The organism is Pseudomonas sp. Marseille-QA0892 (assembly GCF_054950135.1).
Genome location: NZ_CM143104.1, coordinates 3532548 through 3762516 on the forward strand (window position 1 = coordinate 3532548; position 229969 = coordinate 3762516).

Below are 229969 nucleotides of genomic sequence, written 5' to 3' on the forward strand. Positions count from 1 at the left end.
TTCTCGATCAGTACCGAAAGATGCAGCTCACCACGGCCGGAGACCTTGAACTTCTCGGGCGAGTCGCCCTGCTCGACACGCAGCGCCACGTTGTGCAGCAGCTCCTTGTCCAGGCGGTCCTTGATGTTGCGGCTGGTGACGAACTTACCTTCCTTGCCTGCGAACGGCGAATCGTTGACCTGGAAGGTCATCGAAACGGTCGGCTGGTCTACGGTGAGCGGCGGCAGCGCTTCGACGGCCTGTGGGTCGCACAGGGTATCGGAGATGAACAGCTCGTCCATGCCGCTCACGCAGACGATATCGCCTGCCTGGGCTTCCTGGACTTCAACACGCTGCAAGCCGGAGTGGCCCATGATCTTCAGGATACGGCCGTTACGCTTGTTGCCTTCGTCGTCGATCGCAGTGACCGGGCTGTTTGCCTTGATCTTGCCGCGCGCGATACGGCCGATGCCGATGACGCCCAAGAAGCTGTTGTAGTCCAGCTGGGAGATCTGCATCTGGAACGGGCCGTCGAGGTCAACGGTCGGGGCCGGTACATGGTCGACGATGGCCTGGAACAGCGGATCCATGTTGTCGGCCATGTTCGCAGGATCATCGCCGGCAATGCCGTTCAGGGCGCTGGCATAGACGATCGGGAAGTCGAGCTGCTCATCGGTAGCGCCTAGGTTGTCGAACAGATCGAAGATCTGGTCCACGACCCAGTCAGGACGCGCGCCCGGACGGTCGACCTTGTTCACGACAACGATCGGACGCAGGCCGGCTTTGAACGCCTTCTGGGTCACGAAACGTGTTTGCGGCATGGGGCCGTCTTGTGCATCGACCAGCAGCAGTACGGAATCGACCATCGACATGACGCGCTCGACTTCGCCACCGAAGTCAGCGTGCCCGGGGGTGTCGACGATGTTGATGTCGTAGCCGTTCCACTTCAGGGCGGTGTTCTTCGCCAGAATGGTAATGCCGCGCTCTTTTTCCTGGTCGTTGGAGTCCATGACGCGCTCGTTTTCGAGCTCTTTACGATCCAGGGTGCCAGACAGCTTCAGCAGCTTGTCTACGAGCGTGGTCTTGCCATGGTCGACGTGCGCGATGATGGCGATATTGCGTAGTTTTTCGATCACAGTGTGTTCTCTTGGAGCGGCCAGCGATTGGAGTGCCGACCAGATTCGAAACGGGGCGCGAGCCGTACTCGGCACCCATACATGCCTATTCGTCGCACCGGGCAGCGCGACTGCAATCAAAGAGCCGGACGGTCGGGAGGGCGGTGGCGGATACTGCCGCCCAGCAGGCCGGCCTGCCTAGGCCGGGCGATACACACGCACATTCGCATGCCCCTCGTTGAGCAAGTGATGAGCATGCAGGCGGCTCATGACACCTTTATCGCAATACAGCAGGTACTGGCGATTTTCATCCAGCTCCTTGAAGCGGCTGTTGATCGCATAGAACGGCATCGGCTGGACTTCGACACCAGCCAGTTCGAGCGGCTCGTCCTCGCTGCTGTCGGGGTGACGGATATCCAGCACGATCTGGCCCGGCAGCGCCTCGCGCACTTCCTCGACCTGCAGGTCCTGCCCAAGCTCGTCGATAACGCGGTCCACCGTGACACGACGGGCACGCTCGAGCGCGCGATCCAGAATCGCCATGTCGAAATGGGATTCCTCATGCTCGATCCGGCCGCGCTTGGCGCGCGTGGTCGGGTTGACTGAAATGACGCCGCAGTACTCGGGCATGTGCTTGGCGTACTCGGCAGTGCCGATGGCGTACGCCGTGTCGATGATGTCCTGCTTGTGCGCAGCGATCAGTGGGCGCAGCACCAGCATGTCGGTCGCGGAATCGATAACGGACAGGTTCGGCAGCGTCTGGCTGGAGACCTGTGAGATAGCCTCACCGGTAACCAACGCGTCGATGTGCAGGTCCTCGGCGATCCGTGTCGCCGCACGCAGCATCATGCGCTTGAGGACGACACCCATCTGGCTGTTGTCCACCTTGTCGAGGATCTCGGCGACGACTTCTTCGAACGGCACGCTGATGAACAGCACGCGGTGCGAACTGCCGTATTTCTCCCAAAGATGGTGCGCCACTTCCATGACGCCCAGTTCATGGGCGCGGCCACCCAGATTGAAGAAGCAATAGTGGCTCAGCAGGCCGCGGCGCATCATCTCGAACGCAGCGACCGTGGAGTCGAAGCCGCCGGACATGAGCACAAGCGTCTGTTCGAGCGAGCCCAGCGGATAGCCACCGATGCCGTTGTGTTGGCGATGGATGATGAACAGCCGGTCGTGGCGAATTTCCAGGCGCACTTCCACTTCCGGCTGCTTCAAGGAGATACCGGCCGCGTCGAACTCACGGCGCAGATGGCTGCCGACGTAGCGCTCGATGTCCATGGAGGTGAACGAATGCTTGCCGGCGCGCTTGCATTTCACAGCGAAGACCTTGCCGCGCAACTGCTCGCCAAAGTGTGCACGGCACTTGTCGAGGACATCATCGAAGTCGCCCAGCGGGTATTCGTGCACTTCGAGGAAATGGGCGATACCAGGCATGCACTTGAGACGTTCGATGATCGCCTGCAATGCCTTGGGCTCGCTGACGCCCGTCTGGATCTCAAGATTGTCCCACTCGCCCTGCACGTCGAGCACAGGGTCCAGACCCTTGAGCACGGTGCGCACGTTCTTTGCCAGCTGTCGGATGAACTGCTTGCGCACCGGCCGGCTCTTGATCGTGATTTCAGGAAAGACTTTGACGACGAGTTTCATGACAAAAGCGGGGCAGCCTGGGCGCCAGAAAAAGAAGGGCGCGAATTATAGCGGAATTGTTCAAGCTTTAACCAAAAAGAATGTACCGGCGGTCCAGCGCACCAAAAGTGCCCACTCGCTCAATCCATTGCACCAAAAACAGGCGCACCTGGTCCGATGTAGTGCCGCTGAACGTGCCACAACCGGGACGCTGCGGGGTCGCAGCCCATTCCGGGGCACTGGCATACATATTGCTCCCTTGTGAGGCAGCTCGTTCTGGCGGAGTATCCCGCCCGGCTTCAGGGCATTTCCGAGGCGTTCTCGTGCCAGCTGGCACCGCGTCGAGGTGGTGTTCGCAAGGCACTTATTGGGGGCCCCAACGACCGGCTCCCGTCCAACTGGAGGACAACATGTCTAAGGCTGTTCAACTGATCAAAGACCATGACGTGAAGTGGGTTGACCTGCGCTTCACCGATACCAAGGGCAAGCAGCAGCACGTCACCATGCCAGCCCGCGACGCCCTGGACGAAGACTTCTTCGAACATGGCAAGATGTTCGACGGCTCCTCCATTGCCGGTTGGAAGGGCATTGAAGCCTCCGACATGATCCTCATGCCGGACGACAGCACCGCCGTACTGGATCCGTTCACCGAAGAGCCGACGCTGATCCTGGTTTGCGACATCATCGAGCCGTCCACGATGCAGGCCTATGAGCGCGATCCCCGCGGTATCGCCAAAGCCGCCGAGGAATACCTGAAGTCCACTGGTATCGGTGACACCGTATTCGTTGGTCCAGAGCCCGAGTTCTTCATCTTCGACGAAGTGAAGTTCAAGTCCGACATCTCCGGCTCGATGTTCAAGATCTTCTCCGAGCAGGCTTCCTGGAACACCGACGCTGACTTCGAGACGGGCAACAAGGGCCACCGTCCAGGCGTCAAGGGTGGTTACTTCCCGGTTCCGCCGGTCGACCACGACCACGAAATCCGCACCGCCATGTGCAACGCCCTGGAAGAGATGGGCCTCGTCGTCGAAGTCCACCACCACGAAGTGGCGACTGCCGGCCAGAACGAGATCGGTGTGAAGTTCAACACGCTCGTTGCCAAGGCTGACGAAACCCAGACCCTGAAGTACTGCGTACACAACGTTGCTGACGCATACGGCAAGACCGCTACCTTCATGCCGAAGCCGCTGTACGGTGACAACGGCTCGGGCATGCACGTCCACATGTCCATCTCGAAGGACGGCAAGAACACCTTCGCAGGCGACGGCTACGCTGGCCTGTCCGAAACCGCCCTGTACTTCATCGGCGGCATCATCAAGCACGGCAAGGCGCTGAACGGCTTCACCAACCCGTCGACCAACTCCTACAAGCGTCTGGTCCCAGGTTTCGAAGCACCGGTCATGCTGGCGTACTCGGCCCGTAACCGTTCGGCCTCGATCCGTATTCCGTATGTTTCCAGCCCGAAAGGCCGTCGTATCGAAGCGCGTTTCCCGGACCCGGCTGCCAACCCCTACCTGTGCTTCGCTGCACTGCTGATGGCCGGTCTGGACGGCATCCAGAACAAGATCCACCCTGGCGATGCAGCCGACAAGAACCTGTACGACCTGCCGCCGGAAGAAGGCAAGAAGATCCCGCAGGTTTGCGGCAGCCTGAAGGAAGCCCTGGAAGAGCTGGACAAGGGCCGTGCGTTCCTCACCAAGGGCGGCGTCTTCACCGACGAGTTCATCGATGCCTACATCGAGTTGAAGTCCGAGGAAGAGATCAAGGTCCGCACCTTCGTGCACCCGCTGGAATACGACCTGTACTACAGCGTCTGATCCGGAGTTGAACGAAAACGCCCCGACATGTCGGGGCGTTTTTGTTTGTGTAGAAAACCACGCACAGGCTACACGGCGCCTGGCACGGCGCAGCCCCATTACGCTAAGCGCGGGTTATGCCCATGGCCTTCGGTGGGCTGAAGCCCACCCTACTCGACGGTCCGCAAGGTCGAAACGGCGGCGGCTGCTACAAGCGCGCCTGGACCGAGCCGTCAGATGCCTTCGTCGCCCTGGTATTCCTCTGTAGCCCGCGCGACCATCTCGCGCCAGTTCTTGCGTTCGTCCATGAGCATGGACAGCGCCTCGTGCGCAGCGAGAAATGCATCGCGGTAATCGCGCTCCACGCCATCTACCGCGTCACCTGCGTGCTGATGGACCTTGTCCAGAAGCGATTCCAGCTTCGAATTGTCGAGCGCCATGTCTGTTCTCTCCGGCTTACGTTACGTTCTATAGCAGACAGGCCCAAGGGAACACGGTTCAGGCAGGTGATCGGCTCACGCCAGGACGGGCCTCATAAAACTGCGCTCATAATGCAGGATGCATCGGGTCTGTTCGGCGTAGCGAAATGCGGCCTGGCAGGCCTCATCCTCCATCGAGGCCGCACGATAGCGTTCGTATTCCGCCAGAGACGGAAATGAGAACAGCGCCAGCGCGATGTTGTTGGCGCCCTCGGATGGTAGGAAATACCCGTGATGCGTGCCGCCGAACGCGCTTACGAGCGGTATCCACAGCTTCGCGTAGTGTTCGAACTCTTCGATCTTGTAGGGATCGAGGGTATAGCGCAGGTAGCAGGTGATCATGGATGGGTTTCCGTGAAAACAAGGCGATTGCCGAACGGATCGATAATGCTCATTTCGCGTGAGCCCCATGGCTTCTCTTCGATAGCGGGGCGCGCGTTTCCGTAGTGGCGCGCATTGAGGCGGTCGCAGAACCCCGCAAGGTCCACACACTCGATCCGCAGCGCCGCGCCCGGGCATGCATCGCCGTGGTGCTCGCTCAAATGCAGCACGCAGTTGCCGAGCGCCACCTCCATATAGAGCGGCAATGACGGCTCGTACCGGTGGGTCCAGCGCACCTCGAAGCCCAGAAAGTCGCAATAGAACGCACGGGCCTTGGCTTCATCGAAGCTGCGAAGCACAGGCACGACCGCGCCCACCATTACCTGCTCCGGCGTGGCGTGGCCGGGCGAAGGTGTCATGCTGCGATGGATTGCATGACAAGACGAATGTCCGCTGCGAGCGCTTCGACCCGCTCCATGTCCGTATCCCAGGAGCACATGAACCGCGCACCGCCTCCAATGAACGTGTAGAAACGCCAGCCCCGTGCACTCAGTGCCTCGAGCGCGGCATCCGGCATCTGCAGGAACACGCCATTGGCCTCTACGGGCGACATGAGATGGATGCCAGGGATATCGGCAATACGCGCCGCTAGCGCCTGCGCGCAGCCATTGGCATGACGGGCATGACGCAACCAGGCCTCATTTTCCAGCAGCCCTACCCAGGGCGCGGAGAGAAAGCGCATCTTGGATGCCAGTTGGCCTGCCTGCTTGCACCGGTAATCGAAGTCTTCGGCCAGCGCCTTGTCGAAGAACACGATGGCCTCGCCCACCGCCATGCCGTTCTTCGTCCCGCCGAAGCAGAGCACATTGACGCCGGCCTTCCAGGTCAATTCGGCAGGGGTACAACCGAGGAAGGCACAGGCATTGGAAAAGCGCGCACCATCCATGTGCACGTGCAGGCCGAGGTCGCTACACACGTCAGCGATCGCACGTACCTCGTCCGGCCGATAGACCGTCCCCACCTCAGTCGCCTGGGTGAGCGTAACCACCCTTGGCTTGGGGTAGTGGATGTCCTGCCGCTTGGTCGCGATCAGGCGAACGGCATCCGGCGTGAGCTTGCCGTCAGGGCTTGGCGCCACCAGCAACTTGGAACCGTTGGAGAAGAACTCCGGAGCGCCGCATTCGTCCGTCTCGACGTGGGCCGACTCGGAGCAGATCACGCTGTGATAGCTCTGGCAAAGGGCGGCCAGCGCCAGCGAGTTGGCCGCCGTACCGTTGAACGCGAAGAACACTTCACAGTCGGTTTCGAACAGTTGGCGAAAGCGATCCGCCGCGCGCGCCGTCCAGTCATCGTCGCCGTAGGCCCGCGCATGTCCCTGGTTTGCCTCCGCCATCGCCGCCCAGGCTTCCGGGCAGATTCCCGAATAGTTGTCGCTGGCGAATTGTTGGGACGCATCAGGCATGGCTTGTTCCTTTGAAATAAAAAGCAGTAAAGCCGTTACTTTAGCGCGTCCAGCCGCCCTCGGCTCGGGGAGTTTGGCGGGGCAGCCGCTCGATGGGGCGTCAACGGCACCCCTTGCGAAACCTCCTCCGACAAAGAGCGTTGTCATACCCTTCCCATCCCGATGATGCAGCGTGCAGCTTCAACCAAGCCCCGACGTGTGGCCATTGAGGCATACTGCCCGCCCCGCCGTTCGCCAACCCGCAAGCGAGGCGGTTTTGCCCTCAAGCGGAACTCAGGCGCCTGACGGGCCTCACACAAAACACACCGACGCCGATCGGTTCATTCAACGGAACAGGAAGATTTCATGCGCTACCTCAAGTTGATTACTGCCAGTGCTGCGCTCGCCTTTGCATTGCCTGCCGCCGCGGACTGGACGCCCCAGGCGCGCTCCGCGTTCGTTCAGCAGTGCGTATCGGGTGCGCAGGGCAGCCATGGCTCGGATCAATTGCAGGCCTACTGTGAGTGCGCCGCCGACCGCGTGAGCTCCGAGTTCAGCGAGAAAGAAGTCCAGGAAATGGGCAGCCAGGGTGCATCCAACCCGGAAGTGCGCCAGCGTCTGATGAACGCCTCGGCAAGCTGCAATTCGCACCTCAAGCGCTGATGCGCGCCGGACGGGCTGCCTGGGCCGACCCGGGCACCCGGCCCTCCCTTCGCGTACGCCGCTCATGAGTCAGCCCTCCCTGGCGTCGTTACGCCGACCTCTACCCCATGCTCCGGCCCATACACGTGACGCGGCCCTCGACCTGATCAAGTGGCTCGCAATCATCACGATGCTCATCGATCACCTGCGCTATGCCGCGCCGGGCTTCGACTGGACCTACATACCGGGCCGACTGTCCTTCCCGCTGTTCTGCGTCGCGATCGCAGCCAACATCGCTCGCACCCGCAACGAATCCATCGTCCTGCCGTGGCGTTACCTGGGCTGGATGCTGGTGTTTTCCGTGGTGTCTGAATGGCCCTACCGCTTGCTGGTGCCTTTCGCACAGACCATCAACATCATGCCCACCCTCGCCCTGGGCCTGCTGGTGACTCACACCATTGCGCATCCCAAGGGCTGGGCCGTTCCCGTCGGCACCGCCGCGCTTGCCACCGGGCTCTATTTTGGTGAGTACCTTCAATACGGCGCACCAGGCATGCTGCTCATTCCGGCGTGCTATTACGCGCTGTTACGCCCCAGACAGTGCTGGGTGTTGCCCATCGTGCCGTGCCTGGCCGCCAACTACTGGCCGGACATCTACGAAGCGGCCGGCCGGGGCGACCTGTCAGCCTGGGTCGTGATCGCACTGTGTGGCCTGCCGCCAGTGCTGGGTATCTGGCTGCTGCGCTGTCGAATCCCCTTCAAGGTCCCGCCAGTAGGCCGCTGGGCCTACCTCTTCTACCCGGCCCACCTGTTCGTCCTGGCCGGTATCGCAAGCCTTTTCCTGCCGGTCGTCTAGACCGCCTCCCTGATGAGCGGGTTTGCCGAGAGCGACATTCCATGTCGCAAACGAATGCGCTCGTGGCGTCCATAGGCATCTCGCTGCATAGGCGCAGACATACCATCGCCGCACATGGACCAATAACGCTGCAGCCCCCAAGGGAGGCAGCGTCCGGCGCACCGCGCTCACTGCCGCGAGGAGACTTTCGATGTTCAGCAAGCATGACCAGATTCAGGGCTATGACGACGCATTGTTCCAGGCGATGAGCGAGGAATCTCGCCGCCAGGAAGATCACATCGAACTGATCGCCTCGGAGAACTACACGAGCCGTCGGGTGATGGAAGCGCAAGGCAGCGACCTGACAAACAAGTACGCCGAAGGCTATCCAGGCAAGCGCTACTATGGCGGCTGTGAGTACGTGGACAAGGTCGAGGCCATCGCCATCGAGCGCGCCAAGACGCTCTTCGGCGCCGACTATGCCAACGTCCAGCCGCACTCGGGTTCGTCCGCCAACTCGGCGGTCTACCTTGCGTTGCTCCAGCCCGGCGACACGCTCCTCGGCATGAGCCTCGCGCACGGCGGCCACCTGACTCACGGCGCCAAGGTCAGCAGCTCGGGCAAGCTCTATAACGCCGTGCAATATGGACTGAATCCCGAGACCGGCCTGCTCGACTACGACGAGATTGAACGCCTCGCACTCGAGCACAAGCCGAAAATGGTCGTCGCAGGCTTCTCTGCCTACTCCAAGACGCTCGACTTCGCACGCTTCCGTGAAATTGCGGACAAGGTTGGCGCTTACCTCTTCGTGGACATGGCGCACGTAGCCGGTCTGGTCGCTGCCGGCCTGTACCCGAACCCGATCCCGTTCGCCGACGTGGTCACGACCACGACCCACAAGACCCTGCGTGGTCCGCGTGGCGGCCTGATCCTGGCCCGCAGCAACGAAGAGATCGAGAAGAAGCTCAATTCGGCCGTGTTCCCCGGTGCGCAAGGCGGCCCTCTGATGCATGTGATCGCCGGGAAGGCCGTGTGCTTCAAGGAAGCCATGGAACCGGGCTTCAAGGACTACCAGGCGCAGGTCATCAAGAATGCCCAGGCGATGGCGGGCGTGTTCGTCTCCCGCGGTTATGACGTGGTCTCCGGTGGTACCGACAACCACCTCTTCCTGCTGTCGCTGATAAAGCAAGGCCTGACAGGCAAGGACGCAGATGCCGCGTTGGGCCGCGCCGGGATCACCGTCAACAAGAACGCGGTGCCGAACGACCCACAATCACCGTTCGTGACATCCGGCATACGCATCGGCACGCCGGCAATCACGACGCGTGGCCTCAAGGAAACACAAAGCGAGGCACTGGCCGGCTGGATCTGCGATGTGCTGGACCACCTGGGCGATGCCGACGTGGAAGCGCAGATCGCTCGTCAGGTCTCGGGCCTCTGCGCGGACTATCCGGTGTATCGCTGATACCCCTGTTGCCGCAACCGTAATACCGGCGGGCCAAGCCTTCGGCCGACCCGCCCTACAAGAACACTACACCTCGTCTCAGTCATCCTTGCGGAGCGGGCGACGCGTTTCAGGAGCCACGACATGCAGCGCTATTCCGGCTTTGGCCTGTTCAAGCACTCCTTCAGCCACCACGAGAACTGGCAGCGCATGTGGCGCAATCCCACGCCCAAGCCGGTTTATGACGTGGTCATCATTGGCGGCGGCGGCCACGGTCTCGCCACGGCCTACTATCTGGCCAAGGTTCACGGCATCACCAACGTGGCCGTCATCGAGAAAGGTTGGCTGGGCGGCGGTAACACCGCGCGCAACACCACCATCGTCCGCTCGAACTACCTGCTGGACGATTCCTCCGCGCTGTACGAACACGCCCTGAAGCTGTGGGAAGGTCTGTCCCAGGACCTGAACTACAACGTCATGTTTTCCCAGCGCGGCTGCTACCACCTCTGCCATACGCTGCAGGACCTGCGCGACGCCGAGCGGCTGGTCAGCGCGAATATTCTCAACGGCATCCCCAACGAGGTGCTCGACACCCGCCAGGTTGCCGAGGAGATTCCGTATCTGGATTGCAGCAAGAACACACGCTATCCCATCCTTGGCGCCTCCGTACAACGCCGCGCGGGCAACGCGCGTCACGATGCCGTCGCGTGGGGCTATGCCCGGGCGGCCGATGCCCTCGGTGTCGACCTGATCCAGCAGACCGAGGTCACCGGTTTTCGCAAGCAGGATGGCGCGGTCATTGGCGTTGAGACCAACAAGGGGTTCATTGGCGCCAAGCGCGTCGGCATGGTTGTGGCGGGCAACACCGGTCCGCTGGCCAAGCTCGCCGGCTTCCGCCTGCCGGTCGAGGCGCACCCGCTCCAGGCGCTGGTGTCCGAGCCGATCAAACCCATCATCGACTGCGTGATCATGTCGAACGCCGTGCATGGCTACATCAGCCAGTCCGACAAGGGTGACCTGGTCATCGGCGCCGGTATCGACGGCTGGGTCGGCTATGGGCAGCGCGGTTCGTACCCCGTCATCGAGCACACGGTCGAGGCGATCGTCGAGATGTTCCCGGTTCTATCCCGGGTACGGATGAACCGTCAGTGGGGCGGTATCGTCGACACCTCGCCCGACGCGTGCCCGATCATTGGCACCACGCCCGTCAAGAATCTCTTCATCAACTGCGGCTGGGGCACCGGCGGATTCAAGGCCACGCCCGGTTCGGGCCACGTCTTTGCCGCCACCCTGGCCAAGGGCGAACCGCATCCGCTGGCCAAACCGTTCTCCATCGAGCGCTTCCATACCGGCGCGCTGGTGGACGAGCACGGCGCAGCCGCCGTAGCGCATTGATTCGACGTATGAACCGTACGGTGGGTTAGCCAACAGCATCCCCCACCGAGGCCAACCGACAGATACAAAAACACTGCCTGGACCATCGCTTGGTGGGTTAAGCCGCTACAGGGCTAACCCACCCTACAGGAGCCAGGCCGCTGTAGGAGACCGCCATGCTGTACATCTTCTGTCCCCATTGCGGGGAATCACGCTCCGAGGAAGAGTTCGCACCCGCGGGCGAAGCGCATATCGCGCGCCCGCTCGATCCGTCCGCCTGCAGCGATGCCGAGTGGGGCGACTACATGTGGTTTCGCGACAACCCGCGAGGCCTGCGCCACGAGCTGTGGCTGCATGCCGCCGGTTGCCGCAAATACTTCAACGCCACTCGCCACACGGTGAGCTACGAGATCCTCGAGACGTACAAGATCGGTGAGAAGCCGACGTTCGCCGAGTCCGTTGACGAGCCCAAGCCCCAAGCGCAAGGAGCCACGATATGAGCCAGATCCGTCGTCTCGGTCAGGGTGGCCGTATCGATCGCAGCAAGCCGCTCGCCTTCACCTTCAACGGCCAGCGTTACCAGGGTTATGCCGGCGATTCCCTCGCCTCGGCCCTGCTCGCCAATGGCGTGGACATCATCGGCCGCAGCTTCAAGTACTCGCGCCCACGCGGCATTGTTGCGGCGGGTGCCGAGGAGCCGAACGCCGTGCTGCAGATCGGCGCGAGCGAAGCCACTCAGATCCCCAACGTACGTGCGACCCAGCAGGCGCTTTACGCCAACCTCGTTGCCAGCAGCACCAACGGCTGGCCGAGCGTGAACAACGACCTCATGGGCATCCTGGGCAAGGTCGGCGGCAAGATGATGCCGCCCGGCTTCTACTACAAGACGTTCATGTATCCGCAGAACATGTGGCTGACGTACGAGAAGTACATCCGGAAGGCTGCCGGCCTCGGTCGCGCCCCGACGGAGAACGATCCGGACATCTACGACCACATGAACCGTCACTGTGACGTGCTCGTGATCGGTGCCGGCCCGGCTGGCCTGAGCGCGGCACTCGCCGCCGCTCGCAGTGGTGCCCGCGTGATTCTCGCGGACGAGGGCGAAGAGTTTGGCGGCAGCCTGCTCGATACCCGCGAGAAACTCGACGGCATGCCGGCGATGGACTGGGTCGCCAAGGTCGTAGACGAGCTCAAGACCCTCCCTGAGGTCCTGTTGTTGCCCCGCTCCACCGTGAACGGCTATCACGACCACAACTTCCTGACCATCCACGAGCGCTGCACCGACCACATCGGCGACTCCGCACCGCGTGGCCCCTTTGCGCGCCAGGCGCGTCAGCGCCTGCATCGCGTCCGTGCCAAGCAGGTCGTATTGGCCGTCGGCGCACACGAACGGCCGCTGGTTTATGGCAATAACGACGTACCGGGCAACATGCTCGCCGGGGCTGTCTCGACCTATGTTCGGCGCTATGGCGTCGCACCCGGTAGCAAGCTGGTACTGGCAACGAACAACGACTATGCCTACAAGACCGTGCTCGACTGGCTCGACGCTGGGCTGCAGGTCGTGGCCGTGGCCGACGCGCGCCCCAACCCGCGCGGAACCTGGGTCGAAGAAGCACGCTCGCGTGGCGTCCGCGTCCTGACCGGTAGCTCGGTCATCGACGTCAAGGGCAGCCGCCATGTGGAAGCCGCCCGTATCGCAGCGGTCGATCCGGTCGCTTTCAAGGTCCGCAGCCCGGGCGAATGGCTCGACTGCGACCTCATCGCAAGTTCCGGCGGTTACAGCCCTGTGGTCCACCTCGCGTCTCACCTGGGCGGGCGTCCCACCTGGCAGGAAGACATCCTTGCGTTCGTACCAGGCAACAGCCTGGGCGTTCAGGCGCGGGTTTGCGCGGGCGCCGTGAATGGCGTCTTCAGCCTGGGCGATGTGCTGGCAGACGGTTTCGAGGCCGGCGCCAAGGCAGCCGCGGATACAGGTTTCTCAGCCGTCTCAGGCGAACTGCCGCGGGCCGAGAAGCGCATCGAAGAGCCAACGCTTGCGCTGTTCCAGGTGCCTCACGAAAAACCCACGGCACGCGCACCCAAGCAATTCGTCGATCTGCAAAATGACGTCACGGCGGCTGGCATCGAGCTGGCCGTACGGGAAGGCTTCGAGTCGGTCGAACACGTCAAGCGCTACACGGCGCTGGGCTTCGGCACGGATCAGGGCAAACTCGGCAACATCAATGGCCTTGCCATTGCGGCGCGTTGCCTGGGTGTCAGCATCCCGCAAATGGGCACCACCATGTTCCGGCCGAACTATACGCCGGTCAGTTTCGGCGCGATTGCAGGCCGCAATGCGGGCACCCTGTTCGAGCCCAAGCGCTACACCGCCCTTCAAGCCTGGCACGATCGCCAGGGCGCGATGTTCGAGGACGTCGGGCAGTGGAAGCGGCCCTGGTATTTCCCCAAGGCGGGCGAGGATCTTCACGCTGCCGTCGCACGTGAATGCAAGGCAGTTCGCGAAAGCGTCGGCCTGCTCGATGCGTCCACCCTCGGCAAGATCGACATCCAGGGTCCGGATGCCCGCGAGTTCCTCAACCGCGTCTACACCAACGCGTGGACCAAACTGGACGTGGGCAAGGCTCGCTACGGCCTGATGTGCAAGGAAGACGGCATGGTCTTCGACGACGGTGTCACCGCCTGCCTTGCCGACAACCACTTCCTCATGACGACCACGACCGGCGGCGCGGCTCGCGTGCTGCAGTGGCTGGAGCTGTATCACCAGACCGAGTGGCCGGAGCTGAAGGTCTACTTCACCTCGGTGACCGACCACTGGGCAACGCTGACCCTCTCCGGTCCCAACAGCCGCAAACTGCTGAGTCAGGTAACCGACATCGACCTGTCGCCGGATGGTTTCCCGTTCATGACCTGGCAGGAAGGCAAAGTGGCAGGTGTCCCGGCACGTGTCTTCCGTATCTCCTTCACCGGCGAGCTTTCCTACGAGGTGAACATCCAGGCGGACTACGCCATGGGTGTACTCGAAGCGATCGCCGAGGCGGGCAAGGCCTACAACCTGACGCCTTACGGCACGGAGACGATGCACGTCCTGCGTGCGGAAAAAGGATTCATCATCGTCGGCCAGGATACGGATTCGACCGTGACCCCGTTCGATCTGGGCATGGGCTGGGCAGTCGGCAAGACCAAGCCCTTCTCGTTCATTGGCTGGCGCGGGATGAACCGCGAGGACACGCTGAAGGACGAGCGCAAGCAGTTGGTGGGCCTCAAGCCGGTGAATCCGCGCGATGTGCTGCCGGAAGGTACGCAGGTGGTCTTCGACCCAAACCATCCCAAGCCGATGCCGATGGCCGGCCACGTCACCTCCAGCTACATGAGCGCCACGCTCGGCCACGGCATTGCGCTGGCACTGGTCAAGGGTGGCCTCAACAAGATGGGGCAGAAGGTCTACGCACCGACCCGAGATGGCAGGTTGATCGAGGCGGAGATCGTAAGCTCGGTGTTCTACGATCCCAAGGGTGAACGGCAGAACGTGGTTTGAAGCGATGCGGAGGGCGGGCACGGCCTGCCCTCCGTTCAGATGGGATACCCCTGAGCAACGGAACTCTCCGGACTCACGGCACGAATGAACGGCCCATTGGGCTCCGATACAGATCGCAAGCGTAGGCCTCCTCGGCGCGAACGCTTCACTTGATTAGGACAGACGACATGACAGCCGCAAACGTCTACCTGCAACGCCCCGACGAGACCGTCAAGGCCGAGTCCCCCCTGCACCATGCCGGCTTTCCAGAGCTTGTCGGCAAGGGTCCGGCGGGCGCCGGTGTCACCCTCCGCGAAAAGGCACTGCTGGGCCACCTGACCCTTCGTGGCGACAGCCGCGATACCGGCTTTGCCGAAGGTGTGCACCGCGCGCTGGGTCTGGAACTGCCCGCTGCGCTGTGCGTCGTGAGCCAGGGCGACCGATCGATTCAATGGATGTCCCCAGATGAATTCCTGATCATCGTGCCGCGCGGCGAAGAGTTTCGTGTGGAGCAGGACCTGCGGGCAGCGCTCGATGGGCAGCACATTCAGGTCGTCAATGTCAGCGGCGGCCAGACCATCCTCGAGCTCAGCGGGCCGAAGGCGCGGGATGTCCTGATGAAGTCAACCAGCTACGACGTCCACCCCAACACGTTCCCCGTTGGCAAGGCTGTCGGCAGCATTTTTGCCAAATCGTCGCTTTATATCCGCCATATTGGCCAGGACACCTATGAGTTGCTCGTCCGCCGAAGCTTCGCCGATTACACCTGGGCGTGGCTGCAGGATGCGAGCGGCGAATATGGCCTGGCGATCACGGCGTAACCGCGCCGTGGAGGGTCGCAGGGTGAGCACGGCACACCGATTTCCGAAGCCGTCTGCGACCGCCACACACTCAAATCGGTCGATCAGGAAGCCCCTATGAGCCGCACCCCCGATACCTGGATTCTCACCGCGCAGTGCCCCAGCCTTCTGGGAACGGTCGATGTGGTCACGCGGTTTCTGTTCGAACAGGGCTGCTATGTCACCGAGCACCATAGCTTCGATGATCGCCTTGCCAGCCGCTTTTTCATCCGTGTGGAATTCAAAGCGCCCGATGGCTTCGACGAAACCGCGTTCCGGAGCGGGCTGGCCGACTGCGTGGCGCCGTTCCAGATGCATACCGAACTCATCCCGCCGGGTTATCGCGCCAAGGTGGTGATCATGGTCTCCAAGGCCGACCACTGCCTTAACGACCTCCTCTACCGCCAGCGCATCGGCCAGCTGCCCATGGAGATCACCGCCGTGATCTCCAATCACCCGGACCTGGCCCACCTGGCCGAGTGGCACGGCATCCCCTACTACCACTTTCCGCTCGATCCGAACGACAAGCCGGCACAGGAGCGCAAGGTGCTGGGCGTGGTCCAGGAGACGGGTGCCGAGCTGGTCATTCTCGCGCGCTACATGCAGGTGCTCTCGGCTGATATGTGCAACCGGCTCGATGGTCGGGCCATCAACATCCACCACTCCCTGCTGCCCGGCTTCAAGGGCGCCAAACCGTATCACCAGGCCTATCAGAAGGGCGTGAAGCTGGTCGGTGCGACGGCGCACTTCATCAACAACGATCTCGACGAAGGCCCGATCATTGCGCAGGGCGTCGAGAGCGTGGACCACGCTCACTATCCAGAGGATCTCGTTGCGAAGGGCCGCGATATCGAATGCCTGACCCTCGCGCGCGCCGTGGGCTACTTTCTCGAAAGACGCGTCTTCCTTAATGCCAATCGGACGGTAGTGCTCTGAATCCACGGTGGCTCGATTGGCATGCGCCGAATTGAGCCACGACAAACCCGCCACCAGCCTGCAGTCGGTGGTGCAACAGACGAAACGCAACTCCGAATACATCCGCTGCGCGACACCGTCACGCAGATGTATCTACAACAACAAAGGAGATTCCCATGTCTGACAATCGCGGCGTCGTCTACCTCGGTACCGGCAAGGTCGAGGTCCAGAAGATTGACTATCCGAAGATGCAGGACCCACGCGGCAACAAGATCGAACACGGCGTCATCCTTAAGGTGGTCTCCACCAACATCTGCGGCTCCGACCAACACATGGTGCGCGGCCGCACGACCGCGCAGGTCGGGCTGGTGCTTGGCCATGAAATCACGGGCGAGGTGATCGAGAAGGGGCGTGACGTCGAGCGCCTGCAGATCGGCGACCTGGTGTCGGTGCCTTTCAACGTTGCGTGTGGACGCTGCCGCTCCTGCAAGGAACAGCACACCGGCGTCTGCCTCACCGTGAACCCGGCCCGCGCCGGCGGTGCGTATGGCTACGTGGACATGGGCGACTGGACCGGCGGCCAGGCCGAGTACGTACTGGTGCCGTACGCCGACTTCAACCTGCTCAAGCTGCCTGATCGCGACAAGGCGATGGAGAAGATCCGCGACCTGACCTGCCTATCGGACATCCTTCCAACCGGTTACCACGGCGCCGTAACGGCGGGTGTCGGGCCGGGCAGCACCGTCTACGTTGCCGGCGCAGGTCCAGTTGGGCTCGCAGCAGCAGCCTCTGCCCGTCTGCTTGGCGCGGCGGTCGTGATCGTGGGCGACCTTAACCCGGCGCGACTTCAGCACGCCAAGTCGCAGGGCTTTGAGGTGGTTGACCTCTCGCAGGACACGCCGCTGCACGAACAGATCGCGAACCTTCTGGGTGAGCCCGAAGTGGATTGCGCTGTCGATGCAGTCGGTTTCGAAGCGCGCGGGCACGGCCACTCAGGTTCACAAAGCGAGGCACCGGCTACCGTTCTGAATTCGCTCATGCAGATCACCCGTGTCGCTGGCAAGATCGGCATCCCAGGGCTGTACGTGACCGAGGACCCAGGCGCCGTGGATGCCGCAGCCAAGCAGGGCAGTCTGTCCGTGCGGTTCGGCCTGGGCTGGGCCAAGTCCCACACCCTGCACACCGGCCAAACGCCGGTCATGAAGTACAACCGCCAGCTGATGCAGGCCATCATGTGGGATCGCATCAACATCGCCGACATCGTTGGGGTCCAAGTGATCAGCCTGGATGAGGCGCCACGGGGCTACAGCGAATTCGATGCGGGCGTACCGAAGAAATTCGTCATCGACCCGCACCGGCAATTCAGCGCAGCCTGACGCCTCATCGAACACTGGCGGTGCATTGCCGCCAGTGTTCGATACCTTCACGGCACCTTCCGCTACCGGGCAAAGTCGCTATGCTGTGATTCTTCACCCACTGGCGACGGAGCCTATATGCCCTACTACATCGAAACCTTCGACAAGCCCGACAGCGCCCAACTGCGCGCCGACAACCGTCCCGACCACCTCGAGTTCCTCCGTCAGAACGCAAGCAAGCTGCTGGCCTGCGGCGCCAAACTCAATGCCGAGGGCGCGGCGACTGGCAGCACTTACATTCTGGATGTCGAAACCGAACAGGAAGCCAAGGCGTTCCTGGATCAGGACCCGTTCACGCAGGTCGGCCTGCCGGGCGACGTTCGCATGACCTATTGGCGCAAGGCCGTGCTGGACGGCAAGGCCTTCGTCTGACGTGTCCGACGCGCCCGGCGGTGCCTCGCCGGGCCAGCGTCTTCAGCCGTATCCGTGATTCATACGACGATTGACCTTAACAACACGCCCCAATGGCGCGAGCATGGCAAACCCCTCACCGGAGCCAGCCCCATGAGCGAATCCCGCCCGCCTCTGCCGCCCTTCGATGCCACGACCGCCGCCGAGAAAGTTCGCGCTGCCGAAGACGGCTGGAATGGCCGCGATCCCCAAAAAGTCTCGCTTGCGTACAGCGAAGACAGCCGCTGGCGTAACCGCAGTGCTTTCTTCAATGGTCGAGACGCCATCGTCGCCTTTCTCACCGAGAAGTGGCAGCGCGAGCGGGAGTACCGGCTGATCAAGGAGCTTTGGGCATTCACGGACAATCGCATCGCGGTTCGATTCGCCTATGAGTGGCACGATGCTCAAGGCCAGTGGTTTCGCTCCTATGGAAACGAGAACTGGGCGTTCGATGCCCAAGGTCTCATGACCGAACGCCACGCCAGTATCAATGACCTGCCCATCCGCGAAGACGAACGCCTGTTCCGCTGGGTCCAGGGCCGCCGGCCGGATGACCATCCGTCATTGAGTGAATTGGGGCTGTAGCGCCCAGGAACGCGACGTATTCGATGCATCCTGATGCAGGTGGAAAAATCGTGCAGGTTTCGGCTTTGCACGCGTGGAAAAGGCTTCGCCGTTTTCCACTCTACGGGGATCGCCGTCTTAGCCGTAGGGTGGGTTAGCAACGCGTAACCCACCGAAACCGTCAGCATCGCAACGCGTAACCGCACCCGCAAACAGTGCCCTCGGGAGCGCGGCCTCCCGGCATCGGGCCGCCGCCTCGCGGGCGCGTCGTTCGCGGTAAACGGTGGAAGCCCTTCGGCATTCCACCCTACGGCTATACGCCAGAGCCGTAGGGTGGATACCCGAAGCCATCCACGTAGAACGCGGTGCTCGACCAGGCAGACTGGCGCGATCAGCTTTCCGCGATTAGCCAGTCCAGTTGCCAACCGCCCTGGGTTTGCGCCAGTTCACTGGCAAGCCAGGCCAGCAAACGCCGCAGTTCGTCCTCCAGACCGTAAGGAGGGTTGCTGATCACGAGGCCCGAGCCATTGAGGCCGTCATTGCTCTCGGGAGAGTGAACCATCAACTCGGCGCGTAGCAGCTTCGGTGCGCGGCTGTGCTTGAGATTCTGATAGAAGCGCTTCAACTGGCGCGGCTGCTTGATGGGGTACCAGATGGCGACCACCGCCTGACGCATTCGGCCGATCGCATCATCGAGTGCGGTAACGCAACGCTCCATTTCATCCACCGCTTCAAAGGGTGGATCGATGAGCATCAGCAGGCGCTTTTCGCGAGTCGGCAGCAGCGCACGCGGCACTTGCCAGCCTTCTCCAAGATGCACCGCCACACGGTCATCATCGGCCATGTTGGCCTTGAGCGCCGGACCGTCTGCCGGGTGTTTCTCGTTAAGGTGCAGGCGATCCTGCTCGCGGCTCAGGCGGCGGGCGATCTCGGGTGAGCCCGGGTAGTAGCGCAGGGCACCATCGGCGTTGAGCGAGCGCACCAGCGCGAGATAGTCCGCCACTTCGGCCGGAACATTCTCGATCGACCACAGCCGTCCCACCCCTTCGCGCCACTCGTCGGTGCGGCTCGCTTCGCTGCCCAGCAGGTCATACAGGCCAACGCCGGCATGGCTGTCGACATAAGCGAACGGCGTCTCCTTGCGCGACATCAAATGGATCAGTCGGCACAGAACGAGGTGTTTGAGCACATCGGCGTGGTTGCCGGCGTGGAAGGCGTGGCGGTAATTCATGGCAAGCTCCTGACGATCGCGCAGTTTAACCCGTCGACAAGGCGCATTGGGCTACCGAATGTTGCCGTGCTTGCACCGCGCATCATCTGCGGCAATTATCGAAGCCTGGCGCACCTGCGCTTCAAACGCCTACTCTGACCCACGCCCTGCGCGCCCATGCGCGGCGCTACGCTGTTCGTTTCATTGCGGAGCTGTTTCATTTGGATGCCCACACAATCAACACCCTCTTCCTGATTGGCGCCGCCCTCGTCGGCCTCAGCATCCTGGCCAGTGCCTTCGGGTCGCGGTTCGGCATTCCCATTCTGGTGGTGTTCCTTGGCGTCGGCATGGTGGCCGGCCAGGATGGTCCCGGTGGGATCGTCTTCGATAATTACCCGGTTGCTTATCTGGTCGGCAACCTGGCGCTGGCGATCATCCTGCTGGACGGCGGCATGCGAACGCGAGCAGCGACCTTCAAGGTCGCGCTGTGGCCGTCGCTGGCGCTCTCGACGGTAGGGGTACTCATCACCGCGGGGCTGACGGGTGTCGCCGCGGCTTGGCTGTTCGATCTGACGTGGATGCAAGGGCTTCTGATCGGCGCCATCGTTGGCTCAACGGATGCCGCTGCGGTATTCAGCCTGCTGGGTGGGCGGGGCCTTAACCAGCGGGTGAGCGCCACGCTCGAGATCGAGTCGGGCACCAACGACCCGATGGCCGTCTTCCTTACCGTGACGCTCATCGAGATGATCGGCAGCAACACTACAGGCTCGCCAATCGACTTCCTCCTGCACCTCATCAAGCAATTCGGCATCGGAATACTCATGGGTTTCATCGGCGGCTGGCTGCTGCTGCGCCTGCTGAACCGACTGGTTCTGGCAAGCGGTCTGTACCCGTTGCTGGTCGTCAGCGGCGGCCTGATCATCTTCGCCGTCACCAACGCCGCCAGCGGTAGCGGCATCCTGGCCGTCTACCTCTTTGGTCTGTACCTGGGCAACCAGCCTATTCGCTCCCGGTCGGGCATCCTTCATATGCTCGACGGCCTGACCTGGCTCGCGCAGATCGGCATGTTCCTGGTGCTTGGGTTGCTCGTCACGCCGCACGAGTTGCTACCTATCGCGATACCGGCTCTGGCGCTGGCGCTCTGGATGATTCTGTTCGCGCGGCCACTGTCGATCATCATCAGCCTCTTGCCCTTCAAGGCTTACCACGACCGTGAGAAAGCCTTTATCGCCTGGGTCGGTCTGCGCGGCGCGGTGCCCATCATCCTGGCGGTCTTCCCGCTCATGGCGGGCCTGCCCGATGCGCAGCTGTTCTTCAATGTGGCCTTCTTCATCGTGATGGTCTCGCTGCTCCTTCAGGGCACCACGTTGCCTTTGGCTGCCCGTAAGCTGAAGGTCACGGTACCAGCGGATCCCGCCCCCTTCTCCAGGACGGGGCTTGAAGTGCATCCGACCAGCGAGTGGGAGCTGTTTGTCTACCGCCTGGGGGCCGAGAAGTGGTGCATTGGCGCCCCGCTAAGGGATCTGAAGATGCCCAAAGGCACCCGCATCGCGGCGCTATTCCGGGGCCGCGAGCTGCTTCACCCGTCCGGCAGTACCCGGCTGGCGGCGGGCGACATCCTTTGCGTGGTAGGCCACGAGAAGAACCTGCCGGCGCTGGGCAAGCTCTTCAGCCAGGCGCCGGAACGCGGCCAGGATCTTCGCTTCTTTGGTGACTTCGTTCTGGAATCAGATGCGGAACTGAGTGCGATCGCGGCACTCTATGGGCTCACGCTGGAGGATGCGGACGGAGCGCAGCAGCTCGGTCCGTTCATCCAGCACAAGATTGGTGGCCAGCCTATCGTGGGTGACCAGGTCGAATGGAACGGTTTGACCTGGACCGTCGCCCAGATGGAGGCCAACGAGATTCGCAAGATCGGTGTGAAATTCCCCGACGGCCAGAAGCCACTCGGGTTTTTCTGAGCCCGCCCCGCACATCGTCGGCATCGGTCGACGGTGCGCGGGTGCCTGTCGTCACTCTTTAATTCGGCATTTTCCCATGCGCTTTCTGCACGCTCTGACCCTGACCCTATTCCTCGGGTTGATCCCGGGTATTTCGCCCTGGGCCGCCGACGCGCCCACGCCAGAAAAAATCCAGGCCAACCTGGACTCGCTGGCCGATCGCAAGCTGCCGGAAACCGAACAGGCGACAGTGAGGCAGACGCTCGAAAACAGCCTGGCGCTGCTCAAGACCCAACAGCAAAGCCGAGAGGCCCTGGAAGCGCTCAGACAGCAACTCGCCGACGCACCGAAGCTGATCGAGCAGGCCCAGCGCGACCTGAAGCAGCTCAAGGAAACGCCGCCCACCGATATTCAGCAGCGCTACGCGAACGCCCCGATACCAGAGCTGGAAAAACAGCTGTCGGAGCGCAATGGCCAGCTCAATGAATGGCAGCGGGCGCTGAGCGACGCCAATAGCCTGATCACGACATCGCAAACCCGCCCCGAGCGGGCACAGGCCGAGATCGGAGCCAACCAGACACGCGCCCAGCAGATCAATCAGCAGCTGAAGAGCGGCAAGGAAGGCGCGGCGAAGTCGCTGAACCAGGACCAGATCGACCAGCTGAACATCGAGCTGGCCACGCTCGATATCCAGAATCAGTTGCGCCGTGCCCAGCTCGCTGGCAACAGCGTGCTCCAGGACCTCGGCAACGCACAGCGAGAAGTGCTGACCGAGCGTATCGCTCGGCAGGAAAAGGAAGTACTGGACCTGCAGTCGTTGATCAATGCGCGGCGCCGGGCACTTTCGGCGGAGACCTTCGCCGAGTTGTCCAAGGAGGCGGATAACGGCATCAGTGATGGGCTGCTCGCCAGCCAGCGAGACGCCAACCTGCGCTTCTCCGATTACCTGCTGCGGGCGACCGACCGCCTCAACGAAGTGACCCAGGACAACCTGCAGACACAGCAGCGCCTGGACAGCCTGAATCAGGTCAACCAGGCACTGGAAGAGCAAATCTCAGTCCTGCGCGGCAGCTTGCTATTGGCGCGCGTGCTCTATCAGCAGCAGCAGGCCTTGCCGACGGTCAAGCTCGATCACAACCTGGCCGAGCAGATCGCGGATATTCGGCTGTACCAGTTCGAGCTCAATCAGGAGCGCGACCAGATCGCCGACCCATCCGCATTCGTCGAAAAGCTTATCGCCGACAGCAACGACCCACAGGCGGTCGAACTGCGTGGGCAGTTGCTGGATCTGGTCCGGCAGCGGGCTGACCTGCTTGACCGCCTGAGCCGCGAGCTAAGCGCATTGCTCAGCGAATCCATTACCCTGCAGCTGAACCAGACGCAGCTTTCCAATACGGTCACCCAGCTCAACGCGACGCTCGAAGAGCAGATGTTCTGGATTCCGAGCAATTCGCCGATGGATGCAAGCTGGTTCCGCACCATGCCGACACGGCTGTGGCAGCAGATCACGACGCTGCCCTGGCTTGGAACAGTCCATGATTTGGGTGTTGGACTGACCCAACACCCACTCGTTTTCCTTCCGCTGCTCCTGGTCATCGGGCTGCTGACCTGGCGCCGCAAGGCGATTGCCGAGCGTCTGACCGTTACCCACAAGGACATCGGCAACGTCAAACGCGACAGCCAGCTGCACACCCCCAAGGCGCTGCTGTTCAACATCATGCTGGCGCTGCCGGTCGCGCTGGGTCTGGGTTTGTGCGGCTATGCGCTGTTGCTGGACGCGCGCGGCCAGAACGCGACGGTCGGCACGGCGTTGATCCAGATGGCGAAAGCCTGGCTGATATTCTATGCGGCGTATCGCATCCTCAAGCCCCAAGGCGTCGCCGAACTGCATTTCCGCTGGAATCCCGCGCAGGTGGCCTTCCTTCACAATGGGATACGCCGGCTCGGCCTGGTCGTGATGGCGCTGGTCGCCGTGGTCATTCTTGCTGAACAGCAGCCTGTGCTGCTCGCGGACGACGTACTGGGAATTCTGGTCGTCATCGCCTGCTACGGAATGATGACCTGGCTGCTCGTCAAATTGCTGCTGCGCGGTCCTGCCAGCGAAAACGCCCCGCCCTTCAGGCTGATGCTCGGGCTGATCTTCAGCATGCTTCCCCTGGCCATGATCATGGCGGTCGGCTTCGGCTATTACTACACCGCTCTCAAGCTCACAGACCGCCTCATTGGTACGCTGTACATCTTCATGCTCTGGACGGTCATTGAAGCCGCCGCCGTGCGTGGCCTCTCTGTCGCCGCGCGTCGGCTGGCCTACAAGCGTGCGCTGGCGCGGCGGGAAGCGCAGCTCAAGGAAGGCGTGGACAATCCGGAAGTTGTCGTCGAAGAGCCGGTCCTGGACATGGAGCAGATCAACCAGCAGTCGCTGCGTATCCTGCGCCTGGTCCTGTTCTGCCTGTTCCTGTTCGGGCTCTACTGGGTATGGGCGGACCTGATCGGGGTCTTCACCTACCTCGACAACATCACGCTCTACCAGTACACGAGCGGCACGGGCACGGCGGCGGTCCAGGTGCCGATCACCCTGCTCAACGTTATCGGCGCGCTGATCCTGCTAGGGGTTACCGTAATGCTGGCCGGCAACCTACCTGGTCTGCTGCAAGTGCTGGTCCTGTCGAAACTCAAGCTCGCCCAGGGCAGCGCTTATGCGATGACCACACTGTTGTCGTACGCGATCATGGGGCTGGGTCTGGTGTCGACGCTGTCCACGCTCGGCGTGAGCTGGGACAAGCTGCAGTGGCTGGTTGCTGCCCTGTCCGTGGGACTGGGTTTCGGCCTTCAGGAAATCTTCGCCAACTTCATTTCCGGCCTGATCATCCTGTTCGAGCGCCCGGTGCGTATCGGCGACCTCGTCACCATTGGCAACCTCACTGGGACGGTAAGCAAGATCCGTATCCGCGCAACGACGATTACCGATGCCGACAACAAGGAAATCATCGTTCCGAACAAGACCTTCATCACCAGCCAACTGATCAACTGGACGCTCACCGACACCATGACCCGTGTCGTCATCAAGGTCGGCGTGGCGTACGGTACGGACCTGGACAAGGTGCACGATCTGCTGCTCAAGGGCGCACGGGAGAATCCGCGGGTCCTCAAGGACCCGGAGCCCGGTGTGTTCTTCCTGCTGTTCAACGAAAGCACCCTCGACCACGAGCTGCGCGTCTACGTCCGCGAACTCGGCGACCGGATGGCCGTGGCTGACGAGATCGGGCGCTGGATCACCCGGGAATTCCCGAAGGAAGGTATCGAGATTGCCTTCCGGCAGGTGGACGTATTCATCAAGAACTACAAGGGCGACGAGCGTCAAATAGAGAGTAAGGTCGTGCAAGGCGCCGCGGGGGCCGCTGCGATCCAGAACAACCCACCACCGCCGCCTACGACGTGATGCCCGGCCTCGTCGGGCGCCATTGGAGATGCTTTTGAAAACGCTCGACGATCTGGTTTTCGACAACCGCTTCGCCCGCCTTGGCGATACGTTTTCCACGCACGTATTGCCCGACCCGCTTCAGGCGCCACGCCTGGTTGTGGCAAGCCCTGCCGCCATGGCGCTGCTTGACCTGCCGCCGAGCGAGGCCGAGCGTACCGAGTTCGCGGAGCTTTTTGCCGGCCACACCCTATGGAGCGAGGCCGATCCTCGTGCGATGGTCTATTCGGGGCATCAATTCGGCGGCTACAACCCCCGGCTTGGGGACGGACGAGGGCTGCTGCTCGGCGAGGTCATCAACGAGCGCGGCGAATATTGGGACCTGCACCTCAAGGGCGCCGGGCAGACGCCCTACTCGCGCATGGGCGATGGCCGCGCCGTGCTGCGAAGCTCCATCCGGGAATTCCTGGCAAGCGAACATCTGGCCGCGTTGGGTATTCCGTCCTCCCGTGCGCTGTGCGTGACAGGCTCGGATACGCCCGTCTACCGCGAGACGCGAGAAACCGGCGCGATGCTGCTACGCCTGGCCCCCAGCCACGTACGCTTCGGCCACTTCGAGTATTTCTACTACACGCGCCAGCACGACGCCCTCAAGACACTCGTGGATCATGTAATCGAATCGCACTTCCCGGCAGCGCTCGAGCAACCCAAGCCTGTCGTGGCCTTCTTCCGGGATGTGCTGGAACGGACAGCCGAGATGATTGCCTACTGGCAGGCTTATGGCTTCTGCCACGGGGTGATGAACACAGACAACATGTCCATCCTCGGCATCACCTTCGATTTCGGGCCGTATGCCTTCCTCGATGATTTCGATGCCAATCACATCTGCAACCATTCGGACGACACGGGCCGCTACAGCTACAGCAATCAGGTGCCCATCGCACACTGGAACCTTGCGGCGCTGGGCCAGGCGTTGACGCCGCTGGCTGAAGTCGACGACCTGAAAGCCACGCTGGATCTCTTCCTTCCGTTATACCAAGCCCATTACCTGGCGCTGATGCGGCACCGGCTTGGCTGGCAGAGCGACCGCGAGGACGATGCGGAGCTCGTCCAGCGCCTGCTGCAACTGATGCAAGGCAGTGCGATCGACTACACCGGGTTCTTCCGCCGACTGGGCGAGTCATCGGCGCAGGACGCCATGCGTGCCCTGCGCAACGACTTCGTTGATCTCAAGGGCTTCGACAGCTGGGCAGAGCAATACGAGAGGCGTAGCCCGGAAGAGCCGGAGGAGGCGCGCCGCGAGCGCCTGCATGCAGTGAACCCCAAATACATCCTGCGTAATTATCTGGCTCAGGAAGCTATCGAAGCCGCGCAGAACGGTGACTACCAACCCGTTCGTACCCTGCACGGCGTACTCTCGCGCCCCTTCGATGACCAGCCCGGGCGAGATCGCTATGCCCAGCGGCCACCTGACTGGGGTAAGCATCTGGAGATCAGCTGTTCTTCCTGATACGTGAAGCGGCCCTATTGGCCGTTCAGCTGCCAGTGGTAGATCTGGACGTGCGGGCCGCTTTCGAGGCGCACGTCCGCGCTGTGCCGGAGCCGCACCAATAACTTCTTGGCAGCTGCCGCGCTGCCGGTAAGCGCCTGCAGCGCCTCGGCCAATGCCGGGCCGTCCATCTGGCCAGCCTGACGTAGCAGGTCCTGTGCCGCCTCCCAGCACGGGTCTTGAGCTGTCGGCACGGGCGCGGAGCGTTGCGTTGCAGGCTGCTCGGAACGTGTTGAAGGTGAACCGGCCAAAGCGCCAATCCTCGACAGCTCGTGATCGTCCAGCTCGATGGTAAGGTCGACCGGCCATTGTCCGATCGTGCCGCGTATCTTCATGGTCCACTCCTGCTGTCATGCAGTGGGGAATCGTCCCATGAAGCGGTCAAACACGCCATGATCGGTAGCAGGCCGCGCAAAGTTGTTATAACGTTACGACCCTCATGAGCTCACTCAGGATGATTTCGCCATGCCCCGTCTGCGTTTCGCTATCCCATTCGCCCTTCTCTCGCTGCCCCTCGTCGTTGGCCAGGCCATGGCACACGAAGGCCACGATCATGATCACGCCGAGCATGGCAGCCTGGGGGCACACGTGCACGGCGTTGCCTCGCTGAACGTGGCGATTGAGGGAGAGGCCTTGGAGATTGCACTGGATAGCCCGGCGATGAATCTGGTCGGTTTTGAACATGCCGCCGCCAGCGCCGAAGACAAGGCCAAGGTCCAGAAAGCCCGCGAGCAACTGAAGCAAGGCAGCGCCCTGTTCGGCCTGCCGGCCGAAGCCAAATGCGAGATGAACGATGTCCGTATGGAAAGTGCCCTCTTTGAAGAGGGCGAAGGGCATGCGCACGGCGAACGCAAGCATGGTGATGGGCACGCCCACGGCGATGCCGAAAAGCATGCGGACCACGATCATGACCATGACCATGACCATGACCATGACCATGACCATGACCATGACCACAGCGACATCGACGCAGAGTACAGCTTCACGTGCACCAACGTGGGCGCCGTGACGGGTGTCGACCTGACCGGCTTCTTCAAGCAGTTCCCCGCCACCGAGAAGGTCAACGTCCAAGCCATTGGTTCGAACGGGCAGAAGGGCGAAACCTTGACGGCCGCACAGCCACGCCTCACCTTCTGAACACATGACTACACCCTTGATCGAACTGACCGAGCTGGGCTTTGCCTGGCCCGGCCAGCCTGAATTACTTGATATCCCACACTTCACCCTGAGCGCCGGCGAAAGCCTGTTCCTGAAAGGTCCAAGCGGCAGCGGCAAGACGACGCTGCTGGGTCTGCTGGGGGGCGTACAAACCGTCAAGCGCGGGCAGGTCCGCCTGCTCGGTAACGACCTCGCCGCACTGTCATCCAGTGAGCGCGACCGATTCCGTGTCGACCACACCGGCTACATCTTCCAGCAGTTCAACCTTCTCCCCTTTCTTACGGTGGGTGAGAACGTGGCGCTGCCATGCCGGTTTTCTCAGGTCCGCGCAGGGCGAGCCGAAGCGCGTCACGGCAGCCTGCCAGGGGCCATAAGGCATTTGCTGGAACAGCTGGGTCTCGGCGCCGACCTGCTCGATCGTCGCGCCGATACGCTTTCCATCGGCCAGCAGCAGCGCGTGGCCGCTGCGCGGGCACTGATAGGCAGCCCTGAACTGGTCATCGCCGATGAGCCCACCTCGGCGCTCGATGCCGACGCGCGCGAAGGGTTTCTAAAGCTGCTGTTCGCCGAATGCCGCGCCTCCGAGGCAGGCCTGCTGTTCGTAAGCCATGACCAGAGCCTCGCACCGCTCTTCGATCGGGACGTTTCCCTGTCGGAGCTGAACCGTGCAGCCCGGCCGCAGGAGGTCTGACGATGTATCTGTTGCGCCTGGCCCTGGCCAGCCTTTCCAACCGACGCTTCACGGCGCTGCTGACGGTCTTCGCGATTGCCGTATCCGTATGCCTCCTGCTGGCCGTGGAGCGCGTGCGAACCGAAACGCGCACGAGTTTCGCCAGCACCATCAGCGGCACCGATCTGATCGTAGGCGCCCGCTCCGGCTCGGTGAACCTGTTGCTGTATTCCGTCTTCCGGATTGGCAACGCCACCAACAACATTCGCTGGGAAAGTTTCGAGACGCTGACGAACCATCCTCAGGTCGACTGGGCCATCCCGCTGTCGCTGGGTGATTCACACCGCGGTTACCGCGTACTCGGGACCAACGGAGAGTACTTCAAGCACTACCACTACGGCCGCAATCAACCGCTGCGCCTGACCGAAGGCAAGTGGTTCGACGACCTCTACGACGTCGTGCTGGGTGCCGAGGTCGCGAAGGCGCTCGGTTACCGGCTTGGCGACGAGATCGTCCTGGCGCACGGTGTCTCGACCGTCAGCCTGCAAATGCATGACGACAAACCGTTCGTGGTGTCCGGCATCCTCGAGCGCACCGGGACACCCGTCGACCGCACGCTTCACATCTCGTTGGAAGGGATGGAAGCCCTGCACGTCGACTGGAAGAACGGCGCACCTGCACGCGGGAATGCGCGGGTCTCGGCAAACGATGCGCGCGAAATGGACCTTCAGCCCAAAGCCATCACAGCTACGCTGCTTGGCCTCAAGAGCAAGATTGCAACCTTTGCGCTGCAGCGCCAGATCAACGACTACCGCGGCGAGCCCCTCATGGCCGTGCTTCCGGGAGTGGCACTACAAGAGCTGTGGAGCCTGATGGGCACGGCTGAACAGGCGCTGCTTATCGTTTCAATGTTTGTCGTACTGGTCGGGCTGATCGGCATGCTTACGGCCATTCTGGCGAGTCTTAACGAACGGCGCCGCGAGATGGCAATTCTTCGCTCCGTCGGTGCACGGCCACGCCATATCGCAGGCTTGCTGATCCTCGAGGCCTTTGCGCTGGCGGTGGCAGGGCTCGTGTTGGGCGTGGCGCTTCTGTACCTGGGCATCGCTGTGTCCAGCGGTTACGTCCGCGCCAACTACGGGCTCGATCTGCCGATGGTCTTGCCAACAGCGCACGAATGGGGTCTGCTTGGCGGCATTCTCGGTGCCGCGATTGTGATGGGGGCCGTGCCGGCGTGGCGCGCCTACCGTCAATCGCTCACCGATGGCCTTTCCGTTCGTTTGTGAGATTGCCCATGCTGCGTACCTCCCTTCTCGCCTGCCTTGTGCTTGCCAGCAGCCTGGCGTGGGGGGCAGTACGCGAGCTGTCCTGGGAAGAATTGATTCCACCGGGCGCGGCGCCCGCGCCCGAACCCATTCCATTGCACGACCTCTCACAAGGGCTATCCGAAAGCGGCCCCGCGGCCATGCAGGCCGAGCCTGACGCCCCGGTCAATGAGCAGCTGAATGGCCAGGAGATCAAGCTGCCTGGCTATATCGTGCCGCTGGAAATCAGCGATGAAGGGTACGTCACCGACTTCTTGCTGGTGCCGTATTACGGGGCCTGCATTCACGTGCCACCCCCGCCGTCCAACCAGATCGTCCATGTGACATCTCCAAAAGGTGTGCGACTGGACGAGCTCTACCAGCCCTTCTGGATCGAAGGCCCATTGGACGTTCAGCAGAGCGCCAGCGAACTCGCCACCGCGGGTTATCGCATGGCTGCGCAGCAGATCTATCCCTACGAATAGACGCCCGGCTCGCCTCCCTTATTGATTGATGGCTTCATTGAGCCAGGTCAAAACACGCATTGCTTAGCTCCCTAACATGGACGGCAGCCAACGTTCATTTGTATGGAGCATGTCATGCGCAAGTCAGTGCTTACCCTTTCCGCCCTCGCTCTGGCCATTGCCTCACCGCTTGCCAGCGCACACCAGGCTGGTGACATCCTGTTGCGCGCGGGTGCCATTACGGTCGATCCGCACGAGAGCAGCAGCGATATCTGGGTGGGCGCCCTCGACACCAAGGTACCCGGCACCAAGGCCACGCTGAATAGTGACACGCAGCTGGGCCTGAACTTCGCCTACATGGTGACGGACCACGTCGGGGTTGAGCTGTTGGCAGCAACGCCGTTCCAGCATGACGTCGGTGTATCGGGCATGCCCGGTGCGTTCTCGGGCCTCAATGGCAAGCTCGGCACACTCAAGCATTTGCCGCCAACCCTGAGCGTCGTCTACTACCCGCTTGAAAGCCGCTCGGCCTTCCAGCCGTATGTGGGCGCGGGTATCAACTACACCTGGTTCTTCGATACGAGCCTGAGCAGCGGTGCCGAACAAAAAGGCTTCAGCGGGTTGGACATGAAGGATTCGTGGGGCTGGGCCGCGCAGCTAGGCGTCGACTACATGCTGACCGATCGCGTGATGCTCAACGCGCAAGTGCGCTACATCGACATCGAGACCACGGGCACGACCAACTATGGCGGCCAGAAGGTGAAGGTCGACGTGGATGTCGATCCGTTCGTGTATATGGTCGGCCTGGGCTACAAGTTCTGATCGCAACGCTGCCCGATCGACGTACATGAAAAGGCCCGGTATCGACCGGGCCTTTCTCGTTTCTACTGGCCCAGCAAGCGCGCCAACCCATCCTTTAGTGAAGTCGGCTCTCCTAACGCGTAGCTTGCCAGCAGGCGACTGTTATTGGCGCGGGAATGACGTATATCACCCGCCCGGGCATCCGCATGCGTCACCGGCGGCAGGCCGCCGACCAGCCCACCGATCTCGGCCAGCAATTGGTTGAGGCTGGTCGCGCGGTTCAGGCCCACATTGATTGCACCCGCATGAGATTGAGGCGCTTCCAGTGCCTGTACGAGCAATTTGGCAAGATCGCCCACATAGATGAAATCACGTGTCTGCTCTCCATCGCCAAACAGCGTGATGGCCTGCCCGGTGCGTGCCCGCGTGGTGAAAATGCTGATCACGCCGGAGTAAGGCGAGGATGGGTCCTGCCGCGGACCGAATACGTTGAAAAACCGGAAGATAGCCGGCTCAAGACCATGCTGGTGCCGATAAAAGTCGAGGTACTGCTCGCTGGCGAGCTTATCGACTGCGTACGGTGTCATCGGGGATTTGGGTGTGTCTTCGGCGATGGGCTCACCTTCGCCATTCGGCCCATACACGGCTGCGCTGGACGCGAACAGTACGCGCTTCACGCCTGATGTCCGCATGGCTTCGCAGACATTGAGCGTCGCAATGAAATTGCTGCGGTGGGTACTGACCGGATCGTCAACAGACGCCTGAACCGATGCTACCGCTGCCAAATGCGCAACGGCGCTGCATCCAGCCACACTGCGCTGTACCAGAGCAGCGTCAGCGACATCGCCCTCGACCAGCTCGAGGCGGTCGCTCGGCGCGGGCAGGTTCGCCCACTTGCCCGTCGATAGATCGTCCAGGACCCGCACACGGTGGCCGCGACCCAGCAGGGCGTCGACCAGATGCGAGCCGATGAAGCCTGCACCGCCGGTAACCAGAATTGGGGCGTCGCCGTTCATGATGATTCCTTAGAACTGTCTGTAGTAGCGGTCCAGCAAGGCCGGCAAGCCTGCGCGCCAGGCACGTGGTTTAACGCCAAAGGTATGGAGGATCTTCTTGCAGGCCAGAACGCCGTTTTGCGGCTCGAAGCGAGCGTCCGGCGTTGCACCATGGGGCTGCGGCGCAAGCTCGCAGACCGCGAGCTCCCGCCGTGTACGCGCTTCCGCCAGCACAGCCTGCCCCAGCGCCAGAGGTGTTGTCGCCTCATGGCCGCCATAGTGGTATGCGCCCCACAGGGGCGCTGCGCAGTCGAGCTGCTTCAAGACGGCCAGCAGTACCCTGGCGGCGTCATCGATCGGGGTTGGACTACCACGGCGATCATCGGCGAGGAAAAGCTCCTGCTGATGTTCAGCGAGCTTCAGAAAGCGATCCATGACGCCCTCGAGGCTGTCATCGAGCAACCAGCCGAAGCGTAACAGGACATGGCGAGGGCAAATCTCTCGTACGCTTTGCTCCATGCGCCACAATGCCTGACCGCGAATTTCCAACGGATTGGGATCATCCGTCTCGCCATAAGCCATGGTTCGGGCGCCATCGAAGATGCGATAGCTCGACGGCTGCACAAGAACCATGTCGTGGTGCTGGCAGAGTTCGGCAAGGCGTTCGACGGCACGCTCTTGCGGAGCAAGCATGGTTTGCTCGACATGCGCGGCCTGGAACCAGTCGAAGTAATAGGCAAGGTTGATGACGACGTCCGGGCGCGTATCGTCCAGCAGCTGCGTGAGGGCGGCGGCGTCCCAACCCGCCTCAGGCGGACGCGGTGCCAGGAAGCTGATGTCCTCCTCAGCGCCCTGGCGAATCAGAGCCTGGCCAAGAGCACTCCCCCCGCCCAGCAATAACAGGCGCATACGCATCGAATGATTGATCCCCTAATCGGTAAGTCGGTCCCTGCAGATGCAGGACCGAACAGCTAGCCGCGTATTCTGCGGGTTTTGCATTAGGACGTCACGCAAGCCCGGGAATCACAATTCTGGTCGGAGCCATATGCCCCGGATGATCGCTAAAGAGGCAACGAACCGCTCTAAGACGGGTGTCCAAAGGCCACTATACCGATCATCTGAAATACAGGACCACTTTGCGGTTTATCGCAACAAAACCTGTCAGCAGGCTGAACCACTTGGTGCTTTTCGACTCCAGAGCAGGACCCCGACGAGAGGGCCGGAACTTTCGCCTTTCTCGCCGTTGGCCGCTTCGCTGTCCCGGGTGATTGGCATGCAGTTTTTTGCCACTCAAGACACGTCTGCCGTTGAACACCGGAGTGACTGATACGACTTCCGCCGCTGGTATCAGCGGCCACGTTGCATAACAAATAAGGGCTCAAGGAATGGGCCAGCCGATTAGCGTGAAACGTCGAAACCTACAGTCTAGGAAGCCATACCAAATGCCCGATTTCCTGAAAGCTGACCCTCATGTCGTGCCTCGCATCATCGCCGACATGGAGCGACAGGGATACGCTGTCATTGAGGGATTTCTGTCCGACGAACAACTGGAAACCGCTCGCAACCACGTCAAGTTCGAGGTCGAGCGCCACGACCACGAATACTTCGCCATGCAGGGCATCGATGCCGTCAAAGGCAGCATCTTCGAGAACATCAGCGTGTCGCCATCAGTGACGAATCTGTTCCGCCAGATCTACGAGGCTGGCCTGGGTGAGCCACCGCGTTCGCCTGATATCTTCCCGGCCCTACGATGCTTGCAGGGCAGGACCGGCAAACGGGAGTCGTACTACTTTCATTACGACGCGGCGGCTCTTACCGCACTTATCCCATTGGTCATTCCGACCGAGGGGCGCTATTGCGGCGACTTCATCTGCTTCCCAAACCTGCGCCCGATTCGCAAGAACCTGTACTTCAACGTACTGGAGAAAGCGTTCATGCAGAACACCCTGACCCAGAAGCTCGTCACGTTTGCCGTCAAGCGGGGCTGGCTGAAGCCGACGACCATCAAGATCAAGCCTGGCAATGCCTACTTCTTCTGGGGCTACCGCACGTTGCACGCCAATGAACCATGCGATCCCAAGGTGCTGCGTTCGACCGTCCTGTTCCACTATGGCGAGCCGCACAGCCGTGACAACCTGGTATCGCGTATCTTCCTGGGTTGGAATTTCAAGCGCGCCCGCGCTATCAATGAACGCACCATGCGCAAGGAGCCTTCACAGGGTTAAGCCTTGCGCACACCGAAACGCCGCATTTGCGGCGTTTTTTTATTTCCCCGTGACGTCTCGATTACAAACCGTACAATCGTGCCGCTCCCCGCCCGCGACCCTCACCTGCCCTAATGGAGTCGGCCATGACCGAGGTCTCTCAGGACGCGATCTATCGCAAGATCACCTTGCGGCTCATCCCCTTTCTTTGCTTCTGCTACCTCGCAGCCTACCTTGACCGGATCAACGTGGGTTTTGCGAAGCTGCAGATGCTGGAGCAGTTGCATTTCAGCGAAGCCGCCTACGGGCTCGGCGCAGGCCTGTTCTTCGTGGGCTATATCCTGTTCGAGGTGCCCAGCAACCTGGTCCTACAGCGCGTGGGCGCCCGCCTGTGGATCGCCAGGATCATGGTCACATGGGGTCTCCTTTCCGGCGCGACCATGCTCGTTACCGAGCCTTGGCACTTCTATCTCTTGCGCTTTCTGCTCGGCGCAGCCGAAGCCGGCTTCCTCCCAGGCGTGCTCTTTTACCTGACGTACTGGTTTCCGTCCTACCGACGTGGCCGCATCATCGCGCTGTTCATGACGGGCCTTCCGCTGTCCAGCCTGATCGGTGGGCCGCTCTCGGGCTGGATCATGCGTACGTTCGACATGTCTGCCGGGCTCCATGGATGGCAATGGCTGTTTTTGCTGGAAGCCATCCCCACCGTCGTGCTGGGTATCGCCTGCCTGTTCTGTCTGCCAAACCGCCCTGCCGATGCCCGTTGGCTCAGCGCCGACGAGCGCCGTGTACTCGAGGAGAGACTGCGCGCCGACGAGGCGGAAAACCCCAGCCGCAACGTGTCGTTCCGCCAGGGCTTCTTCAACCTCAAGGTCTGGATGCTGGGCGGTATCGATTTCGCCATTTTGCTCAGCGCCTACGCGATCGGCTTCTGGCTACCGACCTTCCTACGCAACGCAGGTGTCGTCGACACCTTCGAGATTGGATTACTGACGGCCATCCCGAGCCTCGCCGCACTCGTCAGCATGCTGCTGCTGGGCGCCAGTTCGGACCGTTTCAGGGAACGTCGTTGGCACATCATCGTCCCCTTCCTGATCGGCGCCGCTGCGATGTTCGCGAGCACCTTCTTCAGCCACAGCCCAACCGGGACGGTCGTCTTCTTCTCGATTGCCTTTGCTGCCGTCATCGGCGCGGTGCCGGTGTTCTTCAGCCTGCCGGCTACGTTCCTCAAGGGGACAGCCGCCGCCACCGGGTTCGCCCTCGCGTGTTCGCTCGCCAATATCGCGGGCCTGGTGGGCAACTCGCTCATGGGGCTGGTGATGGAGCTCTTTCAGAGCGCGCAGATCGCCCTGTGGATATTCGCCGCGTGCCTCCTGCTGGGCGCCGCGCTCGTGATCGCGCTACCCGCCCGGGTCGTCAATCGCTGACCCAGAACGAGAAAACCCTGCCTTGGGGGCAGGGTTTTCAGATCTTTGCTACGTGCTACAGGCGTCGATCAGAACGGAATGTCGTCGTCGAAGCTATCGTAGTCCGGCGCGGGTTGCTGAGCAGGCTGCTGTTGCGGACGCTGCTGTTGCTCTTGGCGAGGTGCGGCCTGCTGGGGGCGCTGCTGACGCGGGGCACTGTTGCTGTAGCTGCTGTCGCCGCCTTCATTATTGTTGCGGCCGCCCAGCAGCTGCATGGTGCCCTGCATGTCAACAATGATCTCGGTGGTGTAGCGCTTGACGCCGTCCTTCTCCCACTCGCGAGTCTGCAGCTTGCCTTCGATGTAAACCTGGGAGCCCTTGCGCAGGTACTCACCAGCAATCTCGGCAACCTTGCCGAACAGTGCGACGCGGTGCCATTCGGTCTTCTCGACGCGCTGACCGGTCTGCTTGTCGGTCCACTGCTCGCTGGTCGCCAGGCTCAGGTTGGTAACCGCATTACCGCTGGGCAGGTAACGGGTTTCAGGGTCCTGTCCGCAGGTCCCGACCAGAATGACTTTGTTAACCCCACGGGCCATGACGTTCTCCTAATCTGTTCTTTCAGCACGCCGCCTGGATAAGACGCTCCAGCGACGCGCGGTCCAGTTGTTTGGTATCCATCTTCACATAGAGGGCAGCCTCTTCGGCCACCACGACGGCATCCGCCACTCCGGGCTCTGCCTTCAGCCGTTCAGCCAATCCGCTCACGGCAAGCGCCGCCGCAGAAAGCGGGACGCGCAGGCTGGTTACGTATGGAGGTTCGCGCATAGTAACAGCAAAGCCGAGCCATAGAAGAGCGAGCGCCGCACATCCGAGGTAAACCCCCGACAGACCGCCATGCTGGTACAGCCAGCCACCCATTACGCCACCCAGCGCGGATCCCAGGAACTGGCTTGTCGAGTACACCCCCATTGCGGTCCCCTTGCCGCCAGCGGGCGCGACCTTGCTGACCAGTGACGGCAACGAAGCCTCCAGCAGGTTGAACGCCGTGAAGAACAGCAGAACGCCAATCACGATCGCGCGCAGGCTATCGGCGAACAGCCAGAAGTAAAGTTCGCAGAGCATCAACAGGGCAATTGCCCCCACCAGCACATGCTTCATCCGCCGCTTCTTCTCGCCATAGATGATGAACGGCACCATGGCAAAGAAGCTGATGAACAACGCGCTCAGGTACACCCACCAATGCTGCTCCTTGGGCAAGTGGCCGCGCTCGACGAGCGCCAGCGGCACCGCGATGAAACTGGCCATCAGGATCGCATGCAGCGCGAAGATGCCGACGTCCAGACGAATCAATTCACGGTGGCGAAGCGTTCGGCCCAGCGCCTGCCTGGCGACGCCCGACTCACGATGCTGGAGCATCCGATCCGGACGCGGCACCACGAACAGGACGACGAACAGGCCGACCAACGCCATGGCGCCCGTGCTCCAGAACAGCCCTGAAAGCCCAAACGCTCCCGTCAGCAACGGGCCCGCGACCATCGCAATGGCGAAGGACAGGCCGATACTCATGCCAATCAGTGCCATGGCCTTGGTGCGGTGTTGCTCTCGCGTCAGATCGGAGAGCAACGCCATGACGGCGGCGGATATCGCGCCAGCGCCTTGCAGGACGCGGCCGGCGATCACCCCCCAGATGCTGTCGGCGTAGGCCGCAAGGACACTGCCTAGCGCAAATACGATCAAGCCGACGACGATGACCGGCAGCCGGCCGATCCGGTCAGAGACGATCCCCAACGGAATTTGCAGGAAGGCTTGAGTTAAACCATAGGCCCCGATGGCCAGTCCTATGAGAGCAGGCGTTGCGTCGGCCAGGTCCATGCCGTAGGTCGACAGGACCGGCAAGACCATGAACATGCCCAGCATGCGAAAGGCAAAAACCAGGGCAAGCCCGCCGGCAGCGCGGGTTTCACGGGCGTCCATGCGCTCACCGTGTGGGTCGTGCATCAATTACCTCTAAATACGGATGCCGCGGAATGCGGCGCGATTCTATCAGTACGGGTGGCATGTGTTGGTGTTTGATCACAGCCTTGATCGGGGTGCGATTGTCGCAGCCCTTACCCACTCCGCCTCGTGTGGACGTTCGTCCACGCGCACATTCCTGTTGCCCCCTACAAAGAGCGCGTGCGCGGTTTGGACCGTACGTCGCCATTGCCTTGGAATCGAGCGAGGCGCCCCCATATCCCTGGGAGTCGTCGCGCCCTACGCGGCTCGGGCTTCGACCTCATCCAACACGCCGCACGCCCGTATTGCAGCTTGCGCTCCGCGCCAGGCTTTCACGCGCTTCGCGCCCCTGCTCAACCCTGATCACACGCAATCCCCGTCAACCACGGCGGAATACCGCGCGTCTTTGCCGCTCGCTTTCGAGCCACCTTATACTCGCGGGTTTCCTGCCCGCCACACGAGGCCGTTTTGGACAAGATCCTGATCCGTGGGGCACGCACCCACAACCTGAAGAACGTCGACCTGACCCTGCCCCGTGACAAGCTGATCGTCATCACCGGCCTGTCGGGATCGGGCAAGTCTTCCCTCGCCTTCGATACCCTGTATGCCGAAGGCCAGCGCCGCTATGTGGAATCGCTCTCGGCGTACGCCCGCCAGTTCCTGTCGATGATGGAAAAGCCCGACGTCGACACCATCGAGGGCCTCTCCCCGGCGATCTCGATCGAGCAAAAGTCGACGTCGCACAACCCGCGTTCCACCGTCGGCACCATCACGGAAATCTACGACTATCTGCGCCTGCTGTATGCGCGGGTCGGCACACCACGCTGCCCGGATCACGACATCCCGCTCGAGGCACAGACCGTCAGCCAAATGGTCGATCAGGTCCTGGCAATGCCAGAAAGCAGCCGTCTTATGCTGCTGGCGCCGATCGTGCGCGAGCGCAAGGGCGAGCACCTGTCCGTGTTCGAAGAGATGCGCGCCCAAGGCTTCGTTCGCGCCCGCGTGAACGGCAAGCTATATGAGTTGGACGAGCTGCCAAAGCTCGACAAGCAGAAGAAGCACTCCATCGACGTCGTCGTGGATCGCTTCAAGGTACGCGCCGACCTGCAGCAGCGCCTGGCGGAATCGTTCGAGACGGCACTGGGCCTGGCCGACGGAATCGCCCTGGTCGTCTCGATGGACGATGAGAGCGCCGAGGAAACGATTTTCTCCGCACGCTTCGCCTGCCCTGTCTGCGGGCATTCGATCAGTGAACTCGAGCCGAAGCTGTTCTCGTTCAACAACCCCGCCGGCGCCTGCCCGACCTGCGACGGCCTGGGTGTGAAGCAGTTCTTCGACGCCCGCCGCGTCGTGAACGGCGAGCTGACCCTTGCCGAAGGGGCCATTCGCGGCTGGGATCGCCGCAACGTCTATTACTTCCAGATGCTGGGCTCCCTGGCGGCGCATTACGGCTTCAGCCTGGAAGTACCGTTCAACGCGCTGTCAGCCGAGCACCAGAAAGTCGTGCTCATGGGGTCGGGGCGGGAGAATGTGGATTTTCGCTACCTCAACGACCGTGGCGACATCGTCAAACGCGCTCACCCATTCGAGGGCATCATTCCGAATCTGGAGCGTCGCTACCGTGAGACCGAATCCCAGAGCGTTCGCGAGGATCTGGCAAAGCTGCTCAGCACGCAGCCATGCCCGGATTGCCGCGGCACTCGGCTGCGTCGCGAAGCACGCCACGTATGGGTAGGTGAAAAGACCCTGCCCGCCGTCACATCGATGCCGGTGGGCGACGCGTCGGGCTATTTCTCGGGGCTGACACTGACCGGGCGCCGTGGCGAGATCGCCGCGAAGATCCTGAAAGAAATCCAGGAACGCCTGCAGTTCCTCGTCAATGTCGGTCTCGATTACCTGACACTCGACCGCAGTGCCGACACCCTGTCAGGCGGCGAGGCCCAGCGGATCCGTCTGGCCAGCCAGATCGGTGCCGGGCTCGTCGGCGTCATGTACATCCTCGACGAACCGAGCATTGGCCTGCACCAGCGCGACAACGAGCGACTGCTCGGCACGCTCACCCACTTGCGCGACTTGGGCAACACGGTGATCGTCGTCGAGCACGACGAGGATGCGATTCGTCTGGCGGACTATGTGGTGGACATCGGACCTGGCGCCGGTGTGCACGGCGGGAGCGTGGTCGCGGAAGGTACACCGGACGAAGTGATGCAGCACCCTGCGTCGCTGACCGGTAAATACCTCTCTGGCCGTGAAAAGATCCGCTACCCGGCCCAGCGCACGCCGCGAGACAAGAAGCGTCTGCTCAAGCTCAAGGGTGCGCGTGGCAACAACCTGCGCAAGGTGGACCTGGAAATCCCGGTGGGCCTGCTGACCTGCATCACCGGTGTCTCGGGCTCGGGCAAGTCGACGCTGATCAACAACACCCTCTTCCCGATCACGGCGACGGCGCTGAATGGCGCGACGACACTGGAAGTCGCGCCGCATGACAGCTTCGACGGCTTGCAGCACCTGGACAAGGTCGTCGACATCGACCAGAGCCCGATCGGCAGAACGCCCCGCTCGAACCCGGCGACCTACACTGGCCTGTTCACCCCTATCCGCGAGCTATTCGCGGGTGTGCCGGAAGCGCGTTCCCGCGGCTACGGCCCGGGCCGCTTCTCGTTCAACGTGAAAGGCGGTCGCTGCGAGGCCTGCCAGGGCGATGGCGTGATCAAGGTCGAGATGCACTTCCTCCCAGACATCTACGTGCCGTGCGATGTCTGCAAGGGCAAGCGCTATAACCGCGAAACCCTTGAAGTGAAGTACAAGGGCAAGAGCATCACGGAAGTGCTCGACATGACCATCGAAGAAGCGCGCGAGTTCTTCGACGCGGTACCGGCACTTGCCCGCAAGCTGCAGACGCTCATGGACGTTGGGCTCTCGTACATCAAGCTGGGCCAGAGTGCGACCACGCTCTCCGGCGGCGAAGCGCAACGCGTGAAGTTGTCCCGCGAGCTGTCCAAGCGCGACACCGGCAAGACGCTCTACATCCTCGACGAGCCAACGACGGGTCTGCACTTCGCGGACATTCAGCAGTTACTCGACGTGCTGCACCGCCTGCGCGATCACGGCAATACGGTGGTGGTCATCGAGCACAACCTCGACGTCATCAAGACCGCCGACTGGATCGTCGACCTCGGTCCGGAGGGCGGCTCGAAGGGTGGCCAGATCATCGCTTCTGGTACACCCGAGGAGATCTCCGGGGTGAAAGAGTCCCATACGGGCCACTTCCTGCGACCCCTGCTTGAGCGCGACCGCGCGTGATGCAAACCAAGCCCCGCTCATGCGGGGCTTTTTTATCGTGCCATGGCGTTAAATTAACGAACGAACCGGCTAGCTGACCTCGAAACGAAGCTGCAGGTGGCGTTTGATAACTTTCCGACGAACGTAACTGCCCGCTTTTACACAGAAAACTGCGCGCCTCGCCAGGTCCGCCAGGCGGCGCTCAGGCGTTGCAATCCGCGGGATACAGCGCAGCGGCGGTCGCCTCCAAACGGGCACGAACGGTCTAATTCGGCGCCTGGCTTGCCGTGTGACCCGTCGATTGGATGTCAAATTGAAGGGAACGACAGGGAACTCTTAGGACACGAACCTCATGACCGTGATGTGCCTGGAGTATTTTCAATGTCTGTCCGAGTTTCGCGAAGAAGCTTCTTAAAATTAAGCGCGACCGGCGTAGCGACATCCAGCATGGCCATGCTGGGCTTCGCCCCCGAACCCGCGCTGGCGTCGATTCGCCACTTCAAACTTACCGCTGCCACTGTGACCCGCAACACCTGTACGTACTGTTCCGTAGGCTGCGGCATGCTGCTCTATACGCGCGGCGACGGAAGCATCAACACAGTGGGCGAGATTTACCACGTTGAAGGTGATCCGGATCACCCGGTCAGCCGCGGCTCGCTATGCCCGCGTGGCGCAGGCGTGCTCGACTTCATCAAGAGCGAATCGCGCCTCTCCCACCCCGAGGTGCGCGAACCCGGCACCAACGAGTGGAAGCGCATCAGCTGGAACGAGGCGCTCGATCGCATCGCCCGGCACATGAAAGATGACCGCGACAAGAATTTCGTAACGCGCGACCAACATGGGCATGTGGTGAACCACTGGACAACGACCGGGTTCTTGGCCGCGTCGGCAACGTCCAACGAGACGGCTTACTTGACTCAGCGCGTTGTGCGCAGTCTCGGCATGGTGGCAATCGACAACCAGGCACGCGTTTGACACGGACCGACGGTGGCAGGTCTTGCCCCAACATACGGTCGCGGTGCGATGACGAATTCCTGGACGGACATCCGTAACGCCAACCTGATTCTCTCAATGGGAGGAAACTCCGCTGAAGCACATCCTGTGGGATTCCGCTGGGTCGTGGAAGCGAAGGAAAAGAACAACGCCAAGCTGATCTCGATCGACCCCCGGTACACGCGCACGGGCGCAGTGGCGGACTACCGCGCCACCATCCGTACGGGTACCGACATTGCCTTCATGGGCGGACTGATCAACTACCTGTTGACCACCGACCAGATCAATCACGAATACGTGAAGGCGTACACTGACGTTGCGATCATCGTGAAGGAAGACTACGGCTTCCACGACGGGCTGTTCTCCGGCTACAAGCAGGACGACGTGCGCCACTATGAAAAGTCGAGCTGGAGCTACGAGTTCGGCGAAGACGGCATGGTGAAGGAAGACCCGACGCTCCAGCATCCACGCTGCGTGTACCAGCTGATGCGCCAGCATTACAGCCGCTACACCATCGACATGGTCGAGCGTATCTGCGGGATCACCAAGGATCAGCTCGAACACATCTGGGGCTTGATCGCCGAGACTGCCGCAGACAACAAGACCATGACGATCCTGTACGCACTGGGCTGGACACAGCATTCGGTGGGCGCGCAGATGATCCGCTCCGGGGCCATGGTCCAGATGCTCCTTGGCAACATCGGCCAGTTGGGCGGGGGCGTGAACGCTCTGCGCGGGCACTCCAACATCCAGGGGCTTACCGACCTCGGACTGCTCTCCAACCAGCTGCCTGGCTACATCCGACTCCCCTCGCACGAGGAGCAGGATTTCGACGGCTATATCGAGCGCCGTGCCAAGCAACCGCTGCGCCCCGGGCAGGTTTCGTACTGGAAGTACTTCAAGCGCTTCCATGTCAGCCTCATGAAGTCCTGGTTCGGCGATGCGGCGACAGCAGAAAACGATTGGTGCTACGACTGGCTACCCAAACTGACGGAACCGCTTTACGACGTACTCCACACCATCGAGCGCATGCATAACGGTGAGATCACCGGCTACATGTGCCAGGGCTTCAATTTCCTGGCGTCCTTCCCGAACAAGACCAAGAGTCTGGAAGCGATGTCGAAGCTCAAGTACCTGGTGGTGATGGACCCGCTGGACATCGAGACGACGGAGTTCTGGAAGAACCACGGTGAGCTGAACGACGTCGACCCCTCGCAGATACAGACTGAGGTGTTCCGCCTACCGACGACGTGCTTTGCCGAAGAAAACGGCACGATTGTAAACAGCTGTCGCTGGTTGCAATGGCACTGGCGTGCAGCGCCGCCGCCCGGCGAGGCGCGTCCAGACGTCGCCATCATGGCCGGCATATTCCATCGGCTACAGCAGATGTATCGCGATGAAGGCGGCGCTTTCCCCGACCCGATCCTCAACCTCACGTGGCCCTACCCCAATCCGGAAGAGCCGAACCCCGAGGACATCGCTCAGGAGTACAACGGACGTGCACTGGCTGACCTGCCAGGGCCGAACGGGACAATCTCCCACAAGAAGGGCGACCTCCTCGACGACTTCGGCTTCCTCGCGGATGACGGCAGCACGGCATGCGGATGCTGGATCTATTCCGGCGCCTGGACACGTGCCGGCAACAATATGGACCGGCGCGACAACGCCGACCCGTACAACGTCGGCGTCACGCTCGGCTGGGCATGGTCCTGGCCGCTCAACCGGCGGATTCTCTACAACCGTGCCAGCGCCCGGCCAGACGGTACTTCGTGGGCGCCCGAGAAGCGGCTCATCTGGTGGAACGGTGAACGTTGGGCAGGCCCAGACGTACCAGACTTTCCCTGGACGTCACCACCCGAGGCCAACGCCGGTCCGTTCATCCTCAATCAGGAGGGTATTGGGCATTTCTTCGCCGGCAGCATGATGGCCGAGGGTCCATTCCCCGAGCACTACGAGCCCTTCGAGTCGCCGCTGGATCGCAACCCGCTGCATCCGAACAATCCGGCTGCGAAAAACAATCCGGCCGCGCGAGTGTTCGAGAAGGACCGAGCGCAGTTCGGGACGCGTCACGAGTTTCCCTATGCCGCGACAACTTACCGGCTGACCGAACATTTCCACTTCTGGACGACGCACTCGCTCCTCAATGCGATTGCGCAGCCGGAGAAGTTCGTGGAAATCGGTGAAGATCTGGCAGAGGAGCTCGGCATCAAGGGCGGCGACGTGGTGAAAGTCACCTCCAAGCGTGGCTATATCAAGGCCAAGGCCGTGGTGACCAAGCGCATCCACAAGCTGCAAATCGATGGGCAGACGGTGCACCAGGTCGGTATTCCGATTCACTGGGGCTTCAAGGGGGTCGCACGCAAGGGGTTCCTGACCAACTCGCTGACGCCCGTCGTGGGCGATGCCAATACGCAGACACCAGAGTTCAAGTCGTTCCTGGTGAACGTCGAGAAGGCATGAGGAGACCGGAATCATGAGAGGCGATCAAATCAACCTTCAGAACATCGTGCGGCGTTCGGCCACGACCGAAGCGTCGCCGCACGAGCGCGACGGTGGCGTGGCGCAGGTGGCCAAGCTCATCGACATCAGTCGCTGTATTGGCTGTAAGGCATGCCAGGTGGCCTGCTCTGAGTGGAACGACCTGCGCGACGAGGTCGGCACCTGCGAAGGCAGCTACAACAACCCGGCGGATCTGAGCCCGAACACGTTCCAGCTCATGCGTTTTGATGAGTACGTGAACGAGCAAGGCACGCTGGAATGGCTGATCCGCAAGGATAACTGCATGCATTGTGCCGAGCCGGGCTGCCTCATCGCCTGCCCGGCACCAGGCGCAATTGTGCAGTACGCCAACGGCATCGTGGACTTCAACTCCGAGCACTGCATCGGCTGCGGTTACTGCGTTGCCGGCTGCCCCTTCAACATCCCGCGTATCTCCAAGAAGGATCAGAAAGCGTACAAGTGCACGTTATGCTCGGACCGGGTGTACCACGGCTTGGAGCCGGCGTGTGTGAAGTCGTGCCCCACGGGCGCCATCATGTTCGGCACCAAGGAGGACATGACCGAACACGCGCACATGCGCGTCGGCCAGCTCAACGATCGCGGTTACGCGAACGCTGGGCTGTACGATCCGGAAGGCGTAGGCGGTACGCATGTGATGTACGTGCTGCAGCACGCCGACAAGCCTGAGATCTATAGCAACCTGCCGAAGGATCCCCGCATCAGCCCCATGGTGGGTATGTGGAAAGGCATCACCAAGCCATTGATGTCGATGATGCTGGGCCTGACCGCGCTGGCCGGGTTCGCGCACTACATCACCAAGGGGCCCAAGGAAGAGCCTGAGGACACACCAGACGAGGAAATCCGCGAGGAAGCGCGTGAGGAGGATCGCAAATGACGCCGTCGAGTAACGAAAAGGGCATCCTGCGTTACAGCACGTTCAGTCGCCTGAACCACTGGATCATTGCGATCACCTTCGTGTGCCTAACGCTGAGCGGACTGGCGTTCTTCCATCCGTTCTTCTTCGATCTGACCGCGCTGTTCGGCGGTCCGACAATGGCGCGGATTCTCCATCCGTTCATTGGTGTCGTGATGTCGGTGTTCTTCTTCATCATGGCTGTGCGCTTCTTCAAGGTGAACTTGTTCAAGCGCCACGACATCGAGTGGGTCAAGCACCTGGGTGATGTACTGAGCAACCGCGATGAACTCGCACCGCCAATTGGTGCGAACAATCCCGGGCAGAAACTGGTGTATTGGCTGATGGTGCTGAGTGTGCCGGTTTTGCTTATCTCCGGCTTTTTCATTTGGCGCCCCTACTTCGCCGACATCCTGCCGCGCGAGTGGCTGCGCTTCTCTGTCCTGGTCCATGCGTACGTTGGGTTCTTGGCGATCGTCACCCTGATCATCCACGTCTATTCGGCGATCTGGGTAAAGGGGTCGTTCCGTGCGATGACACAGGGCCGTGTGAGCCGTGCCTGGGCCAAGCATCACCATCGGCTGTGGTATGACGAAATTGTCGAGCAGGAGCGCAGGGAGAAAAGCCGACCGGATGGCAGTCCTACGGCTGCGATGAATGATCATCACCAGCCGTCGAAGGGAACGCCATGAGTCACGAATACGGAAGCTCACCCACGGGGATCATGGATCCCCATCCGGTCGTATTGCCTGGAAAGGACGTTTTTTCGTTCCGTGCAAGGCGCTTGAAGGCGTTGTCGGACAAAGGCGGCGAGATGGCCGAGTACCTCGGCTTCATGGCAAGGCTGGTACAGGCGCAAGACATCGTACTGACGGAGCACACCGCCGCTTGGGTGCCTGGGCCCGAAGCATTTTCCCTCGCCCTCGAGCATGGAATGCCACCGTTGGGCGTTGATGCCTTGCGGCGAGACGTGGACTGGCCTTCGGAGCTTTCCGCTCTGCTCGACATCCTCGAGCCTCGCCTGGCCGAGCAACAGCGGCCCCGTGTCGCCATCCTGCGCAACGCAACCCGGGAAAAGCTCGATGCGCTCGCCGAACAGATCCTGAATGGGGAATCGGGCTCGGCCGAGGATCGCGCAGCGATGCCTTTCGTTTCCGCTGCCCTTCAGATTGCCTGGGTACGTATGGCGTATGTCCTGCCCAAACCTCCGGGGCGGCCAGCAAAGGATTCGCGTGCGTTGTGCCCGTGCTGCGGCTCAGCGCCTGCCGTGAGCTACATCCATGTGGACAAGGAACGAAGCGGCGTCCGGTATCTGCATTGTGGGCTTTGCTCGACTGAATGGTACCTGGAACGGTCACGCTGCAGCGTTTGCGACGGCAGTGGTCATATTCGGTACCTCAGTCTTGAAGATGAAGGTGGCAAGCAAGCGGGTCCGGTCAGTGCGGAAGTATGCGGCGACTGCAACAGCTACCTTAAGATCGTTACGCGCGAATTTCATCTGTCAGCCGAACCACTGGCTGATGATCTTGGCAGCTTGCCGTTGGACTTCGCGCTAGCCGAAGCGGGCGAGTTCGATCGGAGCGGTTTCAACCCGTTGCTGATCGTCGGCGAATAGTCATGGCGTGGATGAGCCCTTGAAACGACGAAGCCCCGCAAATGCGGGGCTTCGTCGTACTACACGATGACTTACTTCAGATCGAAGCGGTCCAGGTTCATCACCTTCGTCCAGGCAGCGATGAAGTCTTGAAGGAACTTCGCTTCTGCGCCCTCACCTGCATAGACTTCCGCGAGCGCCCGGAGGATGGAGTTCGAACCGAACACCAGATCGACCCGAGTGGCCGTCCACTTCAACTCACCGGTCTTGCGATCGCGTCCTTCGAACAGCTCGCGGTCATCCGAAACGGCCTTCCACGCCGTATCCATGTCCAGCAGATTTGCAAAATAATCATTGGTCAACATGCCTGGGCGCTTGGTGAACACCCCGTGCTGGGCGCCGCCGAAATTGATGTTGATCGCACGCAATCCGCCAATGAGCACAGTGAGCTCAGGCGCCGTGAGCGTCAGCAACTGCGCCTTATCGATCAGCAACGCTTCTGCTGGCACGCTGTAACAGTTCTTAAGGAAGTTGCGGAAACCATCCGCAACCGGCTCCAGCACAGCAAAGGATTCCACATCTGTCTGGTCCTGGGATGCATCCATACGACCGGCGGCAAATGGAACTTCAACCGCATGGCCGGCTGCCTTCGCGGCCTGCTCTATACCGGCCGATCCAGCTAGCACGATAAGGTCAGCCAGCGAAACCTGCTTACCGCCAGCGTTCGCGCTATTAAACTCAGTCTGGACCGCTTCCAGTGCGCGGAGCACCTTGGCCAGCTGCTCAGGCTGGTTCGCAACCCAGTCCTTCTGAGGCGCAAGGCGAATGCGTGCCCCGTTGGCGCCACCTCGCATGTCAGAACCACGGAAAGTAGATGCCGATGCCCAGGCGGTACCCACGAGTTCGGAAACCGAGAGCCCGGATGCGAGCACCTTGGCCTTGAGCGCCGCGATGTCATCCGCCTCGACCACCGGATGGTTGAGCACAGGGATAGGGTCTTGCCAGATCAACTCTTCAGCTGGGACATCACTGCCGAGGTAACGGGCGCGCGGCCCCATATCGCGGTGTGTCAACTTGAACCAGGCACGTGCAAAAGCGTCAGCGAAGGCGTCCGGGTTCTCGAGGAAGTGCCGAGAAATTTTTTCGTAAGCAGGATCCACACGCAGCGAGAGATCAGTTGTCAGCATCGTTGGGCGGTGCGATTTCGACGCGTCGTGCGCATCAGGAATGACGTTCCCAGCGTCCTTCGCGACCCACTGATGCGCGCCGGCCGGACTCTTCGTTAACTCCCATTCATACTTGAAAAGGTTCTCGAAGAAGTAGTGGCTCCATTCCGCGGGCGTCTGCGTCCAGGTTACTTCAAGGCCGCTGGTGATCGTGTCGCCACCCTTGCCGCTACCGAACGAGTTCGCCCAACCCAGGCCCTGGTTTTCCAGATCACTCGCCTCTGGGTCCGCACCGACGTGTTCTGCAGCACCTGCACCGTGCGTTTTACCAAAGGTATGGCCACCCGCGATCAGCGCAACGGTTTCCTCGTCATTCATTGCCATACGTGCAAACGTTTCGCGAATGTCATGAGCAGCCGCGACCGGGTCAGGATTGCCTTCAGGGCCTTCAGGATTCACGTAGATAAGACCCATCTGGACCGCCGCGAGCGGGTTCTCGAGGTTACGACCCTGGCTGTCCGTCCTGTCCTGTTCGTGGCCATGCTGAGACGCATCGGCGGTCACAGCGCCACGGTCACCCGGCGTTTTACCGTAACGTTCATCGCCGCCGAGCCAGGTTTTCTCGACGCCCCAGTAGACGTCCTGATCCGGCTCCCACGTGTCGGCACGACCGCCAGCAAAACCGAAGGTCTTGAAGCCCATCGATTCAAGGGCGACATTACCGGTAAGAATTAGGAGGTCGGCCCAAGAGATACTCTGACCGTACTTTTTCTTGATCGGCCAAAGCAGACGGCGGGCTTTATCGAGGCTGACGTTGTCCGGCCAGCTGTTCAGCGGGGCGAACCGCTGCTGCCCGCGGCCCGCGCCCCCGCGACCGTCACCGGTACGATATGTCCCTGCGCTGTGCCAGGCCATACGGACAAAAAGAGGCCCGTAATGCCCGAAGTCGGCCGGCCACCACTCTTGGGAGTCAGTCATCAGAGCGCGAAGATCGCGCTTGACTGCCTCTAGGTCGAGCTCGCTGAACGCTTTGCTGTAATCAAAACCTTCACCAAGCGGATTACTCTTGGACGAGTGCTGATTCAGCAGATCCACCCGAAGCTGGTTGGGCCACCAATCACGGTTGGTTGTACCGGAACCCGCGGTGTGCGTCACCGAAGCTGAACCCTCAGCTTTCTTGATATGGCCTGAAAACGGGCATTTGCCTTCCGTACTGTCGCTCATGGCTTTTCCTCATTCAATGTGGACTGCTGACCCGTCTGGGCCAACCATGAGCAGAAGTTTAAAAGCGGAGCGGCCGCTAGATACAATTTATTAGGCGAACATACCTAATAGATTTTCACTTTTACTGCAGACATAAAAAAAGCCGAGCAAAAGCCCGGCTTTTTCTTGAAGCGCTTTACTCGGCGGTTTCAACCTGCCCGGAAACCGGACGGTCAACCAGCTCGACAAAAGCCATCGGTGCGTTGTCACCCGCGCGGAACCCGCACTTCAGGATGCGAAGGTATCCGCCCTGACGGTTGGCATAACGCTTGCCGAGGTCGTTGAAGAGCTTACCCACAGCCGCTTTGGAGCGAGTGCGGTCAAACGCCAGGCGGCGGTTTGCAACGCTGTCTTCCTTGGCCAGGGTAATCAGCGGCTCAGCAACGCGGCGTAGTTCCTTGGCTTTCGGCAGAGTAGTTTTGATCAGCTCATGCTCGAACAGCGACACTGCCATGTTCTGGAACATGGCCTTGCGGTGAGCGCTGGTGCGGCTGAGGTGACGGCCACTTTTACGATGACGCATGGTTCAATTCCTTACCAAACTTTCTCGTTCGGTGATGATGACGATCAGGCCGTGGCCTTATCGTCTTTCTTCAGACTTGCCGGAGGCCAGTTGTCGAGGCGCATACCCAGCGACAGACCGCGCGAGGCCAGAACGTCCTTGATCTCGGTCAGGGACTTCTTGCCCAGGTTCGGCGTTTTCAACAGCTCTACTTCAGTGCGCTGGATCAGGTCACCGATGTAGTAAATGTTTTCTGCCTTAAGGCAGTTGGCCGAACGGACGGTCAGCTCGAGGTCATCGACTGGACGAAGCAGGATCGGATCGATCTCGTCTTCCTGCTCGATAACCACTGGCTCGCTGTCACCCTTGAGGTCCACGAAAGCAGCCAACTGCTGTTGCAGAATGGTTGCGGCGCGGCGAATAGCCTCTTCAGGATCGAGCGTGCCGTTGGTCTCGAGGTCGAGAACCAGCTTGTCCAGGTTGGTGCGCTGCTCTACACGAGCGTTTTCAACAACGTAGGCTACGCGGCGTACGGGGCTGAAGGATGCGTCCAATTGCAGACGGCCAATGCTACGGCTTTCGTCTTCGTCGTTCTGGCGAGCATCAGCAGGCTCGTAACCACGTCCACGGGCAACGGTGAGCTTCATGCTCAGCGAGCCATTATCGGACAGGTTTGCGATGACGTGATCGCCGTTGACGATCTCGACATCGTGATCCAGCTGAATGTCTGCAGCGGTGACAGGACCTGGACCTTTTTTGTTCAGCGTCAGAGTCACTTCGTCACGGCCGTGAAGCTTGACCGCCAGACCTTTCATGTTGAGCAGGATTTCAATAACGTCTTCCTGCACACCTTCGATCGCGCTGTACTCGTGGAGCACACCATCGATCTCGACCTCGACCACAGCGCAGCCAGGCATTGAGGACAACAGGATGCGGCGCAGCGCGTTGCCCAGGGTATGGCCGAAGCCACGCTCGAGCGGCTCGAGCGTGATCTTGGCGCGGGTTTGACTGACCGCTTGCACATCGATGTGGCGAGGGGTCAGGAACTCATTTACCGAACTCTGCATGGATTGCACCTATTTCTAGCCCTTACTTGGAGTAGAGCTCGACAATCAGGTTTTCGTTGATGTCGGCAGAAAGATCGCTACGTGCCGGCACGCTTTTGAAAACACCGGACTTCTTCTCAGCGTCTACATCAACCCACTCTACGCGGCCACGCTGTGCGCACAGATCGAGCGCCGAGGCGATGCGAAGCTGGTTCTTCGACTTCTCACGGACGGCCACAACGTCACCTGGCTGAACCTGGTACGAAGGAACGTTCACGGTCTTGCCGTTGACGCTGATGGTCTTGTGGGACACGAGCTGACGGGACTCTGCGCGGGTAGCGCCAAAGCCCATACGATAGACGACGTTATCCAGACGCGACTCGAGCAGTTGCAGCAGGTTCTCGCCGGTAGCACCCTTACGACGGGCTGCTTCCTTGTAGTAACCGCTGAACTGGCGCTCAAGCACACCGTAGATACGGCGGACTTTCTGCTTCTCACGCAGCTGGGTGCCGTAATCAGACAGACGGCCACGGCGAGCGCCGTGCTGGCCTGGAGCCTGTTCGATGTTGCACTTGGATTCGAGCGCGCGCGCACCACTCTTCAGGAAGAGGTCGGTACCTTCACGACGGGACAGTTTGCACTTGGGACCAATGTAACGAGCCATTTCTCACTGTCTCCTATTACACGCGACGCTTCTTCGGCGGACGGCACCCGTTATGCGGGATAGGCGTCACGTCGGTGATGCTGGCAATCTTGTAGCCGCAGGCGTTAAGAGCACGCACAGCGGATTCGCGACCCGGGCCTGGGCCTTTGACGTTCACGTCAAGGTTTTTCAGACCGTATTCCAGAGCGGCCTGACCGGCACGTTCAGCAGCAATCTGAGCTGCGAACGGCGTGCTCTTACGGGAACCGCGGAAACCGGAACCACCGGAAGTGGCCCAGGACAACGCATTGCCCTGACGGTCCGTGATGGTCACGATAGTGTTGTTGAAAGACGCATGGATATGGGCGATCCCATCAACCACTGTCTTTTTGACTTTCTTACGAGGACGAGCTGCTGGCTTAGCCATGACTTAATTCCTGTCGATTCGCGGACGCAATTACTTGCGGATCGGCTTACGCGGGCCCTTACGGGTACGCGCGTTGGTCTTGGTACGCTGGCCATGAACAGGCAAGCCACGACGATGGCGAAGACCGCGATAGCAGCCCAGGTCCATCAAACGCTTGATGTTCATGTTGATTTCACGACGCAGATCACCTTCGGTGGTCAGCTTCGCGACTTCGCCACGCAGTTGCTCGATCTGCTCGTCAGAGAGATCCTTGATTTTCGCAGCCGGGTTTACGCCGGTAGCGGCGCAGATGCTCTGCGCAGTGGTGCGACCAACACCATAGATGTAGGTCAGCGAGATAACAGTGTGCTTGTTATCCGGAATGTTTACGCCTGCAATACGGGCCATTCAGTGAAACTCCAAGTGACAGCTACCCACGCCCCGGAAGCCAAGAAAAGGGCGCGAGATTCTAGCGCTGTAATAAAAGACAATCAACCCGGCAGCGCACTAGCTGCCGGGCTCACAACGCGTGACTCACACTCAGCCTTGGCGCTGCTTGTGACGCGGCTCCGCGCTGCAGATCACTCGTACGACGCCGTCGCGACGGATGATCTTGCAGTTACGGCACAGCTTCTTAACCGATGCACGAACTTTCATCACCAACTCCTCGAACCTTACGGGAGATCAGCGGAGCATGCCGCTGCCGTAACCCTTCAGGTTTGCCTTCTTCATCAGGGAATCGTACTGATGCGATACCAGGTGGGATTGCACTTGCGACATGAAGTCCATAACCACCACGACTACGATCAACAGCGACGTCCCGCCAAGATAGAACGGCACGTTGGCCGCAACCACCAGAAACTGGGGAAGCAAGCAAACTGCCGCCATGTACAGAGCACCGAACATGGTCAAGCGGGTCAGGACGCCATCGATATAGCGCGCCGACTGCTCGCCGGGACGGATACCCGGAATGAACGCACCGGATTTCTTCAGGTTTTCCGCTACATCCTTCGGGTTGAACATCAACGCGGTGTAGAAGAAACAGAAGAAGATGATCCCAGCGCTGAACAACAGGATGTTCAATGGCTGCCCAGGAGCGATCGCCTGCGATACATCCTGCAGCCAGCCCATGCTCTCGGACTGACCAAACCACTGCCCCAAAGAAGCAGGGAACAACAGGATGCTGCTAGCGAAAATAGCCGGAATCACACCCGCCATATTCACCTTGAGCGGCAAATGGCTGGTCTGCGCCGCGAACACCTTACGCCCTTGTTGACGCTTCGCGTAATGAACCGCGATACGTCGCTGACCGCGCTCGATAAACACCACGAACGCGATGATCGCCACCGCCAACAGGCCGATGACGATCAGAGCAAAGATGTTGATGTCGCCTTGGCGGGCCGACTCGAACGACTGCCCGATCGCAGCAGGCAAGCCTGCGACGATACCGGCGAAGATGAGCATGGAAATACCATTGCCTACACCCCGCTCGGTGATCTGCTCGCCAAGCCACATCATGAACATCGCGCCCGAGACAAACGTTGTCACCGCCACAAAGTAGAAGCCGAAATCGGAGGCAAACGCGACGCCTTGACTGGCCAAGCCTACGGACATGCCGATCGCTTGAACAAACGCCAGAACCAGCGTCAGGTATCGCGTGTACTGGCTTATCTTCCGACGGCCAGCTTCGCCTTCCTTCTTCAATTGCTCCAACTGCGGGCTGACCGCCGTCATGAGCTGCATGATGATCGACGCCGAGATATACGGCATGATCCCAAGCGCAAAGATGCTCATCCGCTCCAGTGCACCACCGGAGAACATGTTGAACAGGCTAAGGATGGTCCCCTCATTCTGCCGGAACAGTTCAGCGAGACGATCGGGGTTTATGCCCGGAACAGGGATGTGCGCACCAATTCGGTAGACGATGATCGCCAGGAACAGGAAGCGCAAACGAGCCCAAAGTTCGGACAAGCCGCCGCCGCTCAACGCGGAGAGAGCACCTTGTTTAGCCATTTATTCCTCGAACTTGCCGCCAGCGGTTTCGATGGCTGCACGCGCACCCTTGGTGGCAGCGATGCCTTTCAGGGTGACCGCGCGGGTGACGTCGCCCGACAGCACGACTTTCACGCGCTGTACGTTGCGACCAATGACGTTCGCGTCCTTGAGAGACTGGACCGTCACGACATCACCTTCAACCTTGGCCAGTTCGGAAGTACGAACTTCAGCTCGGTCGAGCGCCTTGAGCGAAACGAAGCCGAATTTTGGCAGACGGCGATGCAAAGGCTGCTGACCACCCTCGAAACCGGGAGCGACCTTACCACCGGAACGAGAAGTCAGACCCTTGTGACCACGGCCGCCGGTTTTGCCGAGACCGCTACCGATACCACGACCGGGACGCAGCTTCTCGCGGCGGGCACCAGGCGCGGAACGCAGATCGTTCAGTTGCATGGATTAACCCTCCACACGCAGCAGATAGTAAGCCTTGTTAATCATGCCGCGATTCTCAGGAGTGTCCTGAACTTCAACGGTGTGATTGATGCGACGCAGGCCGAGGCCCTTGACGCAGGCTTTATGGTTGGCCAGACGGCCGTTCACGCTCTTGATCAGCGTGACTTTGACGGTGTTAGCCATGATCAGAGAATCTCCTCGACACTCTTGCCACGCTTGGCCGCAACGGAGTCAGGGGACTGCATGTTCTTCAGACCCTTGAACGTTGCGTAAACCACGTTGACCGGGTTGGTCGAACCGTAGCACTTAGCCAGAACGTTCTGCACACCGGCAACTTCCAGAACGGCACGCATTGCGCCGCCAGCGATGATACCAGTACCTTCCGATGCTGGCTGCATGTAGACCTTGGAAGCGCCATGTGCAGACTTCACAGGGTACTGCAGAGTGGTACCGTTCAGATCGACCTGGATCATGTTGCGGCGTGCCGCTTCCATCGCCTTCTGGATCGCAGCAGGAACTTCGCGAGACTTGCCGCGACCAAAACCCACACGACCTTTGCCGTCGCCGACCACAGTCAGTGCGGTGAAGGTAAAGATGCGACCACCTTTGACGGTCTTGGCTACACGATTAACCTGTACCAGCTTCTCGATGTAACCTTCGTCGCGCTTCTGCTCGTTGTTTGCCATAACTTAGAACTCCAGCCCGCCTTCACGAGCAGCGTCGGCCAGTGCCTTAACACGACCGTGGTACTTGAAGCCGGAACGATCGAACGCCACCTGAGTGACCCCAGCGGCCTTCGCGCGCTCAGCCACCAGCAGGCCGACTTTCTTGGCCGCCTCGACGTTTCCGGAGGCGCCTTCGCGCAGCTCCTTGTCCAAAGTCGAGGCGCTGGCCAGGACCTTGCCGCCGTCGGCCGAGATGACCTGGGCGTAGATGTGCTGGGAAGAGCGGTACACGCAGAGGCGTACAGTTTCCAGCTCGCGCATCTTCAGACGTGCTTTGCGAGCACGACGCAGACGAGTTTCTTTCTTTGCGCTCATTTGCTATGCCCTACTTCTTCTTAGCTTCTTTACGACGGACGACTTCGTCGGAATAGCGGACACCTTTGCCTTTATAAGGCTCAGGGCGACGGAAGTCGCGGATTTCCGCTGCGACCTGACCGACCAGCTGCTTGTCGATACCCTTGATCAGGATGTCGGTCTGGCTGGGGGTTTCCGCGGTCACGCCTTGCGGCAGTTCGTAGTCCACCGGATGGGAGAAGCCGAGTGCGAGAGAAAGGACCTGGCCTTTGGCCTGAGCCTTGTAACCAACGCCAACCAGCTGAAGCTTGCGCTCGAAGCCTTGGCTGACGCCGATTACCATGTTGTTTACCAACGCGCGAGTCGTGCCGGCCATGGCCTTGTTCTGCTGGTCACCATTACGTGCAGCGAAGCGAAGCTCGCCGCTTTCCTGGGTGACTTCAACCGAAGGATGAACACGGAGATCAAGCGACCCCTTCGCACCCTTGACGGACAGCTGCTGGCCAGCAAGATTTACTTCTACGCCTGATGGCAACTTGACGGGGTTATTAGCTACGCGAGACATGGCTATCCCCCCTTAGAACACGGTGCAAAGCACTTCGCCACCCACGCCAGCGGCGCGTGCAGCGCGATCAGTCATCACACCTTTGTTGGTGGAGACGATCGAAACACCGAGACCGCCGCGCACTTTAGGCAGCTGATCGACGGACTTGTACTGGCGCAGACCTGGACGACTGCTGCGCTTGAGCTCCTCGATGACCGGACGGCCTTCGAAGTACTTGAGCTCGATGGAAAGCTGCGGCTTGGCGTCGCTGCTAACCTGGTATCCCGAGATGTAACCTTCGCTCTTCAGAACGTCGGCTACTGCCACCTTCAGCTTGGAAGACGGCATGCTAACCACGGTCTTCTCAGCCATCTGGGCATTACGGATACGAGTTAGCATGTCCGCTAACGGGTCCTGCATACTCATGGGCTTGATGCTCCTAACTACAAAAAGAAAGGCCTTTCGGCCTCGTTTTCCGAGCCGCCACAAACATGCAGGCTCAGAAGAGCCGGTCATTCTAGTGACGACCCATAAATGAATCAAGCCCCACGAGGGGGCTTGATTGTTACACCGACGAACTGCTTGCCGTTACCAGCTGGCTTTCACCAGACCGGGAACGTCGCCGCGCATGGCGGCTTGGCGCAGCATGTTACGCGCCAGACCGAACTTACGGTAAACACCGTGAGGACGGCCGGTCAGGCGGCAACGGTTACGCAGGCGTGCAGCGCTCGCATCGCGAGGCTGTTTCTGCAGTGCCACCTGAGCGTCCCAACGTGCTTCCGCACTGGTTTCGGGGCTGGCGATGATTGCTTTCAGCTCGGCACGCTTTTTAGCGTACTTAGCTACCGTACGCTGACGCTTCAGCTCACGGTTCTTCATGCTCTGCTTGGCCATGTCCTACTCCAATCAGTTGCGGAACGGGAAGTTGAACGCACGCAGGAGCGCACGGCCTTCGTCGTCGGAACGCGCAGTGGTGGTCAGAGTGATATCCAGGCCACGGAGTGCGTCGATTTTGTCGTAATCGATTTCCGGGAAGATGATCTGCTCTTTGACACCCATGCTGTAGTTACCGCGGCCGTCAAACGACTTGGCGTTCAGACCACGGAAGTCACGAACGCGCGGCAGCGAGATCGACAGCAGGCGATCCAGGAATTCGTACATGCGGTCACGGCGCAGGGTTACCTTAACGCCGATAGGCCAGCCTTCACGAATTTTGAAACCTGCGATCGACTTGCGAGCGTAGGTAACAATGGGCTTCTGGCCGGTGATCTTCTCGAGATCGGCAACAGCGCTTTCGATGACTTTCTTGTCACCAACAGCTTCGCCCAGACCCATATTCAGGGTGATTTTGGTAACGCGCGGAACTTCCATCACGTTCGCAAGCTTCAACTCTTCTTTCAGCTTGGGCGCGATTTCCTTCCGGTAAATCTCTTTTAGTCGTGCCATGGTCATTTACCTAGCGATGCTCAAGCATCGACCGCTTTTTGGGTCGACTTGAAGACACGAATTTTCTTGCCATCTTCAACCTTGAAGCCGACGCGATCAGCTTTGCTGGTCTCGGCGTTGAAAATAGCCACGTTAGAGACGTGCAGCGGCGCCTCTTTCTCGACGATACCGCCCTGGATACCGGCCATAGGATTGGGCTTGGTATGGCGCTTGACCAGGTTGACCCCGCCAACGATCAGACGATCGTCAGCGAGAACCTTCAGCACCTTGCCACGCTTGCCCTTGTCTTTGCCGGCGATGACGATGATCTCGTCGTCACGACGAATCTTTTGCATAGCGGCTTCTCCTTACAGCACTTCAGGTGCGAGCGACACGATCTTCATGAACTTCTCGGAACGAAGCTCACGTGTCACTGGCCCGAAGATACGGGTACCGATGGGCTCCTGCTTGTTGTTCAGCAGGACGGCAGCGTTACCGTCGAAACGGATGATCGAACCATCCGGGCGACGTACGCCGTGACGGGTACGGACCACGACAGCAGTCATGACCTGGCCCTTCTTCACTTTGCCGCGAGGAATTGCTTCCTTAACGGTTACCTTGATGATGTCACCGATACCGGCATAGCGACGATGCGAACCACCAAGGACTTTGATGCACATAACGCGACGAGCACCGCTGTTGTCAGCGACGTCGAGCATGGATTGAGTCTGAATCATATCTTTCTCCGACCCTTAGTCCTTAGACTTCCACGGCACGTTCGACGACTTCTACCAGTGCCCAGGTCTTGGTTTTGGCCAGCGGACGGGTCTCACGAATCGTGACCTTGTCGCCGATCTTGCACTGGTTGGTTTCGTCGTGAGCATGCAGCTTGGTCGAACGCTTCACGTATTTGCCATAGATCGGGTGCTTGACGCGACGCTCGATCAGTACGGTGATGGTCTTGTCCATCTTGTCGCTGACGACGCGGCCGGTCAGCGTACGGACGGTTTTCTGGGCTTCAGCCATGATCACTTACCTGCTTGCTGGTTGAGCACAGTTTTCACGCGAGCGATGTCACGCTTCACTTGCGAGAGCAGGTGAGACTGCCCCAACTGGCCAGTTGCTTTCTGCATACGCAGATTGAACTGGTCGCGCAGCAGGCCAAGCAATTGCTCGTTCAGCTGCTCGACGGACTTTTCACGAAGTTCTTTCGCTTTCATCACATCACCGTCCGCTTAACAAAGGAGGTGGCAAGCGGCAGCTTCGCGGCTGCCAAGGCGAACGCCTCGCGCGCCAGCTCTTCGGATACACCCTCGATCTCGTAGAGAACCTTGCCCGGCTGGATCTGGGCTACCCAGTACTCGACGCTACCCTTACCTTTACCCATCCGGACTTCCAGAGGCTTTTTGGTGACAGGCTTATCGGGGAAAACACGGATCCAGATCTTACCGCCACGCTTTACGTGACGGGTCAGCGCACGACGCGCCGCTTCGATCTGACGCGCAGTCAAACGACCGCGACTGGTCGACTTCAGCGCGAACTCACCGAAGCTAACCTTGCTACCGCGCTGAGCCAGACCACGGTTGTGGCCGGTCATCTGCTTGCGGAATTTTGTACGCTTTGGTTGCAACATTTGGCGTACCCCTTATTTAGCAGCTTTTTTACGAGGCGCTGGCGCTTGCGGCTTGAGCTCTTCCTGGCGGCCACCAATGACCTCACCCTTGAAGATCCAAACCTTGACGCCGATCACACCGTACGTGGTGTGCGCTTCGTAGGTGGCGTAATCGATATCGGCACGCAGGGTGTGCAGCGGCACACGACCTTCCCGATACCACTCGGTACGCGCGATTTCCGCACCACCAAGACGACCGCTCACCTGGATCTTGATGCCCTTGGCACCAATACGCATGGCGTTCTGCACGGCGCGCTTCATTGCGCGACGGAACATCACACGACGCTCCAGCTGCTGGGCTACGCTCTGAGCGACCAACATCGCATCGAGCTCCGGCTTGCGGATCTCTTCGATATTGATGTGCACAGGCACACCCATTTTCTTGGTCAGGTCCTGACGCAGCTTCTCAACATCCTCACCCTTCTTGCCGATCACGATGCCGGGACGAGCGGTGTGGATAGTGATGCGTGCGGTTTGAGCCGGACGATGGATATCGATACGGCTTACGGACGCGCTTTTTAGTTTGTCTTGGAGGTACTCACGAACCTGCAGGTCGGCAAGCAGATAATCAGCGTAGTTGCGCTTGTCTGCGTACCAGACGGAGGTGTGCTCCTTGACGATTCCCAGGCGAATGCCAACGGGATGTACTTTCTGACCCATCTGAGACTCCGTTACTTGTCCGCAACCTTGACAGTGATATGGCAAGACCGCTTGACGATGCGATCAGCGCGGCCTTTGGCACGCGGCATGATGCGCTTCAGCGAACGCCCTTCGTTGACGAAAACGGTGGAGACCTTCAGGTCATCCACGTCTGCGCCTTCGTTGTGCTCAGCGTTGGCCACGGCCGACTCCAGCACTTTTTTCATGATCTCGGCGGCCTTCTTACTGCTGAAGGCCAGGAGGTTGAGCGCTTCGCCCACCTTCTTCCCGCGGATCTGGTCGGCGACCAAGCGGGCTTTCTGGGCGGAGATTCGAGCGCCCGACAGCTTAGCGGCTACTTCCATCGTTCCTTACCCCTTAGCGCTTGGCTTTCTTGTCAGCCGCATGCCCGCGATAAGTACGGGTAGCAGCGAACTCGCCGAGTTTGTGGCCGACCATATCCTCGTTGATAAGAACAGGGACGTGCTGGCGACCGTTGTGCACAGCAATGGTCAGACCGACCATTTGCGGCAGGATCATCGAACGGCGCGACCAGGTTTTCACCGGCTTGCGCTCGTTCTTTTCTACCGCGACCTCGACCTTCTTCAACAGGTGAAGATCGATAAAAGGACCTTTTTTCAGCGAACGTGGCACAGTCGTATCCTCGATTGATTACTTGCCGCGGCGGACGATCATCTTGTCGGTACGCTTGTTGGAGCGTGTCTTCAGACCCTTGGTCTTCACACCCCATGGCGATACCGGATGACGACCACCCGAGGTACGACCTTCACCACCACCGTGCGGGTGATCGACCGGGTTCATGGCAACACCACGAACTGTCGGACGAACGCCGCGCCAGCGCGTTGCACCAGCCTTACCCAGCGAGCGCAGGCTGTGCTCGCCATTCGACACTTCACCCAGAGTCGCACGGCACTCGGACAATACCTTGCGCATCTCGCCGGAGCGCAGACGCAGGGTAACGTAAGCACCTTCACGAGCCACCAGCTGAGCCGAAGCGCCAGCCGAACGCGCCATCTGAGCACCCTTACCAGGCTTGAGCTCGATCGCGTGAACGGTGCTACCGACCGGCACGTTACGAAGCGGCAGCGTGTTGCCGGCCTTGATAGGTGCGCCAGCGCCAGAAACCAGCTGGTCACCTGACGTCACGCCCTTCGGCGCGATGATGTAGCGGCGCTCACCATCCGCATACCGGAGCAGCGCGATGTGCGCAGTACGGTTCGGATCGTATTCGATACGCTCGACCACAGCCGGGATGCCGTCCTTGTTGCGACGGAAGTCGACAAGACGGTAATGCTGCTTGTGGCCACCACCGATGTGGCGGGTAGTGATGCGGCCGTTGTTGTTACGACCACCGGACTTGGACTTCTTCTCGACCAGCGGTGCATAAGGAGCGCCTTTGTGCAGCTCCGAATTCACCACCTTGACCACGAAACGGCGGCCAGCAGAAGTCGGTTTGCATTTAACGATTGCCATGATGCTCCCCTTTACTCTGCGCTGTTAGCGAAATCGAGATCTTGGCCCGGCTGAAGTGCGATGTACGCCTTCTTCCAGTCGTTGCGCTTACCCAGACCACGGGCAGTGCGCTTGGTCTTGCCTTGAACGTTCAGCGTGGTGACCTTGGCCACTTTCACTTCGAACAGGGCTTCAACGGCCTTTTTGATTTCCAGCTTGGTTGCATCAGTGGCAACCTTGAAAACGAACTGCTTCTTGCTGTCCGCCAACATCGTGGCTTTCTCGGAGATATGCGGACCAAGCAGCACTTTAAATACGCGTTCCTGGTTCATCCCAGCAGCTCCTCGAACTTCTTCACGGCGGACACGGTGACGAGCACCTTGTCGTAGGCGATCAGGCTGACAGGATCCGAGCCCTGCACGTCACGCACATCCACATGCGGGAGGTTGCGAGCGGCCAGGTACAGATTCTGATCAACAGCATCGGAAACGATCAGCACGTCGTTCAGGCCCAGACCTTCGAGCTTGCCAACGAGTGCTTTGGTCTTCGGCGCATCGACAGCGAAGTCAGGCACCACAACCAGGCGCTCTTGACGAACCAGCTCAGCCAAAATCGAACGCATGGCAGCGCGGTACATCTTCTTGTTGAGCTTCTGGGAGTGATCCTGAGGCTTGGCGGCAAACGTCGTACCACCGGAGCGCCAGATAGGGCTGCGGATAGTACCTGCGCGAGCGCGACCAGTACCCTTCTGACGCCAAGGCTTCTTGCCGCCACCGGATACTTCGGAACGAGTCTTCTGAGCGCGAGTACCCTGACGACCGCCAGCCATGTAGGCGACGACAGCCTGGTGCACAAGCGTCTCGTTGAACTCACCACCAAACGTGTGCTCGGAAACCTCGATGGCCTGAGCGCCATTTACATTCAATTGCATCTCAGCCTCTCCTTAACCGCGAGCCTTGACGGCTGGGCGCACAACGACGTCCGAACCGGTAGCACCAGGAACGGCGCCCTTGATCAGCAGGAGGTTGCGCTCAGCATCAACACGAACGATCTCCAGCGACTGGACCGTCACGCGCTCAGCACCCAAATGTCCGGACATTTTCTTGCCCTTGAAGACACGACCAGGAGTCTGGCACTGGCCGATGGAGCCCGGCGCACGGTGAGAAACGGAGTTACCGTGAGTGTTGTCCTGACCACGGAAGTTCCAGCGCTTGATGGTACCGGCATAGCCTTTACCCTTCGACTGGCCAGTAACATCTACCAACTGACCATTCTGGAACAGCTCCACGCTGAGCTGATCACCCGCCTTGTACTCGCCTTCTTCAAGACGAAACTCGACCACTGAGCGACCCGCAGCAACACTGGCTTTGGAGAAGTGACCTGCTTGCGCCTTGGTCACACGAGAAGCACGACGCTCGCCGACGGTCACCTGGACCGCACGATAGCCATCGCTTTCTTCGCTTTTGAATTGGGTGACACGGTTCGGCTCGATCTCAATGACCGTAACCGGAACGGATACACCTTCTTCGGTGAAAACGCGGGTCATGCCGCATTTACGACCGACTACACCAATCGTCATGTTAAAAACCTCATGAGTGTACGGGGCTTTCACCCGCTATGGCCGCCCATTTCAGAGCGTTACACGACCAAAACCTCGCGGTTTTAGCCGAGGCTGATCTGCACTTCCACGCCAGCCGCAAGATCAAGCTTCATCAGCGCATCGACGGTCTTATCTGTCGGCTGAACAATGTCCAGCACACGCTTATGGGTGCGGATTTCGTACTGGTCGCGCGCGTCTTTATTGACGTGCGGGGAAACCAGAACGGTATACCGCTCTTTACGGGTTGGCAGAGGAATCGGACCACGCACCTGAGCACCAGTACGTTTCGCGGTTTCCACGATTTCCTGGGTTGATTGATCTATCAGGCGATGGTCAAAAGCCTTCAACCGAATACGGATTTGTTGGTTTTGCATTTTGACCTCAGACTCGAAGTTACCATCCTCGCAAGACGGAATACGCCTGCGAAAAGGAGGCGCAATTGTACGGATGCGCCCCTACCATGTCAAACACCCATTGAAAACAAAAAAGGGCCCCCGAAGGAGCCCTTTTCATAAGATCAACGATTATTCGAAGATCTTGGCAACCACGCCGGCGCCGACGGTACGCCCGCCTTCGCGAATCGCGAAGCGCAGACCTTCTTCCATCGCGATCGGAGCGATCAGGGTAACAACCATCTTGATGTTGTCGCCCGGCATAACCATCTCAACGCCTTCCGGCAGTTCGCAGTTACCAGTTACGTCCGTGGTACGGAAGTAGAACTGAGGACGGTAGCCCTTGAAGAAAGGCGTGTGACGACCACCTTCTTCCTTGGACAGAACGTACACTTCGCACTCGAACTTGGTGTGCGGCTTGATGGTGCCTGGCTTGGCCAGAACCTGGCCACGCTCGACGTCATCACGCTTGGTACCACGCAGCAGCGCGCCGATGTTCTCACCCGCACGACCTTCGTCGAGCAGCTTACGGAACATTTCAACGCCGGTGCAGGTAGTCTTGGTGGTGGCCTTGATGCCGACGATTTCAATTTCTTCGCCGACCTTCACAATGCCACGCTCAACACGACCGGTCACAACGGTACCGCGACCCGAGATCGAGAACACGTCTTCGATCGGCATCAGGAACGGCTGGTCGATAGCACGAACAGGCTCAGGAATGTAGGAATCCAGAGTCTCTACCAGCTTACGAACAGCGCTAACGCCGATTTCGTTGTCGTCCTTGCCTTCCAACGCCATCAGTGCAGAACCGATAACGATAGGAGTGTCGTCGCCTGGGAACTCATAAGTGTTCAGCAGATCACGCACTTCCATCTCGACCAGCTCGAGCAGCTCGGCGTCGTCAACCATGTCGGCCTTGTTCAGGAACACGACGATGTAAGGAACACCAACCTGACGGGACAGCAGGATGTGCTCGCGAGTCTGAGGCATGGGGCCGTCAGCAGCCGAGCAAACCAGAATCGCGCCGTCCATCTGAGCAGCACCGGTGATCATGTTCTTCACATAGTCAGCGTGACCAGGGCAGTCAACGTGAGCGTAGTGACGAACAGCCGAGTCGTACTCAACGTGCGAGGTGTTGATGGTGATACCACGAGCCTTTTCTTCAGGCGCGTTGTCGATCTGCGAGAAATCACGCGCAGAACCACCCCAGGTCTCCGCACAAACCTTGGTCAGAGCCGCGGTCAGCGTGGTTTTGCCGTGGTCAACGTGACCAATGGTGCCTACGTTGACGTGCGGTTTGTTACGTTCGAATTTTTCCTTAGCCACGAGATAACCTCTCAGAAAAAGGGCTGATTAACCTTGTTTTTTGGTGATGGCTTCGACGATGTTCGACGGCGCATCAGCATACTTGGCGAATTCCATCGAATAGCTGGCACGACCCTGAGACATGGAGCGAACGTCTGTAGCGTAGCCAAACATCTCACCCAGCGGAACTTCGGCACGGATAATCTTACCCGAGACCGAATCTTCCATACCCTGGATCAGACCACGACGGCGGTTCAGGTCGCCCATCACATCGCCCATGTAGTCTTCCGGCGTAACAACTTCGACCTTCATGATCGGCTCAAGCAGGACAGCACCGCCCTTGCTCGACAGTTGCTTGGTCGCCATGGACGCGGCAATTTTGAACGCCATTTCGTTGGAGTCGACGTCGTGATAGGAACCGTCAAATACGGTAGCCTTCAGGCCAAGCAGCGGATAACCGGCGATAACACCGTTCTTCATCTGCTCTTCGATGCCCTTCTGGATAGCTGGGATGTATTCCTTAGGAACCACACCACCCACCACCTCATTCTGGAACACCAGGCCTTCCTGACCTTCGTCAGCCGGTTCGAAGCGAATCCAGCAATGGCCAAACTGACCACGACCGCCAGACTGACGCACGAACTTGCCTTCGATCTCGCACTTGTTACGGATCGTTTCACGATACGCAACCTGAGGCTTGCCGATGTTGGCTTCGACGCCAAACTCACGCTTCATACGGTCGACGATGATGTCGAGATGCAGCTCGCCCATACCACCAATGATGGTCTGGCCAGACTCTTCATCTGTACGAACACGGAACGATGGGTCCTCCTGGGCCAGCTTGCCCAGTGCAACGCCCATCTTTTCCTGGTCCGCCTTCGTCTTTGGCTCAACAGCAACGTGAATTACAGGCTCCGGGAAGTCCATGCGCTCAAGGATGATGGGCTTGTCGGCCGAGCACAGGGTATCCCCAGTGGTCACATCCTTCATGCCAATCAATGCTGCGATGTCGCCAGCGCGCACTTCCTTGATTTCTTCACGAGTATTCGCGTGCATCTGAACCATACGGCCCACACGCTCTTTCTTGCTCTTGACCGAGTTGATGATGGAGTCACCAGAGCTCAGAACGCCGGAATAAACCCGAGCGAACGTCAGCGTACCTACGAAGGGGTCCGTTGCAATCTTGAACGCGAGCGCGGAGAACGGCTCGTTATCGTCTGCGTGGCGCTCGTCTTCAATCGTTTCATCGTTCGGGTTGACGCCCTTGATGGCTGCAACTTCGTCCGGAGCCGGCAGGAATTCGATGACCGCGTCGAGAACCAGGGGAACACCCTTGTTCTTGAACGACGAACCGCAGACAGCCGGAACAATCTCGGAAGCCAGCGTACGGATACGCAGACCAGCCTTGATATCGTCGATCGAGAGCTCACCCTCTTCGAGATACTTGTTCATCAGCTCTTCGTTGGCTTCGGCCGCTGCCTCTACCATGTTCGAACGGTACTCTTCCGCTTGAGCCTGAAGCTCTGCAGGAATTTCCTCTTCACGATACGTCAGACCATTATCTTCTTCGTTCCAGAAGATGGCCTTCATCTTGAGAAGGTCGATCTGGCCCTGGAAGTTATCCTCAGCACCGATCGCTAGCTGGATCGGTACCGGAGTATGACCCAGACGCTTTTTGATCTGCTCGACAACGCGAAGGAAGTTGGCACCGGCACGGTCCATCTTGTTCACGTATACGATACGTGGCACGCCGTACTTGTTAGCTTGACGCCATACGGTCTCGGACTGAGGCTCAACGCCCGACGTCCCGCAGAAAACGACGACTGCGCCATCGAGCACGCGGAGCGAACGCTCTACCTCGATGGTGAAGTCAACGTGACCGGGCGTATCGATGATGTTGACGCGATACTTGTCGTACTGCTTGGTAGAACCCTGCCAGAAAGCAGTGGTAGCAGCCGAGGTAATGGTAATCCCGCGCTCCTGCTCCTGAACCATCCAGTCCATGGTTGCAGCACCGTCGTGAACCTCACCCATCTTGTGGTTCACACCGGTGTAGAACAGGATCCGCTCCGTGGTCGTAGTTTTGCCCGCATCTACGTGCGCACAAATCCCGATGTTACGGTAGCGGTTAATCGGTGTAGTACGAGCCATAAAGCCCTCGCAAATTTAGAGACGCAGAATTTAGAACCGGTAATGCGAGAAGGCCTTGTTGGCCTCTGCCATACGGTGCACGTCTTCACGCTTCTTCACCGCAGCGCCTTTGCCATCGAAGGCATCGAGCAATTCACCAGCCAGGCGGAGCGCCATGGATTTCTCGCCACGCTTGCGCGCAGCATCCACCAGCCAACGCATAGCCAGCGCATTACGACGGGAAGGACGAACTTCGACCGGCACCTGGTACGTAGCACCGCCGACACGACGGGACTTTACTTCGACCAGCGGAGCGATGGCGTCGAGAGCTTTCTCGAAGATTTCCAGGGGATCGTTGTTCTTGCGCGCTTTGACAGTATCCAACGCACCGTAAACGATACGCTCGGCTACGGCCTTCTTGCCGCTTTCCATCACGTGGTTCATGAACTTCGCAAGGATCAGACTTCCGTACTTCGGATCGTCAAGGATCTCGCGTTTGGCTGCTACACGACGTCTTGGCATTGATAAGCCCTCAAACGGTCTTCAGGTTAGCTCGGGATGAACAGTACTGCTGCACCCGACCTTACTCTTATCGACTCAGTGAAATAATTACTTCGGACGCTTCGCGCCGTACTTGGAACGACCCTGCTTACGATCCTTAACACCGGTGGTATCAAGGGAACCGCGGACAGTGTGGTAACGAACACCCGGAAGGTCCTTTACACGGCCGCCGCGAATGAGCACAACACTGTGCTCCTGCAGGTTGTGACCTTCACCGCCAATGTACGAGGTAACCTCGAAACCGTTGGTCAGGCGAACACGGCACACTTTACGCAGTGCAGAGTTTGGTTTTTTCGGAGTGGTGGTATACACGCGAGTGCATACGCCACGACGCTGGGGGCAGTTCTGCAGCGCAGGTACGTCGGACTTCTCGACGATACGCTTGCGCGGCTGACGCACCAGCTGGTTAATAGTTGCCATCTACTAGCTCCACTGTTGTCTTTCGACGCTTTTCTTACAAGGAAAACAAATCGGCAGAGCACGGCCCTGCCAATTTTGGGTGCATGAGTCTAAAGAGACTACCAAGCTCCGTCAAGCGAACGCCCAGGCGATGCAGCCCGGGCGACACTTTTAGTTACCGCTTGAGTTAAGCGCTTCAGTCAGTGCTGCTTCCACTTCACTTGCACTGACACGGGCCGGCTTGCCGGTGTCGCGCTGACGCTTGCGCTCACTGTGGTACGCAAGACCCGTACCCGCAGGGATCAGGCGGCCTACAACGACGTTCTCCTTCAGACCGCGCAGATAATCACGCTTGCCGGTCACAGCAGCTTCGGTCAGGACACGCGTTGTCTCCTGGAACGAAGCAGCCGAAATGAAGGACTCGGTCGACAGCGAAGCCTTGGTGATACCCAGCAGCACACGATCGAATTTCGCGATGAAGCGATCATCCGCCACCATACGCTCGTTTTCTTCGAGCACCTGCGTGAGCTCGACCTGGTCACCTTTAATGAACGAGGAATCGCCCGACTCGGTAACTTCGACTTTACGCAGCATCTGGCGAAGAATCGTTTCGATGTGCTTGTCGTTGATCTTTACACCCTGCAGGCGATAAACATCCTGAATCTCATTGACGATGTATTTCGCCAGTGCGCTTACGCCCAGAAGGCGCAGGATGTCGTGCGGGTTACTCGGGCCGTCGGAAATGACTTCTCCCTTGTTTACCTGCTCGCCCTCGAACACGTTCAGGTGACGCCACTTCGGAATCAGCTCCTCGTAAGGATCGCTTCCATCGGTTGGCGTAATGACCAGACGACGCTTGCCTTTGGTCTCCTTGCCGAAGCTGATCGTACCGCTGATTTCCGCCAGGATGGACGGCTCTTTCGGACGGCGCGCTTCGAACAGGTCAGCAACGCGTGGCAGACCACCGGTGATGTCACGGGTCTTCGAAGTTTCCTGCGGGATACGAGCGATAACATCACCCACCCCCACCTCGGCACCGTCGGCAACACCGACCAGGGCGTTTGCAGGCAGGAAGTACTGTGCGGGGACATCCGTACCCGGCAGCAGCAATTCCTTGCCACTCGCATCGACCATCTTGACCGCAGGACGGATGTCCTTGCCAGCCGCAGGGCGATCCTTGGCATCCATCACTTCGATGTTGGTCAGACCGGTCAGCTCATCAGTCTGGCGCTTGATCGTGATGTTCTCCTCCATACCGACGAAGTTCACGATACCTTTCATCTCGACCACGATTGGGTGAGTGTGCGGATCCCACTTGGCGACGATCGCGCCGGCATCCACCTTGTCACCTTCCTTGATAGAGATAACCGCACCGTACGGCAGCTTGTAGCGCTCACGCTCGCGGCCAAACTCGTCCGCAACAGCCAGCTCACCCGAACGCGACACAGCCACCAGAGCGCCGTCTGCACGCTCGACGTGCTTCAGGTTATGTAGACGGATGATACCGCCATTCTTCACCTGAACGCTGTCGGCCGCCGAGGTCCGGCTCGCCGCACCACCAATGTGGAACGTACGCATGGTCAGCTGAGTACCTGGCTCACCGATCGACTGCGCAGCGATAACGCCCACAGCCTCACCGATGTTGACCTGGTGGCCTCGAGCCAGATCCCGTCCGTAGCACTTCGCACAAATCCCGTAGCGTGTCTCGCACGCGATCGGAGAGCGAACGACCACTTCGTCGATACTGTTACGCTCGATGAACTCTACCCACTGCTCGTCAACCAGCGTTCCCGCAGGCACCGCGACCTCGTCAGTACCCGGCTTGAAGACATCACGTGCGATGACTCGGCCCAAAACGCGCTCGCCAAGAGGCTCGACGACGTCACCGCCTTCGATGTGCGGCGTCATGACCAGACCTTCCTCGGTACCGCAGTCGGTCTCGGTCACCACCAGATCCTGGGCAACGTCGACGAGACGACGAGTCAGGTAACCGGAGTTGGCCGTCTTCAGAGCGGTATCCGCCAGACCCTTACGGGCACCGTGAGTGGAAATAAAGTACTGAAGTACGTTCAGGCCTTCACGGAAGTTTGCGGTAATCGGCGTTTCGATAATGGAGCCGTCCGGCTTGGCCATCAGACCACGCATACCGGCAAGCTGACGAATCTGGGCTGCGGAACCCCGCGCCCCCGAGTCCGCCATCATGTACATGGAGTTGAAAGACTCCTGCTCGACTTCGTTGCCTTCACGGTCGATGACCTTCTCTTTCGAGAGGTTGGCCATCATCGCCTTGGAAACTTCATCGTTTGCCTTCGACCAAAGGTCGATAACCTTGTTGTACTTCTCGCCCTGCGTTACCAGGCCCGAGGCATACTGGCTCTCGATCTCTTTCACTTCGTCGGTTGCGGCACCGATGATGCGTGCCTTCTCATCCGGGATGACGAAGTCATTCACACCGATCGAAACACCCGAGATCGTCGAATAGGCGAAACCGGTGTACATCAGCTGGTCTGCGAAGATGACGGTATCCTTCAAACCAACCACCCGGTAGCACTGGTTGATCAGCTTGGAGATCGCCTTCTTCTTCATTGGCTGGTTGACCACGTCGAAAGACAGGCCTGCCGGAACCACCTGGAACAACAACGCACGGCCAACAGTGGTGTCGACGATACGCGTGTTCTTTTCAACCGTGCCATCGCGATGGTTGATTGTTTCGTTGATACGCACTTTTACACGTGCATGCAGCGAAGCTTCGCCAGCGCGGAACACGCGGTCGACTTCCTGCAGATCCGCGAATACGCGCCCTTCACCCTTCACATTAATGGCTTCACGGGTCATGTAGTACAGACCCAGGACCACGTCCTGCGACGGAACGATGATCGGATCGCCGTTTGCAGGCGAAAGGATATTGTTCGTCGACATCATCAGCGCACGCGCTTCCAGCTGGGCTTCCAGCGTCAGCGGAACGTGAACAGCCATCTGATCGCCGTCGAAGTCGGCGTTATAAGCCGCACATACCAGCGGGTGAAGCTGGATAGCCTTACCTTCGATCAGAACTGGCTCGAATGCCTGGATGCCGAGGCGGTGAAGCGTCGGGGCACGGTTCAGCAGGACCGGGTGTTCGCGAATGACCTCTGCGAGCACGTCCCACACTTCCGGAAGCTCACGCTCGACCATCTTCTTCGCAGCCTTGATCGTCGTGGCCATGCCACGCGCTTCCAGCTTACCGAAGATGAACGGCTTGAACAGTTCGAGTGCCATCTTCTTTGGCAGACCGCACTGATGCAGACGCAGCGTCGGGCCTACGGTGATCACCGAACGACCGGAATAGTCGACGCGCTTACCCAGCAGGTTCTGACGGAAGCGGCCCTGCTTGCCCTTAATCATGTCGGCCAGGGACTTCAGCGGGCGCTTGTTGGAACCGGTGATCGCACGACCCCGACGACCGTTGTCGAGCAGCGCATCAACGGCTTCCTGCAGCATGCGCTTTTCGTTGCGCACGATGATGTCCGGCGCGGCCAGATCGAGCAGGCGCTTCAGACGGTTATTCCGGTTGATGACGCGACGATACAGATCGTTCAGATCCGACGTGGCGAAGCGGCCACCATCGAGCGGCACCAGCGGACGCAGATCTGGCGGCAGCACAGGCAGAACGGTCAGCACCATCCACTCAGGCAGGTTGCCCGACCCGTGGAATGCTTCCATCAGCTTCAGACGCTTGGACAGCTTCTTGATCTTGGTCTCGGAGTTCGTCTGCGGAATTTCTTCACGCAGGCGGTTGATCTCGTGCTCAAGGTCGATCTGGTTCAGCAGCTCACGTACGGCTTCGGCGCCCATGCGCGCGTCGAAGTCATCCCCGAACTCTTCGAGCGCTTCGAAGTACTGCTCATCGTTGAGCAGCTGACCCTTTTCGAGCGTCGTCATGCCCGGATCGATAACGACGTAGCTTTCGAAATACAGCACGCGCTCAATGTCACGCAGGGTCATGTCAAGCAGCAGACCGATACGGGACGGAAGCGACTTCAGGAACCAGATGTGTGCAACCGGGGACGCCAGCTCAATGTGACCCATGCGCTCACGGCGCACCTTGGCGAGCGCGACTTCAACGCCGCACTTCTCGCAGATGACGCCACGGTGTTTCAGGCGCTTGTACTTGCCGCACAGGCACTCGTAGTCCTTTACCGGGCCAAAGATCTTGGCGCAGAAAAGGCCGTCGCGCTCTGGCTTGAACGTACGGTAGTTGATGGTCTCTGGCTTTTTAACTTCGCCAAAGGACCAGGAACGGATCATCTCGGGCGAGGCCAGACCAATACGGATGGCATCGAACTCTTCGATTTGACCCTGGTTTTTCAACAGATTCAGCAAGTCTTTCAAGGCCTTTCCTCCTCACGGACCCGCTACGACAGGCCTTGACCAGTCGTAGCGTATAGGGCGTCGCGTGTTATTCGGTTTCCAGTTCGATATCGATGCCGAGCGAGCGGATTTCCTTAATCAGCACGTTGAAGGACTCGGGCATGCCAGCCTCCATGCGGTGATCGCCGTCCACGATGTTCTTGTACATCTTGGTACGTCCGTTCACGTCGTCCGACTTGACGGTCAACATTTCCTGCAGGGTGTAGGCGGCACCGTACGCTTCCAGCGCCCAGACCTCCATCTCCCCGAAACGCTGGCCGCCGAACTGCGCCTTACCACCCAGCGGCTGCTGGGTAACAAGACTATAGGAACCGGTAGAACGCGCGTGCATCTTGTCGTCCACCAGGTGGTTCAGTTTCAGCATGTACATGTAACCGACCGTGGTCGGGCGCTCGAACTGATTGCCAGTACGGCCATCGAACAGACGCATTTGGCCGCTTTCAGGCAGGTCAGCCAGCTTCAGCATCGCCTTGATCTCGGCTTCCTTGGCACCGTCGAACACCGGCGTGGCCATAGGAACACCACCGCGCAGGTTGTTCGCCAGATCCAGAACTTCCTGATCGTTTAGTGACTCGATATTTTCCTGGCGACCACCGATCTCGTTGTAGATCTCGGTCAGGAAGCCGCGTAGTTCAGCCATCTTGCGCTGCTCTTCGAGCATGCGATTGATCTTTTCGCCCAAACCTTTCGCAGCGAGACCCAAGTGGCTCTCGAGGATCTGACCGACGTTCATACGCGACGGTACGCCCAGCGGGTTCAGGACGATATCGACTGGCGTACCGTTGGCATCGTGAGGCATGTCTTCGACCGGCATGATTACCGAGACAACACCCTTGTTACCGTGACGGCCGGCCATCTTGTCGCCAGGCTGGATACGACGCTTGATCGCAAGATACACCTTGACGATTTTCAGGACGCCGGGTGCGAGGTCATCACCCTGCTGAAGCTTACGCTTCTTGTCTTCGAATTTGTCGTCCAGCAGCTGACGGCGGTCGGAAATGTAGGCCTGCGCCTTTTCCAACTGCTCATTCAGGTTGTCGTCAGCCATACGCAGCTTGAACCACTGGCCACGCTCGAGACCGTCAAGGTACTCGTGGGTGATCTCTGTACCCTTCTTGACGCCAGCACCGCCTTCGGCGACCGCTCCGACGAGCGCAGAACGCAGACGCTCGAATGTCGCACCCTCGACGATACGGAACTCCTCGTTGAGGTCCTTCCGAATCTCGTCGAGCTGCATCTTTTCGATAGCCAGCGCGCGAGAGTCACGCTCAACACCGTCACGCGTGAAGACCTGTACGTCGATGACCGTGCCTTTGGTACCGGTAGGTACGCGCAGCGAGGTGTCCTTAACATCAGACGCTTTCTCACCGAAGATGGCGCGTAGCAGTTTCTCTTCTGGTGTCAGCTGGGTTTCGCCTTTAGGCGTAACCTTACCTACCAGAATATCCCCTGCTTGAACTTCAGCGCCTACATAGACGATACCGGCCTCGTCGAGCTTGTTGAGTGCAGCTTCACCTACGTTCGGAATATCGGAGCTGATCTCTTCTGGCCCGAGCTTGGTGTCACGCGCCACACAGGTCAGTTCCTGGATGTGGATGGTCGTGAAACGATCTTCCTGAACCACGCGCTCCGACAGACAGATGGAGTCTTCGAAGTTGAAGCCGTTCCACGGCATGAACGCAACGCGCATGTTTTGACCGAGTGCGAGTTCGCCCATATCGGTTGACGGGCCGTCCGCCATGATATCGCCACGCGCGACCACGTCACCCTTGCGAACCAGCGGACGCTGGTTGATGCAGGTGTTCTGGTTCGAGCGGGTGTACTTGGTCAGATTGTAGATGTCGACACCGGCCTCGCCTGTCTCAACTTCATCATCACTGACACGGACCACAATGCGGCTGGCATCAACGGTGTCAATGACCCCACCACGGCGTGCAACGACGCAAACGCCCGAGTCACGGGCAACGTTGCGCTCCATACCAGTACCAACCAGTGGCTTGTCAGCACGCAGTGTCGGCACGGCCTGACGCTGCATGTTGGAGCCCATGAGGGCGCGGTTAGCGTCGTCATGCTCGAGGAATGGAATAAGCGACGCGGCGACCGACACGACCTGGCGAGGCGAGACGTCCATGAGCGTAACGTCTTCCGGTGCCTTGACGGTGAACTCGTTCAGGTAACGTACGGCGACCAACTCGTCAACGAGCTTGCGGCCTTCGAGTTTGGCGCTTGCCTGAGCAATCACGTGGTCTGCTTCTTCAATAGCGGAAAGGAACACGATCTCGTCGGTAACTTCGCCTTCCTTCACGACACGATACGGGCTTTCCAGGAAGCCGTACTGATTAGTGCGCGCGTATGCGGCCAGCGAGTTGATCAGACCAATGTTCGGACCTTCCGGGGTCTCAATCGGGCACACACGCCCATAGTGAGTCGGGTGCACGTCGCGCACCTCGAAGCCTGCACGCTCACGCGTCAGACCACCTGGGCCAAGCGCGGAGACACGGCGCTTGTGAGTGATCTCGGAAAGCGGGTTGTTCTGGTCCATGAACTGGGACAGCTGGCTGGAACCGAAGAATTCCTTGATCGCCGCCGCAACGGGCTTTGCATTGATCAGGTCTTGCGGCATCAGGCCCTCGCTCTCAGCCATGGAGAGACGCTCCTTGACCGCACGCTCTACCCGGACAAGACCTACGCGGAACTGGTTCTCGGCCATCTCGCCAACACAACGCACACGACGGTTACCGAGGTGGTCGATATCGTCGACTACGCCCTTGCCGTTACGGATGTCGACCAGTGTCTTGAGCACTGCGACGATATCTTCCTTGCTCAGTACGCCCGGCCCTTCGATCTCGGTGCGACCGATACGACGGTTGAACTTCATCCGGCCGACAGCAGACAGATCGTAACGCTCGGCGCTGAAGAACAAGTTGTTGAACAACGTCTCGGCAGCTTCCTTGGTTGGCGGCTCGCCGGGACGCATCATGCGATAGATCTCGACTAGTGCCTCGAGCTGATTGCCCGTGTTGTCGATCTTCAGCGTATCGGAAATGAACGGACCACAATCGATGTCGTTCGTGTACAGCGTCTCAATGCGGACAACCTGAGCTTTTGCCACTTTGACGAGTAGATCGGTGGTCAGCTCGGTGTTGCACTCGGCAATGATCTCACCAGTCGCAGGGTGGACAATCGCCTTAGCGGTTGTGCGCCCCAGAACGTAGTCGAGTGGCACTTCCAACTCGGTAAGGCCAGCCTTGTCGATCTGGTTGATATGGCGGGCGGTAATACGACGGCCCTGCTCGACGATGACCTTGCCTGTCTCGTCTTTGATATCGAATGCAGCGATCTCACCGCGCAGGCGCTGCGCGACGAGTTCCAGGCTCAGCGATTCGCCGCGAACGTGGAAGACATTCGTGTCGTAGAAAGCGTCGAGTATCTCTTCGGTGCTATAGCCGAGCGCGCGCAGAAGAACCGAGGCCGGCAGTTTACGGCGACGGTCGATACGCACAAAGACAGCATCCTTCGGATCGAACTCGAAATCGAGCCACGAGCCGCGGTATGGAATGATGCGTGCGGAATAGAGAAGCTTCCCGGAGCTGTGTGTCTTGCCGCGGTCGTGATCGAAGAACACACCTGGCGAACGGTGCAGCTGAGAAACGATAACGCGCTCGGTACCATTGATGATGAAGGTACCGTTCTCGGTCATCAGGGGGATCTCCCCCATGTAGACTTCCTGCTCTTTGATGTCCTTGATTGCCTTGTTCGACGATTCTTTGTCGAAAATAATCAAGCGCACCTTTACCCGCAGCGGAACTGCGTACGTCACGCCACGGAGTACGCACTCCTTAACGTCAAACGCGGGCTCGCCCAGGCGATAACCGACGTATTCCAGAGCAGCATTTCCGGAATAACTGATGATCGGGAAGACGGATTTGAACGCCGCATGCAGGCCAATATCGCGGAACTGCTCTTTGCTCACTCCCTGCTGCAGAAATTCGCGGTACGAATCCAGCTGGATGGCCAGGAGATAAGGCACATCCATCACGTGCGGCAACTTGCTAAAGTCCTTGCGGATACGTTTTTTCTCAGTGTATGAGTAAGCCATCAGCGTTCCCCAGCTTGGTCACCTGCTTGTTTGGCCATTCCGGAAGGCATGGCCAGAAATCGTGCAAATCCTAGCGATTTGCGCCGCCCCTCGCGGGCGGGTCGTCATGGAATGCGTCGATCGTTGGATCTGTCCATAACGGAAAAAGGCCGGTGGCAAAAGCCACCAGCCATCAGCCTGGCGCGTAACGCGTGGGCTGCTTACGCAATGTCGGAGCTTACTTGAGCTCGACCTTCGCGCCTGCTTCTTCCAGGGCTTTCTTGGCCGCTTCGGCTTCTTCCTTGGAAGCGCCTTCCTTAACGGTGCCAGGAGCGCCGTCAACGACAGCCTTCGCTTCTTTCAGGCCCAGGCCAGTCAGTTCGCGAACGACCTTGATCACGTTTACTTTCTTGTCGCCAGCTTCAGTCAGAACGATGGTGAATTCTGTCTGCTCTTCAACTACAGCGGCAGCAGCGGCAGGGCCGGCAGCAACGGCAGCGGCGGCAGTAACACCGAACTTCTCTTCCATCGCCTTGATCAGTTCAACGATCTGCATGACGGACATTTCGGATACGGCGTTGATGATGTCTTCGTTGGTCAGAGCCATGACTCTAATTCCTGTATGTATTTTGACGGCCTATTGCCATCTGAATTGAACGATGAACGACGCTTTGCGAGCTTAAGCCGCAGTCGCTTCTTTCTGATCGCGAATGGCCGCCAGAGTACGAGCCAGCTTGCTGGTAGCGCCTTGGATAACGCTCATCAGCTGTGCAACGGCTTCGTCATAGGTCGGCAGGGTAGCCAGAACGTCGATCTGGTTGGCTGCGAGAAACTGCCCTTCAAAAGCGGCGGCCTTGATCTCGAACTTGTCCTGACCCTTCGAGAACTCTTTGAAAATACGGGCGGCAGCGCCCGGATGTTCGTTGGAGAACGCGATAAGGGTCGGCCCCTTGAAGACGTCGTTGAGCACTTCGAAGGAAGTACCTTCGAGCGCCCGACGTGCCAGGGTGTTACGCACGACTTTCACGTACACACCTGCTTCACGAGCTTCTTTACGGAGTCCGGTCATGGCGCCAACTGTCACGCCACGGGCATCAGCCACGACAGCGGAAAGGGCGGTTTTGGCAGCCTCGTTGACTTCAGCGACGATGGCCTTCTTGTCTTCGAGTTTAATTGCCACGGGTTTACTCCTGGATGTTACCGGTACGCTCGGCAAATCGAGCGGCGTTTTGGTGTCTGATTCGGTACGAATCGGGAGCACCATCTGCGTAGGCCCATGCACATGTGTGCAGGATTTAAAGCAATCGCCACCTACGGTCTTGGATAGCCCCCGCCAGGCAGGGACCCCAATAAGAAAGCTCACCCACATGTGGTGAGCCTGAAAACACTTAGGCTTCGAGGGACGCCTGATCGATCTGCAGGCCCGGGCCCATAGTCGAGCTAAGGGTCACGCGCTTAACGTAAACACCTTTCGATGTGGACGGCTTCAGACGCTTCAGGTCAGTCAGCAACGCTTCAACGTTCTGCTTGAGCTTCGTGGCTTCAAAATCGACCTTACCAACCGAGGCATGAATGATACCGTTCTTGTCGGTACGGAAACGCACCTGACCAGCCTTGGCATTCTTGACGGCAGTTGCGACGTCCGGTGTAACCGTACCGACCTTCGGGTTCGGCATCAGACCGCGCGGACCTAGAATCTGGCCAAGCTGACCCACGACACGCATCGCGTCTGGCGATGCGATCACTACGTCATAGCTCAGATCACCGCCCTTCATCTCAGCCGCCAAATCGTCCATGCCGACGCGGTCAGCGCCAGCTGCCAGTGCAGCCTCAGCGGCCGGGCCCTGGGTGAAAACAGCCACACGTACGTCTTTGCCAGTGCCGTTAGGCAGAACGGTTGCACCACGAACAACCTGGTCGGACTTACGCGGATCGACGCCCAGATTGATGGAGATATCGATCGACTCTTTGAACTTGATCGTAGACAGCTCGGCCAAAAGCTTCGCTGCGTCTTCGAAGTTGTACTGCTTGCCCGCTTCAACCTTCTCAGCAATCGCCTTCTGGCGCTTGGTTAGCTTGGCCATTACACGCCCTCCACGTTCAGACCCATGCTGCGAGCAGAGCCCGCAATTGTACGCACCGCGGCATCAAGATCCGCGGCAGTGAGATCGGCCTGCTTGGCCTTCGCGATCTCTTCAAGCTGCGCACGGTTCACCGTACCGACCTTCTGCGAGTTCGGGCGCGAAGAGCCGCTAGAGATACCGGCAGCCTTCTTCAGAAGAACGGAAGCCGGTGTGCTCTTGGTCTCGAACGTAAAGCTACGATCACTGTAAACAGTGATGATCACGGGAGTTGGCAGACCTGGCTCCATACCTTGAGTACGGGCGTTAAATGCCTTGCAGAACTCCATGATGTTCACACCGTGCTGACCCAGTGCTGGGCCGACCGGCGGCGAAGGATTGGCTTGAGCAGCCTTGACCTGCAGCTTGATATAAGCCTGAATTTTCTTGGCCATTTCAAAACTCCATTAGGGTTAGACGCCTTTCGGCTCCCCTGTGATTTACATTTACCCCACTGACGACAAAGCCCCGCAACCTGAGGCTGCGGGGCGCGGGGACGCGTATCAGACTTTCTCTACTTGGCTGAACTCGAGTTCGACCGGAGTGGAGCGCCCGAAGATGAGAACCGCCACTTGAATGCGACTTTTCTCGTAGTTCACCTCTTCCACTACGCCATTGAAATCAGCGAAGGGACCATCAACGACACGAACCGTTTCACCAGGTTCAAAAAGCGTTTTCGGCTTAGGCTTGTCACCACTATCGGCAACGCGACGAAGAATCGCTTCTGCCTCTTTGTCGGTGATTGGCGCGGGCTTATCAGCAGTACCACCAATGAAGCCCATAACGCGAGGAGTGTCTTTTACAAGGTGCCAAGCACCTTCCGTCATATCCATCTGAACAAGGACATAACCGGGAAAGAATTTGCGCTCGCTTTTGCGCTTCTGACCATTCCGCATCTCGACCACTTCTTCAGTGGGAACGAGAATCTCGCCGAACTCTTCTTCCATTCCGGCAAGCTTGACGCGCTCGATAAGCGAGCGCATGACATGCTTTTCGTATCCCGAATAAGCATGCACAACGTACCAACGCTTAGCCACGGGCGTACCTTAACCAACAATCATGGAAATAAGCCAACCGAGCAGGGAGTCAAGCCCCCAAAGCAGCAGCGCCATCACAAGCACTACAACAACTACGATTAGCGTGGTCTGGGAAGTCTCTTGCCGCGTCGGCCATACAACCTTGCGAATCTCTGCCCGGGCCTCCTTGACGAGAGCGGCGAATAGCCGACCCTTGGATGTCTGCAACGCCACTGCGGCAGCCGCACCACCCAACACCAGGACACCCAACACGCGATACAGAATTGGCTCGGCGGAGAAATACTGGTTACCTACAACGGCAACCACGACCAAAGCAACCACAACCAGCCACTTAAAGACATCGAGACTAGAGTCTTTGGCTTCAGCCTTGGCGTTCATCTGCAAAGATCCTGTGAAATAAATGCCAGACTCTCAAACACTGGAATCTGGCAGGCCAGGAGGGAATCGAACCCCCAACCTGCGGTTTTGGAGACCGCCGCTCTGCCAATTGAGCTACTGGCCTAGAACAAAACCAGGCCGGCCATTATGCCGGCCTGGACACCCAAGATCAACGATTATTCGAAGATCTTGGCAACCACGCCGGCGCCGACGGTACGGCCGCCTTCGCGAATCGCGAAGCGCAGACCTTCTTCCATCGCGATCGGAGCGATCAGGGTAACAACCATCTTGATGTTGTCGCCCGGCATAACCATCTCGACGCCTTCCGGCAGTTCGCAGTTACCAGTCACGTCCGTGGTACGGAAGTAGAACTGAGGACGGTAGCCCTTGAAGAAAGGCGTGTGACGACCACCTTCTTCCTTGGACAGAACGTACACTTCGCACTCGAACTTGGTGTGCGGCTTGATGGTGCCTGGCTTGGCCAGAACCTGGCCACGCTCGACGTCATCACGCTTGGTACCACGCAGCAGTGCGCCAATGTTCTCGCCCGCACGACCTTCGTCGAGCAGCTTACGGAACATTTCAACGCCAGTGCAGGTAGTCTTGGTAGTGGCCTTGATGCCGACGATTTCAATTTCTTCGCCGACCTTGACAATGCCACGCTCAACACGACCGGTTACAACGGTACCGCGGCCCGAGATCGAGAACACGTCTTCAATCGGCATCAGGAACGGCTGGTCGATAGCGCGAACAGGCTCAGGAATGTAGGAATCCAGAGTCTCTACGAGCTTACGAACAGCGCTAACGCCGATTTCGTTGTCGTCCTTGCCTTCCAGCGCCATCAGTGCAGAACCGATAACGATAGGAGTGTCGTCGCCTGGGAACTCATAAGTGTTCAGCAGATCACGCACTTCCATTTCGACCAGCTCGAGCAGCTCGGCGTCGTCTACCATGTCGGCCTTGTTCAGGAACACGACGATGTAAGGAACACCAACCTGACGGGACAGCAGGATGTGCTCGCGAGTCTGAGGCATGGGGCCGTCAGCAGCCGAGCAAACCAGGATCGCGCCGTCCATCTGAGCAGCACCGGTGATCATGTTCTTCACATAGTCAGCGTGACCGGGACAGTCAACGTGAGCGTAGTGACGAACAGCCGAGTCGTACTCAACGTGCGAGGTGTTGATGGTGATACCGCGAGCCTTTTCTTCAGGCGCGTTGTCGATCTGCGAGAAATCACGCGCAGAACCACCCCAGGTCTCCGCACAAACCTTGGTCAGAGCCGCGGTCAGCGTGGTTTTGCCGTGGTCAACGTGACCAATGGTGCCTACGTTGACGTGCGGTTTGTTACGTTCGAATTTCTCTTTGGCCATCTTCTTCGGCTCCCATCAACACACTGAACGAGTCCGCCACCATTAAAACAAAGGCAGATATTTTCATATCTGCCTTGCCGGATAGTGGAGCTCATGAGCGGATTTGAACCGCTGACCTCACCCTTACCAAGGGTGTGCTCTACCAACTGAGCTACATGAGCCAAACTTCTTGCCAGAACAACATCAAAGCTGGAGCGGGTAGCGGGAATCGAACCCGCATCATCAGCTTGGAAGGCTGAGGTTCTACCACTGAACTATACCCGCGGAGCCCGGTAGCTCTCGCTAAAAACTGGTGGAGGGGGAAGGATTCGAACCTTCGAAGTCTATGACGTCAGATTTACAGTCTGATCCCTTTGGCCGCTCGGGAACCCCTCCAAAAGGAGGCGGCATTCTCATGGTATGCCACCCTTCTGTCAAGCTTTTTTCAGTAAAAACCTGAACTTAGCTATTACGACAGTGCTTTCAACATCAAAGCCTAATACTCATCAGCTGAAAGCGGGCGCCATTCTAATCGAAGGAATTATGGGTTGCAATGCTTTCGCAACCTTCCAAGCGATGTTGCAATCCAGGAAAAATTGCGCTGAGCTGCTGAATGACTTCGGGCCCGATCAGCCGACGCTCTTCCGGAAGAACCTTCACCCAGTACGCGTTACGTGTTCTAGGCAATTCTCGCAACGCAGGCTCGTAGCCCGCTTGTCTTACTTTCTGCATCGCAATCTCTGCGGCCTGGCGACGGGCGAACATGCCGAGCGATATGCCGTTTGCGAGGTCGCCTTCCGCAATCAGATAGCTCTCGAGTTGACGTGCCTGGAGCTCTCTAAGCTGGCGCACAGATGCTTCCCTGGAGGCCAGTGGTGCGAGATAAACCCAATAGTCTGTGTCGGACGCAACCGACTCCTCCAGAATTTCACCTGACACGCCCAGACTGAGTACGCGCTGCTGTAGTTGCCCCACCAATTCCCGGCGAGCGTTTCCACCTATGAATAAGCACACATCCTGACCTTTAGCCGGCATTGGTCCTACAACCGGAGCAAGTGAAGCATTGCTTTCGCTCAACAGCTGAATATTTTGCTTTAAGGCCCGCGCCAGCACCGGCGACTCGGCCTGCTTTGGCAGCGCAGTGACGCTCTGCAGGTGCCAGACGTAATAGAACAGGTTGAGGACGACGAGCAACATGAATGTCCAGCGCATCAGTGCTCCTCATATGCGGGGCAGGCTATCGCCAGCCCTTGGAAAACCAGATCGGGAACAATATGAGCGCCTACCACGGCCTCGCTGGCTACAAGCGCATCGCCTCCGGTGAGATACACGTCATGGTTGGTTCCTATGTATTCGGCAGCGAGAGCAACTTGCGTTGCGACGAAACTGCGCATCATCAGCACACAGCCACGCTCGACCGCTTCAACGGTATTTCGTCCCGGCTCGAGGAGTGTTACGGCTTGGGCGGCGGAGTGCTGGTCGTAACGGATGCGCCGCGTATGGATCTGCAGCTGGCTTCGCATAAGCGGAATACCCGGACAGATATACCCGCCCAGATGCCGCCCTTCGCTGGTGACAACATCGCAGGTCACCGCCGTACCCAGGTCAAATACAACGCACGCCTTACCAGATAGATGGTAAGCAGCGACCAGCGCGAGCCACCGGTCCATGCCAAGACGAGAAAACTCGTCGTAACCATTAACCACGCCACCAAGAGTCTCAGACGGCGCCGCTATACTAACTCCGACGTTGAAATTCTCCTTGATGGCCTCAGCGAGGCCCAACGTTTCGGCCTCGCTACGAACGCTGACAAAGCGACAAAACGATAATTTGAGGGCATCGATTCGATCGAGCTCCTGAAGCAGATCTTCAGGTTGCGCAACGGTACCGCCTCCCATGCTCGCATTTGAGCGCGGGCATAGCACCCGCCATTTGATGAAGCTGTTGCCGCAATCCATCTCAAGGATCATGTCATGAGCCTCAAACTCAACTCCCCACCGCTAAAGGCACGCTCAACCCCATCCACCTCGATCAGCAGCGCACCTCGCTCATCAACTCTGCGGGCAACTCCATTTTGGATATGGGCGCCCGATATCAGAGAAACCGGCTGGTCGCGCCACGCGTGTAGCACTTCCCATCGGCTTTTAAGCGCGCCACTGAAACCTTGCTCATAGTGCTCAGCTAAGCAGGCGCCCAACGTGTCCGTGAGCTTCATCGCAATAGCCGTACGATCCCAAAGGCGGCCAGCTTGAAGGCGAAGAGAGGTCCAAGGCTGATCTACGGCTTCCGTAGCTTGCATGTTGACGTTCACGCCGACGCCAATTATGGCTGTGCATACATCCATTGGGTCGCCATGAAGCTCAATGAGTACCCCGGCCACTTTCCGGCCAGCAAGCAACACATCGTTCGGCCACTTCAGCCCAATATCAGTTACACCGATGGAGATCAGGGTCTCTGCGACCGCAACGCCGACGGTGAGGCTCAAACCATCCAAGCGAGAGCTTCCCCCTGTCAACTCAGCGGCCAGACTATAGTAGATGTTTTCACCGAACGGGCTGACCCACGCCCGCCCCCTCCTACCCCGACCGCTAAATTGCTGCTCGGCCACCAAGGCGAAAGGGGGCTTTGCGCCTTGGTTGAGACGCCGCAAAACTTCTGCATTTGTTGAATCTATGGAGTCAATCGTATCAAGAGGCCATGCGGTCTGGGTGGCGGTCAACCGAGCTTGGTCCAGAAGACATATGGGCTGCGACAATTTATATCCTTTACCTGGCACTGCCAGGATATCAAGCCCATGCTGATCCTTCACATGCTGGAGCCTTTTCCAAATACCGGCACGCGTAAGCGCAAGCCTTCTGCCAAGCTCATTACCGGAGTGGAACTTGCCATCGCTTAGTAGCGCTATGAGCTCATACATAGTTTTATCAGCACAATTATGAGCGCGGCATCATATCGGTGGGGCTCTACATTGCAAAGCAAGTGGCCAAGCGTAGCTCGATGTGACTGGCTGCACCCTTCGCTAACGTTTAGTCGCAGATCCCATTCCAGTTGCGGAAAGCAGCCCATTGCTGGATCCAGTTCCGGCGTTGCGGCCTAGTCAACAAAGCCAAACGCTTGAAACGAAATGGCGATAGCGCCGAAGCGGACGCGAGCAGTCTGGACACTGTCGCATTGTGATCGTAAGACACGGTATGCCTTTAGGCCCAAAATAGACGCAGCGGCTCATGAGCCAAATACAGAGCCGAGGAGCCGGGATCGGAGTTTCATTCCCAGCAGTGCCGTAGGCAACGGAGCACAGAATAAGCGCCTTCAAGCGATTGCCTGATCGAAAACATGCCCGCCAAACCCTAATGCCATGGAGCATAGTAAAGAAGCACGTCAACCTGGCCGGATCTAAGAGCTGGCTGGGAAAACCATCAGCGCACCGAAACGGTCAGCCTTTGGCCGTACTGCCTAAGGCTCAGGCTCAGGCTCAGGCTCAGGCTCAGGCTCAGGCTTAAGCTTAAGCTTAAGCTCAAGCTCAAGCTCAAGCTCAAGCTCAAGAATAGTGCTACAGCGTTAATTTCCCGCAAATTCGTAGCGATGAGCGGGGACGCAGTCGCCGGCTTGGCGTTGTCCCCCTATCTCAAACCGGAACGGTATTGTCTCGAACACAGATGTCCTGCCACGAATAGCAGTGTCCAGCTGGCTGGTACGGCACGTTAGCATCGACGCAGACCGGGATAGTTATGCGAAGCGTTTTGTTCGGGTGCTTTCCCGCGGACTATACCGCCGCCCCCTGCGGCACACATCAGCCAGGCATAAGGCAAGGCCTGGGCTGTTATAGAAGGCGGAATACAAGGACAAGCCCCTGCGCGCTTGTTGGGCTAATGAGCTCAACGCGCAGCCGCTAATAGCGCCCATTCTCGCCGCGTTGCTTGGACGTTCCGCTACGCCCCTGGCGCTCCGGGCTTTTTCGCGGCGCAAAGAAGAAACCCCAGCCTCTTTCGAAGCTGGGGTTTCGTATAGGAGCTTGACGATGACCTACTCTCACATGGGGAGACCCCACACTACCATCGGCGATGCATCGTTTCACTACTGAGTTCGGGATGGGATCAGGTGGTTCCAACGCTCTATGATCGTCAAGCAATTTGGTTGGGGAGTCGATATTGAGTCGCTTCCCCGAATTGGGTATGTGATGGATCGGTATACGAGTTCGCAAGCTTTCGGCTTGGTCGGCTTCGACCGCTCGCACCCATCTGCAAGGCAGATTGTTTGGGTGTTATATGGTCAAGCCTCACGGGCAATTAGTACTGGTTAGCTCAACGCCTCACAACGCTTACACACCCAGCCTATCAACGTCGTAGTCTTCGACGGCCCTTTAGGGGATTCAAGATCCCAGTGAGATCTCATCTTGAGGCGAGTTTCCCGCTTAGATGCTTTCAGCGGTTATCTCTTCCGAACATAGCTACCCGGCAATGCCACTGGCGTGACAACCGGAACACCAGAGGTTCGTCCACTCCGGTCCTCTCGTACTAGGAGCAGCCCCTCTCAAATCTCAAACGTCCACGGCAGATAGGGACCGAACTGTCTCACGACGTTCTAAACCCAGCTCGCGTACCACTTTAAATGGCGAACAGCCATACCCTTGGGACCGGCTTCAGCCCCAGGATGTGATGAGCCGACATCGAGGTGCCAAACACCGCCGTCGATATGAACTCTTGGGCGGTATCAGCCTGTTATCCCCGGAGTACCTTTTATCCGTTGAGCGATGGCCCTTCCATACAGAACCACCGGATCACTAAGACCTACTTTCGTACCTGCTCGACGTGTCTGTCTCGCAGTCAAGCGCGCTTTTGCCTTTATACTCTGCGACCGATTTCCGACCGGTCTGAGCGCACCTTCGTACTCCTCCGTTACTCTTTAGGAGGAGACCGCCCCAGTCAAACTGCCCACCATACACTGTCCTCGATCCGGATAACGGACCAGAGTTAGAACCTCAAGCATGCCAGGGTGGTATTTCAAGGATGGCTCCACGCAAACTGGCGTTCACGCTTCAAAGCCTCCCACCTATCCTACACAAGCAGGCTCAAAGTCCAGTGCAAAGCTACAGTAAAGGTTCACGGGGTCTTTCCGTCTAGCCGCGGATACACTGCATCTTCACAGCGATTTCAATTTCACTGAGTCTCGGGTGGAGACAGCGCCGCCATCGTTACGCCATTCGTGCAGGTCGGAACTTACCCGACAAGGAATTTCGCTACCTTAGGACCGTTATAGTTACGGCCGCCGTTTACCGGGGCTTCGATCAAGAGCTTCGCTTGCGCTAACCCCATCAATTAACCTTCCGGCACCGGGCAGGCGTCACACCCTATACGTCCACTTTCGTGTTTGCAGAGTGCTGTGTTTTTAATAAACAGTCGCAGCGGCCTGGTATCTTCGACCGGCATGAGCTTACGGGGTAAACCCTTCACCCTCACCGGCGCACCTTCTCCCGAAGTTACGGTGCCATTTTGCCTAGTTCCTTCACCCGAGTTCTCTCAAGCGCCTTGGTATTCTCTACCCGACCACCTGTGTCGGTTTGGGGTACGGTTCCTGATTACCTGAAGCTTAGAGGCTTTTCCTGGAAGCATGGCATCAACCACTTCTCCTTCTAAAGAAGGATCGTCATCAGTTCTCGGCCTTAACCACCCGGATTTACCTAAGTGATCAGCCTACAACCTTAAACTTGGACAACCAACGCCAAGCTGGCCTAGCCTTCTCCGTCCCCCCATCGCAGTAACCAGAAGTACGGGAATATTAACCCGTTTCCCATCGACTACGCTCTTCAGCCTCGCCTTAGGGACCGACTCACCCTGCGTCGATTAACGTTGCGCAGGAACCCTTGGTCTTTCGGCGTGGGTGTTTTTCACACCCATTGTCGTTACTCATGTCAGCATTCGCACTTCTGATACCTCCAGCAAGCTTCTCAACTCACCTTCACAGGCTTACAGAACGCTCCTCTACCGCGTCATCAAAGATGACACCCGTAGCTTCGGTGCCTGGTTTGAGCCCCGTTACATCTTCCGCGCAGGCCGACTCGACTAGTGAGCTATTACGCTTTCTTTAAAGGGTGGCTGCTTCTAAGCCAACCTCCTAGCTGTCTGAGCCTTCCCACATCGTTTCCCACTTAACCAGGACTTTGGGACCTTAGCTGACGGTCTGGGTTGTTTCCCTTTTCACGACGGACGTTAGCACCCGCCGTGTGTCTCCCATGCTCGGCACTTCTGGGTATTCGGAGTTTGCATCGGTTTGGTAAGTCGGGATGACCCCCTAGCCGAAACAGTGCTCTACCCCCCAGAGTGATACATGAGGCGCTACCTAAATAGCTTTCGAGGAGAACCAGCTATCTCCGAGCTTGATTAGCCTTTCACTCCGATCCACAGGTCATCCGCTAACTTTTCAACGGTAGTCGGTTCGGTCCTCCAGTCAGTGTTACCTAACCTTCAACCTGCCCATGGATAGATCGCCCGGTTTCGGGTCTATACCCAGCGACTAAACGCCCTATTAAGACTCGCTTTCGCTACGCCTCCCCTATTCGGTTAAGCTCGCCACTGAATATAAGTCGCTGACCCATTATACAAAAGGTACGCAGTCACCTAACAAAGTAGGCTCCCACTGCTTGTACGCATACGGTTTCAGGTTCTATTTCACTCCCCTCTCCGGGGTTCTTTTCGCCTTTCCCTCACGGTACTGGTTCACTATCGGTCAGTCAGGAGTATTTAGCCTTGGAGGATGGTCCCCCCATATTCAGACAAGGTTTCACGTGCCCCGTCCTACTCGTTTTCACTTCAAGGATCCTTTCGTCTACAGGGCTATCACCCACTATGGCCGCACTTTCCAGAGCGTTCGACTAAAATCCAAGAAGCTTAAGGGCTGGTCCCCGTTCGCTCGCCACTACTAAGGGAATCTCGGTTGATTTCTTTTCCTCAGGGTACTTAGATGTTTCAGTTCCCCTGGTTCGCCTCTTGCACCTATGTATTCAGTACAAGATACTCAGCTTATGCTAAGTGGGTTCCCCCATTCAGAGATCTCCGGGTCACAGGTCATTTGCCACCTCACCGAAGCTTATCGCAGGCTATCACGTCTTTCATCGCCTCTGACTGCCAAGGCATCCACCGTATGCGCTTCTTCACTTGACCATATAACCCCAAGCAATCTGGTCATATGTCTCGAACGTGAAGACGACATTCGCCGAAAACTTGCGCTTGAACTCGCAAATTTTACCTTGACTCGAATAATCACCAGTGAAAGAGATTATTCGGTCTACTTCTATCACATACCCAAATTTTTAAAGAACGGTTCTGGCGCAAAGTCCAGAACTCAACATCCCACCAAAGCGGATGCTCAGTTCTGAGCTTTTCAAGCGATTCGAGTAATGGTGGAGCCAAGGAGGATCGAACTCCTGACCTCCTGCGTGCAAAGCAGGCGCTCTCCCAGCTGAGCTATGGCCCCAATGGTTCGACCGGCCTAGCCCCTCGACAATTGGTGGGTCTGGGCAGATTCGAACTGCCGACCTCACCCTTATCAGGGGTGCGCTCTAACCAACTGAGCTACAGACCCAATCTGTCTCACTCTCGGGTCTAAAACCCAATCGCTTTCGCAAGTGAATCAAGCAATTCGTGTGGGAGCTTATGAAGAAGCTGATGTCTTCGATTAAGGAGGTGATCCAGCCGCAGGTTCCCCTACGGCTACCTTGTTACGACTTCACCCCAGTCATGAATCACTCCGTGGTAACCGTCCCCCCGAAGGTTAGACTAGCTACTTCTGGAGCAACCCACTCCCATGGTGTGACGGGCGGTGTGTACAAGGCCCGGGAACGTATTCACCGTGACATTCTGATTCACGATTACTAGCGATTCCGACTTCACGCAGTCGAGTTGCAGACTGCGATCCGGACTACGATCGGTTTTATGGGATTAGCTCCACCTCGCGGCTTGGCAACCCTTTGTACCGACCATTGTAGCACGTGTGTAGCCCTGGCCGTAAGGGCCATGATGACTTGACGTCATCCCCACCTTCCTCCGGTTTGTCACCGGCAGTCTCCTTAGAGTGCCCACCCGAGGTGCTGGTAACTAAGGACAAGGGTTGCGCTCGTTACGGGACTTAACCCAACATCTCACGACACGAGCTGACGACAGCCATGCAGCACCTGTGTCTGAGTTCCCGAAGGCACCAATCCATCTCTGGAAAGTTCTCAGCATGTCAAGGCCAGGTAAGGTTCTTCGCGTTGCTTCGAATTAAACCACATGCTCCACCGCTTGTGCGGGCCCCCGTCAATTCATTTGAGTTTTAACCTTGCGGCCGTACTCCCCAGGCGGTCAACTTAATGCGTTAGCTGCGCCACTAAAATCTCAAGGATTCCAACGGCTAGTTGACATCGTTTACGGCGTGGACTACCAGGGTATCTAATCCTGTTTGCTCCCCACGCTTTCGCACCTCAGTGTCAGTATCAGTCCAGGTGGTCGCCTTCGCCACTGGTGTTCCTTCCTATATCTACGCATTTCACCGCTACACAGGAAATTCCACCACCCTCTACTGTACTCTAGTCAGGCAGTTTTGGATGCAGTTCCCAGGTTGAGCCCAGGGCTTTCACATTCAACTTACCAAACCACCTACGCGCGCTTTACGCCCAGTAATTCCGATTAACGCTTGCACCCTCTGTATTACCGCGGCTGCTGGCACAGAGTTAGCCGGTGCTTATTCTGTTGGTAACGTCAAAACTCACAGGTATTAACCGTAAGCCCTTCCTCCCAACTTAAAGTGCTTTACAATCCGAAGACCTTCTTCACACACGCGGCATGGCTGGATCAGGGTTTCCCCCATTGTCCAATATTCCCCACTGCTGCCTCCCGTAGGAGTCTGGACCGTGTCTCAGTTCCAGTGTGACTGATCATCCTCTCAGACCAGTTACGGATCGTCGCCTTGGTGAGCCTTTACCCCACCAACTAGCTAATCCGACCTAGGCTCATCTGTTAGCGTGAGGTCCGAAGATCCCCCACTTTCTCCCGTAGGACGTATGCGGTATTAGCTCGAGTTTCCCCGAGTTATCCCCCACTAACAGGCAGATTCCTAGGCATTACTCACCCGTCCGCCGCTCGCCGGCGTCCCGAAGGACCCGCTGCCGCTCGACTTGCATGTGTTAGGCCTGCCGCCAGCGTTCAATCTGAGCCATGATCAAACTCTTCAGTTCAAATCAATCCGGGTTTTGAGAAAACCCTAAACTTGGCTCAGCAATCGCAAATAAACTCTCGAATTCACGAGTGTTACTTGTGTTGCTGATAATCAGTCGACTATCAGTCTTACATCACAAGCACCCACACGAATTGCTTGATTCCGTTGTTAAAGAGCGTTTCGAACCAGTCTTTCGTCTCGTTCGAGGCCGCGCATTCTACAGCAGCCTTTCAATCTGTCAAGCTTTTGTTTTTCGAAATCTCTTTCTACTCAACCGCTTGCCGCTTTCGATTCAATCTGTCTCGTCAGCGGGAGGCGAATCTTACAGCATCCTGAAACGCTGTCAACCCCTCTTTCAACCGCTTTCGATCATCTCGACCGAAGCCACCAACAAGACCCTAACCACTGCCTTGTCAGCCCGGCGCATTCTACTCGAATCCGCCGCCAGCGCAACCTTTAATTTCGCCTAACTCTTTGATTCTCAAGGAGTTTCAGCTTCGGTCTGCGCCGGAAGTGGTGCGCATTATAGACACCCAGAACGAGGCGTCAACACTTAATTTGAAGTTTCTTTAGCAAGGCTCACCCGAGCGAAGCTTTTCTTACCGGCTTGGCAAACATGGGCCGCACCAAGCCTGAATATAAAGGAACGATTGACCACTTCGCCGTCCACTCGCACGCTGCCCCCTGCCAGTAAATCGCGCGCCGCGGCAGCGTTCTTCACCAGGCCCGCCTTATTAAGTAGCGCAGCGATCGGCATATCGGCTTCGCTTGCGATGGTAATTTCCGGAAGATCCTCAGGAAGCTCGCCGTCCTTCATTCTGTTTCCGGCCGAGCGATGCGCGTTAGCTGCCGCCTCTTCCCCATGGAACCGCGCGATGAGCTCCTGCGCGAGCTGGATCTTAATATCCCTTGGGTTTGCTCCGGCATCGACGTCCTTCCGAAGCTGTTCGATTTCTTCCATGGGCCGGAAGCTGAGCAGCTCGAAGTACCGCCAGATAAGCGAGTCAGGCATCGAAAGCAGCTTCGAATACATGATCCCAGGTGCCTCTTGGATGCCTATATAGTTGCCTAACGACTTGGACATCTTCTTAACGCCGTCCAGCCCTTCAAGCAGAGGCATGGTCACAATGCACTGAGATGCTTGACCATAAGCCCGCTGTAGCTCCCGCCCCATGAGCAGGTTGAACTTCTGGTCGGTCCCCCCAAGCTCGACATCAGCTTTCAGCGCCACAGAGTCGTAGCCTTGCATCAACGGATAGAGGAACTCATGAATCGCGATCGGCTGATTAGTGCTGTAGCGCTTCTGGAAATCATCCCGCTCCAACATTCGTGCAACGGTATAGCTTGAGGAAAGCCGAACAAAATCGGCAGGAGACAGCGCGTTGATCCAACTGGAGTTGAACACAACCTCGGTCTTCTCAGGATCAAGAATCTTGAAAACCTGGGACTTGTACGTCTCAGCGTTCGCCAAGACCTGTTCTCGGGTAAGCGGCGGTCGGGTCGCGCTCTTGCCACTCGGGTCTCCGATCATTCCAGTGAAGTCACCGATCAGAAAAAGAACGTTATGACCGAGGTCCTGAAATTGCCGCAGCTTATTGATGAGTACGGTATGCCCGAGATGCAAGTCCGGCGCGGTCGGGTCGAACCCCGCCTTAACTCGAAGCGGCTGCCCTTTTTGGAGCTTTTCGATCAGCTCGGACTCCACCAGGACTTCATCTGCGCCGCGCTTGATTAGGGCTAGCTGCTCTTCAACGGATTTCATGACCACGACCCACGGATAACAAGGTAAGTCGGCAACCTTACAAGATCACAAAACATTTAAAAACAGACCGAAACACACCACCCATCACAGAGCGGACCGCTAGCCTTGCCTGGCCTCTTTTTTGATTATATTTTAGGCAGTTATTTAGTAAGCAAATAGCCTGCACAGCCAATGACTCGATCCGGAAACAAGGTACCCCTCTACCCGAAGAGCCACCTGCTGGCAGCTAGCGGCGTCGCAGCGCTGCTAAGCTTGGCCCTCCTCGTGTTCCCTTCCAGGGAGGTCGAGGCCAAAAAGACTCACTTCAGTCTTGATATGGACAGCAGCACCGAGCGAGCGATCCGTGTGCCCGAGACGCTGCAAGGTGACAACGCAAGCCTTGAAATGCAGGCTCCGCCTCCCTTCACCCAATTGCCGAACGCTTCGGACGAAAATGCCCTCGCCGCTCAAAAAGCTGGCGATGCTCAACCCGACAGTGAGATTGCAGCTGCTGTGGAGGTAGCTGAGCCCGCCGACCCGTTGAGCCACTCCGTTACGGTAGCCAACGGCGACACACTTTCTACCGTCTTCGCAAAGGTCGGCCTTAGCGGCCAAGACGTACACAACGTTCTCGGTAGCAGCAAGGAAGCCAAACAACTCAGCCGCCTCAACATCGGCCAGGTGCTTGACTTCACCATGACCGCCGAGGGGCAGCTCGATTCGCTGACAACCAAGATTTCCGCTCTAGAAACGCTCACGCTCACCCAGCGCGACGGGCGCTACACACTTGCAAAAGAGAAGGCCAAGCCGGTTCTCCGTGAGCGCTATGCCCGGGGCACCATTGACAGCTCCTTGTTCCTTGCTGCTAGCCGTGCCGGGCTACCACAATCGATGACGTTCGACCTCGCGAACATTTTTGGCTACGACATCGATTTCGCGATGGACCTCCGCAAAGGAGACGAATTCGAAGTTATCTATGAAGACAAGCACGTCGACGGTAAAAAAGTAGGCAACGGCAATATCCTGGCCGCGCGGTTCGTGAACCGGGGCAAGACATACACAGCCGTTCGCTACGTCGACAAGCAGGGGAGCGCCAGCTACTACACCGCGTCCGGCGACAGCATGCGGAAGGCCTTTATCCGGACCCCAGTCGAGTTTGCACGTATCAGCTCGCGGTTTTCCAGCGGCCGGATGCATCCGGTGCTGCATAAAATGCGGGCGCATAAAGGCGTCGACTATGCCGCCCCTCGCGGCACCCCTATCAAAGCAACGGGCGATGGCAAGGTCATTCTGGCCGGAGTCAAAGGCGGTTATGGCAATACGATCATCGTTCAGCACGGCAATCGATATCGCACGCTGTATGCCCACATGCAAGGTTTCGCCAAAGGCATGAAGTCTGGTGCCACCGTTAAGCAGGGCCAGGTGATCGGCTACATCGGTGCAACAGGCCTAGCCACCGGCCCGCACTTGCACTACGAGTTTCATGTGAATGGCGTTCACGTGGATCCCCTGGGTGAAAAGCTGCCGATGGCCGATCCGATTGCCGGCAACGAGAAGCAACGGTTCATGCAGCGTGCCCAACCGCTAATGGCGCGAATGGATCAGGAGCGCGATACCACATTGGCCATGAACACCAAATCCGATCCCGACTCATGACTTATCACATTGGGCTGATGTCCGGGACTAGCCTCGATGGCCTGGACATCGCCCTGATTGACCTTGAGGGCAGCCACGTCAAGCTGCTCGCTACCCAGTACACAACAATGCCAGAACCACTAAAGCGGGACTTGCTCGCTTTGTGCGCGCCTGGCTCAAATGAAATCGCCCGAACCGCGATCGCCGAGAATCAATGGGCGATGCTCGCAGCGTCTGCCGTGAATCAGTTGCTCAGTGATAATGACCTATCGAGCGACGAAATATGCGCGATAGGTAGCCATGGCCAGACCATCCGTCACGAGCCAAGCCGCGGCTTTACCGTCCAGATTGGAAATCCGGCACTGATTGCCGAGCTGACCGGCATCACAGTTGTAAGTGACTTCCGGCGCCGCGATGTCGCGGCTGGAGGCGAAGGCGCGCCACTCGTGCCTGCATTCCATCAGGCCATTTTCGGCCGGGCAGATCGGCACCGGGCAGTACTGAACATCGGCGGGTTCAGCAATGTGAGTCTGCTTGGAGAGTCGGTGCTTGGATTCGATTGCGGCCCCGGCAATGCCTTGATGGATGGTTGGATCCACCGCCACAGGGGCGATCCTTATGACCAGAATGGTGAGTGGGCCGCAAGTGGCCAAGCCGTCCAGTCTCTGCTAACCAGACTGCTGGCGGAACCGTTCTTTGCCAAGCGCGGCCCTAAGAGTACGGGCCGCGAGCTTTTCAACCTGCCGTGGTTAGACGTGCACCTTCAAGAACTGCCGGACCTTGCACCTGAAGACGTGCAGGCGACGCTACTGGAGCTAACGGCGCGCTGCATTGCTGCGTCGATAACGGCAGTCGACAGACCGATCGATGACGTTCTGGTATGTGGAGGTGGTGCGCACAATGTCCAATTGATGCGCCGGCTGGCCCAGCTGATGCCAGAAGCAATTGTTTCAACGACGGACAACGAGGGAGTACCCAGCGACTGGGTTGAAGCGATGGCATTCGCCTGGTTAGCTCACCGCTGCCTTGAGAGGCAGCCTGGCAACGAACCCCGCGTAACTGGTGCGAAGGGCCTTAGAGTGCTGGGAGCGATTTACCCAGCCTGACCCTTCGCGCCATTCCAGGTCACTAGATGGAAAACGACTGGCCGCAACCGCAGGTAGTGCTAGCGTTAGGGTTCTTGATCACAAAACGGGAACCTTCCAGGCCTTCCTGATAGTCCACCTCCGCGCCAGCGAGGTATTGGAAGCTCATGGGATCGACGACAAGGCTGACCCCATCGCGTTCGACGATCGTGTCGTCTTCCGCCATTTCCTCGTCGAAAGTGAAACCATACTGGAAACCAGAGCACCCGCCGCCAGTGACGAATACTCTAAGCTTGAGTCGAGGGTTACCCTCTTCATCGACCAGGGTTTTCACTTTGCTCGCCGCGCTTACGGTGAACTGCAGCGGGGTAGGAGTAAAGGTTTCGATGGACATGGATGCTCTCCCGGCGGCAGCCGATAAAATGTTTCACTGCGGATATTATCCGCTTGTCCTAGCAAACTGGTCAACTATTGACCAGTGGCGGCATGTCAGCGATCGCTCGACTTAACCGCCGAGTCGACTGTGAACACTGTAAGCTGCGCATACCGAGTCTCTTGCACGCAATACGGAGTCCGCATGAATAACCGACGCCACTATTCTTCCGCTGATCAGCTGCTACTACAGGTGGATGCCGCGCTTCGCACACTTCTGCCGTTCAACGGCCATGCACAGCGCGTATCGCCGGCAAAGCTCAAGGAGGACACACCGCTGGAAGGCAAGCAGGCCCGGCACGTCGCCGGACTCATGCGCATCAATCACACCGGAGAAGTCTGCGCGCAGGCCTTGTACCAAGGTCAAGCGTTGACCGCCAAATTGCCGAAGGTGCGCGAGGCGATGGAGCACGCTGCTGAGGAGGAGATTGACCACCTGGCTTGGTGTGAACAGCGGATCCGCGAACTGGGAAGCCATCCAAGCGTCCTGAACCCCGCGTTCTATGGGCTTTCATTCGGCCTGGGCGCAGTAGCTGGACTTATCAGCGATAAGGTGAGCTTGGGCTTTGTGGCTGCAACGGAAGATCAGGTGGTCAAGCATCTGGACGAGCACCTTCAGCAGCTTCCGCCGGAAGATGCCAAGAGCCGGGCGATCCTGGAGCAGATGCGAAGGGATGAGGCCGAACACTCAAGCAACGCGTTGCGGGCAGGCGGCTATGCCTTCCCACGGCCTGTGAAACTTGCCATGACGGTACTTTCGAAAGTCATGACAAAAACCACGTATCGTATCTAAAGCGTCACAATCTGCCGGGCAGCGGAAGGCACTGTCCGGCAGACGTTAAACCGTTCAGATCGGCGTTAGACAGCGGCGGCTGCACGGCCGATGGGATCCTATTAGCCCAGTTCAACAATTTCGTAGTCGTGACTAATCTCAACGCCAGCACGGCCTAGCATGATCGACGCTGAGCAATATTTCTCAGCTGACAGCTCGATAGCGCGCTTCACCTGAGCGTCCTTCATTCCTCGCCCCTTGACCACGAAATGAAGATGGATTTTGGTGAAGACCTTGGGCTCATCGGATGCGCGCTCGGCATCCAAAAACACTTCGCAACTCTCTACCGGCTGCCGTGCCTTCTTCAGGATGCTCACTACATCGAAGTTGCTGCACCCTCCCAAACCGATTAACACCATCTCCATCGGCCGGATACCAAGGTTGCGTCCGCCGTTTTCAGGAGGGCCGTCCATTACTACCGCGTGACCGCTTCCAGACTCACCAAGGAAAAGGGCCTCGCCCGCCCATTGGATGCGCGCTTTCATTACCGCTCTCCTGTCGAAATTGGCGTAGCCTAGCATAGCGTCGTCGAACGACGCCCCGGATCTAAGTTCCTATGCCTGCCCATCTGCGCGCCCATAATGCCAACGGCGGCAAACGTCATGCGCTGCAGACCTTAAGACTGCTAATCAGGTCCGCATATTTTTTGGCACACTCGTTGCAAATCCAAGCGGCGCAACCATATGTCGAACTGTCAACTTGAAGGAATCAAGCATGGAAGCTGTAAAACTGCCGCAAAAAAACAAGATCCTCGATAAGCTGCTCGCGCATTGCCACCGCCGTCGCTATACGGCTAAAAGCACGATCATCTACGCAGGCGATCGCTGCGAAACGCTGTTTTTTATTATCAAAGGTTCGGTGACCATCCTTATCGAGGATGATGATGGTCGTGAAATGATCATCGGCTACCTCAACGCCGGCGACTTCTTTGGCGAAATGGGGCTGTTCGATCTCGAAGGACGCGAGCACGAACGCAGCGCTTGGGTTCGCGCGAAGGTGGAATGCGAAGTCGCAGAAATCAGCTATGCGAAGTTTCGTGAACTTGCGCAGAACGATCAGGACATCCTATTCACGCTGGGCAGCCAGATGGCCGAACGGCTGCGCCGCACTACCCGCAAGGTAGGCGATCTCGCATTCCTCGATGTGACCGGTCGCGTCGCGCGTACCCTGCTCGACCTTTGCAAGCAGCCTGATGCGATGACACATCCTGACGGTATGCAGATCAAAGTCACGCGCCAGGAAATTGGCCGAATTGTTGGCTGCTCCCGTGAGATGGTCGGCCGTGTATTGAAGAGCCTCGAAGAACAAGGGCTGGTACACGTCAAAGGCAAGACCATGGTAGTTTTTGGCACCCGGTGACGCAAAACGACAAAAAGGGCCGTGCCTCGAAAGACGCACGGCCCTTTTCGTTTTGGAAAACTCAGTCAGGGGAAAAAGAGGCGGCGCAGCTCGGTTCCCGGTTCGGGCGCACGCATGAACGCCTCTCCAACGAGGAAGCTATGAACGCCTCGTGACTGCATTAGCTCTACTGCTTGACGATCCAGAATACCGCTCTCGGTAACCACAAGGCGATCAGAAGGAATACGCTCGAGCAAATCGAGTGTCGTGTTCAAACTAACGTCAAACGTATGCAGGTTACGGTTATTTATACCTACCAGCGGCGTATCTAACGTCTGCAACGCGCGGTCGAGCTCCAGGCCATCATGCACCTCAACGAGCACATCGAGCCCTACATCCTTTGCTGTTGCCGCCAACTCGCTCATCAGGCCGTCTTCAAGCGCTGACACAATCAACAGAATGCAGTCCGCGCCAATGGCCCGCGCCTCAACCACTTGATAGGGGTCAATCATGAAATCCTTGCGAATGACCGGCAGGGTACATGCGGCGCGCGCAGTACGCAGATAGTCATCAGCACCCTGGAAAAAATCGACGTCGGTGAGCACCGACAGGCAGGCAGCCCCACCCGCCTCATAGCTCTTTGCGATTTCGGCAGGGTCGAATTGCTGACGCAGCACGCCCTTGCTGGGGGAGGCCTTTTTTACCTCTGCGATAACAGCGGGCTGCTTTTGGCCGGCGCACGACATCAACGCACCGGCGAACCCTCGAACAGGCGCCGCATGGCGTGCAAGCACCTCCTGTTCCGATAAGCTGATGCGCGACTTGCAGGCAGCGACTTCCTCGGCCTTGCGAGTCAGTATCTTCTCGAGAACAGTGGGGATGCTCATGCTTCATTCTCCAAACGGCAAACGGCGGTGAAAGCCACCAACTCTTGAAGCTTCTCCCAGGCCAACCCGGTATGCAGCGCGTCGTGCGCCAAGTGCATGCCATCTGCAAGACTGCTTGCCAAATCGGATGCGTACAGCGCAGCACCGGCATTGAGGACGATCATCTCCGCCGCCTTCTGTCCGTTATCGGTCTTTCGGCGGCCGAGCGCATCGCGGATGAGCTCCAGCGAGCCTTCCGCGTTCTCCACTGTTAGCCCTATGAGACTTTGGCTCTTGATACCGAAGTCTTCCGGCTGGATGCGGTACTCGCTAACCTGACCATCCTTCAATTCAGCCACATGGGTTGGCGCAGCAAGGCTGATCTCGTCCAGCCCATCCTGCGCGTGGACAACCAAAACGTGCGTGCTACCCAAACGGGCGAGCACCTCAGCCATCGGCCGGCAGAGCGCCTGGCTGAACACACCGATAACCTGGTGCTTCACGCCTGCCGGATTGGTCATCGGGCCGAGCATATTGAAAACAGTCCGCAAGCCCAGCTCGCGGCGCGGTCCGATTGCATGCTTCATTGCGCCGTGGTGTGCAGGTGCGAACATGAAACCGACGCCAACGCTCTCCACACAGCGCCCGACCTGATCCGGAGTTAGATTGAGGTAAATGCCGGCCGACTCCAGCAAGTCGGCACTTCCACTTTTCCCGGACACGGCGCGGTTACCGTGTTTGGCGACTTTTCCCCCAGCGGCCGCGACGACAAAAGCCGCAGCGGTAGAGACATTGAAGATGTTCATCCCATCTCCACCCGTGCCACATGTATCCACAAGGCGCTCGGCCGGGATCCTTACCGGGGCCGCAAGCTCGCGCATGACCTCTGCGGCGCCTACGATCTCGTCGATCGTTTCGCTCTTCATGCGCATGCCCATGAGAAACGCGCCAATCTGGGCGTCCGTGCACTGCCCGGTCATGATCTCACGCATGACATCCTTCATCTCGTTCGTGGAAAGATCGAGCTGACCCACGACACGATTGAGCGCTTCCTTGATATTCATCGGCGGCCTCCCTGCTGCTTCAGGAAATTGGCGAAGAGCTCATGCCCTTGCTCGGTCAGGATGGATTCGGGGTGGAATTGGACCCCCTCAACGTTGAACGTCTTGTGGCGCAGTCCCATGATCTCGTCCACCGAACCATCATCAAGCGCGGTCCAGGCAGTGACCTCGAGGCAGTCGGGGAGCGTGTCGCGTTTTACGACCAGCGAGTGATAACGCGTAACGGTCAGCGGCTTGTTGAGCCCGGCAAATACGCCACCATCTTCGTGTAGGACGGGACTTGTCTTGCCATGCATCACCTGCCGGGCCCGAACCACATCACCCCCAAACGCCTGGCCAATGCTTTGATGGCCCAGGCATACGCCGAGAACGGGCAGTTTACCCGCGAAATGGCGAATAACCTCAAGTGAGACACCGGCTTCGTTTGGCGTGCATGGCCCAGGGGATACCACGATACGCTCCGGCGCCAGCGCCTCGATCTCGGCAACGCTCAGCTCGTCGTTGCGAATGACCTTTACCTGGGCGCCCAGCTCACCGAAGTACTGCACCACGTTGTAGGTAAAGGAGTCATAGTTATCAATCATCAACAGCATGGTGGAACCCTCAGACGTCTTGACGGGTGGACTGCTCAGCCAGCGCGACCGCACGGAACATTGCGCGGCGCTTGTTGAGGGTTTCTTCCCATTCGAGTGCAGGTACCGAATCAGCGACGATGCCGCCTCCGGCCTGCACGTGCAGCTCCCCGTTCTTGATAACGGCCGTACGAATCGCGATAGCGGTATCCATGTTGCCGTTCCAGCCCAGATAGCCAACGGCGCCGCCGTAAATTCCGCGTTTAACCGGTTCCAGCTCGTCGATGATTTCCATCGCCCGGATCTTAGGCGCACCGGAGAGCGTGCCTGCCGGCAAGATCGCGCGTAGCGCATCCATTGCCGTCATGGTCGAGTCGAGCTGACCTGTCACGTTCGAGACGATGTGCATCACGTTCGAATAGCGCTCAATGACCATCTTCTCGGTCAATCGGACCGACCCTACCTCTGATACCCGGCCGACATCGTTACGCCCCAGGTCGATAAGCATCAGATGCTCGGCGATTTCCTTGGCGTCGGACAACAGATCCTGCTCGAGCGCAAGGTCCGCCTCCTCCGTTGCACCACGCGGACGGGTGCCTGCGATCGGCCGGACAGTGACTAGCCCGTCTTCCACGCGGACCAGCACTTCGGGCGAACTGCCCACCACATGGAAGTCGCCGAAGTTGAAAAAGTACATGTAGGGCGTTGGATTGAAGCAGCGAAGCGCACGATACAGGTCGATCGGCGCCGCCTTGAAGTCGATGGTCATGCGCTGCGAAGGCACGACCTGCATGCAATCACCGGCGAGGATATACGCCTTTATACGATCGACGGCAGCCTCGTAGTCCTCACGGGTAAAACTGGAGCGAAAGGATGGCTCGGCGGCCTGCCCTATCGATGAGAAATCCAGCCCAAGCCGGGGTGTGATGGGCTGGCGGATACGTTGGCGCAGTGCTGCCAGCCGCCGCTGTCCATTTTCGAACGCCCCCGACTCCCGAGGATCGACAAGTACGATGCAATGCAGCTTGCCCGCCAGGTTATCAAAGACCACCACCTCGTCAGACACCATCAGCAGGATATCGGGCGTACCGAGCGGATCCGGGTTTGGGCAACGCGCCAGACGCTCTTCCACATAGCGCACGCAGTCGTAGCCAAAGTAGCCCACCAGCCCACCGTCGAACTTTGGCAGGTTCGGCACGATCGGTACGCGATAGCGCGCTTTGAACGTCTCGACGAATGACAGGGGATGCTCGACCTCGGCGGTCTCGATCTCTCGATCGTTCTCGCTAACGCTGACGCGATGGTCGTGAACGCGTAATACGGTCCGGCAAGGAAGACCGATGATGGAGTACCGGCCCCACTTCTCACCGCCCTGAACAGACTCGAGCAGGTACGAATACGGCGCGTCAGCCAGTTTCAGATACAGCGACAGGGGGGTGTCGAAGTCAGCCAACGTTTCGAACGCCAGCGGAATACGGTTGTAGCCTTCATTGGCCAACCGCAGAAATTCATCGCGAGTCATGTGAAGCCTCGTGGTCCGAGCCGGGTGGCTCTGGGATTGGAATCGGTGTGCAAACGCGCCGGCGAGCCGGCCAGAGAATGTCAGGCGCGCCAGCGCCAACGGGCCAGAGCCTTGATGACTTTCATCCAGAGTTTGCAGACGACTACCACGGGGCACTCTCGTCAGGCGGGAAAATATTGCCGCCACACTAGCGCAGGCGGCAAAGCGAATCAACCGGGAAGCAGTCCCCGCATATCGTCCAGCACCAGGTCAGGCTGTTCGTCTTCGATGGCATGGCCATGGTTGTACCCGTATGTCATGCCAACACAGCAGACGCCTGCTGCGCGGGCGGCCTGGATGTCATTACGTGAATCGCCAATGAACAGCGATTCGCTGGGCGTAACGCCCGCCTGGGTCATGACATGAAGGAGTGGCGTGGGGTCCGGCTTCTTCTGGGGCAGCGTGTCGCCGCCGACCAGCCAGTCGAAATAGCTCAGCAGGCCTTTGTCTTCCAACAAGGGCGCAACAAACTGCTCTGGCTTATTGGTCACGACCGCCAGCTTGACGCCTTGGCGCTTCAGCCAGTCAAGCGTCGGCACCACACCCACGTAGACCGTGGTGAGCTCATGATTTTCGGCATAGGCCCGCATGAAAAGCGCGAGCGCTTCTTCAGCCGTCGCATCGTCTACCGCGGAGTAGTCGAGCTGCCCCGCCAAGGCGCGCCGTATTAGAACGGGCGCGCCGTTACCCACCCAATCGCGCACTTGGGCGACGCCCGCAGGCGGCCGGCCGAGCAGCATGAGGGTAGAGTCCACCGCCGCGGCCAGGTCTGGCACGGAATCGAGAAGCGTGCCGTCTAGATCGAACATCACCAGCCTTGGCAGCCGTTCGGGAAACAGCTGTCGCAGACCGTTCTGGCCGACGCCGCTCACGCACGCACCTCGGCAAGCTCGGCACGCATTGCGTCGATCACGGCCTTATAGTCTGGCTGGCTGTATATCGCCGAGCCGGCAACGAAGGTGTCCGCACCGGCTTGGGCGATTTCCCGAATATTCTTCACGTTCACCCCACCGTCGATTTCGAGGCGAATGTCTCGACCACTCGCGTCGATGAGCGCCCTTGCTTCGCGGAGCTTGTCCAGCGTGCCGGGGATGAATTTCTGACCGCCAAAACCTGGGTTAACGCTCATCAACAGGACCATGTCGACCTTGTCCATGACGTACTTGAGGACGTCAAGAGAGGTGGCAGGATTGAAGACCAGGCCGGCCTTGGCGCCACCATCGCGAATCAACTGGAGCGAACGATCGATATGTTCGGACGCTTCCGGATGGAAGGTGATGTAACTCGCACCCGCCTCGAGGAAGTCGCCGATGATGCGATCCACCGGTTTCACCATGAGGTGGACGTCGATGGGGGCCGTAATGCCGTACTTGCGCAGCGCCGAGCAGACCATGGGGCCAATGGTGAGGTTTGGCACGTAGTGGTTGTCCATGACGTCGAAATGGACAACATCCGCCCCTGCGGCAAGAACTGCATCAACTTCCTCGCCCAGGCGAGCGAAATCGGCGGAAAGAATCGAAGGGGCGATGGCGAAGGGCTGCATGAGAAACCTGCTGAGGCGTTCACGGAAAAGGCGCGCATTGTAACCGCTCACCCTTCTGCAGGGCACGGCAGGTATTACAAACGGCAATCCGGGGCTAGACGCCGACATTCAGCGGAGATAGGCGCCGCGTGCTCGAAGCGGCGCCCATAACACTCCCCTCAACCGGCTACTCGTTGACCGAGCTCGCTTGGGTAGGCGTGGGCGCCGCCGCCTTAGCCGCCGTCATGTCAGGATCCTCTGGCGTGTCGAGATCCTTGGTGAACGTCCGATCGTTTTCGCCCCGGAAGAAGGAGGCGCCATAGATCAGAATGCACAAGCCCACGCCAATCGCGAACGCCCAGCCGGCACCCTTGATGGCGAGCACCGCTCCGATGATCCCCGCAATGCCCAGATCACGCTGGCTACGCGCTTCCAGGATACCCAAACGCACGCTTACATAGCCTTGGATCAGCAGTGTGAGCGCCAGGGCAACACCCAAAATGGGCTGCAACAGCGTTACGACCGGCAAAAGCAGCAATCCGGTGTTGGTCCCCCAGCGGAACGAGCCTACGCCACCGTAAATGGACTTCATCGCCTGAGGGCCGCCTTTGAATCGCTCCGTGATGACGACCTGCATCGCCGACCACTGCGGTCCGCACATGGCAACATCGGGGCCGATGATGCTCATGATCGAGTTCCGGCCACCAAAGATCAGGTGGGACCGGTTTGGATTGAAGTCCACTTTCTCATCCCGGCGAAGATCGTCGGCCTCACGCAGGATCGCCTTGGCGCCAAGCACATCGCCGAACACCACCAGGTACGCGGCGAGCACCGTTGGAATGGCCGTAACGAACATCATCAGCGGTGGCATGCCTAGCCCAAAGACGGTGTATTCGTTCCAGAGCGTCACGAAGTCGGGCTTGCTAAAGCCCCACTCGATCTTCGGCCAAGGCGCCTCGCCGAATATCGGGGCAACGAACACGGCCAGCAGAATGATCGGAAATATTCCGAGCTTGGCGAAGTTGCGCCACAGCGCGCTGCGCTTCTTAAGTTGCTGGAAGTGGATGGAGAAGATCAGATAGAACGCGATGCCGATGGCAATGGAAATAGTCCAGGGAAACGCGTCGAACCGGCCGCCTTCCTTGAAGACCGTCACCACGGCTGCCAGGCCTGCGCCCATGATGATCCCGGCCTTGAGTGCCGAGGGCACCATCGACACTACCCTACTCGCCATGCCTGTCATGCCCAGCCCTATAGAAAAGACGCCGAGCATCAGCTGGAACGCAATCAGCGCATGGACGCGCTCAGGCCCCTCCGGGAATTGGCTGCAATAGGCCATGAGCAAGGGAATGGCTGGCGTAATCCAACCCGGGACCACCGGATCACCCAGCAAATGGTGCGCAAGGTACAGCAACCCGTTCAGCATCACGACGGCGAGGGCGACCTCGAACGGCATGCCTAGAAACTCGGTCATGAGCGGAATGGCCGCAAGGTCCACCGCACACATGAGCAAGCCCTGCATATAGTCGGACATTTCGAAGCGGTAGTGAATGAAAGGCAGCCGGACTTTGAATGGGCCGAGCGGAATGTAGGGGGTTTCCGGGCCGTAAGCGTCGGGACGGGACATAGGGTTACCTGTTTTGTTCTTGGTATTGGAATAGGTATGAGCGGGGCGGCGTCGCCCCGCATCGGGCGCGATCAATAGGCTGCGCGGTAGATCTTTTCGATATCATCGGCGCTCAGGCGGCGCGGATTATTACGCATCAGCCTGTCAATCTTGCTCGCCTCCAGCGCCATTTCAGGAATGGCGTTTTCCGGGACACCGAAGTGACTGATGCCACGCGGGATATCGACGCTCGCGCACAACGCTGCCATGGCATGCACGGCGCGATCGGCCGCGTCGCGCGCGGACAGCCCTTCGACACGCTCGCCAAGCGCCTGGGCGATGTCCCGGAAGCGCTCCGCGCAGGCCAGCTTGTTCCAATCCATCACGTAAGGCAGCAGCAGTGCGTTGCTGACGCCGTGAGCAATGTTGAAACGTCCGCCCAGCGGATACGCCAAGGCATGGACCGCACCGACGCCGGCGTTGCCGAAGGCCATCCCGGCCATCAGACTGGCAGTGGCCATGTCTTCACGTGCTTTCAGGTCATCAGGGTTCGCGTAAGCCTTCGGGAGGGCCGACGCGATCATACGGATCGCGCCAATTGCCAGCGCATCCGTGATAGGCGATGCATTTACCGAAAGGTAGGACTCAACCGCATGAACCAGCGCATCCACACCACTCGCCGCAGTGACGCCTCGCGGGCAAGTGAGCGTCATGCCAGGGCTCACGAGCGCCACGTCCGGCAGCAGGTAGTCGCTGACGATGCCCTTCTTCAACTGCGCCTGTTTGTCCGAAAGGATGGCCACGTTGGTCACCTCCGACCCCGTGCCCGCCGTGGTGGGAATCGCGATCAGCGGCGGACCCTTGCGTCTTACGAGATCCACACCGAACAAGGCTTCCAGCGGCCCGTCATGGCCGGCGAATGCCGCCACGCTCTTGGCGATATCGATTGCGCTGCCGCCCCCTACCCCGATCAGGCCATCGTGCCCTCCCTCGCTGTACGCGGACATGCACTGTTCGACGATGGCGATTTCCGGCTCGGGCTTTACGTCATCGAAGACGCCGTAGGCTCGGCCTGCCAGCTTGTCCAGCACGAGCTGCACAGTACCAGACTTCATCAGAACGGCATCGGTGACAATCAGTGGATTCGAAACATCCAGACGGGACAGTTCGGCATCAAGCTGCTCCACGGCATCTCGGCCTGTGATCAGCTTGTTGGCGATCTTGAAGGAAGCAATGCTCATCGGGCACACCCTTGTTCGTTGTTATGGCTTTTGAGTCACAAAGCCAAAGGCGTGCCATGCGACTCAAAGGCCCGGAACGAGGGCATCACAGCGAAAACTGTAACGCGGAAGCGTAGAGGCAGCGATTAGAAATCCAATCGCTATTCGCAGGTCCGATCGCAAAACTAATCGCTGCGCTCCCAGCGCTTCATCTTCTGCACCACGGTCGCCTGACTGACACCGAGGGCTTTGGCCGCACCGCGGGTAGTCCCGTACTTCTGCAGTGCGCGGCGGATTGCGCCACGCTCTGCCAACTCCACGACACGCCGCAAGGGAAGCCCTGCATCCGGGCTGGAATCAGGCTCGGCTGCGCGGTACTCGGCAGGCAGGTCCAAGGACCGAATGCGCTCGCCTTCGCAAGTTACAACCAGACGCTCGACCAGGTTGATGAGCTCTCGGATATTACCCGGCCAGCGATACTCCATGAGCCAGTCCATGGCCTCCAGATCCCACTCAAGCTGCTGGCCGTGAATGCGGTTGAAGTGGTCCAGGTAGTGGCGCAACAGGGGCGCGATCTCGTCGCGTCGTTCGCGCAGGGGCATCAATTGCAAGGGCACAACGTTCAACCGGTAAAACAGGTCGGCGCGGAACGCGCCCTCTTCCACCATCTGTCTTAAGTTTCGGTGCGTCGCGGTGACAATGCGTACATCGACTTCGCGTAGCTCCAACCCGCCCACCGGAATGAAGCGGCTTTCTTCGACCACTTTCAGCAGCTTGACCTGCAGGCTCAACGGCAAGTCACCGATCTCATCGAGAAACACCGTGCCGCGATTGGCAAGCTCCAGCAGCCCTCGCTTACCCTTGGCCGACGCGCCGGTGAAAGCGCCAGGCGCATAACCAAAAAGCTCGGCTTCGATAAGGTGTTCGGGCATAGCACCGCAGTTCAATGCCAGAAACGGCTCATTGGCTCGCTCGCTGGCATTATGAATGAAACGTGCAAGGAGGGTCTTGCCCACCCCTGTCTCGCCTTGGATCAGTACTTTCACGTCGCGCGCGGCGACCCGGCGGGCCAGGGCATAAAGCGCTGGATCTCCGAGCACGGAAGGCGACTGAAGCAACTCGTCTTGCTGTCCGGCATGCAACTTCGCGGTGCTGTTACGTAGCTGCTTGAGTTGCTGGAGCTCGTCGCGCTCGTGCTTCATGCGCAACAGCTCAGTCATATCTCGGACGACACTGACCACATACCGGATCGAGCGCCCCTCGCCGAAGATCGGCGAAGCGCTGACGAGCAGGCGCTTGCCATTACCGAGCCGTTGCATAACCGAAAATGGAACACGGTCGTCCAACACGCGAAGCGAAGCGGAGCGGGAAATGATGCCCTCACGCACCAGATCGACCATTCGGCGGCCGACCAGTGCTTGAGCTTTCAGCCCGGTCAAGCGCTCGTAGGCGCAATTGACCTTGAGGGTCACGCCCTCGCCGTCCGTGACATAGATGCCGTCATGGAGCGCGTCGAGCAGCTCCACAAGGCTGGGATCGTTGAGGTTCATTAACCGAGCACTAACGGGAAAATTTGCAGTGTACGCCTCGCAACAATGGCCATGCTGCTTGACCGCTTTGCTTGGCGGAACTTTCACCCGTAAGACTCGAGTACCGTTTTTGCAGCATAGGAGCGCCGACATACTCGCCGTCAACGCGTGAAGATCCTACGCTATGGAGCGCAAAGGAGGTCCCATGTCCGCATCGTCACGTCTGCTGCCCGTTCTTGTATTCATTGCTTCGCCGGCGTTTGCGCAAGCAGAGCCGCCTGCTGAGCCTGCCGAGCCAGCGCCTGCCGCCCCCGCCCAAACCAAGGTCTCCGAGCGCAGCGAACAGGAAGCCGCCGCGCTGATCCAGCGTCTTCCCGCCGAACAGCAGCGGACGCTGAAAGCTGATGACAGCGAGTTCCTGGCCTTGTGGCTGCCCGCGAATCGCGCCACGGCGCAGGGGACCGTCATCCTTGTCCCGGGCAACAACGAGACCGCCGACTGGCCGAAAGTTGTCGGGCCGCTACGCCGTACACTTCCAGAAAGTGGGTGGAACACGTTGAGCCTGACGTTGCCCGACCCTTTGGATCCGTTGACCGGCTACACCATTGGGACGGGACCGCGCGCTTCGACCACCCCACCCTCGGCGGACACGTCCCCTGAGACGAGCCCGGCCAGCGACGCGCCTGCCGAGCCGAGCGATAGTAATGTTGGCGATGCCGCACCGGCGGACGACCCAGAGCCTGACGTTGAGGCTGAGCCCGAGGCCAGCAAGATCGATCCCGAAACGCGCCGGAAGGCGCATGCGGATAGGGTATTCGCACGAATCCAGGCGGCCATTGATAGCGTGTCCGAGCAACAGCCGCCGTACGTCGTACTGGTAGGAAACGGCACAGGCGCGTATTGGTCAGCACGCTTCGCCAATGAACAGCAACCGGCCTCGCTCACCCATGTCGTGATGGTCAATGGCACGGATCCAGCCGGGTATCCACCTGCCCTCACCAACCTTGCCGCGACACTGAAGGCTGGCGTGGCGGACGTCGTCACGGGTACATCCGAAAACGAGCGGAAGGTCGCACAGGCGCGGCTGCAAGCGAGCAAACGTGAATCCCATCCGAACTATCACCAGATACGCCTTGGCGGCCTATCGGCTGACCGCGAGGTCGCCCAGGACCAACTGGTACGCCGGATACGGGGATGGCTCGATCGGCACTAGCGCGTACCAATCATCAAGCGCCCCTTGCCCCACTTCATTGCTCTGAGACTGGGAGCATCGATTCGTGAGGACGAGTAATCAGCGGAACCCGCGAACCTGACGAATCAGCTGGTAGGCCTGCTGCAGCGACCGCGTTTTATCCGTTGCCTCACGCAACCGCTCGGCGCTGGCGCCCTGGCCTGCCAGCTTGTCGGGATGGTGCGCACTCAGCGCCCGGCGGTAGGCTTTTTTTACCGCGTCTGCGGGGGTTTCCCGCGTAACGCCCAATAGCCGCATAGCCTCGGCGTAGCGAGCCTGCTCACCCATGGCGGGTGCCTTGGGCGTCGCCGTGCGAAAGGGGTCCAGTCGCAGCACGTTCTCTGCGGGCACCCCAAGCCATTTACCCCAAAGCACGATGAGCTCTCGGGTTGCCGTTGTGGCGCGTCCGTCAGCATTCGCCATCCGCCAACACGCGGACAGCATCTGCGTCACGTACTCCGGGCTCTCCCGAAGACGCTTGAGGGGCGCATGCAGCTTGATGTCTTCGCGCTTGCCTTGGCTGAAGGCGTCGATCGCCTTGCGCTGTCCCGCCGCATCGAGGCCGAGGCGTGACATCTCGGCACGCGCCTGACGGATATGCGCGTCGCGCACGACGCCGTCGCGCTTCGCTATGCGGCCAAGCATGATGAATAAGGTTTCGTTCCGGTCGACGGGCCGTGTTATGCGATTACGCAGATCGCGCCACGACGCCAGCTTCAGCCGACGGTCCAGCACCTGTCCCAGCAAGGCGCCGAGCAATGCACCTGGGATGCTGGCTGTTGCGAAGCCAATCCCCACGCCGGCAACCGTGCCGAGCCAGATCATGACGACCTGCCCGCCAACCGTTGCTCAACCTCAGCCAGCCGCTCGTGCGTACCGACATCAATCCAATCGCCTCGATAATGTTCGCCACCCAGGCGTCCGATGGCCTGCGCCTGCCGCAGAAGCGGAGCAAGCTTGAACGCGCCAGCGCCGCAACCCTCGAACAGGTTCGGATGGAGAATCGAGATACCGCTGAAGGTCAGCTTTTCACCGCTGTCGGCGATACGCCCACCCTGCAAGCCAAAATCGCCTGTGGGGTGGTGGGGCGGGTTGTCGACCAGAACGAGATGCGCAAGGTCGTCGCCCAGTTCACCCAGCCGCGCGAAGTCATAGTCGGTCCAGATGTCACCGTTCACTACAAGGAATGGCGTATCACCCAACAGCGATAAGGCTCGGTGAATGCCTCCGCCCGTTTCCAGCGGCTCGCCTTCGGGGGAATACTGAATGCGAACGCCGTATCGGTCTCCGCTTCCCAGGTAATCTTCGATCTGCGCGCCCAGCCAGGCATGATTGACCACCAGTTCGGTAAAGCCAGCCCGGGCCAGGGCTTCGACATGGTAGTCAATGAGCGGCTTGCCACCTGCTTTGACGAGTGGCTTGGGCGTATGCAGGGTGGTCGGGCGCATGCGTTCACCTTTCCCAGCCGCAAGGATCATTGCCTTCATGACGTAGCGCCTCCTGCGGGCGGCAACCCGGCAAGCAGCGAACGTAGATCAGCCAGTTCGGGCCGTCGAGCCAAGACAGCGTCTATATAGCCGAAGAAACGTGGCACATCCGCGACATACCGCGGCTTGCCGTCACGATGCCAGATGCGCGCGAAGATGCCGATCACCTTCAGGTGCCGTTGGACGCCCATCAGATCACTGGCGCGGTGAAACGCTTCGAAGCTCTCGTGGACCGGAATGCCAGCGGCACGCGCACGCTCCCAGTACAGCTGAAGCCAAGCCGTGATCTTCTCGTCTGGCCAACTGAGAAACGCGTCCTTGAACAGGCAGGTGATGTCATAGGTGACAGGGCCATTCACGGCATCTTGGAAGTCCAGGATGCCCGGATTAGGCGATGACACCATCAGGTTGCGTGGCATGTAGTCACGATGGACGAACACACGCGGCTGTTCCAGCGCGCTTTGCACAAGCACATCGCAGGTCTGCTCCCAATACCGCTGCTGCGTGCTATCGAGCTCTACGCTGACGTGTCGACCCAGATACCACTCTGGAAACAGCTGCAGCTCCCGGCGCAGTAGCGCGTCGTCATAGGCAGGCAGTGTCGAGACATCCGCTCGGGCCTGGATAGCCAGCAGCGCATCGATGGCTCGATCGAATAGCGCATCCGCGTTGGTTTCGTCCATCACATCCAGGAATGTCTGACTCCCCAGGTCGCTCAGCAGCAAAAATCCCTGTTTGAGGTCAGCCGCGTGAATCAGCGGTACATTCACACCCGTTTCGGCAAGGAGGCCAGCAATACGGACGAAAGGTTCGCAATTTTCCTGGGGCGGCGGCGCATCCATCGCAATTAGGGTGCGCCCGCCCGCGACCCAACGAAAATATCGACGAAAGCTTGCGTCACTGCTGGCCGGAACCAATGTCGATTCGGGAACCGGGCCCCATCCTTCGCGCGCGGAAAGTGCCGGCAACTCGCGGTCTAGCCAGTCTTGAAGCTGCTGCAAACGTACATCCTGAGTCATGGCCTTCGAGTCTCCCGAGCAGGCGCTAGCTGTTAAGCGGGTCATGCTTTATTATCCAGCATCTTTTTCAGCCCATCGAGAGGCATGCGGCCTCCTGCTCAGGCCGATGGCGCCAGGAAGCTCCGGACTTACAAGATGGCATCGAAACTCCCCGCGTTCCGTACCAAGTTCCCTCTCCTGTTCACTGGTGGCCTGCTCCTGTTGCAGCCCGTCAGCAGCATCAGCGCTGCCGAGCAGTTCAATTGCCAACCTGGGCCGACAGGGGCCTGGGCATGTAGCCCGAAGGCCGCACCGGCCGTGCAGCCACCGCGACCGCAGCATAGCGAGAGCGCTGTCAGCGCCGCGACGCCCGAGGAGCTGCAGACCGGCGATCGTACGACATCGCGGCGAGCGGCCCGGCCGAGCGAAGACTTCAGCCGCCTGGACTGGGTGCCGCGTGATCAGCTGACACCTGCGCAGCTTGCAGAGGCCGGCCCGTATTGCGCCGGTGCGTACATTGAGCCAACGCGTCCCGGCATGAATGACAACACGCCGATGAGTCAGGCGCCGACCTATCTATCGGCCAAGGCGTCGCGCTATCAGCAGGAAGAGCAGATCGCCACGCTCGCGGGCGATGTGGTCATGCGTCAGTCGAGCCTGCAGGTCGAGGCCGACGAGGCCAACCTCCACCAGTTGGATAACCGCGGAGAGCTTCAGGGCAACGTCAAGCTTCGCGACAAGGGCTTCCTGGTGCTGGGCGACCGCGCTCAGATCAAGCTCGACAGCGGTGAAGCGGAAGTCGACAACGCCGAATACGTGATGCATGACGCGCACGCACGCGGCAGCGCCAGCTACGCCAAGCGTGAGGTAACGTCCATCGTACGGTTGAAGGACGGCACCTATACGCGCTGCGAACCGGGCGACAACGCCTGGCAGCTCAAGGGCAACAACGTAACGCTCAACCCGGCCACGGGTTTTGGTACGGCCACGAACGTTACCTTGCGCGTCAAGAACGTCCCGATTTTCTATACGCCGTACATCTACTTCCCGATCGACGACCGCCGCCAGTCAGGCTTTCTGCCGCCGAGCTTTAGCACGGCGAGCAAGACGGGCTTCTCGATCGTTACGCCTTACTACATCAACCTTGCGCCGAACTACGACGCCACCATTTACCCGCGGTATATGGCCAAGCGCGGCCTACTCATGGAAGGTGAATTCCGCTACCTGACGCGCAACAGCGAGGGGCAGGTAGGTGGCGCGTTCCTGCGCGACAAAGATGACGACCGCAAGCTCCAGTCAGACTATCGCGACGATCGCTGGATGGTGAACGTTCAGAATCGGACTGGATTTGACTCGCGCCTCATGGCAGAAGTCGATTACACCGACGTCAGCGATCCTTACTATTTCCAAGACCTGACTAGTCAGATGGATATCGACGGCCAACGCCGCGAGTTTCTTAATCAGCGCGGAACGTTAACCTATCGCGGTGACAGCTATACCGCTCGGTTCAACGCGCATGCCTACGAACGCGCTACCGTCGTAAACATCACGCCTTACGATCGGCTCCCGCAAATTACCCTTGACGGCCAGTTGCCGTTCGAGCCGGGCGGATTGAATTTCGCCTACAGCACCGAAGCTGTCCGCTTCGAACGCAGCCTGCGCAACGGAAACTTCATTAATGAGGACGGCATACCAGAGCAATGGTATGACGATCGACTGCAGGGCCTTGCGAGAGCTGAAGGCGACCGACTCCATGTGGAGCCCTCTGTTAGCTTGCCGCTCGACTGGACTTGGGGCTACGTCAAACCTACCGCCAAGTACCTCCAGACCAATTACGATTTGGATCTGGATTCCGCCGGTCGCAGCACGCTGGCTGAAACAGGTGAGACCTATAACAGCAGTGTTAGTCGAGGCGTAGGGCTGTTCAGCCTGGACTCCGGGCTTTACTTTGATCGACAAACATCCCTATTCGGCACACAAGCGCGCCAGACGCTCGAACCGCGCCTGTTTTATCTCCACGTGCCGAACAAGGACCAGAGCGACATCCCTGTCTTTGACACGAGCGAGTACACCTTTAGCTACGCGTCTTTGTTCCGGGAAAACCGTTTCACAGGGCGTGATCGTATCGGCGACGCCAATCAGGTTTCGCTCGGCGTGACCAGCCGCTGGATCGAGGATAATGGCTTCGAGCGTCAGCGCCTGAGCGTTGGTCAGGCCTACTACTTCCGTGACCGCGAAGTGCAAATGCCGTTGATCAACTATCGCGAGCGGCAGGACGCCACCTCCAGCGTATCGCCTTACGCGCTTGAGTACATGTACCGCTTCAACCGCGACTGGCGCCTGAACGCAGATTACAACTGGGATCCGGACAGCCACGAAACTCGCTCCGGCAGCCTGATGTTCCATTATCAACCAGAGAGCGATCCCCGGAAGATCGTGAATGTGGGTTATCGCTACCGTAACGACACCATGCGATTCGACCAGGCCACAGGTCGCTGGACCTACGGCAGCGACTACGGCACGGCTGGAACGCCGGAATACATCAAGGATTACTACAAGATCCAGCAGCATGACCTTTCCGTCATCTGGCCGATCGTCCCGCAATGGAGCGTCGTCGCTCGCTGGCAGTTCGACTATAACCGCAGCCGCACGCTGGAAGCCTTCGGTGGCTTCGAGTACGACAGCTGCTGCTGGAAGCTGCGCCTGATCAACCGTTATTGGGTCGACTACGACGAGACGAGCCTCAATCCGAGCCGAAACGAAGACCCGGATCGGGGAATTTTCCTTCAAATCGTCCTCAAAGGCTTGGGCGGCATCTTCGGCAACAAGACCGAAGGCTTCCTCGACCAAGGCATTCAAGGTTTCAGAGAACGTGAAGATCAAGCTATGTGATTTCCTCCGGCCGGCATTGCTCAGCGCAATGCTGGTCGGCAGCACCCTGGCGCATGCCCAGGTGCAGCCGCTCGACCGAGTCGTCGCCATCGTCGACAACGATGTCGTCATGCAAAGCCAGCTCGACCAACGTGTGCGAGAGGTGCAGCAGACCATCGCACGCCGCGAAGGCGGTGCGCCTGACCCTGCAGCGCTTCGCGGCCAGGTGCTGGACCGGCTTATCGTCGAAAACATCCAGCTCCAATTGGGTGCCCGCGCCGGTATTCGCATTTCCGATGACGAGCTGAACCAGGCAATGGAGACCATTGCCCAGCGCAACAACATGACACTGGACCAGTTCCGCGGCGCTGTAGCACGTGACGGTTTGTCGTACGAGCAGGCACGCGAGCAGGTACGTCGCGAGATGATCATCAGCCGGGTGCGCCAGCGTCAGGTAGGTGAGCGCATTCAGGTCAGCGACCAGGAGCTTCAAAACTTCATGGCGTCGGATCTCGGTCGCATGCACCTGTCCGATGACTTCCGCCTGGCCAATATCCTGATTCCTGTGCCGGACGGCGCTTCGACCGCCAATATTCAGGACGCCGAAGCGCGCGCCCAGCAGGTTTACCGCCAGCTGCAGCAGGGTGCTGACTTTGGCCAACTCGCCATCGCCAATTCCGCTGGCGAGAACGCCTTCGATGGCGGCGAGATCGGCTGGCGCAAAGCCGCCCAGCTGCCTGCCCCGTTCGACAACATGGTTGGCAGCATGTCCGTTGGCGATGTCACTCAACCCGTGCGCACGCCCGGCGGCTTCATCATGCTGAAGGTTCTGGAAAAGCGCGGCGCAGGCAACCAGGTCCGTGACGAAGTTCACGTCCGCCACATCCTCATCAAGCCAAGTGAAATCCGCAGCGAGCAGGAAACGCAAAAGCTGATCGAGCGTCTCTACCAGCGGATCCAGAACGGTGAAGACTTCGCGACGCTCGCCAAGAGCTTCTCTGAAGATCCGGGCTCGGCACTGAACGGTGGCGACCTGAACTGGGTTGATCCAAGCAACCTCGTACCGGAATTCCGGCAGGTAATGGAGCAAGCGCCTCAAGGCCAGCTCTCGCGCCCTTTCCAGACGCAGTTTGGCTGGCACATCCTCGAGGTGCTGGGCCGCCGCGCCACGGACGCCAGTGATGATGCGCGCCGTCAGCAGGCGCTTACGCTCCTGCGCAACCGCAAGTACGACGAAGAGCTGCAGAACTGGCTAGGCCGCATCCGGGACGAGGCCTACGTAGAAATCAAGAAGTGATCCCGTTCGCGATCACCGCTGGCGAACCGGCAGGCATTGGTCCCGACCTCTGCCTGCTGGTCGCACAAAAGGCGCACCCCGCGCCACTCGTGGTCATTGCCAGCCAGGCATTGCTCGCTCAGCGGGCTCAACAACTGGGCCTGCCTGTCTCGCTGAAAACCGTCACACAATCATCGCTCCCGCCCGCACCTGCCGGGCCCGGCGAGTTGTACGTGCTCGATGTTCCGCTGACAGCGGAGGTAACCTCCGGGCAGCTCGATGCGCGCAATGCCCATTACGTGCTCGACACGTTGACGATCGCGATTCAAGGGTGTGTAGTCGGGCAGTTCGCAGGCATCATTACCGCCCCTGTCCACAAAGGCATCATCAACGATGCTGGCATTCCCTTCTCGGGGCATACCGAATTCCTGCAGGCGCAGACCGCATCCGAGCAAGTGGTCATGATGCTGGCCACGCGCGGCCTGCGAGTGGCCCTTGCTACCACTCATCTGCCGCTAAGCGCCGTACCTGCTGCTATAACCCCGCGCCTGCTTACCTCGGTCGTGAGAATTCTCGATCACGACCTGCGCACCAAGTTTGGAATACAGGACCCGCGGATTCTCGTGTGCGGACTGAACCCCCACGCTGGCGAAGGCGGCCACCTCGGGCGAGAGGAAATCGACGTCATCGAGCCTACCCTTGCCCAGCTTCGTACAGAGGGTATGAACCTGGTGGGTCCATTGCCTGCCGATACGCTATTCACGCCCAAGCACCTCGATCGTTGTGATGCCGTGCTGGCCATGTATCACGATCAGGGCCTACCCGTTCTCAAATACAAAGGCTTCGGGGCAGCGGTAAACGTCACCCTCGGCTTACCGATCGTGCGTACATCCGTTGACCACGGCACGGCACTAGACCTCACAGGCACGGGCAACATCGACACCGGCAGCCTGGAAGTCGCTCTTGAGACTGCCTTTGAGATGACGGGCACCCCCCGCTGAACCAACACTATCGTGTCGCCTTCGGTTACGCCGCGATGCGAAGGCACGCCTTGGTCATCTGTTAAACTTCCCACCTTTCGCCTTCGCGCCCGTTCGCCTGGAAATACCATGTCCGAGTTTCAACCTCATCGCGCCCGTAAACGCTTCGGCCAGAACTTCCTGCACGATGCCGGCGTCATTCATCGCATCCTCCGCGCCATTCACCCCCGCGCGGGCGAGCGGCTCGTGGAGATCGGGCCTGGGCAAGGCGCAATCACCGAAGGCCTGGTAGGCAGCGGTGCTGAGCTCGATGTAATCGAACTCGACCTAGACCTTATCCCGCTGCTCAAGCTTCGCTTCGGGCTTGAACCCAACTTCCGCCTGCACCAGGGCGATGCGATGAAGTTTGACTTCGCCAGCCTCGATAGCGGGCCGCACGAGCTTCGCGTCGTCGGCAACCTGCCGTACAACATTTCGACCCCTTTGATCTTCCACCTGCTGGAGCAGGCGCATCTGATCAAGGACATGCACTTCATGCTCCAGAAGGAAGTGGTGGAGCGCATGGCGGCGGTGCCGGGTGGCGGCGACTGGGGCCGATTGTCGATTATGGTTCAGTACCATTGTCGGGTGGAGCATCTGTTCCACGTTGGTCCAGGCGCGTTCAACCCGCCACCAAAGGTCGACTCGGCCATCGTCCGTCTTGTCCCTTACGAAACACCGCCGCATCCTGCCAAGGACCCGGCGTTGCTGGAGCGCGTGGTGCGAGAGGCGTTCAACCAACGCCGCAAGACGCTGCGCAACACGCTTAAGTCCGTGTTGACCGGCGACGAAATCGAAGCGGCCGGCGTGGACGGGAGCTTGCGACCCGAACAGCTCGACCTCGCCGCCTTCGTGCGCCTGGCCGATCAACTCGCGCTCAAGACTGTCGATATTTCTTGAGTCACCGATATCCCAGAACGAGCCTTGCCCATGCATGATCCGCGTAACCAGATCGACGTCAGCGTCGTCAGCCGCTTCCTGCCGGAACAGTCCGAGCCCGATCAGGACCGGTTCGCCTTCGTCTACACGGTGACCATCCAGAACAATGGCGAACAGGCTGCACAACTGCTCGCGCGCCACTGGCTCATCACGGACGGCGATGGCAAGGTTCAAGAGGTACGCGGGCCGGGCGTCATTGGCCAGCAGCCGCTCATCGAGCCGGGCCAGAGCCATGTCTATAGCAGCGGCACCGTGATCGCGACGCGGGTCGGTAGCATGCAGGGCAGCTACCAGATGGTTGCCCAGAATGGCCAACGCTTCGAAGCGTCCATTGCGCCTTTCCGGTTGGCGGTTCCCGGAGCCCTGCACTGATGGCGGTATATGCTGTCGGGGATTTGCACGGCTGCCTCGACCCGCTCAAACGCCTGCTCGATGACGTTCGTTTCGATCAGGCCAACGATCGCCTCTGGCTTGTGGGCGATCTGGTCAACCGCGGGCCGCAGTCGCTAGAAACGCTTCGTTATCTCTACGGCATCCGCGACTCGCTCGACATCGTGCTTGGCAATCATGACCTGCATCTGCTCGCTGTCTTCCATCGAGTCGACAGGCTCAAGAAGAACGACACGCTCAAGGGCATTCTGGGCGCCGACGACGGCCCTGAGCTGATGCGTTGGCTACGGATGCAGCCATTGATGCGTTATGACGCGCAGCGTCGTATCGCGCTCGTCCATGCAGGCATTCATCCGCAATGGAATGTCGAGAAGGCACTCAAGCGAGCTGCTGAAGTCGAGGCCGTGCTGAAAGATGACGAGCGTGTTGCCGACTTCCTTGATGGCATGTACGGCAACGAGCCCGCGCGCTGGAATGGAAACCTTACCGGTATCGATCGCCTGCGGGTGATCACCAACTGTTTCACCCGTATGCGCTTCTGCACGGCGGATGGCAAACTGGAGTTCAAGGCCAAGGAAGGACTCGACAGCGCGCCTGAAGGCTTCGCACCGTGGTTCTCATTCCCTCGTCAGTCCGCAGGTACACGTATCATCTTCGGCCACTGGGCGGCGCTCGAGGGCCGCTGCGACGCACCTGGCATTGAGGCGCTGGATACAGGCTGTGTCTGGGGAGGCCAAATGACGCTTCTGAATGTAGACACCGGCCAGCGCCACGGCTGCGACTGCGCCCGCTGAGCCGCCTCCTCAACCGTAATCGCGAGATCGACATGTCCGATACCTTCACCCGCATCACCCCGGAACAGGCGCAGGCCATGCGCGAGCAGGGCGCCGAGTTCGTCGACATCCGGGATCCGAACAGCTACGCCACTGGCCATATTTCGGGCGCGAAGCGTCTGGACAACCAGAACGTCACAGACTTCATCGCCAACGCTGATCTCGACAAGCCGCTTGTCGTCGTTTGCTATCACGGTCACTCGAGCCAAGGCGCGGCCGCGTATCTCGTCGGCCAAGGCTTCTCGGAAGTGTTCAGCATGGATGGCGGCTTCGAGATGTGGAACAGCGTTTACCCGCAACACGTCGAGCGTTCCGAAACCGACTAAGGCTCGGACCGCTCCAGCCACGTCATCGACATACGCGTTCACGCCGTTTTCCGCTGTGCGGCTTCCGTCCCCGATGCCGCGCCGCGCCAGCCCCTCAGCGCCTCCCGCCCCTTTCAGACGAGTCCGGCCCGCCATAATATTCACGTAACACTTGCCATGGTCGGCCAGATAAAGAACTATCCTTGAAGACAGGCCATCAAACTTTTGGGGAGAGCCGGCCAACGGCTTTCGGGACCTCAGCAACGTCCATTCAGGTGTTTGTGGAGTTCGTCGGGCGCGCTGCGCTCCGGCGGCCTGTATGTGCGTGAACGATCCCGCGCCGGCTCCGTGCAGCGAGCGAGGAGACGTCATGAGTATATTCAGCCATTTCCAACAACGCTTCGAGGCAACACGGCAGGAAGAGTATTCGCTCCAGGAATACCTCGACCTGTGCAAGCAGGACAGAGGCGCCTACGCGACCGCGGCGGAGCGCATGTTGATGGCTATCGGAGAGCCGGAACTGGTCGATACCGCAACCGACCCACGTCTTTCACGCATCTTTTCCAACAAGGTCATCCGACGCTATCCCACCTTTGCCGACTTCCACGGCATGGAGGAAGCGATCGAGCAAATCGTCTCCTACTTCCGTCACGCCGCGCAGGGCCTGGAAGAAAAGAAACAGATCCTCTATCTGCTGGGCCCCGTTGGCGGTGGTAAGTCGTCCCTCGCTGAAAAGCTCAAGCAATTAATCGAGAGAGTGCCCTTCTATGCGATCAAGGGCTCGCCTGTTTTCGAATCCCCGCTGGGCCTGTTCAACCCCCGTGAGGACGCGCAGATCCTCGAAGAGGACTACGGCATCCCGCGCCGCTATCTGTCATCGATCATGTCGCCGTGGGCGACCAAGCGCCTGCAGGAGTTCGGCGGCGACATCAGCCAGTTCAGGGTAGTAAAGCTCTACCCATCGATCCTCAACCAGATTGCCGTTGCCAAGACCGAGCCAGGCGACGAGAACAACCAGGACATTTCCGCGCTTGTCGGCAAGGTCGATATCCGCAAGCTGGAAGAATTCCCACAGAACGACGCCGACGCCTACAGCTATTCGGGCGCGCTGTGCCGGGCCAACCAAGGCCTGATGGAATTCGTGGAGATGTTCAAGGCGCCGATCAAGGTCCTCCACCCCTTGCTGACCGCCACCCAGGAAGGCAACTACAACAGCACTGAAGGCCTGGGCGCGATCCCCTATTCCGGCATATTGCTGGCCCACTCCAACGAATCGGAATGGCACACCTTCCGCAACAACAAGAACAACGAGGCGTTCATCGACCGGATCTACATCGTCAAAGTACCGTATTGCCTGCGTGTGTCCGACGAAATTCGCATCTACGACAAGCTGCTCGAGAACAGCTCCCTCGCCAATGCGCACTGCGCCCCTGACACACTGAAGATGCTGGCCCAGTTCTCCACCCTGTCGCGTTTGAAGGAGCCGGAGAACTCCAACATCTATTCGAAGATGCGCGTCTACGATGGCGAAAACCTCAAGGACACCGACCCAAAGGCAAAGTCCATCCAGGAATACCGCGACAACGCGGGCGTCGACGAAGGCATGAATGGGCTGTCGACCCGCTTCGCCTTCAAGATCCTTTCCAAAGTCTTCAACTTCGACCCCCATGAAGTGGCGGCCAACCCGGTTCATCTGCTCTATGTGCTTGAACAGCAGATCGAGCAGGAGCAGTTTCCGGCCGAAGTGCGCGAAAGGTACCTGCGTTTCCTCAAGGAATACCTGGCACCGCGCTACGTCGAGTTCATCGGCAAGGAAATCCAGACGGCTTACCTTGAGTCGTACAGCGAGTACGGTCAGAACATCTTTGATCGCTATGTGCTCTACGCGGATTTCTGGATCCAGGACCAGGAGTACCGCGACCCCGAGACCGGGGAGATCCTCAACCGTGCCGCCCTGAACGAAGAACTGGAGAAGATCGAGAAGCCGGCCGGCATCAGCAATCCCAAGGATTTCCGCAACGAAATCGTCAACTTCGTGCTACGGGCGCGTGCCAACAACAATGGCAAGAACCCGAGCTGGCTGTCCTACGAGAAGCTGCGAGCCGTCATCGAGAAGAAGATGTTTTCCAACACGGAGGACCTGCTTCCGGTCATTAGCTTCAACGCCAAGGCCAGCAAGGAAGATCAGCAGAAGCACAACGACTTCGTCACGCGGATGGTCGAGCGCGGCTACACCGAGAAGCAGGTCCGCCTGTTGTCGGAGTGGTACTTGCGGGTCCGTAAGTCGCAGTAAGAGTGGCGAGGGCATGCAGGCCGTACGCGTGTCCTCACCGCTCCAAACCCAGAAGTCGCTAGGTGGGCCACCGCCGTCGGATAGCTTCCGCACGACTGCCCACCCCAGCCTGGAGGGCTCGTATGAGCTACGTGATCGACCGACGACTCAATGGCAAGAACAAGAGCACGGTGAACCGCCAGCGTTTTCTGCGGCGTTACCGTGAGCACATCAAGAAGGCGGTAGAGGAAGCCGTCGGGCGGCGCTCCATCACTGACATGGAGAACGGCGAGCAGATCAGCATTCCCGGTCGAGACATTGACGAACCGGTCCTGCATCACGGTCGCGGCGGGCGGCAGACCATCGTCCACCCCGGCAACAAGGAGTTCAGCTCAGGCGAACGCATCCCGCGTCCGCAAGGTGGCGGTGGCGGCGGCCGCGGGTCGGGCAAAGCCAGTAACTCTGGCGAAGGCATGGACGATTTCGTCTTCCAGATCACCCAGGAAGAGTTCCTCGACTTCATGTTCGAGGACCTTGAACTTCCCAATCTGGTGAAGCGCCACCTCACCGGCGCCGAAACCTTCAAGACCGTTCGTGCGGGCATCAGCAGTGAAGGCAATCCATCGCGGATCAACATCGTGCGTACGCTCCGCTCGGCGCATGCGCGGCGTATCGCGCTTTCCGGCAGCAGCCGTCGCAAGTTGCGTGAGGCCAAGCTCGAGCTGGAGCGCCTTAAGCTTCAGGAGCCGGACAACATCGGCGATATTCGTGCCATCGAGGAAGAAATTGCGCGCCTGCGTGCACGCATCGAACGCGTCCCCTTCCTCGATACATTCGATGTGAAGTACAACCTGCTCACCAAGCAGCCCAATCCCAGTTCGAAGGCCGTCATGTTCTGCCTGATGGACGTGTCGGGCTCCATGACCCAGGCGACCAAGGACGTCGCCAAACGGTTTTTCATCCTCCTGTACCTGTTCCTCAAGCGAAACTACGACAAGATCGAAGTCGTGTTCATCCGCCACCACACCAGCGCCAAGGAAGTGGACGAGGAAGAGTTCTTCTACTCGCGCGAAACTGGCGGCACGATTGTGTCGAGTGCGCTCAAGCTCATGCAGGAGATCATGGCCGAGCGTTATCCCATCAATGAATGGAACATCTACGGCGCCCAGGCTTCGGACGGCGACAACTGGAACGACGACTCCCCAGTCTGCCGCGATATCCTCATCAACCAGATAATGCCGTTCGTGCAGTACTACACCTACGTGGAAATCACGCCGCGTGAGCACCAGGCACTGTGGTACGAGTACGAAGCCGTGCGTGAGGCATTCTCAGACGCCTTCGCCCAGCAGCAACTGGTCTCGGCGGGGGACATCTACCCGGTCTTCCGGGAGCTCTTCCAGAGGAGACTCGCCGCATGACGCCCCGTGAACGGAAAGGCCCGATTTCCACCGGATCGGAATGGACGTTCGAGCTCATCCGCGAATACGACCACCACATCGCGCGGATCGCCGAGCGCTATGCGCTGGATACCTACCCGAACCAGATCGAAGTGATCACCGCCGAGCAGATGATGGATGCCTATGCATCCGTGGGCATGCCGCTGGGCTATCACCATTGGTCCTACGGCAAGCACTTCCTGCATACGGAGAAGCACTACAAGCGCGGACAAATGGGCCTGGCATACGAGATCGTGATCAATTCCGATCCCTGCATCGCCTACCTCATGGAAGAGAACACCATGTGCATGCAGGCGCTGGTCATCGCGCACGCCTGCTACGGCCACAACAGCTTTTTCAAGGGCAACTACCTGTTCCGCACATGGACGGATGCCAGCTCCATCATCGACTACCTGGTGTTCGCCAAGCAGTACATCATGAAGTGCGAGGAGCGACACGGGATCGATGCCGTCGAGAACCTGCTCGACTCCTGCCATGCACTCATGAACTACGGTGTGGATCGCTACAAGCGGCCTTACCCGATATCGGCCGAAGAAGAGCGCCAGCGCCAGAAGATCCGCGAGGAGCACATCCAGCGCCAGGTCAACGATCTGTGGCGCACGATCCCCCGAGGTGAGCACAAGCACGACGAGGAAGATTCGAAGCGCTTCCCGGCCGAACCGCAGGAAAACATCCTGTACTTCATCGAGAAGCATGCGCCACTGCTCGAACCCTGGCAGCGTGAAGTGGTGCGTATCGTTCGCAAGATTGCTCAGTACTTCTATCCGCAGCGCCAAACGCAGGTCATGAACGAAGGCTGGGCTACCTTCTGGCACTACACACTGGTGAATGACCTTTACGATGAAGGCCTGGTCACCGACGGCTTCATGCTGGAGTTCCTGCAATCCCACAGCAGCGTGATCTTCCAGCCATCCTTCGACAGCCCTTACTACAGCGGCATTAACCCCTACACGCTCGGTTTCGCCATTTTCAGCGACATTCGTCGCATGTGCGAAAACCCCACCGACGAGGATCGACACTGGTTTCCGGATATCGCTGGCGGCGACTGGCTGAGCACCATCAAGTTCGCCATGCAGAGCTTCAAGGACGAAAGCTTCATCCTGCAGTACCTCTCGCCCAAGGTGATTCGCGACCTGAAGCTGTTCAGCATTCTCGACGACGACCACAAGGACGAACTGCTCGTTTCGGCGATCCATGACGATGGGGGCTACCGGACGATCCGGGAACTGCTGGCCGCCCAGTACAACCTGGGGAACCGTGAACCCAATGTGCAGATCTGGAACGTGAACCGCCGGGGTGATCGCTCGCTGACACTTCGCCATACGCAACACGATCGCAAGCCGCTGGGTGACTCGACCGAGGAAATCCTCAGGCACCTACACCGGTTGTGGGGCTTCGATGTACACCTTGAAACGGCGTCTAGCGATCAGGTCGTGAGCGTGCAACACATGCCGCCGCGCTCCGAACGCACCGAAGATGGCGAATACCCCCGCCTGGACCTCGCGTTCTCACGATCTAAATAGCCAAGAAGCCCGCGAGCATCTGGCTCGCGGGCCTCTCCAGGCCTGCCCCACGATCGCCCGGATTCCTTCGGCTCCTTCCTTCGCAGGGCAACATGTCCCACCTCGCTGCTGCCCTGCCTGTAGAAGCCAGCCGGGCTGCGTACAGCTTGCGAGCGATCAGGCGTCCCTTCCCCACCGCTGCTAACACCAGCCAATCCTTCTGACCGCTCCCACCCAAAACCCGTATCCTTCCAAACCGGAGGAGACTTATTCATGCAGATTTACAAAGTGGGTGGCGCCGTCCGCGACCGATTGCTCGGCCGGCCAGTGACGGAAATCGATTGGGTCGTAGTCGGCTCGACCGCCGAAGAGATGATCGCCAAGGGCTTCAAACCCGTTGGCTCAGACTTCCCCGTGTTCCTCCACCCGAAGACGGGCGAGGAATATGCCCTCGCCCGCACCGAGCGTAAGAGCGGGCGCGGCTATGGTGGTTTCGTCTTCCACGCCAGCCCGGACGTGACGCTGGAGCAGGATCTCATCCGTCGGGACCTCACCATCAATGCCATGGCCGAGGACGACGATGGCAACGTCATCGATCCTTACGGCGGAAAGACTGACCTCGAAGCCCGCCTGCTGCGCCATGTATCGCCGGCGTTTGCCGAAGATCCGCTCCGCGTCCTGCGCGTGGCCCGCTTCGCCGCGCGTTATGCGCCACTGGGATTTGTCATTGCCGAAGAAACCCAGGCGCTGATGACCGAGCTCGCCCGCTCAGGCGAGCTGGAAGCGTTAACGCCAGAAAGAAGCTGGAAGGAGACCTCCCGCGCGCTTATGGAGCCACGCCCGGACGTGTTCATCGACACCCTTCATCGCTGCGGCGCCCTGGCTGCGCTGTTGCCGGAAGTCGAAACGCTGTTCGACGCATACCAGGACGAACCGTTACTCAAGCTGCTCAGAACGAGCGCCAAGGCAGATGCGCCGCTACCCATTCGGTGGGCACTGCTGCTAAGAGATATCGGCGATCTGCCCGACCAGGACGCCACAGCCGTCGACGCGGTCAACCAGCGCGGCAAGGTCCCCCGCGACTGCCACGAGCTGTCTCAACTCGTAGCGCGCTATCACAATGACGCCGCTGTGGTTCAAACGCTGCCACCGCATGTCCTCCTAGACATACTCCAGCGCTTCGACGTCTATCGGCGCCCTCAGCGACTCGACGCCTTCATAGAAGCCGAGCGCATCTATGCGCAGAGTCTTGGCGTCGATTACCCCGCGGGCGCATGGCTGGCTGAAGCCGCCAACGAGGTGCGGGCAGTGCAGCCCCAGAGGCTGATTGAACAGGGGTTCAAGGGCGCAGCGCTCGGCGAAGCGCTGCATGCCGCACGGTTGAATGCCCTCGCCAAACATCAGGGCAGGTAAGCGGGGTTACCGGGGCACCTTGGGCGATGCCCGGCACGCCCGGGCACGTCGATCGCGCTCACGCGTTTGGCGCGGGCTCGATCAACATGCTCTTCGGCGTGAGTGAACGTCCCTTCCAGGTGAAATCCACAGGTTTCAAGGCCTGGATGATCTCCCCCTCCCGCCAGAGTGCGCTGTACGTCTTGGCGGCAATTGGGTGGACTCGGTCGGGGGCCAGCATCGACAGCGGCCAGAGCACGAACGCATTGCGCAGGATTTCGGCGCGCGGCAGGACGAGGCCGTTGAAATCACCCGTGCAATCGCCATACAGCAGTACATCGATATCCAATGGCAGGCCCTTGCGATCCGGCGCGTAGCGTCCGTTATTCGCTTCAATGTGTTTTAGCTGCAAACTCAGCTCTGCCAGCGGCAGATCGGTGTAGCCCATCACCACCATGTTGTAGAACGGGCCACTGCGAATGCCAACCGGCTCGCTTTCGAAGACCGCCGAACATTCAAGCTCGCCGATCAACGCCGAAAGGGCATCGAGCCCAGCCGTGAGATGCCGCTCTCGATCGATATTGGTGCCAAGGCCCAGATAGATTTGCGTCACGGTCGGCCACGCTCGATTTCCACGCCTACACCGCGGGCTGCCGGCACCGCGCCCGGCTTCGTCACGCGTACACGCAGCCATGAGATGCCGAACTCTGACATGAGGGTCTCGGCGAGCCGCTCGGCGAAGGTTTCTACCAGCTCGTAGCGAGCCGTGTCGGCAAAGGCCTGGATACGCTGCGAAACGGTCGCGTAATCCAGCGCCTTGGAAAGATGGTCTTCCTGCGCGGGCGAGCGATTGTCCCAGGCGAACACCAGGTCGAGGCTCAGGCACTGGCGGATGTCGCGCTCCCAGTCATAGGCGCCGATGACCGTGTCCACTTCCAGCCCTTCGATGAATACCTTGTCCAAAGCGTCCTCCGCGACGCGACAGCCACTGGGGCTGTCGTTAGAATCCAAGGCTAAAGCGCCCTGGATAATTTCAATGTACTGGCTGCTGATCACGCTTGCCTACCTGCTTGGCTCCGTCTCGTTCGCCATTCTGCTGAGCCGGCGCACCGGTGGGCTCGATCCCCGGACCGGCGGCTCCGGCAATCCCGGCGCGACCAACATGTGGCGCCTGGCCGGCCGGAAGCTGGCGCTGCTTACCCTGGTGGGCGATATCTGCAAGGGCGTAGCCCCGGTGCTTATCGCCCGGAGCCTTGGGCTGGGCGTCGATCAACAAGCCTGGATAGGGCTGGCGGCAGTGGTCGGGCATTTATATCCGCTCTATTTCCAGTTCCGCGGTGGCAAGGGCGTCGCGACCGCTGCAGGCGTCGTGCTCGCATTATCCCCACCGGCCGCGCTGCTCGGCGCCGCCGCCTGGCTCATGATCTTCAAGCTGACGCGGACCAGTTCGCTCGCCGCGCTTATCGCGACACCAGCGACCCTTCCGGTCATTGCCTGGCATCAGCCGCTTGCGCTTCTGCCGATGTGCCTGCTGACCATACTGGTCGTCTGGCGTCATCGGCGGAATCTCAAAGGCCTGATAACGGGCCGTGAAAACCGCTTCTGAGGTCAGACGGCCGCCAGCGTATCCATTGGCCAACGCGCCTTCACGGCGATACCCGGCCCCTCCTGCTGCCCCACCAGAAGGCGCTGGCAACCGGCATAAGCGATCATCGCACCGTTGTCCGTGCAAAAACGTGGCCGCGCATAGAACACCTGCCCCTTCATCTCACCCAGCATCTTTTCAAGTGAGGTCCGTAGCGAAACGTTGGCGCTAACCCCGCCTGCAATCACAAGATGCTTGAGCCCGGTCGCCTTCAGCGCGCGGCGGCATTTGATGACCAGAGTCTCCACGACGGCCTGCTGAAAGGCCAGCGCGATGTCGCAACGGGTTTGCTCACCGTCGTCCCCGGCGCTCTTGCACTGCTGCCAGGTGTTCAGGGCAAAGGTCTTGAGCCCACTGAAGCTGAAATCCAGCCCTGGCCGGTCCGTCATAGGCCGGGGAAACACAAACCGACCCGGCGTACCCTGCTGCGCCAGCCGTGCGATCTCCGGGCCGCCGGGATAGCCGAGGCCGAGCAGCTTCGCCGTCTTGTCAAAGGCCTCGCCCGCCGCGTCATCCACCGATTCACCCAGCAACTCGTACTGGCCAATGCCATCCACGCGGACCAACTGGGTGTGACCGCCAGATACCAGCAGCGCCACGAATGGGAAGGTTGGCGGCGTCTCTTCGAGCATCGGCGCAAGCAGATGGCCTTCCATGTGGTGGACACCGAGCGCGGGGATGCCCCAACCGAAGGCCAACGCCTGCGCGCAGGATGCACCAACGAGCAGCGCCCCCACGAGCCCCGGCCCGGCGGTGTATGCAATTCCATCAATATCCGACGGACGGACACCCGCCTCATCGACCACTTGCCGGATGAGGGGGATCATGCGTTTGACGTGATCACGCGACGCCAGCTCCGGCACGACACCGCCATATATACGGTGAAGGTCAATCTGGCTGAACAGCGCGTCGGCCAAGAGCCCGCGCTCGCTATCGTAGAGCGCGACACCGGTCTCGTCGCACGAGGTTTCCAGGCCCAGAACTAGCATTGGCGCGGGCTACCTATAGATAAGAAACAAGCCGTGCATCATAATCCCGGCCCCTTGCAGCGACCAGCGGTTTTCGACGAGCCCTTTGCATTTCGAAAGCCGAGGCGTTACTATCCGCAACCCTTGAAAACCGACGTACTCCCAGAGCCGATTGCCGGGGAGGCGTTCAACCACCCGGTAAAAGTGAAGGTACGACCTGGATGCCAGCCGTCAAAGTCAAAGAAAACGAACCCTTCGACGTAGCACTGCGTCGTTTCAAGCGCTCTTGCGAAAAGGCCGGTGTACTGGCTGAAGTTCGCAGCCGCGAGTTCTACGAGAAGCCGACTGCCGAGCGCAAGCGCAAAGCTGCTGCTGCCGTAAAGCGTCACGCTAAGAAAGTTCAGCGCGAACAGCGCCGTCGTGAGCGCCTGTACTGAGTTAATACTCGACAGACGTTCGCGCGAAGCCCGGCTCGTCCGGGCTTCTGCTTTTCCGAAGCCTATTCTTATACTCCGCTTCGCCAACAGCGAATGATCGGAGATTCTTTGTTCCAACGCCGTTAGCCGAATAACTTCCCGAGGCCAACATGGCCGGCCTGATCCCACAAAGTTTCATCGACGATCTGCTGAACCGCACCGACATCGTCGAAGTGGTGAGCTCGCGCTTGCAGCTCAAAAAGGCGGGGAAGAACTACACCGCGCTCTGCCCGTTCCATAACGAGAAGTCGCCGTCCTTCAGCGTAAGCCCAGACAAGCAATTCTATTACTGCTTCGGTTGCGGCGCGGGCGGCAACGCACTCGGCTTCATCATGGACCACGACCACCTGGATTTCCCCCAGGCCGTTGAAGAGCTGGCCAAGCGTGCCGGAATGGACGTCCCTCGCGAGGAAAGCCGTGGCAACAAGCCTCGCCAACCGGTTGATTCGCCGCTGTACCCATTGCTGGACGAAGCCGCAAATTACTACCGGCAGGCGTTGAAGGCACATCCGACGCGCAAGGCTGCGGTCGAATACTTGAAGGGACGCGGATTGTCTGGCGAGATTGCTCGTGACTTCGGCCTGGGGTTCGCACCGCCCGGCTGGGACAATCTGCTCAAGCAATTCGGGAATGACGCCCTTCAGCAGAAGGCGATGATCGATGCAGGTCTGCTGATCGAGAACGCCGAAAGCGGCAAGCGCTACGACCGGTTCCGTGATCGAGTGATGTTCCCCATCCGCGATTCACGGGGTCGGGTGATTGCCTTCGGCGGTCGGGTCCTTGGCGACGACAAGCCCAAGTACCTGAACTCGCCGGAAACACCGGTTTTCCACAAGGGCCAGGAACTGTATGGCCTGTACGAAGCCCGCAAGCACAACCGCGACCTTGAGGAAATCATGGTGGTGGAAGGCTACATGGATGTCATCGCTCTCGCCCAGCAGGGCCTGCGCAATGCCGTGGCCACGCTGGGAACAGCCACGAGCGAAGAACACCTCAAGCGCCTGTTCCGCGTCGTACCGAGCGTACTGTTCTGCTTCGATGGCGACCAGGCCGGCCGCAACGCGGCATGGCGCGCACTGGAGTCTACCCTGTCGAGCCTGCAGGACGGGCGGCGGGCACGCTTCCTGTTCCTGCCCGAAGGCGATGACCCCGACAGCCTGGTACGGCGCGAAGGCAGGGATGCATTTCTCGCCCGTATCGCCCAACAGGCACAGCCACTTGCGGATTATTTCTTCGAACAGCTGTCGGAAGAGGCTGATCCGCGATCATTGGAAGGCAAGGCACACCTGGCAACACTGGCCATGCCGCTGATCGAGAAGGTCCCCGGCGCCAACCTCAAGGCCCTGATGCGTCAGCGCCTCAAGGACATCACCGGGCTCAGCGGCGACAGCCTGCCACGCCCGGCGGTATCGGCACCAGGCGAATCCCGGGCCGAGGACTACGGCATCGTCTATGACGAGCCCACTCACGACGCCGCATACGAATATGCCGCCCACGCGCAGCCAATTGAAGGCTTCGAGCAGAACCGCAAGCGCAAGGGCGACTGGAAAGGCAAGGAATGGAAAAGCGACGGACGGAAGCGAGACGGCTGGCGCGACGGAAAATCCTTCAAGCGGCCCCCTCGCACCGAAATTGCTGTCGAGTCGCCGTACCTGACAGCGCTGCGCACGCTCCTTCACCATCCGGAGCTCGCGGGCAAAGTGGAAGATGCCAGCCTGATCGCCGGCGAAAACGACATGTACGCGCAGCTGTTGGTCGCGCTGCTCGAAGCGGTACAGAAGACCCCAGGCCTCAGGACAGTCCAGCTGCTGGCCCGCTGGCATGGCACGGAACAGGGCAAATTGCTACGCGCCCTGGCAGATAAAGAATGGTTGATCCAGGCCGACAACCTTGAACAACAGTTTTTCGACACTATAACTACGCTATCTGCGCGCCAACGCGAGCGTAGCCTCGAATACCTGCTGCAAAAATCACGTCAAAGCGAACTGAGCGTAGAAGAAAAGGACCAACTACGAGCATTGCTTAACCGCACAAGCTCGGCCGCTCCCCCGACCTCATCTGGCGCCTGAGGTCCTCTTTCAGCTATAATGCGCGGCTTGTTTTCAGCCCGCCAAGACCTTCAGTGGATAGGGTGTTATGTCCGGAAAAGCGCAACAGCAATCTCGTCTCAAAGAATTGATCAGCCGCGGCCGCGAGCAGGGTTACCTGACGTATGCCGAGGTCAATGACCACCTGCCGGAGGATATTTCAGATCCGGAACAGGTGGAAGACATTATCCGCATGATCAACGACATGGGGATCAACGTATTCGAGAGTGCCCCGGATGCGGATGCCCTACTGCTCGCTGAAGCGGATACCGACGAAGCCGCCGCGGAAGAAGCCGCAGCTGCTCTCGCCGCCGTCGAAACCGATATCGGTCGCACTACCGACCCGGTCCGCATGTACATGCGCGAAATGGGTACGGTCGAGCTGCTGACCCGCGAAGGCGAAATCGAAATCGCCAAGCGCATCGAAGAAGGTATCCGCGAAGTGATGGCGGCGATCGCCCAGTTCCCGGGCACCGTCGACAGCATCCTTGCCGATTATCAGCGCATCGTCGCCGAAGGCGGCCGCCTGTCCGATGTCCTGAGCGGCTACATCGACCCCGACGACGGCAGCGTGCCGGCCGAGGAAGTCGAGCCTGTTCAGCCTCAGACGAATAAGGCCGACAAGGCCAAGGACGACGAGGATGAGGAGAGCGAAGGCGAGTCCGATTCCGATGATGAATCCGAAGCCGATACCGGCCCGGATCCGGAGGAAGCCGCCCGTCGTTTCGGCGCCGTCTCCGAACAGCTCGAGAAAGCCAAGAAAGCCCTGAAGAAGCATGGCCGCGGCAGCGCCGAAGCCACTGCTGAACTGGAGTCCCTTGCCGAACTGTTCATGCCGATCAAGCTCGTACCCAAGCAGTACGACGCCCTGGTCGACACCGTTCGCGATGCCCTGGACCGTGTACGCCGTCAGGAACGCGCCATCATGCAGCTGTGCGTCCGTGACGCGCGCATGCCACGTGCCGACTTCCTGCGTCAGTTCCCCGGTAACGAGACCGACCTCGAGTGGGCCGACCGTCTTGCAGGTGGCAAGGCCAAGTATGCCGAAGCCATCGGCAACCTGAGCGACGACATCAAGCGTAACCAGCAGAAGCTCATCGACCTGCAGAAAGAAGTCGACCTGCAAGTCAACGAGATCAAGGACGTGAATCGCCGCATGTCCATCGGCGAAGCCAAGGCTCGCCGCGCCAAGAAGGAAATGGTCGAAGCGAACCTGCGTCTGGTGATCTCCATCGCCAAGAAGTACACCAACCGTGGCCTGCAATTCCTCGATCTGATCCAGGAAGGCAACATCGGCTTGATGAAGGCGGTGGACAAGTTCGAATACCGCCGCGGCTACAAGTTCTCTACGTACGCCACGTGGTGGATTCGCCAGGCGATCACCCGCTCCATCGCCGACCAGGCGCGTACCATCCGTATCCCGGTGCACATGATCGAAACGATCAACAAGCTGAACCGGATCTCGCGGCAGATGCTGCAGGAAATGGGACGCGAGCCGACGCCGGAAGAGCTGGGCGAGCGCATGGAAATGCCTGAGGACAAGATCCGTAAGGTCCTGAAGATCGCCAAAGAGCCGATCTCCATGGAAACCCCGATCGGAGACGACGAAGATTCGCACCTGGGCGACTTCATCGAGGACAGCACCATGCAGTCCCCGATCGACGTAGCCACGGTCGAAAGCCTCAAGGAAGCGACCCGCGACGTGCTCTCTGGGCTCACCGCGCGTGAAGCGAAGGTCCTGCGTATGCGCTTCGGTATTGACATGAACACCGACCACACCCTCGAGGAAGTCGGTAAGCAGTTCGACGTTACCCGCGAGCGTATCCGTCAGATCGAAGCCAAGGCCCTGCGCAAGCTTCGTCACCCGTCTCGCAGCGAGCATCTGCGCTCCTTCCTGGACGAGTAAGCGAAACCCGCACCCCCAAAAAGCCCCGGCCATGACGGGGCTTTTTGTTTTCCGCAAAACCATCTGCGCCAACGGGTTGGCGCCCCGCCCTGCCATCGGTATACTTCGGCGTCCTTCTGGGGGCCTATAGCTCAGTTGGTTAGAGCAGAGGACTCATAATCCTTTGGTCCACGGTTCGAGTCCGTGTGGGCCCACCACTCTTCGAAAAAGCCGCGCACTGCGCGGCTTTTTGCTGCCTGTAGGCGAGCAGCCAGACGTTGGACCTCCACGCACTCCATGCTTAGCCCCGATTGTGCTGCCTGCCTGATCCAAGGCGAGCAGCAGATCTGTCCCTACTGACCAATAGCGGCGCCTCTTCCTGATATCACACCGCTCCGCAGCAGCTCCCCCAACGTACGCATCGCCCGCTCGCTCTCCTCATTCCAGGGGTGGCCGTAATTGAGCCGTACACAGTGTCCGAAGTGCTGCGATGCCGAAAAGATCGGACCTGGCGCAATGCTGATGCCTTGAGCCATGGCCAGGTGAAAAAGCGCTAATGCGTCGACATGCGCGGGAAATTCGAACCAGAGGTAGTACCCACCTGCCGGTCGGCTGACCCGTGTTTCGGCCGGGAAATAGCGCGCGGCAGCGTCCAGCATCCGATCCTGTTGCGTCTTCAGCGCTTGCCGCAACTTGCGTAGGTGCCGGTCATAGCTACCGTGCTGAAGGTAATCAGCAATGGCCATTTGCGCCGGCACCGAGGCCGAGACCGTGGTCATCAGGCGCAAGCGATTGACCCGCTCGGCGAAGCGCCCGGCCGCCACCCAGCCCACACGGTAACCCGGCGCGAGGGCCTTGGAGAACGAACTGCAGTGCATCACCCAACCCTCCCGGTCGAAATGCTTGACCGGGCGTGGCGGCGTGGCGCCGAAATAGAGCTCGGCGTAGACGTCATTCTCAATAAGTGGAACCTGGTGCCGGGTGATCAGCTCACACAGGGCACGCTTCTTCACCTCGCTCAGGCTGGCACCGGTTGGGTTCTGCAGATGCGGCATGAACCAGCACGCTTTGATCGGCAGCGTATCCAACCGGTTCGCCAACACTTCAAGGTCCAAGCCGTCACGCGGATGGACCGGAATCTCCACCGCCTTGAGTTTCAGCCGCTCCAGTGCCTGAAGCGTTGCGTAGAACGCAGGCGCCTCGATGGCGACCAGATCGCCCGGTTCGGTAACCGACTTCAGGCACAAGCTCAGCGCCTCCATCGCCCCGTTCGTGACTACCAACTCCTCCGTGCGCAAGGCGACGCCATTCACACCATAGCGCAGCGCAATTTGCCGAATGAGATCAGGGTGGCCGGCCGTGAGCTTGGCGACCAACGCCGGGCCCGACATATCACGCACGGCATGGCTCATCGAGCGTCCCAGACGCGTAAGCGGAAGCAGTTCAGGGCTTGGAAACGCCGCGCCAAACGGCACGGTATGCGGATCACACAGCGCACCCAGCACCGAGAACACCAACTCGCTCACACCCACTTCGGTTGCAGCACCTGATGCGGTGATGACCGGCGCCTGTCGAGTTGGCATCGTCCTTGGCCGGACAAAGTATCCCGAGCGCGCACGGGCGCTAATCAATCCCCTGTCTTCGAGCAGGTAATACGCCTGGAAGACGGTCGAGGGGCTGACGTTATAGGCGCGGCTGGCATGGCGCACCGAGGGGACCTTCTCGCCAGGCGATAACGTTCCGGCGCGGATCAGGCCGGCAATGTCATCGGCCAGTTTTTCGTACAGCTTCACAGTCGCCACTCCTTGCCGAGCTGTCGTGGCGTCCGTTTTATCACTCTGCTTACTTTGAAATATTGCGCTGAGGCAATCCGCCGCATCTTTGCAGGCCGCATGAGCGCTGGCATTTATCTGATACGGTTTTTTTCGCCGCATCTGATTCTGTATCCAAATCTGACCTGCCCCTAAGGTCCGCCTCCAACGGGCCGGGAGCCGGCTCGGTGGAAGGATGAAGGCCATGTACCCATACGGCGCTTATCAAAGGCCGCGGCCATAACAGGCCTACTCCACGTAGCCGCATGTGACCAGCGTCATGCACGCCACTGGCAATGCGATTTGCGCGTAGAGCCGTATCACCTTCTGCCACTTATCCAGATGAATCGATACCGAACGCCCATCCTGAGGCGGCCGGCCCCAAGCGCGCACCACGACGCGCCCGAACCTCATCTCCGCTCCCACCGCCGCCGAGCGATGCATCGAATCCAATGCTGAGTACCGAGGCCATGCCTCGGCTATGGAGTTCATGATGTTCGGAAAGCTCACACTCGACGCTATCCCGCTGCACGAACCGATCCTGGTCGTAACCATGATCGTCGTCGCGCTCGCTGCGATTGCGCTGATCGCGGGAATCACCTGGTTCGGTAAATGGAAATACCTGTGGGACGAATGGTTCACGACCGTCGACCACAAGAAGATCGGCATTATGTACATCGCCGTCGGCCTGGTCATGCTGGTGCGTGGCTATGCCGACGCCATCATGATGCGGACCCAACTGGCGCTCGCACATGGCGGTTCCGAGGGATACCTCCCGCCCCATCACTACGATCAAATCTTTACCGCCCACGGCGTGATCATGATTTTTTTCGTGGCGACGCCCATCATCGTCGGCCTGATCAACATCGTCACACCGTTGCAGATCGGTGCGCGTGACGTGGCCTTCCCGCTGCTCAACTCGTTCAGCTTCTGGGTTTTCGTCGGTGGCGTGATCCTGACCAACCTGTCGCTGTTCGTGGGCGAATACGCCATGACCGGCTGGGTCGCGTACCCACCGCTTTCCGGCATCGAATACAGCCCCGGCGTAGGCGTCGACTACTACATCTGGAGCCTCCAGCTTTCCGGGATCGGCACGCTCCTCACGGCCGTGAACTTCATCGTCACCATCATCAAGATGCGCGCGCCCGGCATGACGATGTTCCGCATGCCTGTGTTCACCTGGACCGTCTTCTGCGCCAGCGTAATCATCGCCGCCGTCTTCCCGATCCTGACCGTCACCCTGGCGATGCTGTCCCTGGATCGCTACCTCGACTTCCACTTCTTCACGAGCTCGCACGGCGGCTCGCCGATGATGTACGTGAACCTGATCTGGGCCTGGGGTCACCCCGAGGTCTACATCCTCGTTCTGCCCGCCTTCGGGATCTTCTCCGAAGTCACGGCAACGTTCGCGCGCAAGAAGCTGTTCGGCTACCACTCGATGGTCTGGGCGACCATCGCCATCACGGTGCTGTCCGTAGCCGTCTGGCTCCACCACTTCTTCGCAATGGGTTCCGGCGCCAGCGTAAACACCTTCTTCGGCATCGCCACCATGGTCATCGCTGTTCCCACGGGCGTGAAGATCTTCACCTGGCTGTTCACCATGTACCGTGGCCGCCTGCGGTTTACCACGCCGATCCTGTGGACGCTTGGGTTCCTGGTGACCTTCTCCATCGGCGGCATGACCGGCGTGCTGCTCGCCGTACCCGGCGCCGATTTCCTGCTGCACAACAGCCTGTTCCTCGTCGCGCACTTCCACAACACCATCATTGGCGGTGCGGTGTTTGGCTACCTGGCAGGCATCAGCTACTGGTTCCCCAAAGCCTTCGGCTTCAGGCTGCATGAGGGCTGGGGCAAGGCCTCCTTCTGGTGCTGGATCACCGGCTTCTACGTGGCCTTCATGCCGCTCTACATCCTGGGCTTCATGGGCATGACACGTCGGTTGAACACCGCTGCCAACCCCGAGTGGACGCCGCTGTTGCAGATCGCCGTGGTGGGCGCCGTGCTCATCGGCCTGGGCGTGGTGTGCACGGTAATCCAGTTCGGCGTCAGCATCTGGAAGCGCGAGGAGCTCCGTGACCGCACCGGCGACGCCTGGGATGGAGACGGCCGCACCCTGGAATGGTCAATCCCCTCGCCGCCGCCGTTCTACAACTTCGCCGTCACCCCCCGCGTCAAGGAACTGGATGCATTCCACGCCATGAAGCAGGAGGGGCTCGAACCGCCGCCAGCGACCTACGCACCCATCCACATGCCGCGGAATACGTCGGTAGGCGTGATCTCCTCGCTGTTCGTCACGATCATGTGCTTCGGCCTGATCTGGCATATCTGGTGGCTCGTAGGCGCAACGTTCGTTGCAACCGTCGTCTGCTTCATCGCACGCAGCTACAACGACGACGTGGACTACTACGTCCAGCCCGACGAAGTTGCCCGCGTCGAGCAGGCGCACCAGGCGCAGCTATCAAGCTGACCACGCATCGCCCGAAGGCCTTGACCGTCCTTCGGGCCACTTGGGCGCTTCATGCCGGTGCGTGAAGCCGGCACGAAGCGCTCCCACGCCTTCCCCCATCATCGGGAGAACAGCACATGGAATTCCTCTTCATCCTCGTCACGAGCTGCCAGCTATTCCTGGCCTGCATGACGTACCGCATGGGCCTGCCCCGCTTCGCCTTTGCCATCGCGGCAGGCGTCGTTTCCGGCTACGTACTGTTCTATCTGGGGCAGACCGGGCTGGCGTTCATCGGGCTCTTCACGGGACTCGGCTTTCTGCTCTGGAGTTATTCGATCCTGAGGCATGCAGCCCCGCAAGAGCACTGAATAGACAATCATTCGGTGCAGCAAGTCGTTTGAACGCGCCGCGCCTTCAAATGACTCGTCGACTCCCCCCTGCTCCTCGATGCGTACGGTGGCCACGCCGCGTGTTGTCACGCGGCGCCCATACCACGCCCTGGCGAAGCCGAGCATCGCGTAGGCGGAAAACGCCGTAGCCTCCGTAATCCCGATCTGCCCCCTGACACCACAACCATCTGGTTCATCGCCTGGCTAGGCAGAGGTGCGGCGTTGCGGGTCGCGCCCTGAGTCAGCGAGGGTCGCTCATTGCCGGCTTACTCCGCCCAACAAGCCCCGCCCTAACCGCCGTAGTTGGGGCGCGTGCTATGCGTGACGAAGCCATCCCAAGCAAGTGCAGCATCAGCCCTCCGCTAGCGCCATCTCAGATCCGCAGCCACTTCCTATGGCCAGCACGTGCCCGTCAGCACTGTCTGCCATCGCAGCGACTTCAGGCGCACCCAGCTTTCGCGTGCGACGGTAGTGCTTTTGAGTGGGAAACGAATCGGCGGAAATAAAGATTGAATAATCACAAAAAATGTTATTTAAATAACACAAAACCTACGACTGATATTCATATCGGCCGCCCCGAGAGGTCCCAAGAATAATGAGCAAGATTGCAGTCATCGGCAGCAACATGGTCGATCTGATCACCTATATCGAGCGCATGCCCGCTCAGGGGGAAACCCTCGAAGCGCCGGGTTTCGCGATGGGATGCGGTGGCAAGGGTGCCAATCAGGCCGCCGCTGCGGCGCTGCTCGGCGCTGACGTGCTAATGCTCAGCAAAGTTGGCGATGACGCCTTCGCTGATACCACTCTGGCCAATTTCCAGCGGCTGGGTATCGATACCCGGTTTGTCGAGCGGGTGCCCGGGGTTTCCAGTGGCGTGGCGCCCATCTTTGTCCAGGAGAGCTCGCACAACAGCATTCTCATCGTCAAAGGCGCCAACGCCCATCTGTCGCCGGCCGATATCGACCGCGCCGAGGCGCAGCTACGCGATTGCGCCCTGATCGTGCTGCAGCTCGAGGTCGAGCTGGCAACCGTTTACCACGCGATCGAGTTCGCACGCCGGCACGGTATTGCCGTCCTGCTTAATCCCGCGCCTGCCATAGCAGGCCTGAGTCGGGAGCACCTGAAGCAGCTCGATTTCCTCATTCCCAACGAAAGCGAGCTGGCCCTCATCAGCGGCCAGCCGGTGACTTCAGCCGAGCAGGCAGCCCAGGCTGCGCGCCAACTGGTGACCGAAGGGGTGAGACATGTGATCGTCACCTTGGGCGATCAGGGCGCGCTGTACGTAGGCGCCGAAGGGGAGTGGCAGGTGCCTGGGGTCAAGGTTAAGGCCCGAGACACGACTGGAGCCGGCGACGCTTTCATTGGTTGCTTTGCCCGGCACTGGAGTCAGGACAGAGACATCCGTCGGGCCATGCATCACGCGGTTGCCTACTCCGCCTGCTCGGTTACCGGCCTGGGCACCCAGTCATCCTACCCAGATGCGCCGGCCTTTGAGCGATTCCTCGGCGGCCTACCGGGCTGACCCTTAATTAGCAAGTTCGCGGAGAACAACAATGAATAAACCTGCGTTGCAACAAACCCCGGACGGGTTCTACCTGAACCGCACGCCGTGGTTCGCCTTCCTCCTGCTGTGCAGCATTTTCGCCTTGTGGGCGGCAGCCGCAGGCATGAACGACGTACTGATCGCCCACTTCAAGAAGGCGTTCCTGCTCAGTGATTTCCAGAGTGCCTTCGTTCAGTCGGCGTTTTATCTGGGATACTTCTTCCTCGCCATTCCAGCCGCGCTGGTGGTGCGTCGCTTCAGCTACAAGACAACGATTCTGGTCGGCCTGATGCTGTACCTGTTCGGCTGCATGCTGTTTTTCCCGGCTGCATCCACCGCCAAGTACGGCATGTTCCTGCTGGCGCTATTCGTAATCGCCGCCGGCCTGTCGTTTCTTGAGACCGCGTGTAATACCTATTCGACCTTGATGGGGCCGCGGGAGACCGGCACACGTCGCCTGAATATCTCGCAGACCTTCCACCCATTCGGCGCCATGACCGGGGTATATGTCGGAAGCTTCGTGATGTTCAAGGAAACCGACGCATCCCACGAGCAATTGGCCCAGATGAGCGCCAGCGAGGCTGCGGTCGAGCAGCTGCAGATGATCCAGTCGACGCTGCTGCCCTATAAATGGATGATCGTGGTGCTCATACTGGTGTTCATCCTTGTCGCCATCACACGCTTCCCCGCGTGCAAGGGTAACCGCACGGCCAGCGAACCGGCGCCAAGCCTAGGCCAGAGCCTCGGCCGGCTTAGACGCAATCCCCGCTTCTGCTTTGGTGTACTTGCGCAATTCCTCTATGTTGGCGCGCAGGTCGGGGTGTGGAGCTTCACGATTCGCCTGGCCATGCAGATAGGTGACATGAACGAGCGCAGTGCCTCCTGGTTTCTGCTGATCACGTTCGCCGCCTACTTTTTCGGCAAGCTGATCGCCAACCTGCTCATGCGCAAGATGCACCCGGCGAAGGTGCTGGCGCTGTACGGGGTGCTGTCCATCGCGCTGCTGGCATACACCATTCTGGTGCCGAACATCACCGCCGTGTACGCCGCAGTCGGCGTCAGCATCTTCCTTGGGCCCTGCTGGCCGACGATCTACGGACTGGCCATCGATGGACTCGGCGAAGACTCCGGCGTTGGCGGCTCCCTACTCGTGATGAGCATTGTCGGCGGCGGCGTAATTCCGGTCTTTCAGGGACTGCTCAGCGATGCCAACGGCGGCAACATGCAGATCGCCTACAGCGTACCCTTGCTGTGCTTCGTCGTGATCGTGATGTACGCCATGCGTTGCGCGCGTCAGCCCCAACCGACCCTGAACAGCTCGGCGACGGCGGTCACTCAATGAAGACCCAACAGTATCGAATCCCCTTGTATCCACAGCTCTGGGAGCAGGCCAGTCGCCTCTTGCTTGAGTCAGCGCATTTCAGTGCGCGGGCCTGGACCTACCCCAGCGGCGTCAAGGCACTATCGCTGGAAAACAGCCGCGGCGAGCTGGTGGTGCTCCCCTGGCAAGGGCAAATGATCTGGTCCGCCGAGTTCGATGGCCAGAACCTGACCATGCACAACATGTTCACTCAGCCACGGCCCAGCGCTGGCGTGATCGGCACCTACGGCTGTTTCATGTTTCACAGTGGGTTGCTGCGCAACGGCTGCCCGGGCCCCGAGGACGATCATGCGCTGCATGGTGAAATGCCCTGCGCGACGATGGATGAGGCGTGGCTAGAGGTGGGTGAGGACGAGCACGGCGCCTATCTGCGTCTGGGCGGAACCTGCGAATACGTTCAAGGCTTCGGCGACCACTACCGGGCGAACCCAAGCGTGACCGTGCGCCCGGAGAGCGGGCTATTCGAGATCGGCATGCACGTGGTCAACGCGGCTGCCAAACCCATGGATCTCATGTACATGGCGCACATGAACTACGCCTATGTCGATGGAGGGCGACTGACCCAACCGCTGGGATGTGAGCGTGTTCGGGTGCGCGCCAGCGTACCCGAACACGTACGGCCGACGCCGGAATGGACGGCTTACATTGCGGAGCTCAGGCAGGACCCTGCGAGCCTAAAGGTGCTGGATTCCCCGGCACTCTATGATCCCGAGATCGTCTGCTTTTTTGACGACGTGCAAAGCGATGCAGCGGGGCAGGCGCATTTTTTCCTCGAGCACCCAAATGGCGCAGCGTTTTACACCCGCTACAGCCCCCAGCAGTTCGAACATGCCGCCCGGTGGATTCTGCACAACCCCGACCAGCAAGTGGCGGCCTTTGTCTTGCCCGCCACCTGCGAGCCGGAGGGCTACACGGCGGAATTGGCCAAAGGACACGTGCGCAGCCTCGCGCCCGGGGCCAGTGCCGAGTTCAGCGTAACCACCGGCTACCTGAACGTGCAGGAACGCAAGGCCTTGCAGCCATGATGCATTCACACCACCAGTTGGGCGCCGCGGGCCTTGATAGCGTCTCGGTAGCTGCGTGGAATTTTCTTGTCACTGATGACGCAGTGAAAGTCGCTCAACTCTCCGAAGTGAGCAGTGCGCACAGCGTCGAACTTGGAGTGGTCGGCGAGCAGCAGGCATTGCCGCGCTTGTCGCATAACCTTTTGCTTGACCTCCACCTCGTGGAAATTGAAGCAGGTCACCCCGCAGTCCAGGCTGACCCCGGCGGCTGAAACAAAGGCCCAGGTCAGGCGTACGCCATCGAGAATACTGGCTTCGGCATGACTCTCGAATACCTGGTTCTTACGGTGGAAGGCGCCGCCACAGAGGACGATGTTGCAGTGGGGCTTGTGCTGAAGCTTGAGCAGGACATTCAACGAGTTGCACACCGCAGTGAACTCAAGCTCGTCCGGAATGAAGTCCACTACGAAGGGGATCGTCGTACCGCAATCGAAGAACACCGTGTCGCCCGGCTGGATGAAGGCGGCGGCAAGCTTACCGATGCGCCGCTTTTCCTCGACGTGCCGATTGTCCTGTTCGCTGACACGGTAGTCACCCGGCTCAGGCTCGTCGTGAGCACGGGTGATATAGCCGCCCAGCAGGTGCAGTTGGTCGCGGTGCCGGCTCAGGTCGCGCCGCAAGGTCATCTCGGACACGTCAAGCAATGCTGCCATCTCTCTTAGATGGATAGCTTTTTGATCCTGCAAAGCCTGGTGGATCTGTTTGATTCGGTCGGATTTCATGGATTGCGGCTGTCCGGCGGCTCGATTCGTTGTGTGATTATATTAACGTTATTTGTTAATTCTATAACTTGGGTATCAACCCTGTATTGCTACTGATGATAGGAATCGACTTATGCATTCGCTCGAACCCGCTGCATTGGCCAAGGCCATCGACCACACCCTGTTGGCGGCAGACGCCAGCCGAGAGCAGATTGCCAGACTTTGCGACGAAGCCCGAGAGCATGGATTCTATTCGGTATGCGTCAATTCGGGGCAGGTGCCTTTTGCCGCCAAAGCCCTGACCGGGTCTTCGGTCAAGGTCTGCGCCGTGGTGGGCTTTCCATTAGGCGCCGGGCTGAGTGAAAGCAAGGCGTCGGAGGCCGCCCTGGCGATCGCCGCCGGGGCCCAGGAAATCGACATGGTGCTCAACATTGGCTGGCTCAAGGATGGACTGTTCGACGAGGTCCTCGAGGATATCGCCTGTGTGCTCAAGGCCTGTGACACGGTGCCTCTGAAGGTGATTCTGGAAACCTGCCTGCTCGACGAGGCGCAGAAAGTACGAGCCTGCGAGATCTGCCGCGACCTCGGCGTGGCGTTCGTCAAAACATCCACAGGTTTCAGCCGCGGTGGCGCGACCCTGGAAGATGTAGCGCTGATGCGGCGTGTCGTAGGCCAGGACATCGGCGTAAAGGCGTCCGGCGGGGTGCGTGACTTGGCCACCGCCCGGGCAATGATCGAGGCAGGAGCGACGCGACTGGGAACCAGCTCGGGTATTGCGATCGTGACGGGGACGGGCACAGGCGCGGCTTATTGAACAGCGAGCCTCTGCCGCTAACACCTGCATTCTGGTGATGCGCGCTAGATGGCGCAGACAACCGCCAAGGGTTACATCGGTTTTGCGATCGGCCCTGACGGCCAATCGGTGGACACAGAAAGCGTCGTCCACCCTGGGTGCCTCTGATATCGCACGAGTTACCGGCCCAACGCGTAGCGTGGAAAACGGCGAAGCCTTTTCCACGCGTTAAGTCCGCGCGCAAAGTTGTAAGCCTCCGACAGGACACGGCCCCTCGAAGCGCATATCGACGCGCAACTCACAACGTCGGTCAGCACCTCATCACCAAGCGCAAAAACGCAGAGGACCGCACATTGACCGGCCCGCCAAGAGCATGCGGAAACCGTATACCGTAAGCGACGCTAGCGTCCAAGACGATGCTGCCCTACGGTTTGTGGCTATCGGGCCGCTATCCTGTTCTCTTGACGCGCCTGCGTTGCCGCAACCCAGAACCGGAATCAACGATGACCCAAAGCACTACACCGCACGAAGGCGTGACCGGGCTCATCCTTTCGGGCGGCGGCGCGCGCGCGGCGTATCAGGTGGGCGTGCTGTCAGCGATTGCCGATCTGCTGCCCGACGCCTCCGCTAATCCGTTTCCCGTCATCGTCGGCACCTCGGCGGGTGCGATCAATGCCGTCGGCCTGGCATGCGGCGCCCTGCACTTTCACCAGGCAGTGCAGAGGCTGAGCACCGTGTGGCGCAGCTTCCATACCGATCAGGTGTACCGCAGCGATTGGCCCGGCGTATCGCGCCAGGCGAGCCGTTTCCTCGGCCACAGCGTGCTCGGGTTCGGCAAACAGGTGCCCGTCGCACTGCTCGATAGCTCGCCGTTGGCACAGTTGCTCGAGCGCGAGCTGGATTTCTCAGGTATTGCCGCCGCCATGCGCCGCCGGCAGCTGCGCGCCGTCGCCGTCACGGCATTTGGTTACGAGTCAGCCGAAGCCGTCACCTTCTACCAGGGACACACCACCATCGATCCCTGGCTCAGGCACCGTCGTGTCGGCGTACCGACGCGCCTTGCACTGCATCACCTGCTTGCGAGCGCCGCCATTCCACTGATCTTCGCGCCGGTGAAAATCAACCGCGAGTATTTTGGTGATGGTGCGGTACGCCAGACCGCACCAATCAGCCCGGCTCTGCACCTGGGCGCCACGCGCGTGCTGGTGGTCGGGGTCAGTGGCAACCCGATGGATGACGGGGCCAAACCCACGCCACCGCCGCGGCCGAGAGGCGCTAGCCCGAGTCTTGCGCAAATTGCGGGGCATATGCTCAACAGTACCTTCATCGACAATGTCGAAAGCGACATCGAACTACTGCAACGCCTCAACTTTCTTGGCGGCCTGGTGCCCATCGAGAAGCGCAAGCGCGCCTTTGGCCTCACGCCGGTCGACGTACAGGTGATTTCCCCGAGCCAACCGTTGGACAAGATCGCCGCTCGCCACCGCAAGGAAATGCCCCCGGCCATGAGAATGTTCCTGCGCGGCCCCGGCGGCACGCGTGAGGGCGGCGGTGGGCTGTTGAGCTACTTGTTGTTCGAACCCGGCTATTGCAGCGAGCTGATCGAACTGGGCTACAAGGACGCGATGGCCAAGAAGCACTCGCTCACCGCTTTTCTAGGCATTGCACAGGCGGAGCAGCTTTAAAGCTTCGCTCATATCCCCTAGCCACGCTTGACCCTGGCAATGCGGACCCTGACGCCTCCTACTACTGCATAGGACCAAGGCGCTGCGCTTCAAGCTGATCGGCGTCTTGCGGGGTGTTTGGCGGTAGGCGGAACGGCACGGTGCAGCGTTCGTTTACCTCTGCACGGAACCGCCAATATGCCGCACTAGAGCGCTCCGGCCGATAGGACAGAAGCGGCCCAGTGTCGCCTTTGATAGAAAAGCGTGTCGTTGACGGAAAAGTGCCGGCGCGTTCGGCCCCTATCTTTGCAAGCGCGAATTGACCGCATGTCGGCCCTGCTGCACGTTAACCGTGCATAGCCGAAGGCCAATGCAGCGTCACTCGCCTGACAAGAACAATAAGCGGGCCTGGCCCTTTGGAGCGGTTGGTATGCATGTCGTGACAACACCATCGGATCACAGCGCAGGCGTGTCCCATGGCGGCGCAATTCCCTTCGACCAGGCGCCGATGAACCTTCTCGTCACGCTGGTGGCGATCAGCGCGTTCGGCGGGATCATCGTCGACGGCTATATCCTCGGCATCATCGGCAGCGCCATCGGCCCGGCCTCCCAGGAGCTCGGCCTGCCGCCGCTCGGTCAGGGCCTCATCGCCGCGAGCGCACTCATTGGTATCTTCATCAGCGGTTTGTTCTTCGGCCGCGTCGCAGATCGATTTGGCCGCAAGCGCGTGTTCTTCTGGAATCTCATTGGCTTTGTCGTCGTTTCGATCGCGCAACTGTTCGTGGTCGGCACCTGGGACCTGGTCGCACTGCGCATCCTGTTGGGGCTGCTGATCGGCGTCGAATACGCGGTCGGTACATCGCTGCTGGCCGAGTTCGCCCCGCGCCGCCACCGCAGCGTGCTGCTCGGCAGCATCGCCCTGTTCTGGTTCGTCGGCTTCGTCGCGGCCTTCTTCGTCGGGCATTTCTGGGACCCCGAAGACTGGCGCGGCCTGCTGGCCACGAGCGCAATCCCAGCTGTCATCACCCTCATCATTCGCTTCGCCATCCCCGAGTCGCCGCTGTGGCTGCAAAGCCAGGGGCGCGATACGGAAGCGCAGGCGATCGTCCGCAAGCACTACGGCCCGCAATACGCACTCGTGCCCGTCAAGCGGACAGAGGCCACCGCAACGCTCAAGCAGTTCTTCGTGGAAAACGACTGGCGCCGCGTGCTCTATTCCGGGTTGTTCTGGTTCTGCCAGGTCGGCCCGATGTTTGCCATCTTCACCTTCATCCTGCCGGTGCTCGAAGCACTGGGGCTGAAGGACAACATGGCATCGGACTTGTTGATGAACGGCCTGCAGATCGCGGGCGCGGTGCTCGGGCTCGTATTCCTTTCCCTCGTCTCACGGCGCTCGTTCGTCATCTCGACCTTCGCCATCATGTTGGCCCTGCTGCTTTTCCTCGGGCTCGCCCCACAGCAATCACCCATCGTGGCGCTGAGCGCGTTCGGCATCTTCGTGCTGGTCATCACGGCCGCCAACAACATCCAGTACGTGTATCCGCCGGAGATGTTCGAGACGCGCTTTCGCAGCACAGGCGTTGGCTTCGCCGCGGCGTTCAGCCGTATCGGCGCAGCCCTGGCGACGTACCTCTTGCCGTTGACGCTGCAGACGCTCGGCATCGCCGCCACGCTGCTGATTGCGGCCGCATTCCCGCTGATTGGCCTGCTCTCTTCCCTCGTTTGGGCACCCGAGACGAAACACACCGGCTTGAAGTAAGCCTCCATGGAGACCATGGCGCCTGCGCTTACCGCAGAACCGCCATGGCTGCCTGCCGGATACCTCGCCTCCAATTGAGAGCCGAGAGATGACGTCTCCGCGCGTCATGCGCTTGTCATGAAGATGAAGCCTTTACGTCACGGAACTGAAACCTCCCCGACTCAGCATTCGGAACGAAATAACGATCACACATCGGAGAGCATCATGGGCAAGGGCTTGAAAGGATTGGCCATCGGCATGTCTGCATTGGGACTGTCCATCGCCGCGGCGGGGGCACAGGCAGCCACCGACATCGTTTGGTGGCACGCGATGGAAGGCCGCCTCGGCGACAAGATCAACGAGATGGTCAAGGACTTCAACGCATCGCAGTCCGACTACGTGGTCAAGCCGGCCTACAAGGGCACCTACAGCGAAAACATGACGGCCACGATCGCAGCATTCCGTGCCGGCAAGGGCCCCGCCATCACCCAGGTGTTCGAGGTCGGCACCGCCAGCATGATGAACGCCAAGGGCGCCATCTACCCTGTGCACCAGCTCATGAGCGACATGAAGCAGCCGTTCGACCCGGCCTCCTATTTGCCCGCGGTCACCGGCTACTACAGCACTGCCGACAACCAGATGCTCTCGCTGCCCTTCAACTCCTCGACGCCCGTGGTCTATTACAACCGCGACGTGTTCGAGAAGGCCGGCCTTGATCCGAACAATCCGCCAAAGACCTGGGAAGAGATCGGCCAGGCCGGCAAGAAGATCGTCGAAAGCGGCGCTGCCGCCTGCGGTTTCACCAGCACCTGGCCCAGCTGGATTCAGCTCGAGAACTTCACCGCTCGCCACGACCTGCCCTTTGCTAGCGAGCAGAACGGCTTCGGTGGGCCGGATGCGCGGCTGACGTTCAACGGCCAGAAAGCCGCCGTCGCCCACATCCAGGATCTGGTCGACTGGCAGAAAAGCGGCGTCTTCCAGTACGGCGGCCGTGCCGACAGCGCCTCGCCGCAGTTCTTCTCAGGCAAGTGCGCCATGCTGATGGGCTCCTCGGCGAGTTATGCCAACGTACGGACGAATGCCAAGAACTTCCAGTTCGGCGTCGCATCGCTGCCCTATGACCCTGAGGCCCTCGAAACGCCGAAGAACTCCATCATCGGCGGCGCCTCGCTATGGGTGCTCAAGGGGCAGTCCGATGACGTCTACAAGGGCGTCGCGCAGTTCTTCACCTACCTGTCGTCCCCCGAGGTACAGGCCGACTGGCACCAGTTCACCGGCTACCTGCCTATCACCCAGGCAGCGCTACAGCTGACCCGCGACCAGGGCTTCTATGACAAGAACCCCGGCACCGATGTCGCGCTGAAGCAGATGACCTCAGGGACGCCAACGGACAATTCGCGCGGCCTGCGCCTGGGCAACATGATCCAGATCCGCGACGTGATCGAAGAAGAACTCGAGCGCGCCCTGAACGGCCAGAAAAGCGCCCAGCAGGCCATGGACGATGCCGCCAAGCGCGGCAATGAGCTGCTCACGCAATTCCAGCGCAGCGTGCGCTGATCCAACGCTCGGCAAGGCATAGGGAAGCAGACCGTGCGCATCGACAGTCGCGCACGGCTCGCTTCCATGCAGGCAAACGCCTGACAGCGCCAATGCCCAGGCCATCGCCCTCCCCTCGTGACACGGCATATCCATGACCGCCTTCCACCGTCACCGCATCACCCCCTGGCTGTTGCTCGCGCCGCAGCTGGCCGTGGTGCTCGTCTTTTTCCTCTGGCCGGCGTTCCAGGCGCTGCGCCAGTCGCTCTACATACAGGACGCCTTCGGGCTCGGCGAAACCTTTGCCGGTGCCGAGAATTTCGTGCGCGTGCTGGGCTCGGCCGAGTACCGCGAAGCGCTGGTCAATACGCTGCTGTTCAGCGTCTGCGTCGCGTTCGGCGCGATGGCCATCGCCCTGTTGCTGGCGACGCTCGCCGATCGCGTACTGCGCGGCTCGCGTGTCTATCGCACCCTGCTCACCTGGCCTTATGCCGTGGCCCCCGCGGCGGCGGGCGTCCTGTGGATGTTCCTCTTCGATCCGTCCATTGGCATCCTCGCCCATGGCCTGCAGACACTTGGCATCCACTGGGACTATCACCTGATCGGCAGCCAGGCAATGCTGCTGGTGATCATCGCGTCGATCTGGCAGCAGATGAGCTACAACTTCGTCTTCTTCATGGCCGGTTTGCAGAGCATCCCCAACAGCGTGCTGGAGGCCGCCGCCATTGACGGTGCCGGCCCCTGGCGGCGCTTCTGGACAATCACCTTTCCGTTGCTCTCGCCCACCAGCTTCTTCCTGCTGGTGATGAACACCATCTATGCCTTCTTCGAGACGTTCGGGACCATCGACACCACGACCGGCGGTGGGCCCGGCGGCGCCACGCGGACCCTCGTCTACAAGATCTACCAGGACGGCATCCTCGGTCTGGATCTGGGCGCTTCGGCCGCACAGTCTGTGATTCTGATGATCCTCGTTGGGGTGCTCACGATGGTGCAATTCCGCTACATCGAACGCCGCGTCCAGTACCACTGACGGCCGTTATTCAGGAGACCTTTCATGCGCTACCGTCGCCCCGGTCTGGACATGCTCAGCCACGCGATTCTCATCCTCGGCGTGCTGCTGTTCGGCCTGCCGCTCGTGCTCGCCCTGCTGGCCTCGACGCAGGAAGCGTCTGCCCTGTTTTCCGGCACCTTCCCGTTAACGCCGGGTGAAGCGGGCCTCAACAACTACCTGACCCTGCTGCGCGACCCCATCACTGGCGTCGGCGCGCCGGCCTGGCAACTGCTGATCAATTCGCTCGTCATGGCCCTGGGGATTGCCTGCGGCAAGCTCGTGATCTCGATCCTTGCCGCCTATGCCATCGTCTTCTTCCGCTTTCCGGGGCGGTACCTGTGCTTCTGGCTGATCTTCATGACGCTGATGCTGCCCATCGAAGTGCGCATCGTCCCCACCTATGCGGTTGTCGCGAACCTCGGCCTGCTCGACAGCTATCCCGGCCTGATCCTTCCCCTGATCGCCAGCGCCACCGCCACCTTTCTGTTCCGCCAGTTCTTCCTGACGCTGCCGCCCGAATTGCTCGAAGCCGCCCGCATCGATGGCGCCGGGCCCTGGCGTTTCTTCTTCGACTTCCTGCTGCCGCTATCGAAAACCAACCTCGCGGCCCTGTTCGTGATCATGTTCATTTATGGCTGGAACCAGTACCTGTGGCCACTGCTCGCCGTCACCGGCGGCGACCACGCCACCCTCGTGATGAGCCTCAAGCGGCTGACCATCGCCACCGACGGCACCCCACCGTGGCACCTCGCGACCGCCATGGCGATCCTCGCGCTGCTGCCCCCGGTATTGGTGGTCGTGGTAATGCAACGCTGGTTCGTCAAAGGCCTGGTGGAAACGGAGAAGTAACCCATGGCGATGCTAGAACTCAAACGCCTGCGCAAGACCTATCCGGGCGGTGTCGACGCCCTGCATGAGATCGATTTCACCATCGAGACAGGCGAGATGATCGTCGTGGTCGGCCCGTCCGGGTGTGGCAAGTCAACCTTGTTACGTATGCTCGCCGGCCTTGAAACGATCACCGGTGGCGACCTGAATATCGACGGCCAGCGCGTCAACGACCGAGAGCCGGCCGAGCGCGATATCGCCATGGTGTTCCAGAACTACGCGCTGTACCCGCACATGACCGTGTTCGACAACATGGCCTACAGCCTGCGCAACCAGCGCACACCCAAGGCCGAGATTGACCAGCGCGTGCGTGATACCGCAAAGCTGCTCGGCATCGACATGCTACTCGACCGCAAGCCACGTCAGCTCTCGGGCGGGCAGCGCCAGCGTGTTGCCATGGGCCGCGCCGTGGTGCGCAAGCCGCGGGTCTTTCTGTTCGACGAACCCCTGTCAAACCTGGACGCAGGCTTGCGTGTGCAGATGCGGCAGGAGATTCGCCGGCTGCAGAGGCGGCTGGGCGTGACGTCTGTCTACGTTACCCACGATCAGGTCGAGGCCATGACCCTGGCAGACCGGCTGGTGGTGATGAACAAGGGGCGGGTTGAGCAGATTGGTACGCCGATGGACCTGTTCACAAGACCGGCGACTCGTTTCGTTGCGGGGTTTATTGGTTCGCCAGCCATGAACTTTTTGGAGTTAGCGCCTGGAGAGCGGGCGCCGTGGCTGCCCGAGGCTGTTTCGATTGCAGACGAGCATCGCAAGGCGGCTTTAACGGTTGGGATACGGCCCGAGCAGGTGGCGGTGTCACGTGCGCCTGGCGCGTATCTTCAGGGCGAGGTTGAATTGGTTGAGCCGTTAGGGGCGGAGAGTTTGATTCATGTGCGATTGGCGGAGCAGGCACAGACGCTTGTAGCGCGGGTGCCGGGGTTGAGTGATTTGGCGTTGGGGGAGAGGGTTGGGGTGGTGTTTGGTGGGCCTGTGCATTTGTTTGCCGCTGATGGGAGTCGTCTGGCTGATGCCTCACCACGTCGTGCCCCTCATCAATGGGCGGCAGATTTATAGAGAGCGCTGTGGCTGTTTTCTTAAAGACGTTAAAGGCGTTTGGTTGCGTGCGTACGCGGGCATATCCGTGATCGTGGTGTTGGCGCGTCTGGGTTTCGGCCCTTACGGCCGAGTTACTTTTTCTTGCCTGGCCAAGAAAAAGCTAACCAAAAAGAAGGCCACCCCGGCATACGGCCCTTCGCTACGCTCCGGGTCCCCTCGCTCCGTCACTGATCCAAGGGCACGTTGCGAAGGGCCTTCCATGGCCCGTCGCAACTCTCGCGACATCCTTGTCGCTCAACCCTTTCCACAGCGACTCCGCTCAGCCTCCTGACGGGGCCCAATGGCGTCGTCTGTAAAAACGCGGCGCCCGCACAGAGTGCGGCTCCAGAACCGTAGGGCGGGTGAAGCCCGCCGGTACCGCGAGGGTGTCACGCGCGGCGTATGCCTTGGTAGGGTGCAAGCCCGAAGGCTTCCACGCATGGCCGCCACACAGCATGGACACGAGAACATATAGCTCGCTCGTAAGGGCCGAAACCGAAACGTAACGATTCCGCTCAGCCTCCTGACGGTGCCATGCGCGTCGCCCTCAGAATCTTGGCGCAACGATGCGGGTCAGCGTGCCAAGGCTGCACCTGCGTACCAAAGGCACCACCCTCACACTGCCGTTAATTTTCGCTTCATCGCATGAATGATCGACGGCCAGTCGATCGTATCGACGTCTATCGGAAAGCGGGACAGACATTCAGCTGACATCCACTGAAGCGGGCGGCGAGCCTGCGCATCGTCGAACACAAAGCGGGTCGACATGGCAAAGCCGTAAGAACCGACGATGAGCTTGTTGAGCTTTGCCTGCTTTTCATTCAATGAAGCCAAGCCGCCTTCGAATTCCCGCGCATCGCCAAAGTAGGTTATGTCTCCAGCCATCTCCGCCACTGCCCCGAGCGTAGGGCTATTGCGTTTGGCAGACGAGCAATTGATGACTTGAAAAGTACTATTGGCCGGATGGATGGCGTTAGCCAGCAGAAGGTTTACGCAAATATCGATAGGCACCATGTCGTTAATAGCGGCCTTGGTAGACACCGGCAGAAACTTAACCCCACCAAGCACGATAGACCTTATAAAAGCCGGCAGCGAAATATTGAAGTTGCAATGGCCACGCTCGGGGTAATTCCAAGCCCCGGCCACGGATGTAACGCGCGCAACCATAATTGGCAGATTCGGGTATCGCTGGTGCAGCAGTCGCTCCATCAGATTCTTTGAGTAGGAATAGGCATTGGGCCACTCGCTAAGCCTTGCACTATTTCCCCTCACCAGAATTTCTTCCAGCTCGGCCTCGGCTTCAAAATCCTGATAGATCCGTTCTTCAATTATCTCTGGCGCGGACCTGCTGCACATGGCCCAATAGCTGGACGTCACCACGTACCGCTCAAGTCTTTCAAACGTGGCCACGAGGTCCGCCCCATGCAGCGCAGAGAGGGTGTTGGCTTTCACCTGATCCTGTATGGGCGTATCCCAACGGGTGTAGGCAGCCAGGTTGAAAACGACCTCAACCTCTTGCTTGAGCACCGCTAGCACCTCAGCGGAAAGCCCCCAATCGTTCTCCGCTACATCTCCTTTTACCCATACCAGCCTATCGTCGGCGATGGACACCGTACCGGGAGCCGTTGCACGATACAGGCAATATATGCGCTTGATACCTTTGAGGTGCTCAGCCATTGTTTTGAGTAACGCAGTGCCAATAAATCCGGTAGCGCCCGTGATCAAAACAACTTTGTTTTCATAAGCCTTGTCCATTTGCTCTCCGTACAATTTATGCGACAACGGGCAAGCTCATTTAAATAACAGCAAGCCGAAACATCACTTATGCTAAGTAGGGAACGTTAAATATTTGTTAATCAATAGACATAAATACACGATGAGCCGATAGCGAAGGGGCGGTTAGAAAACAGGCTGCTCGGACTAGTCCAAGTAATTTGGCGAAGGTCTAGGAGAACGCTCTAAATGGAGCTGATTGTGGTCCGCCCTTAATGACGCACTGTTCAATGAGCGCTGCGGGGGCCCATTTCAAGGACGCTAGGGTAAACATGGCCCACCTTCGGAAGCATCTAAGAAGCTGCTAGCTGTAATCGAACAGGGAACGTAGCTGGCCACACAGCAGGCAATAAAAAGCCCACATCGACGGTGGGCTTTTGGGGCGCAAGAGACGATCAGTTGGCGTCGTACATCTTAGCGGAGCGTTCGTTTGAGGCATTAAAATCACAAGGCTACTTTGATGGCGGCCACTTGCTTAAACTACAGGGTGATGCAGGCCCAATCGGCCTCGCCGAAGCTGAAGATCGAGTAAAAACGCTCTTGGGTAAAATTGAGAGTGACGAAAAATTAAACAGCATCAAACAGTCCATAACTAAAAACGCCCAGACTTTGGCAATAGCCAGCCTTTTTGAAAGACTTAGCGTTAACGAGATTGAAACACTTCTAAACGGGTTGAGAGCGGAAAACCAAGCAGATTTTAAGAGAAGTATCTGGAAAGCCTATGTCAACACAAGTAAGGAATCAGAAACTTATCTAGAACTGCATGCGAACGCAAAGGAGGAACTAGAGTTAATAGAACAAGAGGCTGCTAGCCTTGCACCAGAATGGGCTAGTGCTGTTGAACTATTTAACAGTCGGTTTACGGAAATGCCATTTAGATTAGAGGTCGAAAACCAAGCCAAGGCCGCTTTAGGGAAAGAGCAAGCGAAGCTATCGTATGTTTTCAAAGATGATGACGCGGAAGTTCGGCTGCGCCGGAATGAGCTGATGACGCTTAGTCAAGGAGAAAAAAGGGCTTTGTACCTTTTGAACTTCATTTTCGAAATTGAGGCTCGATCTAAGCTAAATCATGAAACAGTTTTCATTATTGATGATGCGGCTGACTCATTTGATTATAAAAACAAGCATGCAATTATTCAGTATCTGGAAGATATCGAAAGCAAGCCCAACGTTTACCAGCTTGTCCTGACTCACAACTATGATTTTTTCAGAGGTATAGCTGCAAAGTTTGTACATCGGAAAAGATGCCTTATGGCAAATAAACATCCGGACAAAATAGAGCTAGAAGAAGCGCAAGGCGTTAAGAATTATTTCACAGGTATATTGTGTAAGAGATTTTCCAACTGTCATCGGGCTATGTGCGCAAGTATCCCGTTTGCACGAAACATTATTGAGTATACCAAGGGCGAGGGCGATCCCGACTATTTGCTCTTAACAAGTTTGCTTCATCAGAAACAAGATACTGACACTATTACTCATCAGGATTTTGTTGATGTGTATAACTCTGCGTTTGGTTGTGCTCATGTTGGTACGCCTACCACTATCAAGAGCATAATATTAGGCGAAGCTGAAACTATCAGCCTAAATCCCATTCAGACGGGATTGAATCTTGAAGATAAAGTAGTCATGTCTATGGCTATTCGCCTTGCGGCTGAGAAATATATGCTAGATCGCATACGAGTGGAACTAAATGACCAAAATTATTGGTGTAATGATCACAGCCAATTTGGAAAACTGTTGAACCAGTATTCTCTTTTGCTCCCCGCTTCACCTGCCATTGCTGTACTGCGTAAAGTAAGCGTGACTGTCAGTTCAAATATTCACTTGAACTCGTTTATGTATGAGCCGATCTTGGACCTTTCTGTCGGCCATCTGGCTCATCTCTACAACGAAGTGAAAGCGTTGTGAGCATACAGAAGCAGAACCGCATAAGTGTCGAATATATAGGCAGGAAATGACCAGTGAAGGCCATCTTGGCGAGATACAAAGGTATTGATTGCCAGTTTTGCCCAACTAAGACCTATAACAAAAGATGCAATAACAGGATTTGAAGCCCGGCCGCACCACCGGGTACGAATGCCTTCCAGAACGCCCCAGCGCCTGAGCTTGTTGGCGGACTTCGTCGCGTAGCAGTAGCTCCATTTGGTCGAGTACCGAACAGCATAAATCACTGGTCCTGCGCCTGAGGTATTCAAGGCCAATGCGCCAGAGCGAGAGCACGGGCTTATGCCTAATGCTGTTGCTCTGAAAGCTTCGTGCTCTACCTGTGTTACGCGCCCGGAGGCCTGCCAAATACAGCGCATAACAAGCCAGTGCTGCGATCAGCAGGAGGATCTCGATACGGCGCGGGCAGCGGGTTCGATGCAGATCTAAAGCAAATCCGAAGCGGAGACTTTTCACATCCCAGAGAAAAAGGGGACAGATTTATTTAGCCGACTTCCGTCTGGGGAATGAATCCGCCCGCCCTCTCTGCCTAGCTCTGTAGCATCATCGACTGCACGAACTCAGCCAATGCATGCTCCTTGGGTTCACGCTTTCAATACACGCTTTTTACTGTTGATATTCACGCTCAATGACGGCATCGAGGCGCTGCTTGGCGACGTCCGGCAAACCTTCTGGCAGCTCAGGCGCTGGCTGCTTGTCGCCAACCTGCACGAGCATCACCATGCCCTTACTCAGGTGCGGCGTGCACTGGATGCCGTACACCCCCGGCACGTCGAAGGTGACGGTGATGTTTTCATTGATTTCACTTTTGAACGGCTTGGCGCCTTCCGGCAGCAGCCCCGGGATAGTGGCGGAGTCGTGTTTGCCATGGTCGGTGACAAAGTGGACAGAATCGCCGGGGGCGATGGCGATGAAATCCGGTTGGTAAACCATCTTGCCGGTTTCCCCTTTGCTATACATCCGCACTTCATGGGTTTCGGCCATGACAAATGGGCTGGCGAGCGTGAGCAGTGCGAGCGCGAGGTGTTTTTTCACGAGTCGAGTCTTCCTTCTTTTGTGGAACGAAACGGCGCAGGATCAACTCCCGTCCCCGGGTTGGTGGACTCGACAGTGCGGCGTGGCCGATGGGGAATGGCGGCAGGTACGCAAGCGTTACGAACGGCTTGCCGCTCATGTGACCATGAGCTGTTTACAGGCCTCGCCCGCCTCAGCGGCATGTCGTCGAGCCTAAAGGTCGACGACGAGCGTAGCAGCTCTAGACCGGGCCCCTAGCGGGCCTGACCGGCCGAAATGTAATGCAGTGTTCGGGATGGCTAGCCCCGTTTGATTAGTGATTCGATCCGTTACATTCGAACACATGGATAGGCGAGCGGCGTGATCACAAGCGCAGCCTGTTCACTCAAAAATGAGCCTGCGTGAATGATTGCGACAGATCCTCGCATGCGAGTTTCCTGTCGGGGTGCCCTTGCTAGGGTTATCCAATTTCCTACGCCTAATCTCGATATGCTTTGCCAGCTCCATTCCGCAGATAGGTGCCAGCCTGCGTTTCGCATAAGATGCGTAGGTACGCGACACCGCTCATCCGCCACGTCCTGGCGCGCCAGCCGTCTCAATGCGTTGAACGCAACGGCACACCCCTGCCTAAGATGTAGTCATAACCCCTATGCGTGAAGGTGGATCGATGGCGGACAGCCAGAGTGTAACGACAGCTGCCAAATTGCCTGCGGACGAGCAGGAACGGCTGACGTTGTTGCGCGCCATGGAATTGCTCGATACCGAGCCCGAGCCGGTGTTCGATCGCATCACGCGGCTTCTTGCGCGCAGCCTCTCAACCCCTATCGCGCTGTTTACGCTTATCGACGAACATCGCCAGTGGTTCAAATCCCGCGTGGGTGTGGACGTGCCCGAGATGCATCGCGACGTTGCGTTCTGTGCACATGCGATCAACGAATCCGGGCCGCTGATCGTGCCGGATGCGGAGCAGGACCCGCGATTCGCCAATAACCCGCTGGTACTGAACGATCCCCGTGTTCGTTTCTATGCCGGCGTGCCGATCCGCACGTCGGCGGGCCTGGCGTTGGGTACGTTATGTGCGGCTGATTCCAGGCCGCGCACATTAACGAGCGATGAGCTGGCGGTGCTGCAGGACCTCGCGAGCATGGTCACGCGGGAGATCCACCTGCGGGAGACGCTACTGCTGACCCGATCCGAGCTCGATCGCGCTGACGCGATGGTCACGGCCAGCGAAGCGCGCTTCCGCGCGATCTTCGAACACGCGTCTGTCGGCATAGGGCTGTTCGGCAAAGACGGCGTATGGCTGAGCGTGAACGATGCACTCTGCGAGCTGGTGGGCTACAGCCGTGACGAGCTTCGCCAGATGAGCGTGCATCAGCTCACCCATCCAGACGACGTTCGCCCTGACCTGCAGGCGGATCTGGAGGCGGCTGACGTCACGCCCTACAAGATTGAAAAACGCTATCTGCATAAAAACGGCACACCGATCTGGGTGACCAAGAGCGTCAGCCGGAAGAACGCGGCCAATGGCGAGCTTGAGTACTACATTGCCGTGGTCACGGATATCCAGGCGAACAAGGAAGCGCAAGCAGCGTTATCGACGCTTCATCAAGAGCTGGAAATGCGCGTGCAGGCACGCACGCGGCAGCTGTCCGAAGCCAATCGCGCCCTACAGGATGTCATCGAGCGTCAGCAGCGCACCGAGCAGGCGCTGCGTGACCGTGAGGCGGAACTGGCGTCGATCATCGAGAACGCCAACGATGCCTATATCAGCCTGGACGAGCAGGGCCTGGTCCGTGCGTGGAACCGGGTCGCGGAAGAGACGTTCGGGTGGTCGGCCCGTGAGGCGATAGGCAAGGCACTCGACCAGTTGATCATCCCCGCAGAAATGGGCGGAGCGCACCGTAGCGGGATGGCGCGCTTTCTGGCGACCGGTCAGGCAAAGGTGCTGGACCAGCGCCTGGAATTGCCAGCGGTGCGCAAGGACGGCACGTCCCTGGTAGTGGAGGTACGGATTCGCGCCCTGAAGATCGGTGAGCGCACGCAGTTCAGTGCGTTCCTGCATGACATATCGGATCGTAAGGCCGCGGAAGCGCTTCGCGAGCAAGAGGCCAGGCACGATGCCCTTACCGGCCTGCCGAACCGCCGCGCGCTGAGCGAGCTGCTTCCGCTGGCGCTGGCGCGCGCCGATCGCAACCAATCGCCACTGGGCGTTGTGTTCATTGACCTGGATGGATTCAAAACCGTAAACGACAGCTTCGGCCACGAGGCGGGAGATGAGCTGCTTCGTGTCATCGCGACGCGTTTGTGCGAAGGCAGCCGGGCCTGCGACATGGTCTCGAGGCTGGCAGGCGATGAGTTCACGGTCGTGCTCGAGGGGCTCCATAACGGCCTGGCTGATGCACGAACGGTGGCTTCCAAGCTGCTGGCCCGCATCGCGGAGCCGGTCGAACTGGCTTGGGGAACGGCGAACGTACACGCCAGCATGGGCATTGCGGTGTACACACCGGGTTCCGCCACGAATGCGACTGAGCTGATACGCGAAGCCGACAGCTGGATGTACAAGGCGAAGCGTGCCGGCAAGGGGACGATATTTCCGACGATGCCAGGGGAATGAGGCGAGTCAGTGGACCAAGGAATGCGTTAAATCCTGACGCTGCAGCGCGACAAAGAGGACTCCGGGTTTCGCGCGCGTTCTGTTTCGCCCCAGCTGCTCGCTTAGCGTAAGCACAACTCCCGATGCATCAACTTGACCTTCAGATCGAACTCAACCTGATGATCCCCCGCACGTGTTGGCACCGTTTCTAAAACACGTTGGAGTGGGCGGAATCTTTTAACGCTAAGGCGGGCGCGGCGTGGCCGATACTCAGCGACGCCCCATGCGGGCTGGACCGTCAGTCCTCTGGCCGGGCAGCCTCACGCGAGTCAACCGAAACGCCGGCAATATCGTCTGGCCGACCCATGAGGTACCAGTCTTCGCCGAAGGTTTCGACAGGGTGCTGCGTGCGGTCGGAGCCGTTGCCGCACGCCAGATCATGTGCAGGACAGTATCGATCGCATCCCCAGCAAAGCCGCTCGGGATGAGGAGGATTGAGGGGAAATCGCTTGGCCATGGTGATGCCTCCCAGCGTGCCGTATGACATCACCCTAAAGGCCCCCGGCCTCGCTGCTATTGATACTGATCAATTCATGACGGGCTAGCGGCCAGCTCCCGCCACGTCAGATACACCCGCAGATCGAACTCAATTTGGTGATAGCCCGGCAGCATGTGTTCGCACAGCTTGTAGAACGCCTTGTTGTGGTCGAGCTCCTTTAGGTGGGCAAGTTCGTGGACGACGATCATCTGCAGGAATTCCGGCGCGGCGTCCTTGAACACGGAGGCGACGCGGATTTCCTTCTTGGCCTTGAGCTTGCCGCCCTGCACGCGGGACACGGCGGTGTGCAGGCCCAGGGCGCGGTGGGTGAGGTCCAGGCGATTGTCGTAGAGCACCTTGTCGATGGCGGGGGCGCTGCGCAGGTGGGCTTGCTTGAGGTCGCAGACGTAGGTGTACAGCGCCTTGTCACTTTGCACGGCATGCCGGCCGGGGTAGCGGCGCTGAAGGTATTCGCCAAGGCGGTCGGCATCGATGAGTTGCTGGATCTGCTGCTGAAGGGCAACAGGGTAGCCCTGTAGGTATTTGAGTCGTGTCATGCAGTCTGCGGTTTTATTCGGGACATGCCGCGCTTGTGAGGCTTCTGTGGGCGCAGGCTTGGGGTTGGATTGCTCGGGGATTCCGGGCATACGCCCGCCTGCACCGTAGCGAACGGTGTTGGCTAGCGCTCTTTTGAGCTCTGGAGTGCGAACAGTATGACCGGATCGGCAAGCCTATTCACCGGGATCTCGGTAATGCCCCCTGCCTGCTATTGAACGAAGGCGATAGGCGCGTATCAGCGCCCATGAATGCATCGGATCGCTGGACGCCCTATGCGCTGAATTCGCCAACCGGGCACAGCGGACGGCGCCTTACGGATAAAGGCGCCGCCGCTTCGATAGGTCAGCCGAATCAGCGCGGCAGGTAACCCTTCTCCTGCAACCTGCGGATCGCGCTCACCAGGGCCTGCTCGGAATCCACGGCTTCGGTAAACCCGGCCCGACGGATCTTGCCCATGTCCGAGATCATGTCGAACTCGGTGTTGAACACGAAGTCGCCAAAGGCCCATCCGATGAGCGTGTCGTAGGGCGTATCGTCCAGGCTGTGTTCCTTCTGCAAGCGCGCCCAGGTCTCAGCCTTGGACGGCATGTGCGTGGCCAGCTTGAACGGTTGAGGGCCTGCGACTGGCATACCGAGCGCGTCACCCACATGATTCCAGATGCGCTCCCAGCGAAAGGGTTCGCCCACGAGGTTGAAGGCTTCGTTGCGGGCGGCGGGGTCGAGTGCGGCCCAGACACTGGCGCGGGCAAGCCATCGCGAATCGGTCAACTGTGCGTACACATCCTCATAGGTGCGACGGCTACCCGGGAAACGCAGCGGCACGCCTTCGGCCTTGCTCAGCGCGGCGAAAGCGCCGATCACCAGGGCGATGTTCATGGGGTTGCCGGCAATGTCGCCCACGACCACGTCCGGGCGCAGGATGGACCATTCGAAGTCGCCCGCTTCCCCGCGCTCGCGCAGGATATCTTCCTGATCGAAATAGAAGTTGGGCGCGACGTGCCGGGGGTGGTCGTCCTCATAAAATGGTGCTTTCGCCTCGCCCAGATGCACGCCGTACACTTTGGCGCCCTGGTAATGCACAACACGCTGCACCGGCGCACCAACGGCCTTGAGCCCGTCCAGCAAGTTGCTCAGCATGGCGCCGTTCACCTTTGCTTCTTCAGCAAGGTCGGACTTTGGCTGCAAGGCAGCGTAGAAAACGTGCGTGGTATCGGCTGCGGCTTCGAGCGCACTGCGGGTGGCATCGGCGTCATTGAGGTCCAGGGCGATGCTTTCCACACCTTCAACGAAGGTCCGGCGCACGGCGCGTACCTGCCAGTCTTCCCGGGTGTTCAGTTCTTCAACTACCGCGTTGCCGATGATGCCGCTGGCGCCTACGACCAACGCGACCTGCTTGGACGACATGGACGATCTCCTCTGGAATGCGTGATGGGTATGCCGATTCGAGGGCATCGCCAGCGCCGAAGTGCCAGCCAGACGCCAGGAGGCGGCTGCGTCGGCGGACGAACGGAACGCGCCGCCCGGTATGGGGCCTGCCGCTGTGGCGGCCGATACGAAATAACCCTTCGTAATGTCGGGTTTGTTGATCCGGAATGGACCTCGCCCCTAGACTGCTCCTTTCACACGGATACGAAGAGCCCCTCATGCCCAAGGTCGGAATGCAGCCGATCCGTCGTTCGCAATTGATCAGCGCCACGCTCGAAGCCATCGACCAGGTAGGCATGAGTGACGCCAGCATCGCCTACATCGCCCGCATCGCGGGTGTTTCCAATGGCATCATCAGCCACTACTTCCAGGACAAGAATGGCCTGCTCGAAGCGACCATGCGGCACATCATGGTGGCGCTGCACGAGGCGATCGATGCACGTCGCCGCACCCTTCCTGCCGATGACGCACAGGCCCATCTACGCGCCATCATCGAAGGCAACTTCGACGAAAGCCAGATCAGCGGCCCGGCGATGAAGACCTGGCTCGCCTTCTGGGCCAGCAGCATGCACCACCCTAATCTGCGTCGCCTGCAACGCATCAACGACCGCCGGTTGTATTCGAACCTGTGCGGCCAGTTCCGCAAGGTGCTGCCGACAGATCAGGCACGTGCGTCAGCCCGAGGGCTTGCGGCATTGATCGATGGGCTGTGGCTACGCGGTGCGCTGTCCGGCGAGGAGTTCGATGCACGTAACGCCGCTCGCATCGCGTTCGACTACCTCACGTTGCAGCTGGCCAAGGCCGAAACGCCTGTCTGATCGTTCGGGCAGCCGGTTGGCTGCCCTGCTCTTTTCAACGCTACCGAGCGGCCCGCGGTCGGGCGGCCTGCGATCGGGCGGCCCATGGCTGGCCGGCCATGGCTTCGCTCAGGTAATCCAGAAAACAGCTGATGCGCGAGGCCAGCGCGGTGTTGCGGTAATACACCGCATGGATCGGCTGGCGACTTTCGATCGTATGCTCGGGCAGCACCTCGACCAGCGCACCTTCTGCGCGATCATCCTGGGTCAGAAAATCTGACAGGCACGCAATGCCGACGCCGGCACGCGCCAGCTGCCGCACCGTTTCGCCGCTGGAGGCGCGGATCACCGGTGAGATGGTGTAGGCATCACCATGCACATGACGCAGCGGCCAATGGTTGAGGTTTTCCAGCTGGGTAAAGCCGATCAGGTCATGATTGGCCAATGCTTCGACGGACGTCGGCACACCCCGTCGCTTCAGGTAGTCCGGGCTTGCCAGCACGCGGATACGGCTGGTGCCCAACGGCCGGGCATGCAGGGTGGAGTCACGCAACGTACCGATGCGGATAGCGAGGTCGGTGCGCTGTTCAAGCAGGTCGATGATCTGTTCATTGCTGTTGAGCTCCAGCTCGATCTGCGGATAACGCTCGCGGAAGCCGCCAAGCAGCGGCACCAGCACGTGGAGCACAAACACCGACGCCGCATTCACGCGCAAAAGGCCCGACGGCTGCTGCGTTCGCAGAGCCATCTGCTCTTCGGCGGCTTCGACGCTCGCCAGTATCGAACGTGCCTGATCGAGAAACGCGCTGCCCTCCTCCGTCAACTCCAGCCGGCGCGTGGTGCGGCGCAACAGGGTGACGCCCAGCTTGGACTCCAGGCGGCCAAGGCTCCGACTGATCGCCGACGTCGTCTGCTCCATCTGCACCGCCGCGGCACTGATCGAGCCGCTTTCCACAACGCGCACGTACGCCTGCATTTCATCCAGTGTGATCTTCATTGCCCCTCCACAAACCTGGCTGCGCTTATACCGCCTCCGCGTACGAAACGCTCAAATTGTGACGCGTTACCGAATGTTGCGACGGTCAGGTCCCGTTCACGGTAGATAATGCCGGCCTTGCCTGGCAGGACGCCACGCGCAGCAGTGTCATCCCGCTGCAGATGCATTCAAAGGATCGAAATGCCCTCCATCTATCAGCTCAAACCCCGCTTCCAGGCGCTGCTGCGCCCCGTCACGCGCGCTTTCTACAGCATGGGCGTGACGGCCAATCAGGTGACGCTCGGCGCCGCGCTGGGCTCGATAGCCGTCGCGTCGCTTGTCGCCCTGTATGCCGAACACACCGCGCTGTTCTGGCTGATCCCCCTGTGGATGTTTCTACGCATGGCCCTGAATGCCATCGACGGTATGCTCGCTCGGGAGTTCGGCCAGCAATCGCGGCTGGGCGCCTACCTCAACGAACTGTGCGACATGGTATCGGACGCCGCGCTTTTTCTGGCATTTGCCGCAATTGCAGGCGTTAGCGCCTGGCTGCTGGTGGCTGTCGTGCTTCTGTCTCTGCTCGTCGAGTATGCGGGCGTGATGGGCCCGCTTGCCGGCGCTTCACGGCGATATGACGGCCCAATGGGCAAGAGCGATCGCGCCTTCGTATTCGGTGTCATCGCCGCTGGCGTAGCCCTTGGCTGGCTCCCGGCAATCTGGATCAACGGCGCACTCGCCGTCGTGCTCGCGCTTTCGTTGGTCACGCTGATCAACCGTATTCGTGGCGGCCTGGCCGAAGCTTCCTCTACTACACACTGAGAATCCCCATGGAAAAAGGACTTTCCAAACGTGCTCGCCATGTCGGGCACTTTCTCACGCATGACGACGTCCAGCTCGTCTACAAGCATTGGCCTGCAACCGCTCCCTCCACAGAGCGCCGCGCCATCGTGCTGTTTCATCGCGGGCATGAGCATTCCGAACGCATGGCACATCTGGTCGACGAGCTCGACATGCCTGATTGCGACGTCTTCGCGTGGGATGCCCGGGGCCATGGCGAGTCGCCTGGCGAGCGTGGCGACAGCCCGAGCTTCGGTACCAGCGTGCGGGACGTGCAGACGTTCATTGGGCACATCGGCTCGGCACATGGCATCGCTGAAGAGCAGATCGCCGTGATCGCCCAAAGCGTCGGCGCCGTTCTGGTCGCTACCTGGGTTCATGACTATGCCCCGAAGATCCGCAGCCTCGTGCTCGCGTCGCCGGCATTCAAGGTCAAGCTCTACGTGCCCTTCGCCCGATCCGGTCTGAAGCTTGTCCGAGCCGTGCGGGGCAACTTCTTCGTCAACAGCTACGTGAAGGCGCGCTTTCTCACGCATGACCCGGCACGTGTCGCCAGTTATGACAGCGACCCGCTGATCGCCCGTGCGATTTCGGTCGATGTGCTGCTCGGCCTGTATGAGGCGAGCGAACGCGTCGTCGCCGATGCCCAGGCGATCCAGGTGCCGACGCAGCTGTTGATTTCAGGCTCGGACTTCGTCGTGCACCGCCGGCCGCAGAACGAGTTCTTCGACCGCCTCGGCTCACCCGTGAAGGAAAAGCACATCCTGCCGGGGTTCTTTCACGACACACTTGGCGAGCGAGATCGCGCGTCGGCCGTGGCACGTATCCGCCGCTTCATCCTCAACCAGTTCGAACACCCTGCTCCGCGTCGTTCGTTGCTCCATGCCGATCGCGTCGGTGCCACCTGCGCAGAAGCCGAAGCACTCGCGACGCCGCTGCCCGCGCGCTCACTCGCCAACCTGTACTGGCGTGCAACGCGAGCCGGGCTCAGGGTCGGCGCGATGCTCTCTGATGGCATCGAATTGGGCTTCGAGACCGGATTCGATTCCGGCAGCACGCTGGACTACGTCTACCGCAACACGCCGCAAGGTCGGCCCCCCGTGGGGCGCGCGATTGACCGGACTTATCTGAACTCCATCGGCTGGCGCGGCATTCGCGAGCGCAAGGTGAATGTCGAGGCACTGCTAAGAGCCGGGATCGCCGCGCTGCGCGAGGCGGGTCAACCCGTACATATCGTGGATATCGCCGCCGGGCACGGCCGTTATGTGCTCGATGCCATCGCCTCGCTCGACGACAAGCCCGACAGCGTCCTGCTGCGTGACTACAGCGACCTGAACGTTCACTACGGCCAGGCGCTGATCCACGACCGGGGCCTTGGCGATATCGCACGGTTCGTCCGGGCAGACGCGTTCGATGAAGCCGATCTGGCTCGCATGACGCCGCGTCCGACGTTGGCCGTTGTCTCCGGACTATATGAACTGTTTGCGGACAATACGCTGGTGGGGCGCTCCCTCGCCGGGTTGGCCAAGGCCGTCGCACCCGGCGGCTATCTGATCTACACCGGCCAGCCCTGGCATCCGCAGTTGGAAATGATTGCCCGAGCGCTGACGAGCCACCGCGGCGGCGAGGCCTGGGTGATGCGCCGCCGAAGCCAGGCGGAGATGGACGAGCTGGTCGCAACGGCCGGATTTGCCAAGGTCACGCAACGTATTGACGACCACGGCATCTTCACCGTGTCGCTGGCCCGGAGGCTCGGGTGAATCCGGGCCGCCAGCCGGGCACCATCAAGCGCGGCCTGTGCTGGCTCATATTGCTCGGACCCCTGTTCTTCCTTACGTACGGCTGGGCGAATCACTACACCTCGACGCGCACCGATATCGGTGTGGTGGCATTCGAGTGGGAGCGCCACATTCCACTGTGGGAATGGACGATCATTCCCTACTGGTCGATCGACCTGCTCTACGGTTTGTCCTTCCTCTGCTGCCGCACGGTCGCAGAGGCCAATCGGCATGGCCTTCGCCTGCTGACGGCGCAAGCGCTGTGCATCGCGGGCTTTCTCCTCTTCCCGTTGCAGTTCAGCTTCGAGCGCCCTGCGGCGAGCGGTGCCTTCGGCTGGCTGTTCGATCTCCTGATGAGCTTTGATCAGCCCTACAACCAGGCGCCTTCGCTGCATATCGCGCTGCTCGTGGTCATTGCGTACCGGTTGACCTGCGCGGCTTCCAGACCAATCCGCTTCCTATGGCTCGTCTGGAGCGGCCTGATTGCGCTCTCGGTCCTGACAACGTGGCAGCACCACTTCATCGACGTGCCGACCGGCGCGATGTCGGGCCTTTTGTGCCTGTGGCTATGGCCGGATGCGCCTCATCGCCCGCCACTGGCTCGCGTCGCGGGCCATCCGCGGCAATGGACTCTTGCGCCGCGCTATGGGGCCGGCGCGCTGGGCCTGACGCTTTTCGCGGTCTGGGTTGGCGGCTCTGCGCTCTGGGTGTTGTGGCCCGCCAGCGCCTGCGCCCTTGTCGCGCTCGCTTACGGCTGGAGCGGCCCCGCAGCCTTTCAGAAAAATGAAAACGGTCGGCAGGCGTTCGCCGCCGCCGCATTGCTGCTGCCGTACATGGTGGGGGCCTGGGCTAATTCGAGGCTTTGGACACGGCGCCATCCCGCACCGGATAACGTGCTCGACGGCGTGTACCTGGGGCGTATCCCGACGCAGAAAGCCGAACGCGATCGCTTTCCTGCCATCGTCGATCTATGTCCGGAGCTTGCGCTGGCCTCGACACCGCCTGGGTATCGCTTCATCCCTGCGCTGGATCTTGTCCCGCTCGACCAAACAGCCTGCCGACAGGCAAGCGAGGCCATAGAGGCGCTGCGACGCCGGGGGCCCGTGTTGGTGTGCTGTGCACTGGGTTACTCACGAAGCGCCACGGCCGTAGCGAGTTGGCTCCTGCTGACAGGGCGATCGGACAGTGTCGAAGACGCCATCGCCGTGATCCAGCGCGCCCGGCCCCGGGTCGTTCTCGGCCCGGCCCATCGCGCCGTCCTGCAAACGCTGCTGGAACCGCTGGCACCTTCACTATCAGGGAGGTCGCTGGCCCATGGCTGATCTGACGATGCAGGTGACAGCTGCTGTTCTCAGGCGCGGAGAAGGGCTGGAGCGGCTGAGTCGCCCGCTGACGCTTCTCGCACTCGTCGCCGCCATGCTGTCGGCCATCTTCGAACAGGGCATGGCTGTCATCGCGGCCTGCCTCGGTGTCGTACTGTTCGGCCTGTTTGCCCACTACTGGGCCGCGCGTGTCGCGCTGGACGCCGAGCTCTTCGAGCGCCTCGCCGAACATACTGAACGTACCTTGCCCGCCTGCCTTGCAGAGGGTCTGGATCAAGCCCTGATCACAGTCGGACTTGCCAGGAGCACGGCGCCGCGCGACTGGCCGGAACGCTGCCGCGCCGCCCTTGGCCTGCTTCGCAAGCAGGCGCTTTGTGCCGCAGCTCAATGGCTGCTGGCGTTTTTCATCCCTGCCACTTTTTTCCTTCACGCTTGAGGCCTTCGCGTGCTCGCATCCATCGTTGCCTTTCTCATCACCAGCCTGGCCCGGCTTATCACCGGCGCACGTAGCCTGTGGATGGGCTGCGCGCCCATTCCCACCCAGCGGATCTACTTTGCCAACCACAGCAGTCATGGCGATTTCGTGCTGCTATGGTCCTCCCTACCGCCCGCCCTTCGTCCGGTCACACGGCCCGTTGCCGCAGCGGATTACTGGAATGGTTCCGCGCTACGCCGCTTCATCATCCATCGCGTCTTTCGTGGCGTATTGATCGACCGGTGTCGGCCGTCCGGGGAGGGCCAAACGCCGCTCCTGCAGCCGGTACAGAATGCGCTCGAAGCAGGCGACTCGTTGATCCTGTTCCCCGAAGGCACCCGCAATCAGGAAGAGACGCTCCTGCCGTTCAAAAGCGGGCTCTATCACCTCGCCAAGGCGCACCCGGACGTTCAACTGGTGCCGGTATGGATCGGCAATCTACAGCGCGTCATGCCGAAGGGGCGCGCGCTGCCCTTGCCGCTGCTCTGCACGGTCAGTTTTGGCGAGCCCCTGTATGTGGGTCTGGACGAGGACAAGCACGCCTTTCTCGCGCGTGCGCGCGCCGCGCTCATGGCGCTGCAAGCGGAGACTGCATGATGGATCGCGATACGCTTCACCTGTTCATGGGCATCGGCGCCCTTTTGTTGGTTGCCTCCAGCATCGGGCTTGCGCTGAAATGGCGCGTCGCCTGGCAGCCACATGCCGTGATTGACAACCTCAATGCCCGCATCAACGCCTGGTGGGTCATGGTGGGCGTGATTGGCGCCGCCTTCTGGCTCGGGCAAACCGCAGTAATCCTGCTGTTCTACGGCGTGTCGTTCTACGCATTGCGCGAGTTCCTGACACTTACCCCGACCCGCCCCAGCGACTACCCGGCCCTGGCCGCGGCGTTCTACTTCATCCTGCCGATGCAGTATTTCCTGCTCTACGTCGGCTGGTTCGAGCTGTTTTCCATCTTCATTCCCGTCTACGCCTTCCTGCTGCTGCCCATCCTGGCGTCACTTGGCGGAGACGCCGAGCGCTTTCTGGAGCGTGCGTCCAAGGTGCAGTGGGGGCTGATGATCGCGGTCTTCTGCATCTCGCACGTCCCGGCGCTGTTGCTGCTGAAGATTCCCGGTTATGAAGGCCGCAACCTGCTGTTGATCGCCTTCCTGGTGATCGTGGTCCAGCTCTCGGACGTGCTGCAGTACGTGTGCGGGAAGCTGTTCGGCAAGCGCAAGATCGCGCCGCGCCTGTCGCCATCCAAGACGGTCGAAGGGTTCGTGGGCGGCGTTGCGCTATCGACCCTGATTGGCGCGTCGCTCTACTGGATCACGCCCTTCACGGTATGGCAGGCCGGGCTCATCGCCCTGTGCCTGAACCTGCTCGGGTTCTTCGGCGGCATCGTATTGTCGGCGATCAAGCGTGACCGCGGCGTGAAGGACTGGGGGCACATGATCGAAGGCCACGGTGGCATGCTCGACCGGCTCGACTCGGTATGTTTCGCCGCGCCCGTTTTCCTGCGCATCGTCCACTACGGGTGGGGCGCCTGAACCCAACCTGTCCATCCCGGCAAATCCTCGCCGCTCGGCATTCCCGCCCGTTCCGATGCCGAAGGCCCCCATGCAAGAATCCCCGCACGGCCAAAGCATGGCGCCGTGCGGGGGTCTCCCACCGCCCTGATCATGATCAAACACAGGCCCTACAAGAATACGCCTACCCGTCGCTGAGCATGCGCCTGCCGGCAGCGGGGCGGGATCGGGCAGCCTGCCGGGTATACCTCATTCGTTTGGACGGGCACGACATGAAATTTGGAAACCGTCTGCTGGGCTGGCCCTTGCTGATCGGCTACTTCGCCACGGTCTATCTGCTGGGTTCGACCGCACCTGCACTCTGGTCGCCTGACGAACTTCGCTACGCCGAAATCGCACGGGAGATCATCGCCACGGGTGACTGGGTCGCGCCCCACTTCAATGGCCTGCTCTATTTCGAAAAGCCAATCCTCGGGCACTGGTTCAACGCCATCGCCCAGCTGCTGTTCGGGGAGAACAATTTCTCCGTCAGGGTCGTTTCCGCCCTGGCGGCGTTAGGCAGCGCTTACTGCTTGTCGCTGATGGTGCGCCGCGAACGCGGCCGCGACCAGGCGCTGCTGGCCGCCGGTATCTACCTCAGCATGTTTCTCGTCATTGGACTTGGGACCTACAGTGCGCTCGATGGCCTCCTCAACTTCTGGATGACAGCGACCTTCGTCGCCTTCTATTTCGCCCTGCATGCCGAACACGGCAGAGCGCGTTTCAGTTATTTCGCACTCGGTGGCGCCCTCTGCGGCGCGGCCGTCCTCACCAAAGGCTTTCTGGCCCTGGCACTGCCCGTGATCGTCGTGGCGCCGTACGCGCTCTGGCAGCGCAAGCTGCACACACTGTTGGTCTACGGCTGGGCAAGCGTTGCCGCCGCTTTCCTCGTTTGCCTGCCATGGGCCATCGCCATCCACCGAGAGGCGCCGGACTTCTGGAATTACTTCTTCTGGGTCGAGCACGTGCATCGCTTCTTCGCCAAGGATGCCCAGCACGCCGAGCCCATCTGGTTTTTCATGCCGCTGCTCCCGCTGGCAACCCTGCCCTGGACGTTCGCGGCGTTCACCTCGCTTGCCCGCCTCCGACACGACGTTGCCCAACCCTGGGTGCGCTATGCCCTGCTCTGGGCGTTCGTGCCGTTCGTGTTCTTCTCGCTGTCTCGGGGCAAGCTGCCAACCTACATCCTGCCGTGCATGGCGCCGATCGCCTTGCTGCTGAGCCAGGGCCTGACGGCGGCATTCCGAACCCATCGCCAAGGGTTGGCCCGGGCGAGCTGGCTTCAGGCGGGCGTAATGGCGTCGATCACGCTGGGCATTCTGGTCGCCTACCTGATGGGGAAGCTCCCATTAGGGGACGGCGAGCGCTACAAGGCGTATCTGCTCATGACTACGCTTTTGGTCTGGGCAGTGTGCATCGCCGCGGCGAGCTACGCCCGGACGCTGGGCGCCTTTACTCTCGCGCACATGCTCGCACCGGCTGCCCTGTTCCTTGCGGTAGGCGTTGCCGTGCCTGACCGGGTGATCGACGGGAAACAGCCTGACCGCTTCATCCAGCAGATCGCGCCGGACATTCCGGCCGATGCCGTGCTCATTGCCGACAACCCTGCGCGCATGTCCGCGCTGAACTGGTACCTCAAGCGTGACGACGTTTACATGACCGGCTCACGCGGCGAGGTCAGTTACGGCCTGAGCTATCCGGACGCACGGCACCGCTATATCGACAACGAGGCACTCGGCTCCTTCATTGCCGAGCAGCGCACTCATCATCCCGTTGTGATGCTCGTTAGCAGCCTGCCCGACATGGGCAGCGACTTTCCGGCCTATGACCGCCTCGTGGGACAGACCCGTCTGCAGGCGCTGTTTTTCGACCGCAACGGGCACTGACCGAAGCCACTCGCTCCATGCATGCCAGGCTTCCGTCCGTCCATTCCTGGCCAACGAAACGGTCTGAGACGGACCTTTCGCCGCCTGCCCACAGTCCGTCTAGAGCGGACTTGCTGAGACGAATAATGGCGAGCCGACCGTGACCACTCCTGAATGGGCGCGCCCGTGTCGTTGCGAGCCGTGCTTCCCGGCATGAAGTCCTACAGGCTCGCGCCTGTGCCTTGTCGGTGAAACCACGTTCTTGGCCATGCGGACCGTCCCGAAAACGAGGACATCCATGAGCGACTCGATCTCCCCCAGCCGGCGCGGCTTCATCAAGTCCGTTGGCGTCTCCAGCCTTGCCGTAGCCACTGCGCCCGCCTGGGTTCAGGCGGTGCAGGCCGCCCCTGTCGACGACAGTGAGCAGCCGCTAAAGGCCGGCGAACAACGCATCACGCTGAAGGTGAACGGACAGCCGCAAACGCTGAACGTACCCGCCAACGCCATCCTGCTCGACGTTCTGCGCGATCGCCTGCAACTGACAGGTACCAAGAAGGGCTGCGACCACGGCCAATGCGGCGCCTGCACCCTGCATGTAAACGGCACGGCCGTGAACTCGTGCCTGTCGCTGGCCGTAAGCCACGACGGCGATGAAATCACCACCATCGAAGGCTTGGAGAAGGACGGCAAGCTGCATCCGGTCCAGGAAGCCTTTTGGGAACACGACGCCTATCAATGCGGTTACTGCACCTCGGGGCAGATCATGGCGGCCGTGGCGGTTATCGAAAATCCGGACATTGGCACCGACGATGCCAGCGTGCGCGAAGCCCTGAGCGGCAACATCTGCCGCTGTGGCGCCTACAAGAACATCCTGGCGGCCGTACAGTCGGCCCGCGGCAAGATGAAGGGAGCCAGCTGATGCGCAACTTCCAGTTCGACCGTGCAACCAGCACCGAGCAGGCACTCAAGGCCGGCCAGGCGGAACAGGCCATGTACCTGGCCGGCGGCACCACCCTGCTCGACCTGGTGAAGCTCGATGTCATGCAGCCCGAGCGGCTGGTGGACATCAACCGAGTGGGGCTGGACAGCCTCGAGCGTCAGCGCGATGGCAGCGTACGCATCGGTGCGCTGGTCACCAACACGACCCTCGCCCGTGACAAATACATCGCCGAAGCGTATCCGGTGCTGTCCCAGGCGCTGCTCACAGGCGCGACCACGCAGCTGCGCAACAAGGCCACCACGGCCGGCAACGTCATGCAACGCGTGCGCTGCCATTACTTTCGTGACAACGTCTCGCCGTGCAACAAGCGCGAACCCGGCAGCGGCTGCGCCGCGATCGAAGGTGATCACCGCTCGGTGCATGCCGTGTTGGGCACCAGCGACCACTGCATCGCCATGCACCCGTCCGACATGTGCGTGGCGATGGCCGCGATCGGCGCGACCGTGCATGTGCAAGGCCCGGACGGCGAGCGGAGCATCGATTTCCTCGACTTCCACCTGCTGCCCGGCGACACCCCCGAGCGCGAGCACGCCCTGCGCCATGGGGAACTGATTACCCACATCACCCTCGCACCGCCACTGGCGAACAGTCGCTCGGGCTACCTGAAGTTGCGCGATCGCGCGTCCTACCAGTTCGCCCTGGCGTCGAGCGCGGTGATCGTGCAGATGCAGGGCGAACGTATCGCCGAGGCGCGCATCGCCATGGGCGGCGTCGGCACCAAACCCTGGCGTGCGCTGGAGGCTGAGCAGTCGCTGCGCGGCCAACCCGCCAACGCAGAGACCTTCCGCCGCGCGGCGGAACTGGCCCTTCAGGGCGCCACGCCCTACCCGCGCAACGCCTACAAGATCCCGCTGGCCCGGCAGGCCATCGTTCGCAACCTGCAGACGCTCACCGGAGGTATGGCATGAACGACATCATTGGTGCCGGTCCCAAGCGCGTCGATGGACGGCTGAAAGTCACCGGTCATGCCCTGTACACCGCTGACCACGGACTCAAGCGCATGGCTTACGCGTATGGCGTCTACAGCACCATCGCCAGTGGCCGCGTTACCCGTATCGATGTTGAGGAGGCCAAGCGCATGCCCGGCGTGCTCGGCATCTATCACCACGGCCATTTCGCCGAGCTCTACCGGCCGCCGAGCATGGAGCTGGATCCGTCCAAGATCGACCGCCTGGTCAAGGTCGACGAGAGCCGCCTGCCGTTCGAAGACGACAAGGTCCACTACGCCGGCCAGTTCGTCGCCATGGTCGTGGCCGACACCTTTGAGCAGGCCCGCGCGGCCGCCTATAAAGTCAAGGTCGAGTACAAGGAAGAGCCCGCCCTGGCGACGCTCGCACAGGCGAAAAAGGTGCAGTCGCCCGAACCCGCCGGAGACGACTATTCGCGCGGCGATCCGGAAGCAGGCTTCAACAGTGCGGCTCATCGCATCGACGTGACCTACACCACGCCCGTCGAAACCCATAATCCGATGGAGATGCATGCCACGACGGCCTATTGGGAGGGCGACAAGCTTTTCGTGTACGAATCCACTCAGTCGGTCATCGTGCATCGCAACACGCTGGCCCGCATCTTCGGCCTGAGCCCGGACAAGGTCGAACTGCAGGCGCCCTTCATCGGCTCGGGCTTTGGCAGCAAGCTCTGGGCGTGGCCGCACTCACCCGCGACGTGCGCCGTGGCCCGCGCGGTTGGCCGACCTGTGCAATTCGTGGTGCCGCGCCCGCAGATGTTCACAACCACCGGCCACCGCCCGGCCACCGAACAGCGGGTACGCCTCGCGACGGATGGCGAGGGCAAGCTGGTTTCAGTCCGGCATGAGTCCGTCAACAGCACCTCGTTCACCGACCAGAACACCGAAGCCTGCGGCAGCGTGACCAAGAGCCTCTACAGTTGCCCGAACCTGGCAATCAGCCACGCCACGCTGCAAGTCCACCACGGCACGCCCACGTCGATGCGGGCTCCCGGCGCAGCGCCCGGGTTGTTCGCGCTGGAATCGGCCATGGACGAGATGGCAGAAACCCTCGGCATGGACCCGTTGGCGTTTCGCAAGCTCAACGCCTCGACCCGCGACGAGAGCAAGGACATGCCCTGGTCGAGCAATCACCTGACCGAAGCCTTCGACGAGGCGGCAGCCAGGTTCGGCTGGGACAAACGCGATCCCAAACCCGGCTCCATGCGTGACGGTCACGAAGTCATTGGCTACGGCCTCGCGGCCTGCAACTGGGATGCAATGCGCTGCGCCTGTGATGCACGTGTCTCCCTACGCGCTGACGGCACAGCCTTTGTGACCTGTGGTGCGCAGGATATCGGTACCGGCACCTACACCATCGTTGCCCAGGCGGTCGCCAAGATCACGGGGCTGCCGCTGGAGCGGATCACGGTGCAGCTGGGTGATTCCTCCTTCCCACCCGGTCCGGTTTCGGGCGGCTCCTGGGCAACCGCAAGCATCCTGCCGGCTATCGCCGAGGCCACACGGGATGCGATCGAGCAGCTCAAGAGCTTCGCCGTGCAGGATGGACCGTTCAAGGGCGCCGACCCGAAGGCGCTGGCCTTCAAGGAAGGCCGTCTGGTCAATGGCAACGAAGCGCTGGATTTCGGGAAACTCCTCACCACCCAGCGCCTGGGCAGTGCCGAAGGCGAAGCCCGTTCGGCCAAGACCGCCGACAAGGACGACGTGTCGATCCGCTCGTTTGGTGCGCATTTCGTCGAGGTGCGCTGGGACCCGGGTATCTCGCGCCTGCGGGTGTCGCGCGTCGTGAGTGCGATCGACGTCGGCCAGGTCATCAATGCCAAAGCCGCCGCCAATCAGGTGGAGGGCGCAATCGTCATGGCCATCGGCATGGCCCTGTTTGAAGCCACGCATTACGACGAACGCAACGCCATGCCGACCAACAATGACTACGCCGAGTACGTCGTGCCGGTGCATGCCGACCAGCCACCCGAGATGGACATCATCCTGCTGGACTACCCGGACTACGCCCTCAACGAGTTCGGCGCACGCGGCATCGGCGAAATCGGCACGACGGGACTCGCTGCCGCGATTGCCAATGCGGTGTACCACGCCACCGGCAAACGCATCCGCGACCTACCGATCACCCTCGACAAGCTCATGGACGACATCCCCAAGACTGCATGACGGATGGCCGACGAGGCGGGCGGGTTTCCGCTGCGCCTCGTTGCGGTCACGCATCCATTGCATATCGGCTGTTTTCGTTGCCTATCGACCGGGCTTTGTCCGGGCCAAGGGCACTCTTAAACCCTTCTATCCCCTGAACCTGTCAGGTTGCTGAACACTGCATCCCCTGAAACAGAACTGTCACCTGCAGGAAACCCCGCTGTCATCTGCCCTCGCGAGCATGCCCTTTTCTGGCGATAGCCAGCGTCATGAGCGGGTTGGCTATTGCCTGGCCGCCATACGAACGGCTTCGCTCATTAGGGCCGGTGTGCGGTGTCTTGCTGCACATGCCTTACGACTGCTAACCGGTTTTCCTGCGTGCCGGCGTTCGCCCCATCGGCGTCGGCGCGCGGGATCTTTTTTGGAGTGACCATGCGCTATTCCATCGGCGTCGCTGCCTGGCTCATTGCAGCCACGTTCCAGGCCCATGCCGCCGAGGCCCCCGACGGTCTGATACAGGTCCGCCTCGACCAGTTGCACCCTACCCAACCGGCGATCGGCTACGACCAGGTTCGCTACAAGCTCGGCCGCTACGCCCAGGAACCGCGCAAGGTATTCGATGAGTACTGCGAGGCGAATGGTCAGGGAGAAGTCGTCGAGACGCCTGCTGGCGCCACGCTCAAGGACTCGTCCAGTTTCACCTGCCGGGATGGGATCGGTACGCACAGGCGCGACATGAAGACGGTCGTCAAGGCGCCCAATGGCGAGTGGTACCTCACCGATGGCCACCACACGTTCACGAGCCTTTGGGAAACGCCTTCGGCTGGGCCCGACTTCAGTATGTGGTTACGAGTGACGGCAGACTACAGCGATATGCCCGACATGGCCGGGTTCTGGCAGCGCATGGAGCGGGAGAAGAAGGTCCGCCTGAAGGATGGTCAGGGCAAGCCGATCCAGGCGGCCGACCTGCCGGCTCAACTCGGGTTCGCCAACCTGCAGGACGACCCGTTTCGCTCGCTCGTCTACTTCACCCGCGGCGCTGCCTATGCGAAACCACGCACGGAAGACGTCGTGCCGGAGTTTCTGGAGTTCTACTGGGCGGACTGGCTGCGGCCGCAAATCTCGCTTGGCGATTACGACCTGAACAGTCAAGCGGGCTACGGCCAGGCCGTGGAGGCCGCAAGCCAGCTGATGGTCGGGTTGGACGAAGACGCCCCCGTCGGCGACTCGGGATTTACGGCGCAGGCGTTGGGCCGGTTTGAGGAGATCAACCGCAAGGCAATGGAAAAGACGTTGAATGGCAAGGTCGCCTATTCACTGGCGTATAAGCAGGCCCACTGACGAGATAGCATTGAAAAAGCGAACGTTTCATCAATGTCCATGGCAACAATCCCGGCACCGTTGATAACGCCGCGGTGAACGGCGGATTACGCCTTCGGCTAATCCGCCCTACGGGCTGGGAAACGTCGTTGGACGGTAGGGGGGGAAATGGCGAAGCCTTTCCCACTTGTGCGTTTCGGGATAGCACAGGCCCTGTGCGTATCCGCGTGCAACGGTGGATGGCTTCGGCCATCCACCGTACGCATCAGGGCGTGGTGAAAGGCGGATTACGCCTTCGACTAATCCGCCCTACAGGACGTGCTGTCGAGGTAGGCGGCCGCGCCAGGGTGTCACTCATTCACCTGCCGCAGATAAGGCGCCTGCTCCGCCCCCAGGTTCGCCAGCATCCGCTCGCTATACCAATCAATGAAATTCACCACGCCGAACTCGTACGTCTTCGAATACGGCCCCGGCTGGTAAGCGGTGGAGTTGATCCCCCGCTGGTTTTCCTCGGCCAGACGGCGATCCTGGTCGTTGGTGGCATCCCACACCTTGCGCAGGTTCTCGACGTCGTAATCCTCGCCTTCCACGGCATCCTTGCGCACCAGCCACTTGGTCGTCACGCGGGTTTCCTGCGCGCTGATCGGCCAGACGGTGAAGACGATCATGTGATCGCCCATGCAGTGGTTCCACGAATGCGGCAGGTGCAGGATGCGCATCGAGCCCAGGTCCGGGTTCTGGATACGACCCATGAGCTTCTTGCAGCCGGGTTTGCCGTCCATGGTCATGGACACGGTGCCCTTGAGCAGTGGCATACGCACGATACGGTTACGCAGCCCGAAGCTGGCATGCGCGAACGGAATCTTCTCGGCTTCCCACTTGGCTGCGGAGTCGGCAACGTGATCCTTGAACGACTGCGTGGCGCGAGGATCGGTTACGTCATCCCATTCGAGCAGGGTGTTCAGAAGCTCCGGGTGCGAGCCATTGCAGTGGTAGCACTCGCGGTTGTTTTCCAGGACGAGCTTCCAGTTTGCCTTTTCCAGAATGTCCGTCTGGACGGCGACCTTGGCGTTCTCCATGTCGTACGGCTCCATGTAGTGCTCGAGCGTACGCAGGAAGTCATCGATGGCCGGCGGATTCTCAGCCATCGATATGAAGATATAGCCACCCGCCGTCTTCACGTGGATTGGCTTGAGGTTGTAGTCGGCGAGATTGAAGTCGGTGCCCATCTCGGTGCCGGCGAACAGCAGGCGGCCATCCAACTCGTAGGTCCACTGGTGGTAAGGACAGACCAGTTTCGCCACCTTGCCCTTCTCGCTCACACAAAGGCGTGACCCACGATGGCGGCATACGTTGTGGAATGCGTGCACCTTGCCTTCGGCGCCGCGGACGACCATGATCGGGTTGTCGCCGATCTGCAGCGTGAGGTAGTTACCCTTGGCTGGGATCTCGCAGGTCATCCCTGCGATCAGCCACTCCTTGTTAAAGATCTCCTGCATGTCGATCTGAAACAACCGCTCATCGTTGTAGAACGGCTGCGGCAGCGAGAAGGTTCGCTCGCGGCTTTGCAGCATGTCGGCGGTGGCCTTGCGTGCGGGCTCCAGCGGATCGCCCAGGCTCAGTGCAGTGACATCCATCGGTAACTCCTCATGCCGGGCACGACACGGCCGGCGCAATCAGGTGGTTATTCAGTTGAGGCGCAAGACGCGAGCGGGCCCTCGTGTGGCTGGGGACAACCTCGCCGCGTGCCGATACGCGACGTCGAGGTGACCGGATGCTCCAGGGCGCGTACGACAGGTGCAGCCCTTGGGGTGACTCGGGTTCGGCTGGCGCCAGTGTGTGCCCGGCCATAGGCGGAACCTTATCCATGGACGACACGCCCGAATCCGTTTCCGACGTACCTCTCCCTTAAGCATCGATCGCGTGATAGCCCGTCGCTAGGCGGCCTCGCCACGTTTCGCTCGCCGCAGATGACTCACCGGTCAGCACGGACATGCCGATGTCGCAAACAGGTAAATGACGTCGCATCAGCCTGTTTCACAATCCGGCGCAACAACGAAGGCGCACTGGTATGGCGCCGATAAATCTCGCGCGCACATGAGGTCAGCATGAATAACTTCCTCAACCCCGTGACGACACAGACCTGGACCAACGGCCGTCACGTGGTCCGCTGTGTCAAGGTCATCCAGGAGACCTGGGATGTGCGCACCTTTTGTTTCATGGCGGACCAGCCGGTGCTCTTCTTCTTCAAGCCCGGCCAGTTCGTCACGCTGGAGTTGGAGATCGACGGCCAGCCAGTGATGCGCTCCTACACCATCTCGAGCTCGCCCTCGGTGCCGTACAGCTTCTCGATCACCATCAAGCGGATTCCTGGCGGCAAGGTTTCCAATTGGCTGCACGACAACCTGTCCGAAGGCGATCAGATCCCCGTCCACGGGCCGGTCGGCCTGTTCAACATCATCGACAACCCCTCCGATAAGGTCCTTTTCCTGTCGGGGGGTGTCGGCATCACGCCGGTGATGTCCATGGCCCGCTGGCTGTTCGATACCAACGCGAACGTGGATATGGTGTTTGTGCACAGCGCACGGACGCCACGAGACGTCATCTATCACCGCGAGCTCGAACACATGGCCTCGCGCATCAACAACTTCAGCCTGCACCTGATCTGTGAGCGCGTGGATCTGGGCTGGAGCTGGTCGGGTTATCGCGGGTACCTGAATCCGCGGATGATGGAACTCATGGCGCCGGATTACATGGAGCGTGAGGTGTTCTGCTGTGGGCCGACGCCCTACATGACCGCCGTGAAGAAGATGCTCGAGGCCAACGGCTTCGACATGCGCCGCTACCACGAGGAAGCCTTCGGCCCTGTGCCGGCGGACGTGCGCGAAGATGTCAAGGAGCTGGCCGAGCAGGCGGCAGACGCGCCTGAGATTCCGGTGGCCGATTTGCATCAGGTCGAGTTCCTCGGCGCAGGCAAAAGCATCCGCGTGGCGCCAGGCGAGACTGTCCACTCTGCTGCGGCGCAATTGGGGCTTCACATCCCGAAGGCGTGCGGGATGGGTATCTGCGGTACGTGCAAGGTGATGAAACGCTCAGGCGTGGTCGAGATGGATCACAATGGAGGCATCACCGAAGAAGACGAAGCCGAAGGGTACATCCTGTCGTGCTGCAGCGTGCCGAAGGGCGATGTGGTCATCGACTTCTGAACCTGCCTCAGGGTGCAGACGCCATTTGAAGCGTCTGCACCTAGTTTCGCCCCTCTCATCTCATGAAACACCTGATCAATATGTGAACAGCATCGTTGGATGCCAGTGTTTCCAGGCATTGCAGCAATGACCGCACATGTTATCAACAGGCCGCTGCACAGATAGTGTGCGCAACTGCACCTATAACTCATTGATATCGCTCTTTTTTTGATCATAGCCCTGGCACAGGCGTGGCGCTTGGCCTGCAGCCATTCGCTGACAGGTTATCCACATCATCGCCCCCCGTAATACGGGATAACCCTGCCGCAGGACACAAAGGTGACTACTGAAGCGAAACGGAATTGAACGATCACCAAGGTGCTGGAGCCAAAACCAATGTAACGCCCACATCAACATCGGAGATGACTATGAAAAGCAAGACGACTTCTGCAGTACTGCTGACTTCCCTGATGGCTGTGTTCGGCACCGCCTATGCAGCAACCGATACCCATGGCACCAATACCAACAGTGGCTCGGCCACTTCCGCCTCGCCTTCAATGGGCACCGATGATGGCAAGGCCGGCGGCCAAGGCGCTGGCGTCAACACTGGCCCAGCCGCTACCGGCATGCCGGACGATGATCGTTCGAACGAAGGCACCGAGCACGGCGGCGCCAAGACCGATACCAAGCGTTAATGCTGGTAAGCGCCCGGCCCCTCAGGGCCGGGCCTGCTCAGCCAGACTGGCTCAACGCGGTAACCCAATTACACGTCCGGTATAGGCCGGCTTATCCACAGTCCCCTGCCGCACTTTCCACCCTTCGATTTCGCGCAACACACCCGCATCAAAATTTGTCGAGCGCCCTGCTTCGGTCGACACGTTCATCAGCATCTGTTCACTGACCGCGACATCCACATCTCCACGCCGAAGCGTGTGATAGATGTGCAGCCGCTTATGGTCGTGGGCCAGCAGCAACGTATGCACCGCGACCTGTTCGCCTGCCTTCACTTCAGCCAGATAGTTGAGGTGCACCTCGAGCGTGAACAGCGTGTGCCCTGTCTGCGCCCTGCCCGCCTCATCGAGACCAAGACGGTCCATCAGTGCATCCGTAGCCAGGCTGAACAGCAGCAGGAAATTGGCGTCGCGCAGATGCCCGTTATAGTCGGTCCATTCCTTCCGAACCCGAGTGCTCAGCGTGTCCATGGTGCTATTCCTCGAACGTGAACCCGTGGCGCGCCTTCGTCTCGCGAATGGCCGCGGTGACCGCGAGCAGGCAATCGTCGCGGTAGCGCTCCAGTTCCGCCAGGCTGCGTTGCCCTTGCTGGGCAGACGTGCCCTCGACCACCGCATCAACCAGGGTGTCGGTAAGCTCTGGGGCTTCCAGATACGTCCAGGGCAGCTTCAGGGCCGGGCCGAACTGCTCCATGAAATGTCGCATGCCCGCCTCGCCTCCGGCCAGGGTGTAGGTCATGAAGGTACCCATGAACGACCAGCGCATGCCAGCGCCGAATCGAATCGCATCGTCGATTTCACCGGTCGTGGCGACGCCATCGTTCACCAGATGCAGCGCCTCGCGCCAAAGCGCCTCGAGTAGGCGATCGGCAATGAAGCCAGGGACTTCCTTGCGTACATGAAGGGGCCGCATGTCGAGACGCGTATAAACCTGCGATGCGGCTTCTATCGCGTCGCCTGAGGTTCGCTGGCCACCCACGACTTCCACCAGGGGCAGCAGGTAGACCGGGTTGAAGGGATGGCCCACCACGCAGCGCTCGGGGTGGATGGCGGCATCATAGAAGTCGCTTGGTAGAAGGCCCGACGTGCTGGACGCGATGAGCACTTCTGGCCGAGCGGCGCCGCTGATGGCGGTGTGCAGCACGCGCTTGAGTTCAAGCCGCTCCGGGGCGCTCTCCTGGATGAAGTCCGCATCGGCCACGCAGGCCTCGACGGTAGGCGCGAAGTGCAGCCGGTCGATCGACGCGCCGGGGGCCAGGCCCTGTTTTTCCAGCGCGGGCCAGGCATTGGCCAGACGCTGGCGCAGCGCGGACTCAGCGCCGGGCGCAGGGTCCCAGGCGTTGACGTCCAGGCCATGCGCCAGTGCCCGGGCGATCCAGCCCGCGCCGATCACGCCCGTGCCGAGCGCCGCGAATGTCTTGATATCGGTGATGAAAGCCATGTCGAGCATCCTGGAGACGTGAAGAAGCAGCCGCCGTTGCCGGGCGGCGACCGTCAATAAATGGGTTGGGTGTCAGGTGCGGGGGGCGAGGCCCATCTTTTCCCTGCCCTCGGCGGGCGTTAGCACGCGCCCGCCAAGCCGGGCGATGATCTCGCCTGCGCGTTCCACAAGGCTGCCGTTGGTGGCCGGCACACCCTTGTCGAGCCAGAGATTGTCTTCGAGCCCTACCCGTACATGGCCGCCCAGCAATACCGCTTGCGCGAGCATCGGCATCTGCATGCGACCGATGCCGAAGCCGGCCCAGGTTGCACCTGGCGGCAGGTTGTCGGCCATTGCCTTCATCGTAGCCGTGTCGGCAGGCGCTCCCCACGGGATACCGAGGCAGAGCTGGAACAGAGGGTCCTTGAGCAGCCCCTCCTTGAGCATCTGCTTGGCGAACCACAGGTGCCCCGTGTCGAAGATCTCCAGCTCAGCCTTCACGCCCAATTCGGTGATGCGCCGTGCGCCCGCGCGCAGCTGAGCCGGCGTCGAGACGTAGATGTAGTCGCCATCACCGAAGTTGAGCGTGCCGCAGTCGAGCGTACAGATCTCTGGGCGCAACGCCTCGATGTGCTTGAGCCGCTCCATTGGCCCAACCAGATCACTACCCGCGCCGAACTGCGTGGGCGATTCGCCCGGGCCGATCTCCAGATCGCCGCCCATGCCCGCCGTAAGATTGATGATGACGTCAGTACCGCTGTCCCGAATGCGCTCGACCACTTCCCGGTAAAGCGCCACCTCTCGGCTCGGCTTTCCGGTCTCGGGATCGCGCACGTGGCAGTGCGCAACGGTGGCGCCGGCACGGGCGGCTTCAATGGCGGCATCGGCGATCTGCTGCGGTGTGACTGGGACGTGGGGATTGCGGCCCACGGTATCGCCTGCGCCCGTCACGGCGCAGGTCACGATGACGTCGTAGTTCACGGAAGTCTTCCTGTTGGGTGCGTTGAAGCGGTTCGATCACTTGGCGAGGTGGGCCTTGAGCGCAGCCAAGCCATCCTTGCCTTCAAAGGTGGTTACACCCGAAAGCCAGGTCTGCAGGTCCTGAGGATGATTTTTCAGCCAGTCCCGTGCGACCGCCTTCGGGTTCTGCCGGTCCATGATGGGCGCCATCAGCCGGCTTTCCTGCTCCACCGTGAAGGTAAGGTTGCTTAGCAGCCGGCCAACGTTCGGACACTGCTGCATGTAGCCCTTCGCCACGACCGTCTCGACGGTGGCTGCGCCATCGTTCTCGCCCAGCGCATCGTCGCTGCCTGTCAGGTAGTCCATTTCCAACTGGACATTCATCGGGTGCGGCGCCCAGCCGAAGAAGACAATCCACTCATCCCGTCGCGTCGCGCGATTGACCGCCGCGAGCATCCCGGCTTCGCTTGACTCCACGAGCTTGAAATCACCCAGGCCGAACTGGTTTTCGTCGATCATCTTCTGGATACCGGTGTTCGCGCCGGTCCCGGGCTCGATGCCGTAGATCTTGCCGTCGAGCTGGTCCTTGAACGTGGCGATGTCGGCAAACGTACGTAGCCCCGCTTCATGTGCGGCACGAGGGACGGCGAGCGTCGCCTGAGCGCCTTCGAGATTGACCTTGAGGATTTCGAGATCACCCGATTTCAGGAACGGCGTAATAGTCTCGGTCATGATCGGGTTCCAGTACCCGAGAAAGAAATCCAGCTGTTTCTTCTGCATACCGGCGAATACGATCTGCTGGGAGGCGACCGTATCGGTGGGGGCGTATCCGAGCCCTTCGAGCAGGACTTGAGCGATGCCGGTGGTGGCGACGACATCCGTCCAGCCCACCACACCGATTCTTGGTTTCTGGCAGGCGGCGGGCTCGGTAGCCATGGCGGTGCTTGCAGCGGTCGCAAACAGGGTCAGGGCGCAACACGGGATCCACTTGTTCATATCGGCTCCTTCCTAAGGCGGTTTCTTCTGTTCTTGAATTGCCGTAGGGCAATCCGCTTTCGGTAGGGCAAGGCTACGCGCCCGGCCGCTGCACCGTTCGCACTGAGCCGACGATGAGTTGAACTCAAACGACCTCTGGCTCAGGCTGGGCCCTCTTTCGTAGCAAAGGACGCACCGTGACGATTCGAATGCCGCGCGAAATCGGATTTCTGCTCCTCCCACGCTTCCCCATGATGGGCTTTTTGTCCGCGGTGGAGCCGCTGCGGGTGGCCAACCGCTTCAAGCCGGACAGCTACCGTTGGCGCCTGCTCAGCCTGGACGGCGGCGCTGTCACGGCGAGCAACGGTATGTCGCTCAACGTGGACGGTGCACTGGACCAGCCTGGCGATGAAGAACTGATTTTCGTTGTGGCCGGTTTCGAGCCCATGGCGCACTACGATGCAGCCCTGGCGGGCTGGCTCAGACGCGTCGCGTCCAACGCGGTGATAGGGGCCATCGACACGGGCGCGTTCCTACTGGCCGAAGCGGGCCTGCTCGATAGGCACCGAGTGACGCTGCACTGGGAGGCAATTCCTTCCTTTCAGGAACGATACCCGGCGATAGCCGTTACGCAGGAGTTGTTCGAGATTGATGGCCGACGTATCACCTGCGCGGGCGGCACGGCATCGCTGGACCTGATGCTCGATCTTATCGGCCATGTCCACGGCAGCGAGTTGGCACTGCAGATCTCCGAGCAGTTCGTCTACGGGCGCATTCGCTCACACCAGGATCACCAGCGCATGCGCATCGGGCGGCGCTACAGCGTTACGAACAAAAAACTGATTCAGGCCATCGAGACCATGGAGCGCCACACCGAATCACCACTTGGAACACCTGCGCTTGCGGGCGACCTGGGGATAACGTCGCGCCAGCTGGAACGCCTGTTCAAGATGCATCTCGACGAGACGCCTTCCTCCTTCTATCTGGCGCTGCGTCTAGACAAGGCTCGCCAGCTGCTGCGCCAGACGGATTTGAGTGTGCTTGAGGTGAGCCTGGCGTGTGGCTTCGAATCCGCCTCCTATTTCTCGCGTTGCTATCGAGCCCGATTCGATCAAAGCCCCAGCAATGACCGCTCGGAGTGACTCACTTCATTCGGAGGATGGATATTTTTCGATCACGTCCCGCTAACCCCCGGTCCGTCTGGGCCACGGGTATATCCGCACACCTTATCAACAGCCAGGCACACAGCGGATGTGGGTAAGCGCTAGTCCGATTCATGGTTGTGCTGGATACGTGGTTCCCTTGAAGAGGTCAAAAAACAAGCAGCAACCGCTAAACCCCGCACAGCGCGGGGTAGGCGCAGCCCCCAACACCTTATCCACAGATCCTGACACAGCTAATGTGTGTAACCTGAGATTGCTCCGGCATCACACGGCGCCAGTAGCCTGCCCATATTTTGATCAGCCGGCCGCAGGCCCCGCCGCTTCTGGCTTCGCGACAATCTCACACACGTTTCCCACAGACGGGCACACAATGGGTGTGGATAAACCCGATCGTCAGCTTCCGCTCCTCTGTGGAAAAGTGGCCAGTCAATGCTGGTCAAATATTGATCAACGCACTGAACGCTCGGCTCGGCGCGGCTTGCGGAAAGGTGTCCACACCTTTCCCCGCCCGTAACGCACAGTAACTGGGGGTACTTGGATGCGACAGCACCGCAGGATTGCCAGACGATGATGGGCTTTGATCAAAATTCGATCAATGCTCTGAAAGTCGCGCCAGCTGGGCTTTCAAACCGAGTCCGCACATATTATCCACAACTGGGCACACAGCGATTGTGGGTAAGACCGCATAGATTCGTATTGCTGGCTCCGCAAGGAGACGCAGCGGAATGTGGATAAGTTTAGCGGCACCAAATCTTCGCTTAATAAAACTGATTTGCCGATCAGCGCCAATGATGGGTGTGAGCACTGGATGAGCGCGGGCGTTTCAATTCCAGCAAACATGAAAGAGATTGGCTCACAGCTTATCCCCAGATAGGGCACAGTGTTTACCGAGGTGGTCGGCCATCGGAATGCCCCTCTGAATTCGAACCTATTTCGCTACGTATCCCTACATCAGCCCGCATTATTCAGATCTTTTTGTTCTCACTCCATCACTCGCATCGCGACAAATGTGTCGCCGCTGCTGCGCTTGTTATCCACACGCAAACAACCAGCATTTAGGCGTAAGGGCATCAGCTACCCTGCGTCTGCATCCGTGCGTTGGCAAGACGGACGCTAGCCGATCGCTGTTCGTGATTTGATCAATCTTGTCAAACACCCGTGCTTACCGGGCTGGAGCTCTGCTCGCACAGGTTATGCACAGCGGGGCGCACAGCGAATGTGTGTAACCTGAATCGAGGCGCGGCGCATTGATCAATAAACAATCACCGACCTGGAAACCCCGTCTACTCTGGCTTGCAGCCTTATACGGACAGTTTGTCCACAGCATCGCCCACGCGATATGGGGACAAGCCCGCAAACGCAGTGATCGGTCCGAGCGGTTGAGGGTCGTATTCGGTATATACCTCGCCGAGGGCAACCTATGATCCGTGCCGTGTTGACGCTTTTGATCGTGTTGCCTCTGTGCGCAGTTGCAGGAAGCCGAGCACCAATGGAGTCGCGTCCGATTGGTGTGCCCCATGGCACGCAACCGCCGCCAGGGCAGAATGGCCTGCCGCCCGGGATGGTGCGGCCACCGCCCACGCACGAACGTCCGCGTTCACCTGAACCGTATCGGCGTCCGGATGTGGATGACCGGGCGCCGTCAATGGATCGCCTGCCGCAGGATCGCCTGCCGCAGGGTCGCCTGCCGCAGGACAGCCACCCTTGAACCGTGGCCAGGAGGACTGACGCTGAAGGCGTCCGTCGGGTCGGCAGCACCGTCTACCGTCAGGCTTACGCATACCGGCCGCGCGTGCAGTAAGCTGGTGCCATGCCTTCCCTTCGCCTGGAGACATCCTGTGCGCTACCTGCTGCTCTGTCTGGCCGTTTCAATGGCGCTACCCGCCCACGCTCAGATCTACAAATACAAGGACGCGGCCGGCAATATCGTTTTTGGAGACCAGCCACCCGACGGCCAGCCCGCCGAACAGGTAAAGCTACCGCCACCGAACACCGTACAGACCGCACCGCCGGCTTCAGCTTCGCAGCCATCCATGCAGCCCGAAACGGGTGCGCCGCAACTGCCCTACAGCCGCCTTGAACTGACAGGTCTGCCTCAGGAAGGCGGCGCGTTGCGGGCGAACGACGGAGGGTTTTCGGTCGGCGTGATCATGCAGCCGCCGCTCTCGCCGGATCACACGTTGCGTCTCCTGCTGGATGACAAGCCCTACGCGGAAGTCGATACGGCCACCGGTTTCAGGTTGAACGAGATCGACCGGGGCGAGCATCGCCTCGCCCTTGAGGTACTGATGGATGGCAAGCCTATCCAGCGGAGTGAAGACGCGGTCTTTACCGTACAGCGCGTCAGCGTGAACAGCCCCGCCAGGGCTGCACCATGACGCATCGCGCTCTGGGCCTTTTGCTGGCACTTCTTGCCAGTCAGGCCAGCGCAGAGATCTATAGCGAGGTCGACGCGAGCGGTAACCGCGTCTTCACTGACCGCCCAAGTGCGGGCAGCGCACGAGCGGTCCCGGTGAAACCGTCCAACGTCATGCCGCTGACGGTGCCGGTGGTGCATGCGCCGCCCACACACACCGTCAGGCTCAAGCATGTCATATACACCGCGCTGCATATCGATAGCCCGGCGCCGCAAACCACGGTCCGCGGCGCGGGCGACGTGACGGTCACACTCTCGAGCGTACCGGAGCTCGCGCTAGGGCACGCGTATCGGCTGTTGATCGACGGTGCGCCCGTTTCTGCGCCGAGCGGGGCGACAAGCGTTGAGCTCAGCAACCTCGATCGAGGCGAGCACCAGCTATCTGCCGAGATCATCGATGCAGATGGCAACTCGATTATCCAGAGCGAGCGGCAACCGTTGTACGTGCACCGGATGTCGCTCAGTCAAAAGCGCATGGTTCAGCCTTGTCAGAAGGGTGATTACGGGGTTCGGCCTGAGTGCCCCATGAGCGACAAACCCCCGGAGCCCCGCAAGCGCTTCCTTGGCTTGTTCTGAGCCGTGCCGTTGATCCACAGCGGTGCAGTCGATGCACGAAAACAGTGCACAAAGGTGCACTATTCGCGCTAGCCTCACCAAAACAGGTCACGCCACAGTTCCCGAACCTTCCTTGCCTACCTGCACACCGCCAATCACGTGAATGAACCCGTCGCCGGGCTTGGTTTGCTTTTTGCATTTTCATGCCCAATCACGGCTCACCGGTGTGACACCCGGTGGCTCATGCCAGGCGGATCGTCAACGGCAGTACGCACCGCATCGACACAGGTTCCGATCTATCGCCATGATCCTCCAGGACGCACTGCACAGACTGCTACTCGACAACCTGACCACCGCTACCATTCTGCTCAACGCCGAGTTGCGCCTGCAGTACATGAACCCGGCCGCCGAGATGTTGCTCGCCGTCAGTGGCCAACGCAGCCATGGCCAATTCATCAGTGAGTTGTTCACGGAGTCACCCGAGGCGCTGAACGCGCTCAAGCAGGCCGTCGAGCAGGCCCACCCGTTCACCAAGCGTGAAGCCCAACTTACGTCACTGGCGGGCCAGAGCATGACGGTCGATTACGCCGTCACGCCGATCATCAACAAGGGCGCCACGTTGCTCCTGCTTGAGGTGCTGCCTCGCGATCGCCTGCTGCGGATCACCAAGGAAGAGGCCCAACTGTCCAAGCAGGAAACCACGCGCCTGCTGGTGCGCGGCTTGGCCCACGAGATCAAGAACCCATTGGGCGGGCTGCGCGGCGCGGCGCAGCTGCTCGAACGCGAACTTCCGGATGAGAGCCTCAAGGACTACACCAACGTCATCATCGAGGAGGCCGACCGGCTGAGGAACCTTGTCGATAGGATGCTGGGCTCGAATAAGCTGCCATCCCTGTCGATGACCAACGTGCACGAAGTGCTCGAGCGCGTGTGCAGCCTTGCCGAAGCGGAGAGCCAGGGCAGCATTACATTGGTACGGGATTACGATCCCAGCATCCCGGATGTCCTGATCGACCGCGAACAGATGATCCAGGCGGCGCTGAATATCGTCCGCAACGCGATGCAGGCAATGACCACGACCGCCGAGCACCGCATGGGCCGCATCACGCTGCGGTCACGCACGCTGCGCCAGTTCACGATCGGCTACGTACGCCATCGGCTGGTTGCCAAGCTCGACATCATCGACAACGGCCCGGGCATCCCACCGGAGCTGCAGGACACCCTCTTCTACCCCATGGTCAGTGGACGCCCGGACGGTACCGGTCTGGGACTGTCCATTGCCCAGAACATCATCACCCAGCACCAGGGCTTGATCGAATGCGAGAGCCAACCCGGCCAGACCGTGTTCACGATCTACCTGCCGCTGGAACAAGGAGCGACTTCGCATGAGTCAAAGTGAAACCGTCTGGATCGTCGACGACGACCGCTCGATCCGCTGGGTGCTGGAAAAGGCCCTGCAGCAGGAAGGCGTGACCACGCAAAGTTTCGATAACGCCGACAGCGTGCTGCACCGCCTGACCCGTCAGCAGCCGGACGTAATCATCTCCGACATTCGCATGCCTGGCTCCAGCGGCCTGGACCTGCTGGCGCAAATCCGCGAGATTCTGCCTCGCCTTCCGGTCATTATCATGACCGCGCACTCCGACCTGGAGAGCGCCGTTGCGTCCTACCAAGGTGGCGCCTTCGAATACCTGCCCAAGCCGTTCGATGTGGACGAAGCGGTGTCACTGGTCAAACGTGCCTACCAGCATGCCCGCGAGCAACAGAGCCTGAGCGAGCCCGCAAAACCCGAACCCACGCCCGAGATCATCGGCGAAGCGCCAGCGATGCAGGAAGTGTTTCGCGCGATTGGGCGACTGTCGCATTCCAACATCACGGTCCTCATCAATGGTGAATCCGGCACCGGCAAGGAGCTGGTCGCCCACGCCCTGCACCGCCACAGCCCTCGCGCTTCGGAGCCATTCATCGCGCTGAACATGGCTGCGATCCCGAAGGATTTGATGGAGTCCGAGCTGTTCGGGCATGAGAAGGGTGCGTTCACCGGCGCGGCCGCACAACGCCGCGGCCGCTTCGAACAGGCCGACGGCGGCACGCTGTTCCTCGACGAGATCGGCGACATGCCCGCCGATACCCAGACACGTCTGCTGCGCGTGCTGGCCGACGGCGAGTTCTACCGTGTTGGTGGCCATACGCCGGTGAAGGTGGATGTCCGCATCATCGCGGCCACCCACCAGAATCTGGAAAGCCTCGTGCAGGCCGGCAAGTTCCGGGAAGACCTCTTCCACCGCCTCAACGTCATCCGCATCCATATTCCAAGGCTCTCGGATCGCCGTGAAGACATCCCCGCACTGGCTCGGCACTTCCTCGGCCGCGCAGCGCAGGAACTGGCTGTCGAGCCCAAGCTGCTCAAGCCCGAGACCGAGGAATACCTCAAGCACCTGGGCTGGCCGGGTAACGTGCGTCAACTGGAGAACACCTGCCGGTGGATCACGGTCATGGCGTCTGGCCGCGAAGTGCATGTGGATGACCTGCCGCCCGAACTGCTCAGCCAGCCGCAGGAGGCGATGCCCGCCGCCAACTGGGAGCAAGCTCTCCGCCAGTGGGCTGACCAGGCCCTCAGCCGTGGCCAGTCCAGCCTGCTGGACAGCGCGGTACCGGCCTTCGAGCGCATCATGATCGAGACCGCCCTCAAGCACACCGCTGGCCGCCGCCGCGATGCCGCATTACTACTGGGCTGGGGCCGCAACACGCTGACTCGCAAGATCAAGGAGCTCGGCATGAAGATCGACAGTGGGGACGAGGACGACAGCGACGAGTGATACCCCCGCTGGACGGGCCTGCCCTATGCAGGCAAGAGCCCGAGCGGCAGGGATCCACTTAACCTCCTGTAAGCGCCCATGCGTCGTCTGGGTAATTGCGGCTTACCGGCAGAGGGCGCGAAACGCTTCACCTCACCCGTAGCAAATCCGGCTTCCGCCCTACGCAGTCCCAAAAACCTCAACAGCACATCGGCGGGTTCCACCCGCCCTACAGCCCTACGAAAACACCGCATTAGTGCAGACGCCACGTAACGGGCCCCGTCAGAAGGCTGAGCGGAACCGTTGCGTAGAGGGTTGAGCGGCATGGATGCCGCGAGAGCGACGCTGGGCCAGGGAAGGCCCGTCGGCGAGGGCCCTCGGAGCGACGGTGGAGCGAGGGAACCCGTAACGAAGCAACGCGCAGTGCAGGGCCGTATGTTGGGGCGGCCTTCTTTTGGGTTACCTTTTCTTGGCCGGTCAAGAAAAGGTAACTCGGCCGTAAGGGCCGAAACCCAAACAGCCAAGCAACGCAGTAATGAATAGGCTTCGATCTGGTGCTCACACCAGCGATGACTAAAGCCACGTGCCTTCACGCAGCAGTACCAGAATCCATATGACGCCACGTAAAGGTGGAAGCCTCGGGCTTCCACGCATGGCCGGCCCTAGAGCAATACACCCGCGGGTTTCACCCGCCCTACGGCCTTGGCTACAACAGCCTGGGTGGAAGGCCCGCCCTGGCCCCCACAGCGCGTCCAGCCGAAACAGCAAGCCCTGCTATGCTCAATCGAGGCGCTATGTGCAGTTCGCCGTCGAAGCCTTCCCTTCTGCAAAGGACATCCCATGTTCGCTCGACGTATCGCCCTGGCCGCCTCATCGGCGGCGCTTGCCTTCTCCGCCACCGCCTTCGCCGCCGCCCCTGACGATCTATTGAAGAAGGCAGAATCCGAACAAAAAGCCTACCTCGCGACGGTCGAGCAACTTGTCAACGTCGACACCGGAACAGGCCAGGCGCCCGGACTCAAGACGGTCGGAGACATGTTGGTGAAACGTCTGGAGGCGCTGGGTGCGAAGGTGGAGCGCAGCCCTGCGAAACCGTCGGAAGGCGACAATATTGTCGGAACGATCAATGGCGATGGGCAGGCCTCATTCCTGCTGATGATCCATTACGACACGGTCTTCGGACCCGGCACAGCCGAGAAGCGTCCCTTCAAGACGGACGAAACGCGTGCCTACGGGCCGGGCGTCGCTGATGCCAAGGGCGGTATCGCGCTCATCCTGCACGCGCTCAAGCTGTTGCAGGATGAGGGATTCAAGGACTTCGGCACGATCACCGTGCTTTTCAATCCAGACGAAGAGATGGGCTCGGCAGGCTCCAAAGAGGTGATCGGGGAGCTGGCCGCCAAGCATGACTACGTGTTCTCGTACGAGCCGCCAGACAGCGATGCCGTGACCGTCGCCACCAACGGCATCAATGGTGTCTTCGTCGAGGTGAAGGGCAAGTCCTCACACGCCGGCTCCGCCCCCGAGGAAGGCCGCAACGCGCTCATGGAGCTTGCCAACCAGCTCATCAAGCTGGGTGACCTTGGCGACAAGGACAAGGGGACCACCGTCAACTGGACGCTCGCCAAGGCGGGTGACAAGCGCAACATCATCCCGTCGAGCGCAATGGCTGAAGGCGACATGCGCTATTCCGACCTGAGCGAAACCGACCGCGTGCTCGAGGACGGCAAACGCATCGTCGAGAAGAAAACCATCGACGGGACCGAGGTCACCTTCCGCCTGGAGAAGGGCCGCCCGCCGCTGGCGCCCAACCCGCAGTCCGACACGTTGGCGAAGACGGCGCAGGCGATTTACAGCAAGACAGGCCGTGATTTGAAACCGGTTGCCATGCGCTTCGGCACCGATGCCGGCTACGCCTTCGTGCCAGGCAAGGATAAACCGGCCGTACTGGAGACGATGAGCATCATCGGCGCCGGTCTGCACGGTGATGACGAGTACATGGAGCTGTCGAGCATCGCACCGCGCCTGTACCTGACCGCGGCGATGATCATGGAGCTATCAGGCGACAAGGGACAGTAGGCTGCGCACGCCGCAGCCCGTGCTATGGCTCGACCGGCGCGGCTTCCAGCGCATCGTACAAGGCGTCTGCGTCGGCGAACGCCTGCTGGGAAACGAGCTTGCCATCCTCGAGCTGTAGCCACAGAACCGAGTCGTTATCTGCCGGATAGCGGGCGGCGATGGCGCCGTCGCGGTCCAGCAGTACGCGGTAGGTGTAGTCCTTCATTGCCGGGATCGCAAACATCTTCGTGATGGCCGAGGGCATGCGATGGATATCGCCGATGAACACCGCGCGACGCTGGGGCAGGTACTCCTTCGGCTTGTTTGCGAGCGCGTCGTCCAGCAGTCCGGACCCCGTCATGCTGCGGGCGACGAGAATGATGCGGGTGTCTGCACTCAGGGTGTAGGGCTGGTCGAACTGGTCCTTGAGGGTCCAGGTTTCCAGCGTGTCGCCGGGTTCGATCGCGTGAGCGGCAAAAGCGACGAGCATCAGCAACAGGGCGGGCAAGGTTTTCATGGGCACTCCTTTTGCGGGACGGACAAGTCTACCCAGCCCGCGCTCCGCATGCTTGATCCTGCGCATGTAAAAAGGCCCCGCATCGCGATGATGTGGGGCAAGGGAGTGACGGTAGACGCGTCACGAAGAACGGCGGATCAGGTCAGGTCCGCATGGGGGCCAGACAGGTAGTCGAGGATCCGATAACAACTGGTGCGCAATGCGGCGCACAGGCCCTGACTTTGACGGAGCGCGGTAACGCGTGATGAAAACGCGTCTGGCCAGATACGCAGCAGCCGCTCGATATCCGCCGGCTTGGTCTGGAGGTGACAGGGCAGCGCAACAACGCGCTCTTGCCAGACGAAACCCTGATATCCAGCGCCCGATGACCCGTAGAGTGGAACCGCGCCGCGCGGCAGCGAAAATCGCCAGGGCGTCCAATGCAGCGCAACCAGGCGATGAGGCAACATGCTGCCCAACGGCGATTGTCGCGCCGAGCGGTGGAGCTCGACGGGCTTCCAACCGATATCGGGCGTGGCAGGGCCATCCGGTTCCGCGCCCAGCGCACACGCGATCAGGTGCCCACCAAGCCCGATACCGAGAATCCGCTTGCCCGCCGCCAACGCCGGTTCGATAAGCGCCGCCGCACGCCGAGCAGCGTCGGTATTCCCGGACGCCAGGGGGCCATCCAGCACGATGAGCAGATCGAAGGTGTCGAGCATCGGGATGTCCGGCGCCTCATCCAGGTGATACAGCCGCCAATGCAAGCCGCGCCAATCCAACCAGTCCAGAACCTGACCCGGCCCGACTTCCGGGGCCATCTGCAGAATCGCTACGCGCATTACCTCATCTCACCTCGCTCATGCATGTTGCCCAGCACCCCTATGGGACAAATGAAGAATCTTCCGTCCGAGTGATGTCAGCCCGCACCGCCGAGGTGCCTCCGGACGGCGCACATGAAGGACGTAGCCGTCCTCCGGTGGACAACCGTCACGCAGCAGCTGAAACACCTGTGGATAGGTCGTGGCGCTGACCCGAAATTCTGCGAGCGTAGCGCCGTCAATACGCAGTTCGATCAGGTAGTCGCTCATGCCCGCAGCCCCTCCGGGGCAAGGCCCAACAAGCGCGGCGCCCAGCTTTCCAGCGCACCAGTGGCCAGCCGCCGGGCTGCCTGCTCGCGCCATGGCGTACTCAACCGGTCACAGACGACAAGCTGATGGAGCCCGGCACGGTCCAGGGGGCAGTGGAAGAAATTGTGGATGACGCGAGCGACACTCAGCCTTGCCGGATCGCGGGATAGCCGCTCGAAGGAGCTATCCAGGCCAACGAAACCGGGCGTGATCACGCGGTAATACCAACCGCACCGCCCCGAATCCTGCGCATGCTGAGCCAAATGCATGTCGCCCCAGCGATAGCCCAGGCGATAGCAGGGTGACCGTGGCTGACTAACCTCCAGAACAGCATCACCCCAGCGAAAGCGATCACCGATGCAGACATCCCTTTCAGTCAGGCCATAAGCGGAGAGGTTCTCGCCAAAGGCCGGGGCAGCCCAGGCCACATGCGGATAATCGCGCTGCCAGTCCTCATAGTGCTCCGCGGGGTAATGATGAAGGGCGCCGTCGGCCCCGCCATGGAAGCGCAGGTCCCCCTGCTCGTCTCCCCCTAGCCCTTGCGACCACAGCCACACGCGATGGGCTACGGGTAGCTTACCCGTTGCGTCGCTCAACCCAGCGCTGATACGTTCGGCTTTGCCTATGAATACGCCTCTAACCTCAACCGCGCTCACGCTTGTTCTCCACGCGCCATAAGGGCGCCGACAACGCTAGACTAGAGGCGCACAGACATCCCCATCTATTTCGTTTTCCTTGCTTCTTCAATAAGCGTTACTTATGGATTTCCGTCAGCTTCGCTACTTCGTAGCGCTTTATGAAGAAGGCCACATGGGGCGCGCCGCTGAGCGCCTGAGCATTTCCCAGCCGGCCCTCTCGCAACAGATACGCTTGCTCGAACAGACGCTCGATGTAGTGCTCTTCCAACGCAGTGGTCGTCGCCTCGCGGCCACGCTTGCCGCGCAGACCCTGTACAGCCATGCTGTCCCGCTGCTGGAAGGTATGGAGCGGGCGCGCGATGCAATGCGCACCTTTCGCGGCCAGGCGCCACGCACACTGGCCATCGGCGTCTTGCAGACCGTTAACGCGAGCCTCGTGCCGTTGTTACTGGAGCGCCTTCGTCAGGCCCAGCCACAGATGGTGGTGCAGATCTACGAGCTGTCAGGCCTCGATATCGAGCGACGGCTACTGGCTGGAAGCCTGGACGTAGGCATTGGCTTTCTGCCGCCCCGCCAGGCGGGACTGCAGACGCTCGACCTGTACGAGGACGAACTCCAGCTTGTGATCGGTGAGCAGCACCCGCTGCGTGAATTTCGCAAGGTGTCGTTGGCCCAGGCGGCCGAACTGCCAATGGTGCTTCTGGGAGAGGAATACCGGGTTCGCCAGATCTGGCAGGAGCAACTGGCAAACATTGGCCGCCGCCCGCGTGTAGAGGCCGAGCTCAACCATATGAGTACAATCCTGGACAGCCTGCGGCAAAGCACGCTGGCGACGGTACTGCCCAGCCGTGCAAGGAAGATGGAGCAGGAAGGTGCGCTGCTCTGGAAGCCCATCAGCGAACCGCGCATCCCGTTGCGGGTTGGCCTTGTCTACCGTGATGCACAGCGTCAGCGAACGCTGCTGGAAATCCTGAAGTCGGTGCTGGACACGCCGCAAGGTTCCTGAGCCCAAAAAAGAAAACCCCGCACGAGGTGCGGGGCTTTGCAGACTGTAATCCTGACATCCGTGATCCGTCGTCTTCCTGACGACTATCCAGCGTATCCCTGTGGTCTTTGGCGCTTCCTGCGCTACGTCCTTGGAAGCAAGACTACGTACCCCTTCGCGACCTGAACAGAAGCCATTACCGGCACGATCTGTAAGTGATTGCTTACAGACTGTCAGATGGCATCGTCCGCAAGCAGGTACAGCGACTTGCTGCCTGCCCTCACCGAGGCACTGAGGGATTCGATGCGCGGCAGCAGGCGGTCGAAATAGAACCGCGCCGTAGCGATCTTGCCCTTATGGAAGTCGTCATCCTTGCCGTCCGCGACCGCTGCCATCCGCGCCCACATGAACGCATAGGCGGTGTAACCGAAGACGTGCAGGTACTCCACGGAAGCAGCGCCGATCTCCCGCGCATCCGCCTGTGCTGCGTTCATTACCCAGTCGGTCAACGACTCCAGGTTGTCTATCGCTTTGGCGAGCGGCGCAGTGAAGCGTTCCTGACCGCTTGGCGCCGATGCCACGAACGCACGCATTTCCTCCACGAATGGGCGGAAGAACGCGCCGCCGTTGGCGACGATTTTGCGGCCCATCAGGTCCAGCGCCTGAATGCCATTGGTGCCTTCGTAGATCTGGGTAATGCGGGTGTCGCGCACGAGCTGTTCCTGGCCCCACTCGCGTACGTAGCCGTGGCCGCCAAATACCTGCTGGCCATGAATCGTGCATTCGAGCCCGACGTCCGTGAGGAACGCCTTGGCCACAGGCGTCAGCAGCGCAACCATGCCGTCGGCGCGCTCACGCTCCTCTGCATCCGGGCTGTACTTGGCGCGGTCCAGCTGAAGCGCCACGTAGGACGAAAAGGCGCGACCGCCTTCGTTCAAAGCCTTCATGGTCAGCAGCATGCGACGCACATCCGGGTGGACCACTATCGGATCCGCTGGCTTGCCGGGTGCCATAGCGCCCTTCGGCGAACGGCTCTGGAGCCGCTCCTGGGCGTATTCACGCGCGCTCTGCCAGGAACGCTCGGCCGCTGCCAGCCCCTGAATGCCAACGCCCAGGCGCTCGTAGTTCATCATGGTGAACATGGCGGTCAGCCCGCGATTGGGCTCCCCGACCAGCCAGCCCTGCGCGCCGTCGAAGTTCATGACGCACGTGGGCGAACCGTGAATACCCATCTTGTGCTCGATCGAACCGCAGCTGACGCCATTACGCTCGCCCAGTGTGCCATCGGCCTTCACCAGAAACTTGGGCACCAGGAACAGCGAAATACCCTTGGGCCCGGGCGGCGCATCCGGAAGCTTTGCCAGTACCAGGTGGATGATGTTGTCACTGAGGTCGTGCTCGCCCCCGGTGATGAAGATCTTGCTCCCGCTTACGCTATAGCTGCCGTCGGCCTGGGGCTCGGCACGTGTGCGGATCATGCCCAGGTCCGTACCCGCGTGGGCCTCGGTCAGGCACATGGAACCGCTCCATTCGCCAGAGTACAGGCGCGGCAGGTAAGTGGACTTCAGTTCTTCGCTGGCGTGGGCGTTGAGCGCGAGGCAGGCACCCGCAGTCAGCATGGGGTAAAGGCCGAAGGCGAGGCTGGCCGAGTTGACCATTTCCTCCACCTGCGCGCCAATCACCTTTGGCATGCCCATGCCGCCGAAATCAAGGTCGCCGCCAACGCCTACCCAGCCGCCTTCCGCATAAAGCCGGTACGCGTCTTTGAAGCCTGCGGGCGTGGTGACCTGGGTGTCATGCCAAAGACAACCTTCCTCGTCGCCGGTCCGGTTGAGCGGGGCGATGGTGCCCGCTGTGAGGCGCCCCGCCTCTTCAAGTACGGCCCAGGCGGTCTCGGTGTCCACATGGCCAGCCAGCGCAGGCCAGCGCTGCCATTCGCTGCCCACGTCCAGTACATCTTCCAGAACGAAACGCATGTCGCGCAGGGGCGCCTTGTAGTCAGCCATCTTCTTGTCTCTCTTTGCTGGATTCTCGATACATTGGTCGCATCGGACGGAATTCCTGACCCGCACCCGGTCAACATGAGGACGGGCTATGCTGACGCACGCGGCATGTCGCACATCGAGCTTGAAAAGCAGGCTGTTTGCACCCAGCTACCGTAAGGATGTCTCGGCGCTCGGTGCATGCTGCTTAGGTGTCGCCCGTGCGGATCCGCTGCATCGACATGCAGTGTATGCCAGTGCCGGCAAATTAAAACAAACGTTCGAAAGCAATAGTGGGCGAGCGGTATGCCTGACTTTGCGACGACATGTTTTGAGCCGACAATGGCCTATTGAGTGAGGCAATTGATCTAATGGCCTCAATCAATTTTGGAAACTGGCTAGCCGCCGGTAACCTTCTCTCCAACTTTCAAACCGATACCAAGGAGTGCTTATGTCTCTGGTCAATACCCCGATCAAGCCTTTCACCGCTCAAGCGTACAAGAACGGCAAGTTCATCGAAGTCAGCGATACCGACCTGAAAGGCAAGTGGTCCGTTTTCTTCTTCTACCCAGCCGACTTCACCTTCGTCTGCCCGACCGAACTGGGCGACGTTGCTGATAACTATGCTGAGTTCCAGAAGCTGGGCGTCGAGATCTACTCCGTTTCGACTGACACTCACTTCACCCACAAAGCCTGGCACGACAGCTCCGAGACCATCGGCAAGATCCAGTACACCATGATCGGTGACCCAACGCTGACCATCAGCCGTAACTTCGAAGTCCTGCGCGAGTCCCAGGGCCTGGCTGACCGTGGCACTTTCATCGTCGACCCGGATGGCATCATCCAGGCTGTCGAAATCACCGCAGAAGGCATCGGCCGTGACGCTTCGAACCTGCTGAACAAGGTCAAGGCTGCTCAGTACGTCGCTGCTCACCCAGGCGAAGTTTGCCCTGCCAAGTGGAAAGAAGGCGAAGCGACCCTGTCGCCGTCGCTGGACCTCGTCGGCAAGATCTAAGGATCGTTCCGGCGCCGCAGCAGTAAGCGGCGCCTGACCATCCGCCGACGCATCACTGTCTTACCAATGATGCCGGAGCGCCCGGGCGCGATCCGCCCGGGCGTTTTCGTTTCTGAATTTCACGTTTGAGAGGAACTCGTCTCATGTTGGACGCCAATCTTAAAACCCAGTTGCAGGCCTACCTCGAGAAGGTCACCCAGCCGTTCGAGATCGTCGCGTCCCTCGATGACGGCGACAAATCCAAAGAGCTCCTGGGCCTGCTCCAGGACATCGTCAGCCTGACTGACAAGATCACCCTGAAGACCGATGGCGAAGACAGCCGTCGTCCTTCCTTCGCCCTGAACCGTCCGGGCGAGAACATCAGCCTGCGCTTCGCCGGCATCCCGATGGGCCACGAATTCACCTCGCTGGTGCTGGCTCTGCTCCAGGTTGGCGGCCACCCGTCCAAGCTGGAAGCCGACAAGATCGAGCAGATCAAGTCCATCGAAGGCGAGTACAACTTCGAGACCTACTTCTCACTGTCCTGCCAGAACTGCCCTGACGTCGTTCAGGCGCTGAACCTGATGGCGGTCCTGAACCCGAACATTCGTCACGTCGCCATCGACGGTGCGTTGTTCCAGGCCGAGGTCGAAGAGCGGCAGGTCATGGCTGTACCGAGCCTCTACCTCAACGGTGAAGTCTTCGGGCAGGGCCGCATGGACGTCGAGCAGATCCTCGCCAAGCTCGACACCAACTCCAGCGCTCGCGACGCCGAGAAGCTCAATGCCAAGGAAGCGTTCGACGTGCTTGTCGTCGGTGGCGGCCCAGCTGGCGCTGCTGCGGCGATCTATGCCGCACGTAAAGGCATCCGTACTGGCGTCGCAGCCGAGCGTTTCGGGGGCCAGGTGCTCGACACCATGGCGATCGAGAACTTCATTTCCGTGAAGGAAACCGAAGGCCCGAAGCTGGCCCGTGCGCTCGAAGAGCACACCCGCGAATACGACGTCGACATCATGAACCTGCAGCGCGCCGCCAAGCTGATCCCGGCGACCGAAGTGGGCAACCTGCACCAGGTCGAATTCGCCAGTGGTGCGACGCTCAAGGCCAAGACCGTTATTCTGGCCACCGGCGCTCGCTGGCGCGAAATGAACGTGCCGGGCGAAGCGGAATACCGCAACAAGGGCGTGGCGTACTGCCCGCACTGCGATGGCCCGCTGTTCAAGGGCAAGCGCGTAGCGGTCATCGGCGGCGGTAACTCCGGCGTCGAAGCGGCCATCGACCTGGCCGGTATCGTGGCACACGTTACGCTGATCGAATACGACAGCCAGCTGCGTGCCGATGCCGTACTGCAGCGCAAGCTGCACAGCCTGCCGAACGTGAATGTCATCACCAGTGCGCTGACCAGCGAAGTGAAAGGCGACGGCAAGAAAGTCACTGGCCTGACTTACAAGGACCGTAACTCGGACGAGTTCCACTCGGTCGAACTGGAAGGCATCTTCGTTCAGATCGGCTTGCTGCCTAATAGCGAATGGCTGAAGGGCACCGTGGAACTGACTCCGCGCGGCGAAATCGTCGTCGACGCCAAGGGCCAGACCTCGCTGCCGGGCATCTTTGCCGCAGGTGACGTAACGACCGCGCCGTACAAGCAGATCGTCATCGCCATGGGCGAAGGCGCCAAGACCTCGCTGGCCGCGTTCGACCACCTGATCCGCACCAGCGCACCGGCCTGATCCGCCGTCACGCAATATAAAAACCGGCTTCGGCCGGTTTTTTTATGCCTGCGATTTCGCGTGAGTGCACCACACGGTTCCAACACTGAGCATGCGTGCCTGGCTGACGCACACGGACTCGTGATCGGTGGAGATAACCCTATCGATTCCCTTCCGCCGATGAATAAGAATAATTTTCATATAGCCACCTAAAGATATATCTTACGACTTATCTTTAAGAGGTCACCAATGAATCCATCTACCTTTATCGGCGATACCGCCCTTCGCGCCGGCAAGGAGCGCGGCCCACGGGTTTTCGCGCCTGGTGACCTGAAGCTCCTCCTGATGGAGTTGATCGCAACCGAGCCCCGGCACGGCTATGACCTTATCCGCCATATCGAAACCATGTTCGATGGAGCGTATTCACCCAGTCCGGGGGTGATCTATCCCACGCTCACGTTCCTCGAAGAAAGCGAATGGATCAGCGGCGAGGCGGGAGCTGGCAAGAAACGCTACGCCGCTACAGATGCCGGTCGCGCCTGGCTGGCAGAGCAAACGCGTGCGCTGGAAGGCATGCGCACACGCATCGAGCTGAGCCGGCGAGCGCTCGCGGGTCACAGCCGCCCGCCCGAGATTCACGAAGCCGTCGGCAACCTGCGCCATGCGCTGCGCTTGCATCATGGCCGCTGGACACCCGACGAGATCGAGCGCGTCAGCCGCCTGCTCAACGAAACTGCCCACGCCATTGCGTCGGGCTCCGAAAATTCTGATGGCGAGGCCTCTCAATGAACACCGAAACACTGGAAATCCATCGTGTCAGCCACCCCATCGTGCGTCGTCGCCTCGATGTGGCGCGCGTTGAAGACATTACCCCACGTATGCGCCGCATCACGCTGGTGGGCGAGCAGCTTGAGGGCTTCATCAGCGCCGCACCGGATGACCACGTAAAACTGCTATTCGCCACCAATGATGCCGAGCGCCAGGCCATTGAAACCTTCGGGTCCGGCCAGGAAGGCCCCGGCCAGGCAGGGCCCAAGCCCACCATGCGCGACTACACGCCTCGCCGCTACGACGCGGAGAAAGGCGAGTTGGACATCGATTTCGTGCTGCACGGCGATGGTCCTGCTGCAACCTGGGCGAGCCAGGCGCAGCCAGGCGATCACTTGCACATTGCCGGGCCGCGCGGTTCGCTCATCGTTCCAGACATGTTCGAACACTATCTTCTCATCGGCGACGAAAGCGCCCTGCCCGCGATCGCTCGTAGACTTGAAGAGCTACCCGCAGGCCGCCGGGTCCAGGCCATCATCGAGGTCGAAGACGATACCGAACGGCAACCGCTAGCAACCCAAACTCAGCTGGACTGCCGCTGGGTTCGGCGCAGCGCTGGCGAATCCCTGCTTGAAGCGGCGCAGCAGGCCGAACTACCGGCCGGAGCGCTTTATGTGTGGATCGCGTGCGAAGCCAAACGCTCCCGCCAGATCCGCGCACATTTCATGAACGAGCGAGGCATCGACGAGGCTCAAATCAAGGCCGCCGGCTATTGGCGTGTCGACGCGGAGGAGGAATGAGGGCCGTCGTTTCTGGAAGGGGCTTGGGCAGACGCCCTGCTGCAAGTAGATGTAATTGAAAGGAGGAAGCGGCGTGTTGTCGGTATCCGTGTGCGGAAAGGGCTACGCCGTTTTCCGCTCTGCCGACTGGCTGAGTGTCCGGCTCGGCAGATAGCGCCTCACGCACTGGACCGGAATGAAAGCGAGTGGGCTGAAGACGACCTCGCAAGGCTTGCACCAATACGGATCGGTCGGCAGCCACCAGAAGTACTTGGCCCCATACCCCTGTGCACGCTGCCGCTGATCGAGTTGCTGAGGATCACTAGGTAGGGTGGATGGCCGAAGCCATCCACCCTCCGGTCGAAGCGATTACTCGCCGATCAGAAACGCCGCTTCGTCCATCGCCATCAGGTTTTCTGCACCGGACAGCATGGCCTCGGCGTGCATGCGCGTACGCGGCAGGATACGGGCGTAGTAGAACCGCGCCGTCTGCAGCTTCGCCTCGTAGAACGCCTTGTCGGCATTGCCTTCCGCGAGCTTCTCGCTGGCCACACGGGCCATGTCAGCCCAGAAGTAGGCAAGGCACGCATAGCCCGAATACATCAGGTAGTCCACCGACGCCGCACCGACCTCTTCACGATCCTTCATGGCGGCCATGCCGATCTTCATCGTGATCTCGCCCCACTCCTTGTTGAGCTTGGCGAGCGGCTCGACGAACGTCTTGATCGACGCATTCTCAGCGTTTGCCTGGCAGAACTTGTGGACGATCTTGGTGAAGCTCTTGAGCGATTCGCCCTGCGTCATCAGCACCTTCCGGCCCAGCAGGTCGAGCGCCTGAATGCCCGTGGTGCCCTCGTACATCATCGCAATACGGGCGTCGCGCAGGTTCTGCTCCATGCCCCATTCGCTGATGTAGCCATGGCCACCGTAGATCTGCATGCCGTGCGACGCGGCCTCGAAGCCCACTTCGGTCATGAAGGCCTTGGCGATCGGCGTCAGGAAGGCCAGCAGCGTGTCGGCGCTCTTGCGCTCGGCCTCGTCGGCGGAGCGTTGGACGATGTCGACCTGCTTGGACGCGAAATACAGCAGCGCCCGGTTGCCTTCGGTGAACGCTTTCATGGTCAGAAGCATGCGACGCACGTCCGGGTGGACAATGATCGGGTCGGCCGCCTTTTCAGGCGCCTTCGGACCCGAGAGCGAGCGCATTTGCAGACGGTCGCGGGCGTAGCGAATACCGCCCTGGAACGCGACTTCGGCGTGAGCCAGACCTTGCAGTGCCGTGCCGAGACGCGCGGTGTTCATGAAGGTGAACATGCAGTTCAGGCCCTTGTTAGGCGGCCCGATCAAAAAGCCAGTGGCACCGTCGAAGTTCAGCACGCAGGTCGCGTTGCCATGGATACCCATCTTGTGTTCGATCGAACCGCACGCCATGGCGTTGCGCTCACCCACGCCACCTTCAGCGTTCGGCAGGAACTTGGGCACGATGAACAGCGAAATACCCTTGGTACCTGCCGGGGCATCGGGCAGGCGAGCCAGAACGATGTGCACGATGTTTTCGGCCAAGTCGTGTTCGCCCGCGGAAATGAAGATCTTGGTGCCCGAGATTCGGTAGCTGCCGTCTGCCTGGGGCTCGGCACGGGTGCGCAGCATGCCCAGGTCGGTACCGCAGTGGGCCTCGGTGAGGCACATGGTGCCAGTCCATTCACCGGAAACCAGCTTGGTCAGATAGGTCGCCTGCTGCTCAGGTGTGCCGTGCTCGTGGAGGGTGTTCATCGCCCCATGAGACAGGCCAGGGTACATGCCCCAGGCCCAGTTGGCTTGGCCGATCATTTCGCTGATGGTCATGCCCAGCGACTCGGGCAGGCCCTGGCCGCCATGCTCGACATCGTGCGCCAGGCTAGGCCAGCCCCCTTCCACGAATTGCTGGTAGGCCTCTTTGAAGCCTGTCGGCGTCTTCACGCCAGACTCGCTCCACACGCAGCCTTCCTGGTCGCCTACGCGATTAAGGGGGGCCAGCACCTGCTCACAGAACTTCGCACCTTCCTCGAGGATGGCATCGACCATGTCGGGGGTCGCGTCTTCCGCGCCGGGCAGTTGCTGGTAGTGGGCCTCATACCCGAGCAGTTCGTTTCGAACGAAGCGGATGTCGCGCAGGGGAGCCTTGTAATCGGGCATGACGGTGACCTCTATGAGTTTCTGGCCGCGGTTGGCACCGCAGGGCATCAGTTGTTATTGGGGACTCGGAGGTGGAGCAAAGACGATCAAACAGATGTTTGAAACCTACGTTTGGATCATCCTTGTGTCAATAGGTCGCACGAGCCTCTTGTCAGAGGACAACGAAGCGGCCAGCGCTACGGCAGCATGGATGTATTCGGTGACGATTTCAGACGCAGAACACGCGCACAGCCGAACGCCCCACGCCGCTTTCGCGGCGTGGGGTTAAACAAGGATAGTCGTGTGGGACAGGCCGCGAGGCGGCCTATCAATAGGCCGTCAGGCGCGTGTGTCGATCAGGGTGCCCAGGACTTCGTCCGCAGTCTTGATGACCTTCGCGCCAACCTCGGCCTGGTAGCGGCCCTGCTGGAGTTCGATCAGGTTTTGTGCGGTGTCCTTTGCGTCGCTGCGGCCCTCGGCACGGCTGCTCGCCTGGACGGCAGTCGCCTCGGACGCGATGTTCGATGCGGCGCGGTCTACGCGCTGTTGGCCGCCCTGATAGGTATTGAACCCGGCAGTAAAAGCGTTTCCGGATATCTGCATGATGAATGCCTCGGATAGATGGCTCGATGACATTAGACCAAAAGCCGCGGTGCGCGGGAATGACCGATTGGCTATGTCTTTATTACCGCTTATGCCAACAGGCTCACGTCCAGATGCCCCGCGACCGCCTCAGCCGAGGCGGTTTGAAGCCGAGAGACTCGTCCCAGACAGGGCGCGCCCAGATGCGCTTCCAGCGAGGCGAGTGTTTCATCACGTCGCGACATGTCGGGATCGATGAGATTGGCGACCCACCCGGCCAGCACCAGCCCATCCGAACGTATCGCTTCGGCCGTCAGCAGCGCGTGGTTGATGCAGCCCAGGCGCACGCCAACCACCAGAATTACCGGTAACTCCAATGTCATCGGGAGGGCCGAGAGCATCGCTTCGCCGTTCAGGGGAACGCGCCAGCCTCCTGCGCCTTCAACGAGCGTGAAGCCCGCGTCGCGTCCGAGTACCGCCCCGATGCGGGCGGCAACGCCCTCGACGGAGAGCGACACGCCCGCCTCAAGAGCGGCGACATGAGGTGCGATAGCAGGCTCGAAAGCGAAAGGGTTCACGTCTTCGTAGCCCAGCGACAGTGAGCATTCGGCCCACAGGGCCATCGCGTCGCTGTTACGCAGCCCCTCCGGGGTCTGCGTACACCCGGAGGCCACGGGCTTCACTGCTGCGGTCGAGTATCCAGCTTGCCTCGCTGCATGCAGCAGCCCGGCCGCGATCGTCGTCTTCCCCGCATCCGTATCGGTGCCAGTGACGAAATAGGCACGTTTCATCATTGCTCCTTTCGCAAAACGCCGTACACCACTTGATAGGTAAGTGGCAGCCCGCGGTCCGTACGAAAATCCTCGTAGGCGTCCGCGAGCGCGAGCAAGCGCCGCCGACCGCTCAAGCCGTCCGGGCGCCCTTCGTTCCGGTTCTGCGCACCGATTGCCTTGAGCGAGTGCATGAGCGCCCGAACATCGTTGAAATAGACCGTATGGGCGCGCTGCTCCAGCGCCACCGTTTGCCAGCCGGTCCCCGCGCAACTGCGCTGATAGGCCTCGAACGCCCGGAAACGGTTCACGTGGACGAAACCGTCTACCCGCTGCCAGCTGGCCTGGAGTTCATGCAGTGTCCCGACACACAGGCTGCTGAACGCCAACACGCCGCCGGGCCGCAGTGCCTGCCTGGTCCCCCGTAGCACCGCGTCGAAGGCGCTGCACCACTGGAGCGCCAGGCTCGAAAACACCAGGTCAGTCGATGCTGCCACTAGCGGCAAACGCTCGGCGTCGGCACACACCCAATGCCCGGCACCACCACCTGGCCGTGCATGGCGGAGCATGCCTTCGGCCAGGTCCAGCCCAATGCCTGTACCGCCGAAACGCTGGGCCAGCGCCCGTGTGAAATAGCCCGTGCCGCATCCCAGATCCAGCCAACGACCGACATCGAGAGCCGGCAGTAGCTCCAACAAGTGCTGCCCGACGTCGCGCTGCAGGTCAGCAGCGGCGTCGTAGCTGTGCGCGGCGCGAGAGAAGGACGCCGCCACGCGTCGTTTGTCAGGCATTGCCGCGGCCTCAACCGACACGGGCAGCCTCCACACGGCTGACGATCAGATTGGCTACCGCCTCGGCCTGCTCGGTGACGAACGCATGCGAAGCCTCGGCCATCAACGCCGTCGTCCCAACAGGCGAAACCCTGGCCAAGGCCGTGGCTGCCGAGGCGGGCACAAGCGCGTCTCGCCCGGCAAACACATGAAGGCGAGGCCCCTCGAACGCTTCCAGAGCACGACGCATCTCCAGTCCGGCGAGCACATCGAGCCCGGCCAGCAACGACTCTGACGGATCAGGCGACTCGGAAAGGACACGGGACAGCGCACGCGCATCGCTCGCGCCCTGGCTGCACAGCAGCGAGAAGCGCTTCAGTGTTGCCTCTGGGTTCATGCCACACCCCTCGCGGAACCGGCCGAACGTCGCGACCGGCATGGCATCGGGCCAATCCTGAGTCGCGACGAACCGCATGTTCGCGCCCAGCGTCACAAGCCCTGCGCAGCGGACGTCGGCCCGCCCCGCAAGCTCCGCGGCCAACATGCCGCCCAATGACCAACCGATCAACCAGCTCTGCGCCGGTATCGCCTTCGCCATACCATCGAGCACCTGCGCCAGCGGTTGACGCAAATCCGGGAGCGGCACAATCGTCACGCGCCTCCCGGCGTTGCGTAGTGCATCAGCCAGCGGCAGCAGTGGAGCCACGCCCAGCCCCCAACCGGGAAACAGAACAATTTCATTCATGGCGTTCACCCCCGGCCCCACTTGTGGCGAGCGCTTCTAGTAACCGATCGATATCAGCGTCTGTGTGGGACGCGGTCAACGTGATCCGCAAGCGCGCCGAGCCTGCCGGCACGGTTGGCGGGCGAATCGCGCCGACCATCACGCCCGCCTCGCGCAGCCGATCGGCCACCTGCATGGCACGCTGACTGTCGCCGATGAGCACGGGCTGGATCGGCGTCGGGCTGTCCAGCAGGGAAAGACCCAGCGATGCCGCCCCCGCACGAAAACGCGCAATAAGCGACTGGAGATGCTGACGCCGCCACGGCTCATCCTTCACCAGTTCCAGGCTGCGAAGCGTGGCACAGGCGATCGCCGGGGACTGGCTCGTCGTATAGATATAGGGCCGGGCAAACTGGATGAGCGTCTCGATCAGTGCTTCGCTGCCAGCAACGAACGCGCCCGCAGTGCCGAAAGCCTTGCCCAGCGTTCCGATAAGCACGGGTACCTCATCCAGGCCCAGACCGTAATGTTCAACGATGCCGGCGCCTGTCTTGCCCAGTACACCAAAGCCATGGGCGTCATCCACCAACATCCACGCGCCATGCGTGGCACTGACGGCGCAAAGCGCCGGCAGGTCGGCCAGATCGCCGTCCATACTGAACACACCGTCTGTGGCCACAAGTGTATCGCCCGACGCCTTCTCGAGACGGCCAGCGAGGCTTGCCGGATCGTTATGCAAATAGCGGAAAAAGCGCGCCCCACTCAGTAGCCCCGCATCGAGAAGCGACGCGTGGTTAAGGCGGTCATGCAGAACGGTATCGGCCTTGCCGACCAGCGCCGTGATCGCCCCCAGATTCGCCATGTAGCCCGTTGAAAACAGCAGCGCACGGGGGCGGCCCGTGAAAGCCGCCAAGGCCTGCTCCAACGCTTCGTGCGGCCCCCCATGGCCAATGACCAGATGCGAAGCACCGCCTCCGACGCCCCAGCGATCAGCACCAGCCTTGAGCGCCGCGATCACGTCCGGGTGGTTGGCAAGGCCCAGATAGTCGTTCGAGGAAAAGGCCAGCAGGTCCCGTCCGTCCACACGTACGTGCGGCCCCTGCGGCGCCTCGAGCAACGGGCGCCGACGGTAAAGCCCATGCGCCTGGCGTTCCGCCAGGCGTGCTTGCAGATCGAATGCCACGACACGTACCTCCGGGCGGCATCTGTTGGGACCAGCGCCCCGCGCTTTTTAGACGGCGGTTGCGTCGTAGAACAGACGGCTGTCACGCTGTTCGATCAGGGCTTGCTCGATGGCAGCCTGATGCACCTCGTCGGCATGCTCTTCGCGCTCTTCTGGCTTGATGCCCAGCCGCGCGAACAGCTGCATGTCCTTGTCGGCTTGCGGGTTGCCGGTTGTCAGCAAACGCTCGCCATAAAAGATGGAGTTTGCGCCGGCCATGAAGGCGAGCGCCTGCATCTGCTCGTTCATCTGCTCGCGGCCAGCGGAAAGCCGGACATGGGATTTGGGCATCATGATGCGCGCGACGGCCAGGGTCCGAATGAAGTCAAAGGGATCGACATCTTTCTCGGCCTCCAGCGGCGTGCCCTTCACCTTCACCAGCATGTTGATCGGCACCGACTCGGGATGCTCGGGCAGGTTGGCGAGCTGAATCAGCAGGCCGGCGCGGTCGTCGATGGATTCACCCATGCCGAGAATTCCGCCGGAACAGATCTTCATGCCGGCCTCGCGTACGTACGCCAGAGTCTCGAGACGATCGGCATAGGTGCGCGTGGTGATGATGTTGCCGTAGAACTCAGGCGACGTGTCGAGGTTGTGGTTGTAGTAGTCCAGCCCCGCTTCGGCCAATGCAACCGTCTGCTCCTGGGTCAGCTTGCCCAGCGTCATGCAGGTCTCCATGCCCAAGGCTTTCACCCCCTTCACCATCTCGAGTACATACGGCATGTCTTTCGCACTCGGGTGCTTCCAGGCGGCACCCATGCAGAAGCGGGTCGAGCCGATGGCCTTGGCCTCGGCCGCGGCGTCGAGCACCTTTTGCACGGCCATCAGCTTTTCCTTGTCCAGGCCCGTGTTGTAGTGGCCGGACTGCGGGCAGTACTTGCAGTCTTCCGGGCAGGCACCAGTCTTGATCGAAAGCAGCGTCGAGACCTGCACGCGGTTCGGGTCGAAGTGCTGGCGGTGCACGCACTGAGCCTGGAACAGCAGGTCGTTGAAGGGCAGTTCGAAAAGCGCGCGTACTTCACGCAGTGACCAATCGTGGCGAGTGATGGAAGCTGTCATGGCAAACCCTGGATAACAGGCGACGGGAGTCGCATGGAGGAATGCTGTCGACAGTAATCCAAAACCCAGTTGACGTCTGGACGTTTATTGATCAATTCATGCTGTGCACTTCGTCTCAGCGTTCGTCACATGCACGCACTACTCTGCCCTACCGCCACCTGCGCAAGGATCGCGCGCAATGCTTGCTTCCCTCCGGAACACCCTTCCCTGGCTAAAACTCGGCAGCGCCTGCCTTCTGTGCGGTGCGTGGGTCGATCACGGTGCGTGCATTTGCGATGACTGCGAGGCTGAGCTTCCCTGGCTGACGCAGCAATGCAGCGTGTGCGCGCTGCCTTTACCCACCGACGGCCTGCCGTGCGGCGCTTGCCTGAAGCGCCCGCCGGCGTTCGAGCGTGTAATTGCCGCCTGGCGATACAGCTTCCCTGTCGATACGTTGGTCGGCCGATTCAAACATCAATCCAGGTGGCCATTCGGCAGGATGATGGGCGATCAACTGGCGCGGCACGTCCGGCATGGGTTCGAGGAAGGCCTGCCGCGCCCTGCCGTTCTGCTACCCGTACCGCTGTCGGCGCAGCGTTTGCGCAGCCGGGGATTCAACCAGTCCGAGCTCATCGCCGCCCAGCTGGCCAAGGCCCTGTCGATTCCGATACACCGTCAATGGCTTGGAAGAACCCGGGATACGCCGGCCCAGCAGAATCTCGATGCGGCCGCACGTCGTCGTAATCTCCGGGACTCGTTCACGCTGTCGCCCCAGGCAGAGGTGCACGGCCAGCACATTGCGCTGGTTGACGACGTTCTGACCACCGGTAGCACGGCCGAAACGCTCGCTCGGCTGCTTCGCCGGGCAGGCGCGACGCGGGTGGACGTGTATTGCCTGGCACGTACCCCGAAACCCGGCGATTAAGGCGGGCGACGGCCGTGGCGAACGGCGCGCCCTCGCACCGGTCAGGTGACAAAGCGCTACACTCCGCCCCTTTCCCGACCCAGCAGACCACCATGGCCCATCCGTTCGACACCCTCACACCTGATCTCGTGATCGACGCGGTCGAAAGCCTCGGCCATCTGAGCGATGCGCGCATTCTGGCGCTGAACAGTTATGAAAACCGGGTTTACCAGGTCGGCATCGAAGACCAGACCCCGCTGATCGCCAAGTTTTACCGGCCGGATCGCTGGACGGACGAAGCGATTCGCGAGGAGCACGCGTTCACCCTCGAACTCGCCGAGCACGAAGTGCCGGTCGTTGCGCCAGCGGTTCACGACGGTGAAACGCTCTTTGAACACCAGGGCTTTCGCTTCGCCCTCTTCCCGCGCCGTGGTGGTCATGCGCCGGAGCCAGGCGACCTTGACCAGCTGTATCGGCTCGGTCAGCTCCTGGGCCGTGCACATCAGATCGGCAGCGTGCGTCCGTTCGAACACCGCCAGGCGCTCACGCCGACGTTGTTCGGTCACGATGCATTGGCCGTATTGCTTGAGGGCGGATTCGTCCCGGCCAGCCTCATACCCGCCTACGAATCCGTGGCGCGGGACCTTATGAGGAAGGTGGACGCGGTGTTCGCGCGCGTTCGCTACACCTCGATCCGCCTTCATGGGGATTGCCACCCCGGCAATCTCCTTTGCCGTGACGATGTCTATCACGTGGTCGATCTGGACGATTGCCGCATGGGCCCGGCGGTTCAGGACCTATGGATGCTCCTGGCGGGCGAGCGCCAGGATCGACTGCGGCAGATCGCGGAACTGGTCGAGGGCTACAACGAGTTCTACGACTTCGACCCGCGGGAGCTTCCGCTGATCGAAGCACTGCGCGCCCTGCGCCTGATTCACCACAGCGCATGGCTGGCACGTCGCTGGGACGACCCGGCCTTCCCTCGCGCCTTCCCCTGGTTCGCCCACGAACGCTACTGGGGCGACCAGGTACTCGCGCTCAGGGAGCAGCTCGCCGCGCTAGACGAAGAGCCATTACGGCTCTTCTGACTGCGATCGCCCTCACCCCGCGAACAATTGCGTCAACGCATGCAGGCACAAGCCCACGAGGCCGCCCACCAGGGTGCCGTTGATGCGGATGAACTGCAGGTCCTTGCCCACGCTCTGCTCCATCTGCTCGACCAGTTCGCGGCTTTCCCACTGATCCACGCGATCGGCGATGTAGTGCCCGATCTGCACGCGGTAGCGCTCCACCAGAGCGGGAACCGCAGCCATCAGTTGCTCGTTGATCCAGTCATGCATGGCGCTGTCCGCGGCAAGCGAATCACCGAAGCTACGCACCAACTCGACGATACGCTGGCGAATGGTCGACGTTTCGCTTTCCAGATCGGCCTGCAGCCAGTCCACCAGATCGCGCCATAGTGTGGTCAGGTAGGCGGATGTCGCCGGATGGTCGAGCAACTGATTGAAGATGCGCTCGATCTCCAGTCGGTAGTTGTCGTCATGCTTGAGGCGGTCGATGAAAGTCGCGACATACTCATCGAACCGCTCACGCAGCGGGTGTTCGCGATCATTGGCGACTTCGGCGATCAGGGCGCTGATGCCGCCGACGACCTTGCGGGCGGACCAGCCCCCCACCATCGTACCGAGCCCGAAGTAACGCAGCGTACGCACCTCGGCCGTGATCGCACGCGCGACCATGGCCTGTGTTTCCTCGTTGCGCATCATGCGGTCAAGTTCGACCAGTACTTCGTCAAGCATGGCCTGATGACGACCCTGGCTCGTCAGAACTTCCAGCGCCTGGCCACACAACGGCGCAAGGTCGACCTTGCGAACACGGCGAATGGCGGTCGCCTGGATGAAGGCCCGCACGCGGTCGTCCCGTAGCGCACCGACGCCGAAACGGGCAACCCCTGCCGTGTGTTGGCCTACCGCGGCGGCGTTGTCGGGATGCCGCAGCCAGTCGGCCAGGCGGCCGCCCAGGTCCAGCTGGCGAATACGCGCCACGACCTGTGGCGTGGACAGAAAATGCACAACGATGAAGTCGGAAAGTTTGCGCCCGATGCGCGCCTTGTTGCGTGGGATGATCGCGGTATGGGGGATGGGCAAGCCCAGCGGATGCCGGAACAGCGCCGTCACTGCAAACCAGTCCGCGATCGCGCCGACCATCGCGGCCTCGGCGAACGAGGCAACATAACCCCACGCGGGATGCTGTGCCTCCAGCGACGTCGCAACGACGTAAAGGATGGCGGCCAGCAGCAACAGCCCTGTGGCGATCGCCTTCATGCGAAACACCGGCGTCTGCCACTTGTTGGGGGTCATTGGCGCCTCTTTTTCAGCTGAGTATCCTTCACAGGGTAGACCGAACGCTCCAGAAGGAGTGCCGCGATACACCAGGCTGGCTTGACTCGATGCAGTGGACTGACCGCCGTCCGTTCATTTTTTGCCCTGCAAAATCTCTCGGCAAGCCCTAACATCTAGGTTGCTCGCAGCCCTTTCGACGCACACGTCCGATCGGCTTGCACCCCCCGCAATCTCCTGTCCTCAGGCCCTTCATGTCCTCCACCACACTTCGTCGCGGTTACCTGCTCGGGCTTACGGCCTACACCCTATGGGGCCTTTTCCCCATTTACTTCAAACTGCTCACCCAGGTGCCAGCGATGGAAATCATTGCGCACCGGGTCCTGTGGTCGGCCCTGTTCGGTGGGCTGTTCCTGCTGGTGTGGAAACATCCGGGCTGGTGGCGTGATCTTCGAGAAAACCCACGGCGGATCGCCATCCTGGCTTTGACCGGCGCCCTCATCGCGATCAACTGGCTCGTTTACATCTGGGCGGTCAATGAAGGCCGGATGCTCGAAGCCAGCCTGGGTTACTACATCAACCCGCTAGTGAACGTACTGCTGGGGCTGCTTGTGCTGGGTGAACGCTTGCGCCGCTTGCAGTGGGTCGCCGTCGTTCTGGCAGCGCTTGGGGTGGGCTACCAACTGATCGTGTTCGGCAGCCTGCCGTGGATCTCGCTGGCGCTGGCGCTGAGCTTCGGCTTCTACGGCCTGATCCGCAAACGCGCACCGGTCGCGGCCCTGCCTGGGCTGGTGGTGGAAACCTGGTTGCTGGTGCCGGCTGTCCTGGCCTGGCTGGCGTTTCATCAGGAATCGTCGAGCGGCCACCTCGATTACTGGCTAAGCCGCGACGCGCTGCTGCTGGCCTTGTCGGGGCCGATCACGCTCGTCCCGCTGCTCTGCTTCAACGCGGCAGCCCGCCACCTGCCCTACGCCACGCTGGGATTCCTTCAGTACATCGCCCCGTCACTGGTGCTGCTATTGGCGATCTTCGTGTACGGCGAGCCGTTCGACAGCACTCGGATGGTGTCCTTCCTGTTCATCTGGATAGGGCTTGCCGTGTATACCGTCGATGCCGTGCGGACGCTGCGTCGCGCAGCGCGTGGCTCCCGCATCGCAGACAAAGGCTGATCATAATTCGATCAGCAGGCTGGAAACCCCGCAGCACGGGGCTTCCAGCGCTTTACCCCAGCGTTACCCACAGGGCGGTCCACGCGATAAGTGCACAACTGGACTGTGATGGGCTTCGCACGCGGATGGCGCGGGCTATAGACCCGCTCAGGCGCCTATACCTGGCCAACTGACGGGCGCGGAAACACCCGCTGACTAGCGGCCTACAGCCAACGACTCAAGCTTTTTTCACAGAGTTATCCACAAGGCTAGACAGATTGGATAACCCGCGCGACCCGGCACTATAAATATGTCACAAGCCCATATGGCGGGCCTCACACCTGTACAGGCATCCATGTGCCTATCGCCGCAGGCGTGAATTGTTCGCTCAATTGCCCTTGCTCTGGAAATCTTATCCACATTGGCCGACGCAATTTATCCACCTTATGAAGGTACTGGGGATAACTGGCAGCGTTTAGATCAAATTGTGATCAAAAGCGCCGGAGGGCCGGGGTGCTAAGCGTACAAACGTTCTTCCATAGCTTATCCACATGATAATCCACGCACGTGGGGTACAGATGGGTACCTCCTTAAGCGCGGCCTAAGGTCAGCGTCTGGCGATGGTGCTCGTCGATAAAATGGTGGGCTGCCTACCCTACAGGGATCTCGCGTTATTGAAGGTACACGCGAGGCGCCCGTCATGAATGGGTACGGGGTGGTTTCGGTGAGGCGGGAAACAGCGGGGCCTCGCCGGTGTGCGATACGCCGCGTCAGGCGTCCTCGCTCAGCGTCAGCTCCACCATCAGCTCATCCGCAAGCGTCTCGACCGCCTGTTGAAGGTCTGGCAGTGCAAGCCCCGCCGGGACTGCCAGGATCGCTTCGCACTGGAACAGCGGCTCGCCGCTCATGGGAGCTTCAACAACATCCGTGGACAGGCTCTCCACATTCACGCCCTGCCCTGCCAACAGCCGCGTAATGTCCCGCACGATTCCGGCGCGGTCATTCCCCACGAGTTCCAGTCGGACAGACTTCCAGTCGCCCACCGGTGCCTGGCCGCTCGGCGCCACCAGCACACGAATGTCGTCGAGCGACTGCAAGGCATTCACCAACGGCTGCCGCTGCGCACCCTCGACGGACACCTCGACGAGCCCGGCGAACTGATCGGCCATCCGCACCATTCGGCTCTCGAGCCAGTTTCCGCCGTGGCCAGCCACGCAACCTGCCAGGCGTTCCACGAGGCCGGGCTGGTCCTGGGCGATAACGGTAAAGACGAGATGCTCCATGGGAAGGCTCCTGCGGCTGCGGTCTGTTCAGAAAGGATTCCGACAGGTGCCGACAGTTCCTCGTGGCGACGGGCAGCAGGTGCAAACGCATCGCTTTCTCGTTCGCACCCATGCATCATGGCCGGCCTCTGAACCCGCCATCCGAACTCATGAACCTGCGTACCTGCCTGATCGCCATGACGGCGCTCGCTGTCGTCACGGACAACCTGATCATCCCGTTCTACCCGCAATACTTCGCGGAGCGGTTCGATAACCCGCCGCCTTCCCATGTCGGTCTGTATCTGGCTGTTATCAGTCTCGTCGTGATGACGGCCTTTCCGTTCTGGGCCCGCATGGCCAAACGCGTTCACCCCGTACGCATTCTGGTCAGCGCGCAATTCATTGCCGGCAGCCTGACCGCAGCCCTGACCTTCATCGACTCGCTCGCGCTGTTCTGGGTGGTGTCGCTGGTAATGATTGCCTTCAAGGGCAGTTACCTGCTCATGTACCCGTATGTGATGAGCCTGCAGAAGCACGAGAACCATACCCAAACCATCGGGACCCTCTCGGTCGTCGTGCATTTCGGTGCGATTCTCGGTGCCGCAGTTGGCGGGCTGATTCTGCAAGTCATGGCGATTGGTGACGTGTTCCTGATCATGGCGGCCGGCGACTTCATCCAGATGGCGATCTGCATCCATCTGCTGCGCGGCAACCTGCCCGTGGCCGGTGAAACCGAAGGCGCCGAGACACCGGTTGAGGAGGCCGACGATGGCCGTCGCCGCAGCCTCCTGGCGATCTACAAACTGTGTGTGGTGATGCTGCTGTTCTACTGCGTGGGCTATATCACGCGGCCGTTCTTCGCGGTCTATTGGCAGGAAGTCGCACACTGGAACAGCGAGCTCATGGCGGGATTTGCCTACTCGCTCCCCGGGGCGATCGCCGTGCTCGCGCTGTGGTGGAGCCGCCGGTCCACGAAGAAGGGATCGACGCGGGACGGGATCATCGCAGGCCTGCTGCTTGGCGCCGCCGCCACCGTCATCCAGGGCTTCGAAAGCCAGTGGTTGATCCTGCTGGGACGCGTGCTGTTCGGCTGGGCGCTGTATCAGGTCACCGTACGGCTAGATGCCCTTTTGTTCGAACTCAGCACGCCTGACAACTACGCGGTGGATTTCAGCAAGGTGAATATCTTCCAGTGCCTGGGCAACATGGGGGCTGCGTATGGCGCGGGCTTGCTGGTCAGCCACTACGGTACGGTGATGCCATTCTGGATAGGCGCTGCGGGCCTTGCGCTGACCGCGGCCTTGTTCCCCCTGCTGATCCCCCGGACGGGACGCGTGGCTGACGCCAAGGCATGATCACGCGGGCGGCGCCTGTCATGCCCCCTACGATCAGCAACGGCGCCCGGCTATCTTCGCAGCGGGCCTAGTGCGCCGCGGCGAGTGCTTCGTCGGCAGGGATCTTCAGCAACGCTTCCGCGATATGCTCGGCCAGGTATTCCACGGAGAATACGCCGCCGTAGGTCCAGGTCGAGGGCATTGCGCCGAAATGCCCTGCCTTCACGAATGGCATCGCCTTCCAGAGCGGCGTATTGAAAATAGCGTCGCCTTGCGCGAAAGGCTCGATGTGCAGGACCACACCCTCCCGGATTGCCCCCAACGTCGTGATCGACGTCTGGGTGATGCCCCACTCGCTCGCAGGCTGGGGATAGGCCGGCTGCAGGTGCAGGAGGTCCATTGCCCGCTGCACCATGGAATTCTTCCCGTTGATGTACACCACCGTCGGTGAAGAGAAGCGGATGACCGTAACCTTCGGTGGGCTGCCCGCGAAATGCTCGAAGAGCTGCTGTCGCAGGTCGAGAATATGCGCCTCCATTTCGTCCAGGCGGGCCTTGGCCAGCGCTTCGCGATCCAGGCGCCTTGCGAGGGCGAGATAGTTATCACGTTGCTGCTCGTAGTTGTCGGCTTCAAGGCTGAAGCTGTCGTAGGCCTGGACGGGCGCGATGCGCTCGAGCGTGGCGCGCATGTCCTCCAACATCGGCGGAATGACGATCAGCGACGGTTCCAAGTCCGCCAGTAGCTCGAGATTCGGCTCGGTGCGCGACCCGGCGTTGACGCTGGACGCCGGCAGTGCGGGCCGCACGACCCAGCCGCGGTAATCGCCGGCATCCGCCACGGCCAAGGGCGTGATATCGAGCTTGAGCAGGTGCTCAGCCGCCTCCCAGCTCAGGGCCACGACCCGCTCCTGCTCGTCCGCTCGCACCTGCGTACAGGCCAAAACGATACCGAAGGCCAGTGCCAGCCAGCGCCTCATGCCAGCCTCCGGCGCAGAAGCAGGAAGACGAAGTAGGTCCCGCAGATCACTGAGGCGACGATCCCAACCGGAATCTGCAGTGGGAAGATCAGCATCCGGCCGAGCCAATCGGCGAGCAGCATGAGCGCTGCACCAAGCCCTGCGGCAAGCAGCAGTTGAGGGACAACACGGCGTGCGCCGAGGATGACCGCCATGTGAGGTGCGAGGAGGCCTAGAAAGGCGACCGGCCCCATCAGGCTCGTGACGATGGCGCACAGCAATGACACCAGTACCAGCAACCCAACGCGGGTGACCGTCACATTCAGGCCGCGGCTACGGGCAATGCCGTCCCCGATGGAGATCAGCGTCAGGGCGCGCGAGAAGAGGATGCTCAGCCCGCCCAGGACGAGGACACCGAACAGCAGGCTCAACGCCTGCCCGGCCGAGGCGCGATAGGTCGAGCCTGCCAACCAGCCAAGCAGGGCGAATGCATCGGCCGTACCTTTTGCCAGCCCGAATTGCAGCGCGGCATTGAGCAAGGCGGCCAGCGAAATCCCGACCAGCGCCATCAGCGCCGGTGAGTAGGCGTGACGGCGCCCCAGGAGCAGCAGGATCGCCAGCACCAGCAGGCTGCCGATGAAGGCGGCGAAGGGCGCCATGAAGCCCAGCAGCGAACCGCCAAACAGCATCAGCGCCACCATGACAGCCAGGGTCGCCCCCGCTGAAAGCCCGAGGATGTCCGGACTCGCCAGCGGATTGCGCAGGAGGCGTTGCAAGACCATGCCGGCGATTGCCAGCCCAGCACCGGCGGCGGCGGCTGTCAGCATTCTGGGCCAGCGCAGCGACCAGACCAGCTCTCCTGGCCAGCCGAAGCGCCAGCCATCCATGCCTCGCGATACGCCAATGCTGATCACGAGCGCAGCCATCGCGAACAGGACGACCCACAAGGCATTTCGCGCCCCAAAGCGCTCGGCCCCTTCGGGCAGCTGCAGGCCTCGGGGGTCCTCGGCCGACAATTGCCGTCGCGACAACCACAGCAGCGCCGGCGCTCCGATCAGGGCGGCGGCAGCGCCGCTGGGTACAAGGTCGAATGCCCAGCGGTTCATCAGCAATGCGATAGCGTCGGTGAGGACCAGCAATAGACCGCCGAGCAATGTGCTGTACACCAGCTCATCGCGCGTGGTACGGGCGCCGAAGAGCTTGGCGAGGTTGGGCGTGAGCAAACCGATAAAGCCGATCAGGCCCACGGCGGTGATCGAAACGGAGGTCAGCCATATCGAGCTCACGAACAGGACCAGCATCACAGGCCACAGGCTCAGCCCCCGCGCCCGCGCGCCGTCGCTACCGAGTTGAAGTAACGTCAGGGCCCGCGGCGCGAGTGCGATCAGGGCCAGCCCGACCAGCAACTTCGGCCAAAGCCAGGTTACCCAGTGCCAGTCGATTTGCGCGAGATCTCCGGCACCCCAGACGAACAGCCCGCGTGTGTACTGGTTGTTCACAAGGGTAACGCCCGAGGCGAGCGCGCCGAGCAACAGATTCATCGCCATGCCGGCCAGCACGATGGGTAGCCCGTTGATGCCGTTGCGCCCCGCGATCAATACCACCAGCCCAACCGCACCGAGAGCGCCTAGCAGCGCTGCCCACTGCCCGTGCGAGGTCGCAATCGATGGCAGCCAGAGCGTTGCGCAAACGAGCCCCAGCCAGGCCCCAGAGCTCGCGCCGATGGTCATGGGCGAGACGAGCCGGTTCTGCGTCATCTGCTGCAGAACACTACCTGACAGCCCCAGCGCCGCGCCGACCAGAAGCGCCATTACAAGCCGCGGCAGTGCCGATAGACCAAACTCCAGCGCTTCGAAACTATCGCCAGCCGCACCGACGATCACGGCCCATTGACGATCGAAGGGCAGGCCGCTGGCCAACTGTAGATGGAGAAACGCAGCCACGGGCAAGAACAGCAGAAGCACTACATATCGCCAGATACTGGTGCTCTGGGTACGCGGTAATGAAGACAACACAGCCGGCTGGGTCACGGCGCTACCACGGCAATCCTGCGCGCGGCGCCCGGCTGGTCGATGAGCTGGATATCGATGTCGTAGAGCGCGGTCAGCAGCTGGCTCGACAACAGCTCATCGGGCGTCCCATCGAAGAACACCCGGCCCTGCTTGAGCGCAATGATGCGATCCGCATAGCGCGCAGTCAGGTTGACGTCATGCAGGATGGCGACGATACCGCGTCCCGCCCCCTCATTCAGCGCGCGCAGTAAGGCCATCAACTCGTATTGATGGGAGAGGTCCAGTGCGGAAGTGGGCTCGTCCAGAAGAATGAGTGGCGATGCCTGGGCCAGCAGCATGGCAATCCAGGCGCGCTGGCGTTCCCCGCCGGACAGGGTGTCGGCCAGGTGATCGGCGAACTGCAGAACGTCGGTCTGCTTCATTGCCGCTTCTACCGCATCGAGATCTTCGGTGCGCCAGCGACCCAGCAGACCGCGCCAGGGAAAGCGTCCGAGCCGAACGAGTTCGCGAACCGTGAGGCCAGCCACATCCGGCAGACGCTGCGGCAGAAATGCCACGCGCTGCGCCAGTTCACGCTGGCTATAACGGGAGAGTGGCTGGTCGTCCAGGCTGATATGCCCGGTCACAGGCTCGGTCTGCCGCGCGATCAGGTTCATCAGCGTGGACTTGCCGGAACCGTTATGGCCGAGGATGACAGTGAACGCGTCCTCCGCGATGTCCAGCCGGTCGATGTCGAGCGTTACCCGCCCATCGTGGCGAACCTGAATGTCCTTCAAACTCAGCATTCGGCGGCCAGCTCCTGCTTCAATCGTGCGAGGCGTTCGGCTTCGCGAATCTTCGGGCAGGTGCTGCACAGCTCGCCATCCCCCCGACGGAAGTGCTGGCAGCACACCTTGCGACCGAGCGCGAGTCGCTCCTGACCATCATCCAGGCGGACGTCGATCAGGCTACTGTCGCCGGTCAATGCCAATGCCTCGAGCCACTGCGCCTCGAGTGCATGGGCGCGCTCGTTGCAGAACCGCTGTTGCCGCTGGATGAGCAACAGGGCTGCCAGTACATAGTCAGCGGCAAGCCGGTTCGCCATCTTGGTCTTGATGCCGACCACGCTCTGGAAGTCATCCAATTGATGAGCCATCTGCTCGCGGAGTTGCTCCGCTGCAAAGGCGATCAATTGCGTCTGCGCGGCATGGCGCGGGCAATGTTCGGGCAGGCAGAAACCGGCCACGAAGCCGTCCTGGATAGACTGCCCCATGCCCGCAAGACACGGCGCCCGTTGGGCAAGATGAACGCCCAGGAGACTGAGGTAGATGGGTTGCCAGATCGTCAGCGTCCAGGTGCGCGCAGACCAGTAATGCGCACCGGCCTCCGGGTGGGCCGCCCGCCAATGCTCGTACAAGGCGGCGATGTGATCCCGGTTGGTCGCGGAACCGACGCGCAGGTCCTCGCGGCTGGCGTCACCCACACGCCCGTTCAGGCCGGGCAGTGTACGCGCGGTAACGTCAAGGACTCGCAATAGGTCGGGGTTGGCCTGGTACATCATGGGCGCATGACAACGGGACAATGATCGGGAGCGGCACATCGCCGGGACGGGCTGAGTTTACTCATCGAAGTGCGATTGCATCAAATTATCATTCGCAGCGAATGTGTCATCCGACGCAAGGCACGTCGCTGGCCGACAACCGCTTATACGTAGGGCGTGTCCGAGGCGTCTCCGAGCGAAGGTCAGGCAAGGCAAAAAAACGGGCGACGTAGAGCAGTTTTATAAGTGCTAAATGAGCATTCCGAGCCGGTTATCAACGACGCATCACCGAGCGCAGGTACTTTTCGTACAGAGCCTTAGGTCATAGGGCTGCCCCGATGGCCCATTTATCAGGCAGACTCCAGAGAGCGCACTACAAAGAAAACAAGACGCCATGACCAAAGCCGACGCGATCAACGAGGCGGGCCGCACCGCCGTGATGCAGAACATCCAGGGCACCATGGAGTTTCTGCGACGCTACCCGCCGTTCAACCAGATGGAGCAGAACCACCTGGCCTATCTGGTCGAGCACTGTCAGCTTCGTTTCTATGCCCGTGGTGATTCGATCATCAAACCGTCGGACGGGCCCGTCAGTCACTTTTACATCGTCAAGCAAGGCCAGGTGGTCGGCGAGCGCCCGCATTCTGCCAGGCGCGGCACTGAAACGACCTTCGAAATCGAGTCCGGGGAGTGCTTTCCTCTCGCGGCCCTACTGGGCGAGCGCGCCACGCGTACTGAACACCTGGCCGGCCAGGACACGTTCTGCTTCTTACTGCCCAAGGATGCATTCGTCCACCTCATGGCACGGTCGACCCCTTTCCGCGATTTCTCGATGCGCGGCGTCAGCAGCCTGCTCGATCTGGTCAACCAGCAGGCGCAGCGCCGCGCCGTCGAAACACTTGGCGCGCAGCAATCCCTCGATATGCCACTTCGCAGCCTCGCCATGCGCCAGCCTGTGTCGTGCCAGCCGGACGTACCGCTGCGCGCTGCGGTGAAGCAGATGCACGAGGCGCAGGTTGGCAGCATCGTCATTGTTGATACGGATCGACAGCCGCGTGGAATCTTCACACTACGTGATCTGCGCGAGGTCATCGCGGACCCGGCGATCGACCTGAACCAGCCTATCGCCGCGCTGATGACGCAGGCGCCGTTTTACCTGTCGCCGGACGCCAGTGCCTTCGATGCCGCCATCGCCATGACGGAGCGGCATATCGCGCATGTCTGCCTGGTAGAGAACGACCGGCTCGTGGGCGTCGTGTCCGAGCGGGACCTGTTTTCCCTGCAGCGGGTGGACCTCGTCCACCTTGCCCGCACCATACGCCATGCCGGGCGGCTCGATACGCTCGTGGCGTTGCGTGCCGATATCCATCAGCTCGTGGACCACATGCTCGCGCAGGGCGCCAGCTCGACCCAGATCACCCATATCATTACGCTGCTCAATGACCACACCCTGTGCCGCGTCATCGAGCTGATGATCGAGGATCACGGCGATCCAGGTGTTCCGTTCACCTGGCTGTGCTTTGGCAGCGAGGGACGGCGTGAACAAACGCTGCACACAGACCAGGACAACGGCATCCTCTTCGAGGCGGCGGACGAGCACGAAGCCGAGCAGATCCGGGCTCGGCTCTTGCCGCTCGCGGAGGGGATCAATCAGGCGCTGGCCCGCTGCGGGTTCAGCCTGTGCAAGGGCAATATCATGGCGCGCAACCCTGCGCTCTGTTTGTCCACGGCTGAGTGGCGTCGCCGCTTTGCTGGGTTCATTCGAGAAGCCACCCCGGAGAACCTGCTGGGCTCGAGCATCTATTTCGACCTGCGTGCGGTCTGGGGCGATGAGACTGGATGCGAGCAGTTGCGCCGGGACCTGCTGGCGCAGGTTGCAGACAACACCCTGTTCCAGCGCATGCTGGCTGCAGATGCGCTCCGGCATCGCCCACCGCTTGGTCGCTTCCGTGACTTCGTCGTCGCGCGAAAAGGGGCCGAGAAGGACACGCTGGATCTCAAAACAGAGGGACTCACGCCTTTCGTCGATGGTGCACGGCTGCTGGCGCTGGCAAATGGTGTCGGCGACGCCGGCACACTGCCGCGTCTTCGCGCACTGGTGAAGAAGGGCGTGATCGACGAACAGGACGGCGCGGCCTATGAGGAAGCCTACCAATTGATCCAGCAGACACGCCTGCAGTTGCACCAGTCGCTCGCGCGGGCCGGCCAGCCCTTCACCAATCGCCTGGACCCGGACACCCTCAATCATCTGGATCGCCGCATCCTGCGCGAATCCTTTCGTCAGGCCCAGCGCCTGCAGACCAGCCTGTCGCTTCGTTACCAGCTATGAAACTGTTCCCCTGGCGCCGCTCAGCCACGATCGAGCTCGATGACGACCAGCACCTACGCCTGGAGGCACTCCAGGCCATCACGCCGCAGGGCGATATCTCCATTTCCAACGGGCGCATGGTCATCGTCGACGTCGAAACCACCGGGCTCAATCTCGCCAAGGACATTGTGCTGTCGATCGGCGCCGTTGCCATCGAAGGCGGCGCCATCGATTTCGGGCAGTGCTTCGAATGCACGCTCAGGCGCGTCGCAACGCCGGGCGCCAGCACGCTGATCCATGGCCTGGGCCCCGAAGCCCTGGCCCAGGGCGACGCACCGGCCGATGCCCTGCTGGCCTTCCTTGAATACCTGGGCGACAGCCCGTTGCTCGCCTTCCATGCCGATTTCGACCGCCAGATGCTTACCCGTGCGCTGAAGGAGGACCTCGGCTACCGCTTCGAGCACCCTTTCCTGGATATCGCCGAGCTGGCGCCTGTGCTGTATCCCGACAGCGTGACGCCCCGCGCCGGGCTCGACGACTGGATCAACCATTTCGGCTTATCAGTGGGTCAACGGCATCACGCGAGCGCGGATGCGCTTGTCAGTGCCGAGCTGACACTCATATTGCTCAAGCGCGCCGAGCGTGAAGGCCAGACGTCCTTTGCAGGTCTGCAATCTGCCTGTGCGGGATGGCGCCGCCGGCGGGCATTGCCCGGGATGTAGGAGGCGGCACGATCCTTTTGCCTTCCAGCAAAACAAAGCGGAGCAGCCTTTCGGCTCGCCCCGCTTCGCTGGCGGCACCTGCGGCGCAGGCCGGAATCAATTGATCAGAAATCGACCGATGCGCTGACCGTCAATGTCCGTGGTTCACCGAGCACGAGGTAGTTGTTATTTGCATAACCGCCCGTGGAGGCCCAGTAGTCCCTGCCGGTAACGTTATTGAGATTTGCCCGCAGCGTTACGTCTCGTTCTTCCACCTTGAGCGTGTAGCGCGCGCCCAGGTCAACCCGAGTCCATGACGGCAATTCGCGGCTATTGTCCAGATCCGTGTACTGGCGACCGGTGTGAACGACGCGGCTTGTAAGTGTCACACCGTTCAAGCCGGGTACATCCCACTCGCCGCCGATGTTCGCCTGAACCCTCGGCACGCCAATGGCATGATTGCCATCGAACTCGCCGCCGTCCGTATTACGAAGGTCGGTATCGAGCAGCGTAACCCCGCCCAGCAAGCGTACGCCCATGGTCGGCTCGCCAAACACGGAAACCTCGACCCCGCGGTTGATCTGGTCGCCGCCCTCGCGGAACACCAGGTCGTTGCCGACCACGCCGAAACGGCGTTCGGTTCTGAATACCGCAACACTAGCACCCATGTTGCCCCGGTCGTACTTGACCCCGACTTCGGTCTGCTTCGCGACGTGAGGCTGCAAGCGTTGGCCCGGGTTCTGTACAGGGCCGACGTTACTGGTGAACGGCGCACTGTCTCCCCGCGCCAATCCCTCGATATAGTTGGCGTAAACCGACACTTCGTCCGTGAGCTTGTAGAGAACCCCTCCTACAGGGGTGGTCTTGTAGCGCTTGAGATCGCCATCAGGACCGGCAACGCCTGTAAACCCGTCATAGTCAGTCGTGTGGATACCCTGCCGTCTCGCGCCAACCGTTATCAGCAGACGGTCTTCCAAAAAGCCGAGCGTGTCCGCGATGGCCAGACTTTGCGTGCGGGTACGCCCGATGACGCGCGGATCCGAGAAGGGGCTGCTGACGGTCGACGGATCGAGCGTCGGCATGGGCACGTCGAAGGCATTGCCTAGCGCGCCCACGAAGGTGCCATAGTTGCCTCCGAACGCATTTCGTTCTTCAGCCCGGAACGTGGCGGCCGACATGACCCATTGATGAGATACAGGGCCCGTCAACGTATAGCCCCGCAACCCGATCTCGCCGGTGGATACTTCCTCCTTACGCCGGTTGTCGAAGCGATACGCCGTTGTTGCGTCGCCGCCGGTATAGGTCGGGTTCGCCAGGCGGTTTTCCTCTTCCCCGTGACGCACGCCGCCTGCAACCCAGCCGGTAACGGACTCCGTGAAATCATATTCACCGCGAAGCGTGCCGAACGTCTGCTTCTCCTTCGAGAATGTCCAGGGCTGGGCGAAGTTGTCCTTCGCATCGGGCGCGCTTGGAAGCGCAATGCCGACCCCCGGCGTCACGCTGGGCCGTGGCGCGTCGACGAAGTGGTATTGATGACCAATATCAGCCGAGACACGAAAGTTGTCTCCCTGATAGTCGAGCCCTAGCGCAAACATATCCAACGTGCGCTTTTCGTCGTCGACCGAGGTATCGCCTTGATGCTTTGCGGCGTTGAGTCGTACGCCGAATCGGTTCTCCTCACCGAAGCGACGCGCGATATCTGCGCCCGCCAGACCCTGCCCTCCGCTTTCAGCCCCAAGCGTTAAACGGGTGAGCGGTTCATCCGGCGCCCGCTTGGGCACCAGATTGATCATGCCACCGATTCCGGAGCCCCCAGGGGCTGCACCGTTCAGGAAGGCGCTGGCACCTCGAAAGACCTCCGCTCGCTCGATGAACTCGCTCGCCACATATTGCCTGGGCAACAGGCCATATAAGCCGTTATAGGAGATATCGTCCGAGAAGAGCCTGAAGCCGCGGACCATGTAGAGCTCCTGCATGTTGCCGAAGCCACGCGAGACCCGTACCGAAGGATCGTTTTGCACGATGTCCGAAACACTGCGCGCTTGCTGATCGCGAATGAGCTGGTTGGTGTACGCCGTCGAGGTAAACGGTGTTTCCATATAGTCCTGATTGCCGAATATTCCGATTCGGCCGCCTCGTGCGACCTGTCCACCTTGGTATTCAGGGGTGAGCCCTTCGGCAGAAGCATCGGCACTTGCGTTGATCGCGGTTTCCCCCAGCTGCAAGACCCCGGCGTGACCACCAGGCGTCTCTGTCGGGCTAGAGTTCTCCGGGGTCAGGTCAATTTCATTGGACTGCGCCCAACCATTCATCGAGGCAAAACTGATGGCTAGATACAGCGGCAGTAAAACAGGGCGTGTTCCCTTCTTGCGCGAAGCGAATGATGTGGGCATCGACGAACCTACCTGAGATGGAAGCGGCGTATGACTCAGCGTCTGTTATAGCGCGCGCAATGGTATCCAATGCAAACAATTCGCAAAAGCACTCTCAATTGCATGTCGTCGGAGATTATTCAGGAGTCGAAGCGTCAGGACTGGCAAGACTCAGTTTGTACTCGGCGCCGGAAGGAGATGGTGTTTCAGTGCGTTGCCGTGAGTCCTGCGATCGCCAGCTGTGCTAGGACAAGAGTCCTCTGGGTGTCGGCTTCACAGACAGATAAAAGGCGCCTGATCGCGCCCTTTCGTTCTCAGCACTCCGGCCGCCCGGCGACGTTTTTCTTCGCTGGGTCGATCGCCAGGCCGAAGGCGCGCAGCGCTTTCGCGCCGACGAGGAGCGGGTAGCTGAAGTGGCTGCGGTCGGTGAGATTGACCTCGACGGTCCGCCGTTCGCCGCCCAGGCACATTTCCATTTCGACGACGGGGCGCTCGCTCATGCCGGGCTCTTCGTCGTCGTCCGTCTCTTCGGCGCGGTTCTTGATCTTGCTCACGCGCGCCAGTGCATGTTCATAAAGGGTGTCGTCGGCGTGTTCGGTCGCCAAACGAAAGCGCACCCATTCTTCCCCGTCTCGCTGGAATCGTTCGATGTCACGCGCAGACAGCGAGACAGTGACCGCCCCCGTATCCATCTTGGCGCGTAGTGTCTTGCCCAATTCGGGAAGGCGGACACTTTCGTAACGGCCGTAGATCTTGGGTTCGGCAGAGGCATCCATGGCGCCAAGCGTAAGGATGGCAGCGAGGGGGAGGAGAAGCGCTTTCACATCGGTTTCCTTAAAACAGGGGCATTCGCAGCATCGGCATGATGGACAGCCCACCCAACCGGGGCAAGTACAGCTGAATGGATCGAGACGCTGCGGTCAACCGAATCCGCAAGAACCGTCCGCTATCACATGCAGCGCGTACCGTTTCGTTCGTACGTAGCGGCCTTACGATGGCACGTGCATCTGTCCGGTTAGAGGGGCAATCGTTATGATCGCTCCATATTTTTTGTCTGGGAGCCACGAATGCGGCCGTTGTTGACCGCTGTCACCATCACCCTGTTGGGCTTGCTCAACACCCTGATCTTCATCGGCCCGATACTGGTGATTGCGCTATTGAAGCTGGTCCTGCCTGGGAAATCCCTGCGCCGGGCCTGCTCTAACGCGGTCATGTGGACTGCCGAGACGTGGGCGGAAATCGACAAGTGGATATTCGCCGCCCTGACGCCGACAAAGTGGGACGTGCGAGGCGTCGATAAGCTGCGCCGTGACATGTCCTACCTCATCATCTGCAACCATCAGAGCTGGGTCGACATTCCTGCATTGCTGCAGACATTCAATGGGCGGACGCCTTATTTCAAGTTCTTCCTGAAGAAGGAATTGATCTGGATTCCGTTCCTTGGGCTGGCCTTCTGGGCGCTCGACTATCCGTTCATGAAGCGCTACAGCAAGGCGAAGCTCGATCGCCATCCGCAGCTCAAGGGCAAGGATCTGGAGATTACCAAGGCGGCGTGTGAGAAGTTCAAGGACATCCCCGTTGCGGTCGTCAATTACCTGGAAGGCACGCGCTTCACGCCGGCCAAGCATGACGAGCAGGGGTCGCCCTACCGCTATCTGCTGAAGCCGAAAGCTGGCGGCGCTGCCTTCGTCATGTCCGCAATCGGCCCGCAGCTCGACGCGATCCTGGATGTGACGATCGTTTACCCCACCGAGCCGGCGCCTGGCTTCTGGACATTGCTCAGTGGCCAGCTGCCTTCGGTGGTCATCGACATCAAAGCTCGCCCACTCGACCCGTCGCTATACGAGGGGGACTATCAGAACGACCCTGGCTTCCGTGAACGCGTGCAGAGCTGGGTGAGCGATGTGTGGGCTGAAAAGGATCAGCGGATCGCTCAGATCAAGCAAGAACTCGCCGAGAACGGCGGCCGCCCGGCCGCCTGAGGCTCCAGCGCCCGCGACGGGCGCCTGGCGATGCCCCGGCTCCACGGGCATCGCTTCCCATCGTTTCCCTCCATTTTTGCCACCCGCCCCCAGGGGTGCCGTGCACGCACGTAGCACGGGTGTCGTTCCGCGTCCCGGCGTCGCCCTCCTTTTACCTACGCCTAACACATCCTGCGATAAACGGCGCCGCCTCGCTCAGAAGCTCTGGAACGGCCGCTTCACCGTAAAGCGCACCTGTAACAGCAAGGACCAAAATCTTTATTGATTGATCGTTCAATATAAATCCCCTAGACTGATTTTCATGATTCGCGGACGGCCTTGCTCGCCCGAAGGCGCGCCGCCGTCGCCGCCCTTTTGCTGAGAGGACCTTGCATGCCCCGCTTCGATACCCAACAGCTCTATATCCACGGCGAATACGTCAATGCCACCAGTGGCACGACCTTCGAGACGATCAACCCTGCCAACGGCGAAGTGCTGGCAGAGGTACAGATTGCCAGCGCCGCGGACCTTGACCGGGCCGTCGAAAGTGCTCGTGAAGGCCAGAAAGTCTGGGCTGCCATGACCGCCATGCAGCGCTCCCGTGTCCTGCGCAAGGCCGTCGATTTGCTGCGTGAACGCAACGACGAACTGGCCGTACTCGAGACCCTCGACACGGGCAAGCCGCTGTCCGAAACGCAGGGCGTCGATGTCGTCACCGGCGCGGATGTACTGGAGTACTACGCGGGCCTGATCCCGGCGATCGAAGGCGAGCAGATTCCGCTGCGCGACACGAGCTTCGTCTATACCCGCCGCGAACCGCTGGGCGTCGTTGCCGGCATCGCCGCGTGGAATTACCCCATTCAGATTGCACTGTGGAAATCGGCACCGGCGCTTGCCGCCGGAAACGCGATGATCCTCAAGGCCAGCGAAACCACACCGCTTTCTGCATTCAAGCTCGCCGAGATCTACACCGAAGCCGGCCTGCCCGCAGGTGTATTCAACGTGGTCAGCGGCCCAGGTTCGGTCGGCCAGCTCATTACCGAGCACCCCGGCATCGAGAAGGTCTCGTTCACCGGTGGCACCGTGACGGGCAAGAAGGTGATGGCGAGCGCCTCGGGATCTTCCCTCAAGGACGTGACCATGGAGCTCGGCGGCAAGTCGCCGCTGATCGTGTTCGACGACGCCAACCTGGACCGTGCCGCTGACATCGCCGTCATGGCCAATTTTTTCAGCTCGGGGCAGGTGTGCACCAACGGTACGCGCGTCTTCGTACCCACGAAGCTGAAAGCCGACTTCGAAGCCCGCGTATTGGAACGCGTGAAGCGCATCCGCCTGGGCGACCCCATGGACGCCCAAACCAACTTCGGCCCGCTGGTTGGCTTTGCCCACATGGAAAAGGTGCTGGGCTACATCCAGAGCGGCCGCAATGAGGGCGCACGTCTTCTAATCGGTGGCGACCGCGTCACCGAGGGTGAGTACGCCAAGGGTGCCTACGTCGCACCGACCGTGTTCACCGACTGCCGTGACGACATGCGCATCGTGCAGGACGAAATCTTCGGTCCGGTAATGAGCATCCTCACGTACGACGATGAGGAAGAAGTGATCCGCCGGGCGAATGCAACTACCTACGGCCTGGCGGCGGGTCTGGTCACCAACGACCTGACCCGCGCGCACCGCGTGATTCACCGTCTCGAAGCCGGCATCTGCTGGATCAACACCTGGGGTGAATCCGCCGCCGAGATGCCGGTGGGTGGTTACAAGCAGTCGGGCGTGGGCCGGGAAAACGGTCTCGCCGCCCTGGCTCACTACACCCGCATCAAGTCCGTCCAGGTCGAGCTGGGCGAATTCGCATCGGTTTTCTGAGGCTAGCCGCCTCTTTGGCCGGACCGTGCCACCCGCACGGTTCGGACGGCATCGACTGTTGCCGGTCGAGGCGTCCAGCGCCTGACAGCCCTCCAGGAGGATGACATGGAATACGATTACATCATCATCGGTGCCGGGTCTGCCGGTAACGTACTGGCGACGCGCCTGACCGAAGACCCGGACGTGAGCGTCCTGCTGCTCGAGGCCGGTGGCCCCGACTACCGCATGGACTTTCGGACCCAGATGCCCGCCGCGCTGGCCTTCCCGCTGCAGGGCCGCCGCTACAACTGGGCTTACGAAACCGATCCTGAGCCGTACATGAACAACCGCCGCATGGAATGCGGCCGGGGCAAGGGGCTCGGTGGTTCATCGCTGATCAATGGCATGTGCTACATCCGCGGCAACGCGATGGACTTCGATAACTGGGCCAAGGCGCCAGGCCTCGAGGATTGGAGCTACCGTGATTGCCTGCCGTATTTCCGCAAGGCAGAGACCCGCGATATCGGCCCGAACGACTATCACGGCGGCGACGGCCCCGTGAGCGTCACGACCCCCAAGGCCGGCAACAATGAGTTGTTCCATGCGATGGTCGAAGCGGGCGTACAAGCCGGCTATCCACGCACGGATGACCTGAATGGCTACCAGCAGGAAGGGTTCGGGCCAATGGACCGTACCGTGACGCCTGAAGGCCGTCGCGCCAGCACGGCTCGTGGCTATCTGGATCAGGCCAAGCAGCGTCCGAACCTCAAGATCATCACCCATGCCACAACGGACCGCATCCTGTTCAGTGGCAAGCGCGCCGTTGGCGTGTCCTTTCTGGAAGGACACAGCAGCAACTCGACCACCGCGAACGCGCGCCGTGAGGTCCTGCTCTGTGCAGGTGCCATTGCGTCGCCACAGATCCTGCAGCGTTCCGGCGTAGGCCCGAGCGACCTGCTTCGCGGCCTCGACGTGCCGGTCGTTCATGATCTGCCCGGCGTGGGTGCCAACCTGCAGGACCA

General features: G+C 60.3%; 203 protein-coding genes, 7 tRNA genes, 3 rRNA genes and 1 pseudogene (2 of these 214 only partly in view). 96 read left to right on the top strand and 118 right to left on the bottom strand.

Features of this window, described 5'->3' with window-relative positions; genetic code table 11:
- Both typA and thiI read right to left on the bottom strand, forming a co-directional pair.
- Positions 1-1115, bottom strand: the 5' portion of a protein-coding gene (gene typA / locus ACY8D3_RS16465) for a translational GTPase TypA (RefSeq protein ID WP_462379886.1). The gene continues 703 nt to the left of window position 1, outside the view; the window shows 1115 of its 1818 coding nt (coding positions 1-1115); the start codon lies at positions 1113-1115; the stop codon falls past the left edge of the window.
- 177 nt (positions 1116-1292) lie between these two features.
- Positions 1293-2747 carry a tRNA uracil 4-sulfurtransferase ThiI gene (thiI, locus tag ACY8D3_RS16470; RefSeq protein ID WP_462379887.1) on the bottom strand — a complete coding sequence of 485 codons (1455 nt, stop codon included), beginning with the start codon at positions 2745-2747 and terminating at the stop codon, positions 1293-1295.
- Positions 2748-3136: 389 nt separating this feature from the next.
- Here thiI and glnA point away from each other — a divergent pair, with 389 nt between their 5' ends.
- Positions 3137-4543 carry a glutamate--ammonia ligase gene (glnA, locus tag ACY8D3_RS16475; protein WP_462379888.1) on the top strand — a complete coding sequence of 469 codons (1407 nt, stop codon included), beginning with the start codon at positions 3137-3139 and terminating at the stop codon, positions 4541-4543.
- Between the two features lie 212 nt (positions 4544-4755).
- On the opposite strand, the gene ACY8D3_RS16480 is transcribed toward glnA, so the two are convergent.
- The 4 genes from ACY8D3_RS16480 to ACY8D3_RS16495 all read right to left on the bottom strand — a co-directional run bounded on the left by ACY8D3_RS16480 (position 4756) and on the right by ACY8D3_RS16495 (position 6784).
- Positions 4756-4962, bottom strand: coding sequence for a hypothetical protein (locus ACY8D3_RS16480; protein ID WP_462379889.1), 207 nt, complete (start codon positions 4960-4962; stop codon positions 4756-4758).
- A gap of 75 nt (positions 4963-5037) precedes the next feature.
- The gene (locus ACY8D3_RS16485) at positions 5038-5343 is read right to left on the bottom strand and encodes an NIPSNAP family protein (RefSeq protein ID WP_462379890.1); all 306 of its coding nucleotides are present in this window, start codon (positions 5341-5343) and stop codon (positions 5038-5040) included.
- Entirely contained in the window at positions 5340-5741 is a 402-nt protein-coding gene (locus tag ACY8D3_RS16490; protein WP_462379891.1) for a glyoxalase superfamily protein, read from the bottom strand. Before ACY8D3_RS16490 ends, ACY8D3_RS16485 begins: the two co-directional genes overlap by 4 nt.
- Positions 5738-6784: a threonine aldolase family protein gene (locus ACY8D3_RS16495; RefSeq protein ID WP_462379892.1), complete on the bottom strand. Its 1047-nt coding sequence runs from the start codon at positions 6782-6784 to the stop codon at positions 5738-5740. The genes ACY8D3_RS16490 and ACY8D3_RS16495 overlap by 4 nt, the downstream gene beginning before the upstream one ends.
- Positions 6785-7129: 345 nt before the next feature.
- On the opposite strand from ACY8D3_RS16495, the gene ACY8D3_RS16500 reads away from it, so the two are divergent.
- From ACY8D3_RS16500 to ACY8D3_RS16550, 11 genes are all read left to right on the top strand, one after another.
- Positions 7130-7426, top strand: coding sequence for a hypothetical protein (locus ACY8D3_RS16500; RefSeq protein ID WP_462379893.1), 297 nt, complete (start codon positions 7130-7132; stop codon positions 7424-7426).
- 64 nt (positions 7427-7490) lie between these two features.
- A complete protein-coding gene (locus ACY8D3_RS16505; protein ID WP_462379894.1) occupies positions 7491-8261 on the top strand; it encodes a TraX family protein in 771 nt (256 codons plus the stop codon).
- Positions 8262-8451: 190 nt separating this feature from the next.
- Positions 8452-9705: a serine hydroxymethyltransferase gene (glyA, locus tag ACY8D3_RS16510; RefSeq protein WP_462379895.1), complete on the top strand. Its 1254-nt coding sequence runs from the start codon at positions 8452-8454 to the stop codon at positions 9703-9705.
- Between the two features lie 123 nt (positions 9706-9828).
- Positions 9829-11079: a sarcosine oxidase subunit beta family protein gene (locus tag ACY8D3_RS16515; RefSeq protein ID WP_462379897.1), complete on the top strand. Its 1251-nt coding sequence runs from the start codon at positions 9829-9831 to the stop codon at positions 11077-11079.
- Between the two features lie 155 nt (positions 11080-11234).
- On the top strand, positions 11235-11558 hold the full coding sequence (locus ACY8D3_RS16520; RefSeq protein ID WP_462379898.1) for a sarcosine oxidase subunit delta: 324 nt from the start codon (positions 11235-11237) through the stop codon (positions 11556-11558).
- Complete coding sequence (locus tag ACY8D3_RS16525; RefSeq protein WP_462379899.1) at positions 11555-14593, top strand: sarcosine oxidase subunit alpha; 3039 nt, start codon at positions 11555-11557, stop codon at positions 14591-14593. Before ACY8D3_RS16520 ends, ACY8D3_RS16525 begins: the two co-directional genes overlap by 4 nt.
- A gap of 167 nt (positions 14594-14760) precedes the next feature.
- A complete protein-coding gene (locus ACY8D3_RS16530) occupies positions 14761-15393 on the top strand; it encodes a sarcosine oxidase subunit gamma (protein ID WP_462379900.1) in 633 nt (210 codons plus the stop codon).
- 96 nt (positions 15394-15489) lie between these two features.
- A complete protein-coding gene (gene purU / locus ACY8D3_RS16535) occupies positions 15490-16347 on the top strand; it encodes a formyltetrahydrofolate deformylase (RefSeq protein WP_462379901.1) in 858 nt (285 codons plus the stop codon).
- A 155-nt stretch (positions 16348-16502) separates the two neighbouring features.
- Entirely contained in the window at positions 16503-17702 is a 1200-nt protein-coding gene (fdhA, locus tag ACY8D3_RS16540) for a formaldehyde dehydrogenase, glutathione-independent (RefSeq protein ID WP_462379902.1), read from the top strand.
- A gap of 117 nt (positions 17703-17819) precedes the next feature.
- Positions 17820-18113, top strand: a complete 294-nt coding sequence (locus tag ACY8D3_RS16545) for a YciI family protein (protein WP_462379903.1) — start codon at positions 17820-17822, stop codon at positions 18111-18113.
- Between the two features lie 132 nt (positions 18114-18245).
- Positions 18246-18716 carry a nuclear transport factor 2 family protein gene (locus ACY8D3_RS16550; RefSeq protein WP_462379904.1) on the top strand — a complete coding sequence of 157 codons (471 nt, stop codon included), beginning with the start codon at positions 18246-18248 and terminating at the stop codon, positions 18714-18716.
- Between the two features lie 370 nt (positions 18717-19086).
- Here ACY8D3_RS16550 and ACY8D3_RS16555 read toward each other — a convergent pair whose 3' ends face one another.
- Entirely contained in the window at positions 19087-19926 is an 840-nt protein-coding gene (locus ACY8D3_RS16555; RefSeq protein WP_462379905.1) for a 23S rRNA (adenine(2030)-N(6))-methyltransferase RlmJ, read from the bottom strand.
- 200 nt (positions 19927-20126) lie between these two features.
- On the opposite strand from ACY8D3_RS16555, the gene ACY8D3_RS16560 reads away from it, so the two are divergent.
- From ACY8D3_RS16560 to selO, 3 genes are all read left to right on the top strand, one after another.
- Entirely contained in the window at positions 20127-21866 is a 1740-nt protein-coding gene (locus tag ACY8D3_RS16560; protein ID WP_462379906.1) for a potassium/proton antiporter, read from the top strand.
- Positions 21867-21942: 76 nt separating this feature from the next.
- Positions 21943-25284, top strand: coding sequence for a mechanosensitive channel MscK (gene mscK / locus ACY8D3_RS16565; protein WP_462379907.1), 3342 nt, complete (start codon positions 21943-21945; stop codon positions 25282-25284).
- Positions 25285-25318: 34 nt separating this feature from the next.
- Complete coding sequence (gene selO / locus ACY8D3_RS16570) at positions 25319-26773, top strand: protein adenylyltransferase SelO (protein WP_462379908.1); 1455 nt, start codon at positions 25319-25321, stop codon at positions 26771-26773.
- A 14-nt stretch (positions 26774-26787) separates the two neighbouring features.
- Here selO and ACY8D3_RS16575 read toward each other — a convergent pair whose 3' ends face one another.
- Positions 26788-27147 carry a hypothetical protein gene (locus tag ACY8D3_RS16575; protein WP_462379909.1) on the bottom strand — a complete coding sequence of 120 codons (360 nt, stop codon included), beginning with the start codon at positions 27145-27147 and terminating at the stop codon, positions 26788-26790.
- A 130-nt stretch (positions 27148-27277) separates the two neighbouring features.
- On the opposite strand from ACY8D3_RS16575, the gene ACY8D3_RS16580 reads away from it, so the two are divergent.
- The 5 genes from ACY8D3_RS16580 to ACY8D3_RS16600 all read left to right on the top strand — a co-directional run bounded on the left by ACY8D3_RS16580 (position 27278) and on the right by ACY8D3_RS16600 (position 31230).
- Positions 27278-27949 (top strand): DUF2796 domain-containing protein, encoded by a 672-nt coding sequence (locus ACY8D3_RS16580; RefSeq protein ID WP_462379910.1) that lies wholly within the window; start codon positions 27278-27280, stop codon positions 27947-27949.
- A gap of 4 nt (positions 27950-27953) precedes the next feature.
- A complete protein-coding gene (locus ACY8D3_RS16585; protein ID WP_462379911.1) occupies positions 27954-28661 on the top strand; it encodes an ABC transporter ATP-binding protein in 708 nt (235 codons plus the stop codon).
- 2 nt (positions 28662-28663) lie between these two features.
- Positions 28664-29926 carry an ABC transporter permease gene (locus ACY8D3_RS16590; RefSeq protein WP_462379912.1) on the top strand — a complete coding sequence of 421 codons (1263 nt, stop codon included), beginning with the start codon at positions 28664-28666 and terminating at the stop codon, positions 29924-29926.
- 8 nt (positions 29927-29934) lie between these two features.
- Positions 29935-30429: a DUF3299 domain-containing protein gene (locus ACY8D3_RS16595; protein ID WP_462379913.1), complete on the top strand. Its 495-nt coding sequence runs from the start codon at positions 29935-29937 to the stop codon at positions 30427-30429.
- Between the two features lie 114 nt (positions 30430-30543).
- On the top strand, positions 30544-31230 hold the full coding sequence (locus ACY8D3_RS16600; RefSeq protein ID WP_462379914.1) for an OmpW/AlkL family protein: 687 nt from the start codon (positions 30544-30546) through the stop codon (positions 31228-31230).
- Between the two features lie 62 nt (positions 31231-31292).
- Here the strand turns inward: ACY8D3_RS16600 and ACY8D3_RS16605 are convergent, their stop codons facing one another.
- Positions 31293-32225 (bottom strand): NAD-dependent epimerase/dehydratase family protein, encoded by a 933-nt coding sequence (locus tag ACY8D3_RS16605; protein WP_462379915.1) that lies wholly within the window; start codon positions 32223-32225, stop codon positions 31293-31295.
- A 9-nt stretch (positions 32226-32234) separates the two neighbouring features.
- Positions 32235-33119 carry a sugar nucleotide-binding protein gene (locus tag ACY8D3_RS16610; RefSeq protein WP_462379916.1) on the bottom strand — a complete coding sequence of 295 codons (885 nt, stop codon included), beginning with the start codon at positions 33117-33119 and terminating at the stop codon, positions 32235-32237.
- A gap of 527 nt (positions 33120-33646) precedes the next feature.
- Between ACY8D3_RS16610 and ACY8D3_RS16615 the strand changes: the two genes are divergently transcribed.
- Positions 33647-34429 carry a hypothetical protein gene (locus ACY8D3_RS16615; RefSeq protein WP_462379917.1) on the top strand — a complete coding sequence of 261 codons (783 nt, stop codon included), beginning with the start codon at positions 33647-33649 and terminating at the stop codon, positions 34427-34429.
- 125 nt (positions 34430-34554) lie between these two features.
- Positions 34555-35835 (top strand): MFS transporter, encoded by a 1281-nt coding sequence (locus ACY8D3_RS16620; RefSeq protein ID WP_462379919.1) that lies wholly within the window; start codon positions 34555-34557, stop codon positions 35833-35835.
- Between the two features lie 68 nt (positions 35836-35903).
- On the opposite strand, the gene ACY8D3_RS16625 is transcribed toward ACY8D3_RS16620, so the two are convergent.
- Together ACY8D3_RS16625 and ACY8D3_RS16630 are read right to left on the bottom strand one after the other, a co-directional pair.
- A complete protein-coding gene (locus ACY8D3_RS16625; protein WP_462379920.1) occupies positions 35904-36410 on the bottom strand; it encodes a single-stranded DNA-binding protein in 507 nt (168 codons plus the stop codon).
- Between the two features lie 22 nt (positions 36411-36432).
- On the bottom strand, positions 36433-37812 hold the full coding sequence (locus tag ACY8D3_RS16630) for an MFS transporter (protein WP_462379922.1): 1380 nt from the start codon (positions 37810-37812) through the stop codon (positions 36433-36435).
- 465 nt (positions 37813-38277) lie between these two features.
- On the opposite strand from ACY8D3_RS16630, the gene uvrA reads away from it, so the two are divergent.
- The 5 genes from uvrA to fdhE all read left to right on the top strand — a co-directional run bounded on the left by uvrA (position 38278) and on the right by fdhE (position 47111).
- Complete coding sequence (gene uvrA, locus ACY8D3_RS16635; protein ID WP_462379923.1) at positions 38278-41112, top strand: excinuclease ABC subunit UvrA; 2835 nt, start codon at positions 38278-38280, stop codon at positions 41110-41112.
- Positions 41113-41472: 360 nt separating this feature from the next.
- The gene (gene fdnG, locus ACY8D3_RS16640) at positions 41473-44544 is read left to right on the top strand and encodes a formate dehydrogenase-N subunit alpha (protein WP_462379925.1); all 3072 of its coding nucleotides are present in this window, start codon (positions 41473-41475) and stop codon (positions 44542-44544) included.
- Between the two features lie 13 nt (positions 44545-44557).
- Positions 44558-45478 carry a formate dehydrogenase subunit beta gene (gene fdxH, locus ACY8D3_RS16645; protein WP_462379926.1) on the top strand — a complete coding sequence of 307 codons (921 nt, stop codon included), beginning with the start codon at positions 44558-44560 and terminating at the stop codon, positions 45476-45478.
- Positions 45475-46188, top strand: a complete 714-nt coding sequence (locus tag ACY8D3_RS16650) for a formate dehydrogenase subunit gamma (protein WP_462379927.1) — start codon at positions 45475-45477, stop codon at positions 46186-46188. Before fdxH ends, ACY8D3_RS16650 begins: the two co-directional genes overlap by 4 nt.
- Positions 46185-47111 carry a formate dehydrogenase accessory protein FdhE gene (gene fdhE, locus ACY8D3_RS16655; RefSeq protein WP_462379928.1) on the top strand — a complete coding sequence of 309 codons (927 nt, stop codon included), beginning with the start codon at positions 46185-46187 and terminating at the stop codon, positions 47109-47111. Before ACY8D3_RS16650 ends, fdhE begins: the two co-directional genes overlap by 4 nt.
- A 71-nt stretch (positions 47112-47182) precedes the next feature.
- On the opposite strand, the gene katG is transcribed toward fdhE, so the two are convergent.
- The 55 genes from katG to tyrS form a co-directional block, all read right to left on the bottom strand.
- A complete protein-coding gene (gene katG / locus ACY8D3_RS16660; protein WP_462379929.1) occupies positions 47183-49480 on the bottom strand; it encodes a catalase/peroxidase HPI in 2298 nt (765 codons plus the stop codon).
- Between the two features lie 175 nt (positions 49481-49655).
- On the bottom strand, positions 49656-50042 hold the full coding sequence (rplQ, locus tag ACY8D3_RS16665) for a 50S ribosomal protein L17 (protein WP_462379930.1): 387 nt from the start codon (positions 50040-50042) through the stop codon (positions 49656-49658).
- Positions 50043-50086: 44 nt separating this feature from the next.
- On the bottom strand, positions 50087-51088 hold the full coding sequence (locus tag ACY8D3_RS16670; protein WP_462379931.1) for a DNA-directed RNA polymerase subunit alpha: 1002 nt from the start codon (positions 51086-51088) through the stop codon (positions 50087-50089).
- Between the two features lie 22 nt (positions 51089-51110).
- A complete protein-coding gene (gene rpsD / locus ACY8D3_RS16675; protein ID WP_462379932.1) occupies positions 51111-51731 on the bottom strand; it encodes a 30S ribosomal protein S4 in 621 nt (206 codons plus the stop codon).
- Between the two features lie 16 nt (positions 51732-51747).
- Complete coding sequence (gene rpsK, locus ACY8D3_RS16680) at positions 51748-52137, bottom strand: 30S ribosomal protein S11 (protein WP_003281811.1); 390 nt, start codon at positions 52135-52137, stop codon at positions 51748-51750.
- A gap of 30 nt (positions 52138-52167) precedes the next feature.
- The gene (gene rpsM / locus ACY8D3_RS16685; RefSeq protein WP_090213056.1) at positions 52168-52524 is read right to left on the bottom strand and encodes a 30S ribosomal protein S13; all 357 of its coding nucleotides are present in this window, start codon (positions 52522-52524) and stop codon (positions 52168-52170) included.
- Positions 52525-52656: 132 nt separating this feature from the next.
- Positions 52657-52773 (bottom strand): 50S ribosomal protein L36, encoded by a 117-nt coding sequence (gene rpmJ, locus ACY8D3_RS16690; protein WP_003281814.1) that lies wholly within the window; start codon positions 52771-52773, stop codon positions 52657-52659.
- A 27-nt stretch (positions 52774-52800) separates the two neighbouring features.
- Positions 52801-54129 (bottom strand): preprotein translocase subunit SecY, encoded by a 1329-nt coding sequence (gene secY / locus ACY8D3_RS16695; protein WP_462379934.1) that lies wholly within the window; start codon positions 54127-54129, stop codon positions 52801-52803.
- Positions 54130-54564 carry a 50S ribosomal protein L15 gene (gene rplO, locus ACY8D3_RS16700; RefSeq protein ID WP_462379935.1) on the bottom strand — a complete coding sequence of 145 codons (435 nt, stop codon included), beginning with the start codon at positions 54562-54564 and terminating at the stop codon, positions 54130-54132.
- A gap of 3 nt (positions 54565-54567) precedes the next feature.
- Positions 54568-54747 carry a 50S ribosomal protein L30 gene (rpmD, locus tag ACY8D3_RS16705; RefSeq protein ID WP_462379936.1) on the bottom strand — a complete coding sequence of 60 codons (180 nt, stop codon included), beginning with the start codon at positions 54745-54747 and terminating at the stop codon, positions 54568-54570.
- 2 nt (positions 54748-54749) lie between these two features.
- Complete coding sequence (gene rpsE / locus ACY8D3_RS16710) at positions 54750-55250, bottom strand: 30S ribosomal protein S5 (RefSeq protein WP_462379937.1); 501 nt, start codon at positions 55248-55250, stop codon at positions 54750-54752.
- Between the two features lie 3 nt (positions 55251-55253).
- The gene (rplR, locus tag ACY8D3_RS16715) at positions 55254-55604 is read right to left on the bottom strand and encodes a 50S ribosomal protein L18 (RefSeq protein ID WP_462379938.1); all 351 of its coding nucleotides are present in this window, start codon (positions 55602-55604) and stop codon (positions 55254-55256) included.
- 10 nt (positions 55605-55614) lie between these two features.
- Positions 55615-56148 carry a 50S ribosomal protein L6 gene (gene rplF / locus ACY8D3_RS16720; protein WP_462379939.1) on the bottom strand — a complete coding sequence of 178 codons (534 nt, stop codon included), beginning with the start codon at positions 56146-56148 and terminating at the stop codon, positions 55615-55617.
- Between the two features lie 12 nt (positions 56149-56160).
- On the bottom strand, positions 56161-56553 hold the full coding sequence (gene rpsH / locus ACY8D3_RS16725) for a 30S ribosomal protein S8 (protein WP_462379940.1): 393 nt from the start codon (positions 56551-56553) through the stop codon (positions 56161-56163).
- A 162-nt stretch (positions 56554-56715) separates the two neighbouring features.
- Positions 56716-57021: a 30S ribosomal protein S14 gene (gene rpsN, locus ACY8D3_RS16730; RefSeq protein ID WP_462379941.1), complete on the bottom strand. Its 306-nt coding sequence runs from the start codon at positions 57019-57021 to the stop codon at positions 56716-56718.
- 12 nt (positions 57022-57033) lie between these two features.
- Positions 57034-57573, bottom strand: coding sequence for a 50S ribosomal protein L5 (gene rplE, locus ACY8D3_RS16735; protein ID WP_462379942.1), 540 nt, complete (start codon positions 57571-57573; stop codon positions 57034-57036).
- 20 nt (positions 57574-57593) lie between these two features.
- Positions 57594-57908: a 50S ribosomal protein L24 gene (gene rplX, locus ACY8D3_RS16740; protein WP_462379943.1), complete on the bottom strand. Its 315-nt coding sequence runs from the start codon at positions 57906-57908 to the stop codon at positions 57594-57596.
- Positions 57909-57920: 12 nt separating this feature from the next.
- Positions 57921-58289: a 50S ribosomal protein L14 gene (rplN, locus tag ACY8D3_RS16745; protein WP_003289207.1), complete on the bottom strand. Its 369-nt coding sequence runs from the start codon at positions 58287-58289 to the stop codon at positions 57921-57923.
- Positions 58290-58311: 22 nt separating this feature from the next.
- Entirely contained in the window at positions 58312-58578 is a 267-nt protein-coding gene (gene rpsQ, locus ACY8D3_RS16750) for a 30S ribosomal protein S17 (protein ID WP_462379944.1), read from the bottom strand.
- 2 nt (positions 58579-58580) lie between these two features.
- On the bottom strand, positions 58581-58772 hold the full coding sequence (rpmC, locus tag ACY8D3_RS16755) for a 50S ribosomal protein L29 (RefSeq protein WP_462379945.1): 192 nt from the start codon (positions 58770-58772) through the stop codon (positions 58581-58583).
- Complete coding sequence (gene rplP, locus ACY8D3_RS16760) at positions 58772-59185, bottom strand: 50S ribosomal protein L16 (RefSeq protein ID WP_462379946.1); 414 nt, start codon at positions 59183-59185, stop codon at positions 58772-58774. The genes rpmC and rplP overlap by 1 nt, the downstream gene beginning before the upstream one ends.
- 12 nt (positions 59186-59197) lie before the next feature.
- Positions 59198-59884, bottom strand: coding sequence for a 30S ribosomal protein S3 (gene rpsC, locus ACY8D3_RS16765; RefSeq protein ID WP_462379947.1), 687 nt, complete (start codon positions 59882-59884; stop codon positions 59198-59200).
- An 11-nt stretch (positions 59885-59895) separates the two neighbouring features.
- Positions 59896-60228 carry a 50S ribosomal protein L22 gene (rplV, locus tag ACY8D3_RS16770; protein WP_003103908.1) on the bottom strand — a complete coding sequence of 111 codons (333 nt, stop codon included), beginning with the start codon at positions 60226-60228 and terminating at the stop codon, positions 59896-59898.
- A 13-nt stretch (positions 60229-60241) separates the two neighbouring features.
- A complete protein-coding gene (rpsS, locus tag ACY8D3_RS16775) occupies positions 60242-60517 on the bottom strand; it encodes a 30S ribosomal protein S19 (protein ID WP_462379953.1) in 276 nt (91 codons plus the stop codon).
- 18 nt (positions 60518-60535) lie between these two features.
- Positions 60536-61357 carry a 50S ribosomal protein L2 gene (rplB, locus tag ACY8D3_RS16780; RefSeq protein WP_462379955.1) on the bottom strand — a complete coding sequence of 274 codons (822 nt, stop codon included), beginning with the start codon at positions 61355-61357 and terminating at the stop codon, positions 60536-60538.
- An 11-nt stretch (positions 61358-61368) separates the two neighbouring features.
- Positions 61369-61668: a 50S ribosomal protein L23 gene (gene rplW, locus ACY8D3_RS16785; protein WP_462379957.1), complete on the bottom strand. Its 300-nt coding sequence runs from the start codon at positions 61666-61668 to the stop codon at positions 61369-61371.
- Positions 61665-62267 (bottom strand): 50S ribosomal protein L4, encoded by a 603-nt coding sequence (gene rplD / locus ACY8D3_RS16790; protein ID WP_462379958.1) that lies wholly within the window; start codon positions 62265-62267, stop codon positions 61665-61667. Before rplD ends, rplW begins: the two co-directional genes overlap by 4 nt.
- 12 nt (positions 62268-62279) lie before the next feature.
- Positions 62280-62915, bottom strand: coding sequence for a 50S ribosomal protein L3 (gene rplC, locus ACY8D3_RS16795; RefSeq protein WP_462379960.1), 636 nt, complete (start codon positions 62913-62915; stop codon positions 62280-62282).
- A gap of 83 nt (positions 62916-62998) precedes the next feature.
- Complete coding sequence (gene rpsJ / locus ACY8D3_RS16800; RefSeq protein WP_003463313.1) at positions 62999-63310, bottom strand: 30S ribosomal protein S10; 312 nt, start codon at positions 63308-63310, stop codon at positions 62999-63001.
- A gap of 150 nt (positions 63311-63460) precedes the next feature.
- The gene (gene tuf, locus ACY8D3_RS16805; protein WP_462379961.1) at positions 63461-64654 is read right to left on the bottom strand and encodes an elongation factor Tu; all 1194 of its coding nucleotides are present in this window, start codon (positions 64652-64654) and stop codon (positions 63461-63463) included.
- Positions 64655-64681: 27 nt separating this feature from the next.
- The gene (gene fusA, locus ACY8D3_RS16810; protein ID WP_462379962.1) at positions 64682-66784 is read right to left on the bottom strand and encodes an elongation factor G; all 2103 of its coding nucleotides are present in this window, start codon (positions 66782-66784) and stop codon (positions 64682-64684) included.
- Positions 66785-66814: 30 nt separating this feature from the next.
- Complete coding sequence (rpsG, locus tag ACY8D3_RS16815) at positions 66815-67285, bottom strand: 30S ribosomal protein S7 (RefSeq protein WP_462379963.1); 471 nt, start codon at positions 67283-67285, stop codon at positions 66815-66817.
- 87 nt (positions 67286-67372) lie between these two features.
- On the bottom strand, positions 67373-67744 hold the full coding sequence (gene rpsL, locus ACY8D3_RS16820; RefSeq protein WP_462379964.1) for a 30S ribosomal protein S12: 372 nt from the start codon (positions 67742-67744) through the stop codon (positions 67373-67375).
- A gap of 150 nt (positions 67745-67894) precedes the next feature.
- Positions 67895-72094: a DNA-directed RNA polymerase subunit beta' gene (gene rpoC, locus ACY8D3_RS16825; protein WP_462379965.1), complete on the bottom strand. Its 4200-nt coding sequence runs from the start codon at positions 72092-72094 to the stop codon at positions 67895-67897.
- A gap of 67 nt (positions 72095-72161) precedes the next feature.
- Positions 72162-76232, bottom strand: coding sequence for a DNA-directed RNA polymerase subunit beta (gene rpoB / locus ACY8D3_RS16830; protein WP_462379966.1), 4071 nt, complete (start codon positions 76230-76232; stop codon positions 72162-72164).
- 217 nt (positions 76233-76449) lie between these two features.
- The gene (rplL, locus tag ACY8D3_RS16835; RefSeq protein WP_462379967.1) at positions 76450-76818 is read right to left on the bottom strand and encodes a 50S ribosomal protein L7/L12; all 369 of its coding nucleotides are present in this window, start codon (positions 76816-76818) and stop codon (positions 76450-76452) included.
- Between the two features lie 72 nt (positions 76819-76890).
- A complete protein-coding gene (gene rplJ, locus ACY8D3_RS16840; RefSeq protein ID WP_462379968.1) occupies positions 76891-77391 on the bottom strand; it encodes a 50S ribosomal protein L10 in 501 nt (166 codons plus the stop codon).
- 208 nt (positions 77392-77599) lie between these two features.
- The gene (rplA, locus tag ACY8D3_RS16845; protein WP_462379969.1) at positions 77600-78295 is read right to left on the bottom strand and encodes a 50S ribosomal protein L1; all 696 of its coding nucleotides are present in this window, start codon (positions 78293-78295) and stop codon (positions 77600-77602) included.
- Positions 78295-78726 (bottom strand): 50S ribosomal protein L11, encoded by a 432-nt coding sequence (gene rplK / locus ACY8D3_RS16850; protein WP_462379970.1) that lies wholly within the window; start codon positions 78724-78726, stop codon positions 78295-78297. The genes rplA and rplK overlap by 1 nt, the downstream gene beginning before the upstream one ends.
- A gap of 108 nt (positions 78727-78834) precedes the next feature.
- Positions 78835-79368, bottom strand: coding sequence for a transcription termination/antitermination protein NusG (gene nusG, locus ACY8D3_RS16855; protein WP_462379971.1), 534 nt, complete (start codon positions 79366-79368; stop codon positions 78835-78837).
- Between the two features lie 9 nt (positions 79369-79377).
- Positions 79378-79746 (bottom strand): preprotein translocase subunit SecE, encoded by a 369-nt coding sequence (secE, locus tag ACY8D3_RS16860; RefSeq protein ID WP_462379972.1) that lies wholly within the window; start codon positions 79744-79746, stop codon positions 79378-79380.
- Positions 79747-79794: 48 nt separating this feature from the next.
- Positions 79795-79870 (bottom strand) — tRNA-Trp (locus ACY8D3_RS16865).
- 52 nt (positions 79871-79922) lie between these two features.
- Complete coding sequence (gene tuf / locus ACY8D3_RS16870) at positions 79923-81116, bottom strand: elongation factor Tu (protein ID WP_462379961.1); 1194 nt, start codon at positions 81114-81116, stop codon at positions 79923-79925.
- A gap of 85 nt (positions 81117-81201) precedes the next feature.
- Positions 81202-81277, bottom strand: a tRNA-Thr gene (locus ACY8D3_RS16875).
- Between the two features lie 29 nt (positions 81278-81306).
- Positions 81307-81380: transfer RNA gene (locus ACY8D3_RS16880), tRNA-Gly, on the bottom strand.
- A 26-nt stretch (positions 81381-81406) separates the two neighbouring features.
- Positions 81407-81491, bottom strand: a tRNA-Tyr gene (locus tag ACY8D3_RS16885).
- A gap of 132 nt (positions 81492-81623) precedes the next feature.
- Positions 81624-82307, bottom strand: a complete 684-nt coding sequence (locus ACY8D3_RS16890) for an SPOR domain-containing protein (protein WP_462379973.1) — start codon at positions 82305-82307, stop codon at positions 81624-81626.
- Positions 82307-83065, bottom strand: a complete 759-nt coding sequence (locus ACY8D3_RS16895) for a type III pantothenate kinase (protein ID WP_462379974.1) — start codon at positions 83063-83065, stop codon at positions 82307-82309. Before ACY8D3_RS16895 ends, ACY8D3_RS16890 begins: the two co-directional genes overlap by 1 nt.
- Positions 83062-84012 carry a bifunctional biotin--[acetyl-CoA-carboxylase] ligase/biotin operon repressor BirA gene (gene birA, locus ACY8D3_RS16900; RefSeq protein ID WP_462379975.1) on the bottom strand — a complete coding sequence of 317 codons (951 nt, stop codon included), beginning with the start codon at positions 84010-84012 and terminating at the stop codon, positions 83062-83064. Before birA ends, ACY8D3_RS16895 begins: the two co-directional genes overlap by 4 nt.
- Before the next feature lie 1093 nt (positions 84013-85105).
- Positions 85106-85221, bottom strand: a 5S ribosomal RNA gene (gene rrf, locus ACY8D3_RS16905).
- 139 nt (positions 85222-85360) lie between these two features.
- Positions 85361-88252: ribosomal RNA gene (locus ACY8D3_RS16910) — 23S ribosomal RNA — on the bottom strand.
- A 237-nt stretch (positions 88253-88489) separates the two neighbouring features.
- Positions 88490-88565, bottom strand: a tRNA-Ala gene (locus tag ACY8D3_RS16915).
- Positions 88566-88596: 31 nt separating this feature from the next.
- Positions 88597-88673, bottom strand: a tRNA-Ile gene (locus tag ACY8D3_RS16920).
- Positions 88674-88767: 94 nt separating this feature from the next.
- Positions 88768-90303 (bottom strand): 16S ribosomal RNA (locus ACY8D3_RS16925).
- Together the 16S, 23S and 5S rRNA genes with 2 tRNA genes alongside form the textbook arrangement of a ribosomal RNA operon.
- A 534-nt stretch (positions 90304-90837) precedes the next feature.
- Positions 90838-92046: a tyrosine--tRNA ligase gene (tyrS, locus tag ACY8D3_RS16930; RefSeq protein WP_462379977.1), complete on the bottom strand. Its 1209-nt coding sequence runs from the start codon at positions 92044-92046 to the stop codon at positions 90838-90840.
- A 171-nt stretch (positions 92047-92217) separates the two neighbouring features.
- Between tyrS and ACY8D3_RS16935 the strand changes: the two genes are divergently transcribed.
- Both ACY8D3_RS16935 and ACY8D3_RS16940 read left to right on the top strand, forming a co-directional pair.
- Positions 92218-93681, top strand: coding sequence for a peptidoglycan DD-metalloendopeptidase family protein (locus ACY8D3_RS16935; protein ID WP_462379978.1), 1464 nt, complete (start codon positions 92218-92220; stop codon positions 93679-93681).
- Complete coding sequence (locus ACY8D3_RS16940; RefSeq protein WP_462379979.1) at positions 93678-94766, top strand: anhydro-N-acetylmuramic acid kinase; 1089 nt, start codon at positions 93678-93680, stop codon at positions 94764-94766. The genes ACY8D3_RS16935 and ACY8D3_RS16940 overlap by 4 nt, the downstream gene beginning before the upstream one ends.
- A gap of 22 nt (positions 94767-94788) precedes the next feature.
- Here ACY8D3_RS16940 and erpA read toward each other — a convergent pair whose 3' ends face one another.
- Positions 94789-95139, bottom strand: a complete 351-nt coding sequence (erpA, locus tag ACY8D3_RS16945; protein ID WP_462379980.1) for an iron-sulfur cluster insertion protein ErpA — start codon at positions 95137-95139, stop codon at positions 94789-94791.
- A 183-nt stretch (positions 95140-95322) separates the two neighbouring features.
- Here erpA and coq7 point away from each other — a divergent pair, with 183 nt between their 5' ends.
- On the top strand, positions 95323-95970 hold the full coding sequence (coq7, locus tag ACY8D3_RS16950) for a 2-polyprenyl-3-methyl-6-methoxy-1,4-benzoquinone monooxygenase (RefSeq protein ID WP_462379982.1): 648 nt from the start codon (positions 95323-95325) through the stop codon (positions 95968-95970).
- A gap of 101 nt (positions 95971-96071) precedes the next feature.
- On the opposite strand, the gene ACY8D3_RS16955 is transcribed toward coq7, so the two are convergent.
- Complete coding sequence (locus ACY8D3_RS16955) at positions 96072-96494, bottom strand: OsmC family protein (protein ID WP_462379983.1); 423 nt, start codon at positions 96492-96494, stop codon at positions 96072-96074.
- A gap of 229 nt (positions 96495-96723) precedes the next feature.
- Between ACY8D3_RS16955 and crp the strand changes: the two genes are divergently transcribed.
- Entirely contained in the window at positions 96724-97368 is a 645-nt protein-coding gene (crp, locus tag ACY8D3_RS16960) for a cAMP-activated global transcriptional regulator CRP (protein WP_462379984.1), read from the top strand.
- A 65-nt stretch (positions 97369-97433) separates the two neighbouring features.
- Here the strand turns inward: crp and trpC are convergent, their stop codons facing one another.
- From trpC to ACY8D3_RS17005, 9 genes are all read right to left on the bottom strand, one after another.
- Positions 97434-98234, bottom strand: a complete 801-nt coding sequence (gene trpC, locus ACY8D3_RS16965; RefSeq protein ID WP_462379985.1) for an indole-3-glycerol phosphate synthase TrpC — start codon at positions 98232-98234, stop codon at positions 97434-97436.
- Positions 98231-99277 carry an anthranilate phosphoribosyltransferase gene (gene trpD / locus ACY8D3_RS16970; RefSeq protein ID WP_462379986.1) on the bottom strand — a complete coding sequence of 349 codons (1047 nt, stop codon included), beginning with the start codon at positions 99275-99277 and terminating at the stop codon, positions 98231-98233. The genes trpC and trpD overlap by 4 nt, the downstream gene beginning before the upstream one ends.
- Positions 99274-99867 carry an aminodeoxychorismate/anthranilate synthase component II gene (locus ACY8D3_RS16975; protein ID WP_462379987.1) on the bottom strand — a complete coding sequence of 198 codons (594 nt, stop codon included), beginning with the start codon at positions 99865-99867 and terminating at the stop codon, positions 99274-99276. The genes trpD and ACY8D3_RS16975 overlap by 4 nt, the downstream gene beginning before the upstream one ends.
- A 10-nt stretch (positions 99868-99877) precedes the next feature.
- Positions 99878-101368, bottom strand: a complete 1491-nt coding sequence (trpE, locus tag ACY8D3_RS16980; RefSeq protein ID WP_462379988.1) for an anthranilate synthase component I — start codon at positions 101366-101368, stop codon at positions 99878-99880.
- A gap of 209 nt (positions 101369-101577) precedes the next feature.
- Positions 101578-102216 carry a phosphoglycolate phosphatase gene (locus tag ACY8D3_RS16985; RefSeq protein ID WP_462384417.1) on the bottom strand — a complete coding sequence of 213 codons (639 nt, stop codon included), beginning with the start codon at positions 102214-102216 and terminating at the stop codon, positions 101578-101580.
- Between the two features lie 59 nt (positions 102217-102275).
- Positions 102276-102950, bottom strand: coding sequence for a ribulose-phosphate 3-epimerase (rpe, locus tag ACY8D3_RS16990; RefSeq protein WP_462379989.1), 675 nt, complete (start codon positions 102948-102950; stop codon positions 102276-102278).
- A gap of 166 nt (positions 102951-103116) precedes the next feature.
- Positions 103117-104556: a hypothetical protein gene (locus ACY8D3_RS16995; RefSeq protein ID WP_462379990.1), complete on the bottom strand. Its 1440-nt coding sequence runs from the start codon at positions 104554-104556 to the stop codon at positions 103117-103119.
- Between the two features lie 71 nt (positions 104557-104627).
- Positions 104628-105776, bottom strand: coding sequence for an iron-containing alcohol dehydrogenase (locus tag ACY8D3_RS17000; RefSeq protein ID WP_462379991.1), 1149 nt, complete (start codon positions 105774-105776; stop codon positions 104628-104630).
- A gap of 164 nt (positions 105777-105940) precedes the next feature.
- On the bottom strand, positions 105941-107305 hold the full coding sequence (locus ACY8D3_RS17005) for a sigma-54 interaction domain-containing protein (protein WP_462379992.1): 1365 nt from the start codon (positions 107303-107305) through the stop codon (positions 105941-105943).
- Between the two features lie 184 nt (positions 107306-107489).
- Between ACY8D3_RS17005 and ACY8D3_RS17010 the strand changes: the two genes are divergently transcribed.
- Positions 107490-108497 carry a DUF3530 family protein gene (locus tag ACY8D3_RS17010; protein WP_462379993.1) on the top strand — a complete coding sequence of 336 codons (1008 nt, stop codon included), beginning with the start codon at positions 107490-107492 and terminating at the stop codon, positions 108495-108497.
- Between the two features lie 78 nt (positions 108498-108575).
- Here ACY8D3_RS17010 and ACY8D3_RS17015 read toward each other — a convergent pair whose 3' ends face one another.
- Genes ACY8D3_RS17015 through ACY8D3_RS17025 form a run of 3 tightly spaced genes read right to left on the bottom strand, consistent with a single transcriptional unit; the run spans position 108576 to position 111021 of the window.
- A complete protein-coding gene (locus ACY8D3_RS17015; RefSeq protein ID WP_462379994.1) occupies positions 108576-109340 on the bottom strand; it encodes a TerB family tellurite resistance protein in 765 nt (254 codons plus the stop codon).
- On the bottom strand, positions 109337-110002 hold the full coding sequence (gene murU, locus ACY8D3_RS17020) for an N-acetylmuramate alpha-1-phosphate uridylyltransferase MurU (RefSeq protein ID WP_462379995.1): 666 nt from the start codon (positions 110000-110002) through the stop codon (positions 109337-109339). Before murU ends, ACY8D3_RS17015 begins: the two co-directional genes overlap by 4 nt.
- Positions 109999-111021 carry an aminoglycoside phosphotransferase family protein gene (locus ACY8D3_RS17025; protein WP_462379996.1) on the bottom strand — a complete coding sequence of 341 codons (1023 nt, stop codon included), beginning with the start codon at positions 111019-111021 and terminating at the stop codon, positions 109999-110001. Before ACY8D3_RS17025 ends, murU begins: the two co-directional genes overlap by 4 nt.
- Positions 111022-111156: 135 nt before the next feature.
- On the opposite strand from ACY8D3_RS17025, the gene ACY8D3_RS17030 reads away from it, so the two are divergent.
- The 11 genes from ACY8D3_RS17030 (at position 111157) to ACY8D3_RS17080 (ending at position 125277) form a co-directional block, all read left to right on the top strand.
- The gene (locus tag ACY8D3_RS17030; RefSeq protein WP_462379997.1) at positions 111157-113892 is read left to right on the top strand and encodes an LPS-assembly protein LptD; all 2736 of its coding nucleotides are present in this window, start codon (positions 111157-111159) and stop codon (positions 113890-113892) included.
- Positions 113873-115168: a peptidylprolyl isomerase gene (locus tag ACY8D3_RS17035; protein ID WP_462379998.1), complete on the top strand. Its 1296-nt coding sequence runs from the start codon at positions 113873-113875 to the stop codon at positions 115166-115168. The genes ACY8D3_RS17030 and ACY8D3_RS17035 overlap by 20 nt, the downstream gene beginning before the upstream one ends.
- Positions 115165-116148, top strand: a complete 984-nt coding sequence (gene pdxA / locus ACY8D3_RS17040) for a 4-hydroxythreonine-4-phosphate dehydrogenase PdxA (RefSeq protein WP_462379999.1) — start codon at positions 115165-115167, stop codon at positions 116146-116148. Before ACY8D3_RS17035 ends, pdxA begins: the two co-directional genes overlap by 4 nt.
- A 108-nt stretch (positions 116149-116256) precedes the next feature.
- Entirely contained in the window at positions 116257-117066 is an 810-nt protein-coding gene (gene rsmA, locus ACY8D3_RS17045; RefSeq protein ID WP_462380000.1) for a 16S rRNA (adenine(1518)-N(6)/adenine(1519)-N(6))-dimethyltransferase RsmA, read from the top strand.
- Between the two features lie 30 nt (positions 117067-117096).
- Complete coding sequence (gene apaG, locus ACY8D3_RS17050; RefSeq protein WP_462380001.1) at positions 117097-117477, top strand: Co2+/Mg2+ efflux protein ApaG; 381 nt, start codon at positions 117097-117099, stop codon at positions 117475-117477.
- The gene (locus ACY8D3_RS17055) at positions 117477-118289 is read left to right on the top strand and encodes a symmetrical bis(5'-nucleosyl)-tetraphosphatase (RefSeq protein ID WP_462380002.1); all 813 of its coding nucleotides are present in this window, start codon (positions 117477-117479) and stop codon (positions 118287-118289) included. The genes apaG and ACY8D3_RS17055 overlap by 1 nt, the downstream gene beginning before the upstream one ends.
- Positions 118290-118321: 32 nt before the next feature.
- Entirely contained in the window at positions 118322-118654 is a 333-nt protein-coding gene (glpE, locus tag ACY8D3_RS17060) for a thiosulfate sulfurtransferase GlpE (RefSeq protein ID WP_462380003.1), read from the top strand.
- Positions 118655-119003: 349 nt separating this feature from the next.
- Entirely contained in the window at positions 119004-120926 is a 1923-nt protein-coding gene (locus ACY8D3_RS17065) for a PrkA family serine protein kinase (RefSeq protein WP_462380004.1), read from the top strand.
- Between the two features lie 122 nt (positions 120927-121048).
- Positions 121049-122323 (top strand): YeaH/YhbH family protein, encoded by a 1275-nt coding sequence (locus ACY8D3_RS17070; protein WP_462380005.1) that lies wholly within the window; start codon positions 121049-121051, stop codon positions 122321-122323.
- Complete coding sequence (locus ACY8D3_RS17075) at positions 122320-123885, top strand: SpoVR family protein (protein WP_462380006.1); 1566 nt, start codon at positions 122320-122322, stop codon at positions 123883-123885. Before ACY8D3_RS17070 ends, ACY8D3_RS17075 begins: the two co-directional genes overlap by 4 nt.
- Before the next feature lie 252 nt (positions 123886-124137).
- On the top strand, positions 124138-125277 hold the full coding sequence (locus ACY8D3_RS17080; RefSeq protein WP_462380007.1) for a multifunctional CCA addition/repair protein: 1140 nt from the start codon (positions 124138-124140) through the stop codon (positions 125275-125277).
- Positions 125278-125335: 58 nt separating this feature from the next.
- Here the strand turns inward: ACY8D3_RS17080 and folK are convergent, their stop codons facing one another.
- A complete protein-coding gene (gene folK, locus ACY8D3_RS17085; RefSeq protein WP_462380008.1) occupies positions 125336-125869 on the bottom strand; it encodes a 2-amino-4-hydroxy-6-hydroxymethyldihydropteridine diphosphokinase in 534 nt (177 codons plus the stop codon).
- On the bottom strand, positions 125866-126219 hold the full coding sequence (gene folB, locus ACY8D3_RS17090; protein WP_462380009.1) for a dihydroneopterin aldolase: 354 nt from the start codon (positions 126217-126219) through the stop codon (positions 125866-125868). The genes folK and folB overlap by 4 nt, the downstream gene beginning before the upstream one ends.
- A gap of 73 nt (positions 126220-126292) precedes the next feature.
- Between folB and plsY the strand changes: the two genes are divergently transcribed.
- Positions 126293-126862 (top strand): glycerol-3-phosphate 1-O-acyltransferase PlsY, encoded by a 570-nt coding sequence (gene plsY, locus ACY8D3_RS17095; RefSeq protein WP_462380010.1) that lies wholly within the window; start codon positions 126293-126295, stop codon positions 126860-126862.
- A gap of 2 nt (positions 126863-126864) precedes the next feature.
- Here the strand turns inward: plsY and tsaD are convergent, their stop codons facing one another.
- On the bottom strand, positions 126865-127890 hold the full coding sequence (gene tsaD, locus ACY8D3_RS17100) for a tRNA (adenosine(37)-N6)-threonylcarbamoyltransferase complex transferase subunit TsaD (protein ID WP_462380011.1): 1026 nt from the start codon (positions 127888-127890) through the stop codon (positions 126865-126867).
- 200 nt (positions 127891-128090) lie between these two features.
- Between tsaD and rpsU the strand changes: the two genes are divergently transcribed.
- The 4 genes from rpsU (at position 128091) to ACY8D3_RS17120 (ending at position 132535) form a co-directional block, all read left to right on the top strand.
- Positions 128091-128306: a 30S ribosomal protein S21 gene (rpsU, locus tag ACY8D3_RS17105; RefSeq protein ID WP_003085057.1), complete on the top strand. Its 216-nt coding sequence runs from the start codon at positions 128091-128093 to the stop codon at positions 128304-128306.
- A 149-nt stretch (positions 128307-128455) separates the two neighbouring features.
- Positions 128456-130414, top strand: a complete 1959-nt coding sequence (gene dnaG, locus ACY8D3_RS17110; RefSeq protein WP_462380012.1) for a DNA primase — start codon at positions 128456-128458, stop codon at positions 130412-130414.
- A 67-nt stretch (positions 130415-130481) separates the two neighbouring features.
- Positions 130482-132338 carry an RNA polymerase sigma factor RpoD gene (gene rpoD, locus ACY8D3_RS17115; RefSeq protein WP_462380013.1) on the top strand — a complete coding sequence of 619 codons (1857 nt, stop codon included), beginning with the start codon at positions 130482-130484 and terminating at the stop codon, positions 132336-132338.
- Between the two features lie 120 nt (positions 132339-132458).
- Positions 132459-132535 (top strand) — tRNA-Ile (locus ACY8D3_RS17120).
- A gap of 135 nt (positions 132536-132670) precedes the next feature.
- Here the strand turns inward: ACY8D3_RS17120 and mapR are convergent.
- Positions 132671-134110 carry a GntR family transcriptional regulator MpaR gene (mapR, locus tag ACY8D3_RS17125; protein WP_462380014.1) on the bottom strand — a complete coding sequence of 480 codons (1440 nt, stop codon included), beginning with the start codon at positions 134108-134110 and terminating at the stop codon, positions 132671-132673.
- 511 nt (positions 134111-134621) lie between these two features.
- Here mapR and cyoB point away from each other — a divergent pair.
- The 5 genes from cyoB to ACY8D3_RS17150 all read left to right on the top strand — a co-directional run bounded on the left by cyoB (position 134622) and on the right by ACY8D3_RS17150 (position 140912).
- Positions 134622-136595: a cytochrome o ubiquinol oxidase subunit I gene (gene cyoB / locus ACY8D3_RS17130; RefSeq protein WP_462380015.1), complete on the top strand. Its 1974-nt coding sequence runs from the start codon at positions 134622-134624 to the stop codon at positions 136593-136595.
- Positions 136596-136711: 116 nt separating this feature from the next.
- A complete protein-coding gene (locus tag ACY8D3_RS17135; protein ID WP_462380016.1) occupies positions 136712-136942 on the top strand; it encodes a hypothetical protein in 231 nt (76 codons plus the stop codon).
- A 616-nt stretch (positions 136943-137558) separates the two neighbouring features.
- Positions 137559-138485 (top strand): ribokinase, encoded by a 927-nt coding sequence (gene rbsK / locus ACY8D3_RS17140; RefSeq protein ID WP_462380017.1) that lies wholly within the window; start codon positions 137559-137561, stop codon positions 138483-138485.
- 31 nt (positions 138486-138516) lie between these two features.
- Complete coding sequence (gene fucP / locus ACY8D3_RS17145) at positions 138517-139848, top strand: L-fucose:H+ symporter permease (protein ID WP_462380018.1); 1332 nt, start codon at positions 138517-138519, stop codon at positions 139846-139848.
- Positions 139845-140912 carry an aldose 1-epimerase family protein gene (locus ACY8D3_RS17150; protein WP_462380019.1) on the top strand — a complete coding sequence of 356 codons (1068 nt, stop codon included), beginning with the start codon at positions 139845-139847 and terminating at the stop codon, positions 140910-140912. Before fucP ends, ACY8D3_RS17150 begins: the two co-directional genes overlap by 4 nt.
- Before the next feature lie 5 nt (positions 140913-140917).
- On the opposite strand, the gene deoR is transcribed toward ACY8D3_RS17150, so the two are convergent.
- Complete coding sequence (gene deoR / locus ACY8D3_RS17155; RefSeq protein WP_462380020.1) at positions 140918-141673, bottom strand: DNA-binding transcriptional repressor DeoR; 756 nt, start codon at positions 141671-141673, stop codon at positions 140918-140920.
- A 112-nt stretch (positions 141674-141785) separates the two neighbouring features.
- Between deoR and deoC the strand changes: the two genes are divergently transcribed.
- The 7 genes from deoC (at position 141786) to ACY8D3_RS17190 (ending at position 150387) form a co-directional block, all read left to right on the top strand.
- Complete coding sequence (gene deoC, locus ACY8D3_RS17160) at positions 141786-142466, top strand: deoxyribose-phosphate aldolase (protein ID WP_462380021.1); 681 nt, start codon at positions 141786-141788, stop codon at positions 142464-142466.
- A gap of 482 nt (positions 142467-142948) precedes the next feature.
- Positions 142949-144130: a patatin-like phospholipase family protein gene (locus ACY8D3_RS17165; protein ID WP_462380022.1), complete on the top strand. Its 1182-nt coding sequence runs from the start codon at positions 142949-142951 to the stop codon at positions 144128-144130.
- Positions 144131-144539: 409 nt separating this feature from the next.
- Positions 144540-145868 carry an MFS transporter gene (locus ACY8D3_RS17170; protein WP_462380023.1) on the top strand — a complete coding sequence of 443 codons (1329 nt, stop codon included), beginning with the start codon at positions 144540-144542 and terminating at the stop codon, positions 145866-145868.
- Positions 145869-146093: 225 nt separating this feature from the next.
- The gene (gene ugpB, locus ACY8D3_RS17175) at positions 146094-147404 is read left to right on the top strand and encodes a sn-glycerol-3-phosphate ABC transporter substrate-binding protein UgpB (RefSeq protein ID WP_462380024.1); all 1311 of its coding nucleotides are present in this window, start codon (positions 146094-146096) and stop codon (positions 147402-147404) included.
- Positions 147405-147537: 133 nt separating this feature from the next.
- Complete coding sequence (gene ugpA / locus ACY8D3_RS17180) at positions 147538-148416, top strand: sn-glycerol-3-phosphate ABC transporter permease UgpA (protein ID WP_462380025.1); 879 nt, start codon at positions 147538-147540, stop codon at positions 148414-148416.
- Positions 148417-148440: 24 nt separating this feature from the next.
- A complete protein-coding gene (gene ugpE / locus ACY8D3_RS17185; protein WP_462380026.1) occupies positions 148441-149286 on the top strand; it encodes a sn-glycerol-3-phosphate ABC transporter permease UgpE in 846 nt (281 codons plus the stop codon).
- A gap of 3 nt (positions 149287-149289) precedes the next feature.
- Positions 149290-150387 carry an ABC transporter ATP-binding protein gene (locus ACY8D3_RS17190; protein WP_462380027.1) on the top strand — a complete coding sequence of 366 codons (1098 nt, stop codon included), beginning with the start codon at positions 149290-149292 and terminating at the stop codon, positions 150385-150387.
- A gap of 636 nt (positions 150388-151023) precedes the next feature.
- Here the strand turns inward: ACY8D3_RS17190 and ACY8D3_RS17195 are convergent.
- Complete coding sequence (locus ACY8D3_RS17195) at positions 151024-152163, bottom strand: SDR family oxidoreductase (RefSeq protein WP_462380028.1); 1140 nt, start codon at positions 152161-152163, stop codon at positions 151024-151026.
- A 417-nt stretch (positions 152164-152580) separates the two neighbouring features.
- Between ACY8D3_RS17195 and ACY8D3_RS17200 the strand changes: the two genes are divergently transcribed.
- Positions 152581-154089, top strand: coding sequence for a hypothetical protein (locus ACY8D3_RS17200; protein ID WP_462380029.1), 1509 nt, complete (start codon positions 152581-152583; stop codon positions 154087-154089).
- Positions 154090-154272: 183 nt separating this feature from the next.
- Here the strand turns inward: ACY8D3_RS17200 and ACY8D3_RS17205 are convergent.
- Positions 154273-154584 (bottom strand): annotated as a pseudogene (locus ACY8D3_RS17205) (IS4 family transposase); the annotation flags it as partial.
- Between the two features lie 147 nt (positions 154585-154731).
- Positions 154732-155160, bottom strand: coding sequence for a pseudoazurin (locus tag ACY8D3_RS17210; RefSeq protein ID WP_462380030.1), 429 nt, complete (start codon positions 155158-155160; stop codon positions 154732-154734).
- A gap of 646 nt (positions 155161-155806) precedes the next feature.
- Between ACY8D3_RS17210 and ACY8D3_RS17215 the strand changes: the two genes are divergently transcribed.
- Positions 155807-157756: a sensor domain-containing diguanylate cyclase gene (locus ACY8D3_RS17215; protein WP_462380031.1), complete on the top strand. Its 1950-nt coding sequence runs from the start codon at positions 155807-155809 to the stop codon at positions 157754-157756.
- A gap of 277 nt (positions 157757-158033) precedes the next feature.
- Here the strand turns inward: ACY8D3_RS17215 and ACY8D3_RS17220 are convergent, their stop codons facing one another.
- The 3 genes from ACY8D3_RS17220 to ACY8D3_RS17230 all read right to left on the bottom strand — a co-directional run bounded on the left by ACY8D3_RS17220 (position 158034) and on the right by ACY8D3_RS17230 (position 160235).
- Positions 158034-158252 carry a DUF3079 domain-containing protein gene (locus ACY8D3_RS17220; RefSeq protein WP_462380032.1) on the bottom strand — a complete coding sequence of 73 codons (219 nt, stop codon included), beginning with the start codon at positions 158250-158252 and terminating at the stop codon, positions 158034-158036.
- Between the two features lie 74 nt (positions 158253-158326).
- Complete coding sequence (locus ACY8D3_RS17225; protein WP_462380033.1) at positions 158327-158830, bottom strand: YgjP-like metallopeptidase domain-containing protein; 504 nt, start codon at positions 158828-158830, stop codon at positions 158327-158329.
- 352 nt (positions 158831-159182) lie between these two features.
- Entirely contained in the window at positions 159183-160235 is a 1053-nt protein-coding gene (locus tag ACY8D3_RS17230; RefSeq protein ID WP_462380034.1) for an SDR family oxidoreductase, read from the bottom strand.
- A 239-nt stretch (positions 160236-160474) separates the two neighbouring features.
- On the opposite strand from ACY8D3_RS17230, the gene betI reads away from it, so the two are divergent.
- On the top strand, positions 160475-161074 hold the full coding sequence (gene betI / locus ACY8D3_RS17235; RefSeq protein ID WP_462380035.1) for a transcriptional regulator BetI: 600 nt from the start codon (positions 160475-160477) through the stop codon (positions 161072-161074).
- A gap of 40 nt (positions 161075-161114) precedes the next feature.
- Here the strand turns inward: betI and ACY8D3_RS17240 are convergent, their stop codons facing one another.
- Complete coding sequence (locus tag ACY8D3_RS17240; protein ID WP_462380036.1) at positions 161115-162050, bottom strand: LysR substrate-binding domain-containing protein; 936 nt, start codon at positions 162048-162050, stop codon at positions 161115-161117.
- 180 nt (positions 162051-162230) lie between these two features.
- On the opposite strand from ACY8D3_RS17240, the gene ACY8D3_RS17245 reads away from it, so the two are divergent.
- The 11 genes from ACY8D3_RS17245 to ACY8D3_RS17295 all read left to right on the top strand — a co-directional run bounded on the left by ACY8D3_RS17245 (position 162231) and on the right by ACY8D3_RS17295 (position 175309).
- Positions 162231-162848, top strand: a complete 618-nt coding sequence (locus tag ACY8D3_RS17245; protein ID WP_462380037.1) for a CDP-alcohol phosphatidyltransferase family protein — start codon at positions 162231-162233, stop codon at positions 162846-162848.
- A gap of 8 nt (positions 162849-162856) precedes the next feature.
- Positions 162857-164626 (top strand): bifunctional alpha/beta hydrolase/class I SAM-dependent methyltransferase, encoded by a 1770-nt coding sequence (locus tag ACY8D3_RS17250; RefSeq protein ID WP_462380038.1) that lies wholly within the window; start codon positions 162857-162859, stop codon positions 164624-164626.
- Entirely contained in the window at positions 164623-165966 is a 1344-nt protein-coding gene (locus tag ACY8D3_RS17255) for a phosphatase PAP2/dual specificity phosphatase family protein (RefSeq protein ID WP_462380039.1), read from the top strand. Before ACY8D3_RS17250 ends, ACY8D3_RS17255 begins: the two co-directional genes overlap by 4 nt.
- A complete protein-coding gene (locus ACY8D3_RS17260; protein WP_462380040.1) occupies positions 165959-166402 on the top strand; it encodes a hypothetical protein in 444 nt (147 codons plus the stop codon). Before ACY8D3_RS17255 ends, ACY8D3_RS17260 begins: the two co-directional genes overlap by 8 nt.
- 9 nt (positions 166403-166411) lie before the next feature.
- The gene (locus ACY8D3_RS17265; RefSeq protein WP_462380041.1) at positions 166412-167038 is read left to right on the top strand and encodes a lysophospholipid acyltransferase family protein; all 627 of its coding nucleotides are present in this window, start codon (positions 166412-166414) and stop codon (positions 167036-167038) included.
- Positions 167038-167973 carry a phosphatidate cytidylyltransferase gene (locus tag ACY8D3_RS17270; protein ID WP_462384419.1) on the top strand — a complete coding sequence of 312 codons (936 nt, stop codon included), beginning with the start codon at positions 167038-167040 and terminating at the stop codon, positions 167971-167973. Before ACY8D3_RS17265 ends, ACY8D3_RS17270 begins: the two co-directional genes overlap by 1 nt.
- A 251-nt stretch (positions 167974-168224) precedes the next feature.
- Entirely contained in the window at positions 168225-169877 is a 1653-nt protein-coding gene (locus ACY8D3_RS17275) for a phospholipid carrier-dependent glycosyltransferase (RefSeq protein ID WP_462380042.1), read from the top strand.
- Between the two features lie 247 nt (positions 169878-170124).
- A complete protein-coding gene (locus ACY8D3_RS17280; RefSeq protein WP_462380043.1) occupies positions 170125-170775 on the top strand; it encodes a (2Fe-2S)-binding protein in 651 nt (216 codons plus the stop codon).
- Positions 170775-171764 (top strand): FAD binding domain-containing protein, encoded by a 990-nt coding sequence (locus ACY8D3_RS17285; RefSeq protein WP_462380044.1) that lies wholly within the window; start codon positions 170775-170777, stop codon positions 171762-171764. Before ACY8D3_RS17280 ends, ACY8D3_RS17285 begins: the two co-directional genes overlap by 1 nt.
- Complete coding sequence (locus tag ACY8D3_RS17290; protein ID WP_462380045.1) at positions 171761-173989, top strand: xanthine dehydrogenase family protein molybdopterin-binding subunit; 2229 nt, start codon at positions 171761-171763, stop codon at positions 173987-173989. Before ACY8D3_RS17285 ends, ACY8D3_RS17290 begins: the two co-directional genes overlap by 4 nt.
- A gap of 411 nt (positions 173990-174400) precedes the next feature.
- Positions 174401-175309, top strand: coding sequence for a ParB/Srx family N-terminal domain-containing protein (locus tag ACY8D3_RS17295; protein ID WP_462380046.1), 909 nt, complete (start codon positions 174401-174403; stop codon positions 175307-175309).
- Positions 175310-175638: 329 nt separating this feature from the next.
- On the opposite strand, the gene gbcA is transcribed toward ACY8D3_RS17295, so the two are convergent.
- Positions 175639-176925, bottom strand: coding sequence for a glycine-betaine demethylase subunit GbcA (gbcA, locus tag ACY8D3_RS17300; protein WP_462380047.1), 1287 nt, complete (start codon positions 176923-176925; stop codon positions 175639-175641).
- Positions 176926-177396: 471 nt separating this feature from the next.
- Between gbcA and gbcB the strand changes: the two genes are divergently transcribed.
- Positions 177397-178494, top strand: coding sequence for a glycine-betaine demethylase subunit GbcB (gene gbcB / locus ACY8D3_RS17305; protein WP_462380048.1), 1098 nt, complete (start codon positions 177397-177399; stop codon positions 178492-178494).
- A 407-nt stretch (positions 178495-178901) separates the two neighbouring features.
- Complete coding sequence (locus ACY8D3_RS17310) at positions 178902-179168, top strand: hypothetical protein (RefSeq protein ID WP_462380049.1); 267 nt, start codon at positions 178902-178904, stop codon at positions 179166-179168.
- A gap of 51 nt (positions 179169-179219) precedes the next feature.
- Here the strand turns inward: ACY8D3_RS17310 and ACY8D3_RS17315 are convergent, their stop codons facing one another.
- The 4 genes from ACY8D3_RS17315 to choX all read right to left on the bottom strand — a co-directional run bounded on the left by ACY8D3_RS17315 (position 179220) and on the right by choX (position 182580).
- A complete protein-coding gene (locus tag ACY8D3_RS17315; protein ID WP_462380050.1) occupies positions 179220-179675 on the bottom strand; it encodes a thioesterase family protein in 456 nt (151 codons plus the stop codon).
- A 4-nt stretch (positions 179676-179679) separates the two neighbouring features.
- On the bottom strand, positions 179680-180645 hold the full coding sequence (locus tag ACY8D3_RS17320; RefSeq protein ID WP_462380051.1) for an L-carnitine dehydrogenase: 966 nt from the start codon (positions 180643-180645) through the stop codon (positions 179680-179682).
- A gap of 72 nt (positions 180646-180717) precedes the next feature.
- The gene (locus ACY8D3_RS17325) at positions 180718-181605 is read right to left on the bottom strand and encodes a beta-keto acid cleavage family enzyme (protein ID WP_462380052.1); all 888 of its coding nucleotides are present in this window, start codon (positions 181603-181605) and stop codon (positions 180718-180720) included.
- 36 nt (positions 181606-181641) lie between these two features.
- Positions 181642-182580 (bottom strand): choline ABC transporter substrate-binding protein, encoded by a 939-nt coding sequence (gene choX / locus ACY8D3_RS17330; protein WP_462380053.1) that lies wholly within the window; start codon positions 182578-182580, stop codon positions 181642-181644.
- A 188-nt stretch (positions 182581-182768) separates the two neighbouring features.
- Here choX and ACY8D3_RS17335 point away from each other — a divergent pair, with 188 nt between their 5' ends.
- The 6 genes from ACY8D3_RS17335 to ACY8D3_RS17360 all read left to right on the top strand — a co-directional run bounded on the left by ACY8D3_RS17335 (position 182769) and on the right by ACY8D3_RS17360 (position 191570).
- Positions 182769-183701: a GlxA family transcriptional regulator gene (locus tag ACY8D3_RS17335; RefSeq protein ID WP_462384421.1), complete on the top strand. Its 933-nt coding sequence runs from the start codon at positions 182769-182771 to the stop codon at positions 183699-183701.
- 1859 nt (positions 183702-185560) lie between these two features.
- On the top strand, positions 185561-186100 hold the full coding sequence (locus ACY8D3_RS17340; protein WP_462380054.1) for a DUF4124 domain-containing protein: 540 nt from the start codon (positions 185561-185563) through the stop codon (positions 186098-186100).
- The gene (locus ACY8D3_RS17345) at positions 186097-186714 is read left to right on the top strand and encodes a DUF4124 domain-containing protein (RefSeq protein ID WP_462380055.1); all 618 of its coding nucleotides are present in this window, start codon (positions 186097-186099) and stop codon (positions 186712-186714) included. Before ACY8D3_RS17340 ends, ACY8D3_RS17345 begins: the two co-directional genes overlap by 4 nt.
- 283 nt (positions 186715-186997) lie before the next feature.
- Positions 186998-188092, top strand: coding sequence for a nitrogen regulation protein NR(II) (gene glnL / locus ACY8D3_RS17350; RefSeq protein WP_462380056.1), 1095 nt, complete (start codon positions 186998-187000; stop codon positions 188090-188092).
- The gene (ntrC, locus tag ACY8D3_RS17355) at positions 188079-189512 is read left to right on the top strand and encodes a nitrogen regulation protein NR(I) (RefSeq protein ID WP_462380057.1); all 1434 of its coding nucleotides are present in this window, start codon (positions 188079-188081) and stop codon (positions 189510-189512) included. The genes glnL and ntrC overlap by 14 nt, the downstream gene beginning before the upstream one ends.
- An 819-nt stretch (positions 189513-190331) precedes the next feature.
- Positions 190332-191570 carry a M20/M25/M40 family metallo-hydrolase gene (locus ACY8D3_RS17360; RefSeq protein WP_462380058.1) on the top strand — a complete coding sequence of 413 codons (1239 nt, stop codon included), beginning with the start codon at positions 190332-190334 and terminating at the stop codon, positions 191568-191570.
- 22 nt (positions 191571-191592) lie between these two features.
- On the opposite strand, the gene ACY8D3_RS17365 is transcribed toward ACY8D3_RS17360, so the two are convergent.
- The 4 genes from ACY8D3_RS17365 to ACY8D3_RS17380 all read right to left on the bottom strand — a co-directional run bounded on the left by ACY8D3_RS17365 (position 191593) and on the right by ACY8D3_RS17380 (position 193831).
- Positions 191593-192066, bottom strand: coding sequence for an FAD/FMN-containing dehydrogenase (locus tag ACY8D3_RS17365; RefSeq protein ID WP_462380059.1), 474 nt, complete (start codon positions 192064-192066; stop codon positions 191593-191595).
- Positions 192067-192203: 137 nt separating this feature from the next.
- A complete protein-coding gene (locus tag ACY8D3_RS17370; RefSeq protein ID WP_462380060.1) occupies positions 192204-192887 on the bottom strand; it encodes a type 1 glutamine amidotransferase in 684 nt (227 codons plus the stop codon).
- An 18-nt stretch (positions 192888-192905) separates the two neighbouring features.
- Complete coding sequence (locus ACY8D3_RS17375; RefSeq protein WP_462380061.1) at positions 192906-193136, bottom strand: hypothetical protein; 231 nt, start codon at positions 193134-193136, stop codon at positions 192906-192908.
- The gene (locus tag ACY8D3_RS17380; protein ID WP_462380062.1) at positions 193133-193831 is read right to left on the bottom strand and encodes an MOSC domain-containing protein; all 699 of its coding nucleotides are present in this window, start codon (positions 193829-193831) and stop codon (positions 193133-193135) included. Before ACY8D3_RS17380 ends, ACY8D3_RS17375 begins: the two co-directional genes overlap by 4 nt.
- 103 nt (positions 193832-193934) lie before the next feature.
- Here ACY8D3_RS17380 and ACY8D3_RS17385 point away from each other — a divergent pair, with 103 nt between their 5' ends.
- A complete protein-coding gene (locus ACY8D3_RS17385; RefSeq protein ID WP_462380063.1) occupies positions 193935-194819 on the top strand; it encodes a LysR family transcriptional regulator in 885 nt (294 codons plus the stop codon).
- 212 nt (positions 194820-195031) lie between these two features.
- Here the strand turns inward: ACY8D3_RS17385 and ACY8D3_RS17390 are convergent, their stop codons facing one another.
- Positions 195032-196804, bottom strand: a complete 1773-nt coding sequence (locus ACY8D3_RS17390) for an acyl-CoA dehydrogenase C-terminal domain-containing protein (RefSeq protein ID WP_462380064.1) — start codon at positions 196802-196804, stop codon at positions 195032-195034.
- 427 nt (positions 196805-197231) lie between these two features.
- On the opposite strand from ACY8D3_RS17390, the gene ahpC reads away from it, so the two are divergent.
- From ahpC to ACY8D3_RS17410, 4 genes are all read left to right on the top strand, one after another.
- Entirely contained in the window at positions 197232-197795 is a 564-nt protein-coding gene (gene ahpC, locus ACY8D3_RS17395; RefSeq protein ID WP_462380065.1) for an alkyl hydroperoxide reductase subunit C, read from the top strand.
- A gap of 143 nt (positions 197796-197938) precedes the next feature.
- On the top strand, positions 197939-199504 hold the full coding sequence (ahpF, locus tag ACY8D3_RS17400; protein WP_462380066.1) for an alkyl hydroperoxide reductase subunit F: 1566 nt from the start codon (positions 197939-197941) through the stop codon (positions 199502-199504).
- Positions 199505-199732: 228 nt separating this feature from the next.
- Positions 199733-200272, top strand: coding sequence for a PadR family transcriptional regulator (locus ACY8D3_RS17405; RefSeq protein ID WP_462380067.1), 540 nt, complete (start codon positions 199733-199735; stop codon positions 200270-200272).
- A complete protein-coding gene (locus ACY8D3_RS17410) occupies positions 200269-201051 on the top strand; it encodes a siderophore-interacting protein (protein ID WP_462380068.1) in 783 nt (260 codons plus the stop codon). The genes ACY8D3_RS17405 and ACY8D3_RS17410 overlap by 4 nt, the downstream gene beginning before the upstream one ends.
- A 348-nt stretch (positions 201052-201399) precedes the next feature.
- Here ACY8D3_RS17410 and ACY8D3_RS17415 read toward each other — a convergent pair whose 3' ends face one another.
- The 7 genes from ACY8D3_RS17415 to bioB form a co-directional block, all read right to left on the bottom strand.
- Positions 201400-203205 (bottom strand): phenylacyl-CoA dehydrogenase, encoded by a 1806-nt coding sequence (locus tag ACY8D3_RS17415; RefSeq protein WP_462380069.1) that lies wholly within the window; start codon positions 203203-203205, stop codon positions 201400-201402.
- Between the two features lie 318 nt (positions 203206-203523).
- On the bottom strand, positions 203524-203787 hold the full coding sequence (locus tag ACY8D3_RS17420) for a hypothetical protein (RefSeq protein WP_462380070.1): 264 nt from the start codon (positions 203785-203787) through the stop codon (positions 203524-203526).
- 89 nt (positions 203788-203876) lie between these two features.
- Complete coding sequence (bioD, locus tag ACY8D3_RS17425; RefSeq protein WP_462380071.1) at positions 203877-204557, bottom strand: dethiobiotin synthase; 681 nt, start codon at positions 204555-204557, stop codon at positions 203877-203879.
- Entirely contained in the window at positions 204557-205327 is a 771-nt protein-coding gene (gene bioC / locus ACY8D3_RS17430; protein WP_462380072.1) for a malonyl-ACP O-methyltransferase BioC, read from the bottom strand. The genes bioD and bioC overlap by 1 nt, the downstream gene beginning before the upstream one ends.
- A gap of 10 nt (positions 205328-205337) precedes the next feature.
- On the bottom strand, positions 205338-206051 hold the full coding sequence (locus ACY8D3_RS17435) for an alpha/beta fold hydrolase (protein WP_462380073.1): 714 nt from the start codon (positions 206049-206051) through the stop codon (positions 205338-205340).
- The gene (gene bioF / locus ACY8D3_RS17440; protein WP_462380074.1) at positions 206044-207213 is read right to left on the bottom strand and encodes an 8-amino-7-oxononanoate synthase; all 1170 of its coding nucleotides are present in this window, start codon (positions 207211-207213) and stop codon (positions 206044-206046) included. Before bioF ends, ACY8D3_RS17435 begins: the two co-directional genes overlap by 8 nt.
- A 48-nt stretch (positions 207214-207261) precedes the next feature.
- A complete protein-coding gene (gene bioB / locus ACY8D3_RS17445; protein ID WP_462380075.1) occupies positions 207262-208311 on the bottom strand; it encodes a biotin synthase BioB in 1050 nt (349 codons plus the stop codon).
- 178 nt (positions 208312-208489) lie between these two features.
- On the opposite strand from bioB, the gene ACY8D3_RS17450 reads away from it, so the two are divergent.
- The gene (locus tag ACY8D3_RS17450; protein WP_462380076.1) at positions 208490-209215 is read left to right on the top strand and encodes a phosphoribosyltransferase family protein; all 726 of its coding nucleotides are present in this window, start codon (positions 208490-208492) and stop codon (positions 209213-209215) included.
- A 92-nt stretch (positions 209216-209307) separates the two neighbouring features.
- A complete protein-coding gene (locus ACY8D3_RS17455) occupies positions 209308-210282 on the top strand; it encodes a serine/threonine protein kinase (RefSeq protein WP_462380077.1) in 975 nt (324 codons plus the stop codon).
- Between the two features lie 12 nt (positions 210283-210294).
- Here the strand turns inward: ACY8D3_RS17455 and ACY8D3_RS17460 are convergent, their stop codons facing one another.
- Positions 210295-211554 (bottom strand): DUF445 domain-containing protein, encoded by a 1260-nt coding sequence (locus ACY8D3_RS17460; protein ID WP_462380078.1) that lies wholly within the window; start codon positions 211552-211554, stop codon positions 210295-210297.
- A 233-nt stretch (positions 211555-211787) separates the two neighbouring features.
- Here ACY8D3_RS17460 and rarD point away from each other — a divergent pair, with 233 nt between their 5' ends.
- Positions 211788-212702, top strand: coding sequence for an EamA family transporter RarD (gene rarD / locus ACY8D3_RS17465; protein WP_462380079.1), 915 nt, complete (start codon positions 211788-211790; stop codon positions 212700-212702).
- 749 nt (positions 212703-213451) lie between these two features.
- Here the strand turns inward: rarD and ACY8D3_RS17470 are convergent.
- A complete protein-coding gene (locus tag ACY8D3_RS17470) occupies positions 213452-213964 on the bottom strand; it encodes a glycine cleavage system transcriptional repressor (protein ID WP_462380080.1) in 513 nt (170 codons plus the stop codon).
- A gap of 149 nt (positions 213965-214113) precedes the next feature.
- Between ACY8D3_RS17470 and ACY8D3_RS17475 the strand changes: the two genes are divergently transcribed.
- Positions 214114-215298: an MFS transporter gene (locus tag ACY8D3_RS17475; protein ID WP_462380081.1), complete on the top strand. Its 1185-nt coding sequence runs from the start codon at positions 214114-214116 to the stop codon at positions 215296-215298.
- Between the two features lie 67 nt (positions 215299-215365).
- Here the strand turns inward: ACY8D3_RS17475 and ACY8D3_RS17480 are convergent, their stop codons facing one another.
- The 4 genes from ACY8D3_RS17480 to ACY8D3_RS17495 all read right to left on the bottom strand — a co-directional run bounded on the left by ACY8D3_RS17480 (position 215366) and on the right by ACY8D3_RS17495 (position 219781).
- Entirely contained in the window at positions 215366-216253 is an 888-nt protein-coding gene (locus ACY8D3_RS17480) for an ABC transporter substrate-binding protein (protein WP_462380082.1), read from the bottom strand.
- Positions 216250-218196 carry a Fe(3+)-hydroxamate ABC transporter permease FhuB gene (gene fhuB / locus ACY8D3_RS17485; protein ID WP_462380083.1) on the bottom strand — a complete coding sequence of 649 codons (1947 nt, stop codon included), beginning with the start codon at positions 218194-218196 and terminating at the stop codon, positions 216250-216252. Before fhuB ends, ACY8D3_RS17480 begins: the two co-directional genes overlap by 4 nt.
- 62 nt (positions 218197-218258) lie before the next feature.
- The gene (locus tag ACY8D3_RS17490) at positions 218259-219029 is read right to left on the bottom strand and encodes an ABC transporter ATP-binding protein (RefSeq protein WP_462380084.1); all 771 of its coding nucleotides are present in this window, start codon (positions 219027-219029) and stop codon (positions 218259-218261) included.
- A complete protein-coding gene (locus tag ACY8D3_RS17495; RefSeq protein WP_462380085.1) occupies positions 219023-219781 on the bottom strand; it encodes a siderophore ferric iron reductase in 759 nt (252 codons plus the stop codon). Before ACY8D3_RS17495 ends, ACY8D3_RS17490 begins: the two co-directional genes overlap by 7 nt.
- A gap of 376 nt (positions 219782-220157) precedes the next feature.
- On the opposite strand from ACY8D3_RS17495, the gene ACY8D3_RS17500 reads away from it, so the two are divergent.
- Positions 220158-222092, top strand: coding sequence for a DUF294 nucleotidyltransferase-like domain-containing protein (locus ACY8D3_RS17500; protein WP_462380086.1), 1935 nt, complete (start codon positions 220158-220160; stop codon positions 222090-222092).
- The gene (locus ACY8D3_RS17505; protein ID WP_462380087.1) at positions 222089-222793 is read left to right on the top strand and encodes a 3'-5' exonuclease; all 705 of its coding nucleotides are present in this window, start codon (positions 222089-222091) and stop codon (positions 222791-222793) included. The genes ACY8D3_RS17500 and ACY8D3_RS17505 overlap by 4 nt, the downstream gene beginning before the upstream one ends.
- A gap of 104 nt (positions 222794-222897) precedes the next feature.
- Here ACY8D3_RS17505 and ACY8D3_RS17510 read toward each other — a convergent pair whose 3' ends face one another.
- Together ACY8D3_RS17510 and rloA2 are read right to left on the bottom strand one after the other, a co-directional pair.
- Complete coding sequence (locus ACY8D3_RS17510; RefSeq protein WP_462380088.1) at positions 222898-225165, bottom strand: TonB-dependent receptor; 2268 nt, start codon at positions 225163-225165, stop codon at positions 222898-222900.
- A gap of 293 nt (positions 225166-225458) precedes the next feature.
- Complete coding sequence (rloA2, locus tag ACY8D3_RS17515) at positions 225459-225920, bottom strand: retropepsin-like aspartic peptidase RloA2 (protein WP_462384423.1); 462 nt, start codon at positions 225918-225920, stop codon at positions 225459-225461.
- 291 nt (positions 225921-226211) lie between these two features.
- Between rloA2 and ACY8D3_RS17520 the strand changes: the two genes are divergently transcribed.
- The 3 genes from ACY8D3_RS17520 to betA form a co-directional block, all read left to right on the top strand.
- Positions 226212-227126 carry an acyltransferase gene (locus ACY8D3_RS17520; protein WP_462380089.1) on the top strand — a complete coding sequence of 305 codons (915 nt, stop codon included), beginning with the start codon at positions 226212-226214 and terminating at the stop codon, positions 227124-227126.
- 372 nt (positions 227127-227498) lie between these two features.
- Complete coding sequence (gene betB / locus ACY8D3_RS17525; protein WP_462380090.1) at positions 227499-228968, top strand: betaine-aldehyde dehydrogenase; 1470 nt, start codon at positions 227499-227501, stop codon at positions 228966-228968.
- A gap of 105 nt (positions 228969-229073) precedes the next feature.
- On the top strand, positions 229074-229969 hold the 5' portion of the coding sequence (betA, locus tag ACY8D3_RS17530; protein ID WP_462380091.1) for a choline dehydrogenase. The gene runs 808 nt beyond the window's last position; the window shows 896 of its 1704 coding nt (coding positions 1-896); it begins with the start codon at positions 229074-229076; the stop codon falls past the right edge of the window.

Bases quoted from the DNA above. Each gene is read 5' to 3' on its own strand.
- thiI (WP_462379887.1), bottom strand. From the start codon at position 2,747: ATGAAACTCGTCGTCAAAGTCTTTCCTGAAATCACGATCAAGAGCCGG.
- glnA (WP_462379888.1), top strand. From the start codon at position 3,137: ATGTCTAAGGCTGTTCAACTGATCAAAGACCATGACGTGAAGTGGGTT.
- ACY8D3_RS16480 (WP_462379889.1), bottom strand. From the start codon at position 4,962: ATGGCGCTCGACAATTCGAAGCTGGAATCGCTTCTGGACAAGGTCCAT.
- ACY8D3_RS16485 (WP_462379890.1), bottom strand. From the start codon at position 5,343: ATGATCACCTGCTACCTGCGCTATACCCTCGATCCCTACAAGATCGAA.
- ACY8D3_RS16490 (WP_462379891.1), bottom strand. From the start codon at position 5,741: ATGACACCTTCGCCCGGCCACGCCACGCCGGAGCAGGTAATGGTGGGC.
- ACY8D3_RS16495 (WP_462379892.1), bottom strand. From the start codon at position 6,784: ATGCCTGATGCGTCCCAACAATTCGCCAGCGACAACTATTCGGGAATC.
- ACY8D3_RS16500 (WP_462379893.1), top strand. From the start codon at position 7,130: ATGCGCTACCTCAAGTTGATTACTGCCAGTGCTGCGCTCGCCTTTGCA.
- ACY8D3_RS16505 (WP_462379894.1), top strand. From the start codon at position 7,491: ATGAGTCAGCCCTCCCTGGCGTCGTTACGCCGACCTCTACCCCATGCT.
- glyA (WP_462379895.1), top strand. From the start codon at position 8,452: ATGTTCAGCAAGCATGACCAGATTCAGGGCTATGACGACGCATTGTTC.
- ACY8D3_RS16515 (WP_462379897.1), top strand. From the start codon at position 9,829: ATGCAGCGCTATTCCGGCTTTGGCCTGTTCAAGCACTCCTTCAGCCAC.
- ACY8D3_RS16520 (WP_462379898.1), top strand. From the start codon at position 11,235: ATGCTGTACATCTTCTGTCCCCATTGCGGGGAATCACGCTCCGAGGAA.
- ACY8D3_RS16525 (WP_462379899.1), top strand. From the start codon at position 11,555: ATGAGCCAGATCCGTCGTCTCGGTCAGGGTGGCCGTATCGATCGCAGC.
- ACY8D3_RS16530 (WP_462379900.1), top strand. From the start codon at position 14,761: ATGACAGCCGCAAACGTCTACCTGCAACGCCCCGACGAGACCGTCAAG.
- purU (WP_462379901.1), top strand. From the start codon at position 15,490: ATGAGCCGCACCCCCGATACCTGGATTCTCACCGCGCAGTGCCCCAGC.
- fdhA (WP_462379902.1), top strand. From the start codon at position 16,503: ATGTCTGACAATCGCGGCGTCGTCTACCTCGGTACCGGCAAGGTCGAG.
- ACY8D3_RS16545 (WP_462379903.1), top strand. From the start codon at position 17,820: ATGCCCTACTACATCGAAACCTTCGACAAGCCCGACAGCGCCCAACTG.
- ACY8D3_RS16550 (WP_462379904.1), top strand. From the start codon at position 18,246: ATGAGCGAATCCCGCCCGCCTCTGCCGCCCTTCGATGCCACGACCGCC.
- ACY8D3_RS16555 (WP_462379905.1), bottom strand. From the start codon at position 19,926: ATGAATTACCGCCACGCCTTCCACGCCGGCAACCACGCCGATGTGCTC.
- mscK (WP_462379907.1), top strand. From the start codon at position 21,943: ATGCGCTTTCTGCACGCTCTGACCCTGACCCTATTCCTCGGGTTGATC.
- ACY8D3_RS16575 (WP_462379909.1), bottom strand. From the start codon at position 27,147: ATGAAGATACGCGGCACGATCGGACAATGGCCGGTCGACCTTACCATC.
- ACY8D3_RS16580 (WP_462379910.1), top strand. From the start codon at position 27,278: ATGCCCCGTCTGCGTTTCGCTATCCCATTCGCCCTTCTCTCGCTGCCC.
- ACY8D3_RS16585 (WP_462379911.1), top strand. From the start codon at position 27,954: ATGACTACACCCTTGATCGAACTGACCGAGCTGGGCTTTGCCTGGCCC.
- ACY8D3_RS16590 (WP_462379912.1), top strand. From the start codon at position 28,664: ATGTATCTGTTGCGCCTGGCCCTGGCCAGCCTTTCCAACCGACGCTTC.
- ACY8D3_RS16595 (WP_462379913.1), top strand. From the start codon at position 29,935: ATGCTGCGTACCTCCCTTCTCGCCTGCCTTGTGCTTGCCAGCAGCCTG.
- ACY8D3_RS16600 (WP_462379914.1), top strand. From the start codon at position 30,544: ATGCGCAAGTCAGTGCTTACCCTTTCCGCCCTCGCTCTGGCCATTGCC.
- ACY8D3_RS16605 (WP_462379915.1), bottom strand. From the start codon at position 32,225: ATGAACGGCGACGCCCCAATTCTGGTTACCGGCGGTGCAGGCTTCATC.
- ACY8D3_RS16610 (WP_462379916.1), bottom strand. From the start codon at position 33,119: ATGCGTATGCGCCTGTTATTGCTGGGCGGGGGGAGTGCTCTTGGCCAG.
- ACY8D3_RS16615 (WP_462379917.1), top strand. From the start codon at position 33,647: ATGCCCGATTTCCTGAAAGCTGACCCTCATGTCGTGCCTCGCATCATC.
- ACY8D3_RS16620 (WP_462379919.1), top strand. From the start codon at position 34,555: ATGACCGAGGTCTCTCAGGACGCGATCTATCGCAAGATCACCTTGCGG.
- ACY8D3_RS16625 (WP_462379920.1), bottom strand. From the start codon at position 36,410: ATGGCCCGTGGGGTTAACAAAGTCATTCTGGTCGGGACCTGCGGACAG.
- ACY8D3_RS16630 (WP_462379922.1), bottom strand. From the start codon at position 37,812: ATGCACGACCCACACGGTGAGCGCATGGACGCCCGTGAAACCCGCGCT.
- fdxH (WP_462379926.1), top strand. From the start codon at position 44,558: ATGAGAGGCGATCAAATCAACCTTCAGAACATCGTGCGGCGTTCGGCC.
- ACY8D3_RS16650 (WP_462379927.1), top strand. From the start codon at position 45,475: ATGACGCCGTCGAGTAACGAAAAGGGCATCCTGCGTTACAGCACGTTC.
- fdhE (WP_462379928.1), top strand. From the start codon at position 46,185: ATGAGTCACGAATACGGAAGCTCACCCACGGGGATCATGGATCCCCAT.
- katG (WP_462379929.1), bottom strand. From the start codon at position 49,480: ATGAGCGACAGTACGGAAGGCAAATGCCCGTTTTCAGGCCATATCAAG.
- rplQ (WP_462379930.1), bottom strand. From the start codon at position 50,042: ATGCGTCATCGTAAAAGTGGCCGTCACCTCAGCCGCACCAGCGCTCAC.
- ACY8D3_RS16670 (WP_462379931.1), bottom strand. From the start codon at position 51,088: ATGCAGAGTTCGGTAAATGAGTTCCTGACCCCTCGCCACATCGATGTG.
- rpsD (WP_462379932.1), bottom strand. From the start codon at position 51,731: ATGGCTCGTTACATTGGTCCCAAGTGCAAACTGTCCCGTCGTGAAGGT.
- rpsK (WP_003281811.1), bottom strand. From the start codon at position 52,137: ATGGCTAAGCCAGCAGCTCGTCCTCGTAAGAAAGTCAAAAAGACAGTG.
- rpsM (WP_090213056.1), bottom strand. From the start codon at position 52,524: ATGGCCCGTATTGCAGGCGTAAACATTCCGGATAACAAGCACACTGTT.
- rpmJ (WP_003281814.1), bottom strand. From the start codon at position 52,773: ATGAAAGTTCGTGCATCGGTTAAGAAGCTGTGCCGTAACTGCAAGATC.
- secY (WP_462379934.1), bottom strand. From the start codon at position 54,129: ATGGCTAAACAAGGTGCTCTCTCCGCGTTGAGCGGCGGCGGCTTGTCC.
- rplO (WP_462379935.1), bottom strand. From the start codon at position 54,564: ATGCAACTGAACGATCTGCGTTCCGCGCCTGGTGCCCGCCGCGAGAAG.
- rpmD (WP_462379936.1), bottom strand. From the start codon at position 54,747: ATGGCTAACACCGTCAAAGTCACGCTGATCAAGAGCGTGAACGGCCGT.
- rpsE (WP_462379937.1), bottom strand. From the start codon at position 55,250: ATGGCAAACAACGAGCAGAAGCGCGACGAAGGTTACATCGAGAAGCTG.
- rplR (WP_462379938.1), bottom strand. From the start codon at position 55,604: ATGAGCGCAAAGAAAGAAACTCGTCTGCGTCGTGCTCGCAAAGCACGT.
- rplF (WP_462379939.1), bottom strand. From the start codon at position 56,148: ATGTCTCGCGTAGCTAATAACCCCGTCAAGTTGCCATCAGGCGTAGAA.
- rpsH (WP_462379940.1), bottom strand. From the start codon at position 56,553: ATGAGTATGCAGGACCCGTTAGCGGACATGCTAACTCGTATCCGTAAT.
- rpsN (WP_462379941.1), bottom strand. From the start codon at position 57,021: ATGGCCAAGCAGAGCATGAAGAACCGTGAGCTGAAGCGTCAGCGTACG.
- rplE (WP_462379942.1), bottom strand. From the start codon at position 57,573: ATGGCACGACTAAAAGAGATTTACCGGAAGGAAATCGCGCCCAAGCTG.
- rplX (WP_462379943.1), bottom strand. From the start codon at position 57,908: ATGCAAAAGATTCGTCGTGACGACGAGATCATCGTCATCGCCGGCAAA.
- rplN (WP_003289207.1), bottom strand. From the start codon at position 58,289: ATGATTCAGACTCAATCCATGCTCGACGTCGCTGACAACAGCGGTGCT.
- rpsQ (WP_462379944.1), bottom strand. From the start codon at position 58,578: ATGGCTGAAGCCCAGAAAACCGTCCGTACGCTGACCGGCCGCGTCGTC.
- rpmC (WP_462379945.1), bottom strand. From the start codon at position 58,772: ATGAAAGCGAAAGAACTTCGTGAAAAGTCCGTCGAGCAGCTGAACGAG.
- rplP (WP_462379946.1), bottom strand. From the start codon at position 59,185: ATGTTGCAACCAAAGCGTACAAAATTCCGCAAGCAGATGACCGGCCAC.
- rpsC (WP_462379947.1), bottom strand. From the start codon at position 59,884: ATGGGTCAGAAAGTACATCCCGTTGGCATTCGCCTGGGAATCGTCAAG.
- rplV (WP_003103908.1), bottom strand. From the start codon at position 60,228: ATGGAAGTAGCCGCTAAGCTGTCGGGCGCTCGAATCTCCGCCCAGAAA.
- rplB (WP_462379955.1), bottom strand. From the start codon at position 61,357: ATGGCAATCGTTAAATGCAAACCGACTTCTGCTGGCCGCCGTTTCGTG.
- rplW (WP_462379957.1), bottom strand. From the start codon at position 61,668: ATGAACCAGGAACGCGTATTTAAAGTGCTGCTTGGTCCGCATATCTCC.
- rplD (WP_462379958.1), bottom strand. From the start codon at position 62,267: ATGCAATTGAATGTAAATGGCGCTCAGGCCATCGAGGTTTCCGAGCAC.
- rplC (WP_462379960.1), bottom strand. From the start codon at position 62,915: ATGACGATTGGTGTAGTCGGTCGTAAATGCGGCATGACCCGCGTTTTC.
- rpsJ (WP_003463313.1), bottom strand. From the start codon at position 63,310: ATGCAAAACCAACAAATCCGTATTCGGTTGAAGGCTTTTGACCATCGC.
- fusA (WP_462379962.1), bottom strand. From the start codon at position 66,784: ATGGCTCGTACTACACCGATTAACCGCTACCGTAACATCGGGATTTGT.
- rpsG (WP_462379963.1), bottom strand. From the start codon at position 67,285: ATGCCAAGACGTCGTGTAGCAGCCAAACGCGAGATCCTTGACGATCCG.
- rpsL (WP_462379964.1), bottom strand. From the start codon at position 67,744: ATGGCAACTATTAACCAGCTGGTGCGTCAGCCGCGCAAGCGTATCGTC.
- rpoB (WP_462379966.1), bottom strand. From the start codon at position 76,232: ATGGCTTACTCATACACTGAGAAAAAACGTATCCGCAAGGACTTTAGC.
- rplL (WP_462379967.1), bottom strand. From the start codon at position 76,818: ATGGCTCTGACCAACGAAGACATCATCAACGCCGTATCCGAAATGTCC.
- rplA (WP_462379969.1), bottom strand. From the start codon at position 78,295: ATGGCCAAGCTAACCAAGCGCCAGAAGGCGATTGCTGAGAAGGTTGAA.
- rplK (WP_462379970.1), bottom strand. From the start codon at position 78,726: ATGGCCAAGAAAATTCAGGCTTATATCAAGCTGCAGGTCAAGGCTGCT.
- secE (WP_462379972.1), bottom strand. From the start codon at position 79,746: ATGAACGCCAAGGCTGAAGCCAAAGACTCTAGTCTCGATGTCTTTAAG.
- tuf (WP_462379961.1), bottom strand. From the start codon at position 81,116: ATGGCCAAAGAGAAATTCGAACGTAACAAACCGCACGTCAACGTAGGC.
- ACY8D3_RS16890 (WP_462379973.1), bottom strand. From the start codon at position 82,307: ATGCGCTGGACATTCATGTTGCTCGTCGTCCTCAACCTGTTCTATTAC.
- ACY8D3_RS16895 (WP_462379974.1), bottom strand. From the start codon at position 83,065: ATGATCCTTGAGATGGATTGCGGCAACAGCTTCATCAAATGGCGGGTG.
- birA (WP_462379975.1), bottom strand. From the start codon at position 84,012: ATGTATGAGCTCATAGCGCTACTAAGCGATGGCAAGTTCCACTCCGGT.
- tyrS (WP_462379977.1), bottom strand. From the start codon at position 92,046: ATGAAATCCGTTGAAGAGCAGCTAGCCCTAATCAAGCGCGGCGCAGAT.
- ACY8D3_RS16935 (WP_462379978.1), top strand. From the start codon at position 92,218: ATGACTCGATCCGGAAACAAGGTACCCCTCTACCCGAAGAGCCACCTG.
- ACY8D3_RS16940 (WP_462379979.1), top strand. From the start codon at position 93,678: ATGACTTATCACATTGGGCTGATGTCCGGGACTAGCCTCGATGGCCTG.
- erpA (WP_462379980.1), bottom strand. From the start codon at position 95,139: ATGTCCATCGAAACCTTTACTCCTACCCCGCTGCAGTTCACCGTAAGC.
- coq7 (WP_462379982.1), top strand. From the start codon at position 95,323: ATGAATAACCGACGCCACTATTCTTCCGCTGATCAGCTGCTACTACAG.
- ACY8D3_RS16955 (WP_462379983.1), bottom strand. From the start codon at position 96,494: ATGAAAGCGCGCATCCAATGGGCGGGCGAGGCCCTTTTCCTTGGTGAG.
- crp (WP_462379984.1), top strand. From the start codon at position 96,724: ATGGAAGCTGTAAAACTGCCGCAAAAAAACAAGATCCTCGATAAGCTG.
- trpC (WP_462379985.1), bottom strand. From the start codon at position 98,234: ATGAGCATCCCCACTGTTCTCGAGAAGATACTGACTCGCAAGGCCGAG.
- trpD (WP_462379986.1), bottom strand. From the start codon at position 99,277: ATGAATATCAAGGAAGCGCTCAATCGTGTCGTGGGTCAGCTCGATCTT.
- ACY8D3_RS16975 (WP_462379987.1), bottom strand. From the start codon at position 99,867: ATGCTGTTGATGATTGATAACTATGACTCCTTTACCTACAACGTGGTG.
- trpE (WP_462379988.1), bottom strand. From the start codon at position 101,368: ATGACTCGCGATGAATTTCTGCGGTTGGCCAATGAAGGCTACAACCGT.
- ACY8D3_RS16985 (WP_462384417.1), bottom strand. From the start codon at position 102,216: ATGTTCGATCTAGACGGCACGCTTCTCGATTCCGTGCCAGACCTGGCC.
- rpe (WP_462379989.1), bottom strand. From the start codon at position 102,950: ATGCAGCCCTTCGCCATCGCCCCTTCGATTCTTTCCGCCGATTTCGCT.
- ACY8D3_RS16995 (WP_462379990.1), bottom strand. From the start codon at position 104,556: ATGTCCCGTCCCGACGCTTACGGCCCGGAAACCCCCTACATTCCGCTC.
- ACY8D3_RS17000 (WP_462379991.1), bottom strand. From the start codon at position 105,776: ATGAGCATTGCTTCCTTCAAGATCGCCAACAAGCTGATCACAGGCCGA.
- ACY8D3_RS17005 (WP_462379992.1), bottom strand. From the start codon at position 107,305: ATGAACCTCAACGATCCCAGCCTTGTGGAGCTGCTCGACGCGCTCCAT.
- ACY8D3_RS17010 (WP_462379993.1), top strand. From the start codon at position 107,490: ATGTCCGCATCGTCACGTCTGCTGCCCGTTCTTGTATTCATTGCTTCG.
- ACY8D3_RS17015 (WP_462379994.1), bottom strand. From the start codon at position 109,340: ATGATCTGGCTCGGCACGGTTGCCGGCGTGGGGATTGGCTTCGCAACA.
- murU (WP_462379995.1), bottom strand. From the start codon at position 110,002: ATGAAGGCAATGATCCTTGCGGCTGGGAAAGGTGAACGCATGCGCCCG.
- ACY8D3_RS17025 (WP_462379996.1), bottom strand. From the start codon at position 111,021: ATGACTCAGGATGTACGTTTGCAGCAGCTTCAAGACTGGCTAGACCGC.
- ACY8D3_RS17030 (WP_462379997.1), top strand. From the start codon at position 111,157: ATGGCATCGAAACTCCCCGCGTTCCGTACCAAGTTCCCTCTCCTGTTC.
- rsmA (WP_462380000.1), top strand. From the start codon at position 116,257: ATGTCCGAGTTTCAACCTCATCGCGCCCGTAAACGCTTCGGCCAGAAC.
- apaG (WP_462380001.1), top strand. From the start codon at position 117,097: ATGCATGATCCGCGTAACCAGATCGACGTCAGCGTCGTCAGCCGCTTC.
- ACY8D3_RS17055 (WP_462380002.1), top strand. From the start codon at position 117,477: ATGGCGGTATATGCTGTCGGGGATTTGCACGGCTGCCTCGACCCGCTC.
- glpE (WP_462380003.1), top strand. From the start codon at position 118,322: ATGTCCGATACCTTCACCCGCATCACCCCGGAACAGGCGCAGGCCATG.
- ACY8D3_RS17065 (WP_462380004.1), top strand. From the start codon at position 119,004: ATGAGTATATTCAGCCATTTCCAACAACGCTTCGAGGCAACACGGCAG.
- ACY8D3_RS17070 (WP_462380005.1), top strand. From the start codon at position 121,049: ATGAGCTACGTGATCGACCGACGACTCAATGGCAAGAACAAGAGCACG.
- ACY8D3_RS17075 (WP_462380006.1), top strand. From the start codon at position 122,320: ATGACGCCCCGTGAACGGAAAGGCCCGATTTCCACCGGATCGGAATGG.
- ACY8D3_RS17080 (WP_462380007.1), top strand. From the start codon at position 124,138: ATGCAGATTTACAAAGTGGGTGGCGCCGTCCGCGACCGATTGCTCGGC.
- plsY (WP_462380010.1), top strand. From the start codon at position 126,293: ATGTACTGGCTGCTGATCACGCTTGCCTACCTGCTTGGCTCCGTCTCG.
- tsaD (WP_462380011.1), bottom strand. From the start codon at position 127,890: ATGCTAGTTCTGGGCCTGGAAACCTCGTGCGACGAGACCGGTGTCGCG.
- rpsU (WP_003085057.1), top strand. From the start codon at position 128,091: ATGCCAGCCGTCAAAGTCAAAGAAAACGAACCCTTCGACGTAGCACTG.
- dnaG (WP_462380012.1), top strand. From the start codon at position 128,456: ATGGCCGGCCTGATCCCACAAAGTTTCATCGACGATCTGCTGAACCGC.
- rpoD (WP_462380013.1), top strand. From the start codon at position 130,482: ATGTCCGGAAAAGCGCAACAGCAATCTCGTCTCAAAGAATTGATCAGC.
- cyoB (WP_462380015.1), top strand. From the start codon at position 134,622: ATGTTCGGAAAGCTCACACTCGACGCTATCCCGCTGCACGAACCGATC.
- ACY8D3_RS17135 (WP_462380016.1), top strand. From the start codon at position 136,712: ATGGAATTCCTCTTCATCCTCGTCACGAGCTGCCAGCTATTCCTGGCC.
- rbsK (WP_462380017.1), top strand. From the start codon at position 137,559: ATGAGCAAGATTGCAGTCATCGGCAGCAACATGGTCGATCTGATCACC.
- fucP (WP_462380018.1), top strand. From the start codon at position 138,517: ATGAATAAACCTGCGTTGCAACAAACCCCGGACGGGTTCTACCTGAAC.
- ACY8D3_RS17150 (WP_462380019.1), top strand. From the start codon at position 139,845: ATGAAGACCCAACAGTATCGAATCCCCTTGTATCCACAGCTCTGGGAG.
- deoR (WP_462380020.1), bottom strand. From the start codon at position 141,673: ATGAAATCCGACCGAATCAAACAGATCCACCAGGCTTTGCAGGATCAA.
- deoC (WP_462380021.1), top strand. From the start codon at position 141,786: ATGCATTCGCTCGAACCCGCTGCATTGGCCAAGGCCATCGACCACACC.
- ACY8D3_RS17165 (WP_462380022.1), top strand. From the start codon at position 142,949: ATGACCCAAAGCACTACACCGCACGAAGGCGTGACCGGGCTCATCCTT.
- ACY8D3_RS17170 (WP_462380023.1), top strand. From the start codon at position 144,540: ATGCATGTCGTGACAACACCATCGGATCACAGCGCAGGCGTGTCCCAT.
- ugpA (WP_462380025.1), top strand. From the start codon at position 147,538: ATGACCGCCTTCCACCGTCACCGCATCACCCCCTGGCTGTTGCTCGCG.
- ugpE (WP_462380026.1), top strand. From the start codon at position 148,441: ATGCGCTACCGTCGCCCCGGTCTGGACATGCTCAGCCACGCGATTCTC.
- ACY8D3_RS17190 (WP_462380027.1), top strand. From the start codon at position 149,290: ATGGCGATGCTAGAACTCAAACGCCTGCGCAAGACCTATCCGGGCGGT.
- ACY8D3_RS17195 (WP_462380028.1), bottom strand. From the start codon at position 152,163: ATGGACAAGGCTTATGAAAACAAAGTTGTTTTGATCACGGGCGCTACC.
- ACY8D3_RS17215 (WP_462380031.1), top strand. From the start codon at position 155,807: ATGGCGGACAGCCAGAGTGTAACGACAGCTGCCAAATTGCCTGCGGAC.
- ACY8D3_RS17220 (WP_462380032.1), bottom strand. From the start codon at position 158,252: ATGGCCAAGCGATTTCCCCTCAATCCTCCTCATCCCGAGCGGCTTTGC.
- ACY8D3_RS17225 (WP_462380033.1), bottom strand. From the start codon at position 158,830: ATGACACGACTCAAATACCTACAGGGCTACCCTGTTGCCCTTCAGCAG.
- ACY8D3_RS17230 (WP_462380034.1), bottom strand. From the start codon at position 160,235: ATGTCGTCCAAGCAGGTCGCGTTGGTCGTAGGCGCCAGCGGCATCATC.
- betI (WP_462380035.1), top strand. From the start codon at position 160,475: ATGCCCAAGGTCGGAATGCAGCCGATCCGTCGTTCGCAATTGATCAGC.
- ACY8D3_RS17240 (WP_462380036.1), bottom strand. From the start codon at position 162,050: ATGAAGATCACACTGGATGAAATGCAGGCGTACGTGCGCGTTGTGGAA.
- ACY8D3_RS17245 (WP_462380037.1), top strand. From the start codon at position 162,231: ATGCCCTCCATCTATCAGCTCAAACCCCGCTTCCAGGCGCTGCTGCGC.
- ACY8D3_RS17250 (WP_462380038.1), top strand. From the start codon at position 162,857: ATGGAAAAAGGACTTTCCAAACGTGCTCGCCATGTCGGGCACTTTCTC.
- ACY8D3_RS17260 (WP_462380040.1), top strand. From the start codon at position 165,959: ATGGCTGATCTGACGATGCAGGTGACAGCTGCTGTTCTCAGGCGCGGA.
- ACY8D3_RS17270 (WP_462384419.1), top strand. From the start codon at position 167,038: ATGGATCGCGATACGCTTCACCTGTTCATGGGCATCGGCGCCCTTTTG.
- ACY8D3_RS17275 (WP_462380042.1), top strand. From the start codon at position 168,225: ATGAAATTTGGAAACCGTCTGCTGGGCTGGCCCTTGCTGATCGGCTAC.
- ACY8D3_RS17280 (WP_462380043.1), top strand. From the start codon at position 170,125: ATGCGGACCGTCCCGAAAACGAGGACATCCATGAGCGACTCGATCTCC.
- ACY8D3_RS17285 (WP_462380044.1), top strand. From the start codon at position 170,775: ATGCGCAACTTCCAGTTCGACCGTGCAACCAGCACCGAGCAGGCACTC.
- ACY8D3_RS17290 (WP_462380045.1), top strand. From the start codon at position 171,761: ATGAACGACATCATTGGTGCCGGTCCCAAGCGCGTCGATGGACGGCTG.
- ACY8D3_RS17295 (WP_462380046.1), top strand. From the start codon at position 174,401: ATGCGCTATTCCATCGGCGTCGCTGCCTGGCTCATTGCAGCCACGTTC.
- gbcA (WP_462380047.1), bottom strand. From the start codon at position 176,925: ATGGATGTCACTGCACTGAGCCTGGGCGATCCGCTGGAGCCCGCACGC.
- gbcB (WP_462380048.1), top strand. From the start codon at position 177,397: ATGAATAACTTCCTCAACCCCGTGACGACACAGACCTGGACCAACGGC.
- ACY8D3_RS17310 (WP_462380049.1), top strand. From the start codon at position 178,902: ATGAAAAGCAAGACGACTTCTGCAGTACTGCTGACTTCCCTGATGGCT.
- ACY8D3_RS17315 (WP_462380050.1), bottom strand. From the start codon at position 179,675: ATGGACACGCTGAGCACTCGGGTTCGGAAGGAATGGACCGACTATAAC.
- ACY8D3_RS17320 (WP_462380051.1), bottom strand. From the start codon at position 180,645: ATGGCTTTCATCACCGATATCAAGACATTCGCGGCGCTCGGCACGGGC.
- choX (WP_462380053.1), bottom strand. From the start codon at position 182,580: ATGAACAAGTGGATCCCGTGTTGCGCCCTGACCCTGTTTGCGACCGCT.
- ACY8D3_RS17335 (WP_462384421.1), top strand. From the start codon at position 182,769: ATGCCGCGCGAAATCGGATTTCTGCTCCTCCCACGCTTCCCCATGATG.
- ACY8D3_RS17345 (WP_462380055.1), top strand. From the start codon at position 186,097: ATGACGCATCGCGCTCTGGGCCTTTTGCTGGCACTTCTTGCCAGTCAG.
- glnL (WP_462380056.1), top strand. From the start codon at position 186,998: ATGATCCTCCAGGACGCACTGCACAGACTGCTACTCGACAACCTGACC.
- ntrC (WP_462380057.1), top strand. From the start codon at position 188,079: ATGAGTCAAAGTGAAACCGTCTGGATCGTCGACGACGACCGCTCGATC.
- ACY8D3_RS17360 (WP_462380058.1), top strand. From the start codon at position 190,332: ATGTTCGCTCGACGTATCGCCCTGGCCGCCTCATCGGCGGCGCTTGCC.
- ACY8D3_RS17365 (WP_462380059.1), bottom strand. From the start codon at position 192,066: ATGAAAACCTTGCCCGCCCTGTTGCTGATGCTCGTCGCTTTTGCCGCT.
- ACY8D3_RS17370 (WP_462380060.1), bottom strand. From the start codon at position 192,887: ATGCGCGTAGCGATTCTGCAGATGGCCCCGGAAGTCGGGCCGGGTCAG.
- ACY8D3_RS17375 (WP_462380061.1), bottom strand. From the start codon at position 193,136: ATGAGCGACTACCTGATCGAACTGCGTATTGACGGCGCTACGCTCGCA.
- ACY8D3_RS17385 (WP_462380063.1), top strand. From the start codon at position 193,935: ATGGATTTCCGTCAGCTTCGCTACTTCGTAGCGCTTTATGAAGAAGGC.
- ACY8D3_RS17390 (WP_462380064.1), bottom strand. From the start codon at position 196,804: ATGGCTGACTACAAGGCGCCCCTGCGCGACATGCGTTTCGTTCTGGAA.
- ahpC (WP_462380065.1), top strand. From the start codon at position 197,232: ATGTCTCTGGTCAATACCCCGATCAAGCCTTTCACCGCTCAAGCGTAC.
- ahpF (WP_462380066.1), top strand. From the start codon at position 197,939: ATGTTGGACGCCAATCTTAAAACCCAGTTGCAGGCCTACCTCGAGAAG.
- ACY8D3_RS17405 (WP_462380067.1), top strand. From the start codon at position 199,733: ATGAATCCATCTACCTTTATCGGCGATACCGCCCTTCGCGCCGGCAAG.
- ACY8D3_RS17410 (WP_462380068.1), top strand. From the start codon at position 200,269: ATGAACACCGAAACACTGGAAATCCATCGTGTCAGCCACCCCATCGTG.
- ACY8D3_RS17415 (WP_462380069.1), bottom strand. From the start codon at position 203,205: ATGCCCGATTACAAGGCTCCCCTGCGCGACATCCGCTTCGTTCGAAAC.
- ACY8D3_RS17420 (WP_462380070.1), bottom strand. From the start codon at position 203,787: ATGCAGATATCCGGAAACGCTTTTACTGCCGGGTTCAATACCTATCAG.
- bioD (WP_462380071.1), bottom strand. From the start codon at position 204,557: ATGAAACGTGCCTATTTCGTCACTGGCACCGATACGGATGCGGGGAAG.
- bioC (WP_462380072.1), bottom strand. From the start codon at position 205,327: ATGCCTGACAAACGACGCGTGGCGGCGTCCTTCTCTCGCGCCGCGCAC.
- ACY8D3_RS17435 (WP_462380073.1), bottom strand. From the start codon at position 206,051: ATGAATGAAATTGTTCTGTTTCCCGGTTGGGGGCTGGGCGTGGCTCCA.
- bioB (WP_462380075.1), bottom strand. From the start codon at position 208,311: ATGACAGCTTCCATCACTCGCCACGATTGGTCACTGCGTGAAGTACGC.
- ACY8D3_RS17450 (WP_462380076.1), top strand. From the start codon at position 208,490: ATGCTTGCTTCCCTCCGGAACACCCTTCCCTGGCTAAAACTCGGCAGC.
- ACY8D3_RS17455 (WP_462380077.1), top strand. From the start codon at position 209,308: ATGGCCCATCCGTTCGACACCCTCACACCTGATCTCGTGATCGACGCG.
- ACY8D3_RS17460 (WP_462380078.1), bottom strand. From the start codon at position 211,554: ATGACCCCCAACAAGTGGCAGACGCCGGTGTTTCGCATGAAGGCGATC.
- rarD (WP_462380079.1), top strand. From the start codon at position 211,788: ATGTCCTCCACCACACTTCGTCGCGGTTACCTGCTCGGGCTTACGGCC.
- ACY8D3_RS17470 (WP_462380080.1), bottom strand. From the start codon at position 213,964: ATGGAGCATCTCGTCTTTACCGTTATCGCCCAGGACCAGCCCGGCCTC.
- ACY8D3_RS17475 (WP_462380081.1), top strand. From the start codon at position 214,114: ATGAACCTGCGTACCTGCCTGATCGCCATGACGGCGCTCGCTGTCGTC.
- ACY8D3_RS17480 (WP_462380082.1), bottom strand. From the start codon at position 216,253: ATGAGGCGCTGGCTGGCACTGGCCTTCGGTATCGTTTTGGCCTGTACG.
- ACY8D3_RS17490 (WP_462380084.1), bottom strand. From the start codon at position 219,029: ATGCTGAGTTTGAAGGACATTCAGGTTCGCCACGATGGGCGGGTAACG.
- ACY8D3_RS17495 (WP_462380085.1), bottom strand. From the start codon at position 219,781: ATGTACCAGGCCAACCCCGACCTATTGCGAGTCCTTGACGTTACCGCG.
- ACY8D3_RS17500 (WP_462380086.1), top strand. From the start codon at position 220,158: ATGACCAAAGCCGACGCGATCAACGAGGCGGGCCGCACCGCCGTGATG.
- ACY8D3_RS17505 (WP_462380087.1), top strand. From the start codon at position 222,089: ATGAAACTGTTCCCCTGGCGCCGCTCAGCCACGATCGAGCTCGATGAC.
- ACY8D3_RS17510 (WP_462380088.1), bottom strand. From the start codon at position 225,165: ATGCCCACATCATTCGCTTCGCGCAAGAAGGGAACACGCCCTGTTTTA.
- rloA2 (WP_462384423.1), bottom strand. From the start codon at position 225,920: ATGGATGCCTCTGCCGAACCCAAGATCTACGGCCGTTACGAAAGTGTC.
- ACY8D3_RS17520 (WP_462380089.1), top strand. From the start codon at position 226,212: ATGCGGCCGTTGTTGACCGCTGTCACCATCACCCTGTTGGGCTTGCTC.
- betB (WP_462380090.1), top strand. From the start codon at position 227,499: ATGCCCCGCTTCGATACCCAACAGCTCTATATCCACGGCGAATACGTC.